Consider the following 220,629-nt stretch of genomic DNA (forward strand, 5'->3'; position numbering starts at 1 on the left):
CCGCTTCCAAGTAAATATCCGTGGTGTCTAACGATACCGCTGTTGCTTCTCCCCCCATAATGCCCGCTAAACTTTCAATAGTCTCTCCTGCGGCAATAATACCCACACTACTATCTAACTCGACAGTTTGACCATTAAGCAACTCTAAAGACTCGCCCTCTTTGGCCCAGCGTACATTCAACTCACCATGAATTTTATTCAAATCAAAAATATGGGTTGGACGACCTAACTCTAACATCACATAGTTAGAAATATCAACAAGTGCAGAAACAGAGCGTTGGCCTGCTCCTTCCAAACGCTTTTTCATCCATTCTGGCGTTTGTGCCTTAGCATTAACACCACGAATCACACGACCAGCAAAACGTCCGCATAAATCAGGTGCATGAACATTTACTTTAAGTGTATCTGTGATTTCAGGATTCACTGGCGTAAAATCGAATACTTTGAGAGGTACGCCCGTCAAGGCAGCTACCTCACGAGCAACACCATATACGGATAAACAATCAGCACGATTTGGTGTCAGTTTAATTTCAAAAATCTGATCGTCAAGATTAAGGGCTTCACGGATATTTTGGCCTACAGGCAGACTATTATCCAAAATCAATAATCCTGAACTATCCTCTGAAATACCCAACTCACGTGCTGAGCAAAGCATACCAAAAGACTCTTCACCACGGAGTTTGCCTTTACTGATTTTAAAATTACCGGGTAACACAGCACCAATCATAGCTAAAGGCACTTTAATCCCAGCCGCTGCATTTGGTGCACCACATACAATCTGAAGCAACTCACCTGTACCAGCATCTACTTGGCAAATACGCAATTTATCGGCATTAGGGTGTTGTGCAATGGTCTTAATTTCAGCAACAACAACACCAGAAAAAGCAGGAGCAACTGGCTCCACACCTTCAACTTCTAAACCTGCCATCGTCAAACGATCAGCAAGCTCCTGTGTATTCAAATTAGGGTTAGCAACTTCACGTAACCAAGACTCTAAGACTAACATTTCACTATCCAGCTAAATATAAGGTTAAACATTGAATTGCTTTAAGAAACGCAAATCGCCTTCATAGAATTGACGCAAGTCATTCACACCATAACGCAACATTGTGAGACGCTCAATGCCTGAACCAAAGGCAAAGCCCACGTATTTTTCAGGGTCTAAACCATAGTTGCGAACCACTACTGGATGTACTTGTCCCGAGCCAGAAATCTCTAACCAACGGCCTTTGTTAGGACCAGAGGTAAACATCATATCAATTTCTGCTGAAGGCTCAGTGAATGGGAAAAACGATGGACGAAACCGAACACATAAATCATCTGTTTCAAAAAAGGCACGCAAGAAATTGGTATATACACCTTTTAAGTCAGCAAAGGAGATATTCTCATCAATCCAAAGTCCCTCTACTTGATGGAACATAGGAGAGTGCGTTGCATCAGAGTCCACACGATAGGTACGACCGGGAGCAATGACCTTGATTGGGGGCTTGTGCATACGAGCGTAACGTACTTGCATAGGACTAGTATGTGTACGCAGTAACAAAGGCAATCCTTTGCTGTCTTGCATATCGACATAGAAAGTATCTTGCATTGAACGTGCAGGGTGATTTTCAGGGTTGTTCAACGCTGTGAAGTTGGTCCAATCATCTTCAATTTCTGGCCCATCTGCCACATCGAAACCGATAGAGCGGAAAATTTGTTCGATACGTTGCCAAGTCTGAATCACTGGATGAATACCACCAACATCCATACCTCTACCAGCTAAAGTCACATCAATGGTTTCTGCTGCTAGACGAGCATTTAATTCGGCTTGGGCAAACGCGTCACGACGCTCTTTTAAGAATTGTTCAATCGCCTGTTTGGCTTGGTTAATACGAGCACCTGCTGAACGTTTTTCTTCGGGACTAAGTTGTGCCAATCCTTTCATGAAGGAGGTGATAACACCATTTTTGCCCAAAAACTTTGCTTTCTCGTTTTCAAGAGATGCAAGGTCTGTTGCTTTTTCAAAAATTTCTTTTGCCTTGAAGACAATATCATCAAGAGCATTTTCAGCAGCCTGTTCTAGCAATTCTTTGGCTTTTTGAACTAATTCATCCAGAGTCTGAGACATGACAACATTACCATTTGTATAAAAAACAAACGGAGCCCAAAATGAGCCCCGCTTGTGGGTTTGAGTAGTTATCGTTTAGTAGTGATAACTCACTATCTAAAGCGATAATTAAGCACCAAGGGCTGATTTAGCTTGATTAACGATAGTAGCAAAACCTGCTTTATCGTTAACAGCCATATCGGCAAGCACTTTACGATCCAACTCAATCGCAGCTTTCTTCAAGCCAGCGATGAATGCACTGTAAGTAAGACCTTGTTCACGAACAGCTGCATTGATACGAGCAATCCATAAAGCACGGAAAGTGCGTTTCTTGTTGCGACGATCACGGTAAGCGTATTGACCAGCACGCATTACCGCTTGCTTAGCAACACGGAACACGTTACCGCGACGACCACGATAACCCTTAGCAGCATTAATAACTTTTTTGTGACGAGCACGTGCGGTTACACCGCGTTTTACGCGTGGCATAGTATTCTCCTATTAAGCAAAAGGCATCATTGCGCGAACTGAAGCCAAGTTAGACTCATGAACTGCAGCTGAACCGCGTAATTGACGTTTATTTTTAGTGGTTTTCTTAGTAAGAATGTGGCGCTTAAACGCTTGACCACGCTTAATAGAACCGCTACCGCGTACCTGAAAGCGCTTTGCAGCACTTTTCTTGGTTTTCATTTTAGGCATAATAAGTACTCTTATAATGTTAGCTTTAGGTGTTTAGGCAATCCTAACGCTTGTAAAACCCAAAGTTAAATTTTGTCTTCATTCTGTCGAACTTACCCACTACTTCACTAGAAAATAGCGATAAGCCTAGGAACTAGACAAGCTTGCTATTCTAACACTGATTTATTTTTTTGTCTATAAAGTGAAGAAAAATCAAGAGATTAAATGTTGTATTGTTGTTTTGTCATGGTAAGCATTGCTAATATTCATGGCAAATGTATTTTGTTATCAACATATTTAGAATGGTGTTGACATACAAAACCCAATGGATATATATGTTGATACATATCAAAGGAGTTAAATATATGGAAACAGCTAAACTATTTATGCATGGTCGCAGTCAAGCTGTCAGACTACCACAAAAATATCGTTTCAAAGGTAATTCTGTTGTCATCAAACCTGTTGGCAATGGTTTATTACTTTTGCCTATGACCAATATTGGACAGATGCTGCAAGAAGCCGTAAATACCTTTGAACCAGACTTTAAAATTGAGAGAGGAGAGCAGCCAGAACAACTTCGGGAGGATATTCATGTACATCCTTGATACGAATATCTGTATTTATATCATTAACCACAGACCTGCCCACGTCTTTGAACGTTTTCAACAAGTTGATTTTGGTAATCTGTGTCTCTCGAGCATTACTGCCTGTGAACTGGCTTTTGGCGTTACCAAGTCAGGTTCTACTCGCAACAAACAAGCATTACAAAACTTCTTGTTTCCTCTGACTGTTCTTCCTTTAGATGATGGTGTTATTTGGGAATATGCAGATATTCGCTCTCAACTAGAAAAGAAAGAGCAACTTATAGGTAGCTTAGATATGCTCATTGCTGCCCATGCTCGCTCCCTGGGATTTACCCTTGTGAGCAATAATGTCAAAGAATTTGAAGGAATTCCTAATCTTAAACTTGAAAACTGGGTCTGATAATCCTCACTCAAGGCTGAAATGCCCCGACAAAAATCGCAGGATCCACTCTCGCATCATTTAAGCTCACATTCCAATGTAAATGCGGTCCTGTAGCTCGACCAGTCGCCCCCACTTTACCGACAATCTCCCCTCTTTTGACCGTCTGTCCTTTTTTCACATCAATTTCAGATAGATGGCAATACATACTAATCATGCCTTGTCCATGATCAACAAAAACGGTTTTACCATTGAAAAAATAATCACCAACAATGGTAATCACCCCATCTGCTGAGGCTTTGACTGGTGTACCCGCAGGCACAGCAATATCCAATCCTGAGTGGGGATTGCGCTCCTGTCCATTAAAAAAACGTCTTAATCCGAAAGGACTTGAGTAGCGCCCACCATCGACAGGACGATCCAGCACAATATTACTAGGGGTCACGCCAGCACGGTATTGACGATAAGCAGTAATTTGTTCCTGATATTCTCGTTTAAAACGAGCCTCGTCTTCCGCTGATAGATTAACGTGTTTATTGGTTTTTAGTTTAATATGCTGCTCTTTATAACGTTTAGGTTGAACATCAAAAGACACTGTTGTCTGTGTGCCTGATGACGTCACCTGAAGTGATTGCTTACCTGTCGGTGTTTTAAGTGGAATACCTACCAAAGCAAAGACCTCATTATCCGATTTAAATACCAATACTCTTTTGCCTTGATACCGCACCTCAGGTAATGTTGCCGTCGCAACGGGGAGCTTCACTACCGCCACACCACCTGGCACAGGGTGATTTAAGCGATTCATAATGTAGTCGTTGGCAGATGCAGCGGTACCCACTGTCAATGCAAATAATATGACCGCCCTTTTCACCATCAACCCGTAATTCATACTACCTCCTTATTCGCCTAATTGCGATCTAAATTGAATAACTGCCTGCTCATCTGCATACTGTTTATACAGACTCTGTGCTACCTCATTATCCCTTGCAGTCATCCAGTAAACCCGATTACATTTTTGCTCCTTAGCATAGTTGTACACAGCATCCATTAAACGTTTTGCAACCCCCTGCCGTCTTGCTGTAGGAGAAACGAATAAATCCTCCAAATAACAACACTCACCGATATTCCACGTATTGGGGTGTATCAACAAATGAGCAAACCCTAATAACATCCCCATATCATTAAAAGCCCCTAAAGCCACCATATCCGCTCTGGTTGTCAATCTATTCCATGTATTTTGAGTTACAACATCCGAGAGATTATTCTCATAAAAGTTTAAATAGTCATACCATAGCGGTTGCCAAGCATCAAAATCTTGTTTTTCTAATGAACGGACAAACACCTCTTTACCCCCCATTAAATGTCTGATGGCCTTATTAATAAGCAACCTATGATTTTCTAGTGATTTTCTTTAGCGTGGTTGATGGTATATTTAGGAATTTCAATCACCAAATCAGTGTCAGCAACTTTTGCCTGACAGGAAAGTCTTGATGTAGGCTTGAGCCCCCACGCCTTATCTAATAAATCTTCCTCGTCATCTGTCGCATCTTCGAGTGAATTAAAACCCTCTTTCACAATTACATGACAAGTCGTACATGCACAGGACTTTTCACAAGCGTGTTCAACCTCAATCCCATTATCCAACAATACGTCTAAAATAGACTCCCCTTTGGGTGCATTGTCAATAACTTTACCTTCAGGTAGCAATTCTTCATGGGGTAATACAGTAATTTTAGGCATTTTAAAACTTCATCTCAGAATCAATCTCCTTTTATTTAAGCTCAATAAAAAGAGGTTTTAATTATTACACTAAAAACATCAAAGACAATCTTTGATTATCTAATAAAAGACAGCTCTTCATTTGCTGATTAAAGATAACAACACCAAACTGCCTTTGCCTAGACATAAATCATAAGCTCTCTAATGTTTTACCAGCCAAAGCACGACGAATACTACGATCCATGCGTCTAGCAGCAAAATCATCGGTTAACTTAGAAAAAGCAGCCACTTGAGCACGGATAGCATTTACATCATCAGAGGTTGCCATCTGCTGGGTTTTGGCAAGCATTTCTTCAATGGCAGTTAACTCTTGCTCACTCAATAAATCTTTATCTTCATCCAATGCAGATTGAACCGTTTCGACTAATTGGCGTGCATTCACTTGCTCTTCTCGCAACATTCGTTGTTGTGCATCATAGTCAGATTGTGACATACTGTCTTCTAGCATTTTCGTAATGGCTTCATCGCTCAAACCATAACTTGGTTTAACCGTAATAGATGCCTCAACGCCAGTACTCATCTCGCGAGCAGTCACACTTAATAGACCATCAGCATCCACTTGAAATGTCACCCGAATTCTCGCAGCACCTGCCACCATAGGAGGAATACCACGCAACTCAAAACGAGCCAGAGAGCGATTAGCATCAACCAACTCACGCTCACCTTGAACAACGTGGATACTCATCGCAGTTTGACCATCTTTAAAGGTGGTAAAGTCCTGTGCACGAGCGACTGGAATAGTACTATTACGGTCGATAATACGCTCAACCAACCCCCCCATTGTCTCAATACCTAGTGACAAAGGAGTAACGTCAAGCAACAGCCAATCTTCACCAGCCATACGATTACCCACCAACTTATTTGCTTGCAGTGCGGCACCCATCGCAACAACCTTGTCAGGATCTAAGTTAGTCAGTGGCGTTTTTCCAAAAAAAGCTCCCACCATCTGCTGAACAATAGGCATACGGGTAGAGCCACCCACCATAACGACACCTTTTACATCGCTAGGCTTAAGATGAGCATCTTTTAAAGCCTGTTGCGTCTTCTCCAAAGTACGCTCAACTAAACTTGTGGCAAGATTCTCGAAATGGTTTCTCGGATAGTTCAAATCAATATGCAAACCATCTGATAAATTAACCTGAAAATAAGCCTTGGGTTGTGACGTTAAACGCTCACGCACTGTCTTGGCTACAGACAAGAGCAAACGCTTATCCTGTGCACTCAGAGTGCTAGTATCGTGATGCTTCATTACATCATCGACAATCATCTTGTCAAAATCATCGCCACCTAATTGCGTATCACCGCCTGTAGCAATAACCTCAAAAACTCCTTTACTTAATCTCAAAATTGAAATATCAAAGGTACCACCACCGAGATCATATACCGCATAAACCCCTTCTGCCTCATTATCTAAACCATAAGCAATAGCAGCAGCAGTAGGCTCGTTTAGCAGACGCAAGACATTCAACCCAGCCAGGCGAGCAGCATCCCGAGTTGCTTGACGCTGAGCATCATCAAAATACGCTGGCACTGTAATCACTGCGCCAGTAATATCATCACCCAAAGAATCCTCAGCTCGTTGGCGCAACTTTGCCAAAATCTGTGCAGACACCTCAACTGGACTAACATCTCCCTGAGTTGTCTTAATACGAACACTTCCCTCATCTTTTTTCAACTGATAAGGCAAACCCAAACCTACAGATTCTTCGTAAGAACGACCCATTAAACGTTTAATGGATAATAACGTATTATAGGGATCACGGTTTTGTGCTCGTACTGCTTGTGCACCAATATGCACAGAGCCATCCTTGAGATAACGCACAGCTGATGGTAGCAACATCTTACCTTGTTCATCTGGCAACACCTCTACATTACTGTTGCGTACTGTTGCTACCAAAGAATGCGTGGTTCCTAAATCAATCCCCACAGCTAGTTTGCGCTGATGCGGTGCGGGAGCTTGACCTGGTTCTGAAATTTGTAAAAGTGCCATAAACTTATGCCATTATTGATTGTATTTCTTGTCGAATTTTAGCCACAAACATGAGTTGCCGAACTTTTTCACTTGCGGTTGCATAGTCTTTTCTATGATCCAACAATTCAGTTAGGCAACTCTCCAACGCTTGTTCTTCTTGGTCTATAGTAGCAGCCAACTCAGCCAGCCCTGCCGCATCCTCACGCACGTCATCTAATGTCTCACGCCATTGCATTTGCTTCATTAAAAATGCAGTATCCATGCGTGTATTATTTTCAGCATCCACCGCCTGCCCAGCTAACTCACATAGGTAGGACGCACGTTTGACAGGATTCTTGAGTACGTCATAGGCCTGATTAATACGTGCAGCCCACTGCATAGCGATACGCTTTTCTGCCGCACTAGCTGTAGCAAAACGGTCTGGATGTACACGTGCAGAAGCCTCACGCCATGCTTTTTCAAGCTGAGTGAGGTCTTGAGCAAAACTTGTTGGTAAATTAAATAAACTAAAATACGTATCCATGAAAAATCCACTCAATCCAATATCCACATGAAATAGACAATCCTGCCCTTTCCATGTCATTGGCAAAACAGCGAAATCTCTATTATTAAAAAGTCGCTATCTCAACAAATTAGACTGAAAATGATTCACCACAGCCACAGCTGGCTTTTTCCTTAGGGTTTTTAAATTTAAATCCCTCATTTAAGCCCTCTCGCACAAAGTCCAACTCTGTACCATCGATATAGGGAAGACTCTTGGGATCCACAAAAACCTTTACATCAAAGCTCTCAAACACTTGATCATGAGCATCTAGCTCATCGACGTATTCTAGCTTATATGCCATACCTGAACAGCCAGAAGTGCGAACACCCACACGCAATCCTAAACCTTTACCTCTTTTATCAAGATTGCGTTGCACATGTTTAGCTGCTTTTTCAGTAAGAGTAACTGCCATGATATTCACTTATGCTTTTTTACTTTTGTAATCGGCTACTGCCGCCTTGATTGCATCTTCTGCCAAAATAGAGCAATGAATTTTTACAGGAGGCAAAGCCAATTCTTCTGCAATATCTGCATTACGAATTTCTAGAGCTTGATCTAATGTCTTGCCTTTCACCCATTCTGTTACTAGAGAACTAGAAGCAATAGCTGAACCACAACCATAAGTTTTAAAACGAGCATCCTCAATAACACCAGCATCGTTCACTTTAATCTGTAATTTCATCACATCACCACAGGCTGGTGCACCTACCATACCAGTACCTACGTTTTCATCACTTTTATCAAAAGAACCTACATTGCGTGGATTTTCATAGTGATCTAACACTTTATCACTGTATGCCATAATAAATTTCCCTAAAAATTTTTTGTATACCAGAAGTCATTGTCGGGATTTGACTTCTGTCTTGCTTTATTTCTGATAGAAGACTCTATAACAACTTACCCGATAGCATTAGAGTCTCACAAAAAACCAATTAGTGTGCTGCCCACTGAACAGTGCTTAAATCAATGCCTTCTTGAGCCATTTCCCAAAGAGGAGACATTTCACGTAGCTTACCTACTCGTGCCTTAATGAGAGAAATCGCTGTCTCAATCTCCTCTGCTGTGGTAAACCGACCAATTGTGAAACGAATAGAACTATGGGCTAATTCATCATTGCGACCTAATGCACGCAGCACATAAGAAGGCTCCAAACTCGCTGATGTACATGCTGAACCACTTGATACTGCCAACTCTTTAATCGCCATAATCAAGGACTCACCTTCGACATAGTTAAAACTAATATTGAGGTTATGTGCAACACGGTGTTCCATATCCCCATTAACATAAGTCTCAGGAATCTCTGACAGCCCTTCTAATAAACGGTCTCGCAACACACGAATACGTTTATTTTCTTCAGCCATCTCCGCCTCAGCCAATGCAAACGCCTTGCCCATACCGACAATTTGATGGGTAGGTAAAGTACCCGAGCGAAAACCACGCTCATGACCACCGCCATGCATCTGCGCTTCAATACGTACACGAGGTTTACGACGCACATATAAGGCACCAATACCCTTGGGACCATAAATTTTATGTGCAGAAAGTGACATAAGATCAACTTTTAACTTAGTTAAATCAATATCTACTTTGCCTGCAGCCTGTGCAGCATCCACGTGGAATATAATACCCTTTTCACGGGTAATCTCACCGATTTTCTCAATATCCTGAACCACACCGATTTCATTATTAACCATCATCACAGAAACCAAAATCGTGTCAGGACGCAAGGCAGCTTTAAAGGCATCTAAATCAATTAAACCATTTTCTTGCACGTCTAGATAGGTTACTTCAAACCCTTGACGTTCCAACTCACGCATCGTATCCAATACCGCCTTGTGCTCAGTACGAACAGTGATTAAATGCTTACCTTTTTCCTTGTAAAAATGTGCAGCCCCTTTCAGCGCCAAGTTATCTGATTCAGTTGCCCCTGAGGTCCAAATAATTTCACGAGGGTCTGCCTTGATGAGACTAGCCACTTGCGCACGTGCCTTTTCGACAGCAGCTTCGGCTTCCCAACCGTAAGCATGACTACGTGAAGCAGGATTACCGAAATGCTCAGTAAGCCAAGGAATCATCTCCTCGGCTACGCGGGGATCAACAGGCGTAGTCGCAGAGTAATCTAAATAAATAGGACGAGTTGACATAATTATTAAAACTCCAAAAATCTTAAGCTAACACAGAGCTCAACGCGTCACTTTTGCGTTGAAGGTGAACGGGAGTAGCTTCTGTATTTTGAATTTGTCGCATACGTTGTTGATCCACAAGCTCCTGTAAACTTACGGAGTCAAGATAATCCACCATACGGCGATTTAAGTTACTCCAGAGCTCGTGTGTCATGCAATGACCACTATCTCTGCCATCTCGCCCGCTTGTACAGGGTGTCTTATTGCCACAGCCTGTAGCATCAAGCGGTTCATCAACAGCAAAGATAATGTCAGCTATTGTAATATCGCGAGCATACTTCGCTAGCGTATATCCACCACCTGGACCACGCACACTCTCGACAAGCTCATGGCGACGTAGTCGACCAAAAAGCTGCTCTAGATAGGAAAGGGAAATATTCTGACGCTGGCTAATCGCCGCAAGAGTGACAGGGCCTGCATGATGGCGTAAACCTAAATCAATCATCGCAGTCACTGCAAAACGACCTTTAGTTGTTAATCTCATAGCAATTTCCTTGTATAACCAAGTATTTTACTCAAGTATAACAAATACCCGAGTAAATTGCTAGGGAATTGTGGTTTTTAACAACACTTTTTTATTTCTAGCGGTATTATACCTCACAAAACTGTAAAAAACCCTATAAATCACTGGGTTTTTGGAAAAATTCTTTCTAAGCAAATAGATAGCTTATAAGGAAACTCTGCTGCTTTTAAAGAAACTTCTACCAAGATTCCTGATACTAAAGAAAATCTAATAAATACCTGCAAGCCCATCATGAAAAATCTTAAACAAAATAGCCTATAAATCCTTAAAAAATAACAACTTAAACTAAATTGTAACAAATCAAAAAAAAAAAAAACAAAATGTTAATAAGTTTTATACTGAAACATGATATGACAAAGGGAGAAAAATATCATGTCAAAAGTAGTACAGACATTTCAATTACATCCATTTCAGCGTCATCTTCTTACAGCCTTTATATTTATGGCTGTGGGAACAGGGTATGCAGTAGGAGCTGAGTATACCTACTATAGTGGTTATGGTGGTATAAACGAACTAGACGTCGATTACCACCACGATATATCACAAGAAGCGTGGCAAAAATTTTTGGCATTAAAGGGTAGACAAGCAAGAGATGAAGAATATTGGGCCGTTGCAGCAGAAAATATTCAGTCAGACTATCTATCTAATCCGTTGGCAATCCAAAACGCTACCGTGCGCGGAGAGAATATTCGACAATTCGTAAATGCTATCCGACAGATTAATTTTGGATCAAACCAACGCACGTCTCCTGTAGGAACCTATGACTTGGGAAATAACTCGCTGGTTATTTCTAATGAACATGTAAACAGTGGTTCAAGCCTCTTTTGGACAGCAAAACCAGGTACCCAACTCACTTATCAAGGAGATGGCAACAATGCACTTACGCTAGAATACTCTTTAAAAGCAGAATCTGATACATCTAACAAAGGTTATTACGATGCCGTTCAGATGGGTAGAAGTTCCTCTTCCTTTGTATTCAAAGACCTTGATTTAAATATTCAAAATATAGATACCTCTGGGGGAGAAGGTACGGGCAAACAAGCTCGCTTAGAAGCTTTGGCTATCCAAGCAAAGGGAGCTGGTAATACGTCTTTTACCAATAACAAAACCACAAACCTATCTGTCCTTTCCCAAGCTACTACTCTGAGAAACAATGCTAATACACAGGACTTCGTTTCTGCTCGTGGTCTTTACGTTGCCAGAGATGATATTGATACCCTTGGTGATGGCTCTGACTATCAAGATACCAGTGTGTTAGGCACCTATGCACATTTTAATAATTTGAATATCCACGTTTTTGCCAATCAAAAAGCAGTGGGTATGACTTCTCGTCTTTCAACCAACAATGCTAATGCTGGCCAGCAGCTTACTGTAGATTTTACGACCGATGGTAATTTAAATATTAATACTTACTCAGCAAAAAATATTGCAGAAGGCATGGTGGTAGAGGCTTTACACTATACCCCAGCAACAAGTTCTTTTAAAAATACCATAGGCGGTAGTGCCGTTATTGCAGTCCAAGGAGGAGGAGAAAATTATGCACAAGGTATTAAACAAACAGCCGTATATGGCGGTAAAGTAAACACTGTCTTTAAGCAATCCCTCACCATTAACGATAGAGTTAAAAATGCCCAAGGCGATTCACTTAACACGCAAAATGATGCTGACTTCACAGGGCTATTTATGGGAACGGATAATCGTGCCTATATTCGTACACCTATCTACGAGGGCTGGGTCAAGAGAGGATATGACTATTCATCCTACTTTAACCAACAACTTCAATTTGTCTATGAGGCTTTGGCACAAAATCCTAGTAGTAAGAATACCCTTTCTGTCCAAGGCCCATTATCTATCCAAGCCCAAAGTAGTGGTAGCCTGACAGGCATAGAGCTTAGAGATATTATTAAGGCGGATACCTCCTTTACTGCAAAGGATACGACCACCATCAATCTTACCTCGCAACAAGCAAGTACTGGCTTAATAGGGCGAGCAGGTGATTTAGATTTAATGGATATTTCGTTAGAAAATTATCGTTATACTCCCACAGGTAGCCCTGAGGTTGATCCACAAGCACTTTATGAACAAAACGAATCTATCAACAATACCTCAGAGTTTTATAAAACAGTAGATATGCGACTTAAGGGAGCGGCGGCTTTAGGTTTAGATGATACCAATTGGACAACACTAAAAAATTGGAAGCAGGCAGTAAAAAATGGAAAATTAGTTTATGTCAAAGATGAAAATGACCGATATATTTCTCGTGTCATTACCCAAGATCACCGCCGTCATGTGCAATATCACTTCCACGATACGCTAAATATTGACGCACAAGCTACTGAACAAAATGCCTTAGGTATTCAACTTATTACAGGCATCAATGGCTCTCAAACAGTCAAGGTAGACAAGGGAACAAACATTCACCTAGCCACACTAGAAGAATCCTACAAAGAAAACCCCACTTATGCTATTGGCGTTTACCTCTCATCCCCTACTGAGGCAGAACTTGACCCTACTCTTGTTGCCTCTTCTGCCGATGCGGGGAATGTGGGTAATCATGTACTTCTTGAAGGACCTACACATATTGATGCACAAACCCATGTTGCAAACAAAGAGCATGGCTATGTCTCCATGTTAGAAGGTAGACTAAGTCACTTGCGTGTCAATACTCAAAACACAAGCGACAGCATTGAGGCATTGGGACAAATGTCAACATCCAATGGTGCACAAAACACATGGTTCTTTAACTCTCCTAGCAGTTATCTCAAAGGGGATATTCTTGCTACCGATAGCGGTAAAAATACACTTAACTTTGCTAACAATGCCTCTTGGACAGGGAAAGCGACTCGTCAACCCAAAGCAGAGAGACTACTACGTGCAGCCAATATAAATGACACGAGTAACATAACTGCTGATAATCCTGAAATCAGCGTCCATGACACTATTCGGGTATTGAATAGACAACAAGCCGATGCTGGTCTTAATAACATCAGTCTCAATAATGCACGATGGAATATGACAGATACCAGCTATCTCAGTCATCTTGATATGAATAATAATGCTATTGCTAATATGCGTGCGGATGATAATCGCTATAGTTACCTCGTCGCAGAAAACTTAACTGGTACAGGTGGCACGATTTTACAGGATATTGATGTACGTACTATGGAAAGTGACAAAGTACTTGTTCACGGTAACTTCACTGGTGAACATTATCTTGATATTTACCAAAAAGATAACTACCGTCCTGCAGAAGATGACTATGTAGAAGGTGTTGGTCTCGTATTAGCTCGTGTTAAGTCTGGCGACGGAGTATTCAAAGCCAAAGATAGAGAAGATACTCTTTTCTACACACATTATGAGCTAGACCATAAACCTAGTGAATATAAGGATAGCGGTCTTTTTACAACGGATTGGTATCTTAAACGTGCTACCCGTATCAATCCTGAAATCAAGCCCACTCCTACTGTTATTGCAGAACCCAGTATTCGCCAAGCTATCTATCTTGGTTGGCGACAAGACCTAGATAAACTCTTGCAACGCATGGGTGAACTACGTCAGCATAATTTTGATAATGAGGGAGCGTGGTTCCGCGCTAAAGGTAATTTCTTTACCCACACAGGTACTTTTGGTTCTCAATCGCGTTTTAACTCTTATGAAATCGGTTATGACAAGAAAAAAGTTATTTTGACGGATGAGGCCAAAAAACAAGGCTATAAAGAAGATGAAATTAACAAAGATAAGTTGAAAGAAGAAAAAACTCCTAACAACTTAGTTGAAAAACGTCGTTATCGCGGCGGTTCTGTTAGTTTTAATGAAGGGCGTATTAACTACCAAAATGGACGTAGCTATGTCAATGGCATTGGACTATCGCTCTATCAAAGTGATATTTACACCAATGGTGCTTATCGTGATTTAATTTTGCGATATAACTTCTTTGATCACTATTACCGTACTACCGATAATAAGGGCAAGGTATTAAAAGGTGATGACGATATTCATGCAGTATCTTTCAGCATAGAAGGCGGTCGTAAATATCAAAACGATAATGGTTGGTATATTGAACCCCAAGCACAAGCTGTTCTTGGTTGGATGAGTGGCAGTGCCTATACCCTTTCCAATGGCACACACATCAAAACTAATCACTCTTTATCTCTGATTGGTCGAGCTGGATTTAACCTAGGTAAGGAATTTGATGAGAAACGCGGAATCTTCTATGCAAAACTTAATGTATTGCATGAATTCCTAGGTAAGAGTAATACTTACTATGCTTACCACAATGATGCCGCCAAAGTCCACCAAGACTGGACAGGAACATGGTGGCAATATGGCTTAGGTATTAGTTATCGCTTTGATGATAAAGATAATCAGGGTAAGACTATTCAAAAAGGAAACAAATATTTCTACTTTGATATAGAACGCAATGTGGGTAAAAATATCGGTAAAAACTGGCAATGGAACGCAGGTTTTCGCTATATGTTTTAAAAAAAACCTCCGTATCAAACGGAGGTTTTTAGTATATAGGTAAATACTCAATCAACGATTATTTACGATCTGCTAATGATGGAACATCACGACGAGTATGACCCACATACAATTGACGTGGACGACCGATTTTGTAGTTTGCATCAGAAAGCATTTCATTCCATTGAGCAATCCAACCCACTGTACGTGCCAATGCGAAGATTGCGGTAAACAACTGTGTAGGAATACCAATTGCACGTTGAACAATACCAGAGTAGAAGTCAACGTTAGGATAAAGTTTACGATCCACAAAGTATTGATCTTCAAGTGCAATACGTTCAAGCTCCATTGCCAATTTGAACAATGGGTCATTCTCTAGACCTAATGCAGCCAATACTTCTTTGCAAGTCGCTTGCATCAATTTAGCACGTGGGTCGTAGTTTTTGTATACACGGTGACCGAAGCCCATGAGACGTACGCCAGAATTTTTGTCTTTAACTTGTTCCATGAACTCGCCTACTTTAGCGATACCACCATTAGCTTGGATGTGCTCAAGCATATTTAAGCAAGCCTCGTTGGCACCACCATGTGATGGACCCCACAAGCAAGCAACCCCTGCCGCAATCGCTGCAAATGGGTTAGTACCAGACGAACCACATAAACGTACAGTAGAAGTAGACGCATTTTGTTCGTGGTCTGCATGTAAAGTAAGAATACGGTCAAACGCACGCTCTACCACTTCATTTACTTTGTAATCTTCGCATGGTGTAGCAAACATTTGGCGTAAGAAATTGCCAGAGTAAGACAACTCATTACGTGGATAAACGTAAGGTTCACCACGAGAGTATTTGTATGCCATAGCAACTAATGTAGGCATTTTAGCAATCAAGCGAATAGCAGACACTTCACGATGACGTGGGTTAGTAATGTCTGTAGAATCATGGTAGAACGCAGACATGGCACCAACAAGACCAGTCAAAATAGCCATTGGGTGTGCATCACGACGGAAACCACGCAAGAAGAAGTGCATTTGTTCATGCACTAAGTTATGATGATTGATAGAATATTCAAAATCTGCTTTTTGTTGTGCATTAGGTAATTCACCATTTAACAACAAGTAGCACACTTCTAGGTAATCGCATTTTACCGCTAATTGCTCAATCGGGTAACCACGGTATAACAATTCGCCTTTGTCACCATCAATGTACGTAATCGCCGACTCGCACGAGGCTGTTGACATAAAGCCCGGGTCAAAAGTAAACATGCCACTTTGACCGTAAAGTTTACGAATATCTAGCACATCAGGACCGACACTACCTTCATATACGGGTAGTTCGATTGATGCTCCACCCTCAATATTCAGGGTGGCTTTTTTATCTGATAACTTCATATTAGATTCCTTGTGTAAAGTTATACCGAAGAAACACTCAAAGTCTACGCATTACGCATAAGCTTCACCAGACGATGTATATTCGCTGTATCATAGTCCCCCGCTGGCTCCGATTTGCCTAGCAAGACTTCAAGCAACGTATTATCATCCATCTCAAAAAGATGAGTCAAGCTACTTACATCAGCATCTGTTAACTCATCCTCATATCTATCTAGAAATGCTGTAATAATCAAGTCATTCTCTAGAAGACCACGACGTGCACGCCAACGAAGGCGTGCACGCTCTAGCTCTGTTAAGTTTGCCATAAATTACACTGTACGACGAACTAACATCTCTTTAATCTTACCAATAGCCTTACTTGGATTTAGACCTTTAGGACATACATCCACACAGTTCATAATGGTATGGCAACGGAACAAGCGATATGGGTCTTCTAAGTTATCCAAACGCTCACCAGTAGCTTCATCACGACTATCAGCTAAGAAACGATAAGCTTGCAACAAACCAGCAGGCCCCACGAATTTATCAGGGTTCCACCAGAATGAAGGACAAGAAGTAGAACAGCAAGCACACAAAATACACTCATAAAGACCATCTAACTCTTCACGAGCCTCTGGACTTTGGAGACGCTCTTTTTCAGGTGCTGGCGTATTGTTAATCAAATAAGGCTTAACCGAATGATATTGATTAAAGAAGTGAGTCATATCAACGATTAAGTCACGAATAACTGGCAAACCAGGCAATGGACGTAAAACGATAGGCTCTTTCAAATCACGTAAGTTAGTGATACATGCCAAACCATTTTTACCATTGATGTTCATTGCATCTGAACCACAAACGCCCTCACGACAAGAACGACGAATAGAAAGACTATCATCGACCTCATTCTTAATGCGAACAATCGCATCAAGAAGCATCTTGTCATTAGGACCTAACTCAACTTCGAGTTTTTGCATGTATGGACGCTCGTCCTTGTCAGGATCATAGCGATAAATTTCAAATTTTACGATACGTTTACTCATAATATCCTGCTTAGAATGTGCGTGGTTTTGGAGGGATTGTGTCAACGGTTAATGGTTTCATTTGGACAGGTTTATATTCCAAGCGACCGTCATCTGAATACCATAAAGTGTGTTTCAACCAGTTCACATCATCACGCTCTGGGTAGTCGTTAAGAGCATGTGCACCACGGCTCTCTGTACGTTGAGAAGCTGATTTAATAGTAGCACGTGCAACTTCAATCATGTTTTCAATCTCTAATGCCTCTTGGCGAGCCATATTGAAGACCTTAGATTTGTCTTTGAAGTAGATGTTCTTCGCTTGTTCAGCGATTTCATCAATCTTAGTAACACCCTTATTCAACAAGTCTAGTGTACGGAATACGCCGCAGTGGTGTTGCATAGCCACACGCATTGCATTACCCACATCTTGAACTTTTTCACCAGATGCTCGGGTTTCAAGTGCATTAACACGATCAAGAGATTTGTTAACAGACTCAACGGGCAATGGTTGATGTTCGTGTTGACGCTCTAGGTGAGTACTAACGATATGATTACCAGTCGCACGACCAAATACTACCAAGTCAAGTAGTGAGTTAGTACCTAGACGGTTAGCACCATGGATAGATACGGCAGCACATTCACCAATAGCATATAAGCCGTTAACCACTTTGTTGGATTGAGTTGCAGCATCCCAAGTCAATACTTGACCATGGTAATTAGCAGGAATACCACCCATTTGATAGTGAATTGTTGGTACTACAGGGATAGGCTCTTTGATTGGGTCAACATTAGCAAAACGAATTGCAATCTCACGGATAGATGGGAGACGTTTGTTAATTACGTCAGCACCCAAATGGTCAAGTTTCAATACAACGTAGTTACCGTCGGGACCACAACCACGACCTTCTTTAATCTCTTGGTCCATAGAACGAGAAACAAAGTCACGCGGCGCCAAGTCTTTAAGGTTAGGAGCATAACGTTCCATAAAACGCTCACCGTTCTTGTTAAGAAGGATACCACCCTCACCACGAACACCCTCAGTAATCAATACACCAGCACCTGCTACACCTGTTGGGTGAAATTGCCAAAACTCCATATCTTGTAAAGGAATACCTGCACGAGCCACCATACCAAGGCCATCACCTGTATTGATAAATGCATTGGTAGAAGCCGCCCAAATACGACCAGCACCACCAGTTGCTAATACTGTCGCTTTAGCTTCGAGGATATAAATATCACCTGTTTCCATCTCAAGTGCTGTTACACCAAGAACATCACCATCATCATTACGGATAAGGTCTAATGCCATCCACTCTACAAAGAAGTGTGTACGAGATGCAACATTGCGTTGATAAAGCGTATGCAATAAAGCGTGACCAGTACGGTCAGCGGCAGCACAAGCACGTTGAACAGGTTTTTCACCAAAATGTGAAGTATGGCCACCGAAAGGACGTTGGTAAATCGTACCATCTGGGTTACGGTCAAAAGGCATACCAAAATGCTCTAACTCGTATACCGCGTTGGGAGCTTCACGACACATAAACTCAATCGCATCTTGGTCACCCAACCAGTCAGACCCTTTAACAGTGTCATACATATGCCATTGCCAATGGTCTTCTGACATATTACCAAGAGAAGCACTAATACCCCCTTGAGCTGCCACAGTGTGCGAACGAGTTGGGAATACTTTTGATAAAACGGCTACAGATAGGCCTGCTTGAGCAAGCTGTAAAGAACAGCGCATACCCGCACCACCTGCACCAACAACCACTACATCGAATTTACGGCGTGGTAATGAAGAAAGAATCGCTGTCATTTATAGTCTCCAAACAATGGCTGCAAAATAAGCAACACAGCCAGCTAACCAAAGCAAGGTCAAAGCAAATAATGCTAAACGCAAACCAAATGGTTTGATATAGTCCATCCAAATATCACGAACACCAATCCAAGCATGCCATGCTAGTGAGAAAAACGCTACAGTGACAAGCATACGACCCACTGGCACACCAAAACAGGTGAAAGTGAAGAAATGCACCCAGTTCTCATAAGTAATAGGAGTAAACAAGGCGGCTAACAAAAAAAGGACAGAATATACAGCAAGAATAATCGCTGTCACACGTTGTACGATAAAGCCAACGGTACCATAATGTGCACCAACTACACGGCGCGTTCTACCATATTGTTCTTTAGACATTAGAGCACTCCGAATAATTTAATTGCAAAAATAACAGTCAATGTCAAGCTCACTGCAAGCACAGCCTTGGCACTCTTTTGAGCACTCACCTTGTCCATACCAATATGCAAGTCCAGAATTAAGAAGCGAATACCAGCACAGAGATGATGCATAAAGCCCCACAAAAGCACTAATAGCACAAGTTTGAGGAAGACCCCACCAACACCTGCACCCAATGCAGCAAAAGTGATTGGACTAGCTACACTATACGTAAATATAGTAATCAATAAAGGAAGGCTTAAGAATAAAAGAGCGCCACTAACACGGTGAAGAATCGACACTTTACCAGCAAACGGCAAACGATACTTCGTCGTAATCAGTTGAAAATCGACGTTGCGAAATTCACGGCGAGGTTTTGATGTTGTGTCTGACATATGGACCTCTAAGTTTAAAAAATAAAAAATAAACCTTTTAATTATAGAATTTTTTCGACCTTCCTAAAAGCAAAAAGGCGAATTTCAATAGAAACAGTCTGAAATAAAATACCCTTCTACTCTTTATTTGGCAAAAAACTCATGAACTAGTTCAAACTATTTCGATAATAATAATGTTCCGTTAAATACAATCCCTTACGTATTTCCATCGCTTTTTCTCCATAGGTATAAGCGACACGTTCAATAGATAATAAAGGACTCCCCTCTTCTATCTTGAGATATTTTGCCACTTCTTTAGGAGCAGATACAGCACGCAACTTCTCATCACAGCGCAGTAACTGCACACCAAAATGGCTTTCAAAAAGACCATACAACGGCATTTTCTCTGTGGTTAACAACGCAAACGATAAGCCTTGAAAAGCAGGTTCAGGAAGATAAATTTCTTCATAAACCGCAGGTTGATGGGAAAGATACATCACACGTTTGATACAGATAACTTTTTGACCTACTGACAAGCCAAAAACCTGACGCTGCACATCGTTGGCCTCTATTTCATCACAGGACAAAATCTCACTATGCGTCCGTTTAACCCCTTCGGGATTATCTGTTGCCATACGTAAAAAACGATAACGAACCTCTGGCTCATGGTGAGTCGCAACAAATGTCCCCTTACCTTGACGTCGTATCAGTACATTTTCAGCTGATAATTCATCAATGGCCTTACGAACCGTCCCCTGACTAACCTTAAAGCGTACCGCTAACTCCTGCTCACTTGGAATCATCTCTCCTGGCTTAAACTCACCAGACTCCAAGCTCTGAAGCAACAAGTCTTTAATCTGTTTATACAAAGGGCTAAAAGAGGCCACGGCCACAGGCGATTGTCTAGATGAAGATCTCGCTACGCGTTTAGCTGTCTTATTCATAACGCTAACCAAAGAAAATAACTAGCCAAGATTATTTCACATATCCTTTCGCTTGTCTACTCATATATAAGATATAAGAGTGATTGACGAAAAAGCATTTTACCGCTAACATTAAGGGTATAAAGTTTTTATGCTTTCGTTCTCTTTATAACGAAATTATTCTTTTATTATTGGAGCATATATATGTCTAAACCAGCTTTACGCGTTGCCGTTACCGGTGCCGCAGGTCAAATCGGTTACGCTTTACTATTCCGCATCGCCTCAGGTGAGATGTTAGGTAAAGATCAACCTGTTATTCTTCAACTTCTTGAAATTCCTGATGAAAAAGCACAAAAAGCACTTCAAGGCGTAATTATGGAGTTGGATGACTGCGCATTCCCACTTCTTAAAGAGGTAACTGCACACAGCGATCCAATGACTGCGTTCAAAGATGCTGATATCGCTTTACTTGTTGGCGCACGCCCTCGTGGTCCTGGCATGGAACGTAAAGACTTATTGCATGCAAACGCTCAAATCTTCACTGCACAAGGTAAAGCATTGAATGCAGTAGCTAGCCGTAATGTTAAAGTCCTTGTTGTAGGCAACCCAGCTAACACTAACGCTTACATCGCTATGAAATCTGCTCCAGATTTACCAGCCAAGAACTTCACTGCTATGTTACGTTTGGACCACAACCGTGCATTAACTCAATTAGCCCAAAAATCAGGCACTGAAGTTAAAGATATTGAAAACTTAATCGTTTGGGGTAACCACTCCCCTACCATGTACCCAGACATCCGTTTTGCCAAAGTTAACGGCGAAAGCTTAAAAGCGAAAATCAATGACGATGTTTGGAACAAGGATACTTTCATTCCAACCGTAGGTAAACGTGGTGCAGCCATCATCGAAGCGCGTGGTTTATCTTCTGCTGCTTCTGCTGCTAATGCCGCTATTGATCACGTACGTGACTGGGTATTAGGTTCTAACGGTAAATGGGTAACTATGGGTGTACCATCTGACGGTTCTTATGGTATTCCTGAAGGCATCGTTTACGGTTTCCCTGTCACCACTGAAAACGGTGAATACAAAATCGTTCAAGGTTTAGAGATTGATACTTTCTCTCGTGAGCGTATGGACAAAACACTTGCTGAGCTTACTGAAGAGCGTGACGGCATTGCTGATTTGTTGAAATAATAGATACTAAAAGCCACGCATTATTGCGTGGCTTTTTTATCATGACGAATACCCCACTGATTTACTCATACTCTTTAGGTAAACACTGGCTAATTTAATAGAATGAAATCCATTCTCTAAATGGTTGTGGCCACAATCAAGCGTATTCCCCTATTGGCATATCAACCATTTTTTTGCATACTACATATATAAGTAACATAGGAGATAACATTATGCCTATCCAATCTGCTGGTGCTAAGTTTCGCCAAGCACTTTCCGAAGAAAAACCACTACAAATTATTGGTGCTATTAATGCCAATCATGCATTGTTAGCCAAACGTGCTGGTTTTAAAGCTATTTATTTATCAGGTGGTGGCGTCGCCGCAGGTTCGTTAGGGTTACCTGATTTAGGTATTAATACCCTTGAAGATGTACTGATTGATGTACGTCGCATTACGGATGTTTGTGATACACCCTTATTAGTCGATATTGATACAGGTTTAGGCCCCTCTGCCTTTAACATTGAGCGTACCGTCAAAGGACTGATTAAAGCAGGTGCTGCTGCTTGTCACATTGAGGACCAAGTAGGTGCCAAACGTTGCGGTCACCGCCCAGGCAAAGAAATCGTTTCTACTGAAGAGATGGTAGATCGTGTTAAAGCAGCTGCTGACGCTCGCACTGATGAGAATTTCTTTATTATCGCTCGTACCGATGCTATTCAAGCCCAAGGGGTTGATGCAGCTATTGAGCGTGCTATCAAATGTGCTGAAGCCGGTGCTGACGGTATTTTTGCTGAGGCAGCTTATGATTTACCGACTTATGAGAAGTTTGCCAAAGCCATCAACGTTCCGTTATTAGCCAATATCACCGAGTTTGGTGCGACACCATTGTTTAGTGTAGAGGAATTAGCTGGTGTGGGTGTTGGTATGGTGCTTTATCCATTATCTGCTTTCCGTGCCATGAACAAAGCCGCTGAGACCGTATATCAAGCCATTCGTCGTGATGGACATCAACGTAATGTCCTAGATTTAATGCAAACTCGTGAAGAGCTTTATGACCGTATTGGTTATCATGCATTTGAACAAAAGTTAGACGCTTTATTTGCTAAAAACAAATAACAATAAATACGTACCTATTTTTTATTATTTTCAAAAAGGAGTTTTCAATGAGCGCTGAAGAAAGTAAACCAAAAGCAAAAAAATCGGTTGCCCTTTCTGGTGTTGTTGCAGGTAATACTGCCCTATGTACTGTAGGTCGTACAGGCAACGATTTAAGCTATCGTGGTTATGATATTCTTGACCTTGCTGAGGTCAGCGAATTTGAAGAAGTTGCTCACTTACTTGTGCATGGTAAGCTACCTAACCGCAAAGAATTAGAAGCATATAAAGCCAAACTTCGCCGTCTCCGTGGTTTACCTGCTAATCTACAAACCGTATTAGAGTCACTCCCTGCTGCTAGTCATCCTATGGATGTTATGCGTACAGCAGTATCTGTACTAGGTTGCACCTTACCTGAAAAAGACGATCACAATGCCGCTGATGCGCGTGACATCGCTGACCGTTTGATGGCTTGCTTAGGCTCTGCCCTACTCTATTGGTATCATTTCAGCCATAATGGTCGTGTGATTGATGTTCAAACCGATGATGATAGCATCGGTGGACATTTCTTACACCTATTACATGGTGAAGCACCACCAGAAAGCTGGGTTCGTGCCATGCACACCTCATTAATCCTTTATGCTGAGCATGAGTTCAATGCATCTACTTTCACTAGCCGTGTGATTGCTGGTACAGGCTCTGATATGTACTCTGCCGTGACTGGTGCTATTGGTGCTTTACGTGGTCCTAAACATGGCGGTGCCAATGAAGTTGCTTTTGAAGTTCAAAAACGCTACGAGAATCCAGACGAAGCAGAAGCAGATATTCGTCGTCGCGTAGAAAACAAAGAAGTCATTATTGGTTTTGGACACCCTGTTTATACCATTTCTGATCCGCGTAATGTAGTAATCAAGAAAGTCGCTAAACGTCTTTCAGACGAACAAGGCAACACCAAGATGTTCGACATTGCTGAACGCCTAGAATCTGTGATGTGGGATATTAAGAAAATGTTCCCTAACCTTGACTGGTTCTCTGCCGTGTCATACCACATGATGGGGGTACCGACTTCTATGTTTACTCCATTATTCGTGATTGCACGTACAGCAGGTTGGTCTGCTCACATTCTTGAACAACGTGCTGATAACAAGATTATTCGCCCAACGGCTAACTACACTGGTCCAGATGATATTCCATTTGTACCACTAGACGAGCGTAAATAGTCTTATCATCATCAAATGACGACAGGCGATTTTAAAATCGCCTGTTTTTATTTCGCCTCATCCTAAAGATTCATTGAGCACTGAATAACCTATAGTTGAACGACTCTTCAATATCCATCTATCATTTTTCTCCTTCAATATTCCCATTAAATCCAACATATCTATTAAACTACTGTTGGTAATTTATCATCATGGCTAACTCATTATCTTATGTTTACTGTATTTAAACGTACCATTCTTACTTTATCTATTATTACGCTTTCCGCTTGTTCTTCATTCACCAAATTCCAACCCATTGAAACCATCTCACAAGTAGACACACAATCGGGTTATCGTCTGATGAATAATATTTCGCATGTCGACGATGACTTGCAACTGGTACTCACATTATCAGGAGGAGGAACCCGGGCCGCAGCATTTGGTTATGGCGTATTAGAGGAATTTAGCAAGGTACAACTCAAAAATAACAAGAATGTGTTAGAAAGTATCGACCTCGTATTTGGTGTATCAGGTGGCTCAGTATTGGCAAGCTATTTCAGTTTAAATGGGAAAGAGACTGTCCCCTCTTTTGAGAAAAAATTCCTGCTTCGTAACTTCCAACGCGATATGATTTTACAGGTAATCTCACTGGCTAATCTGCCTAAACTAACCGCTGATGAATATGGCCGAGGGGACTTGCTACAAGAACAATTTGAGAATTACCTCTTTGGTAAAAAAACCTTCGCTGTTCTTGATAAGCAACGTAAAGGACCTTTTGCGGTTATTTCTGCCACGGATATGAACTCAGGTAAACGGTTTGATTTTATCCAAGAAACATTTGATGCGATGTGTTTAAATCTTAATGATTTGGAAATCGCACGTGCGGTGGCCTCTTCTAGTGCAGTACCAATTGTTTTTTCTCCTCTGACATTAAATAATCATGGAGGACATTGTCACTATCAAGCGCCGGCCTATCTTACCGTCCAAGACCCTCACTTTGCTAAGCAACAAAAAACGCTACAAGCCATCGCTGAGGACAATCGACAATACGAAGACAGCAAAAAACGCCCCTTTATCCATCTTGTTGACGGAGGACTAACAGATAATCTAGGTTTACGAGGTATGCTGGAACTGGCTCCTTTTCGCAAGAAAAATACAGAATCCAGCCAATTTCTCCCTGAGAAAGTACGCCACATTGTTATCATTAATGTCAATGCACAAAATAGATTGCAATCTGATATAGACAAAAGTGCCTCTGTCCCTAGCATCAGTCAAGTTATCAACGCCGTTATTAATGTTCCTATCGATAACAATTCAGCATTGTCTATACAACAATTTCGTAATTTAGCAAAAGAATGGAATAACAACAAAATTCGTAACCAACATGGGGATATTATCACCCTACATTTTGTCAGTCTTAACTTATACGATTTACCAGACTCAGACTTCAAGACAGAAGTACTCAATATTCCTACCAGCTTTCATTTGCCCAAAAAAGATATTGATAATCTAAAAAAAGCGGCTCATCTTTTATTAAAACAATCCAAAGAGTATCAGGCATTTTTAGATCAATTTCAGCAAACGGAAGCGTTACGGTTAAAGCAGGAGTAAAGACTAAAAAAATGCTCCCATTTTAGGGAGCATAATCCATCAAAGGAGCTTTGTTGTTATAGGGAAAGGTAAAGGAAACCTTACTTTGCCAATGCAAAAATGTCAGCAATCGCTTCACGGGTATAGACCTTATCCATACGCCAAGCCACCGCATTACCCGCCGCATTATCAATCACTTCTTCAAGCACTGCCCCCTCAATCTTCAATTGAGATAAGCGAGTGGGCGTACCAATCTTATCAAACCATTGTTTGAGTGCTTGAATACCTTCTTCTGCTGTTTGTAAACCAAAGACTTCGCGTGCAAAACGTGTAAATTGTTGTGGATTCTGATCTTTATACCATGTCATCCAGGCAGGCATCACTACTGACAAACCTGCCCCATGAGGCACATCACATACCGCACTCATGGCATGCTCAATCATATGGTTAGGAAAACCGTACTTCGCAATACCCACATGGGTTAAACCATTTAATGCCATCGTCGCTGCCCACGCAAACTCCCCTCGTGCATCTAAATCTTCTGGATTGTTAAGCAAGGCTTCAGTAGTACGAATCACCGTTTTGATATTGGCTTCTACCTGCATACTAATGAGTTCAGGATGTACCTTTGCCGTAAAGTAGGCCTCAATAGAGTGAGCAATAATATCGGAGGCAGAATACACCAAATAGTCGCGACTCACTGTCGATTGCAGTTTAGGGTTAATCACCGATACTTTAGGGAAAAGACTAAAGCCACTTAAGGAGTATTTTTGTTGTGTGGCATCATTTGTCACCACACCACCGTCATTCATCTCACTACCCGTCGCTGCTAAAGTAATCACATCAAAAACATTCAATGCTTGTTGTACTTTGGCTTTACCAGTAAAAAAGTCCCATACATCACCCTCATAAACAGTACCCGCCGCAATCGCTTTAGCACTATCTAAACAGGAGCCTCCACCGATACTTAACACGCTATCAGCACCGAATTTTCTTGCTAACTCAATACCTTCCCGCACTTTGCTCAAAATAGGGTTACTTTTTACGCCACCACATTCAACAAATTCAATACCTTGCTCTTTTAATCCTTTCACCACATCATCAAATAAGCCTGATTTTTTAACCCGCTCACTACCATAAACGATTAGGGCTTTTTTAGCGCCCAACTCACTCATGTATTGCCCCATTTGTTTTTCTTTGTCGACACCAAACTCAATACGAGTCGGGTTTTGAAAACTAAATGCTTGCATTATTTTCTCCATTCAGAAAATCAATTTTTAAACAATTTAATCATTCCATTTATGCATCTGTCGAATAAGCATCCACAATTGCTTTAAATAGCGTATACGACTTGGCTTGTAATGCCTCATCAAAAATATAACTCACCGCCATCATCTCATCAAAATGAATTTGCTTACGCAACTGTGCTAATCTAAACGCCACTGTTTGTGGGCTACCAATTAGCGAACAAGAGGTCATTTGCTCTACCGCTGCTCGTTCTTGATGATAAATCGGTATTGTCTGTAAATCGACAGGACCAAAATGCACTGGCTCTTTAGACGCCGTATATTGTGTCCACAAGACCTCTTCTGATTCCACTGGAGGTTGCATATTCTGCTGTGCGTGCGTGACGACATTTAAAAAGAATTGCGTCTGGGTCGTGGCCAAATACTTGGCTTCCTCATCAGTATCTGCGACAATAACATTGGCCCCTAAAATCACATAGGGTTTTGCAAGATAAGGTGATGGTCGGAAATTTTGTCGATAAATGGCTATCGCCATCTCCATCATACGTGGGGCAAAATGCGCAGCAAACGCATAGGGCAATCCCAACTCAGCAGCGAGAAAAGCACTCTCTGTACTGGAACCCAAAATATAAAAAGGAAGATTAAGACCCGCTGCAGGATAAGCCGATACCGCATTGGTATTCTTAAAATATCCGCGTAATTCAGCAATATCAGTAGGAAAATCAAAATCATAACGTCCACGTCGCAACGCAGCCGCCGTTTTCATATCCGTCCCAGGAGCTCGCCCCAACCCTAAATCCACACGTCCAGGATAGAGCGTCTCTAATGTGCCGTATTGCTCTGCCACCACATAGGGGCTATGGTTAGGCAACATGACACCACCCGAGCCAACACGAATAGTTTTTGTATTCGCCAAAGCATGTTGAATCAATAATGCAGTCGCTGAACTGGTTAAATTTTTCATATTGTGATGTTCAGCAATCCAATAACGCTCAATACCAATGTTTTCGGCATGTTGCGCAAGTTTTACCATCGACGCAATGGCTTGTTGATAATTCTGCCCTTCTCGTACAGGGACTAAATTTAAGATAGAAACTTTCATCATATTCTCTTATGTATGCAAAAGAGCCGTACGATTTTCCAGTATTTTCCTGCATCCTACTTTTCAATGAACCGTACAGCCTTTGCAAAACATAGTACAAAACAACCATAAACCGTTTTTTATACTGTTGCCTATTGTATTCCCAAATTAACTCACAAAAAAGGAATAAAATTAGAATAGACTATTCCTATATAAGGAATAATGATATATATTTCTGAACACAACCTGTCAGATTGTTTGCAAAGACTCGTGGCCTTAGACATTCATCATTTGAAATGACTAACACGCCTTCTTCTGGTATTTCTGTCGTAAACAACGAGGTTTTACGATGTCATCAGTTAACCGCATTTTGTATTATGAACAAACTTGAAGCACTTAAATATTTCTGCGTTGCCAGTGAAACACTTAACTTTAGAGAAACTGCACAACGTTTATCTGTCTCCCCTCAAGTCGTTACGCGTATGATTGCTGAACTTGAGACCACATTAGGGGAAAGTTTGTTCAAGCGTAACACACGTAATATTCGCTTAACAGAGTTTGGCAACCAATTTCTTCCGCAAGCCCAACAACTATTAGCCGATAGTGAACGACTTTTTTCTACTCACCATAAACCCTCACAAAAAACGATGCAAGGGATGGTCAGAATGACTCTACCCCCTCTTCCCTATAACAATCAATTACTGAGTCAACTTCTCTTCGCATTAGCCCCTTATCCTGATATTACGATTGATTGGCAAGTGTCCATTGATAAGCTCAAAGCCATTGATGACAATATTGACATTGGGCTACGCGTCTGCCGTGAGCCAGAGCCGCATTGGATTGCCCAGCATATTTGTGCCTTTGATGAAAAAATTGTAGCAGCCCCCTCGCTAATTGAAAGGCTAGGTATGCCTAAAGACCTCACCGACCTCGCACAGAACTATCCCCTCAGCGGATTAGTCAACCCAAAACTAAAACGCATCTGGGATTGGCAAGTTAACAAAGACATTCATTTTTTCCCCAATCAAATTCGCTTTATGAGTAGCGATGCGATTTATGAGTTGCAATCTGCCTTAGTGGGAAGAACTTGCTCACAGCTGATTGATGTTATTTGTGCCCCTTATCTCAAAAATGGACAACTCATAGAGCTTTTTCCTGATTTAGAAAAACAACCATGGCATCTGTATCTCTATCGTCCCTATCAAAGCATCGTCACTGATAGAGTGATGTTTATCTTTGAACAACTCAAAACGATTTTGAAAGAATTGTATACTTCTTCCACAACGTAAAATTCACCTCTATGCTTCACAGATTTGCCTCAAAATAGGATATCGTTGTCAGTCCATAGACTAGGACTATTCCTAGGTGGAGGATATGCGTGATTGTGATAAATTAAGACATCACAATCTATCAACCTATCTTGTTATTACCTATGGATACACTATCCTTGTGCTACCATAGACAAATTATCCCAATATTATCAACTCCAAAGGAGTCATCATGACAACCATCTTCCATCACACCGATAAACAACGTTTCTCTACCGTATTAAATGCCAATACAGCCTATGTCGACTACGACTTACGTGGCAATGTGATGGAAATTACGCACACCATCGTCCCTGATGCTATTGGTGGGCGAGGTATTGCAGGCAAGCTAAATGAAGCTGCGCTCAAAACAGCCCGTGAACAAGGCTGGAAAGTTATTCCAACCTGCTCTTACACAGCTGCCTATATCCAACGCCACCCTGAGTTTGCGGATTTGTTGGCGGAATAAGTTTTAAGATGAAAAAAAGTGAGCTTTTGAAGCGCTAAAACAAAAGTTTTACTACGAAAAGTTTCAAGTGCTACTGCGTGATAAAAAGGGAGTCCTTGGTAGGCAAATCTTCCTACAGCAGGAGTGATGAATGAAGTGAAGAAATAAGGATTAAAGCGACATTAGGAAAAATCCTAGGTGGATAATTTCATCCCTAGATACAGACTAATCAAACAACATCCCCTATCATAGTCTTATCAGTCACAATAATGTAACTGGTGAGCGCTCTAAGCTTGAACTTAGAGATAAGGAGAAGAACGATGAAAACCACTTTACTACTCATCGTCCTTTTTATTCTACTGCTACTAAGCAATAATGCTTATTAGCGTAGATAACACCTAAAGTGAGACCAGCACTCTCACCATGGTGCGGCTAGTAGAAATGCTAGCCAACCTCCTTATGTACTATGCTAATGAATCTATTTGCAAAAGTCAATATTCCTACCGATAAATCTTCGCACCTGCTTTGATAAACTCTACCGACTTTTCTTGCATCTGTTGCTCGGCGTAATCACGAACCTCTTGGGTAATTTTCATAGAGCAGAATTTAGGGCCACACATAGAGCAGAAGTGAGCAATTTTGGCACCTTCTGCTGGCAATGTCGCATCATGATAACTCTCAGCACGCTCTGGATCCAATCCCAAACGGAATTGATCACGCCAACGGAATTCAAATCTCGCTTTAGACAAGGCATTATCCCGTAACTGGGCTCCTGGCCAACCTTTAGCTAAATCTGCTGCATGTGCCGCTAACTTATAGGTGATAATACCTGTCCGAACATCCTCTTTATTAGGCAAACCTAAATGCTCTTTAGGCGTTACATAACATAGCATAGCTGTACCATACCAGCCAATATTCGCTGCCCCAATACCCGAGGTAATATGATCATATCCAGGGGCAATATCCGTTACCAAAGGGCCTAAAGTATAAAAAGGTGCTTCCAAACAATGTTGTAATTCTTCCGTCATATTGGCACGTATGCGTTGCAATGGCACATGCCCAGGTCCCTCAATCATTACTTGAACATCATGTTGCCATGCTTTGGCTGTCAACTCTCCTAGTGTATGTAATTCACCAAATTGTGCTTCATCATTAGAATCTGCCACACACCCTGGCCGTAGACCATCCCCTAATGAAAAAGACACATCATAGGCCTTCATAATTTCACAGATCTCATCAAAATGCGTATAAAGAAAATTCTCCTTGTGATGTGCCAAACACCATTTCGCCATGATAGAACCACCACGAGAGACAATCCCCGTTAAGCGTTGAGCCGTCAGTGGTACATAGCGTAATAACACCCCTGCATGAATCGTAAAGTAATCTACCCCCTGCTCTGCCTGTTCAATCAAGGTGTCTCGGAATAACTCCCAAGTTAAATCCTCTGCAATTCCTCCTGTTTTCTCAAGAGCCTGATAAATGGGCACTGTACCAATTGGTACTGGAGCATTACGAATAATCCACTCACGCGTCTCATGAATATTCGCTCCAGTAGATAAATCCATAATGGTATCCGCCCCCCAACGTAATGCCCACACCATTTTTTCCACTTCTTCTGTCAGTGATGATGTCACCGCTGAATTGCCTAAATTCCCATTGATTTTGACACGGAAATTACGTCCAATAATCATCGGCTCAAGCTCGGTATGATTAATATTAGCAGGGATAATCGCTCGCCCTGCAGCGACCTCTTGCCGCACAAACTCGGGAGTAATTTGGTCTGGATGTGTAGGCATATTGGCACCAAAAGACTCGCCTGCATGTTGCTTTAATAACTTTTCATAGCGAGCATCTCGCATTAACTCATCCAACTTCATCCGTTCACGAATAGCCACAAACTCCATTTCAGGCGTAATAATCCCCTTGCGTGCATAGTGCATCTGCGTCACATTAGTGCCTGCCTTGGCTCGACGAGGTTGGGTAATTTGCTTAAATCGCAAATGGGCCGTGGAGATATCATTGGCTCGCTCCATCCCGTATTGACTAGATAACCCAGCAAGACGCTCAGTATCCCCTCTTTCTTCAATCCACACACTACGAATATCAGGCAAACCTTGTTTAAGGTCAATCTTCGCTTGTGGGTCTCCATAAGGACCACTGGTATCATACACAGGGATAGGTGGGTTAGGCTCAACGCCCGTTGCCGTCACTGTATCATCTTGGGAAATTTCACGACAAGGTACCCGTATATCAGTACGTGAACCACTTAGATAAAGCTTACGCGAGTTAGGATAGGCAAACTGAATGCCAAGAGATTGGCTTAATTGAGAAAGCTCGTGGGCAACATTAAGAGAAGGTTTCGCCATCATGGTCTCCTGAAAGAAAAAACACACATCAGGAAACAGAGGTGGGCATATGGGGCGATGATAAGCGATAGCAATGGGCAATAAACGATGAACACTCACCGTAGTATTCTAGTCAAATACTGTCTATTTCACTATCTACTCATTGACCAATCTGCTAGCCCTTTTACCTATTGAGTCGATGAAGGCTTTTTGAGTATCATTCATCGCACAGATAAGTATTTGGGTCAAAGAAATCACGCATTACTTAGCAGATAATCACTTCTATGAAAACGACCTCTATATAGAAGTCCTCAGCATTTTCCACTATCAACAAAAACTTCGCCTCGCAAGTATTACCTTGATCGGGTTCAAAGGGTATTTCTCAGCCTCACCAGTCGGTGTAGCACCCCTGTTTCGTTAGTAGCAACAGTTTAACGGCACCATACAGGATAAGCAATCAGTAAAAACCATGGCTGTTGGTTTTTGTTCAAGTCTTATATAAGACTTAACATAAAGATGAAATTTCCTTTATAATAGAGGAATTATTTACCTCAACCGACTTTAGGAAGAAAAACTATGTTGGAAGCATATCGTAAACACGCAGCAGAACGTGCTGCCTTGGGCATTCCAGCCCTTCCGTTATCAGCTCAACAAACGGCTGATCTTATCGAATTACTCAAGAATCCTCCTGCAGGTGAAGAAGAGTTTTTGTTAGAGTTATTCACTCACCGTGTGCCTGCTGGGGTAGATGATGCGGCTAAAGTCAAAGCATCTTATCTTGCCGCCTTAGCATTTGGTACTGAGAAGAATCCATTAATCACACCAGCTCGTGCGACCGAATTATTAGGTACAATGTTGGGTGGTTATAACATCAGCCCACTTATCGATCTTTTAGACAATGCTGAACTCGGTCAAATTGCCGCTGATGCATTGAAAAAGACTTTGTTAATGTTTGATGCTTTCCATGATGTCAAAGAGAAAGCGGACAAAGGTAATGCTTTTGCTAAAGAAGTTCTCCAAAGTTGGGCTGACGCAGAATGGTTTACTAGCCGTCCAGAGGTTCCAGAAAGCCTAAAAATCACGGTATTCAAAGTACCTGGCGAAACTAACACTGACGACTTATCTCCGGCGCCAGACGCAACCACTCGTCCAGACATCCCATTACACGCTTTAGCGATGTTGAAAAACAAACGCGATGGTGCTCCATTTGAGCCAGAAGAAGACGGCAAACGTGGCCCAGTGAAATTCATCCAATCGCTTCGTGAAAAAGGCAATCTCGTTGCTTACGTAGGTGACGTGGTCGGTACAGGTTCTTCTCGTAAATCAGCTACTAACTCTGTATTATGGTTTACAGGTGAAGACCTTCCTTTCATCCCTAACAAACGTTTCGGTGGCGTATGTTTAGGCGGTAAAATCGCTCCTATTTTCTACAACACCATGGAAGATGCTGGTGCATTACCTATCGAATTAGACGTATCTAAGATGGAAATGGGTGACGAGGTTGAGCTCCGTCCATACGAAGGTAAAGCCCTTAAAAACGGTGAAGTCATCGCTGAATTCAAAGTGAAATCAGACGTATTATTTGACGAAGTACGTGCTGGTGGTCGTATTCCTCTTATCATTGGTCGTGGCTTAACTGCTAAGGCTCGTGAAGCATTAGGTTTACCTCCTTCTACTTTATTCCGCTTACCTAAAGACCCTGCAGACACTGGCAAAGGCTTTACATTAGCACAAAAAATGGTTGGTCGTGCCTGTGGTTTGCCAGAGGGTCAAGGTGTACGTCCAGGTACTTACTGTGAGCCTCGTATGACTTCTGTAGGTAGTCAAGACACCACTGGTCCTATGACTCGTGATGAGCTTAAAGACCTTGCTTGCTTGGGCTTCTCTGCTGATTTAGTGATGCAATCTTTCTGCCATACAGCGGCTTATCCAAAACCTGTTGACGTGAAAACTCACCACGAATTACCTGCTTTCATCAGCAGCCGTGGTGGTATTTCCCTACGCCCAGGTGATGGTGTTATCCACTCTTGGTTAAACCGTATGTTATTACCTGATACTGTTGGTACAGGTGGTGACTCTCATACTCGTTTCCCTATCGGTATTTCATTCCCTGCAGGTTCTGGTCTTGTTGCCTTTGCTGCTGCTACGGGTGTTATGCCTTTGGATATGCCTGAGTCTGTATTGGTTCGCTTCAAAGGCAAAATGCAACCTGGCGTGACCTTACGTGATCTTGTTAATGCAATTCCTTTATACGCGATCAAACAAGGTCTATTGACTGTGGCTAAACAAGGCAAGAAAAACATCTTCTCTGGTCGCATTCTTGAAATCGAAGGTCTACCCGATCTTAAAGTAGAACAGGCTTTTGAATTGACCGATGCATCAGCAGAACGTTCTGCTGCTGGTTGTACTGTTCAGTTGAACAAAGAACCTATCATTGAATACATCAATAGTAATATCACTCTATTGAAAACAATGATTGCTAACGGCTACCAAGATGCTCGCTCATTAGCTCGTCGCATTAAAGCCATGGAAGCTTGGTTAGAAAATCCTCAACTCCTCAAAGCGGATGCTGATGCTGAGTACGCTGCAGTGATTGAGATTGATCTTAACGAAATCAAAGAGCCTATCGTTGCTTGCCCTAACGATCCTGATGATGTTAAGACATTATCTGATGTGGCTGGTGCGAAGATTGACGAAGTATTTATCGGTAGTTGTATGACTAACATCGGCCACTTCCGTGCCGCTTCTAAACTACTCGAAGGTAAACGTGATATTCCTGTACGCTTGTGGATTGCACCTCCTACTAAGATGGACCAAGAGCAACTCACTGCTGAAGGTCACTATGGTGTATTAGGTGTGGCTGGTGCTCGTACTGAAATGCCAGGCTGCTCATTATGTATGGGTAACCAAGCACAAGTACGCGAAGGTGCGACAGTGATGTCAACCAGTACTCGTAACTTCCCTAACCGTTTAGGTAAAAACACGAATGTGTACCTAGGTTCTGCTGAGTTAGCGTCTATTTGCTCTCGCTTAGGTCGTATTCCTACTCGCGAAGAGTACATGGAAAATATCGGTGTGATTAATGAAAATGGCGATAAGATCTATCGTTACATGAACTTTGATCAAATCGACAGCTATAAGACATTGGCTGAAAGCGTTCAAATCTAAACAGTATTGAATGCTCTAGGGGAAATATCGCAATATTCCCCGATATAAAAAAGGGTCGCTCCAGTGAGTGACCCTTTTTCATGCTATGATGACATCGGCATGACCCTATCGAAAAGAGGCCTCCAATAAGTGGCTCTTTTTCATGCTATGATGACATCAGCCTAACAATTAGGCTTTTTCTCTGTTCTACCTTTATTGCCGAGTCTCGCATAGTGTGTAGACAGCTATATCCCTTTTAATATTTTTTATTTAATACTCATTATATTGTGACAATGAACCATTCCACTGAACGTGCTGAACTATTACGCCAACGCTTTCTTACACTAGAGCCCACAGAATTAGAAATTATTGATGACTCTCACCTACACGCTGGTCATGCAGCCAACCGTGAGGGAGCTAGTCATTTTCGTGTCATCATCGCTTCTCCTCGCTTTCAAGGTCTTAGTCGTGTTGCCCAACAACGTCTTGTATATGCGAAAGTCGAGGATTTAATGCCCTACCCTATCCATGCTCTTGCCATCACAACAAAGGCCATCTAATCTTTTTAAAAATTCCTATATAGCCTATAGGGGAGTTTCTCCCATTCTCTTTGTGCAGTTAAAATCTGACCAATAGTTAGCCTATGTAGCCTAAAAAGGTCACACCAGGAAAAAGATCACACCTCTTTGGGAAATCAGGCAGGGATACCCCCCTATAAGGAAATACCTCATATTCCTCTAGTAGATTATTCATTGCACTGTCTTGGTATTTTATCTGCACAAAAGTAGAGCATTTTTTGGTATAGACTTATCATTTCAGCGTAAAGACGTTAAGATAATCCATTCTTTATACCCTTTATCTTAGGTTTGACTATGAATGCTTTTACTTTTCCTATTTCTCAGCGTGCGGCCACAATGAAAAGCTCTGTGATTTACGATATTCTCAAAATGACAGAGCGTCCAGAAGTCATTTCTTTTGCAGGTGGACTACCTACGCCAGAAGGATTCCCAGTCGAACAACTACACAAAGCCTTTGATACAATTTTTCAGACACAAGCCAAAACAGCTTTACAATATGGCTCCTCTGAGGGGTATCGCCCTTTGAGAGAATGGATTGTACGTGATTTTAAAGCCCGTGGCGTTGATATTCAGGTAGAAAATGTGCTGATTGTCTCTGGTTCTCAACAAGCACTTGATTTAATCGGCAAACTATTTTTAGACGAGGGTAGTAAAGTATTGTTTGAATCCCCTTCTTACCTCGGAGCAATTCAATCCTTAAATCAGTTTTCTCCTTGCTACGATACCATTCCTACGGACGAAAAAGGATTAATACCTGAGGCTTTAACTTCTGACTTAACCAAAGATGCTCGTTTTGCTTACGTGCTACCTAATTTCCAAAATCCAACAGGACGCACCCTGTGTTTGGCTCGCCGTATTGCATTGGTTAAGCGTGCGGCAGAACTTAATCTTCCCTTGGTTGAAGATGATCCTTATGGGGAGCTTCGTTTTGAGGGAGAGGCTTTGCCAAGCTTGTTTGCACTCTCCCAACAATATGGAGGGACGGTTATTCGCATGGGTTCTTTCTCCAAAATTCTCTCTCCTGGCTTACGCATTGGTTTTATCACCGCACCTGTCCATATCATAGACAAACTAGTACAACTTAAACAAGCGACTGATTTACAAACCTCTACCATTAACCAAATGGCAGTGTATGAAACTGTCAAAGATGGTTTTTTAGATGTTCATCTGCCCAAGGTACGGGAACTATACCATCGACAATGTCACTATATGCTTGAAGCACTTGAAGAACATTTTGCCGGAATGGAAGTGAGCTGGACACGCCCAACAGGGGGTATGTTTATTTGGATGACTTTTCATCAACCTGATATGGACACTACTCAGCTCCTTTATCGTGCTATTGAAGAACAGCATGTAGCCTATGTTCCAGGAGAACCGTTCTTTCCTTCTAAACCAGAAAAAAATCATTTACGTTTGAGTTTTGTCACAGTACCAGAGGATAAGATTCGAGCTGGAGTCGCCCAGTTGGCACGCTTATTTCGATAGTAATCATAGCGGTTTGTATGCTCAATCATAGAAGTCCTGTGAGAGCAAGTATGTCAATGTGAGTCGCTCACAGGACTGTGCTATCTGATAAATAACACAAAGAGATTTATTCCGTATCCGCGAGAGAAACAACGTTTTTTCACATTATCTCTTATCAAATGTGGGAAAAAGCGTTAATATACTTCCTATTACGCTAAGAAGTATCAGGAATAATCAATATGAATAATTTCTCTTTCCCTTTATCTAAACGAGCAACAACAGCAACCAGTTCAGCTATTCGTGAAATCTTAAAAGTCACTGAGCGCCCTGATATTATTTCGTTTGCAGGTGGACTCCCTTCTCCTGAGGGTTTTCCTGTTGAGCAGTTACATCAAGCCTATGATAAGGTACTCAGCACACAACCCAAGGTAGCTCTTCAATACGGACCAACAGAGGGCTACCGTCCCTTGCGCGAGTGGGTAGTAAGCGACTTTAAGTCTCGCGGTGTAGATATCTGTGTAGACAATGTATTGGTTGTATCAGGTTCTCAACAAGCCTTGGACCTCATCGGTAAGCTCTTTATTGACGAGGGTTCCAAGGTTCTTCTAGAGTCACCCTCTTATCTAGGTGCTATTCAGTCTTTTAGCCAATTCGGCCCCCAATATGCCACTATTCCAACGGATGATGATGGTTTAATCCCCGAAGGCCTTACAGATGAGTTGGCCAAAGACGCACGTTTTGCCTATGTTCTGCCTAACTATCAAAACCCAACAGGTCGTACATTAAGCTTAGAACGTCGTATTGCTTTGGTTAAACGTGCTGCTGAGTTGAATCTTCCTTTAGTTGAAGACGATCCTTATGGAGAGTTACGCTTTGAGGGTGAGGCGCTGCCAGGTCTTTTTGCATTAGCCCAACAACATGGGGCAACTGTTATCCGCATGGGTTCTTTTTCTAAGGTTCTTTCTCCTGGTCTACGTATCGGTTTTATCATTGCTCCTGAAGCCGTTATCCGTAAACTTGTCCAACTAAAACAGGCAACTGACCTCCATACCGCCACTGTCACTCAAATGGCTGTTTATGAAGCCGTTAAAGATGGTTTCCTCGCAGAGCATCTTCCTAAAGTACGTGAGCTTTACAAACGCCAATGTCACTATATGCTAGAAGCTCTTGAACAAAACTTTGCTGGTGTTAACGTAACATGGACTCGTCCTAAAGGCGGCATGTTTATTTGGATGACATTTGATGGTGATGTCAATACAACTGAGTTATTGGCTCGTGCAGTAGAAGAACAAAAAGTGGCCTATGTTCCTGGTCAACCTTTCTACCCTTATGCTCAAACAGCACCAACCAACCACTTACGCCTCAGTTTTGTGACTGTACCAGAAGAGAAAATCCGTATAGGTATTGCAAACTTGTCCAAGCTATTTAAATAAGCACAGTGAGGAGATAATCATTTAAAACGTGCAAAACTGTTGAGCTTATCTTCTGATGACAGAGTGCGAAACTTTAGGGATTATCTTCTGATGATGGCACAGCGGCCAGATGTTTGGTTTGGTCGCTGTTTTTATTATGGAGGTAATTTGTCTCTGTTTTATCTTTTCAATCTGTTCTTGTTAAAATCTATCATATTACGCATGAGACTGGTTTAACAGCATTGTGTTATTTATAATGCAACTTCCCTTGCTCTCTTTATGATTTATGGCTGCTACTGTTTCTTCTTCTCGCACCCCCTTTATTGATTTATTTTGTCGTGTAGTAGACAACTACGGTGATATTGGCGTGTGCTGGCGATTAGCAAGGGATTTACAGCTACGTTTGGTCTCATTAACTACATCACCCAACAACACGACCTATATTTCTAATCATCTTAAAAATTCTCCTGGTACAAGCGACAAGACTACACCTAGTAAAGAGTCAGAAAGTTTATGGACCTATTTTAATCCCCTGCTGCATTACCCTATACGCTTATGGGTGGATGATTTGCAAAGTTTTGCACGCATTGAACCACAAGTTAACCCACAGTTAATTCAGCAAATAGTGAAAGGTATTTGTATAATGCATTGGATGGCACCCTCCTCCAATACCCAAGCATTGCATAAAAATACTGCTGTTGACAAAAATCCCTTGGATAAAGACCGTCTGGATAATTCTCAACCAACAGATATGAGGAATAACTCCAACCCAGCAAACAACCAAAGTCACAAACTTTCAACGCCAGACCATTCGCTTTATCACAAAAACATTATTCCTGCTTTTGTTGTTATTGAAGCATTTGGCACGGATTTAGATGAACATTTTATTCAATTAATGCCTGGACATACACATTGTTGGCTCAACTTGGAATACCTCAGTGCAGAAACATGGGTAGAGGGAATGCATGGACTAGCCTCTCCACAACCTAATGGGGTGCCTAAATACTTCTTTTTTCCAGGGTTTACACACAAGACAGGTGGGTTAATTCAAGAAAAGGGGTTATTACCCCGATTAACCGCTTTTCAACAAGATAAGACTCAAATTCAACAATGGTTAGCTACTCATATCCATCCTGATGTAGCATTAGCCTACCAAGTAGGAGCTCGTCTGGTTAGTGTATTTTGCTATCCTAGTGCCCCTTTTGCTGGATTGAATCAATCACTAATACGGCAATATAGTGTGGACACACGCCCCACTGTATTATTGATGCCAGAGGGCGTTTTACCTCAGGCAGAGGCGCAGTTAGCCAATATTTTGGAAAATTATGTTTTAAATCCTAGTAATCAACTTTCGATTGAAGATAACCATCTCACAGATATTTGTACTGATGCTTGTGCTGCAAACAACCACCATTTGAATATGCATGCACAAACGTTAAATGTAGATAATACCCCCCCTAAAAAGCACCTATGTCACAATCCTCCAATTACTATCCAACGATTTAAATTTTTACCCCAAGAACAGTTCGATTACCTACTATCGGCTTGTGATTTCAATATTGTGCGTGGAGAGGATAGTTTTGTGCGTGCAATTTGGTCTGGAAAGCCCTTTATTTGGCATATTTATGAACAACAAGAAGAGACGCATTTGGAAAAATTACAAGCCTGGTTAGATAGCTGTCAAGCACCACAGATTATTGCTGATACGCAACTTGCTTGGAATCGTTATGCTGCATGGAATAATCCTGCTATTCGTCCAACAAATAATGTCAAGTCAGAGAACACTAAGACAACACCTGAACTATCAGAAAAAGAAGCACAAACCCGACTACATGCGTACCAAACACAACTAGAAAAACTTCTGGCACTATACTGGCAATCATTGAATAATCCTCAATCCATCAATGCACACTTTATCGATGGGGAAAATGCCAATAGTAAAGCCCCTTACAATAAAAACAGCAACAATGCTAAACTTGCAAAGACCCCGATAGACCCTTACTACGACCTAATTACATCCTTCCACCGCCACTATCAAGAGCAACAAAGTCAACACCTTTCTTTAGCAGAGAGTATTCTAAATTTTCCAGCCAAAGGTGAATCATCTACTCCTGCTAAACGTTAAAAAAGCGTCTTTTTATCCATCTCTCACTCCTTATCTCCAAGATATTCTATTCTGCAATCACATCCCTACAGGACATCACCGTAATTTTTGTCAGCCCTCACTTTGCAAAATTCGTTATGACAAGAGCTGTACTAGATTGTTAAGTCTTGTTTGTTGCATAAAAACCCACTTTGTCATTGATTTTGTGTGATTTTTAAGCAAACTGTAGATAAAAAAGGTAAAATATCGGCAGACCAGGTGGGATTGCCACGGATAAGAGGTTGCTGTAGGCGATTCACCTATATTTTTCTCTAGCCCATTGGGTTTTTGATTTCCATTTCCATAAAGCTCGTCGATGAGCTTTTTTCTTTATTTTTTATTTGAGGTTCTTAATGAAAACCGCTCAAGAATTACGCGTAGGTAACGTAGTAATGGTTGATGGTCAACCACTCGTAGTACAAAAAGCTGAATATAACAAATCTGGCCGTAACGCCGCTGTTGTGAAATTAAAATTCAAAAACTTATTAACAGCTTCTGGTTCTGAAACTGTTTACAAAGCTGATGAAAAGTTCGACGTTGTGGTATTAGACAAAAAAGAATGCACTTATTCTTATTTTGCTGATCCTATGTACGTATTCATGGACGAAGAATATAACCAATACGAAGTTGAAGCGGACAACATGGGTAACGCACTTAACTTCCTCGAAGATGGTATGACTGTAGAAGTGGTATTCTACGAAGGTCGTGCAATTTCTGTAGAGTTACCTACTATTATCGTTCGTGAAATCACTTACACTGAACCTGCTGTTAAAGGCGATACTTCTGGTAAAGTACTTAAACCAGCTAAAATTGCTACTGGCTTTGAATTAGCAGTACCTTTATTCTGCAACATTGGCGACAAGATTGAAATCGATACACGTACCAACGAATATCGTAGTCGCGTGTAATTTGCCTGGTAGCTGCCCCAGAGGCATTCAAGCTAAAAAAGACACTCTGTTGAGTGTCTTTTTTATTTGCATTCTACAGCTGCCTTCTATCATCACCGCTTAATATTGCAAGATTTAGCGGTGATGCGATACCTATAATAGGCATCCCCCTCATTCTCCCCCATACTCAATATTGCAAGATTTAGCAGCAATGCAATACCTGCAATAGGCATCAAAAATCCCTTTTAATAAGAGAGGAAAGGCCAGATAGTATTGGTATATGGGAAGAGACATAATGGGCATCAAAAATTCTCTTTGATGAGGATGCTAACAAACAGAAAACCCCTCTACTTTCTCCTCCACTCCCATGGTGGAATAGTCTCTTTCTCCCTCCACAATCCTAACCGCTGTTGCTTTGCTCGCTGTTGGGCTGTCTTATAAATCCCATCACGCAAATATTTTGTATAAGCCCAAGCATAACCTGCCTCTACCATCTGGTAATTGATATTGTTACCCTGATAATAGACTGTCCCAAGAATACGCTTGTACCTATCTTTATCATGCCACTCAATATTCACTTTTTTCTTATAGACTAATGATGATAAATACTGCTTCGCCCTCTGTCCAAAAGGTTGATGCAACTCTGGAGCATCAATTTGATCCAGACGAATTTTGTACTGTTTATGCATCTTGTCTAATACTTTAATCGTATCACCATCCACAACACCTACCACTTGCCCCTCTAGTGTCTCTGCCCAGGCAGAAGCATATGCAATAAGACTAACAAGACCCAAAACAACAATCTTTGTTTTAGCACCCAACATAGCTACTCCTATAAGTCGACAACTCAATAAAAACATAAATCATACATAATATACACATAGTATAAATATAAAATACATCCATTTTATTTATATTTATTACCCAAAATAAATATTATTTTAAATGCTACCCATCTCACATGAGCAAGTATTTTCTTTATATACTATTGCAATGGTAAAACAAACAGGCACTTTCTCTAGGAAATTTTTGTCGTTGAAAACAAGACTTTCCCGTGGAATTGTGCTACTGCAAGGATAAATCGTGCTGATGCAAGTATAAATTGTGTCAATGCAGGGATAATTTTTGACATTACAAGGATAAATTGTGCTGATGCAAGGATAAATTGTGTCAATGCAAGGATAAATTTTGACATTCTCTTGTGAGGATTTACACATGATTAGTGCTGAAGAGTTTCTTGCTCAAATAACTCCACGTTCTACTTTAGCTGCATTCCATGATGATATTGCTAAATTACGGGCAGCCAAATTGTCCTACAGCAAAATTCAGCAATTTCTCCAACTAAATGGAGTGATTACCCATGTGAATAATGTTCGTGGTTACTGTCAGCGTCATATTGAGAAAAACCATAAATCTACACCGGTAGAACCCATCCCTTCTCTTGCAGAAAAATCCGAGCAGCAGGTAGCAACTACCAATACAAAATCTACTACTCAAGAAGCTCCTCGTCACCGTAAAACCACCAAAAAATCGGCTAAAGCCAAAACATCCTCCTCCCAATCACACTCCACCTCAAAAAACGAGGTCAAACCTAGCACAAAGGACAAGGCCGTCACCCAATCACGTACTTCCAAAAAAACCAAAACACGCAAAAATACACCTAAAACGGTAGCTCCCAAAGATCTACAAACAAGTCTGTTTTAGTTTCTTAAACTACCCTAACTCTGGTTAAAAGAGAGTGTTTTAGATTGATTATCTGAGTGCTATCAAAAGAGCTAACTCAACCTATTTTCCAGGAAACAATCTAAATTTTAGGCATTTATACAACACTTTTATCAAGAAAAAGATATTAGCCCTTGCCAAATGTTTAAAACTAGCACATAATTACGTTCTTAACGCGCCCGTAGCTCAGTTGGATTAGAGTACTTGGCTACGAACCAAGGGGTCGTGGGTTCAAATCCTGCCGGGCGCGCCAAGATTTTTCATAATATATCTCCTTAGTATGTTGTTACATGCGCCCGTAGCTCAGTTGGATTAGAGTACTTGGCTACGAACCAAGGGGTCGTGGGTTCAAATCCTGCCGGGCGCGCCAATTTAAACGGACTTGAAAACATTCATTTTCAAGTCCGTTTTGCTTTTTAATCCCTCTTCTTTACTAAAGCAACTTTACTTCCGATGTATTGGAACAATCTTCCGCTCAAAAATAGCATTTTTCTGCCCCCGTATCTTTGCACAAGTAAACCAATCACACCTTTATATCTTGAAAAGCAGTCAACCCGTAAGCACTTTCACAATTACGTACCGCATTATTAATTGCCTCTGCTATCACTCTTGCTGCTAGTGTTCCCAAAATATCTACACTCACATCAGCCACCTCCCCTGATGCCATTGCAAAAATCGTATCCCCATCCAAAGAAGTATGAACAGGATTAATTGTTCTTGCATAGCCATCATGAGCCATTTGAGCAACCTTATTAGCCGCTGTTTTACTTAATTGCGCATTCGTTAGAACACACCCTATGGTGGTGTTTTCACGCCAAGAATTTCGTTGATCAAAGATTCTATCTAACATAACCTGCTCGGTATTACACAACTTTCCTTGATTGAGAATACCCGCTATTTGTTGTCCTGTATGCAAATCAAAAATATCTCCTAGTGCATTAACTGCTACCACAGCCCCTATTTTGAGATTCCCAATCTGTACAGCATAACTTCCTATCCCCGTTTTCATCGCCGTCGCCATACCTAAATACTTCCCTACACTGGCTCCAGTACCGGCACCATAATTACCATCTTGATAGTTGTTTTGCTCATAGGCATACTGGCAAGCCTGATACCCCATCGCTTTATCAGGTCTTATATCAAAGCGCCCACATGTCAAATCAAATAACGATGCTCCACAAACAATAGGAACAGAGCATACCCCAACATCGAATCCCAATCCTTTTTGCTCTAGATACTGCATCACTCCATCACAAGCCTCTAGACCATAGGCACTGCCACCACTTAATACTACAGCATGAATAGCCTCAATCATATTAATAGGATTTAAACTATCTGTCTCACGCGTTGCTGGAGCACTTCCCTGAACACTTACTCCAGCCGCAGCACCATGAGGAGCAACAATCACAGTACACCCTGTTGCTGCCTCTTTATTGGTTACATTACCAATCAAAAACCCAATATCAGTCACTTTAATCTGTTGCATCATTCACTCCTTTCCGGCTAACTCTGGCTGAGTCAAAGTTAAAAATCCCAGTCACTTTAACCTGTTGCAGCATTCATTCCTTTCAACAAACTATTGTTGTTATGCATTAATAATCCGATGCTGATTGTTATTAAACACTTCTCATTATAACGAGTAAAGCATATCGCAATTTTCTTTTAACCTTAAAGTATATGCCCTTCTTTTAAAAATATCCCATTATCAACTAACTAGTACGACTACCAATATTCATCTCCTTATACTTTCCTCTATAATGCCAATATCATAATTAAAACAGCGTTTTTATTTTAGGAGACTATTCATGACCCAACTGAGTTATGTACATGGGGCATCAGATAAACCTTTACTCGGAGAAACCTTAGGACAAAATTTCGATCAAGCATGTTTGCGCTATGCAGACCAACTAGCATTAGTTTCCCGTCATCAAAATATCCGTCTTACTTACCAACAACTCAAAAGTCAAGTCGATACTGTTGCATGCAGCTTAATCCGTCTTGGTTTTAACCCTGGAGATCGTCTAGGTCTATGGGCAACCAACTGTGCAGAATGGACAATTATTCAATATGCTTGCGCCAAAGCAGGGATTATTTTAGTGAATATGAATCCTTCCTATCGTCGTACAGAATTAGAATACTCACTAAATAAGGTAGGGTGCAGTGGTTTGGTCATCATCTCTCAATTTAAAGACAGCGATTATATTAAGATGGTCTATGATGTTGTCCCAGAGTTAAAAACCTCAGAAATTGGAAAACTGAAAGCTGAAAATGCACCAACCCTGCGTTATGTCATCAAACTAGATGAAGAACCTACTGCTGGCATGCTCAATTATAGTTATCTGCTACAGCCACCATCAGAAGAAGAGCTAAAACATCTACAGCAACTAGGAGAGCAACTGCAATTCGATGACCCGATTAATATCCAATTTACCTCAGGCACAACAGGCAATCCCAAAGGTACAATGCTCACCCATCATAACATTTTGAATAATGGTTATTTTATTGGTGAAACTATTAAACTCACTTCCGATGATGCCGTTTCTATCGCCGTTCCCCTCTTTCATTGTTTTGGTATGGTGATTGGTAATATTGCCTGCGTCACACATGGTTCGACTATGGTTTATCACGACCAGGTATTTAACCCTCTCGCCAACCTACAAGCGATTGCCGAAGAACGTTGTACCGCATCCTATGGTGTGCCAACCATGTTTATTAATATGTTAGAACACCCAGAGTTTGATAAGTTTGATTTAAGTTCGCTACGCACTGGAGTGATGGCTGGGACAATTTGCCCCGCTGAAGTCATGAAAAAAGTGATTGATAAGATGCACATGTCCGAAGTCACTATCTGCTATGGCATGACAGAAACCTCTCCTGTAAGTATGCAAAGTCATGTAGACGATCCTTTTGACAAACGTGTAAATACTGTTGGCCGCATCCATCCTCATGTAGAAGTCAAAATTATCGATTCCGAAGGACGTATTGTCCCTCGTGGTACACCAGGAGAATTATGTACTCGGGGTTATTCTGTCATGCAAGGTTACTGGGGCGATCCTGCAAAAACAGCAGAAGCTATCGATACTGCTGGTTGGATGCATACAGGAGATTTAGCCACTATGGATGAAGACGGCTATTGTGCTATCGTAGGTCGAATTAAGGATTTGGTGATTCGTGGCGGTGAGAATCTCTTCCCTCGTGAAATTGAGGACTTTCTCTATACTCACCCTGATATCCTAGAGGCACAAATCGTAGGCGTACCTGATGAGAAATATGGAGAGGAGCTATGTGCTTGGATTAAACCGCGTGAAGGAAGTGTCTTGACAGAAGAAAATATCCGTGCCTTTTGCGATGGACAGATTTCTCGTCAAAAAATTCCTCGCTATATCCGCATCGTGACAGAATTTCCTATGACTGCCTCAGGTAAAATTCAGAAATTCAAGATTCGTGAAATTATGGCAGAAGAGCTCTCACAAACCTAACAACCAAGGGTCTCTTGAGACCCTTTTTTCCTTTATTCCCAAAATTACCTCCATTTTGAGTAAAGGAAATTCATAGATCCAAGGTATACTTAATCGCAGCGGATGCACCAGCAACCAACACGTTTTTTGTTTGAGTATGCTATCATTTGTCCTGCGTTGGCAGTGGGAATGCTCTACCTCCATTCTCTTTATCATTAAACTTATTTTTATGAACCAATCTCTACTAGGTGTACATCTTCGCCTACTTGGCATGGCTTGTTTATGGGGGGCCTCTTGGCCTTGGGGACGCATGGCAGCACAAGTGATTCCCCCTATTACAGCATCAGCCATTCGTTTTTCTATTGCCAGTATTGCCTTACTTATCTGGCTTTATTATGCGGACAATTTTAAAACTGCACGCTCACTCACAAGCAAGCAATGGCTAGGATTACTTGCTACAGGATTTACTGGTATTTTTGCTTACTCCGCATGCTTTCTAACGGCTCTTCAATGGACTCCTTCTGGCAAAGCCTCTGCCGTTATTGCCCTAAATCCTGCTATTACCTTGGTCTTTGCAGCCCTTTTATTTAAAGAAAAACTTAACAAGAGCATTTTGTTAGGCATAGGCCTGGCTGTTTTTGGATCCCTTTTTGCCATTTCCCAAGGTCATCCGCTCGCTTTTTTCTCTGGGTCTGTCGGCTTAGGAGAGTATTTATTACTAGGATGTGTCTTAGCATGGGGAGGATACACTTTACTAGGACGTGTATTACTCAAAGGAATTGACGCTCTTACAGCTACCACCTTTGCAAGTGTATTAGGTGCCATTTTGCTATTAATCGCAGGAGGATTGACTGAGGGAATCCAAGCATGGGAAGCAGCACTTCATTCAACATGGAGTGTAAAATTTGCGCTTATTATGATGGCACTAGGCTCTACTACTCTTGCCTATTCTTGGTATTTTGATGGGGTCAAAGCCTTAGGTGCTGGTAATGCATCTGCCTATATTGCCCTTGTCCCTGTATTTGGTATCAGCATCTCTGCTATTTTCCTTAATGAACCTCTTCATCATTCGCTTCTTATTGGAGCACCACTAGCTATTCTTGGCATGGTGATTATGCACTGGGGACAAAGCCACTAACAATCAGCTGTACTCGTCCTTTCTGGACACTTACCACCCACTCTCCATGCACTAACTTGACAGCACGATCAGTTCCCAACTGGTGCACCCCTCTTAGCTGCCGCATCCACTCCTGCAATCTCCTTTCTGTCGGCATCTCTACCCCATGCAGTGCCAACCAATACCGCAACACATAGCTTTGTCGATATGCTGGCAATGATCTCCATGCTTTTAAGTCAAAGCTACGCCTATCCTCACTGGGTGTCAACTGTGCAAAATCCTGTGCAGATAAATCTTCAATCATCTGCTGTGCTTCTGTCATCAGATGGGCATGCCGTGCTATATTTCGTTTCCAACCACACCAATACTCATTTAATACTGGTGCAAGATGCTGGCGTATCGCTCCACGCTTATATTTCACATCTAAATTACTCTCATCTTGCACAGCCAACCACTGTGTTTGCTTAGCAAACCAATCAGCAAGTGATAGGATAGCACTACGTTCTATCGACAGCCAAGGACGATAAAAATGCACCGCATAACCCTTATTGTTGGAGGTAACTAAAACACCGTCAGTATTGTCAGCAACATCCTCCTCTTTATAGCAGATACTCTGCTCTCCTCCTGATGACATCGTAGGTAGGGCATTATCCACATAGCGAACACTCTCTTCACGCATTCCTTGCATTCCTTTAATACCACTACCACGTAATAGTCGGAGAAGTAAGGTTTCGGCTTGGTCATCCAGATGATGAGCAAGTAGAAAGTGATGCACCTGGTGCTGCTGTGCATAACCCAAAAAGGCCTGATAGCGTGCCTCACGTGCAGCACCCTCTATACCCAAGCCACTCTGCTTATCCACAGAGACAGCTATAGGCGAAAAAATAATACGAGACAGGTGAAATTGGGAGAGTAAATCAACTAATTGTTGACAATGCTGTTGCCAATCATCTGCCGCGGCCATCAGTCCATGATGAATATGAACACAGTGCAACACAATATCATATTCATGTGCAAGTTCTGCTGCACAAACCGCTAGCATGGCAGAATCAGCCCCTCCGCTTAACCCTATGGCAACAGAATTGCCTCGTAAGGCAGCAAATAAGTCAGCCAGCGGCTTTAACAAACTGCTGGCATGATGAGGGAAACGAGACAGTGATAAATGGGTCTGCCCCATTGCTTCTCCTATAAACACTCACTTCGATATTGAAATTGAAGTTGATGTTTCTCCTCGCTTTTTAAAGTAAGGAATTAGAACTCCCTTATTTTCTGCGATTAATTTTTCTCACTAACGCGACCATAACTCATGAGTCGCTCTAAACGACGGTCAATAAGCTGTGAAGCACTCAATCCCTCTACTTGACGCAATGCTTCACCCAAAGCACGTTTGAGAGTCTTGCACATCGTCACAGGGTCACGATGAGCCCCACCAACAGGCTCATTAATCACTTTATCAATGAGTCCCAATTCTAGTAATCTTGGAGCCGTAATACCCAATGCTTCGGCAGCAAGTGATGCCTTATCAGCACTACGCCATAAAATAGATGCACAACCCTCTGGAGAAATTACTGCATAGGTTGAGTATTGCAGCATCTGCACCACATCACCCACTGCGATAGCCAAAGCACCGCCAGAGCCCCCTTCTCCAATAATCGTTGAAATTATAGGTACTTTAAGCTCTGCCATTGCATAAAGATTATGACCAATTGCCTCTGACTGACCTCTCTCCTCGGCACCAATACCGGGATAAGCACCTGGAGTATCTACAAAAGTAAACACCGGCAAATTAAACTTCTCTGCCAAACGCATCAATCGCAATGCTTTACGGTAACCTTCTGGTTTTGGCATACCAAAATTACGCTTAGCTCGCTCTTTGGTGTCTCGACCCTTTTGATGACCAATTACCATGCACGCCTCGCCATTAAAGCGGGCTAAACCACCCACAATAGACTGATCATCGGCAAACATACGATCGCCATGCAACTCATGAAAATCTGTAAAGATGCCATTGACATAATCCATAGTATAAGGGCGTTGTGGATGACGCGCCACAAGTGCTACTTGCCAAGGTGTCAATTTATCGTAGATTGCCTTGGTTTGGGCTTCAGACTTTTGTTGTAGACGGCTAATTTCCTCAGAAATATCCACCGCCGATTCAGAGGAAACATTGCGCAATTGCTCAATTTTTTGTTCTAGTTCTTCAATTGGCTTTTCAAATTCTAAAAATGTGTTTTTCATGAAATTCTCACCCGTAGTATATTTACAGCGGTTAGTCTAATTCACCATTATAACCTAAAAAATGTCAATCACAGATGCCAACGACCATCACATGCCATGTCCCTATAACCAATACCTACCACTACACTACTGACAATTAACACTAAATAATATCGCAATATGACTTATTTACCTATTGTGATTCTTCGCTTAAGACTGACAATTAGCCTTTAATAAAGACTAATGATTAACCCTAATTAAGGCTAATCATTGGCCCAAATAAGGATGCAATGTGACAAACCGAGTAATTACCCAATCCCATCAATGCGACAAGCCAAATAATGACCAAACTACATCAATGGGACAGACCGAGTAATTGCCCAATCTCATGAGTGATAAAACCTAGATACGTCGCCACTGAGTCACTCCACCTGGTTTATCTTCCAGCTCGACACCTGCATCCTTGAGCTGTTGGCGGATTTCATCAGCACGAGCAAAGTTTTTAGCTTTTTTGGCTTCTAATCGCTCTGCCACCAATGCCTCAATTTGTGTCTCGCCTAACGACTGTTGCGTCTCGTGACGTGTATAACGTGTAGGGGAACGTAAATAAGCAACAGGGTCTTGCTGTAAGATTCCCAGCACCCCACCCAATGCACGTAACTGGCTAGCTAAAGCACGAGATTTTTCACGATTGGCCGCCGTATTTAAGTCAAACAATACTGATACAGCAAGAGAAGAATTAAAATCATCATCCATTGCTTGTGCAAACTCAGCAGCATAGCAACTAGCCCAATCAACCTCAACTTCATCGTAACCTACATTGTGTAACGTTTGATAAAGTCGATCGATAGCTGCCTGTGCATCTAATAAGTTATCTGGGGTAAAATTCTGGGCACTCCGATAATGATTGCGTACAATAAAGAAACGCAACATTTCAGCTTCACGTACATTAAAAGCATACTCTGCCGTAGCAACATCATCTTTTGCACCAATGGTTTGGCGAATGGTACGGAAATTACCCAATGATTTAGACATTTTCTCATCATCTACCATCAATGGGCCACAATGCATCCAAAGGTTTGCCAAAGTTCCACCATAGGCCCCCTCTGTCTGTGCAATTTCATTTTCATGATGAGGAAATTTCAAGTCAGGACCTCCTCCATGAATATCAAGTGGCAAACCAAGCAACTCCTTACTCATTGCAGAACACTCAATATGCCAACCAGGACGCCCCCAACCATAAGGAGACTCCCATTTGGAATCTGCCGGCTCTTCTACCTTGGCCGACTTCCACAACACAAAATCCAAGGGGTCACGTTTACTTTCAGACACAGCAATACGTTCCCCTGCACGCAAATCATCTAAAGAACGACCTGATAACTTACCATAGCCCGGAAATAAACGCACAGCGTAATTCACATCACCATCATCACCTTGGTAAGCCAAGCCCTTTTTCTCTAAATCCTTGATAATCTGCAACATCCCCGGAACATGTTGAGTAGCTCGTGGTTCATGGCTAGGCGGTTCTACACCCAAAGCTCTCTCGTCGGCATGCATAGCATCGGTATAGAAACTAGTGACCTCATGTAGTGTCTTACCCGTCGCCAGGGCTTTCTTAATAATCTTGTCATCAATATCGGTAATGTTACGCACATAGTTAACATCATAACCCTTAATACGCAACCAACGTCGAACCACATCAAAGCTCACTAACATACGGGCATGACCTAAATGGCAGAAATCATAAACAGTCATTCCGCACACATACATACGCACCTTTTTGTCTTCAACAGTCTTAAGTGATTCTTTTTGACGCGATAAAGAGTTATATATCAACATGACAAAATCTCAATAGGCTAAAATATAAACCTGTAAGTATAACATCCACGCAACTAACTGCATACTAGATTATGTAAAAGAAAGGGAGTTCTTGTGAATAGACCAGCATTGTTATTAGGCATAAGCCTTGCTTTTAGCACCTCTATAGCTGTGGCACAGTTTGTCCCTATTGGCGACCTACCTGATGTTCCTCAAAATACAGCTACTGATAATCAAACTCCTGCAGTGACTGCCCAACCACCACATGCCATTGATGAAAAGCCTGTAGAGGGAGGTTCTGAAACGGTTGCTAAATTTCTAGATTGGCTAACTCCCAGTGTAGATACCGATATTCCCGAAACTGCCTCACAAGCAGCTAGTCGCATTAGTGGACTTATTTCCAATGGGCATGCTGACAAAGCTCTAAGCGAAATTGCCAAACTCAAATCCAACTCTGATGATGGTAGCCTAGGGACTAATGTACAGCTGATGTTTTTAGAAGCCCGTGCTTATACAGCCAAGGGAGACTTCAATCAGGCATTAGATATCTATCGACAAATGACTTATCGCTACCCTGAGCTTGCTGAACCATGGAATAATATGGCCATACTCCAAGCTCGTGCTGGTTCACTTGATGAAGCATTGTCTTCTTTGCAAATGGCATTAAGTATTCGTCCTGATTATACTATTGCAAATCAAAATATCGCCCATATCTACTCCTTACTTGCACAGCGCTCTCTAAACAAGAGTGGCGTGTCACAGAAAAAGTAATCCACCAGATTTTGAGGCTTTACCCAGGACTTTATTGATACAATAAAATTTCTGCAACCACCTCAGTTTGGGGAATGATATGAATTTTTTTAAATCTTGCTTAGGTAGTTTAGTGTTAACAGGTTTATTGATACTTCCTGTTAGTCAGACTGCTCAAGCTCAACAAAAGGAATCTGCTATGTCAGCACATCCACGTGTTAAATTAGAAACTAATAAAGGCACCATCGTTTTAGAACTTGATATGGAAAAAGCCCCGGTCACTACTGAGAACTTTCTCTCTTATGTGAAAGATGGTTTTTATAATGGCGTAATTTTCCACCGTGTTATCAAACGCTTTATGATTCAAGGCGGGGGTTTTGAACCAGGTCTTAAACAAAAAGAAACCAAAGCTCCGATTAAAAATGAGGCTGACAACGGTTTAGCCAACAACAAATATACCATTGCGATGGCACGTACCAGTGACCCTCATTCAGCTAGTGCACAATTCTTTATCAATACCAATGACAATGACTTCCTAAACTTTACAGCGCCTACACCACAAGGTTGGGGTTATGCCGTGTTTGGTAAAGTAGTAGAAGGTACAAATATTGTGGATGCTATTGAGGGCGTACGCACTGGTAGCCGTGGTTTTCACCAAGATGTTCCTGTAGAAGACGTGATTGTTAATAAAGCGACAGTGGTTGAATAACCCTTTGTTGTATTGACTTTTACAAGACTATTAAAATACAGGGTAATTGCTGTTAAACAATAGGGTGGCTTGCAGGTCACCTTATTGTTGTCTACCAACATTTTCATCCTTATTCATGGTTAGATTGTGAGCGGACTACCTACTTACACATTGTCAGGCATGGTGTATATCGCATCTGATATTCATCTGGGTCCGCATATTCCTCTCACCAATCAGACTTTTTTCCAATTTTTAAAGCGTGCTGCCACAGAGGCTAATGCCTTGGTTCTAGTAGGAGATGTGTTTAATGTCTGGTTTGGGGATGACATTGCCATCAATAGTCATGAGCCTTGGCTACAGCAATCCCTTTCCGCCTTACGAGATTGTGCTAAACAAATTCCCGTATATCTTGTACATGGTAACCGCGATTTTCTCATTGGCAAGCAACTATGCCAGTCATTAGGGATAACGTTGCTACCTGAGCAAAGTTTACTGCATACGGATGCTGGGGTGATTCTTCTCAGCCATGGTGATGAGTTATGTACACAAGACAAAGCCTATATGCGTTTTCGTCGTGTGTTGCGTATGCAGTGGCTACAACACCTTTTTCTGACACTCCCCTTCTCCTGGCGACGTGGTATTGCACATTATCTAAGAAACCGTAGCGAGCAGTCCCACGCTATAACTGGGCAATATCCAGCTACCCCCATCACGGAAGAATCTCTCCACAGCGAGCAGTCCCACGCTATAGCTCGGCAGTATCCTCAAGTCCACAACACGTTGTCATCAAACTCTTCAAGGGTAGAGACTCCTCTTACCGAAGTTCAGCCTATAACGGTTGCCACAGAAACACCTTCTTCAACCTCTTATACCAGCTATGACATAGCTTCGGAAACGTTGGTACAAATTATCTCTGAGTATCCAGAGATTGATTTTGTAATTCACGGCCATACGCATAGACCAGCGGTACATGCCATTCCTAAGCTGGATAGTAAAACTCGTTGGCGCTATGTATTAAGCGACTGGGAGCTTGATCACGGCAAAGCACACTGGGGCTTTATTGCTGTCAATCATGGTGGCATCCATGTACACTCTACGATGCCACTACCAGCCACCCATCATCCAACCAACGATGCAACATCTCAAACGTCTCCATGTCACTCTTTGCCGTCGCATGACCAGTTGTGATACAACGTTTATCTGCCAAATCGCGTAGCACAGGGTTCAATGGTACAGGAGCTACCTCACCGTTAATAAAGAGCTGTTTACCGCGGTATAACATGCGCGTTTTACGGTCAGTCTTAAGAAGAGTGTCAGGGGGTAAGTCTTCAATATTGATTTCTTCTTCAGCAAAATCAAACTGTGCTAATTGATTCGGCTCAGTCAGCCAGCACCCTAGAAAACGGGTTGCCAATTCTTCATTAAACTTAATAGATTGTGCTGCCTTCAAGGCTTTTTGTACCATATCTTCAGGAAGTAACGCCGGCGTATCAACGGCAGGAGCACCAGGGTCACGATAGTAATTCTTGACATTAAACCCTTTAATTGCAGGCTCTGAATAAACCCCACTACCCAAACCTGAATTAATACTCACTTGGTCTGCTGCCACTTCAAAAATACCGCGTACCATATTTGCTATAGAGAGCGTCCTAAACCCAAATGAAATAGTCACACAATTATCTGTCTCAGCAATACCATCATGGGCACATTGGGGAGGAAGATAAAGCATATCACCAGGTTCTAAAACCCATTCTTGTTCAACTTGAAAATCTTGCAAAATACGACAAGGTAAGCCAGGAATAAGGGTTTGATCTTTCTGCTGACTGATACGCCAACGACGTTTACCATGACCTTGCAATAAGAAAACATCATAGGTATCAAAATGAGGTCCTACCCCTCCACCAAGGGACGCCAAACTAATCATCACATCATCGAATCGTGCATCCGGTACAAAACGGAAATGTTGTGCCATCTCAGAAACCGCATCATGATGTAAATCCACGCTTTGCACCAGTAGTGTCCAATCGTTTTGTTTCATGCTAGGCGTGCGTGCAATAGGACCTTTTTTTAGTTTCCACTCTCCCTCATAGCGAGTCACAAACCGCGATTCAACATCATCACGTGCTGCCAATTTTTTGAGTTCAGCAATACTAATAGGTAGCTGAAAATTCTTAAATGCCTGACGAATTAATAGTGGCTTGCGTTGCCAGTATTTTTTCATAAACTCGGCTGGACTAATTTGACCGAGGAGATCGATTTTTTCAGTAAGAGAAATATTCATCATTTTCTTTCATATCTATAAAAACTATACAACTAGGTATGGTACACCCCCTATCATTGCATAGCATCATTTTCTTTCATATCTATAAAAACTGCACAACGTAGCTACGTATCAAACCATTAAACAACATGAATTTGAATAACACCTATCCAGATAAATATCAACCCTGACTATTTCCAAATAAATGTTGCAGTTTATACAAGGCGTCTAACGCGTCACGAGGACTCATATTATCAGGAACAAGTTCACTAATCGCCTGTTTCATAGCAGCCAACTCTAGTGCCATATCGTTTTGCTCTTGGTCATGAATATCCGCTTGGGCAAATAAATCCAATTGTGGAGTAGCCCCCTGCTCTAGACGTTCAAGCTCACGCTTCGCTTGGCGAATAACAGCCATAGGAATACCTGCTTTTTGGGCAACTTGAATACCATAACTACGACTAGCAGGACCTTCTTGAACCTCATGTAAAAAGGCGATGCCAGTACTAGTTTCGGTTGCTGCAAGATGTACATTGCGTACGCCAGCAAGTTGTTCTGGCAAACGGGTTAATTCAAAGTAATGCGTTGCAAAGAGTGTCAACGCTTTATTGTGCGTCAAGAGTCGGCATGCAATCGCCCATGCCAAGGCAAGACCATCATAAGTAGAGGTTCCTCGACCTATTTCATCCATTAGCACCAAACTATGTGGGGTACTATTAGCAAGAATAGCTGCTGCCTCTATCATTTCCATCATAAAGGTCGAACGTCCTCCTGCTAAGTCATCTGCTGCACCGATACGAGTAAAAATACGGTCAATACTACCTATAACAGCTGATTGTGCCGGTACAAAACTTCCCATACGAGCAAGCAAAGTAATTAAAGCAACTTGACGCATATAGGTAGACTTACCTCCCATATTAGGGCCAGTAATAAGCAACATACGGTCATGTTCAGAAAGCAAACAACTGTTAGGAGTAAATCGCTCAATACTATGCTCAACCACAGGATGTCGACCTAACTCAATCTGAATAGTAGGGGTATCCACAATTTCTGGACGCACCCACTCATTTTTAAGAGCATGGTACGCAAGTCCGGAAAATACATCAATATGAGCCAAGGTCTTCGCCAACTGCTGCAAGGCAACCACCCATATTTGTAGTGTCGCTAATAACTGCTCGTATAAATATTTTTCACGGTTGAGTGCTCGTTCCTGTGCCGATAGCACCTTGTCTTCCCACTCTTTCAGTTCTGCTGTAACATAGCGCTCGACATTTTTGAGGGTTTGCCGACGACGATAATGCTCTGGCACTTTGTCTAGGTGGGTCTTGGTCACCTCAATATAAAACCCTTGTACCCGGTTATACTCTACGCGTAAATTAGGAATACCCGTTGCTTCTTTTTCTCGTGCCTCTAACTCCATTAAAAAGGCACCACTATCAGATGCTAGGGTACGCAATTCATCCAGCTCAGCATCAACCCCTTGGGCAATAACCCCCCCATCTCGCACTTGAACAGAAGGCTCTACTGCTAGTGTTTTTGCCAACAACGGATAAATCTCCGGCAAGGAACAAAGAGGAGCAACTAATTCGTCTTGCTCTGATAAAGGCAAATTTGTCAATAAATAATGCTGCAATCCTGGTAGCTGTTGAAAAGCATCCCGCAGACTTGCCAGTTCACGAGGACGTACTGATTGCAAGGCAATACGTGTACTGATACGTTCTATATCGGGAAAAACCGTGAGATACTCACGCACGGAGGTTAGAATCGCTTGAGTGCTCACATTCAGTGATGTAGGCGACAAAAATGCCTGTACACGCTGATGCCGTTGAATAACTTGTTGATTATCCCGCAAGGGATGATGTACCCAATGACGCAACAAACGGCTTCCCATTGGGGTTTTGCAATGATCTAGTAGTGAATATAGTGTGGGAGAGTTTTCTCCACTAAGTGTCTCAGTAATTTCTAGATTCTTGCGACTGACAGGATCCAGCACTACATAATCAGTAATATGGTCAACTGTCAACCGTTGAATATGACTGAGTGATTGATTCTGCGTACGAGCAACATAACGCAGTAATGCCCCCGCCGCACATACTGCATTAGGCACCTCATCAGCCCCAAAGGCAGTAAGCGAGTCCAGTTGAAAAAAGGCGCAAAGCTGTTGCTCAGACTCTTTAAAGTCAAAATGCCAATCTGCTGTTTTACTCATGGCAGCAGGGATAGGAACAGTTATATCAAAAGAATCCCCCGTGACAATTTCTGCAGGAGCAATGCGACAAACCTCAGAATCTAAATTTTCTTCATCACATTCAGCAAGTTTAAAATCTCCACTGGCAAGATTTAACCACGCTAAACCATACTTGGTATTTCTACCTTTAAAAGGCTTATATATAGCTAACAACAATCTATCGGCACGAGAAGGAAGTAAATTCTCTTCGGTCAGCGTACCAGGAGAAACAATACGAACTATTTTACGCTCAACAGGACCTTTGCCTGTCGGATCTCCAACTTGTTCACCAATCGCTACCGACTTACCCATAGCAACTAGACGAGCAAGATACTGCTCCATAGCATGCACAGGCACCCCAGCCATAGGAATAGGCTCGCCATTGGAGACTCCGCGTTTGGTGAGGGTAAGGTTGAGTAAACGTGCTGTTTCAACAGCATCGTCATAAAACATTTCATAGAAATCTCCCATGCGGTAGAAAAGCAACACATTTCCTACTTCGCTCTTAAGACGTAGGTATTGCTGCATCATGGGAGTATGCCCCGCATAAGGATTATTATTCTGTTCGTCCATAGTTGATATATGTTATTGTTGATTGAAGTATTGTAACACTCTCACCGCTTCAATATCTGTGTGCATACGCCCCGCATCATATCCACTTCTTCTTGCGTCAACTGACTACGATTAAACCAATATCGCATACGTGGCATTAACTTCTTTGGATGGGCTGGATTGAGAAAATCAATATGAATGAGTGCCTGCTCCCAATGCGTCAACAATGCCTCCACCTTATCCTGAGAAGCATAATGTTTTTGTTTAGAAGCCTGCCCCTCCAGCAGTCTGTTTTCTCCCTCAACAGCCTCTTGCTCTTTCATAAATGCATATCGCAACTCCCATGCAGCTAACTGCAAGGCCTGGGCCACATTAAGAGAACTATACTCTGGATTGGCAGGAATATGGCAAATCCGGTGACAATGACTGATTTGTGCATTATCTAAACCAATCCGCTCCGGCCCAAGAATAATCGCTATCTGAGCATAAGGAGTCGACAACAAATGCTGATGAGCTTCTTCTGCTGCTTGGCGAATATCAACAACTGGTGGCCCCATATCACGTGTACGTGCTGTCAAGGCAAAAGAGAGAGTTACAGGAGCCAAAGCCTGTTCCAAACTCTCCACCACCTGTGCATTTTCTAAAATATCCACTGCTCCACTCGCTAAAGCAAGCGCTTCTGGATGAGAGAGCATATTTTCCTTTTGCGGAGCAGCAAGAACCAGTTCTTTAAATCCCATTGTCTTAATAGCACGAGCAGCGGAACCCACATTCCCTGGATGGCTTGTACCCACCATAATAAAACGAGTACGACTAAAAAAGTCTTGCTTTGTCATTGAAAAAATACATAAAAAAACAGAATTTCACTAGTATATAAGGACTTTGTCCTTTAAAATAGCAGTTTATTGAAAATGTGATAAATCCTTTATGATTAGCAATAGTAGTTAATCAATGCAGGACTTATTCTCATTCATAGTTCTTTTACCTCTTTTTATAGATTATAGAAAATGCATCAGTTGCTAACGATAGCCATGAAGGCAGCCCGTCGTGCGGGTAGTATTATTAACCGAGCCAGTTTAGAGCTCGAAAAGGTTCAGGTGTCTCGCAAAGGTCCTTATGATTTTGTGACCGATATTGATCGCGCTGCAGAACAAGCCATTATTGAAAGTATCCAAGAAGCCTACCCTGATCATGCGATTTTATGCGAAGAATCCGGTCTGATTAAGGGTAAAAAAGCTGAACCAGAATACCAATGGATTATTGACCCTCTAGACGGTACAAAGAACTTTATTCATGGTTTACCCAATTATGCCGTGTCTATTGCCGTAGCTCAAAAAGGCAAAATCATGCATGGTCTTATTTACGACCCCAATCGCAACGAGATTTTTACTGCTTCGCGTGGTGTAGGTGCTTTTCTCAATGACCGCCGTATCCGTGTAAGTAACCGCAGTCGCCTAGAAGAATCTCTAATCACAGGTCGTGCCCCAGCAGGCTCTTCAAGTGATGCCACTCGTTTTTATCAACTAGTTGACCAAAGTAGCGGTTATCGTCGCCTAGGCTCAACCGTGCTTGAGCTGGCCTATGTTGCAAGTGGTCGTTTAGATGGTTTCTACGGAGCCAACCTACAAGCCTGGGATGTAGCAGCTGGTAGCTTACTTGTATTAGAAGCAGGCGGTTTGATTGGTGATTTCGACGGCGAACAAGGCTGGATGCGTTCTGGTAATGTTCTTGCTGCATCTCCCAAACTATTCCCCTTGCTAGTACAAGCAGCTCAATTTTAATTAAGACTGACATTAAGATAATGTTAAGGTGCTATATGGTCTAATCACTATATAGCGCTTTTTTCTTGGTATTTTCAGAAAAGGTTTATCATGCAGGATATTTTTTTCTTACTAAAAGCCACCTTTCTTGGGATTGTTGAAGGCATTACAGAGTTTTTGCCCATATCTAGTACAGCCCATCTATTAATTATTGGTGACTGGATTGGTTTTGATGCAGGTCAAGACAAAGTTTATGAGATTGTAATTCAACTTGGTTCTATCTTGGCTGTCATGTGGATTTATCGTCAACGTATTGGTCAGCTCTGTGTTGGCACTATTAAACGCCAACGTTCAGAGTTGTTGTTTGTACGTAACCTATTACTGGCATTTTTACCCGCAGCTATTATTGGATTAATGCTTATCAAATATATCAAAGCAATCTTAAACAATGTATTTATCGTGTATGCAATCACTTTGGTGCTAGGTGGTTTAATCATGCTTTGGGTAGAAAACCGTCCAGGCATGGCTAAGCACTCTACTGATGAACATGTTAAAGGACAAACGACAAGCATTGAGGATATTAGCATCAAACAAGCATTGATTGTCGGTTTTGCACAATGTTTGGCTATGATTCCAGGAACTTCTCGTTCTGGCTCTACCATTATTGCAGGAATGTTTGCTGGGATTCAACGCAAGACCGCCACAGAATTCTCTTTCTTTCTTGCCATGCCTACTATGATTGCAGCTACTGCTTTAAGTCTCTACAAATATGGTAGCCACTTATCTGATAGTAATCTACTTGCCGTAGGTATTGGATTTTTATTTGCGTTTTTGAGTGCCTTGATAGTGGTGAAAGGGTTGCTATTATTTGTATCTAAGTACTCTTATCGCCCATTTGCATGGTATCGAATTATCTTCGGTCTTGTTGTAGCTTGGTGGGTACTAAGCTAATCTCTGAGGTGCGGCAGCTAATTGCCGCACCAGTTTTACACCTACATACCGTTATACACAGGTCCTTCGCCCCCTTGTGGAGCCACCCATACAATATTCTGCGTAGGATCTTTAATATCGCACGTTTTACAGTGCAAACAGTTCTGAGCATTAATCTGTAGCTTATCTTGACCGTCATCATCTTTGATAAACTCATATACACCTGCTGGACAATAACGTTGCTCAGGCCCAGCATATTTTGCCAAATTAACCTTAAGCGGTACAGCTGCATCTTTCAAAGTCAAATGTACTGGTTCGTCTTCCTCATGATTTGTGTTAGAAATAAACACTGAGCTAAGACGGTCAAATGACACTACACCATCTGGTTTTGGATAGTCAATTTTAGGCATCTCAGTAGCAGGACGCAAGCATTCATAATCCGCTTTTGTACGATGAATAGTCCACGGCATCTTGCCACCAAATAATTTCTGCTCAATACCTGTCATGATAGTCGCGACAGTTCGACCTTTTTTGAACCATTGTTTAAAGTTACGGGCTTTATTAAGCTCCTCATATAACCATGATTTCTCAAAAGCCTCTGGATAAGCACTTAATTCATCGCGAGACCGCTCTGACTTCAAGGCGTCAAACAATGCATCTGCTGCCATCATGCCTGACTTAATAGCAGCATGACTACCCTTAATACGCGATGCATTTAAAAAACCTGCTTCACAGCCTACCATAGCCCCTCCAGGGAAGACTAATTTAGGCAAAGATAATAAACCACCAGCCGTAATTGCACGAGCTCCATAAGCAATCCGCTTGCCCCCCTCAAAATAGGGGCGAATGCTAGGGTGTGTCTTATAGCGTTGAAACTCTTCAAACGGTGATAACCATGGGTTAGCATAATCCAAACCTACCACCATCCCTACTACAACGAGATTATCCTCTAAGTGATATAAAAAAGTCCCTCCGTAAGTATCACTATCTAAGGGCCAACCTGCCGTATGAATAACTAGACCAGGTTTGGACTTTGCCGGATCAATTTCCCACATTTCCTTGATACCAATACCATAGCTTTGAGGGTCACGTCCTGTATCTAATTTAAAATGGTCAATAAGCTCACGACCGAGTTGACCACGAGCACCTTCGGCAAAGATAGTGTATTTGGCATGTAATTCCATACCTGGTTGATAGTGTGGCGAGTGGGTACCATCACGCTTCACCCCCATATCACCAGTAGCCACCCCTTTAACTGCACCATGCTCATCATAAAGGACTTCTACTGCTGCAAAACCAGGAAATATTTCCACCCCTAATGCCTCGGCCTGTTCACCCAACCAACGGGTAACATAACCTAGACGGACAATATAATTGCCCTCATTTTTAAAACAGTCCGGCAATAACCAATGTGGCGTCTTACGAACACCTGTCTCTGATAAAAACAAGAATTCGTCTTCTGTCACTGCAGTATTTAATGGAGCCCCCTTTTCTTTCCAATCAGGGATTAACTCATTTAATGCTCGCGGATCCATCACGGCACCTGATAGGATATGAGCCCCTACTTCACTACCCTTTTCTAGGATACAGACGCTCACCTCTGTCCCTGCCTGCTGGGCTAATTGTTTAAGACGAATCGCAGTAGACAAGCCAGCTGGACCTGCACCTACAATTACGACATCATATTCCATTGACTCGCGTTCAGCCATTTATACCATACTCCTACGCTTAATCATCTACGATGCTACTATGTGCACATAATGATTTATTAACAATATGACAACATTTTAAAACTTAATATATAGAAAAACTAGCTTACATTGTTCTCTCAGTGTTTTTACCAATACGTCAACTTATTTTACCTTAACGTCAACTTTTTCCCTATACTTATGGCAAATTGTATTTTTAACAACTGATAGGAAATGCTATTGGGTATGAAAGAAATACGCTTTTTCCCTATTAGATTTGTTAAGATAATCATACATTTATCTTTTCCTATAAGGAGACAACTTTAATGAATAAGCTCTATGCAAGCGCTGCTGAAGCGTTGAGAGACATTGTGGCTGATGGCCAAACAATCGGTGTGGGTGGTTTTGGGCTTTGCGGTATTCCAGAAGCGCTTATTGCGGCTTTACGCGATTCAGGTGTCAAGAATCTGACTTGCGTTAGTAACAATGCTGGCGTCGATGGTTTTGGTCTAGGACAACTCCTTGAAACTCGCCAAATCAAGAAAATGATTGCTTCTTATGTTGGTGAAAATAAAGAGTTTGAGCGTCAATACCTTTCTGGCGAACTAGAACTAGAATTTACACCACAAGGCACCTTAGCTGAGCGTTTACGAGCAGGTGGTGCTGGTATTCCTGCCTTTTTTACCCGTACAGGAGTGGGAACTGTGGTCGCTGAAGGCAAAGAAACCCGCGAGTTTGACGGCAAAACTTATGTTATGGAACAAGCTATTATTCCTGATATTTCTCTTGTCAAAGCCTATATGGCAGACAAAAGTGGCAATCTTGTTTTCCGCAAAACAGCACGTAACTTTAATCCTAATGTAGCAATGGCTGGTAAGATTACTGTCGTTGAAGTGGAAAAAATCGTTGAGTTGGGCGAGCTTGATCCTGATGCCATTCACTTACCTGGTATTTTTGTACACCGCATCGTGCTCAATGCACATCCTGAAAAACGTATTGAACAACGTACTACTCGTGAAGCTTAAGGAGAAGACAAATGGCATGGACTCGTGATGAAATGGCAGCACGTGCAGCACGTGAATTGCAAGACGGTTTTTATGTAAATTTAGGCATTGGTTTACCTACGCTTGTTGCTAACCATGTACCAGAAGGTATTGAGGTATGGCTCCAATCTGAAAATGGTCTACTTGGCATTGGACCTTTCCCAACAGAGGATGAGGTTGATGCAGATATGATTAATGCAGGTAAGCAAACAGTGACTACTCTCCCTGGTTCTTCTATCTTTTCTTCAGCAGATTCTTTTGGCATGATCCGTGCTGGTAAAATTAACTTGGCTATTTTAGGTGCTATGCAAGTCTCTGCTAAAGGCGACCTCGCCAACTGGATGATTCCCGGCAAGATGGTTAAAGGTATGGGGGGGGCAATGGACTTAGTAGCTGGCGTTGGACGGGTGATTGTGCTAATGGAACATGTCGCTCGTAAAAAGGACGGCACTGAAGATATGAAAATCTTACCTGAATGCACTTTACCACTTACTGGTCTTGGTGTCGTCGATATGATTATTACTGATTTAGGTGTCATGGAAGTTGGCAACGATGGTCTTTATGTTCTTGAACTTGCACCAGAAGTGAGCCGTGAATTTATCCAAAGCAAAACTGGTATTCCATTAGACTTCTCTAAATGTAAATAGTTTTCATAAAATACTTTTAATGACCGCTGTATCCCTTTGAGATTTCAGCGGTTTTTTATGCAATAAAACAACAAAGATTAGACTTAACGCGATATTGTTACAAAAAAAAGAATTATTTTCTTAAAAAAACCCATGATTGCCTTGAGTCATTGACCTTTTTTCGGTTAGAATCGCAAGTGACTCTTAAACAAAGAGTCATGCAGCACGTTAACCCTATTACAACTTATATATACACGGCTATGCACAATCGACTTTTATCACTCTCAGCGGGAGTGTGCGCTTCTTTTCGGCGCTTACTTCTGGGTGGGGCTTTATTAGGCCTGCCTCTTGTGTTTGCAACAGCACAAGCGCAAAACTCAACAGATCCTATTGGATCTCTGTTGCAATCCCAAGGTTATAAGCCAGAAGGTCTTAACACCACTTGGTCACCCAAGATTTCTGACCCTATCGGTGATTTGATTAATCAGGCTAAACTCGACCGTTCCAATTTAGATGCCTCTATCAGCTCGATGTCTTCCAGCCCTGGTAGTGAGCTTGCACAAGCAGCCCTTAACTACCGCGGTGTACGGTACCGTTTTGGCGGCACCACCCCCCAAGGCTTTGATTGTTCGGGACTCATTTACTACACAGCTAGTAAGCACATGGGTGTAGAATTGCCTCGCTCTAGTGCTTCTATGGCAAAGGTCGGCACTTCTGTCTCTCGCGATAAGCTTCAGCCTGGTGATTTGGTATTCTTCAATACCCGTGGATTCCGCAACTCTCATGTAGGCATCTATTTAGGCAACAATGAGTTCCTGCACGCTCCCCGTACGGGCAAACCTGTCCGTGTCGAAAAAATGGATGATTACTGGAACAAACGCTACAATGGAGCCCGTCGTTTACCGATGACCCAATTAGCTCGCAAATAACTCTTTTAACAGAGTCATTTCTAACGAGTTTACGAAACAAGCAAAACAACTAGAAAGCACACCCTATATGGGGTGTGCTTTTTGGCGTTTATTAGAGCTACGCTCTACCCTTCTCCTATAACCCAATTAAATAGCTGCTTTCATACTGTCTAACTTTCTGTACTAGTGCAAATTGGGTCTATAGAAAAACCCCTATAAATCCTACTTGGACTTATAGGGGGAGGAAAGGAGATTTTAATTAAATGAAAAGAAAAAATTATTTCTTGCGAAGAAGCTCTGCCACATCACGCGCCTCATTTAAAGAACGCATAGGCAATAACAATACACCATCTTCAAGCTTGGCACCTGCATTATTCACCTTTGAGAAAACAGAGTCATTAAGGCTAGCTAGTACAGTGCCCACTTTGTTGTTAGAGAGTGCTTGATCTAGACGTTGGTTTGCAGCTTGACTTAAGCGCACGCCTAGTGCTGGTTCGCCAGCAACGGTTTTAGCTACAAAAACATTACGTATGTCCTCACGGTGAACGATAGGACCTGTTGTGTAATAAGTCACATCACCAGACTTCACCTCAACATTTTGCTTAATGACAGCGGTGCTTGCCTTTTTCTTACCCTTTTTCTTAGAGGTGAGTTTGAGATCGCCCTTCTGAGTAGAACCCACATAAAGATTAAAGGTATTAGCGTTAGCTGCCTTGCTCTTGTGAGGGACTACTACCACAGAATCAGGAGTAGATGGAGATGAACCAGTAAGAAAGCAACCAGACAAACCTGTAGCTAACAAAGAACCAATAAGAATACGAGAAATTTTCATAGTGAATAAAATGTCAATAAATGAAAATAAAGCAGAAGCGTCATGCAACAGATACTATGCCGCCTCCCCTTAATCGTAGTTTAGACTTTCTGATTAAATGCTCAGAAAATCCACACGATAACAATGCATTAGCAATTGTGCGATACTATAATGAATTTATTCAGAATAGTCATCAAAGAATTTCAATTTTCTTAGAAAATATTGCTAGAAGTGCTTGGCATTATATAATAAATGGCTATATAAAGTAAGTCTCTTTACCTTTTAAACAACAACTTAGAAGTAATAAAAGAATTCAGCACTATCAATAGGATAGAAACAGAACCTCATCTAAATTATCATTGCTATCTTAATCCCTAGATACTCTTCTTTATCTATAAAGGAGGTAGAAAAGTACGTTACTAGCTCACTATTAACGATAGTAACCTGGACAACGATCTTGTTGGTTTAAATCTATTGCTACGGCATCTCCCACCAGCTTAACCTTTTTAGCAAGGAGCCCTCCATATTCCACTGGTCCAGAAAATGGGGCAGTATCATGCCAATAAAGACGAGTAGAAAGGTAATACTCTCCAGGAGAAACATTTGGGAAGGCAAACTGTCCATAAGAGTTAGTTTTTACCATATCCATTGCATGTTCATACAATGGATCCACCTCTCCAATAAGCACCTTACCTTTGCGACAAACTTCATTAAACCATTGTGTACTCACGCTAGAGACTGGGTTTAATACAACATCAACATTATTACCAACACGCTCTTCATTAGTGTGAGAGTCACGCAAGTACACACGCCCAACCAAATGCACCTCACCGCTTGCTTTTTGAATATCCGAGGGATTAAACGCCACACGCTCCACCTGCGGACGCTTGCGATGGTCAATAGACTTGTATTTTAAATTAGTCACTGTGCCGCAAGCAGAAAGTATCGCACTAAGCAATACTGCACTTGTAAAGTATATTTTACGCATTTTATTCAACGCTTCAAAAAATCAACCAGTCCATTTAAATCTCATTAGTAAAGCCAGTCAACAACCCTTATTGAAAAACTAGCCCACTATTTATAGGCTGATTGGTTAAATAAAAATTAGTTCTATCCACCCTAAGTGAGCTCAGAGTAAAACCATTTTATATAGTAATAAGCGGTAGATTCCTATGTCTACCGCTCATCATGACATTATTTAAATGCCTTGGCTAATTTAGCTGCTTGTCCAATATAAGAACGAGGAGTCATCTTGAGTAAGCGTTGTTTAGGCTCTTTAGGTAAATCTAATTGAGTAATAAACTCACGCAACGCCTCCTCTGTAATACCACGACCACGAGTCAACGCTTTAAGTTGCTCATACGGTTGTGGTAAACCGTAACGACGCATCACAGTCTGGATAGGCTCTGCCAATACTTCCCAGCAAGCATCAATATCTGCATCAATTGCTGCAGCATTTAGCTCTAGTTTACCAAGACCTTTAAGATGAGAATCGTAAGCCACCAAGCAATAGCCTAATGCTACCCCAAGGTTACGCAATACAGTCGAGTCAGTAAGGTCTCGTTGCCAACGAGAGACTGGAAGTTTTTCCGATAAATGACGAAGCACTGCATTCGCTAAACCAATATTACCCTCTGAGTTTTCAAAATCAATAGGGTTCACTTTATGAGGCATTGTTGATGACCCCACTTCTCCCTCTTTGAGTTTTTGTTTGAAATAACCCAAAGAAATATAACCCCATACATCGCGATTAAAATCCAACAAAATCACGTTAGCACGTGCAATCGCATCAAACAGTGCGGACATCCAATCATGAGGCTCAATCTGAATAGTATATTCGTTTTGTTTAAGACCTAGGGATTTAAGTACTTTCTTACTAAATGCGGGCCAATTAATTTCTGGATAAGCACTAAGGTGGGCATTGTAATTACCTGTCGCACCATTAAGTTTGGCTAACGGTTCTACTTGCTCAATAGCAATAATTGCATTTTTAAGACGTGCGGCCACATTGGCGAACTCCTTGCCCATAGTACTTGGACTAGCAGGTTGACCATGCGTACGAGATAATAAAGGCTGATGAGCGAATTCTTTAGCATAAGCACTAATACGTGCAAGAATTTCTTTAAGGCGAGGTACGATGATATGGTCACGTACACGTGTCAACATCAAGGCATGAGACGTATTGTTAATATCTTCAGAAGTACATGCAAAATGAATAAACTCCGCTGCTTTAGCAAGCGTTTTATCTTTGGCGATTTTTTCCTTGAGGAAATACTCTACTGCTTTCACATCATGATTAGTAGTACGTTCAATTTCCTTAATGCGTTGTGCATCTTCTTCAGAGAACTGCTGTACAATTTTGGAAAGAAGCTGTTTTGATTTCACACCAAACTTACGTAGCTCAGGTAAACCAGCCTCAGAAAGAGCTACTAACCAAGCAATTTCCACCTCTACTCGATGCGCCATAAAACCAGCTTCTGAAAGATAAGGACGCAAATCATGACAGCGAGAAGCATAGCGACCATCCAGTGGTGACACAGCATTTAATACAGTAAGTTCTTTAGCAATTTTCATAGTCTTCATCAAAAAAATATCAATTAATAATCCACCACCTAGGTCTAGCCTAGATTCCTCACACGATGACTCTGTCATGTGTGCCCTTCATTGTGCAGCCAATTTAAACACCACTACACCTTTCTTATACAGTCCCAATAAGTCACTACTATTTTATGGACAAAACAAGGTCTAAACGGTAATAATACCTCCACCTAGACAGACATCACCATCATACAATACGGCTGATTGCCCTGGTGTAACTGCCCATTGGGCTTGCTCAAAATGCAATCTCAGGTGAGTAGTATTTGCTTCAACCAATTCACAAGCAGCATCTTGCTGGCGATAACGTGTCTTGGCAGCATAAGTACCTAATGCTGGTGCATAACCAGCAATCCAACTTGCATCATCGGCCACAAGCTCAGGTTTCAATAACCATGGGTGATTATGACCACTCACCACATAAAGAATATTATTTTGAATATCCTTACGAGCTACATACCAGGCATCAGCAGTACCATCCGCAGATTGGTACCCTTTGATACCTCCAATACCTAACCCCTTACGTTGACCCAAGGTATAAAATGCCAAACCCACATGCTGACCGATTTCCTTGCCCTCATCAGTAAGAATAGGCCCTGGTTTGGTAGGTAAATAACGGTTCAGGAATTCTCTAAAAGGGCGTTCTCCAATAAAACAAATTCCCGTAGAGTCTTTTTTACGTGCATTGGGCAATTTTAGTTTTTCAGCAAGTTGGCGAACCTCTGTCTTGCAAATTTCCCCCAAAGGGAAAATAGCTTTACTTAGTTGTGCTTGATTAAGCCGATGTAAAAAATAGCTTTGATCTTTAGCGGGATCTAATCCCTTGAGTAGCTGGTACTCAGTACGCCCTGCAATTTCTATCGAACGCACACGTGCATAGTGCCCAGTAGCAATATAATCTGCGCCCAAAGTCATTGCATGGTCAAGGAAAGCCTTAAACTTAATTTCTGCGTTACAAAGCACATCAGGATTAGGGGTACGGCCTGCCGAGTATTCACGTAAAAACTCGGCAAACACACGATCTTTGTACTCTGCAGCAAAGTTCACCGCTTCAATATCAATACCGATAACATCAGCAACACTTGCAGCATCAATCCAGTCTTGACGGGATGAACAATATTCCGAATCATCGTCATCTTCCCAGTTTTTCATAAACAGACCGACCACGTCATAACCCTGCTCTTTGAGGAGCCAAGCACTGACAGAGGAATCTACGCCACCTGATAAACCGATGACAACACGAGGTTTTTTAAGAGAAGTATTCATGAGCGGTATTGTAACGCATTTTCGTAAAATAACCTCGTTTAATGCTGTGTATCTTTGCTAAAAATTACTGTGTTTTTTGACCTACAATAGCTTCAGTAATGGCTTGTGCGGCTGCTTCGTCACGCACTTGGAAATAAAAACCATCATCCTTGCGGAATCCACGCAAAGAAGCGACTTGGCCACCTATTACTGTCACAAATCCTTGCCCTTTGGGAACTGATTTAAGTGCAGTGATACCATGCTCTTTGAGATTCAGACGGACATACACATTCTTTTGTGCATCCTGAACTGGCGCGCCAACAGAAGCAACGCTTGTACGTCTAAAGATTGGATGAGGGGAAACATAAATGGTATGTGTTTCATCCAAAGGTACTGGACGATAATTAGCTACTTTTTTTGCTGAAGCTGCAAAAACCTCTACCGTAGCAGCCTGTGTTGGTTGTGTAGTAGTGCTAGTTGCAGTACTAGCAACAGGTGATGAATTAGTACTAGCTGCTGTAGTATTTTTAGATGCTGAACCTGTGGTTTGGCAAGCAGCTAAAACAACAAAAAATGGAAGAACCATTAACGTTCGTGAAAATTTCATATTTATGCTCCACTAAAGAATCTTTGCCGATTATAGCAAACCTCCTTTCTTTGCCTATCAGTTCAGTATCAAAGAATTATTTCCTTGTCTTTCTATAGAAAAATTCCTTTGTGTTGACATTGATATTTTCCCCATTAGGGTTTGCCGTTTCCACAGGATGGTTATTTACTTTCTTGTTCTTGCCTGAGAATTATTTTTAACAATGCACTAATTTATCCAACAAAACGAATAGTTAGCTACTTATCCACACTATTATCCCCATTCTTTCCCAAAACTTTTCCAGCAAAGCCATCATAAGCATTTATCCAACAATTTTGTGGATAAGTTTGTGGGAAGGTATCGCACAAGAAAGAATAACTCCTAATCCTCTTTATTTTTCAATCAATTACGATTTTGATAAATGTGGCGAATTGGTTTTGCTCATTTTTTGAGCGCTTTCTTATAAGACGCTCTTTATCACCAAGATTTTGAATAGATAGCCTTCTCATTGCCTCTAAACATCGTTGCGTCGTGTTAGATAACTTTCATGATTATGTTACTTCTTACCCATAATCTATCAGTTAGCATACAAAGCCACCCATAAAAAAACTTATCCAACAATTTTGTGGATAAGTTTGTGGGAAGGTATCGCACAAGAAAGAATAACTCCTAATCCTCTTTATTTTTCAATCAATTACGATTTTGATAAATAGGACGGCTTGGTGCTGCTCACTTTTTAAGCAGGCAGTCACTAACCAAAACGACCCGTAATATAGTCCTGTGTCTCTTTCTTGGCAGGTTTAATAAACATCTGTTTAGTCTCACCAAATTCAACCAACTCCCCTAAATACATATAGGCAGTATAGTCAGAACAACGTGCTGCTTGTTGCATATTATGCGTTACGATTGCCACGGTATAATCGTGCTTTAACTCTGAAATCAACTCTTCAATTTTGACAGTAGAGATTGGATCTAAAGCAGAACAAGGTTCATCTAGGAGTAACACTTCTGGTTTTACCGCTACACCACGAGCGATACAAAGACGCTGTTGTTGACCACCTGATAAGCCATTACCATTTTGATTTAACTTATCCTTGACCTCATTCCATAAAGCAGCTTTGGTCAAGGCCCACTCTACTCGCTCATCCATTTCAGCCTTACTCAGTTTTTCGAATAAACGCACCCCAAATGCCACATTATCATAAATACTCATGGGGAAAGGTGTTGGTTTTTGGAACACCATCCCTACTTTAGCTCGCAATAAGGAGACATCCATCTTTGTGGTAAGTAGATTTTCCCCATCCATAAGGATTTCCCCCTCTGCTCGTTGCCCAGGGTATAACTCATACATACGATTAAAGGTCCGCAACAAGGTCGATTTACCACAACCAGAAGGACCGATAAAGGCAGTGACTTTATTGCGTGGAATACGCATATTCACATTTTTAATGGCGTGGAAACCACCATAGTAAAAGTCCAAATTGTTTACTTGAATTTTGGTATCTTCTAGTGCAATTAGTTCACTCATCTTAAAACCTTCTTTTCTAATCTTTGCCAGCAGGATTAATCGTTGATAAGGTATAACAACCCTGCCTACTTCTTAAACATATTCCTTGCCAATACATTAATGCCAAGAACAAACAATGTAATTAGCGTTGCCCCTGCCCATGCCAACTCGTTCCAATCCTTAAATGGACTTGCAGCATATTGGAAAATTACTACGGGTAAGTTAGCCATTGGTGCATTCATATTCCATGACATAAACTGATTTGATAAAGCGGTAAAGAGCAGTGGTGCTGTTTCCCCAAGAATACGAGCAATCGCCAATAACACACCGGTAATAATCCCTGCACGAGCAGATCGGTAGCAAATCATTGTAATCATGCGCCATTTAGGACAACCCAAAGCAACAGCTGCCTCGCGTAAACCATTGGGAATGAGTCCTAGCATATTATCAGTTGTGCGTACCACCACAGGGATAACCAACACAGCTAAAGCCAGAGAACCCGCCCAACCTGAATAGTGCCCCTGCTGTGCAACCACAAGAGCATAGATAAACAAACCAATCACAATAGAAGGTGCAGAAAGCAATACATCATTCAGAAAGCGTGTCATAGGGGCCAACCAACCTCGTTGGCCATACTCAGCCAAATAAGTCCCCGCAAGAATCCCAATCGGTGTGCCAATAGCAGTCCCCACTGCAGACATCAGCAATGAACCCAGAATCGCATTTTGCAAACCACCTGAAGCACCAGGTCCTGGTGTAATTTCAGTGAATAATGTCCATGATAAGGCACTCGCCCCTTTAGTGATGAGTGTCAAAATAATCCAAAACAGCCAAAACAGCCCAAACACAATAGTTACGATAGACAGCGACATCATGACTTTATTAAGTCCACTGCGACGACGATACACAGGATTGCCTGTGTGAATAGCTGAATTAGCAACGGCATTATGCCCTCCATCACTTGTCGATAAAGAGGTATTATTCGCTGCAAGTCCTGTCTTATCTACCATTGTTTTATCCACCAAAACACCTCTTGTAGAGGCATGTTGTTCTATAGTATGTAGAGAGTTTGTGTTTGCTGCTGTACTCTGATTATTTAAAGAGGTATCTTTGGTCATTTCTACGCCTTTTTCCCTTCTTTCTTATTCATACGGGCTACTAATAAACGTGATAACGCGAGTACCACAGTAGTAATGAGGAATAGAATTAATCCGAGTTCCATTAACGATGATTTTTGTAAGCCATCGGCCTCATTAAATTCATTTGCAATAGCAGAAGCAATTGAGTTCGCTGGATCAAAAATGCTACTTGGCAAGCGGAAAGCGTTACCAATCACAAAGGTCACTGCCATGGTTTCCCCTAAAGCACGCCCTAACCCCAGCATAATTCCACCAACAACACCGTTCTTGGTATAAGGTAATACCACTTTCCACATAACTTCCCATGTGGTAGAGCCTAAGCCATAGGCAGATTCTTTATACATAGGTGGCACCACCTCAAATACATCGCGCATCACGGAAGCGATAAAAGGTGTAATCATAATAGAGAGAATTAATCCTGCGGTAAATAAACCAACACCAAAAGGTGCTCCTTGAAATAGCTCACCAATTCCAGGAATACTCCCCAATACATCAATTAACCAAGGTTGGATATACTTCTGAAAAATAGGTACGAAGACAAACAACCCCCACATGCCATAAATAATGGAAGGCACGGCAGCCAACATCTCCACAGCAGTGCCTAATGGACGACGCATCCACATCGGGGCTAACTCAGTCAAAAACATGGCAATACCAAAAGATACAGGCACAGCAATCAACAAAGCAATCCCTGCTGTAATCACTGTACCTATAATAGGCACTACAGCTCCATAAATATCATTACCAGGATCCCAATCATTTGTGGTCAAAAATCCCCAACCAAACTCAGCAATCGTATCGCGACTACCGTAGACCAATGAGACTAAGATCCCCAGTAGCAAAATGAACACAAAAAAAGCAAAAAAGCGAGTCGTCCCTGCAAAAATTTTATCAGGCAAACCACTACGCTTAGGAGAAGATGTTGTCGTCGTCATAATACTTGAAAGTTAGCCAACAGGCTTATTAAAGATACTTCTTGTATCTTAATCTATCGCCACCCTAGATGTTTAACAATACCACAAACATCTTAAACACCATGCGATGGATTTAGATAATGGTGCATGAAACCTTATCCATGCACCAATCCCTTTTCTAATCTTAGAGAACCCAATAGGATTCTACTGATTAGAACAATCTGGCATCAATATTACCAGATAGCTTTACCGTCTGCTGTTTTTAACTCTTTAGACCAGGTAGCACGAATCGTATCTGTCACTTCTTTTGGAAGTGGTACATAGTCTAATTTAGTTGCCATATCAGCACCGTTTTTCCATGCCCAGTCAAAGAATTCCAAAGCTGTCTTCACTTCAGCTGGCTTTGCTACTTCTTTGTTAAGAAGGATAAAAGTTGCTGCAGTCACTGGCCAGCTATCATCACCTTTTTCATTAGTCAAGACAACTCCCATACCTGGAGTACCTTTCCAGTCAGCATTTGCGGCTGCAGCAGCAAATGATTTTTGCTCTGGTTGTACAAATTTTCCTGCTGCATTTTGTAGTGATGTCCATGCAAGATTATTTTGCTTAGCGTAGGCGTATTCCACATAGCCAATAGAATTAGCTAGCTGACCCACATAAGCAGCTACACCTTCGTTACCTTTACCACCTTGACCAACAGGCCATTTTACAGACTTACCTTCACCCACTTTTTCTTTCCACTCAGAAGATACTTTAGAAAGATAGTTTGTCCAGCCAAAAGTCGTACCAGAACCATCAGAACGGTGTACCACAATGATGTCTGCACCAGGCAATACAAGGTTCTCGTTTAATGCACGAATCTTGGCATCATTCCACTTAGTAATTTTGCCTAAAAAGATGTCAGCAAGTACTTCACCAGAAAGTTTTAGTTGACCTGGTTTAACTCCCGCTAAATTCACTACAGGTACAGTACCACCAATAACTGCTGGGAACTGCAATAATGCATTTTTATCTAGTTTCTCTTGATTTAATGGATCGTCAGAAGCACCAAAATCTACTGTTTTAGCAATAATTTGCTTTTGACCGCCACCAGAACCAATAGATTGATAATTGATTTTATTGCCTGTTGCTGTTGCAAACTCAGATGCCCATTTTGCATAAATAGGATATGGGAAAGATGCCCCAGCGCCTGTTACTGTCACAGCGGCTTGTACAGAGAATGAGGCTACGCCTAAAGCAACAGCCAATGAAACACGTTTAAAAGCTAGTTTTAACATAAGAGAATCCTCTTGGTTGAAAAGTTCGTACTAAATAAAAGATTGAAATACCGACTTTGTTCATTCTCGAATCAACTGTACATAGAACAAAGTCTCCTTATTTAGGACGAAATATTACAGAGGTTTTGTGACAGTAATATTTCACCAACAGCTTTTGACATAACGGCAACATGTATTCATAACGACAATAGGTATTATTTGTAGACTTTTATTCACCCATATACATTATTTCATTTACCACAACAATACTTTATCGCTCATTCCTACCAGAAGCATTAGTTCCATATTATTCAACATAGTGGGGATACGCTTTACTCTTTATTTGTAGCCAATGTTAAAAATACAGCTAATCTAAAACCAAGGGTGATGACTTGTTTGTTATTCCTTACTATGTAAAATCACACTTGCAATCTAAAACTGTATAATAATCCAGTTATTCTTTGCACAACTGTGATTATGCCTATTGTCCCTGATAACCTCTCCGCCCCTCGTGGCATCATCAGCCCAGAGCTTACCCATTCTAAAGAAGAATCGCTCGAGAGAGCTTTGCGTCCCAAAGTACTACGCGACTATACGGGTCAGGAGAAAGTATGCACTCAACTAGAAATCTTTATCAAAGCTGCTCGTAAACGTGGGGAACCTCTTGACCATGTGTTGTTATTTGGTCCTCCAGGGCTGGGAAAAACCACGCTCGCCCATATTATCGCCAACGAGATGGGATCACAGATGCGTCAGACTTCAGGACCTGTCCTAGAAAAACCAGGTGATCTTGCCTCTATCCTTACCAATTTACAGCCCAATGATGTGCTGTTTATTGATGAAATTCACCGTCTCTCACCCGTGGTAGAAGAGATTCTCTACCCTGCTTTAGAGGATTTTCAAATTGATATTATGATTGGTGAGGGACCTGCTGCACGTAGCATTAAAATTGATTTACAACCATTTACGCTGGTAGGAGCAACCACTCGTGCAGGGATGCTGACAAACCCTCTGCGCGATCGTTTCGGCATCACTGCCCGCTTAGAGTTCTATAGCACTGAAGACCTAGCCAAGATTATTACTCGTAGTGCCAGATTACTCAACTGTACTATTACTCCTGAAGGAGCTCTTGAGATTGCTCGTCGTTCACGAGGTACCCCACGTATCGCCAACCGCCTGTTACGCCGTGTACGTGACTATGCTGATGTACGTTTTGATGGCATTATCTCCGACCGCTGTGCCAGTGAAGCACTCAGTATGCTAGAAGTTGATCCACATGGTTTGGATTTAATGGATCGTAAACTACTAGAGACTATTATTCACAAGTTTGATGGTGGTCCTGTCGGAGTAGATAACCTTGCCGCAGCTATTGGTGAAGAAAGCGATACCATTGAGGAAGTGATTGAGCCCTATCTTATCCAACATGGTTTTATTCAACGCACTCCTCGTGGTCGTATTGCCACACCTAACGCATGGGAGCATTTTGGACTCAAAGTTCCGCATAAAACACAGGAGCTTTTCTAAATATCATCGCAACCTTTCATCACTTGAAAGGCAATAATAAAGGGCAGCATGATACACCTTATTTACTGCCCTTTCAAATGATGAATCTATTATAGTGGCTAGATGGGTTGTGTTCTACGCTCTAACCACTCCAGTGCATCCCCACTTACATAAGGATGCAAGCGTGCCAATACCTCTGCATGGTAAGCATTCAACCATTGACGCTCCTCATTGGAAAGTAACGCAACAGTAATACAACGCGTATCAATAGGACAAAGTGTCAACGTTTCAAAGCGTAAGGCATCCACAAACTCTGTCTTATGAGCAGGGACGGCCGCTACCAAGTTTTCAATCCGCACTCCCCATTTACCTGGACGATAAACGCCTGGCTCATTAGAAGTAATCATCCCCTCCTTCATCGCTGTATGAGGGAATTGATAGGCACGGTGAGAAATGACTTGAGGACCCTCATGGACATTTAAGAAATACCCCACCCCATGTCCTGTGCCATGACCATAATCTAAACCATTTTGCCACAAGGGGGTACGTGCCAAGGTATCGAGTAAAGCTGATGGATAATCACGAGGAAATACTGCCAGAGAAAGCTGAATCATTCCTTTAAGTACCACGGTGTAGTCAAATTTTTGTTCAATACTCGGGGTTCCAATAGGCACTACACGAGTAATATCAGTCGTACCGTTTAAGTACTGCCCACCAGAGTCAATTAATAATAGACCATCCCCTTTGATATAAGAAAAGGACTCTGGTGTTGCACGATAATGCGGCATCGCACCGTTGGCATTAAAACCAGCAATCGTAGCAAAACTTGGACTCACATAATGTGGTTGACGTGCACGGGCTGCACAGATTTTCTCATCAATCGTCAGTTCACTAATATTCTCTCCACTTTCCTGTGCCTTTTCCAACCAGGCAAAAAACTCACAAAGTGCGGCCCCATCTTGCTCCATTGCAGTACGCACATTAGCTAGGTCGGCTGCTGTTTTCTGAGATTTTAATAAACGCGAAGGATTAACTTGTTCAATCACTTTTTCACAAGCTGATTGACTTAATGCTAAAGTCATCCTATCGGGATCAATTAACATGGTTGTATCTGCCGGCAAGGAAGTTAATACATCAGCAACTGTATCATAATCAGCAATTTCCACACCATCAGCCGCCAATGTCCCGGCTAATGCCATATCTATCTTATTTTGATGTACAAACAGCACTGCACGCTCAGCAGACAGTAATAAATGACCTAAAAAAACAGGATTGTAATCGACATCAGCACCACGTAGATTTAATATCCATGCAATATCATCTAATGAAGAAATAAAGTGCCAATCAGCTCCTACGACTCGCATGCTATCACGCACCATCACCAATTTCTCAATGCGTGTTTGGCTAATGAATGGGGCTTTATGCTCATAAATCGCAGCACATGGTAAGGCCGGACGGTCCTTCCACAAACCAGCCACTAAATCCGTCTGTGTATAGAACTGCACCTGTAAATTAGCAAGAACTTGTGTCATATGTCGATATTGTTTTAATGCCATCATGCTGCTATTAAAACCAACAACAGACTGAGATGATAAATGTGTCGCAAGCCAAGTATCCACAGTAGGCACATCAGGTTCACCTACTTTCATTAATACAATATCCGTATTTGCTAACTGTACTGTCGCTTGTTCCCAATAGCGGCTATCTACCCATAAACCAGCAAAATCTGCTGTCACTACAACAGTTCCAACAGAACCAGTAAACCCACTTAACCATACGCGTTGTTGCCAATACTCTGGTAAATATTCAGACAAATGTGGATCAGCAGAAGGCACAATCCACGCACTAATCTGATGCTCACGCATTGATTGACGCAACTGTGATAAGCGAGTGTTAGTAACAGTTCCTGACATGACACAATTTCCTTACATGTATAAAACGCTTATTATAAACCGCTTATCATGGATAAAAAAACTCTCCCTTGATAATACCTTTATAGAGAATACAAATAGCGATACAATGCGAATAAATTCTTTTTGAAGGAATGTCATGTTACGCTTTTCTCTTATTTTTACTGCCTTATCAGGCTTTCTTGCTGTTGCTCTTGGTGCATTTGGTGCCCATGCTTTGAGAGGTACTCTTACTCCAGAACTATTAGCTGTATGGCACACAGGAGTGCTTTATCAGTTTTTTCACACCTTGGCGTTATTAGGAACAGTTTGTTTATCTCAATGGTTACATCCACAGTGGCAAAGACGCAGCATGGTATTCTTTATGTTGGGGATTGTCTTGTTCTCAGGCAGTCTTTATGCCCTAGTACTAGTTGGCTTGGGTAAGCTTGGTATCATTACACCAATCGGCGGTTTGTGCTTTTTGCTAGGTTGGTTATGTTTGGGGATTGGAATAAAGAAGTAGTACTTCTTCACTAATATGACACTCAAAAACCTAATCAGATAAAAAGATAAGTCAGACTGGTCTATTCTCTCACATCACCCAGGAGGCTAAAGTAGCCTCTTGGGTGTAGAGAGTAATTAACAATGCAGGGGAACTCCTACTTATTATGCATCTCTTGGAGAGGATAAACCTTAATCCCTTGAGATTCACGCAGATACTGCATACCTTCCACTGCTGCACGAGCACCTGCAATCGTCGTATAGAAAGTCACGCGGGCAGCTAATGCATGAGTACGAATTGCACGAGAGTCATTAATCGCATTACGACGCTCTTCAACGGTATTAATCACTAAGTTGATTTCGCCATTTTTCAACATATCCACGATATGTGGGCGACCCTCAGTAACTTTATTCACGATTTGAACAGGAATACCTGCCTCAGATAAAGTTGCAGCAGTACCGCGTGTTGCGGCAATCTTAAAGCCTAGCTTCACTAAACCCTGAGCCACCGGAATCGCTTTGTGTTTATCTTGTGCTTTAACACTAATAAATACTAAACCCGATTCAGGTAGAGTCACTCCTGCCGCAATTTGTGATTTGACAAATGCTTCACCAAATGTCTCACCAATTCCCATCACTTCACCTGTTGACTTCATCTCTGGGCCAAGGATGGTATCTACACCAGGGAACTTCACAAATGGGAATACAGCCTCTTTTACGCAGTAGTAGCGAGGAGAGATTTCCTTGGTGATACCCTGCTCAGCTAAAGACTTACCTGCCATTACACGAGCAGAAATCTTGGCTAATTGCAAACCTGTTGCTTTGGAGACATAAGGCACAGTACGAGATGCACGTGGGTTAACTTCTAGTACAAACACTTTATCTTGTTGTACGGCAAACTGTACGTTCATCAAGCCTTTCACATTCAATGCCTTAGCCATCACACGAGTTTGACGTTTGATTTCTTCAACAATCGCTGGTGATAAAGAGTAAGGAGGTAAACTGCAAGCCGAGTCACCAGAGTGAACACCTGCTTGTTCTATATGCTCCATCACACCGCCAATAAAGACGGTTTCTCCATCAGAGATACAATCTACATCAATCTCTGTTGCATCATTTAAGAAGCGATCTAGCAGCACAGGAGAATCGTTGCTCACCTTAACCGCTTCACGCATATAACGCTCTAAATCGGCTTGTTCATGAACAATTTCCATAGCACGTCCACCCAATACATAAGATGGGCGTACTACGAGTGGATAGCCAATATCCTCGGCATGAGCAATCGCCTCTGCCTCCGTGCGAGCTGTACGATTAGGTGGTTGTTGTAAACCAAGTTTTTGGAGCAGTTTTTGGAAACGCTCACGGTCTTCGGCAATATCAATAGACTCTGGACTTGTACCAATGATAGGTACTCCATTAGCTTCTAGTGCACGAGCCAATTTAAGCGGTGTTTGACCACCATATTGCACAATCATGCCGATAGGTTTCTCTACATTCACGATTTCAAGCACATCTTCTAATGTGAGTGGCTCAAAATATAGACGGTCAGAGGTATCGTAGTCAGTAGAAACAGTCTCTGGGTTGCAATTCACCATGATAGTTTCATAACCGTCCTCGCGCAATGCCATGGCAGCATGCACACAACAATAGTCAAACTCAATACCTTGGCCAATTCGGTTAGGGCCGCCACCAAGAACAATGATTTTCTTTTTGTCTGTCGGTTGTGCTTCACATTCTTCTTCGTAAGTGGAGTACATATAAGCAGTGTTAGTTGCAAACTCTGCTGCACAAGTATCCACACGCTTATACACAGGACGAATACCATATTGGTGACGTGTCTTGCGTACTTCCGTCTCTGAAGTGTCTAGCAAGTATGCCAAGCGTCGATCAGAGAAACCAGCACGTTTTATTTCACGTAATGTATCAGCATCTAAATCAGCTAGCGTTTTCTGCTCTAATGCCAATTCGATGTCCACGATTTCTTTGATTTGTTGTAAGAACCAAGGGTCAATCTTCGTGAGCTGATGTACTTCCTCAAGTGTGAAACCTTTGTCAAATGCATCACCCACATACCAGATACGTTCTGGGCCAGGCTCAGCTAACTCCACCTGCAATGTTTCACGGTCAATGGTCTTCTGATTCAAACCATCCACACCGACTTCCAAACCACGTAATGCTTTTTGGAAAGACTCTTTAAAGGTACGACCAATTGCCATTACCTCACCTACCGATTTCATTTGAGTGGTCAAACGAGAATCGGCTTGTGGGAATTTTTCAAAAGCAAAACGAGGCACCTTGGTCACCACGTAGTCGATGGTTGGCTCAAAAGAGGCTGGTGTTGCACCACCGGTGATTTCATTTTTCAATTCATCAAGCGTGTAACCTACCGCAAGACGAGCAGCCACCTTGGCGATAGGGAAACCAGTCGCTTTAGAGGCTAAGGCAGATGAGCGTGACACACGAGGGTTCATCTCAATCACAATCATACGACCATTAGCCGGATTGACAGCAAACTGTACGTTAGAACCGCCTGTGTCCACACCAATCTCACGCAATACAGCGATAGAAGCGTCACGCATGATTTGGTATTCTTTATCGGTCAATGTTTGTGCTGGTGCTACGGTGATAGAGTCACCTGTGTGTACACCCATAGGGTCTAAGTTTTCAATAGAACATACGATAATGCAGTTATCCGCCTTATCACGTACGACTTCCATCTCAAACTCTTTCCACCCCAACATAGACTCTTCAATCAAGAGCTCACTGGTAGGAGAGGCTTCTAAACCACGACGGCAGATAGTCTCAAACTCTTCTGGGTTATACGCAATACCACCACCTGAACCACCTAGGGTAAAGCTAGGACGAATCACTACAGGGAACCCAGAAGTGCCAATTTCACTAGCAATGCGTTGTTGAACTTCCCACGCTTCTTCCATAGAGTGTGCTACGCCAGATTTGGCAGACTCCAGTCCAATGGAAGTCATAGCTTCTTTAAACTTCAAACGATCTTCTGCTTTTTCAATGGCTTTTTCATTGGCCCCAATAAGCTCTACCTTATGTTTAGCTAATACACCATGACGCGCTAAATCTAATGCACAGTTGAGTGCTGTTTGCCCCCCCATTGTAGGGAGTAACGCATCAGGCTGTTCAGCCTCAATAATTTTTTCCAATGCTTGCCATGTAATCGGCTCAATATAAGTCACATCTGCTGTGTCAGGGTCTGTCATAATGGTCGCAGGATTGCTATTGACCAAAATAGTTCGATACCCCTCTGCTTTGAGTGCTTTACATGCTTGAGCACCAGAATAGTCAAACTCACACGCCTGACCAATCACAATAGGTCCAGCGCCAATAATCAAAATACTTTTTATGTCGGTACGTTTAGGCATAGTTCCCTACTTCGCCATAAGGCTAATAAATTTGTCAAACAGTTCGATAATATCGTGAGGGCCAGGACTAGCTTCTGGGTGTCCTTGGAAGCAGAATGCTGGACGATCCGTCAATTCAAACCCTTGTAATGTGCCATCAAATAAAGAAATATGCGTCATACGTGCATTGCTAGGCAAAGTATCAGCATCTACCGCAAAACCATGGTTTTGACTAGTGATATATACACGACCAGTGGTTAAATCTTTAACTGGGTGGTTAGCACCATGATGACCTGTTTTCATCTTCACTGTCTTAGCGCCTAATGCTAGACCCATAATTTGATGACCTAAACAGATACCAAAAAGCGGAATTTTCTTATCAAGAATTTGTTTGGCTGTCTCAATAGCGTATTCTACAGCTTGTGGGTCTCCTGGACCATTGGCGAGGAAAACACCATCTGGGTTCAAGGCTAATACTTGTTCTGCTGGTGTTTGTGATGGTACTAAAGTCACACGACAACCTCTATCAGCCAATAAACGTAGAATATTAGATTTCACACCGAAATCATACGCTACAACATGGTATTTATCCTGTGCTGGCTTGGTGTAGCCTGTACCTAATTGCCAGGTGCCTTGAGTCCATTCTTGTTCTGCTTTCACACTAACTTGAGTAGCTAAATCCTGTCCCACCATACCAGGGTATGAACGAGCTAATTCAAGAGCTTTCTGTTCATCATCTCCCACTAGGATACATGCACCCTGTGCACCACCTTCACGAAGGATACGTGTCAATTTACGAGTATCAATTTCCGCAATCGCTACAATACCGTGGTCACGTAGGTAATCAGGCAAAGATTGAGTAGCACGGAAATTAGATAACAAAGTTGGGCAGTTACGAATCACCAAACCTGCTGCATGGATATGAGAAGACTCCACATCTTCTGGGTTAACACCAGTATTACCAATATGTGGATAAGTGAGAGTAACGATTTGTTGGGTGTAACTTGGATCAGTAAGAATCTCTTGATAACCCGTCATGGAAGTATTAAAAACGATTTCAGCAACAGTATGACCAGAAGCACCGATAGATAGACCTTTAAAAATCGTACCATCGGCAAGGGCCAAAATTGCTGTAGGAAAGTTCTGATTTCCCTTAAGTAAAGATGACAGCGCCATAAAACCCCAGATAGTTAAAATTCAGTAAGTAAACTTTCTGATTATACCCTTTTATCTGTTTTTATACTGGAAAACCCGAGGTTTTAAGGAAAATAATTACCATCTTTATGATGGCTTAACTGCTATTTTTTAAGAGTGATGGCGACGCATTGGAGAACACCAAACAAACCATTTAATCTATTATTTAAAGAAATTTAAATAAATTAATCACTTCTACGTTCAGTTAATGCCCAAGCAATAGTACCAGCATCTACATATTCTAGTTCACTACCGCTAGGTACCCCTCTAGCAATACGTGATACCTTTATGCCTTGTTCGCGTAAAACATTACCGAGATAATGTGCGGTGGTTTCTCCCTCTGCTGTAAAGTTATTCGCTAAGATAACCTCCTGCACAGGATAATCAAACACTCGTTTAAGTAGACGTTCAAACCCCAAGGTATCTCCTCCCACCCCCTCTAGAGGAGAAAGTTTGCCCATTAATACATAATAAAGTCCATGATAGCTGTGACTTGCCTCAATCATATTTAAATCGGCTGCCGTCTCTACCACGCAAAGCAAAGAATGATCACGACGAGGACTAGAACAAATGGCACAGACATCCTCTTTAGTAAAAGAGTTGCACATCTTGCAATGTTTTAAATCAGTCAATGCACTGTCAATTGCCTGACTAATGCGTTGTGCTGATTCACGATCGTATTGCAATAAGTGATAAGCCATACGCCGAGCAGTACGCTTACCCACACCAGGCAACTTAGTTAGTGCCTCAATCAACTCATGTAATGGCTCTGGTTCTGGAAGTATACTCATGACGTGATACCCGCTGTTATTTACCTAAAAATGAGCCCTAATCATTAACTCATTAAATCAGAGCTCTTTTTTGTGTCAATACAGGTACTTAGAATGGAAACTTAAATCCGCCAGGTAATGGCATCCCAGCCGTTACAGCAGACATCTTCTCTTGAGTAGTGCTATCTACTTTACGTAAAGCATCGTTGACCGCTGCAGCAATTAAATCCTCAAGAAACTCTTTCTCTTCAGCATCAGCTAATAATGAAGAATCAATAGTAATGCGTTTTACATCATGACGGCAAGTCATTGATACTTTTACAAGACCACCCCCAGCAGCCCCCTCTACCACGATTTCACCCAAAGACTCTTGGGCTTTTTTCATGTTTTCTTGCATTTGTTGTGCTTGCTTCATTAGCCCTGCAAGTTGATTTTTCATCATAATAAAAAATTCCTTTTAAAAGCAAAAAGATAATCTTATCAATATAAAACAGCTAAAGTTACTATGACATTTCTGCATTATCTCATCGAAAACATTTTGATGATTTTTATCAGAAACAGCATCACTATTTATATTTTTCTAGGTGGTTATTATATACATATTATACGTAGATAATCATTGATACTATGGTGAAAGCCACAGACAAGACCCAACCACAAGAATTGCTTATCTTGCTTTAAACCACATTTAACCCTGATAAGGTCGAATAGAGTCTGGCACCACTACTGCCTGAAAATCGCGTTGCAAAGCCTGCACTAGCGGACTAGCTTGTACTGCCTGCTCTGCTTGGTGCTGCCGTCTTTGTTGCTCTGCCTGTTCCATCACAAAAGCCGTATGATCTGTCGCACCGAACTCAACTTGTAACTTCACAATCACCTTAAAGTATTCAGTTAATAAGGTTGCTAACTTTGCTTTGGCACTTGAGTTATCAGGAATACGAATTAATAATCGCAACGTGATGGTATTATCGTGAACACCCACCCATTCTGTATGTTTTGCCAGCTCCCCTACCATTCCTGTTAGGTGAAAAGATTGCATTAACTGAATCCACTTTTCTGCATCCATCTCAGCCAATGTATAAGTCTGCTTGCCTTGTTGTGGTACCCATGAAGGATCTGTATCAACCATCTGATTGATGTCATCATCACTCATCGAAGCAGGAAGGAAAGCAATATCTTCATCTGTAGGTGGAGGAATATCATCAAAAGCCGGGACATGTAAATCGGTAGATACTGAAGTGGGTGCATTAGTCAGCACAGCAACAGTCGCATCAGCTGGTGCAGCCCCAGAAGTATCCGCTGGTGCAGGTACAGAGGCATCCGCTGGTGCAGCCATAGAGGCATCAGCTGGTGCAGCCATAGAGGCATCAATCGGTGTAGTTACAGGTGCACTAGTCAACCCTTGATTATGCCTGGTAGCTTCCCCCGAGTTAGACTTATCTGCTGGGGAAGCTACTTCTTCCCAGGCAGGCACAAAATCATCTACTGATTTCAGTGTTTTTTTTTGAGTATCTGCCACTACTGTCGTAGCTGAATTCACTGTGTTAGACACAGCCTCTACAGGCTGATTTGGCATAGCACTTGCCATCTGACCTGGTGCAACACTTGATGTTGACACATCATGCCCCGTTTGAGGGCTTGCCAAGCCCCCACTCATCATCTGTGCAGGAGAGACAAGTGACAGCATACGTAAACCAGCCATAATGAAACCAGTATACTCATCAGGAGAAAGCGCTAACTCTGCACGACTATGAATAGCAATACTATAAAACAGTTGCAATACATCAGGATGGATTGACTGTGCAAGCTGCACAACATCCTCGTGAGCAACATCTTCAGCACCAATAGTTCCTGGGATGCGTTGCTCTATCGCAATTTTAGAGAGTAATGAAGCCAAATCCTCTAGGGCACGCGAGAATGAAAATCCTCTTGTTGTTAATTCTGAAGCAACTTCCATCAATCCTTGTGCACTGCCAGCAAGCAACTGTTGTAAGAAACGCACTAAATAACGTTGGTCAATGGTACCCAACATATCACGCGTAGCATCCGCCGTGATATTCCCCCCAGAATAAGCAATCGCCTGATCTGTCAATGATAGGGCATCTCGCATAGAACCAGCAGCAGCTTGCGCCAATAAACGCAAACCTTCTTTATCAAACTGCACAGACTCCTGCGTCAAAATATTTTGTAAATGCCCTACGATTGCCTCTGGAGTCATCTGTTTAAGATTAAATTGTAGACAACGTGACAATACTGTCACTGGGATTTTCTGAGGGTCTGTTGTTGCAAGAATAAACTTCACATGAGGAGGAGGTTCTTCAAGGGTCTTAAGCATGGCGTTAAACGCATGCCCCGTGAGCATATGAACCTCGTCAATGGTGTAAATCTTAAAACGACCTACTGAAGGGGCATAAATCGCTTGCTCTAATAACTGTGTCATCTCTTCGACACGACGATTAGAGGCTGCATCAAACTCCAAATAATCAACGAATCGCCCTTGGTCAATCTCCGTACACGCTTGACATACTCCACACGGATGCGGACTAATACCTTGTTCGCAATTTAATGATTTAGCCAGAATACGTGCCAACGTCGTTTTACCAACACCACGGGTTCCAGTAAATAACCATGCATGATGAAGACGTTGGGTACTCAGTGCATTAGACAGTGCCTTAACAACGTGGTCTTGTCCCACGAGAGTCTCAAAGGTACGAGGACGCCATTTGCGTGCGAGAACGAGATAATTATCAGACATGTCAATCCACTTAAGTAGAAATAAAAAGTGAGCCTTACTTCGGCACTAGATCTGCACAGCTATGGCTGCTTCGTTCCCGACCTGACCAGATTCACTGCCGACCCATGCGAAGGGGCCCACCGCCAAGCATTGTAGCATAGAATTAGTTTAATTCAAGCCTATACCAAGCAAATCATTGCGAAGAAACCATATCCCCACATCAGTTTAGTGCAATCCACAAACAACCATCTAAGGCATAAATCGCCATTTTGGTAGGACGGCCATCAATCCCCTGTAGATAATCAGCATATTCTGTTAACTGATCGGTATAGTAGCCACGTAATCGCTCACAAAACTCCTGTTCACTTTCACCCATACGACGCTTATCCGTCTTATAATCCACAACTAACCAACCTTGCTCATCACTCATGACACAATCCACAACGCGCAGTTGATTGTCCTCATTGAATAAAGCCCATTCTTGATGTGCATTAGGGTGACTTAATAACCAACATCCTGTATCATCAGCAAGGACTGCTTGCAATAACTGTATAACTCGGTGACTCGCATTTTCCAAACTATCTGCATGAACACCTAGTTGACGTAACTGTCGTTGAATTAATATTTTTGATTGTTCAATGCGTTGTGTTGACCAGTTCTGTAACTTATCACGCCCCATTTGCTCTAGCCATGTATGCGTCACAGTCCCCACAGAAGCCTCTTCTTTATCTTGGAATATCCATGTGCCACCGGTAATATTGTATATATCACCACTCACCTGTGAGGTAGCTGGTTCTAATTGATGTATAGTATCCAAGGTATAACGTTTTAACAGACTATTATCAAACGCCCATGTATCGGGGCTATCACTTGGTGCGACAGACATACTATCGATTACTTGACCAGGCTCTGTAAGTGGATAGAGTTCTTCACTGCTAATTGCTCTATCCAGACGTGCCAGCATAGAACGTTTAGCTCCCTGCTCTTCTTGCACTACATATACAAGATGGAGTTTTTCTCTTGCGCGCGTGCATGCTACATATAATAAGCGGTCAGTCTCATTTTCTTGACGCTCATTATTGCGTTGGCGAATGAGTTTAGATAGAGGGTCATCTGCCTCACTATTCACATGGGCAATAGGTCCTAGTAAGAGATTCCCTTGTTCACTTTCTATCTCTAATAATGCAGGTGGGTTACCTTTGGGTTTGCGTTCTAAACCGTATAAAATCACCTCTTCAAACTCCAACCCTTTGGAACTATGCATAGTCATAATTTGAACAGCATTTTGCTCACTGGTAGGAGCTGCATAGAGTTCACGAATACGTTCATCAAACTGGGCCAAATCCAATCCACCATAAGGGGCCAAGGTATCTACCACATCTAATACAGTTCTAATGTTTTCTTGTGCTGCCGGTGTTGCATATAAATCATGTCCACCTAATTGATGCCAAACTTGCTCCACATGCGCACTAAAAGTTGTCTCTCCGTGCAAATATGCTTTGTCCAAAAGAGCATGTGCTACAAACATTAATCGAGCAGCCTCATCCTTGCCTATTAACGTTTGTAGTTGCTCTGGAAATTGCATATGATGTGCCAACATTGCAGGCACGGTCTGTGTATTCTTATCTTCAAATAAGCGCGTCAGGCTAACTAGTTTTAAACCACAAAAAGGTGAGCGCAATAAAGACATCCATGCCAATCTATCGGCTGCATGATGCAATGCTCGAATAAGTTGTACCAAATCTACAACTTCTTCTGTCTGCCCCAAAGGCACCATTTTTACTGCCTGTACAGGAATATTAGCAGCTGTTAATGCATCTGCAACCTTGTCCAAATGGGAACGAGACCTGACTAAAATAGCCACTGCATTTTTACTATTGGGATGCCGTTGCAAGGCTTGCTGTACCAAGCTAACTACCTGCTGTTGGGAAGCTAATAAGGCTTCTTGTTGGCTACCCTCCACATCCTTCTGGTACTTAAATGGATAATACTGCACAGCAGGCTCTGCCTTACCCTCATTGAAAGGATGTGATGGAGTATAACGTATAGCCCCTAATGATGGGTTATCCTGTGCAGGAAAAATCTTAGTAAAGGTATTATTGACCCAATTAACCACACCTGCATCCGAACGGAAATTTTCCTGCAGCAATAGCAAATCCATAACCACATTACCAATCACCACCTCTTTTTTGTGGGATGGTTTATCGGCGTTTTTAGCCGCTTTATGTGCAATATCTAAGAACAAACTCACCTCTGCATTCCGGAAACGATAAATGGACTGCATAGGATCCCCAACCAAAAACAGAGTCTTGCCTTTATCTTTTTCCCATCCTGAGGTTATCTTGGTCAATAAACTCATTTGACTAAAGCTGGTATCTTGGAACTCATCAATAAGAATATGCTGTAAATCATTATCTAGTTTGAGTAGTATATTTGTCGGTTCTAAACTATCACCAAGACATGCTAATGCACGTTGTGCAACCTCGGTAAAATCTACACTTCCCTCTTCTTGGAATACTTCCTGCAATGCACTTTCTGCCAACGCCAAGCAAGCAAAGAAATTTTTCAACACAGGGAGGTTGTCTGGATTAATTAACTCACTAGGTAATGTCTTAATGTCTCCAATCAGTCTCATCTGCTCTACTGTCAAATCCAGACTGCTAATCCATTCTACTAAACGTGTTTTATTGGATGATTTGGGGCCTAAACCAGTATTCAACACAGTAACTGATTTGCGTAACGTGCCATCATTAGTTGTCAACAAGCAGGACAACCCCTTCCAATACTTGATATCGTCCATAGTAGGGGCAAAACTTTTTCCATCCCAGTCCAAGAACATTTTGAATTCATTCAACTCTGGATCTTTATCTTTACTAAGTAAATAGTCTCGTTTGCCTATTGCCCCCTCCAATAAAATAGGCTGCAAAGTATCAAACCAATTAATAGGAAGGAGTTGCTGCACCTTTTCAAGATGCAGTTTCACGATGTTAGATAAAGTCATCACCACACGACGTAATGCTACATCGGGACTTTGTGCAAGCTCTAACCAACTTTGTCGTTTTGATAACATCTCAACCAACAAAGACTGAAATCTATCGGTATTCACATCAATATGTGCCAGCACTTCTTTTACACAATCATATTTATCGATATTATTCAATAATTTCTGAGCGGCTTTTTGCATTAGGGCTCGATCTGCCTCTGTTGTATTAAGGGCGGCCCCTGATCCTGACAAACTTGGGGCAAGACGAACTAAGGCCTGACAAAAGGCATCAATGGTCTGGATACGTAAGCGATTAGGGTTGTCTAATAAATTCCAACCCATAGCCTGATCTCTTGCTAAAACCTCTCTGGCTTTTTGCCAAGAAGCAAGTAAATAATCTTCTGCTGGGGCTGCTTCTCGGGCGCTTTCAAGTTTCTGAAGCACCCTATCATGCATTTCAGCAGCAGCTTTGCGAGTAAACGTAATCGCTAGAATCTCTTCTGGGCGCTGTACTGTTGTCAACAAAGCCAAAATCCTATCGGTCAATAATTCTGTTTTACCTGAACCTGCTGGTGCCTGTACAATGTAGGAATAACGAGGATCTACTGCTCTTGTACGCGCAATATGGTCAATAGCAACTTTGCTCATTCTTCACCCTCCTCTTCCATCACTGCATGCAAACGCAAAAAGGGACGTATTTCACAATAGTCCATATCATCCTCTTGATAATATCGATTACTTGCTTCACCTTGTGCCAATTCAGCAAACAACCTATCTATCTTGGTCTGCCATATTTGGTTTAAATTAAGCCAATCATGAGAGGGAAGAATACTTTCTGGCTTCTGTCCATCATACTGCTCGCTTTGCCACAAGCCTTCGTAAAACACATTACCACGAGCTAAACTGGCAAAAGTCACCCCTTCAACTTCATGGTGTTCAGCAACCTCTAGAACTGAGGCATACAAGGGAAGTTGCAAGTCAATTAACCGCTCGCGTCCTACCCAGCGTTCGTAGCACTCTTTAAGCGTAGGAATTTTGCCTGATTTATAGTCAATAAACAACCAAGCCCCATCATTCACCTTATCAATACGGTCTACCTTGAAATTCAAATAGATGCCATGAGCATCAAACGAATAAGTACTTTCCCGTGCAAATACATCAAATGGGCGACGAGCATCTCTATCAAAAGCAATAAATCGTTGCACTAACTCTCGTGTCCTATCTATTATCAATGATCTCAACGCTGGCGAGCGAACATTACGTAACTCTATCTCACTTGCTTGCTCCAAGGCTTGATTCAAGGTTTGCACAACTAGCACATCATCATACAGTAAATCCTGTGAGCATAATTGTGCATAAAAAAGCTCCATTACTTTATGCAAAAAATTACCTTTTACAAAAACCGTCAAATCTGTTTCTGGATAGGCTGCCAAGGCTTTCAGACCTAAACGGGCAACTGCATACGCCCATAAAGGATTACGAGACTGACGCTCAAGCAACCCATACCCTCCTTGCATCATCCCCTGTTTAGGAAGCCCTTGCTTATCTTCAATAAATTCCATTTGTGGATTCTGTTTTGCCATAAAGGGGGTAGTTTGCAAGACTTTCTGATTAACTAGATAAGGTTTAAGCAGGCTACTAGGACGTAAAATAACATCATTGTTAGTCTTAGGATAGCTCAGTTGCAGAATTGGAGCACAGCATAAAATAGCATCAAAAATTTGCTTTGCCCACTGCATTTCACTCTCTGGAGTAGAATGGGTAACTTGCACTCTGCGCTGACTCTGAATAGGGATATAAGGGTTAGGACTTGGACGTTGGGGTAACACATCATCTGTCAATCCCAAAGTCCATACTGCATCCCACTTACCACCTTCTAACTCATAAAGACCAATAATATCTAAACGTACATCGGCTTGTCGTTTAGCTTGGAAAGTCCGAGAAGCAAGATGTTGACAAAATAACTGCAATGCTTCTTCAGCATTCATACTTGGCAACATCTCATCCAGCACAGAAAAACTTTTTAAAGCCTGCTCAAATGCGTGACAAAGTTGATAATTGACGCTGCTTAATTGTTCTCCAGGAAAAGCAAATGCCAACAAAGTATCACGGTATAACTGTATCCAATCAGCACAACGACGACGGTAAGTAAACCAGGTTTCTACCGCCTGCTTAAAAGTCTCAGCCCGTTCTGGAGCAATTTTTTTTAGATGTTCACAAAACACTGTTAATGTAATTATTGTAGGACCGAATTCTCGCAGTTGACTATCCCACAAGGCTAATGCATCACGTTGCACAGAAGTGAAAGCGAATTCCGCATTAAGCAATGCTTCTCCCACTAGCTCAACTGATACCCCTTGAGGTTGACGAAAAGCAACAATCAAAGTAAACCACTTCACAATTGAACGTACCAATCCCCATTCAGTCAATGGACGCCCTACTGCCATATGCCAATGATTTTCTAAGACAGTACCTCTTAACGACCGACGAATGATACGCTGCAAGCGAGGTGCCTCTTGCTGTAAATTGGGGACAACGAGAGCGAGTCTAGCTGGCTTGCCATAAGAGGAGTTCTCTGCTTGATGCAACAACCATTCCAATGCTCCTTGCACTTCTTGATAAGCATCCTCTGCCTGACAAATACTGATTTGTCGTGCCTGAGGACGCTGAACATCTAATGTCACTACTTGGGTTCCTTGTGACATAAAGGCTTGTAGTAGCTTTTGCTGATATGGACTCCACCCGTAAAAACCTACCAGCACAATCCAACGGGGAACACGGAGGCAACCTTGCTGAACAGCGTCAAGCAAAGCATCATTCATATCCGCACTATCCCAAACTTGTTGCTGCCTTAACGTATGTTGGTACGCCTCTAACCATTGTTCAAAAACATCATATTCTGGATTACGCTCATTTTCGTAAACTTGGATATCCCACTCATTTTGTAAATGCCTTGCTTGGCTTAACATTGCAGCAGTAGCAGAGATATTAAAACTTTTTTTCTGTTCATCCGATAACACCTGCCCCAAGGTTTGTCGCCAATACCATTGTTGAGCTGTTTCATTAAGTATCAAAGACATATTGGGATAATAGAAGCTCATCTGCTGACCAAGTTGCATCAACCATGCTTTATAAGGAACAACATCTGGCAAAGACACTGTCTTGCGTTGCTTTCTATCATATTCTAGGTATTGACTCTTAATGAAAACAGACAAACGGTTATTCGCTGTCAACACTAGTGTTTGCAATGATGGCAAATTAAACAATTGCTCAAATGTGATACTTTTGAACATATAAAATCCTCACCTGTTTATATATCCAACATCATACCCGATGATGATTTTAGATTGTCTTTTTTTGTCCTTCACGGCATAACTTAACTTTCTATGCAGTTACTTACTTAATACGAGGAAATTACCCAATTTGATGCTTCCCCTCCCTCGGGCCCCCCGTTAAAACATGCTCATGCCGAGCACACAAAAAAAAGGACACAACAGCCTTGTTGTGTCCTAAAAGAAAAAGATAATAATGTCAGTCGACTAATGAAGACTAAGACTCTCCAAACAACTCAGCAGCCTGACGGCGTAATTCAAACTTTTGAATTTTACCTGTTGCTGTTTTTTGAAGTTCTCCAAAAACCACTTTCTTTGGTGCTTTAAAGTGTGCCATCTTTTCACGACAATAAGCAATAATTTCAGCTTCTGTCACTTCTGGTGCATCGTCTTTAAGCTCAACAAAAGCAACAGGAACTTCTCCCCACTTCTCATCATTGAGTGCTACTACTGCACAAGTTGCCACTCCAGGGTATTTATAGATGACATCTTCTACCTCTAAAGAGGAGATATTTTCACCGCCGGAAATGATAATATCCTTAGAACGATCCTTAATCTGAACGTAGCCATCAGGATATTTCACCGCCAAGTCACCTGTATGGTACCAACCACCAGCAAAAGACTCATCCGTTGTCTTGGGGTTTTTCAAATATCCCTTCATAACAATATTGCCGCGGAACATAATCTCACCAAAAGTCTGACCGTCTGCTTTGACAGGCTCCATAGTAGCGGGGTCAAGAACATCTACATCACCTTGGAGATGGTACCGAACACCTTGACGAGCTTTCATAGCGGCTCGCTCACTAATGTCCATATCCGCCCACTCCTCTTGCTCTGCACAAACCGCTGACGGACCATACACTTCAGTAAGACCATATACATGGGTAATTTCAAACCCCATCTTCTCCATATTAGCAAGAACCGCTTCTGGAGGTGCTGCACCGGCTACAAGCCCCTTGACACTATGTTCAATACCCACCTTAAGTGCATCAGGAGCATTTGCCAGAGCTGCATGGACTACAGGAGCTGCACAATAGTGTGTAATCTTATGTTCACGGATTAAATCAAAACAAAGTTTTGGATCAAATTTTCGCAAGCAGACATTAACCCCTGCACGAGCAGCTATTGTCCAAGCGACACACCAACCATTACAGTGGAAAAGCGGTAATGTCCATAGGTAAATAGGAAATTTGGGCATATCCCACTCAAGAATCTGAGAAATTGCATTAAGTGCAGCTCCACGGTGGTGATAAACTACTCCTTTAGGATTTCCAGTTGTACCAGAAGTATAGTTAAGTGCAATAGAGTCCCACTCATCTTCTGGCATAACCCAGTTATCTAAGTCTTTGGCCTCATCCAATAAACTTTCATATGTCAATTCAGAAAATGGCTCTACATCTTTGGGGCCAAGGTAGTCATTAACCTGAATAATCGTGAGATTAGGACAAGCCTTCTTAATTTGCGGTATATGATAGTGGAACTCACTATCCACCAATAAAATTTCTGCCTCACCATGTTGCAAACAGAAAATTAATGCTTCAGTATCAAGGCGCACATTAAGTGAACATAAAACACCGCCTGACATAGGAACGCCAAAGTGGGCTTCTACCATCGCAGGGGTATTATAGAGAAGAACTGCCACCGTAGAATTACGCTTAATACCGCGTTGACGTAAGGCTGCAGCCAAACGACGGCAACGGTCAAACGTCTCTCTCCATGTCTGACGATAGTCACCATGAATAATCGCCGTACGCTTACCATAAACGTCAGCAGAACGGCGAATAAAATCAATAGGTGTCAGAGGAGTATAATTCGCTGAGTTTTTACCCAGACCTGTATCATAGTCTGCCATGAGACCTCCATAATATAGTAAAAAAATAAGCTCTAGTTCTCACTATGATAGACCTAACATTTAGAAAAAGTCACTAGCGAAATATTAAGAATTACCCTAATATCATGGAAAACCCTAGGTTCAGTATGGTTTTTACTATTGAACACCCCTTTGGAAACAATGAATGGGCTTTATGTTACAATGCCACTGCTTTCTTTTTAATCAATATCATGAATACTGAACAGCTTAAATTACTTCGTGATAATGCCAAATTAGCCGATTTAGATCGTAGCTGGGCTTCTTTGCAACGTTTTCTCGCACTCGTCAATCCTGCAGATATTATGGCAATCTGTGATGAGTTGCTTGCTCTGCGTGCAGGTAATTCCAAGACTCCCAGTATTCGTCCTTCTAAACAGGCCTTAGAACATATTCTGCAAGCAGAAGTTGCAGTCCCCTCCTGTGATAAGATTAAAAACGGCTACGCCATTCGTTATGCAGGCTTTACCTATGATGAATCCAAAGAGGGGCCTGAAGATGGTGCACTATGGACAGCTCAAGAACGCTATATTCACCAGTTACGCGAGAGTGGAGAGTTGCCAACCTTTATTAAGCAGTTAGAACAAGAGGCATTCATCCCCACTTGGCAACTAACCGTTGAAGTCGGCAAGCGTAAAAATTATGAGGGCACATTGATCTTTCGCTATATTCGTGAAGATCACGCTGTAACGCAGCAGTTGAGTTTTTTATAAAAACATGTGCTGCAATAACTGCCGCTTACCCCAGAAACCACAAAATCACGCTTGTCGAATTTTTTGTAAAAACGTTTGCTGCAATACCTCCCATAATATCCTCCGCACACAGAAAAATTAAGAAATTATCTACCGTGGAGGCATCTCATGGGCACGAGGCTTACGACCTCGCTTAGACACAAAATAATCATATAGTGAGTTAGGCACCAAACGTAATAACTTACCCACTATCCCCATCTGCCAAGGAATCACCTTGTATGAATTTCCTCTAGCAATCACCTTGACCGCCTCACGGGCAAAATCATCGACTGGCATCAGAAATGGCATCTTATACGGATTAACCTTGGTCATAGGTGTATCAATAAAGCCTGGTGCAATAGTAACCACTTGCACACCTGTACCATATAAATCCACACGAAGGCTCTCACAGTAAGTTCGTACCGCTGATTTAGAGGAGCAATAAGCACTAGCTCCTGGTAATCCTCTAACACCTGCCACACTGCTAATACCGACCAGTGTTCCCTTACCACACTTTTTCATATTGGCGATAAAGGGTTCAAAAGTAGCTACCAAACCAAATACATTGGTTTCATAGACTCGTTTAAAAGTTTCAAAATCCTCTAGATACTCAGTAACAGTACCTACGCTAATGCCAGCGCAGGCTAATACAATATCTGTAGGCCCCAATGTCTGAAAATCATAAGCAGCGGCATGCAAAGCATCTCTGTCAGCAACATCTAGCACATAAATTTTATGTTCGCCAGGTAACTCTGCCTCTAAAGCACGTAGGGCGTCTTCACGACGCCCTACTAGTCCCAATGTGGCTCCTGCTTTCGCATAGGCGTGCGCTAAAGCTCGCCCCAAGCCGCTACTTGCACCTGTGATAAATATGCGCAAGATAGCTCCTATTTGCCAATCAGTCTTATTGTTGAGATTGTAAGTAATTTTCCAAGCCCATTTTCTCGATAAGACCAAGTTGTTGTTCTAACCAGTGAGCATGATCCTCTTCGGTATCAACTAATTGAGAAACCAAGATTTCGCGACTTACATAATCGCCCTCTTCTTCACAAAGTTTGATACCTTTTTTGAGGTTTTCACGTACAGTTAATTCTACCTCTAAATCAGCTTTAAGCATACTAGGAACATCCTTACCTACTTTTAAAGGCTCTGGACGCATATTAGGAGTACCCTCAAGCAACAATACACGACGGATTAAATCTTCAGCATGCTCTGTTTCTTCTCCCATCTCGTGGTTAAGACGCTCAAAGAGTTTTGAGTAACCCCACTCAGCATACATACGAGAATGGATAAAGTACTGGTCACGTGCAGCTAACTCACCCGCGATAAGGAAATTAAAATAATCAACAACTTTTTGACTGCCTTTCATGACATTCTCCTATTTGCAAAAATTTTCAACGTTGTTATTTTACAGTGAAGTCAACTCAAAAAGGTTGCAAAACCGCATCAATAGTACATCTCGTAAATGCGACTAGCTCCTATTCATATTTGGATTTGGATTGCTGAGCTAAAATTAAAGACTAATCTACTGACAATTTCAAAGGAGTCCAAACACATACCTCCAAAAGAAAAACAGGCACTTCAGTTTAGTGAAGCACCTGTTTCAGATAGGGGAATATTCTCATATATTATTAATCTCGCCTTTGGCGATGAGAATCTATACAAGACCTCCCACAATAGTGACAATATCACTCTTATCTATGGAGTTTTAGCGTTTCATCAGCTCAAAAAACTCCTCATTAGTCTTGGTAGAGCGAATCTTATCCAAGATAAACTCCATTGCCTCTACCTCATCCATCTCATGGATAAACTTACGAAGCACCCATGTTTTTTGGAGAGTTTCTGGCTTCATAAGCAACTCTTCACGGCGAGTACCAGACTTATTCAAATTAATAGCTGGATAGAGGCGTTTTTCCGCTAAACGACGTTCTAGATGAACTTCAGAGTTACCCGTTCCCTTGAATTCCTCATAAATCACTTCATCCATACGACTACCTGTCTCAATCAATGCCGTACCAATGATAGTGAGAGACCCTCCCTCTTCGATATTGCGTGCAGCCCCGAAAAAGCGCTTAGGACGTTGCAATGCATTGGCATCAACACCGCCTGTCAATACTTTACCTGATGAGGGAACCACGGTGTTATAGGCACGAGCTAGACGAGTAATCGAGTCTAATAAAATAATCACATCTTTTTTCAATTCAACAAGACGTTTTGCCTTTTCAATCACCATTTCAGCTACTTGTACATGACGTGTAGCTGGTTCATCAAAAGTAGAAGCTATCACTTCACCGCGTACAGTACGCTGCATCTCTGTTACTTCTTCTGGACGCTCATCAACCAATAACACCATGAGAATTGCATCAGGATAATTAGTCGTCAACGAATTCGCAATCTGCTGCATCATCACTGTCTTACCCGATTTAGGACTGGCTACAATCAATGCCCGCTGCCCTTTACCCATAGGTGCAAAAATATCCAAAATACGGCCCGTACGATTCTCATCACTGCGAATATCTCGCTCAAGGATTAAAGGTTCGTCTGGGTGCAAGGGAGTCAAGTTTTCAAACATAATACGGTGCTTCATTGCTTCGGGAGCAACACCGTTGACTTTTTCTACTTTTACAAGAGCAAAATATCGCTCTCCGTCTTTAGGCACCCGCACTTCACCCTCGATAGAATCTCCTGTCAAAAGGTTAAAACGACGAATTTGTGAGGGAGAGATATAAATGTCATCGGTACTGGCTAGATAAGAAGAGTCGGGAGAGCGTAAAAAACCAAAACCATCAGGTAGAACTTCAAGAACACCGTCCCCAAAAATTTGCTCGCCCATCTTAGCACGACGCTTCATAATTTGGAACATTAATTCTTGTTTGCGGAAACGGTTAGCGTTTTCAATTTCTAGGCCTGCTGCAATATCCAGTAAAGCAGACACGTGAAGTGTTTTTAATTCGTTTAAATGCATTATTATTAGGAAAGGAAAAATGGCGGGTTAGAACTAACCCGCGCGATGATTATTAAATATTACTTTCAATGAATTGGACAAGTTGTGTTTTGTTAACAGCACCCACTTTGGTAGCAACGGATTGCCCTTTGTTGAAAAGCATCAAAGTAGGAATGCCACGAATACCAAACTTAGTAGCAATATCAGGGTTCTGATCAACATCAACCTTGACCACTTGTACCTTATCGGCAAACTCGCTAGCGACATCATCCAAAATAGGAGCAATCATCTTACAAGGACCACACCAAGGTGCCCAGTAATCTACTAATACAGGTTTATCTGCTTGCAATACATCAGCATCAAAGCTCTCAGTAGTTGCGTGTTTAATAATATCACTCATGGTAAATGCTTAGAAAAAATAAAATTGAAGAAATTCTGTCTACAAGAGACCTCTACTCTCACTAGATGATGTGCTATTTAATGCTTAGACGAATGTGCTACAAAAATCTAGTGATACGCTTATCATTCCACAATCTGCAACTGTCAGCAAAGATATACTCACTACCGTTGTGGATTTATAGTATACAACGCCTGCTATTTTACCTTTTTTTTACTCAGAGAGGGATGGAATTTCCTTCTAATGAAGAAAATTCCATCCTTTACAATCGGTAATTCAGCATGCCTATCACTTTAGGCAACATAGAAATGATCTGTCAACTACACTATGACTACTATAAGCCTTATTTGTTGTTGAGTTGTTCTTCAAGTGCCTTAACTGCAGTTTCTAGTGTCTCTACACGTTCACGTAGGCTATCCACCAATGCACGCTGAATATCCAACTCCTCACGGGTGACCAAATCCATCTTAGCAAACCCCTGAGCCATAAATGCTTTGACATTTTTCTCAATATCTGCAGCAGGACTTTTGGCGATAAGTTCTTGGACATTGCGTTGGAACTCTTCAAACATTTCGTTAGGTTTAATCATGCTATACCTCTCAAACTAATCAGGTTACTATCATAACGCAAAATCGTCTTTTAATAATGACAAAATAGACATAGCCACAATAACACCTCATCGTTTTCATAAGATAATCACTTAAATATCGCTAATCCCTATACAATCATACCATCAGCAATAAAAACTGTTGTATAGATACTTATTCAATCCAGAAAATTACATTATTGCAGAGCACATAAAAAAACAGATTGGGTATGCAAAACACACCCAACCTGTCTGTAGCAAAGACGTAAGCTATCCTCGGATAATTATCATTAGGCTTTCTTAGTGAAGCTGAACTTATCCTCTTTTACATCAACCATAATTGTGTCGTTAGGGCCAAAGTCTCCCTCTAAGAGGCATTTCGATAATGGGTTTTCGATAAGTTGTTGGATAGCACGTTTAAGTGGACGCGCACCAAAAACAGGATCAAAACCACTCTCAGCAATCTTGGCCAATGCTGCATCACTCACCTCAAGATGCATTTCATTGGCTGCAAGACGTTGTTCTAGACGAGCCAATTGAATACGAGCAATATTAGCAATATGCTTATTATCCAAGCCGTGGAATACCACTACCTCATCAATACGGTTCAAGAACTCAGGACGGAAAGATTGTTTTAACTCTTCCCATACTACAGTCTTCACAGTTTCATAAGGCTCACCGCTTAAACCCTGAATTTGAGTTGAACCAATATTTGAGGTCATGACAATTACTGTATTGCGGAAATCTACTGTACGACCTTGACCATCAGTCAAACGGCCATCATCCAATACTTGCAATAAGATGTTAAACACATCAGGATGTGCCTTTTCAATCTCATCAAGCAAGATGACACTGTAAGGTTTACGACGTACCGCCTCAGTCAAATAACCGCCCTCTTCATAACCCACATATCCTGGAGGTGCGCCAATAAGACGAGCTACAGAGTGTTTCTCCATAAACTCACTCATATCAATACGAACCAAATGGTCTTCTGAGTCAAATAAGAAGTTTGCAAGGGCTTTAGTTAGCTCTGTCTTACCCACACCAGTCGGACCTAGGAATAAGAACGAACCATAAGGTTTGCTAGGATCTGATAATCCAGCACGGGAACGACGAATTGCATCAGATACCAAGCGCACTGCTTCATCTTGACCAACTACGCGTTTGTGAAGCTCATCCTCCATCGCAAGCAGTTTGGCACGTTCACCTTGCATCATCTTGGCCACAGGAATACCTGTCGCACGAGAGACTACTTCAGCAATTTCCTCAGTGCCTACCTCAGTACGAAGCAGCTTATTCTCACCCTCAGATTTCTCTGCCGATTTTAAGCGTTGTTCAAGCTCAGGCAATTTACCATATTGCAACTCAGATAATTTACCAAAATCTCCCTTGCGTTGATAATCTGCCATTTGTGCCCGCACACGGTCAATCTCTTCCTTAATAGATTGTGCCCCTTGTACAGACGCTTTTTCAGCTTTCCACACTTGTTCATAATCATCGTACTCACGTTGCAATTTAGCAAGCTCATCCTCAATATGTTGGAGACGGCGTTTAGAGGCATCATCGTCCTCTTTGCGTACTGCCTCACGCTCAATCTTGAGTTGGATAATACGACGGTCTAATTTATCCATCACTTCTGGTTTAGAGTCGATTTCCATACGGATACGTGCTGCCGCTTCATCGATCAGGTCAATAGCTTTATCAGGCAAGAAACGGTCGGTAATATAACGATTACTTAATTCAGCTGCAGCCACAATTGCAGGGTCAGTAATCTCAACACCATGATGAATTTCATAACGTTCCTTCAAACCACGTAAAATCGCAATAGTAGACTCTACATCAGGCTCATCAACCAATACCTTTTGGAAACGACGCTCAAGTGCTGCATCTTTCTCAATATACTTACGGTACTCATCTAAAGTTGTCGCACCAATACAATGTAACTCACCGCGAGATAAAGCTGGTTTAAGCATATTACCTGCATCCATTGCACCCTCTGCCTTACCAGCACCAACCATAGTGTGAATTTCGTCAATGAAGACAATATTTTGCCCCTCATCTTGAGCAAGTTCTTTAAGCACAGCTTTTAGACGCTCTTCAAACTCACCACGGTATTTAGCGCCAGCAAGTAAAGATGCCAAATCCAAGGCTAATACACGTTTACCACGCAAAGTCTCTGGAACTTCATCATTCACGATACGTTGTGCTAAACCCTCAACAATAGCGGTTTTACCCACTCCAGGTTCACCAATTAGCACAGGATTGTTTTTACTACGGCGCTGTAAAATCTGAATAGCACGACGAATTTCATCGTCTCGTCCAATCACTGGGTCTAACTTGCCTTGACGTGCACGCTCAGTCAAATCAGTAGTGTATTTTTTCAACGCCTCTCGATTAGATTCGCCCTCTTGTTCGGTCACACTACTACCTCCACGTACATCCTCAATGGCTTTTTCAAGTGCCGCTTTTTGTAAACCACATTCGCGTAAAAGTTGACCAACATCTGTCTTATCCTCAGCCAATGCTAATAAGAAAAGCTCACTGGCAATAAAATTATCACCTCGTTTGGCTGCTTCTTTGTCAGTACGCAACAAAATCTGGTTCAAAGTACGGCTAATCTGTACTTCATCTGCCCCTTCCACTTTGGGAAAGTTATTAATGACTGTTTTTAGTTTGTTTTGCAAATTGGCGACCTGTACTCCTGATCTTGCCAACAAGCTAGCTACACCAGAGTCAGCATCTGCCAACATTACAGCCAGTACATGGGCTGGCTCAATATACTGGTTATCATTTCGTGCCGCCAAGCTTTGAGCATCACCCAAAGATTGCTGGAACTTTGTTGTTAGTTTGTCAAATCTCATAATCTTCTATCCTTTACTGTCGAATACTATCCGTATTCTGATGTTGCATATATTGGGGACAGATGATGTTTTTCAAGAGGATTAATTAAATTTTTTAGGGATAAAGTGTTATACCCCATGGCAAAATATGGGATGCAGGTACTACAGCCTGCCAAGATTACCCATTCCTCTACTTAATATTTACCCATTATTGATAGCCTCTTACATAGTCAGTGTAATTAATATATGTTATGATGCCGACGCTGGTTGTCCCTTAGTAAGGTATTTCCATTAACATGCAATCTTACTCTATACCTATTCCTTTGAATTAGTACTACCATGAATACCCCTGTTCCTCTTGTCCTAGATACCTGCGTGCTTATGCATACTTTCACGCGTAATTTATTATTAAGATTAGGAGAAAACGGAATCTGTATCCCTTTGTGGAGTGAAGAAATTCATGCGGAATGGCTACGCAATGCTCCTCGTATCTGGAAGGTAGAAGATAGCGTTGTAGAAAACGAATGGCAAATGATGCAAACTCGATTTCCCCATTCTCTTATTGCTGTTGATATGGAAAAATACCCGCTACGTTTTAAACGTATTGACAAGAAAGACCGCCATGTTGCCCTCTGTGCTTTTGTAGGACAACAATCGCTAGGCTCCTACACCAGCACTCTATTAACGTGGAATATCAAGGATTTTCATAAGAAAGAGCTTCGTGACCAAGGTATTACACTTGCAACACCAGACCAATACCTCACTGAACTTTGGCCAACAAAATCGGAATTACTCAAAGAACTCTTCGTACTCGGGCAACAGGACTATATCACTCTTGAAATGCCTACTTATTCGATTGAAGAAATTTTAAAAAGAGATAAGTTATATCGTTTAGCAAAAATCTATAGTGCAACGCTAGTTAGTTAGTTTTCTTGGTTGCAGTTGCTGTGCGGCCAGTAGCACTAGATTTTTTGTTTGCCTCACTTTTTTTCATTGCAGAGCTTTCTGCTGGATTAACCCCTGTGAGAGCTTGTGAACTGGCACTAGGGCCGATGCGGATAGGGGCTACTGGTGCTCGCTCATTAGGGGTAAGAATACGCACCAGATATTCATTGGGTTCTACCATATTCATCTCTTCTCGGGCGTAGTCCTCTAGAGCCTGAGTACCTGACTTCAGGTCATCAATTTCCGCTTGCATGGCAGCGTTACGGGCCATCATGGCTTTATTGGTCTCTTTTTGTTGTGCTAACTGCTGATTCAACTCATCTACTCGTTTGTAACCTGAGTTACCCAAGCGTAATGGATATTGAATCGCTACACAAGCCAAAATCAGAAGTAACCAAACCCAGCGCATGATGACCTAACTGCTTAATTAAGCCAAATTGTAAAAGGCATCACGGCCAGGATACTCAGCAATATCAGCTAATTCTTCCTCAATGCGTAATAACTGATTGTATTTCGCCATACGGTCAGAACGAGACAATGAACCTGTCTTGATTTGCATAGCATTGGTTGCTACCGCAATATCAGCAATGGTAGAGTCCTCAGTCTCTCCTGAACGATGAGAAATAACCGCAGTATAGCCAGCACGTTTAGCCATTTCGATAGCAGCAAAAGTCTCTGTCAAGGTACCGATTTGGTTAATCTTAATAAGAATAGAGTTAGCAATACCTTGTTTGATGCCTTCTTTAAGAATTTTAGTATTGGTCACAAATAAATCATCACCCACTAATTGGACGCGGTCTCCCAATAAATCTGTGAGGATTTTCCAACCTTCCCAATCGTTTTCTGCCATACCATCCTCAATAGTCACGATAGGATATTTATCGCACCAAGAAGCAAGTAAATTTGCAAACTCGGTTGAGGTCAAAGAAATACCGCCCTCACCAGCTAAATGATATTTGCCATCTTTATAGAATTCAGAACTTGCGCAGTCTAAACCTAGTACAACATCTTGGCCTGCAACATAACCTGCTTTCTCAATAGCACGTAAAATTAACTGAATAGCAGCTTCGTGGTTTTCAACGTTGGGGGCAAAACCACCCTCATCCCCTACAGCTGTTGACATACCTGCATCATTAATAATTTTTTTCAAGGCATGGAACACTTCCGCCCCCATGCGCAATGCCTCACGGAAGCTAGATGCTCCCACAGGTAAAATCATGAACTCTTGCAGATCAAGGGTATTGTTAGCATGCGCACCTCCATTAATCACATTCATCATAGGAACTGGCATGCTCATAGGGCCACTACCACCAAAATAGCGATACAAAGATAACCCTGCCTCGTCTGCTGCTGCACGTGCTACCGCCATACTAACTGCTAAAATAGCATTAGCACCAAGACGCTCTTTATTATCTGTACCATCTAAGTCAATAAGTGTACGGTCAATAAAAGTTTGCTCCTGAGCATCTAAACCGATTAATGCTTCGGAAATTTCAGTGTTAATGTTTTCCACTGCTTTCAACACGCCTTTACCGAGATAGCGTGATTTATCACCATCACGTAACTCAATCGCTTCACGTGAACCAGTAGAAGCTCCTGATGGCACTGCTGCACGCCCCATGGCACCCGACTCAAGCAATACATCACACTCTACCGTAGGATTGCCACGTGAGTCTAAAATTTCACGACCAATAATATCAACGATTGCACTCATGAATAAATTCCTAAAAATCTAAGATAAAAATCAATAAGTTGGTAAACTCACCGCACTATATTCATATCAAATGACGGATACACACATCATAGGTTTTACACACCAGGAACAATAATGGCATCCACTTTAGCAGCCCCCTCGCGTGCATTACGTGCACGGCGATACTGCGGTGAATTGTAATAGTTTTGAGCTGCCTTTACACTAGGAAACTCAATAATAACAGTACGTTTAAAACCTTTGCCCTCTAAAACAACCTCTTCACCGCCGCGTACTAATAATTTTGCATCATAAGCTCGCATTGCTAGTGTAGATAAAGCCTTATACTGCTCGTATTGTGCAGGATTTGTCACATCAACGTGAATTACCATATAAGCTGACATATTGCCTCCTTAGGACTTAAAAGTCATTATGTGTTAAACGTATTTTCCAAAAAAGGTTGTGCTTTTACGATTCCATCTATCGTCTTCAATGTGCGCAACAATGCTGACATATGATGTAAAGGAACTGCATTGGGGCCATCTGACAAGGCTTGACTTGGATTAGGGTGAGTTTCCATAAACAACCCAGCCACACCCACTGCTACAGCTGCTCTCGACAAGACCGGCACAAACTCTCGCTGCCCACCAGATGAAGCACCTTGCCCACCAGGCAACTGCACAGAATGTGTTGCATCGAACACGACAGGACAACCTGTTTCTCGCATAATAGCCAATGATCTCATATCAGAAACAAGGTTATTATAGCCAAATGATGCACCACGCTCACACACCATAATGTTGGAACCGTCACCACCAGCTGCTATTGCCGCCTCACGTGCTTTATTCACAACCTGTACCATATCATGTGGTGCTAGGAATTGCCCTTTCTTGATATTGACTGGTTTTAATGTCGCTGCACAAGCCTGAATGAAATCAGTCTGACGACATAAAAAAGCAGGGGTTTGCAGTACATCCACAACACTAGCCACTTCTGCTACCTGTGCAGTCTCATGCACATCAGTCAATACAGGCACATTAAAATGCTGGCGTACATCAGCAAGAATCTGTAAGCCTTTATCCATTCCTAAACCACGGAAAGACTTACTAGAGCTACGGTTTGCTTTATCAAAAGAGCTTTTATAGATAAAGGGAATACCAAGCTCATGTGTAATTTCCAGCAACTGGCCACAAACGTCAAACACCATATCGCGAGATTCAATAACACAAGTCCCTGCGATAAGAAAGAATGGTTTGTCTAGCCCGACCTCAAAATGCGTGAGTTTCATACTATTTTTCCGCTTGATAATCTAAAGCAGCCTTCACATAGCTATCAAACAATGGGTGGCGACTACGTGGAGTAGAAGTAAACTCAGGATGGAATTGAACCCCCATAAACCAACGATGATTAGGAATCTCCATAATTTCAGGAAGGTTTTCTGTCGGGGTACGGGCACTAATCACCAAGCCAGCCTGCTCTAATCGAGGAACATAAACATTATTTACTTCATAACGATGGCGGTGACGCTCTGTCACTTGGTCTCCATATACACGATGAGCTAAGGTACCCGCTTTAATAGGTACTGTCTGAGCACCTTTACGCATAGTACCCCCAAGGTCTGAGCTCTCAGTGCGAACTTCTACCTTGCCCTCATGGTCTACCCACTCAGTAATCAAGGCCACAACGGGATGAGGTGTAGCAGGATCGAATTCCGTACTATTGGCTCCACCTAATTGTGCTACATGACGTGCAAATTCAATTGTAGCTAACTGCATACCCAAACAAATACCAAGGTAAGGTACATTGTGTTCGCGGGCATAGCGAATTGCTTTAATTTTACCTTCTGTACCGCGCTTACCAAAACCGCCTGGTACTAAAATTGCATCAAGATTTTTAAGTATGTCAGTACCCTTGGACTCAATTTCTTCAGAATCAATATACTCAATGTTGACCTTGGTCTTGTTATGGATACCTGCATGGTTTAAGGCTTCAATAAGAGACTTATAAGATTCTGTAAGGTCCACATATTTACCGACCATACCGATAGTAATCTCATGCTCTGGATGCTCTAAATCATAGATAATCTTGTCCCAAGCTGACAAGTCTGCCTCAGGAGGATTGATACCTAAAGCGTCACAAATCAGCTGGTCTAAACCTTGTTCATGCAACATCTTAGGAATCTTGTAAATAGTATCGGCATCCCATACAGAAATCACAGCATCGAGAGGAACATTAGAGAAAAGGGAAATCTTTGCTCGCTCATCATCAGGAATTGGACGGTCAGCACGACATAACAACGCATTAGGATAGATACCTATTTCACGTAGTTTTTGTACAGAATGCTGTGTCGGTTTGGTCTTCAACTCACCTGCTGAAGCAATAAATGGCACTAATGTCAGGTGAATAAAAGCGGTGTTTTGACGACCAACACGCAAACTCATCTGACGAGCTGCCTCCAAAAATGGAAGAGATTCAATGTCCCCTACCGTACCACCGATTTCTACAATAGCCACATCAGCATGACCATCGTAGGCTTTACTCGCACCTCGTACGATAAAATCCTGAATTTCATTGGTGATATGTGGAATGACTTGAACAGTTTTGCCTAGATAGTCACCACGGCGCTCCTTGCGCAGTACAGATTCATAAATCTGACCTGTGGTAAAGTTGTTTGCCTTGTGCATGCGAGCCGAGATAAAACGCTCGTAATGCCCTAAATCAAGATCAGTCTCTGCACCATCTTCGGTGACAAAAACCTCACCGTGTTGTAATGGGCTCATGGTGCCTGGATCCACATTAATATAAGGATCCAACTTTAACATTGTCACTTTAAGACCGCGAGACTCTAAAATAGCAGCTAAAGACGCGGCGGCGATTCCCTTGCCTAGAGAAGAAACAACACCACCGGTAACGAAAACATATTTTGTCATGGGATTCATGCCCAGTACGGGCTTAGTAGGAAAGTACAATTATAACAAAAAAAATTTTAAACAGTGGGACATTCTATATCAAAAATAAGTATATCTCACCACATGGAAAAACACAGGGGCAGCAAACAAGACAGAATCAATTCTATTCATCACACCACCATAACCAGATACCATACGTCCCCAATCCTTGGCACCCAAACTGCGTTTTACCGCAGACAAAGATAACCCTCCAAAAAAACCACAGATTACAATGATAAATGAGAACAAAGCGGCATATCCCACACTAAAGGGGGTAATCCACCACAACGCTGTCCCTATCGCAATCGCCATAATACTCCCTCCAATAAAACCCTCAACCGTAATTTTAGGATTTACATTGGGAGCAATAGGACGCTTACCAATCAATTTACCAATTACATATTGGAAGAAATCACTCAACTGTGCCACAATAAGCAGGTAAAGCAACAACATTAACCCTTGCCCATCATACTCAATATTTGTCAACAACAATAAAGCAGGAGCATAACTTAAGCAGTAGATGGTTAACATCATCCCCCACTGTAATTTAGCTGTCCGCTCAAAGAATTTTTCTGTATCACCAGACAGCGCTTGTATCGTAGGCAAAACAATAAATCCGTATACTGGCAAACCAATCACAAACATGCTGTACCAATCCGTACCAATCAAAATATATTGAACTGGAATAGCAACATAGAAACACAACACTAATGCCCAATAATCTGAACGCTCTGTCGGAGTCAATGTCATAAACTCGCGCAAAGCAAAAAAAGACATCATAGCAAACAACAACAAGGTAATGATTTTGCCAAAAATAAAGCAGACCACCAACACTGCAAGCATCGCCCACCAGGCATTAATGCGACGATTAAGGTTATCCACCATACTTGAAGTAGGATGCTTGTGGGATAAACGATACCCGATAAGCGTTATCACCGACAAAACCACCAACAAGCCCAGCATCCCCCACCAAAACTTATCAGGGATATTGACAAATAACTGTTGCCAAAAATCAAACATGTTCCCCTCCTTTTTTCGATGTTATTGGCTGTGAAGACTCTGATAAGGTAGCTGGCGATGACTCTTCCACTACTGGTTGTATTGGAATCGATGCTGTTACCTCTTGCTCTGCTAATTGCCCAAGCTCTGTCTGTTCTAGCGTTTTTTCTTTCTTATCAGCAGCTTTTTCCTTTTTGTACTGAAAATCTTGTGGCAAAGCCCCTTCAGGTTTAGATAAATCAATAACAGCCTGTCGAGCACGCTCTAAAAAGTGCTCTTTAGACTCGGACAAATCAATTTCTAGTGGAGCTCCAAATGTTGCCATACAGCTCACAGGCAAAGGCAATAATGCCCCCTTTGGTAAACTACGTCGTGTATTATCCAAATAGACAGGGATATACTCAATGTGAGGGTATTTACGTGAAAGATGATAAAGCCCTGATTTAAATGCAGCAGGCTCTGCCTCATAACGACGCGTCCCCTCGGGAAAGATAATCAACGAGTCTCCTTGATCCAAAGCCTCATACAAAGGAGCAAGTGGATCTTCCTCTCCCTGCCCTGAACGCTCAATCAACACAACATTTAATGCATCTCTTGCAATAATGCCACGAATTCCACCCTTGCCCCAGTAATCTTTAGCTGCCACAGGGCGAGTCACACGGCGTAAATCAGCATCCAAAGAAGACCAAATCGTCATCGTATCTAGATGACTGGAATGATTGGCAAAATACACTCTTTGTGCTGTTGATGGCTTACTATGTCGCCAATAAGGATAAGCACCAATCATTATTTTGGTCAAACTAGATAAAAAAGTTCCTAGCATGATTATTTTCCATAATTATGACAGCCCCTATTCTAACCTATAAAAACCATACTCTCACTAAAGTTTTCATACCTCAACGTCATAAAGTTAAGTAGGAAATTCAGATATCCTTTATAATAGATACAGAGAGTTAAGATTATTCACTTAATTTAGTCATAACCATAAAACAAAGGAGTTTCTATGTTTCCAGAATACCGTGACTTGATTTCTCGTCTTAAAAACGAAGATGCACACTTTGCTCGTTTATTTGAGGAACACAACGAACTAGATCACAAAATCATCCGTCTAGAGCAAAACCCAGCTTCTAGCAACTCTGATGAGATTGATGTGTTAAAAAAACAAAAATTAGCAATTAAGGATCAACTTTACATATTGCTTAAAAAGGCTTCTGAAGCCTAATGATTGCATAGAAGCTCAGGCTTTTAATTAAGCAATCCTAGCTATACAAGCCCTTGTGAGAATACAATGATTCTTTAAAGGGCTTTGATAAAACAAGGCAACCCAATTCTCATTGGGTTGCTTTTTTTGCGTCTTTTATACACAATAATGAAAATCAACTGTTTTTATTAAGTAGTAAATACCTTATTTTGATAAAGCAGGTTATGTATTTAACATTCACCGACTGGTAGTGCAATTTTAAACTATGGACTCTTTGCAAAGTATTCGTGTTTTTTGTCAAGTCGTCAGACTAGGAAGTTTTACTGCTGCAGCAGAGTTTCTAGGCATCTCTACCGCTATGGCAAGTAAACACATCAATAGTCTAGAACAACATGTACAAACCAAACTACTCAATCGCACCAGTCGCAAATTGAGCCTAACAGAACTTGGCGAGCATTACTATCAACAATGCCTCAGTGCACTTGACACCCTAGACAGTGCTTTATTAGAGATGCAACAAGGCACTATCACTCCCAAGGGAACCTTAAAGATTACTATCCCACTTATTTGTTGCACCCCTTATTTTGCCAATATTCTCAATGCCTTTAGAGAGCAATACCGCGACATCCAACTATCTATCTACTTAGAAAACAAGCACACCAATCTTGTTGCAGAAGGGTTTGACTTAGCATTGCGAGTAACACGCTCTCTTGAACCAGGTATTATTGCCAAGCCATTGACCAAAGTCAGATTTCATTTAGTGGCTAGCCCTAGCTATATTATGCGTCATGGCAAGCCCCAAGATTTTCAGGACTTAAAAAATCACTATGGAATAATGCCTAATTATACCCAGCTACATCTCCCCCTTCAGGTGATTGCAGACTCCAATAATACGCTAATGACTAGGGAAATGGCACTCGCAGGCATGGGAATTGCTTTCTTACCTCATTGGTTGACTGATGAATATATTCAGAGCGGTCGACTAGTGCAGGTACTAGATGAGGATGAGAGTGAGATGCAATCCCCCACTATTTACGCGGTCTATGCTGATCGTAAGTTCCTAAGTGCTAAAGTACGAGCATTTATTGATTTTTTGGTGGAAAAGGCCGCCTCTAAAGAGCATAAGTTTTAAATACCCTACCCTCTCTGTCCATATAGCTATTGCACAATTTCTCTCAAGTCATTACCTAAATATTGCATTTTCACTGCAACCATATATTTAGACTCCAGATAGCATGCCTAAGTTCCGAATAATATCTAGGTCTCAATAACTCACCAAAGAAGCAAAAGAGACTCACCAAAGAAACAAAAGAGAAACCAGCTATGTTGGCATAGGGATCAATCCCTCCATATCATCAGGAGAAATAAGCAACAAGTCATCTGGCAAACTCTCTGCACTAATCTGCAAAATTTCAATTAACTTACGATCAATGCGACGAATACGCCCCCCATCATTAATTAATGTCTTAAATGCTGCACGGTCAATCGCCTTTTCACGCAATTTATCCAAATATTCATTTTGGAAACTAACGTCAAAACCATGAGCATGGTGACGAAATGCATCAAACTGGTGATACCAATCAGTAGATTTAGGAGAAAAAAGCGATAAACGCACAAAGTATTGCAAGGTCACAAACAAATGTTGACGTAGTTGCATACGAGATTCAAAAACATTGGACTCTGTGGATGACAAGGCAGTAAACATATGCTTTTGGAGACCCTTGGCTTCTTTGACTGCATCAAGCAAATGTGAGCCTGCCAAATAAAGCTGAAACAGACGGTCTCGCACCTGAGAGTCTGTTACGTTCATTTGACTATTAAAATCAAGAATTTCACTATAAAGTTGCTTGATTTGCTCTTCATAAAGCCCTTTCACATCAAGTACTAATGGCAACTCAGGTGCTGGCAAAGGCTCATGATTTTGTAAATCACGCAAACGTTCGATAGGAATATAAGCTGAACGGCAAAGCACTTCTAAACACAGCGTCATCAGATGCTTGGTTTCCCAGAAAATGGCTCGTACTGCAGTATCCCCAGATAACAACATATTTTTGTCTAAATAACGGGCTTTAACCGTAGGAACCTCAGTTGGCTCTGATGCCGTAACAGATTCTTCTGCATCAGGCTTTGCCCCTTGAGGCAACATACTTTGTTGCGATTGGCTAGGCAACCATTTCCTGAGTAGATTTGCCAGTTGCTCTTGCATAGGCCAGAATACAATCACCCCTAAAACATTAAACAAGGTATGGAACAAAGATAATTGTAACAAGCTATTAAATCCTGCCCACTGCCCAACCCACTCTGTTAGTCGAGTCAGAGGAATCCATATAATTAACGATAGCACAGCTGTTACCACGTTAAAGGAAAGATGAGCTAGAGCCAATCGCTGCCCACTTCTAGCACTACCTAGAAAACCAACCAAAGCTGTTGATAAACTAGAACCCACATTAGAGCCAATTGCAATAGCAAAAGATTGCTCAATACTAATCTGCCCACCACCTAATGCTGCCAATGTCAAAATTAATGTTGCATGAGTTGATTGCAATATGACCGTTAGTAGCAAACCAATAAGCACAAAAGCAGCAACACCTAACGCACCCTCTAACTGGTAGGATCTAAAATCAATGGCATCCCCTACCGTATTAAATCCTGTTTTTAATGTATCAATTCCAAGAAAGATAAGTGAAATACCAATAAATATACGACCAATAGACTTCACACGACCTTTAAAAAAAGACGCGATAATCCCAAAAATAAACATGGGAACTGCTAATGGTGCTAGGCTAACACTCTTACCCACTAAGGCCAGCAACCAAATACCACTAGTCGCTCCTAAATTGGTCCCCAAAATAATAGCAATACCGCCCGCCAGACTAATCAACCCTGTTCCAAGAAAAGCTATTGTCAATAAAGAAACAAGAGTAGTTGATTGGAGGATAAAAGTTGCCACCATCCCAAATAGCATACTTCTCACAGGAGTCGCAGTACTTTTCGTCATTAATTGCTCAAGCATCCCACCCGCTGCATTATTTAAACCCTCTTCGATACATTGCATACCGAATAAAAAGAGTGCTAGGCCATAGCAAAGCTGTAACCAAGCCTCACTAAACCCAAAACTGATGCTAAGTGCTATCAGTATCAACAAGAGAGAAACATACTTGATGATATGTTTAGGGAAATGTAGTGCCATAAAATATCCCTTATCGGCCTCCAATCGCTACTGTTTAGTACAAAGGACTCAAACAAAAACCGCAAATGGCTACCATAAAAATATGACAATTTAATGAAATCACAAGTATAGCGTTTATTTGTGATTCGAATAGTATTTATTTAATTTTTTAAGAAAACGAAAAAGCCTCTTATGTAAAAAACATAAGAGGCTATAAATTCTGGCTGCCCAGACTGGGATCGAACCAGTGACCAACGGATTAACAGTCCGCTGCTCTACCGCTGAGCTACTAGGCAAGCATCAAGACTTAAAATTATGCCAATCTTTCAAAAAAAACGCAAGCCATAAAGAAAAAAAGGGGATATATTCGTTGTTTTTCCACATCATTTACGATTATTCTTCAACCATAGAGGCTCCAGCTTTTTCTGAATTCATCAAGAGCCATGTCAGGAACCTTGTTGGTGGCCAACTACTACTTCTTCTTTAATACCACTTCTTTTTTCTGAATGCACTCACCCACCAATCTTTGTCCTAAAAACAAAAACTTTATTAAAACGGTGTATCATCAATAAAAGAATCAGTATCTTCTATATCTTGCTGATCCTCTTCATTATTATCCATAGGACGGAGCAAATTATTCTGTAATACTTGTACTTGTTGATTGGCAGCATCAAGTTTCTCTTGACACACTTTAGTCAACAACACCCCTCTCTCATAAGCCTTAAGACTTTCTTCCAAAGTAAACATCTCATCTTCCATACTTTGAACAATTTGCTCAAGCTCTGCTAGTGCTTCTTCAAATGTTGTGGGTAAATCTTGTTTTGCTGCACTTTTAGTGTTCGCCATCATATTTCCTTTTGGTTAATTGACATCCTCTATGCCTGCTGTTATGACATTTCTATGCACTTGTAATGTCTTTATGGGTATTTTAACAAAAAGATTTCTCAATAAGGTTTAACAAAAGCCTTTTCACCCCCATCTAGGCTATAATGTGTTTTTTTAACGCACGACTTATGACCCTTGGTAAGTCGTTTTTTATTAATCTTTTTAAAGCGGGGGGCTCTCCATTATGTCAGACATTGCTAAAAAATCGCATGTCACTCCAGGCAAAACTCAATTAGCAGTTAGTGCCTACTTCGATGAAGAAATCTTTGCGCTAGAGCAAGAGCGCATCTTCAAAAATGCTTCAATCTACGTTGGTCACGAGAAAACTGTACCAGAACTCGGTGATTGGCGTGCTTTACCTCAAGACAATGCCGGACGCATCCTTGTCCGCAATGAAAATGGTGTTGAACTCATCTCAAATGTTTGTCGCCATCGTCAAGCCATTATGCTTGGCGGTCAAGCAGGTAATGTGACTGATCCTAATAATAATCACGGCAATTTACGCCATACCGGTGGCAATATTGTTTGCCCTCTTCACCGTTGGACTTATGACAATAAGGGAGAGCTTCTTGGTGCCCCTCATTTCGATGAGAATCCCTGTAAAAATCTCAAGAAATTTCCTCTCCAAAACTGTCATGGTTTGCTTTTCGAGGGGCCTCGCAATCCTGCACAGGATATGGCAACCCTATTCAAGTTACCAAACTTTGATTTCTCGGACTATGTCTTAGATCATGTAGAGGTTCACGAGTGTAATTATAACTGGAAGACTTTTATTGAAGTCTATCTTGAAGACTACCATGTAGAGCCATTCCATCCTGGTTTGGGTAAGTTTGTTACTTGCTCTGACCTATCCTGGGAGTTTGAGGATTGGTTCAGCGCACAACGTGTAGGTGTACACCAAGCCTTAGCAAACCCAGGTTCTAAAGTATACCAACGTTGGCATGATGAATTGCTTCAATTCCGTGGTGGTGAAGCGCCAGACTTCGGTGCAGTATGGGTCACTTACTACCCTACCCATATGATTGAGCTATACCCTCATGTATTGGTACTTTCCACTCTTTACCCTGTCAGTCCGCAAAAGACAGTGAATATCGTAGAATTCTACTATCCTGAAGAAATCGCCGCATTTGAACGCGATTTTGTGGAAGCCCAACGAGCTGCTTATATGGAAACAGCCATTGAAGATGATGAAATTGCTGAACGTATGGATGCAGGTCGCTTGGCGCTCTTTGAACGTGGAGATAATGAGGTCGGTCCTTATCAATCCCCAATGGAAGACGGTATGCAACACTTCCACGAATGGTATCACCGCATTATGGGAAGCAACCCTTGATGGATAACCATTAGGTATTAAAGAAGAGTAAGTATTAATTATTCTTTTATCAAAAAACTGGGGGCATCATAAACTATTGATGCCCCTTATCCTAGTGTCTTAACACAATCACAGAAATCTCCGATGGAACCCCCAATCTGACTGGAAAACCATTCCACAGACCTGCCCCGTTACTTAAGTACATCCATCCTTTATCATCAAGATTGTATAAACCAGAGACAAAACCGTTATTTACTTGTTTAACAATTTCAGTTAACCCCCATACCGATCCGCCATGCGTATGCCCTGATAATTGCAAATCAACGCCTTTGGCAATATTATCATAGGCATTTATGGGACGATGATCCATAAGAATAGTGGTCATGGATTGCATGTCCTCTGCCAACACATACATTCCCACAGCATGGTGCAAGGCCTTATCAAGATCTGGTCCCTCCAAACCAAATTGCAACGCCGCCGGGTCATTTACCCCAGCTATTTTTAAAGGGGTGCCATGATAATTCAATACCACATGAGCATTGTTTAACATTGTCACTCCTAGCCGCTGAAAGTGTTCCACCCAGGCTGGTGCATCAAAATAATACTCATGATTACCTGTGATACCATATACACCATAAAGTGCCTTAAGGTCGGCCAATGGAGCAATATCTTGAATTTTATCAGGCACATAGCCATCGACCATATCACCTGTTAATAAGATAACATCAGGCTTTAATGCATTCACTTTATCTACAATCTGACGTAGCCATGCCCCTCTCATCATAAAGCTAACATGCAAATCTGTTAACTGCACAATGGTAAAACCATTAAGTGACTCTGGTAAATCACGGATAGTAATCTCCACATGACGTGTCTCAGGAATTTTAGTCGCTTGCTGCACCCCCACTGTTGTCAAAATCGCAGTCACCAATAATATCCCTAAGCGCCAATGTTGCCCCCACATGCGGGGGCGTCGAAAAAGCCAACGTTTAACAAGGAAGATAGCATCGCTAAATAAGGTCAGTACACCTAATAGGATAAAAGCAACATAGGCACAACCTGCTACCCATGAAAACCACAAGGGCTGCGCAGAAATAAATGCTCGTCCCAATATCCGTTGTTCAATCACCAATAGCATGGATACCATCAGTACTAAAAGGAAGAAAAATATCCTCACCCCTTTAGTCACTGGCAGTGGATAAACAATCCGCCAAGCAATGTACAATCCCAAAAAAAGCTGTGCATAGAAAAATAAGCCCAGCATTAAGCTGCCCCTGTTGCTACAGGATGACTAGCATCTGCCACCCATTCACTCCAAGAACCAGCATACAATGCATAGTTGTGCAAACCAGCCTCTTCCATAGCAAGAATATTATGGCAAGCAGTGACGCCTGAACCACACTGATGCACAATAAGACTGTGTTGATTATATTGAGCAAAAATCTCGCGCAATTCCTCAGGCGATTTCATCAACCCCTCTGCATTGAGGTTTTGTGCAAACGGATGGTTAATCGCCCCAGGAATATGTCCAGCTACAGGATCCATAGGTTCTACATCGCCACGGTAACGCTCAGGAGCACGAGCATCTATTAAAGTAAATTGTGGGTCAGTAATATTCGCCAGTACCTGATCCGCTGTAAATACTCTCATAGGGCTAGCAGGCATAGTCCACGATACAGCTGGCAAGGGAGCTGCAACTCCACTTTCAATAGAACCACCTGCCGCTTTCCATGCCTTGATACCCCCATTAAGTACACGAACATTAGTAAAACCAACCCAACGTAACATCCACCACATATGGGCAGCAAACATCATGCTATCGGCATCATAAACAACTGTTTCCTTGGCAATATCAATGCCCCTTTTTGCCAATAAAGCAGCAAAATCGCCTCGATTAGGCAAAGGATGACGACCGTTTGTGCCTGTTTTGGGAGAACATAAATCGGTCTCATGATCAAAAAATACTGCCCCAGGGATATGCCCTTCTGCATATTGCTGAGCCCCGAGCTGATGATTCCCCAAATCATGCCGCACATCAATGAATTGACGTGAAACAGAAGGTGTGGCCAGTAACTCTGCCGCATTGATTAAAACTTTTGACATTATTATCTCCTAAAGATGCTAGTGTTTCTTGTGAATGATGGCCTCTAGTTTAGCAGTAATCGCATTTCTTTGGTCTATTACCACAATACTGACTCCGGCTAATACAATCATAGACATGCCTACCCATGCCAATAAATCCGGTATATTATTCCAAAACAAAATACCTAAAAATACGGAATAAATAAGGTTTGCATACTGAAGCACCGCTGCGATAATGGGTGAACCCGCCCCATAAGCCTGTGTCATACAGAGTTGACCGAACATACCAAACACACCTGTCATCACTAGAACAATCCATGTTTGTAAAGACAGTCCATCAAAATCCTCTAATCGCACAAACAGTAGACCTGTCAATGTACCTACTGCCGAAAAATAAAATACCGTCCTCCATACAGGTTCTCCCAAACGCCCTAAGGATTTCACTTGAAACATGGCAAAAGCAGCACAAAGCCCTGCCAATAAAGCAGCGACAATACCCATCCATTGATTTTCATTAATACTGGGACGCAACACCAAAATAACGCCTGCAAACCCCAGTAAAACAGCCATCAATCTGCCTATATTTTGTTTAATACAATGTGCAGCAAACACTACATATAAACCGATATAAAGTGAGGAGGTATAATTTAGACTCGCGGCTGTTGCTAACGGTAAAATACCAAAAGCATAAAAACTCAACCAGAGCGAAGTCACCCCTGAAACATTACGTTTAAAATGAGATGAAAAGTGCTGCGTTTTCAGGCTATGTTTGGTCAGGATAGCCCACATTAAAATACATACTACTGAAGGTAAGGCTCGGAAAAGCACGACCGAAGATAAAGAGGCTCCATTTTCTAGGACAAATTTAATGCTCGCCCCCATACATGCAAACATAAGAGAGGCGACTAACATCCAAAGCGACTGCATAATAAATTCACGATGTAATTGAGATACACCATTATTGTAGCCGTTATCGTCGCCACGTCAATAAAATAATCGTTACACACTGAAGTATCTTATGGAGTTCCACAAATAAATCTTTTAATATGCAACATCTGTAAAAGAAAAAAATAACCCCCATATTGTTGATGAAGAGGTTCCCTTTTACTTTTCACAGAGACTTGTTTTCCTACATTTATCTATTTGAAGGATTTTTGATGAAACGTATTTTTTTATTCATACTTACCAACCTTGCTGTGATGCTCGTTTTAAATATCACACTTACTTTGACAGGAGCTAACCGCTATCTAACAGCAAATGGCATTGATTACAGTGCCTTGATGATTTTTTCTGTCATTGTTGGCTTTACTGGTTCCATCATTTCGCTCTTTATGAGTAAACGTATGGCCATTATGAGCATGGGAGTACGCATCATCAATCCTAGTGCACCCGCTAACAATACCGAAGCCTGGCTAGTCGATACAGTTCACCAATTAGCTGACCGTGCAGGTATTGGTCGCCCTGATGTTGGTATATACGAAGGAGCCCCTAATGCTTTTGCCACTGGTGCTTTTAAAAATGAAGCTCTGGTTGCTGTCTCGACAGGTTTACTCCAAAGTATGGACGAAGAGGAAGTCACTGCTGTGCTTGGCCATGAAGTTGCTCACGTCGCCAATGGCGATATGGTCACATTAACTCTTATTCAAGGGGTAGTTAATACTTTCGTTGTGTTTTTTGCTCGTATCGCTGCAACTTTTATCGACCGAGCATTATCTCGTGGTGATGACCGTGATGGTGTTGGTATCGGTTACTATATCACTACAATGGTCTGTGAGATTGTTTTTGGTATTCTTGCTTCTATCATTGTGGCATGGTTCTCGCGCCAACGGGAGTACCGTGCTGATGCAGGCTCTGCCCAATTACTCGGCTCTACCCAACCCATGCAGAAAGCACTTGCTCGTTTGGGAAATTTAGAACCTGGCGAACTTGCTAAAGGGATGCAAGCTATGGGAATCAGTGACAAAATGAATGTAATGGCGCTATTCTCTACCCACCCACCTATTGAAAGTCGCATTCGTGCTTTACAGCAATTAGGCAACTAAACAATCTCCCTTGTTTTTTAAGATTTAACCAAACAGCCCTCAATGTTAAGACTAACTTTGGGGGCTGTTTCGTTTGGCATGATAAAGTTCAGCGTAAGACAGTTACCAAGACATGCTTACAGAAAGACAGCATTCCACCTTAATAGATTATGATTGCCGATTGTTTAGCCTAATAATTTCATTAATTGCTCATGCAAATTAAATGCTCGACGACGATTGCGAATAGGTTCATATTGTCCATCTGGCAACCCTTTCCACGCTAATTGGTTATCCTTGAACGCCATCGTAAAGGCCTCATTAATAACGCGTTTCTTCAGGCTATTATCTTTAATCGGACAAGCAATTTCCACTCGGCGAAAGAAGTTTCTATCCATCCAATCTGCTGAGGAAAGGTAAACCGTCTCTTGGCCCTCATTATAGAAATAAAACACTCGTGAGTGCTCTAAGAAACGCCCTACGATAGAGATTAATCGGATATTCTCTGACAATCCCTCTACACCGGCTTTAAGACTGCACACACCACGCACTACAAGGTCAATTTCTACCCCTGCTTGGCTAGCTTCATATAAAGCACCAATCGCCTGAGGTTCAATCAAGGAATTCATCTTTAACATGATTTTTGCTTTTTTGCCTTGTTTAGCCTGCTCAATCTCATGATGAATATGCTTAATCATGGTCTCATGAAGCGTAAAGGGGGATTGTAATAACTGTTTTAATGGACGGCGTGCTCCCAATCCTGTCAGTAAAGAGAACACCTTATCCATATCTTCAGTAATTTCTTTGTCGCTCGTCAATAAGCCAAAATCTGTGTATAGTCGTGCAGTACGTGGATGGTAATTCCCAGTACCAATATGACCATAACGTACAATTTTCTTGTGTTCTCGACGAAGTACTAATGCCATCTTGGCATGGGTCTTGTGTCCCACTACACCATACACTACATGAGCACCAACCTCCTCTAATTTTGCCGCCCAATTAATGTTGGTTTGCTCATCAAAACGAGCCATTAATTCCACCACCACAGTCACTTCTTTTCCTGAACGTGCAGCTTTTAGGAGTAAGTTCATTAATTCAGAGTCTTCCCCTGTGCGGTAAATCGTCTGTTTAATTGCAACTACATCAGGATCATAAGCAGCCGCTGTCAGAAAATCCAAGACGGGTTGGAAAGACTGGTAGGGATGATGTAATAACAAGTCCTGTTTAGCTATTGCAGCAAACATCTCCTCTGGCTTGCCAGTCATACGATTAAACGGTGCAGGAATAGGAGCTGTATAAGGAGAAAAATTTAACTCAGCACCGGCATCCACATCTGCAAGTGGCATGATGCGGGTAAGATTAACTGAACCATTCGTATAATAGGTATCAGCATCACGTAGACCAAACTCTTTTTGTAAGAAATGCACAAGTTGTGACGGCATATCCTTTGCCACTTCTAGACGTACGGCATTTCCAAAATTACGTTGAGATAACTCACCTTGTAATGCACGACGTAAGTCCTCAACCTCTTCTTCTAAATATAAATCACTGTTACGAGTTACACGCCACTGATAAATCCCCTTGATACTTAATCCAGGAAAAATTTCATGCACAAAAACCTGCATCAACGAAGATAGCAAGGTATAACCATGAGGCTCTCCACAGACTTCTGGTGGAATTTTTATAAGCCGAGGCAGTGCTCGTGGAGCCTGAACAATGGCAATGGAAGCATTACGCCCAAAAGCATCCTGTCCCTCAAGTGGCACAATAAAGTTCAAACTTTTATTTAAGATACGAGGAAATGGGTGAGCAGGGTCTAAACCAATAGGGGTCAATAGAGGATAAATTTCTTCCATGAACACTTGTTGTGCCCAAGCATGAATCTTATCATTGTAGTCTGCCTGTTTAAAAATACGTACGCCATACTTGCGCAACTGAGGCAGAATCTCATCATTAAGTAATTGATACTGGTGCTCCACCAATTCATGCACTTGTCGTTGTACTTGGTCTAATGCCTGCGCTGGAGTAAGACCATCAGCCCCTACAGACTTAGGGTCATGAACGATTTGCTTTTTCAGGCTAGCAATACGAATTTCAAAGAACTCATCCAAATTAGAACTCACAATACACACATAGCGCAAACGCTCTAACAACGGCGTTTTAGGATTAGCTGCCATAGCCAACACACGTTCATTAAATCGCATTAGCGAGATTTCACGATTAATAAAGTTCGTCAGTGGGTAGCGAGATTCTGTTGTCATTGGTCACCTATTTCTTAAAATTTTGTCTAAACTTGTTACTACAACATAGTATAGTGACTGTTTGATGACAATGCCATATTAAGCGAGTAAAGTAGAAAGAAATCCACACGGTTTCTCAACCACTTCTTTGGGATTATCTATTATCGCTATATACCAATGGACTATATTGCAGAAACTCACATGATTTTATTTAAAAATCCTCCATCCTTATGGTACTGAACAGGATTTTATTTAAAATGAAAATCCCCTCCCCTTATTACACTGATATTCACGCTAAAATAGGCTTTTGTTATCTACTACAATAATTGTTATAAGACAAAAAAGGCAACTGCTATGGAAATGAATCATCTTCTCGCTTCTATTGATCTAGGATCTAATAGTTTCCGTCTTTCAGTGGGACGCGTGGTACAACACGACGGTATTGCTCAAATTTTCTCTATTGATAGGCTCAAAGAAACCGTACGTCTTGCCGCAGGACTAGATGAAAATCGTATATTAAGTGAGGATGCTATTCAACGTGCAGTAACCGTGCTACAGCGTTTCGGTGAGCGCATCCGCGACTTTCATCCCAGTCATGTGCGTGCAGTAGCCACCAACACTTTCCGTGTGGCAAAAAACATTGACGAATTGCTACCTCGTGCAGAAGCTGCTTTAGGTTTTCCCATTGAGGTAATTTCTGGCCAAGAGGAAGCTCGTCTGGTTTTCTCTGGAGTTGTACACGAACTTCCTCCATCAAAAAAAGAACGCCTTGTTGTTGATATAGGTGGGGGTTCAACAGAATTTATTATTGGTAAAGGGCTTGAGCCTAAGCTGATGAAATCACTACATATGGGTTGTGTTAGCTACACAAAAGCCTATTTCCCAGGTGGAGCAGTGACCGAAAAAGCCTTTGAAAAAGCTGAACTGGCCGCTAGCAAGGAGCTTGAGGTCATCAGCAAACCTTATCGTAAGATGGGATGGGAGCAGGCTTACGGCTCATCGGGTACGGCTAAAGCAATTATTGCCGTATTGTTTGAATCAGGTCTTGTGCCTACTCGTGCCATCACTCTGGAGGGTATGCTTAAACTAAAACGCATTCTTATCAAGCATGGTTCAGCCAAAGCCCCAGAGCTACGTGGTCTAAAAGTGGATCGCATTGAGGTATTACCGGCTGGCTTGGCTATTATGATTGCGATATTCCGCTCCCTTAAAGTGGACAACATGCTACAAGGTGAAGGTGCGCTACGTGTAGGCGTCCTTTACGATATGCTAGGACGTCATGAAGCGTCTGATAAGCGTGATGAAACCGTAAAGATTTTTATGCGTCGCTACCATATTGATGGAAAACAAGCACAACGTGTTAAAAATCTTGCTCTAGACTTTTATGATAGTATCAATCCTGCCAATAAAGAGGATATTCGCCGTGCATTAGGCTGGGCGGCTGACTTACATGAAATTGGGCTTAGTATCTCCCAAAGTTCTTTTCATAAACACACCTCTTATGTGCTTGAAAATGCTGATATGCCTGGTTTTTCACAAGATGACCAACGTCGTCTTGCCGTACTAACCTTAGTACAACAAGGTCGTCTTAATAAGACCCATATTCAAGGTTTGAGTAGTGATAAATGGCAAGCTATTCTCTGCTTGCGTCTGGCCACCCTCTTCTTGCGTAATCGTCAAAATCCTAAAGCAGGGCGTATTGTCTCACTCAGTACAGACAATCATCGCACGATTACGGTACAAATTAGTAAAGCATGGCTTAATGAACGCCCCCTTACTCGCTATAGCTTAGAGCTAGAAGCAAAAGAATGGCAATCGGTGGGTTTTGAATTTAAGATTAAAGCAAGCTAATCACTCTTTACCAGCAATCCAAGCCATCAGATTAAACTGTATATTTTTAAACACTAAAGGCTAGGTCAATACCTAGCCTTTAACTTTCAAAAAACTCTCTTTAACAAGTGATGCCTGTATCAACATTCAGGCACATTTACTGCCAAACCAGCACGGGAAGTCTCTTTATACGTAGACATCATATCCGCCCCTGTCTGCTTCATGGTGATAATCACTTTGTCCAAAGAAACCAAATGCTGCCCATCTCCTCGTAGAGCTAAACGGGCTGCATTAATTGCTTTAACAGCCCCCATAGCATTACGCTCAATACAAGGCACCTGCACCAAACCACCGACTGGGTCACAAGTCATGCCCAAGTTATGCTCCATACCGATTTCAGCAGCATTTTCAACTTGCTGAGGAGTCCCTCCCAACACAGCAGCAAGAGCCCCTGCAGCCATAGAGCAAGCCACACCAACCTCTCCCTGACAACCAACTTCTGCCCCTGAAATAGAAGCATTCTCCTTGTAAAGAATACCAATAGCAGCTGCCGTCAATAAGAAATCAATAATACCCTGTTCATTGGCATGAGTAATAAAACGCTCATAGTAGTGCAATACTGCAGGAATAATACCTGCTGCCCCATTGGTCGGAGCGGTCACCACTCGACCACCAGAGGCATTTTCTTCATTGACTGCCATAGCATATAAGTTGACCCAATCCAGCATGGAAAGTGGGTCGCGTAGAGACTCCTCTGGGCGATCACGCAAACGCTGATATAAAGCAGGCGCTCGACGCTTCACTTTATAACCGCCTGGCAATAGCCCTTCTTGTGAGCAACCACGTTTAACACAAGCCTGCATCACATGCCAAATATGCAGAATCTTGGCACGTACCTCTTGTTCAGATTGATAAACTAACTCATTTGCCATCATCAGCTGAGCAATGCTTAAGCCGTGTTTTTTCGTTAAAACAAGCAAATCATCACCTGTCTTAAACGGGTAAGGAACTGGCTCATCAGGACTTAAATTGACTTTAAGTCCATCACAATTCATGACAAAACCACCACCAATAGAGTAATACTCTTTTTTCATCAGTTGCTTGCCATCTGCATCGAAAGCTTTAAAGCGCATACCATTAGGATGCTGAGGAAGCGTCTCGGTAAGGTTAAAGATCAAATCTTTATCTGGATTAAAAACCACTTCATACTGATCAAGCAACCGTACTTTATGTTCATCACGGACTTGCTGAATCAGTATAGGTATTAAATCAGGATCCACTTCATCTGGTAAGTGTCCAAATAATCCTACAATCACTGCGGTATCACTCGCATGACCATAACCTGTCGCACCCAAAGAACCAAAAAGCTCAATATGTAGCTTGGCTACTCTATCCAGCAAATTAGCCTCTTCTAAACGGCGAACAAAACGTACTGCTGCAATCATGGGACCTACTGTATGTGAGCTAGAGGGTCCCACCCCAACTTTGAATATATCAAAAACACTTAACGTCATTTTCTCTACCTTTGGCTATTATTGTTAGGTATCTCGTAAGCGTCCACATATTGCCACTACACTTTAGTATATGCAATAGATGCAAACCCTCATCAGTCTAAAGAGTTGTTTTTTTGTCTCAAAAAGAACAATTTATAGTATAAGTATATCCCGAATCATTACTTCATCATCTAGCATTCTTTGCTAGCTCTTATTCCTATAGGAAAAATATGTCATATTATTTTTCCGTGGAGTCTGCTTGACGTTCTTTGAGTTCATGCTCTGTCGGAAGAGACTTGTCCTGAATTTGTGGTTCATCCCAAGTACCAGTCACATGATAATACGCCGTCAGTGCTCTATTAAGTGGTGTTGTCAGTAACCACTGCGATAAGAATGCACCTACCCCAACTACAGGATTCACAATAACCCCCGCTAGCACAGCTGCACCACTCATTTCAATTTTGGGAATTGCGGCAATTTCAATATCCAACATTTCATCTTTTAAATGTGTTTTACCTGCTGCTACGATAGCGACTAAAGGACCATTAAGACGGAAGTCGTGTAAGACAAGCGCCCCTTGGTCCAAGGTAAAAGAACTACGCATATAATCAAATGGTAATCCCTTACTCAACACACTTGGTGAACGCCCTGCAAAACTACTTAAACCAGCAAAAGACTGTAGTGACACCAATGCCAATACTTTCATTGAATTAGAATTGACCTGCAATAAAGCGCCATTATTCACCTGTACTTTTCCTGTCGCTTTGAGATGTTCTAAATCCCAAGTGCTGACATCATCCAGATTAAGCTGTGCGTTAATAAATCCTTTGCCTGCTTTCAAATCTTTAGCATAACCAAAATACTGCAAGAACTTTCCTGTATTGATGGCATTAATGTTTAGGTTAATATTGCCTTGTGTTTGTGTTCGGCTGCTCTTTAATTCTCCTGTCGCATAAAGACTACCAACATCATTGGTCAAGCTTAATGAGTTGAGCTGCCATGTATTTTTGTCTTTTTGCTGACTATTGATTTCTAGCTGACCAAGGAGATGATTAGGTAAAAATAGACGTTTCACCCTCCCTTGAATACTGGGTAAATCTACTCTTGTAGGAGTATGGGAAGACAATGATGGCTCTGCTGCTTTTTGCTTCACTTCACTCTCTTTTGTAGCAGACTTCTTCAAAGAGGCCTCATCCATTGGTGCAGTGTCTTGCTTTTTAAAAGTAAATTTATCTAACGCCAATGTTACCTTATCCAACACCCCGTTTTTCAATGCAAGATTGACATCTCCCTTGGCATCAGGTGAATCTATGTTTAAACGCCATTCACTACCCTCCCGTTTGCCTTGCAATTTTGCTTGCTCAATATAAGCACCATGTAAAGAGAGACGATCTGCCTCTATATCCAGCCATCTAGTTTCGGGAAATATTTTGCTTTCACCAGAAGATTTTGAACTAAACTCATCAATAATATCTAACCAATTACCAATATCTAATGCTGTTTCTCTAGCCTCAATACGTAGATGCTCAACAGGCATTATCGCATTGACCTGACCAAGCGCTATCACCCCTCGATTAAAGCGAGCTGCACCACGATTATTACGCTCAAATAGTAAATGCAAATTCTTATAGTCCAGCATCAGCTTATCTGCATTCTTAGCACGCTTATACGATGTCTTATCTGAAACCGTTTTCTCTGACCGCACAGGATTGATAGCTGTCTGAGGTGCCAACAAATGAATTTCTAAAGGAGACTCTTGCTCTGCTTTTTTAGCCAAAGGCTCAGGTAAATTTAATGTCAGACCTTTAAGATTGCTTTGCAATGTCACATCAATATTCTTACCACCAAGAAAATCTACTTGCACAGTATATGCAGATTGTCCTTTAAGACGGGATTTCTTCTTCCCTGATAGTTCTAAATAATCATACAGACCTTTATCCGTCATAGTGCCTTGTATAGATAAACTATCTCCTCTAGCCCCAATTGCCCCATCAAGTTGAGCATCAGCTCCCAACAGTTTTCCTTTAATTTGATTCAACACCACATGTTGCTCTGTAACTACCACCGAACCATTGGCCCGTGTCAACATAGGGTAGTCTGGACTTAATTGGAACGATGTATCCTGTACGGTAAACTCTCCTCTTATAGTGGAAGCATCTGTATTTAAAAGGGGAATATGTACCGACAAGGTACCTTCCAGATTCCCTGTTATCTTACTTTTATCCAATGAATGTGACAAAATTCGCTGTAATGGGGAGGTTTGGTAAAAATCAAACAAAGCCTCACCACTCATACCCAATGAGGCTTGAATATCCACATAGGAGTCCTTTTCGATGTTATTCACACGGACATCAGCCTCATAGATTTGCACCGCACTCTCTCCCAAAGCACCCGCTAAAGTAAATTGTTTTCCCTTGATGTGGATGTTTTGACGATTAAAATCTACTTGAGCAAAAGGCACAACAATATCAGGCCAGTAAGATTCATCCTCTTTAGCATATTGGTGATAATGTAGTGCTAAATCCTTAACATCTCCTTGAATATGAAATTCGCCAGACTGTGGTCGAAGTCCAAATGGAATATGGTCAACTACCCCTTGCACCTTTACCGAGGCATTTTCCAATGTCCCAGTAAGAAATGCACTTTCAAGCCAATCCAATGAGTCAGCATTAATAGTCTTGGGCAAATAATCTGGCAACTTGTTCAAGGCCAACTGTGGGATACTACCCTGCAAATCCACAATTCCATTATCACTGTTGGGGTCCGCCTCCCATGAACCAGATAAATTCACCGCACCATAGGGTAATTGCGTGGTAAATTGTTCAAACCTCAACCGAGTATGCTGTTCAGCATTTAATTCATAAACACCTCGCATATGGATATTGGTAAAATCCATCGGATGACGGAAATAATCATCTGCCTGTACATAGATTTTTTGTGCTTTAATATCAAAATGATAAGGGTGCTGCAATCCTGTATCAGAGGCAATAGTCAAATCTGCTGCATCACCCTGCACCACAAAGGCATGATTATCACGTGCCTCTTTTTCCATGAAAACAAAATCATTGAGTGCTGTCTGTACTGAGAATCGACTCAATGTAGAAGATTTAAATTCAAAATTACCCTCTGCTTTCTTAATTATCCCTTGTTGCATCACAAGAGGAAAATAAAACCACTCTTTAAAATAATTGGGTTTCCAATCATGCCAAGTAAGCTGAACATGACCATCTCCATCACGCGTAAAATTGGCATTAAGCTGTAAGGTACTCCCTGCCTGTGCTGGAGGACTAATTTGTACAGAAGCACTCAATCGCTGATTATCATGGGTAAGAGAAACTGATACTGGATTAAATTCTAAATCAGGAAGATTCTTACGACGCTGATCTCTCCACACCACATGGGCATTTTTAATATGAATTTGGGTCGGCAGTTGTTCAAAAGCCCAAGACAACCAATTTTCCACAGTTTTTTGTAGTTGTTCTTGGTACTGTGGCATTTGAGCTATTAGCTTACCCTTATCGGCATTCAACACCTTGTTTAAAATAGAAATTTCCCCCGTCGCACTACGTTCAACAAACATTTGTAATCCATCAAGCGAAAGGGATTTTACTTTAGGATTCAGAGTGATTAATGAAGCCGGATCAAGCTCAACCGCAAGATTTTGTACTTGAATTTTGTGGTCATCATCTTCTCCCAATACAACACCACTCAAATTAAGCTGTGGGGCTAAATCCTGCCATTGTACTGCCATGTTATCCACCTGAAAGGGCAGCTGAATCTTTGTTGCCACCCACTGCTCTAGGTCAGGACGCCATTGTTCCAGTTGAGGGGTAATGACATATTTCGCTGCCAATAAAACTCCCACCAAACCCAATGCAAGTACGATGACTATCCATATCACCGTCTTTATTAATTTCCAAAAAATAACCACAGCCGCTCTTTTATAAAAATACCTACCATTAGCGTAGTATTATATAGTTTTCAATAAGATTCTATTTATATTCTCTGGTGGTTATATAAAATGTCAGATATTATTTCAACAGCAGTGACATGGTCCCGTTTTCTTAAGCGTCGATTAGACGCACGCCCAGAAATTACAGCTCAATTATATGACGATGCACAATCACCATTGACTCCTGAGAAAATTCTGGTTTGGTTAGCCGAATTGGGTGGCTCTCTCACTGCCTTCCCTCCCCCAGAGAATAGTGTCTGTCGTACCCAGCTACGTCAATTGCGGATGCGTATTCTACAAACACTCATTGTGCGTGATATTAATCAACTTGCTTCTCTTGAAGAAGTAGTCAGTTGCATGAGCTTTCTAGCAGACTTATCGGTGCAAATGGCATATCGCACGGTGATGCATGATTTAGTTGCACAGTTTGGACGTCCTATTGATCCCACAACAGGATTACCTATGGAGATGATTATTCTGGGGATGGGTAAGTTAGGGGGACAAGAACTCAATGTTTCCTCTGATATTGACTTAATCATGCTCTATGGGGATGAGGGAGATACCGTAGGTGGGCGACGCTCACTAAGTCATCATGAGTTTTATGGGCGTCTCACCCAGCGCATGATGCCCATTATTTCTGAACCCGACGCCGATGGTTTTGTCTTTCGTACCGATTTGCGGCTTCGTCCTGACGGCGATGGTAGTCCTCTAGCCTGGAGTTTAGATGCACTAGAAAATTATTTAATTACTCAAGGCCGTGAATGGGAACGCTATGCATGGTTAAAAGCACGTGTAATTCCTGTGAAATACTTTGAAGAAAGTCAACCGGATAAAGATATTCACATCCTTGAGAGCCTACGCAAACCGTTTGTCTATCGTAAATATTTTGATTTTGATGCCTTGGCTTCACTACGTAAATTACGTGAACAAATTCGCCAAGAGTGGGTACGTAAGGTCAACTCCCGTGAAGGGTTAGCCTCTGACCAGAATGTCAAACTTGGCGAGGGAGGTATTCGAGAGATTGAATTTATTGTTCAACTCATTCAGCTTATTCGTGGAGGTCGCATGCCTAGTTTGCAGCAGCGTCATTTATTAACAGCGTTGCATGCTGAGCAAGAAGCTGCTTTATTAAACAAAGACATTGCTGATAAGCTAGAACAAGCCTACCGCTTCTTACGTCGTTTAGAACATATTATTCAATACCAAGACGATGCCCAGACACATTTGCTACCCAACGACAATGAGGGATTAAATTCCATAGCAGCAGCGATGGGATTATCACGTAGTGAATTCGATGCTGTTTTGGCAAATCACCGCACTTTCGTTGCCGAGACCTTTCGTAATGTATTCCGCTTACTTGGGATGCAAGAAGATGAGCATGACAGTCAAGAAGACGATAATACCTCTCGTCTTGAAGATTTAACTTTGTCTTTAATTAACGAGGAAGAAACTCGCGTGCAAATTCATCATCGTATTGAACTAATGATGAGTAACCATCGCATCCAACAGCTTACTAGTAGCAGTCGTAAGCGTTTAGAGAGCTTAATCCCTGTAATGATTGAAGCTGCAAGTAAAACTAAAAACCCATTAGCCGCTTGTCACCATCTTGCTGACCTGATGGAGACCATTGCACAACGCAGCTCTTATTTAGCTTTGTTAATTGAATACCCTGAAATCGTGCAGCGTGTTGCACGCATTATGACCGCCAGTCCATTTGCAGCACAGTTACTGGTTAAGAATCCTATTTTATTGGACAGTTTGATTGATTGGCGTTCTTTGTTGTTGCCCATTGACCTAAAAGCCATTGCAGAACAACTCCACAAGGATTTGAGTGCTTGCCTCATTCATGAAGGTGCTGTCGACATAGAACGTCAGATGAATTTGATGCGAGACACACAAAAAATTGTTGAATTCCAATTATTGGCACAGGATTTAGAAAACCAGCTAAGTGTTGAACATCTCGCTGATTATCTGTCTGCCCTAGCCGATATGTTACTAGAAGAAAGTCTCTTTAGAACATGGTCTCAACTGCGAGAAAACAGCAAGTATGACCTACCCGAAGCACCACATTTTGCCATTATCGCCTATGGAAAATTGGGAGGCAAGGAACTTGGCTACTCTTCAGACCTCGATTTAGTATTGATATTTGACGACGAGCATGACTATGCTGCTGAAACCTATATTAAGCTCGGTCGTCGTCTCAGTACTTGGTTATCCACCATGACTTCTTCTGGACGCATGTACGAAATTGATTTGCGTCTGCGCCCTGATGGTGATGCTGGCTTATTAGCTGTCTCTATTGATGGTTTTCGCAAATATCAGCAAGAAATGGCATGGGTATGGGAACATCAAGCATTGACGCGTGGGCGTTTCTGTGCTGGTGATGCTCGTGTGGGTGAAAAATTTGAGCAGATTCGCCGCGAGATTCTATTAAAAGAACGTGATTTGACACAGCTACGTAAAGATATTGTGGATATGCGAATTAAGATGTGCGATGGTCATCCGAACCCAACGGACCTATTTGACTTGAAACACAGTGTTGGCGGCATGGTGGATATTGAATTTATTACTCAATATCTGGTTCTTGCCCATAGTAAAGACCATCCTAAGTTGTTAGAAAATCTTGGCAATATTGCCCTACTACAAATTGCCGCACAAGCCCAGTTAATTCCCGAAAAGTTAGCTGTGCAAGTGGCAGACGCTTATCGCGTATACCGTAAAACACAGCATGAAATTCGTCTACAAGGTCAAGAAAAGGCTCGTGTACCTGTAGAAACAGTAGCACAAGAGAGTGAAGTTGTCCGTGCTTTGTGGTTGTATGTGTTTCCTGATAGTGAGTATTAACCAGAAATATCTACATCAACACCTAGTCCCTATGTAGGAGTAGACGCTCAAACATTAAGGAATTCACATCACTTAACAAGAAGCAATACTGAATGCATTGAAATACATCCTATTATTGTTAAAATAATATTTTTCTTTATTTACGGTAATGCCATGGTTGAAGTATGTAATGTAGAGCGTCCTAAATTATCCTTACCTGATGGTCGCAAGAAATTACTTTTACACTCTTGTTGTGCCCCCTGTTCTGGAGAGGTGATGGAGGCCTTATTGGCGTCTGGCATTGATTATTCGATTTTTTTCTATAATCCTAACATCCATCCTGTTAAAGAATACGAAATTCGCAAGCAGGAAAATATCCGCTTTGCACAAAAGCATGGTATTGAGTTTATTGATGCGGATTATGATGTAGATAACTGGTTTACCCGTGTCAAGGGTCTAGAGATGGCACCAGAGAGAGGAGAACGTTGCACAAAATGTTTTGATATGCGTTTTGAGCGTACGGCACTCTATGCCCATGAACATGGATTTGATTGCATCACTAGTTCACTAGGAATCTCTCGCTGGAAAGATATGAACCAGATTAATGGCTGTGGGGTTAATGCCGCTAGTCGCTATCCTGATCTAGCCTATTGGACATACAACTGGCGCAAAGGGGGTGGCTCGGCTCGTATGATTGAGATTAGTAAACGCGAGGAGTTCTATCAGCAAGAATACTGCGGTTGCGTATACTCTCTACGTGACACTAACCGTCATCGCCAAAGCCAAGGTCGTGAGCGTATCGAAATCGGCGTGAAATTTTATTCCAACGAGAAACAATAGCTCCCCCCAATCACAGTACATTGTTAGAGTATGATGCCAAGAATTAAGGATTCTTGGTAGGAGTTGTAGGAGGCACAGAGGCAGGAGCAGTAATGAACCCCAACCGTTTTACTCCTGACCCTTTGGCTGCTGCCATAATCTGTGCAATGATTTCATAACGAGCATTTGCATCCGCACGAATACGAATATCTGCCTCAGGATTTAGTTTGACCGTATTGATGAAAAACTCCTTAAGGTTTTCTAGCTCCATTGCTGTGCCATCAACAAAGATGGTTCCCTTTTCATCTACAGCAACATCAACAGCTTTAGGATTTTCTGCTACGGGTTGACTGTTGACCTTAGGCACATCAATTTTAATAGAATGTGCCAATAATGGTGCAGTAATCATAAAGATTACCAATAACACCAGCATCACATCAATGAGCGGTACCATATTAATTTCTGATACTGTACCGCCACCTTTTGAACCATTAGAGTTGAAGCTACCAAAAGCCATCTTTTAATCCTTTTACGCCTTATGTTCTACACTAGGTGTTGCTACTTTATCGCTATCCACCTGCTGTCCTGTAGTTAAGAAAGCAAATAAATCATATGCAAAACCATCCAGTTGGCTCAACACTACACGATTATGACGAACAAATGCGTTAAAAGCCAATACAGCAGGAATCGCTACAGCTAGACCTAAACCTGTCATAATCAATGCTTCCCCCACTGGGCCAGCAATCTTATTAATAGAAACACCATCTGATAGACCAATACCAATAAGGGCATGGTATACACCCCATACCGTACCAAATAGCCCCACAAAAGGAGCCGTAGAACCAACAGATCCTAGGATAGTAAGACCATTTTCCACTCGTGCGGTTTCCTCGTCAATCACTTTGCGAATGGTGCGCGTGATAAATTCACCATTAGTCCCAGCTTCAGAAAGTTTGCTTGAACCATAACGTTGATAATGATCATTAGCATGAAGGGCTTCATTTGCTAGGCGAGAAAATGGATCATGCACGCCATATTGATGTAAATCTTTATATACTTGTTGGAGTGAAGATGCATTCCAAAAACGGTGCAGAAACTTACCAGTGCGTGCCCCCTGACGAATATTAGTCAAGGTTTTTACGATAATAATATACCAGGTCAAAATGGACATAAGCACTAGAATACCAAAAAGACTCTTACCTACAACATCAGATTGCTGTACGAAATGTAGGAAATTACTTTGTTGTTCTGGAGTATTACTCATTCCCTGTGCCAAAGTACCAGCCGCATCCATAGCAGTTGCAGTGTTAGACGCATCGGTAACAGCACCAGCTGCTTGAGAAACCGCTTGGGCAGCATCTGCCGCCGCTCCTGCCACAGAACCTGCTGTCTGCATGGCTGTATTTGCCACATCAGTCACTGTCCCAGCCGCCTGAGCCGCTGTATGAGTTGCATCAGCAACTTGTAGCATTATGCCACCAACAAATTGCATAGCCATATCCGTCATTTCTGATAACATACTTTCTTCCTATAAAAACTATTCTATTTAAACTCAATAGGCACATCTGCCATAGATTCTCTAGGTACACCATTTTCAGTATAAGGTCTGAATCGTGCTCTTTGTACAGCACGCAATGCCTCATTATTCAAAGCACTATAAGGGCTTGCCTTCTGGATAGAAGCGCTCTTGACGGACCCATTGGTGGAAATAACCACCCGTATAATGACAAGACCACGCTCACCACGGATTAATGAAGAACGAGGAGTCACTGGCTTAGGTCGCACTAAATAACTTACCGAAGTGACCCGCACAGGTCCCAAATTTGCACTACCACCAGCAGGTGCATTTTCCTTGCCGGTTGGAATGCCAAATGCCTTTGTTGTAGTTGCATTGGGATCCGTTTTTTGTTGTTTAACCGTCACAGTTTTTTTCACCTCTTTAGGTGGCCTTGGCTTTGGTTTAGGTTTAGGTTTAGGCTTAGGAGGAGGAGGCGGTGGCTCCTCTACAATAGGAGGTTCAGGCTCTGGCTCTACTACAGGCTCAGGCTCTGGTTTTACCTCTGGTTCAGGCTCAGGCTCCGATTTTACCTCTGACTCGGGTTCAGGTTCCGGTTTTACCTCTGGTTCAGATTCCGCTATAGAATCAGGAGCAGGTAAGCTTTCTGTCTGCTCGCCTTTTGGGGGCTCTTCTACCACATCATCAATAAGGGAAACAAACACAGCCTGCTCATCACGTATCTGTACGGCTACAGGGTCACTCTTCATGCCTAACAGCACCCCCACACCAATGACCAACCCCACTGCTCCTATTCCAGCAACAATGCGATCTGATAAAAGTGTCTTCGTACTAGCGTATGTAAATTTGTACATAAATCAAAAGCAAAAATAAAAAACGCCCCAGAGCGTTCATACCAAGCGTATTATATACAATATTTCCCTGAATAAAAACAATTATCATTAACGATTATAAATTCATCTATATCCAATGCATCATTTCACTACCATTTAGCACAAATATGGTGCAAAAATGCACAACACAAACACATATGCTCCATTAAAGTGCAATATTTCCCTTTATTTTCATAAAAAAGTTGGCACGCTTTTTGCTTGAGTAAAAACAAGTTCAATCTTTTATCGTTTTTTCTCAGGGGGAAACAATGAAACTCGTTACCGCAATTATCAAACCGTTCAAACTTGACGATGTACGCACAGCCTTAGCTGATATTGGTGTTCAAGGTCTTACTATCACAGAAGTCAAAGGCTTTGGTCGTCAAAAAGGACATACTGAACTTTATCGTGGTGCTGAATATGTCGTAGACTTTTTGCCTAAAGTAAAACTTGAAATCGCTATTCGTGATGATCAGGTTGAAAGTGCGATTGAAGCAATCTGCCAATCAGGTTCTACTGGCAAAATCGGAGATGGCAAAATTTTTGTAAGCAATTTAGAGCAAGTCATTCGTATTCGTACTGGCGAAACTGGTGAAACCGCCCTCTAAACACTTCTCTTCTAGTAAATAGTTTAAATTGAAAGGAATTTAATTATGAATGCAGCAGATTTAGTATGGGTTAGTGTCTCGACTATCCTAGTTCTACTGATGATTGTCCCTGGTGTAGCACTATTCTACGGTGGTCTAGTCCGTGCGAAAAACGTTCTTTCAGTACTTGCTCAAGTAATTGGCGTACTTTCTCTTGTCCTCGTACTCTGGTTTATCTACGGTTACTCGTTAGCATTTACAGAGAGCACAGCCTTCTTTGGTAACTTCTCGCGTGCTTTCTTCTCTGGTATGTTTAGCGTTCCTAATGATACGTATGAGCTATCTGGTACTATTCCTGAGCTAACTTTCGCTTCGTTCCAAGCCTCTTTTGCAGGGATTACTTGCGCCCTTGTTATTGGTGGTTTTGCTGAACGTATGAAATTTAAAGCGGTGCTTATCTTCATTGCAATCTGGATGACTTTTGCTTATGTCCCTGTTGCTCATATGATTTGGGGTAGTGGTGGTTTCTTAGCAGGTGAAGCATTAGACTTTGCTGGTGGTACTGTTGTTCATATTAATGCCGGTATTGCTGCCCTTGTTGCTGCCTACGTTGTTGGTCCACGTATTGGCTACGGTAAAGATGCAATGCAACCACATAATCTTCCTATGACTTACATTGGTGCTTGCTTACTCTGGATTGGTTGGTTTGGTTTTAACGCAGGTTCTTCACTTGGTGCTAACAACGCTCTTGCTCTTGCTTTCTTCAACACTATTATCGCAACAGCTGCTGGTGTGTTAGGCTGGATGTTATGTGAAGCCCTTCTTCGTGGTAAAGCCTCTCTATTGGGTGGAGCATCTGGTGCAGTTGCTGGTCTTGTAGGTGTTACTCCTGCAGCAGCTCTTGTAGGCCCTGTTGGTGCTTTAATTATCGGTTTCATCACTGGTATGGTGTGCGTATGGGGTGTTAACGGTCTTAAACGCCTACTCAAAGCAGATGACACTCTTGATGTATTCGGCATCCATGGTGTAGGTGGTATTGTAGGTGGTGTGTTAACTGGTGTATTTAACGCAAAACCTCTTGGTGGACCTGGTTTAGAATCACTTGCTGATATTCCTCACCAATTATGGTTGCAAGTAGAAGGTATGATTATTGCAGCAGTAATCAGTGGTGTGGTTTCATTTATCGCTATTAAGATCGCTGGTGTACTTTGCGGTGGTGTTCGTACCGATGCTGATAATGAACGTCAAGGTCTTGACATCACTTCTCACGGTGAGCAAGCTTACCAAAAATAATCGCTCTCTCCTCTACAGCGATTAGATAAATAATAAAGCCCCTCTCAATTTGGAGGGGCTTTTTCTATTGTAGAATGTACACTGGCATGGAATAAGAATTTACTAAGATAGCCCGGATAATTAGAATAGACTAAGGAAATTTGATATGAAACCATAGCATGCAAGACCTGTGCCTGCTTGGCATTTTTTAGTGTAAGACAGTTAGGCTTTGTCACTAGCCCACTAAAAAAGCCAAGATTCTTATGAATCTTGGCTCTTGATAATGGGTAACTTGATTAGCAAGTTAGTAAGTAATAACACCTGTCAACTACACGCGTTTTACTTTTTCAAGCATTTTAAATGTGCCTTTAGGAGCACCTACAAATAAACGCTTAAAGTATTTACCTAAGCAACGACGCTCTAGAGTATTGCGGCGAGTGCGTTTGATTTCTGCCATGTTATTCTCCGGAAAAATTCAATCAATTGAATCCGCTAGTTTACCTTATTTTTAAAGCAAAAGGGGCAATTCACCCTATTTTTCTAAGAAAGGTGTTGTTTTTAAAGCTAAAGTTCTAGTCTACACCAGATTTCATGTGCTTGACTACTGATGAAAAACTATCCCTTGCCTGCTAGCATCTTCATAGCCAAAACAAAAGCCTCTCGTAAAGAAGAGGGATCTGCAATACCCTTGCCTGCTATATCAAATGCCGTTCCATGATCAACACTTGTTCTGATAAAAGGCAACCCAACAGTCACGTTTACTCCCGTATCTACACCAAGATATTTCACAGGAATCAACCCTTGATCGTGATATTGAGCAACAACAATATCAAACTCCCCTCTCCTAGCACGCATAAAAACGGTATCGCCAGGGTATGGACCACTCACATTAACTCCTTCTTGTTGCATCATCTCAATCGCCGGACGAATAATATCTCTATCCTCATTCCCAAAACGCCCCTCCTCACCAGCATGTGGATTTAATCCTGCTACCGCAATGCGTGCTTGCTTTAACCCTAATTGGTCACAGGCTTTGGCAGCTAAACGAATGGTCATCTTTTCATTATCTAGTGTAATATGCTGAGGCACTTCAGCTAAAGCCATATGAATGGTCACCAAAATCACTCTCAACTCATCATTGAGCAACATCATGCCCACATGGTCTACACCAGCTTTCTCTGCCAGAATCTCTGTATGTCCAGGAAAATCATATCCGGCTTTTTTTAGTGACACTTTATGTAGGGGAGCGGTCACAATGGCATCAATATCGCCTTGCATAGCATGTTCAATAGCTGTGACTAAAAATCGATAACTTCCCTCTCCTGCTGCAGCACTCACCTCACCCATTACCACAGACTCATCAAGGGCAATACCACAGCTAATGACAGGAATTACCCCTACTGGCATTGCTAGGGCTTCCATGGGGGTTTGGCACGCTACAATTTTTAGTTCTTTAAAAGCAGTAGAAACATCTGACACTCTATGTTGATGACGCAGCATTTCCATTGCTCTCTGCAAACTGAACACATCACCATAAACCACTGCTGGGGTAGGCAAGCCTTGTTGAAATAACTTTACAATTAATTCTGGTCCAATCCCTGCTGCATCTCCCATTGTGATGCCGATAGGTTTACAATCATTAGCGTACATTTTTATCCTCTGGCTAGAGACGTTTTTTATCGCAATAACACTTGCCGCATCAACATGCATCACAGCATAGGTCATTGTCTGGAGTTTGCGGTAAAGAACATCATTTTTGATTTCAAAGAAGTTAGCTATCAGTGTAGCACTTCATCCTTTTTTTAGTGCAAATTATGTCTTCACAAATTCGTATTTTTGGTGCAAAACAAAATAATCTTAAAAATCTCAATGTATCTTTTAATACAGGCGAAATTACGGTACTTACCGGTGTATCGGGTTCTGGCAAAAGCTCTCTTGCTTTTGACACTCTTTACGCTGAGGGACAACGCAAGTATGTAGAGACTTTCTCCCCCTATGCACGCCAATTCCTTGACCGCATGGATAAGCCTCAGGTTGATCATATTGAAGGCATTCTTCCTGCTATTGCCATCGATCAAACAAATCCTGTTCGCAACTCTCGTAGCTCTGTTGGCACAATGACCGAGCTGAATGACCACCTTAAACTGCTATTTGCCCGTACTGCGACACTCTATTGTCGACAATGTGCTAAGCCTGTGCATAAAGATAATCATGAAACTATCTATCAACAACTCAAAGCATTAAGCCAAGCTGCCAATGATCCTCGTTTGATTATCACTTTTGCAGTTAAAGTCCCCAACAACTACACAGAAGATGAAGTTAAGCAATTTCTAGAACAACAAGGTTATACACGTATTCACGCAGAGGAAACATTATCTAACCCAGCTACAACTCATCATTCGTCTGCAAAAACTGCTACAACAAATAGTACTTCCCCCAATAAAGAAGAAATAGCCGATAGCAACACTAATGCCACAGGAACATCCAAAAAACGCACTAAGAAAACCACCACAGAAACCTATCGGACTTTATATGTCGTACAGGATCGCTTCCGTTTTAGTAAAGCCGAAAGAGAACGTGTCATAGAAGCGATTGAGGCAACTCTGAATTATGGTCAAGGGAAGCTCCGTGTCTACGCCCTCAATGCTGAAGGTGAAAATGCCTATCAGTGGAATTTTAGCCAACATTTACACTGTGCTAACTGTGATATTACCTATCATGAAGCCCTGCCTAGTACTTTTTCCTTTAACTCACCACTAGGTGCCTGTGAAGTTTGTCGCGGTTTTGGACGTACTATGGGTATTGACTATGGTTTAGTCGTCCCTGACGAAAACAAAACACTAGCTGAAGGAGCCATTAAACCTTGGCAAACACCCACCTATGCGGAATGCCAAGACGACTTAATCCGTCATGCAAAAAAAGCCCATATCCGTATTAATACCCCATGGAAAGATTTGACCGAAGAAGAAAAAGACTGGGTAATCCAAGGGGTTCCCGACTTCAAGGATACTCACCAAGGCTGGAAAAATCAGTGGTATGGAGCATCTCGTTTTTTTGATTATTTAGAAAGTAAATCTTATAAGATGCATATCCGCGTTATGCTTTCTAAATACCGTAGTTACCGCCAATGTTATGCTTGCCAAGGCTCTCGCTTAAAACCCGATGCTAACCTTTGGCGTATTGGTAAGCAAACAGCAGAGCATCTTCCTCACTATCAACGTTTTATGCCCGTTGGTACAAAATGGAGTATCACACAACTTAATCAATTACCTGGACTCTCCATCCATGATTTGATGCGTTTATCGCTTGCTGATGTGAAACAATTCTTTATTGATGAAAATTTCCAGCAAGATAGTGCTATAGAGCTTGTACTCACCGAGATTAAAACGCGTCTGAACTATCTGAACGATGTTGGGCTTTCTTACCTCAGTCTCGATAGACAGAGCCGAACCTTATCAGGAGGAGAAATTCAACGAATCAACCTGACCACAGCACTTGGTACCTCACTCACAAATACACTTTTTGTATTAGATGAACCCTCGATTGGGTTGCATCCTCATGATATGAGCCAAATTATCCAAGTCATGCAGCGACTACGCCGAGCAGGCAATACTCTTGTTGTCGTAGAGCATGATCCCCAAGTCATGGTGGCGGCTGATCGTATTCTTGACATAGGCCCTGGTCCTGGGGAACGAGGGGGCGAGATTATCTTTGATGGCCCCCCCGAAAAGCTACGGCATGCTACTACACTGACAGGAGAATATCTCGGTGGTCGTCTACATGTTGAGGCTCCGCTACCAATGCCAGTAAAACCCAATACCCCTAAACTACTACTTCAAGGAGCCAGCGAACATAATTTAAAAAATATTGATGTTGCTTTTCCTCTGAATCGCTTAGTGTGTATCACTGGAGTATCAGGATCAGGAAAATCCACTTTAATCCAAGATGTGCTTTATCCTGCTTTATTAAAATATTTCAATAAACCCACAGAAGCCCCTGGAAAATATCAACAATTACTCGGAGCAGAGCAAATCGCTGAAGTCATTATGGTAGATCAGTCCCCTATTGGCAAAACAGCACGCTCTAACCCTGCCAGCTATGTGGGAGCTTTTGATGCAATCCGTAAAATATTTGCCCAAACACCTATTGCCAAAGAACGTGGCTATACAGCAGGAACATTCAGTTTTAATAGTGGCGATGGACGTTGCCCTACTTGTGGTGGTACAGGTTTTGAACATATTGAGATGCAGTTCTTATCGGATGTTTATCTGCGCTGTCCTGATTGCGATGGTAAACGTTTCAAACCAGAAATCCTTGAGGTTGAAGTTGAACACCTTGGCCGCAAAGCGAATATCGCAGACGTACTCAATATGACCGTCAGTGAGGCATTAGATTTCTTTAAAGGCCTAAAAGATGTTAAGACTAGTTTACAACCTCTTGTTGATGTTGGACTGGAATACGTCAGTTTAGGTCAACCTGTTCCTACATTATCAGGGGGTGAAGCCCAACGACTAAAATTGGCAGGGCATCTAGTTGAGGCTGCAAAACTTGGTGCCAAAGCGAAAAAGCTCGCCTACAAAGGCAATCTGTTCCTATTCGACGAACCTACCACAGGCTTACACTTCGATGATATTTCTCGCCTAATGCGTGCTTTTCGTAAACTCCTGGAAGCTGGACATTCACTCATTATTATTGAACATAATATGGATGTTATTCGAGCAGCAGATTGGATTATCGACTTAGGACCTCAAGGTGGCTTACATGGGGGGGAAATCGTCGCGGAGGGAACTCCTGCTGATTTACGTAAAAATAAGAAGTCACTGACAGGATTGGCACTTGCGGATTATGAGAAAAATATTATCCTCAAAACCACAATGACATTACATGACCAATCTCCTGAATATCAAATCCAACACGATATGCCACGCCAAATTGAAATTCTTAATGCTCGTGAGCATAATCTTAAAAATATCTCGGTGAATATCCCTCATAATAAATTTACCGTGATTACAGGGGTATCTGGCTCAGGCAAATCAACACTCGCCTTTGATATTCTATTTAATGAGGGTCAACGCCGTTATCTTGAATCCCTTAATGCCTACGCACGGGCTGTTGTCCAACCAGCAGGCAAACCAGAAGTAGATGCCATTTATGGTATTGCCCCTACCGTCGCTATTGAGCAAAGGACGAGTCGTGGCGGACGCAAGTCCACTGTTGGCACGATGACAGAAATTCATCATTTCCTACGTTTACTCTATGTAAAACTTGGAACTCAGTATTGTCCTACTTGCCATATTCCTGTTGTTCCCTATAGTCCAGAACAGATTTTGGAACAAATTATGCACGAGCATAAAAACGAGCGTATTGCCTTATTAGCCCCTCTAGTCACTGCACGTAAAGGTTACTATACCGACCTTGCCAAGTGGGCAGAGAAAGCTGGCTATACCCATCTACGAGTCGATGGAGAGTTTATTCCTGTCTCTCCATGGCCTCGTCTTGATCGCTATAAGGAACATACCATTGAACTCCCTGTGCTAGATACATCAGTCAGCAGAGCCAATGAAAAATCTCTATTGGAGGGAATTCATCTTAGCCTACAACATGGTCAAGGGGTAATGAGTATTTTGCATGGATTAGATAAAAAGGCATCCTTAGCCGAGCAGTCTCATACCAAACAACGACATTTCTCTAGTAAACGTGTCTGCCCCAGTTGCCACACAAGTTACCCTGACCCTGATCCACGTTTATTCTCCTATAACTCTAAACATGGCTGGTGTCCTGCTTGTTTTGGTACAGGCCTACATATTGAGGGATTCGATGCGGAACAAACAGGTGAAGAGAGCCACTGGTTATCTAACGAAGAAGAGGAATACCTTGGTACATGTACCGCTTGCTCCGGCACACGTCTAAACCCTGTAGCGCGTGCTTTTGAGTGGGAGGGCAAATCCATCACTGAAATCAGTGCTATGTCTGTCCAAGAGGCATCAGAATTCTTCACTGGATTGAAACTCGATAAACGTTCAGCTGAAATTGCTCGCGATATTCTAGTTGAGATTAAAAACCGTCTCAACTTTATGCAATCTGTGGGTCTAAACTATCTCACATTAGACCGTTCTTCTCCCACTCTGTCTGGTGGTGAGGCACAACGTATCCGTCTAGCAGCACAGCTTGGTTCCAACCTACAAGGTGTTTGCTATATTTTGGATGAGCCTACTATCGGTCTGCATCCACGGGATAACCGTATTTTACTCAATGCGTTAAGTAAACTTGAGGGCAATGGTAATACCCTGGTTGTGGTAGAACATGATGAAGACACCATCCGTAAAGCAGAACATATTATTGATATTGGTCCTGGAGCGGGCGTACGTGGTGGTACCGTAGTAGCACAAGGCAGTTATAAAGACATCGTAAAAAACCCTCAATCTCTCACTGGTAAATTCCTCGCTCACCCGATTGCCCACCCAATGAAGCCACGCCGCCTCATCAATAAAAATCAGCAATGGATACAGATTAAGGGGGCGAATTTACATAATCTACAATCAGTAGATGCCCAAATTCCTCTAGGCAAACTCAGTGTGATTACTGGTGTATCAGGTTCAGGTAAATCAAGCCTTGCACGTGATGTGCTTCTCCATAATCTCAAAAGAGTCGTTGGCAGCAAAGGTACTCCAACATGGCAAGGTTGTACATCTATTGAGGGATGGGAATTTCTTGACCGTGTACTTGAAGTGGATCAGACCCCTATTGGCAAAACCCCTCGTTCTTGTCCTGCCACATATATTGGCTTCTGGGACGATGTACGCCAACAATTCGCACAAACACATGAAGCCAAAATGCACGGTTGGACTGCTTCTCGTTTTTCTTTCAATACAGGTGCTGGACGTTGCCCTGTCTGCGAGGGGCAAGGTATGCGTACAGTGGAAATGAGTTTCTTACCTGATATGAAAGTGCCTTGTGAAGCATGTCATGGGAATCGTTTTAACCCTGAAACCTTAAGCGTCAAATTGCGTGACAAGTCGGTAGGCGAAGTACTACGCATGGAAATTGATGATGCTATCCCTTATTTCGCCAACCATCCCAAAGTACTACGATCATTACAACTGCTACAAGATGTTGGTCTAGGCTATCTTACCCTTGGACAAGCCTCTCCTACCCTATCTGGAGGGGAAGCACAACGCATTAAGTTGGTATCTGAATTAGTAAAAGCTAAATTAGACGAAGGTATTATCAAAACTGGTCGAGTCTCTCGACAACCCCATACCCTTTATGTATTAGATGAACCAACTGTTGGTCTATCTATGGCAGATGTAGAAAAATTAATCCATGTTCTTCATCGTCTTGTAGATGCTGGTAATACTGTTGTAGTTATTGAGCATAATTTAGATATTATGGCAGAAGCAGACTGGATACTTGATATGGGACCAGAGGGAGGAACAGGTGGCGGACTACTGGTTGCCAGTGGGAATCCTGAAACGCTAATCCAGCAAAAAGACTCCTCACATACAGGAGCTGTACTTGCCGATTTTATGGGCAAGCACCCAAAACAATAATCGGTATAAGAGGATGAAAGCATTTCAAAGCGTTGGATTACAGGCTTTTTAAAACGAATTTTGTGCTGTACGATTTTCATACAGCACAAAATTTTAGGATAACAATAGACTACCTAGCTAGTCCCTTGGATTTTAGCCATGTATCCAATAAGCAAGTTGCTCATTCAGTTCCCCCGGCCCCCAAGCAACAATGGCATTGACAAGATGGGTTTGCCTGGCTGACCGCTACCCTATGGTTCCGCCCATGGAGTGCGTAACTAGGATAGCCCCCTTCACTTGCTCAACCAATTGTGCAAGCACCTTGGCATTCAAATCATTATCCAATGGCTCAGCTGAAAAATCAGTAGCCATGGGTTAGGATGCTCAGGTTCCTGATATGTCACATAGGCAAAATCACCATAGGCACGTTGTCCATCAGGATTCAGGAAAGCGTCTTGATGAAAAGTGCTTGGGTGAGTAATATAGGATTCCCCAACTGAAAATGAACCTTGCTCTGCAATGGAAAGGGGGGCTTGGCAGCCAAACTATTAGAGATGCTTAAGCAAAGACCTAGCCCCAAAATACATTGTGTGAGTTTCATCTTATCCTTTCAAAAAGTAATGATTCAACGCATTATAAAAAACCATGAATATGTTTTAACTAAAGACGTTATGCATGACCTTTTGAAGGAATTTCAATAATACCTATGACACCATCAGTTATCACTTTACCATGCTAAAAGCACCTCTGCCATACTCTTTATAATAAGGCCTGAGCAATAACTAACGACCCGACAAAGGTGCCAGTGAATGTCAGCAAGGCAACAATAATGATTTTTAATCCTGACTGTCTAAATAAGGTTATTTCTGTCTGAGAAATAGCTATGCCTGCATAGGCCAATGCTGGTGTAATCAGGGATAACAATCCTAACTGTTGTGTGGTTTCTAGTACATAAGTCGATATAGGCATGACAGGCAGAGCAGACAGCATTGCTGCAACAGCTACCCAAGCAACACAAGGTATCCGTAAAGGGATAACACGTTTCATTACAATACCCACAACACAAATCGCACATAAAACCAGCAAACCAGGCAATGCTTCTATTGGGTTATGCTGCGTTCCAACCCAGTTCACCAGCAACAGTATCACACTGACAGGAACAAGCGCCCATATAGTCTGCCAAGTACTTACAGTAACATCCTCATTATCAGAAAACACCATTTGATTTACAGAGATACTTTTGTCTACTTGCTCCCCCTTCTTTCTCCATTGCGACAATCTCTTATACAACCACTCTGCAAATGGGAGTGCTATAAAAAGAGACACAAACATACCTGTCGCAGTGGTTAAGAAATTACTGGAGGCAGCAAAAGCCATAATATCGTCTTTTCTCATGGGGAAAATCTCAGCCAAAGCGGCGGCACACGCCCCCATCATGCTACCTGAACCAACTCCACACGCCATAGACAAAGCTCGAATATCAAAAATCTCCCAAGATCCTACCACACCTGCCATCATGGAAAAATAAATAGCCCCCAGTAAAGTGCCTGTTACATATACTCCCATCACACCCATCCCTTCTGGAGACTTGAGCCCAAATCTATCAGCGATTAACGCCACATTGGCTTCTCGTGCAATTGAGTGTGTTGCGCCAATGGTCTCTCTGCCCATTCCAAAACAAAGTACTGCAATAGGGAGGGCAAATAACACCGTAGCAACATTCCCCACCTCTTGCAACAACAAAGCTGGTCCAGCCGCAACGATATCATGTATGCGGGGACCTACCATCACAGATGCCTTTGCAATAAACGGCATCAAACAAATAAGAATCCACTGACTAGACACTTTATGGCCATTCTCACCCACCAACTTTCCTAATCGTGTGATATTAGGATTAAAAAACAAGGCTAAGACAAAGGCATACAAAAGGGGAAGCAATACAACCGTCCCTATTAAAATAGGAACCTTAACTATCCCAATATACTCTGCACAAAGTGACAATATCAATACAATAATGTAGAGTCGCACATCCCATAGCTTAACTGTCTGCATTACTTCCTCCTATGCCTATTGTTTTGCTAGCTGCATTTCTGCTAATGACACCCAAAATTGAATACCAATGGGAATGGCATGATCATTAAAATCATAATGTGGATTATGCAAGTTAATGGTTGGCAAACCCTCTTCGTCTGTCCCCATCCATGCATAGGCCCCCTGTTTCTCATTCAACATGAAAGAAAAATCTTCTGATGCCATGATAGGCAATACATTCTCAAAGACCTTATCCTGACCAAATGTAGAGGCAATCACCTCCCGCATTTTCCTCGCGCAGATAGCATCATTCACTGTTGCAGGATAACGTTCTTGATAATCAATTGTTCCCTCCATCTGATGCAGGGCTGAGATAAGACGAACTCTTTCTATCAATTGATGCTTTAAAGTGCCCCTAACATTTTCACTCAACGCACGCACAGTGCCCTTTAATAACACAGCATCAGGAATAATGTTATAGGTATCTCCGCCAACAATTTGAGTGACACTAACAACTCCTGCTTCTAGTGGAGAAATTTCTCTGGAAACAATAGACTGTATACTCGTAATAAGCTCAGCAGCAGCAACAATGGGATCATGCCCCTTTTCTGGCATCGCTGCATGTGCCCCTTTCCCTTGTAAAGTGATATCGAAGATATCTAGTGAGGCCATCATCGCCCCATCGTTGACACAAAAATCACCAAGGGGCTTACCAGGCATGTTATGGAGCCCATAAATTTCATCTATTGCAAATCGTTCAAAAAGACCTTCTTCCACCATTTTTTTACCCCCTCCCATATTTTCTTCTGCTGGTTGGAAGATAAAATAAATGCATCCATCAAAGTCCCCATGTAGCGCCAAATGTTTAGCTGCTCCTAATAACATAGCAGTATGTCCATCATGCCCACAAGCATGCATACACCCATGTTCTTTAGAACAATGAGAGAAGGTATTCAACTCTTTCATAGGAAGTGCATCCATATCTGCTCTTAATCCTATGCTACGAGTACTGCTACCTCGTTTCAAAATACCCACAACACCTGTTTCTGCAATACCTGTATAAACCTCCATGCCTAACTGACTTAATACATCAGCGACTAATTGTGAAGTTCTATATTCGTTAAAACCTAATTCTGGATAGGCATGTAAGTGTTGACGCCATGCAATGGCTTCATCAATAATACTTTGTGAAATCTCCATTTTTTTCCTCATAATTGATGAGTCATCGTAAACACATGACTCCGCTAACAATGATAGTTCTATCATGCAGGAAATTCTTCACAAAGTAAACAATAATGATTCTTATTAATAAATTGAAGTAAAATTTGTTCTTTTTTGGTGCACCCAATTGAAATTCTGTTCAGATTGCACCTTAGCCTCCCACTACTAATTCTCGGTAGGCTAAGATGCATCTTTGAGGTAAATTACATATAGAGTATGGCCACAAAAGCAAACAGCAACATACCCACATTAGCATGCAGGAAAGCAGGAATTACACTATCTTTAACATGATTGTGCTGCCCATCTGCATTCAGTCCAGCTGTTGCGCCTAACGTAATAGTGGAAGCAGGAGAACCAGCATCTCCCAATGCTGCTGCGGCTCCCAACATACTCATTGTTGCCAGTGGAGATAAACCTAACGCAACACTTAAAGGAATGTAGATAGGTGCCAAAATAGGCACCGAAGCAAAAGAATCCCCAAATCCAATGGTAATAAAGAGCCCTACTACAAGCATCGTAAAGACGCCCAACACTTTACTATCTCCAAACATAGCTGTGGCTGATTTCACCAGTGGTTCAATATCTCCTGTAGCATTCAATACACCAGCAAAGCCTGAGGCAATGGTAATAATAATAGCAATTTCTGCCATCAAACGAACACCTTGTGTGAACACATCATCTTGCTCTTGCCAGCGGTAAATACCAGAAAAACCTAGAATTACAAAACCGATTAAAGCACCAATAAAAAGAGAATCAAAAAATACTTGGCATAGTACAGTCGCTACAATGGCAAGCAATGTGAATAATAGCTGTTGCCACTTAATTTTCACGACCTCATTAAGACTCGTCTCTGAAGTTTCAACTATTTTATAAACCCTAGGCTTACGGTAACTCACAAAAACGCCAAATAGCATACCCGCAATAATCCCCATAACAGGCCAAAACATGGCTTTAGGTGCCATATCCGCTGTACCATTAAGCCCTAGCCCGGCTCCTATGGAATTAAAGTTGCTGAGCAAAATATCATTCAAATAAATCGCACCAAAACCGAAAGGTAAGAGTAAATAACTGGCACTCATACAACATGCCAAAATACATACCACAGCCCTACGGTCGATATTCAATTTATTCATCACTCCCAATAAAGGAGGAATCAGCACAGGAATAAAGGCAATATGAACAGGCACAAGGTTCTGTGAGAGCAACGACGCTACAATGAAGATAATAAAAAGTGTCCACTTCATTTGTTTCTGAACTTGTAATCCTTTCAAGTTCAAACGTTGTGCAATTTTCTGAGACCACCACTCTAAAAGACCACTACGTGCTAAAGCAACAGCAAATGCCCCCACCATTACATAAGTTACCCCTACTTGTGCCCCACTTAACAAATTATCATTTAATGCAGCAAGTACCGCAGAAAAGTCCATTCCTGCATGTAAACCACCTAACAAAGCTGCTAATACAATCGCTACTGCTACGGGAATCCGTAACAAACAAAAGGCCACCATAAGCAAAATACACAGCACTACGGCATTAATTGGAACTGATAAAGCAACCAGTCCACCATAAATAGCAGCCATTACAATTAATGCAGGTAACACTTTACTTAAGAAAAACCTATCTTCTTTATATGTAGAAAACATCAACATCCTCTCTTTCTAAACAACTCAAATCTAGGTCTCTTGTCTCCAGCCTAATCCCTTGGTAAAAGATCATTGAATATGTGTAGGGAAAACTTCTTTAAATTTCTTTGACTGTTCAAATATAGAACTAGTTTTTTAATGGAAAATTATACCCATAGTTAATCACTATTAGACAGTAATATTGCGATGGCCAAATTAGCCACCGCCATCCCCATACTCGAGGTTACTACTACACTAGAGCCATACCCTGCACAAGACAATCCTTGGGGAGCCTGATCTGGATTAATCCATAAATCTGGTAGCCGAGCTTTTTGATCAAACCATACACACTTAACTCCCATCTTAGGAGGATTTTTTAAAGCTTTTCCTCGTTTATCAGAACCTTTAGGATAGTCATATTCTTTACGTAATATCTGACGAATACGCCCTAACAAATTATCTTGCTTCACATAGGCCAAATCAGTGTATTGCAGACTAAAAACATCTGTTTTTCCTCCCGCTCCACCACACATAAAGAAAGGAATATTCTTAGACCTAGCAGCCAGTAACATAGCCACTTTTGCTTTTACTTGATCTGTACAATCTAGTAATACATCTGCTTTATATTGATTTAGATAACTCTCAATATTGTCTGCATCCACGAAATCATCTATTAAATTCACTTTACACAGCGGGTTGATTTCATAGATGCGTTCAGCCATCGCCTCAATTTTTGCTTTTCCTATAGTTGAACTTAGCGCATGTACCTGGCGATTAATATTCGATTCTGCCACATGATCTAAATCGGCTAGAGTGAGTTCTCCCACACCAGAACGAGCCAAAGCCTCTACTGCCCATGAGCCCACCCCTCCAATACCAGCGATAAAAACATGAGATTGGGCTAACTGTTCTGTTGCTTTTTCACCATATAATCGTTGCAAACTGTTAAAGCGGCGTGTTATTGAGGTTGTTTCGTTTTTCATCATTCTAAGAATTGACTATAATGTTGCCTATCATTGTAGCAGTTTATATTTGTACTACCGTGTCTCCTCTTACTCTTGCCATTAATAAAGCTCAGGAACATCTTCGCACCTTTCGTCTTTGGTCTGATGAAGAACGTGAAGCATCTATGTTAAAAACCCTCAATGAACTTGAGGAACAGAAGAATATTTGGATTTTTGGTTATGGTTCTCTTGTGTGGCGACCTGAATTTGTTTTTGAAGAGTCTCGTCATGCAAGTCTAGACGGATACAGCAGAGCTCTATGCTTGTGGTCTTGTGTCAACCGAGGTACACCAGAACAACCTGGCTTAGTCTTTGGTCTCAAACAAGGAGGTATCTGTGAAGGGCGTGTTTTTCGCATTCCCAACGAAAATATTCTAGAGCAATTCCGCCAGCTTTGGAAACGCGAAATGCCCTCGGAGTCCTATATCCCTATGTGGCTACCTTGCCAGACACCTGAGGGCCCAGTCAAAGCACTGGTGTTTGTCATGGATAACCAATCCAAAGCCTATATTGGCGAACTCAGCGAAGAAGAAACCCTAGAAATTGTATTAAATGCTTCGGGTACCTATGGTCCATGTCATGAATATGTTACCGAAACCACTGATGCACTAACTAAATCAGGGATTCACGATGACTATCTTGTATATCTGTCTAAGCTAATTAAAGCACGCTTGGCAAAATAGATAGCCTATGATGTCCTTGCATGTTTTAAACAAGCAAATAAGGACAATCAATTTCTGTGCGAGCTCAATCGCAAGCTGACATTTAATTCCTTTAGGCTTATACTTATCCTTGTTTTTATTATTTAGGAATGATTATGTCTATTGCTGACCTACGTCAAAACTATGACAAAGATGTTCTGTTAGAAAGCAATGTGGATCCCAATCCATTTCAACAATTTGCTAAATGGTTTGAACAAGCACGTGTTGAAGGTGGCCTAGAACCTAATGCAATGACTGTATCTACCGTAGGAGCTGACGGAAAACCAAGTTCGCGTATCTGTTTACTCAAAGATTTCAATGAAAATGGGTTTGTCTTCTTTACCAACTACACCTCAGCTAAAGGTCAGGCACTCGCTACTCATCCTTATGCTAGCTTGTTATTTTTCTGGATGGTACAACAACGCCAAGTTCACATTAATGGTCGGGTAGAAAAAATCTCTGAGGCTGAATCCACAGAATACTTTAAGTCACGCCCCATTAGTTCACAAATTGGTGCCTGGGCATCTAAACAAAGCCAACCTATTACCCGTGAAGAGTTAGATCAACGTGTTCAAGACTATACGGCTCAATATGGTGATGATGTACCAAAACCTCCTCATTGGGGTGGTTACCGTGTTATTCCCGAGAGCATTGAATTCTGGCAAGGTCGCCCCTCTCGTTTACATGACCGCATTAAGTTTACTAAAGATGCATCAGGTCAATGGCACTTTACTCGTTTATCACCTTAATGGATAGAAGATGAGTGTTAGAGAAGCCAATTTTGATGCTATGGCATTTCGTCAGGCATTAGGGCGGTTTGCTACGGGGGTTGCTATCGTCACAACGATAGACCCTCATACTAAAACCCCTCTAGGCTTGACAATTAGTTCTTTTAACTCTGTCTCCATGACCCCTCCTCTAGTACTATGGAGCTTACAGAACTCATCTACCCTATTGGATACATTCCTAAAAACTGATCGCTACAATATCCATGTACTAACAGCAGAGCAGATGTTGCTGGCTATTGATTTTTCCAAGGGCAATCAAGAAGAACGATTTTCCAAGGTATCTTTTACGCTAAATGAGTTTGGTATCCCAAAACTTGATGACACCTGTTGTGCTGCCTATTTTGAGTGTTATAACAAAAGCCAATATCCTGAAGGAGACCACCATATCATGGTTGGACAAGTTGAGCGTTGTTCTCATACTGATGATATGCCACTGGTTTACCATGCTGGATCATTTAGTCTTACACCTTCTAAAGGTAAATAAGGGATTTAAAAAATGAAACAGGCAGATATCCAATGTGTCGTTGTTGGTGCTGGTGTTGTAGGTCTAGCTATTGCGCGTCAGATGTCCATGAAAGGTTATGAGGTGCTGGTGGCTGAGGAACAAGAAGCGATTGGCATGGGAATTAGTTCACGCAACTCCGAAGTCATTCACGCTGGACTTTACTATGCCCCAGGTAGTCTAAAAGCGAAATTCTGTGTACGAGGCAAGGAGCTACTCTACCAATACTGTCATGACAAAGGGATAAATCATCGACGCATAGGTAAGATTCTAGTTGCAACAGAAGAATCCCAACTTGCTAAATTAGAAAAAATTAAAAACACTGCGGAAACGAATGGCGTTACTGATTTGCGTTATCTCTCAGCAGATGAAGCCATTGCACTAGAGCCTAATTTACATTGTATCAAGGCACTTTTATCCCCCTCTACGGGCATTGTCGATAGCCATGAACTCATGCTGGCATTACAGGGTGATGCAGAAAATCACGGAACACAGTGTGTATTTCTCTCCCCTTTAGAGTCTGTCACTATTCAAGATGGGCTATTCTATTGTCGCTTTGGTGGTACTGAAAGCATAGAATTAAGTTGCAACATCCTTATCAATGCAGCAGGACTTCACGCCCCCTTATTAGCTCAAAAGTTTAATGGTTTGAATCCATCCTTTGTTCCTTCTGCTTATTACTGTAAAGGCAGTTACTTCACCTTATCGGGTAAAGCCCCTTTCTCTCACCTTATTTATCCTATGCCTAATGAATCTGGTCTGGGGGTGCATCTCACCCTAGACCTAGGGGGTCAAGCCAAATTTGGGCCAGATACTCAATGGATTGACAGCGAGGATTACTCGTTAGATATAAGTCGCAGTGAGAATTTCTACCAGGCCGTCCGTCAATATTGGAGAGATTTGCCAGATGGTGCATTACAACCTGGTTATACTGGTATCCGCCCCAAGATTGTAGGGCCTAATGAGGTTGCAGCTGACTTTAAGATTAGTACCGCTAGTGAGCATGGCATCCCAAATTTAGTTAATTTATTTGGTATTGAATCACCTGGGTTAACCTCCTCATTAGCTATTGCTGAATATGTAGGAGGCTTATTTAATCTTTCTACAGAATCCTATTCAGTAAGAAAATAACTCTAATTTTTGCTTACTCCTTCCTGTGCCTGTACAGTTTCTTAGTTCACATTATTTTGGGTAAAACATCCATCCTTGCTTACCCCTGTGTCCCATTAAGAATGAATAATTCCTTTTTCACCACAACCCATCATCCCTAGGTTTATGCTAAACCGAGTAAATCACACAGGGATGATTCCTTTTTAGCCCCACCCAAAGAGCAATTTTTCTCAAAGTAGGGGGTAGTTTGCTACTCCAGACAGAAATTTTTACCCCCTTCTCTTATTCACAAGTTCAATCTAAACCACCACTTTGTCATCTTTTTTACAAAAATAATACTTTCATATTAGGGTTATATCGTATTGTATTTAACTTTGTCACATATCAAACTATAAAATAACTTTTTAAGACATCGGCTATAAAAGCCAAATAACAAATATAGGAGACAACAACATGAGCATACCTCATATTCCCTACATTATTGACAACGAAAAAATTCAATCCAAATCTTCTACTTGGATTGATGTATTAAATCCCGCCACTCAAGAAGTAGTAGCCAAAGTACCATTTTGCGAACTATCTGAAGTAGATGCTGCCATTGCTAGTGCGAAAAAGGCCTACAAAACATGGCGTAATGTAGGGCAAGGCACTCGTATGCGTGTGATGCTTAAGTTCCAACAATTGGTTCGTGAGAATGCCAGCAAAATTGCTGAACTGATTACTCTAGAACATGGCAAAACCCTACCCGATGCCGAAGGTGAAGTCGGTCGTGGTTTAGAAGTGATTGAACACGCTTGCGCTATTGTAAGTCTACAACTCGGTGAGTATGCTGAAAATGCAGCTTCTGGTATTGATGTTTACACGCTTATCCAACCGCTAGGAGTATGTGCTGGTATCACTGCCTTCAACTTCCCTGTAATGCTCCCTTGCTTTATGTTCCCACTAGCCATTGCAGCAGGTAATACCTTTGTTCTTAAACCTTCTGAACAAGATCCAAGTGCCTCTCTCTTCCTTGTCGAACTTGCACATCAGGCAGGTCTGCCTCCTGGCGTATTAAATGTAGTTCACGGTGGTGCTGATGTAGCTAACCGTTTATGTGAGCACCCAGATATTCAAGCCGTCTCCTTTATTGGCTCTACTCGTGTCGGTACTGAAATCTACCGTCGTGCATCTAATCATGGTAAACGTTGTCAAGCTATGATGGGAGCCAAGAATCACTGTGTTATCATGCCTGATGCAGATAAAGAAGTTGCTCTTAACCAACTAGTAGGAGCAGCTTTTGGTGCTGCTGGTCAACGTTGTATGGCGACTTCAGTAGCAGTATTTGTGGGTAAGTCCCAAGAATGGATTGATGAGTTTGTCGAGAAATCGAAACTTCTTAAAGTGAATGTTGGCACTGACCGTAAAGCAGACTTGGGGCCTCTTGTGTCTCCTCAAGCACAGGCTCGTGTTCGTGGTTTAATTAAGTCGGGAGTGGAAGAAGGAGCTGATTTACTATTAGACGGTAGTGATATTGTAGTGCCAGGCTATGAAAAAGGAAACTTTATTGGTCCAACTATCTTTAAGAACGTAAAAGCAGATATGCAGATTTACCGTGAGGAGATTTTTGGTCCTGTGTTATGCATTGTGTGTGTCGATACCATCGAAGAAGCCGTTGAGTTTATTAATGCCAACCCCAATGGTAATGGTGTTGCTATCTTTACGCAAAATGGTGGAGACGCTCGATACTTTCAAAACAATATTGATGTTGGCCAAATCGGTATTAACATCCCTATTCCTGTGCCTGTTGCATGGTTTAGTTTCACGGGTTCTCGTGGCTCTAAACTTGGTGTGCTTGGTCCTAATGGTAAGCAAGCAGTATCCTTCTGGACCCAAACAAAATCTATTACTGCACGTTGGACTCATCATGAGCGTAGTGTCAACACCACTATTTCAATGAAATAATGGCTTCATTCACCTAAGCAAACAGAAAGCCTGAAATCACTTTCAGGCTTTCTTTTTTTGACTTACTAGGCAAAGCATCATTATTAGATAACCCTCCCAGTTACCCGTGCATACTGCACAACGTATCTTTATTTAGCTCGCCTCAGAAATCAGCTTTTTTCTATATGTTATCGAATCGATGAGGACTGTTGCTTACATCTGCCCCCTTGGCTCATTAAGCCTCATTCTTTTGCATCCAGCGTTGAAGCAATAAGATAAGAATAATATAAACAAGTTGTGCGGCAATTGTCTCAACAGTAGCATAAAACCCTATTAAATCTACATTGCTAATGCCATCAACAATAGAAGTCGGCAATACGCCTGTTAATTGTAAAGCATGGACACTCACACCGAGAATCTTAAAGCCAAGTACATATAAAACCCATGTGAGAATTTTAAACATCGTTGGTACAGGCAACTTAACTGAGCTCTTGAGAATTACAAATGCCAACACAATTAAAATTGCAATAGCAATCGCAACCCCTAAGCCAAAGGACTCCATACTGATGTTAGGTAAAATACCCACATAGAATAAAATGGTCTCTGCCCCTTCTCGGAATACGGATAAGAAGCTCAAACCAAATAAAGACACAAAACTACCTGTGGTGAGTGCTTTACCCATATGTTTCTTAATATAGGCCTGCCATGCTTTCACTGAAGATTTACTATGTAACCACGCTCCAATAGTAAGAATCATTAATACAGCAAGGATACCTACCCCACCCTCGATCATCTCTCGATTCGTACCAGATGATGCTGCTGGGAATAGTTGCTGTAGAGCAACCGCAGCGACTAGGCTTAATACCACCCCAACAATAACACCACCCCAAACCCATTTATAACCTTCTGGACGTTGTGCTACACGTAACGCACTGATTAAAGCCATCACTACTAATAAAGCCTCTAAACCCTCTCGTAGCAAGATAAGCATGGCATCCACTGCAGTATAGCTAGCAGTAGGATTAATTGCTGACAACTCATCAATAATTTGCTGTAGTTCAGTTTGATATTTCTCAGCACTACCTTTGGCAAGGATAACAGGAATATCACTCTCAACACGGGTATAAAGTGAACCATTACGTGTACTTACATCACCCTCAATCATTGGCCAAATTTCAATAAAAGTAGTCAGTTTTTCCTGAGCTGTAGCACTATCATTTTGTTGAAATGCAACCAAACCATCTTTTAATAACTTAATGCCATCACTTAACTTATAGTTGCCAGTCGCTGCTTCAGCTTGTTTACCAGTCAAGAAATCATCAAACTGTGAAGCAATTTTCTGAGTCAGTTGAGTGACTCGTGAATAATCCAATGGTTCTGTTTCAATGGCTACTCGCAATAGTGCCAATGAAGTCTCAATACGTCCGTAGTGGTTCATATCTACATTACGCACAGTACGTTCATTCTTAGTCCAGATACCGTTAAACAAGCGATATTGCTGCTTAAGCATTTCCACATCAGGTTGAACTTGATTATCTGTAATCACTTGCTCCCAATGTTTAAAGGCTGGCATGATGCGCTTTTTAAATAAGCTCTTTTGTTCATTAACATCTAATGGATGTTGCTCCTTATCAAATGCCAGTAATGCAGATGACAAGGCTGTAAGCTGTTCTAAATCTGTAGTCTCTAATGTCTTTTGCAGTTGGGCTTGTACAGCTTGGCCTGCTGTGGATGTACGCTGTTCTATTGCTAAAAACTGTTGTTGAATTTGCTCAACATCTTGTTTGGCTTGTTCAGCATTACCCTCTTTAACAGCTCCCATCGCATCAGATAACTGAATAAATAAGGGACTTAAATTAATCTTTTCTGCTGCAAATACCAACTGTGCTAAACCTAAACTAATACTTATCAATAGCAGCATAAAGCTAATGCGCAACATAGCGATAAAATCTTGCTTAGCACTTATTTTTGTCATCATATTGTTTCATCCTATATATGTCTTCATTATGATTACCGTTAGTTAGCAAACCACCAATAGAAGCAATCAGAATATAGCACCTTTATTTACTTCTATTGACGGTCCAGTCCTTGGTCATCCGTGTATATCCTTCAAATAACTAGGTGATGCACTCTATCTAACGGTATCATTAGTCCTTCCCTGTAGAAACTTTAACAGTCGTGGTACCGACCAAGTTACCATGGTACTGACCAAGTCATTATGCTCCTAACAAGGCCTGCCCAATAAACTCTCCCTCTTTTGCACCTGGGAAGCAAGCAAACAAACCACTACCAATATGTGTAATATATTCGTTCATTTTATCGGTATTACCCAATGAATTCTGGATAGTGATAAATTGGGCTGGATTCTTTTGATAGCAGATAAATAATAAACCACTATCAAACTGACCCGTCTTAGGATTAATGCCATCAGAATAAGAATATGCACGACGTAAAATGTGCAAGCCTGTCTTATGCGCTAATGCTGAATGAGAATCATCAGGAATCATAGGTTTACCGTGATGATTTTTCGCCGCTAAGTCTAAAGGATCAAACTCATTCTTAGATCCTATAGGAGCACCTGTAATACGATGACGACCGAAAGTACGCTCTTGCTCTTTATAACTAGTACGATCCCAAGTTTCCAAGTGCATTACAATCTTTCGCACAATCATATAACTACCGCCATGTAACCAACCTGGCTGATCTACCCAAATTTGACCATTTTTATCTTTCAAGGTATCCGCATTAGCCGTACCATCTTTAAAGCCAAAAAGATTACGAGGGGTATCCGTTGATTTATCTGCAGAAATAAAGCCCGCTTGGCTCCATTTCATTGTAATATTTGAGCGTGCCACACGCACTAATTGACGCACCGCATGGAAAGCGACTTGTGCATCATTGGCGCAAGATTGAATGCAAATATCGCCACCACTAAACTCCGGACGAATCTGATCGCGAGGGAAAAGAGGTAAATCTTTAAATTCTGCTGGTGCCTTATCTTCTAAACCGAGTTTTTTCAAGAAAGAAGGCGACACACCAAAAGTCAGAGATAAACCATAAGCCGATAAATCATCTGCTTCACCTGTATCAGTAGGCGGAACAAAATGATTACTTGAATATTCTCTAACATTCTTGCCTTTTACTAATTTGGCTGAATAATCCGTCCATGTCTTAAATACCTCACGGATTTCATTTAAGTCATGAGTTGCCAAATCCATCACTAGAAAATATACATAGGTTTGCTGAGGAGTAAGAATACCTTGTTGATGTTCACCAAAAAAAGGATACTCCACATCAGAAAGGCAGTGTTTATCTGCTGCAAAAGCAGTTTGGCTAGTAATATGCAAACCCGCTAAACCGCCACCAAGTACCAATCCTGTTTTCTTTAAAAATTGACGACGGTTAGTTTTTGTAAAATCTGTCATGACTGACTCCTGATAAATGGGAAAAGGTAAGTACAACACTCACCCAAAAAATTTAGTTCTTTTTGCATTAAACGTACTTATCTAAATAGTCTACTCATATGAGGTAAAACTATTAAAATAAATACACTGTCATAATTACCTCATTTCAAAAAATACCTTACTATCCATATGAGGTAAAACTATTAAAATAAATACACTCCCCTATAACATCCTTAAAACCACTTACCCTCCCCCAGTATCATTTTTGATGACATTTAATGATTGGAATTTTAAAATGGCAAAAACCACTGTTGCTGTAAACAACAGTGGCTAATAATATCAAATATCAAGTGAAATGAAACAAAATTAATTACCTTCGAGAATAACGCCCATTTGTGCTAAAGGTTCACCAAGTTTGTTTACAGCCTCCCCTAAAGCACGAGTATCGTCTTTAGAGAGATCTGTGTACAACTTGTAGTCTTTTTCACCTACTTTGTATTTATCCAATAACCCGTTAACAGTTGAGAATTGCTTTTCTAGCTCTTTAACCAACTTAGCATCTTTCTTCTCAAGTTGAGGTTTAAGAATTTCAAAAATTTTCTCTGCACCCTCTACGTTAGCTTTAAAGTCATAAAGGTCTGTGTGAGAGAAAATCTCTTCTTCACCTGTAATTTTACTAGTTGACACTTCGTTTAATAAGTCTACTGCCCCTTGAACCATCAACTCACCAGTTACTTCTACTGTAGGCACTTTAGCACGAAGCTCTTTAATATCGTTTAACAACTGGTCAGCAATCTTCTCTGTACCTTTAGTTGTATTTTCTGTCCATAAGATTTTCTCAATTTTATGGAAACCAGACCAGATTTGGTCTTTTTCTAAATCTGCTTCACGTGCATCAATACGTGGGTCTAAATCACCAAAGCTCTCAGCGATAGGCTCAGAACGCTCGTAGTACATACGTACTAGAGGGTATACTTTCTTAGCTTCTTCAAGTTTGCCCGCTTTTAAGTCAGCAACGAATTGAGCTGTACCTTTTTCAAGTGCATCAATTTGCTCAACCACAAATGCTTGGTAAGCCTTAGTTTCTTTAGATAAATCAACGGCTGCAAAAGCGGTGTTAGCCAATAAAGCAGCTGAAGACACACCTGCTACCAATGCGAGTTTTTTCAAACTGAACATAAAATCTCCCTCTTTAGGAATGTAAATGATAATGAATCTCATGTAGAGTTTTGCTAGATTATTCTAAATAAGAATGAATGTCAATAAATATTTGGTAACTTAGTCGGGTATAGATAAGTTCCGTTACAAGGAAAAAGTGCTAAAAACAATGATTTTCCATGAAAAATGAAGACTACTTGGTATATATAGGAGACCTTTCAACTAAAGGCACTAGATATTCTTGAGAAGCTAAAGAAGGGAAAAAAGATAGAATAAATGGCCTCTCCAGCCGGAATTGAACCAGCATTTAACCCTTAGGAGGGGTTCGTTCTATCCAATTGAACTATGGAGAGACTAAAGGCTGACATTATACGGGAAAATTAACAAGCATTGTTAGTCGAGTAGTGTATTGCCAAAAATGCGGCGTTCTTTTTTGTTAAACTAGTCTTTATACATATTAAGCCCCATGCTCATTTGCTACTTCTACTGCTTTTGCCCCTAACAAATCCACAATCACTTGTGGGTTTAGGCTCAAAATATAGCCTCTACGCCCACCATTAATGTAAATCTTGTCATAATCTAAAATAGTTTTTTCTATCCATACAGGCATATGCTTACGTGTACCAAAAGGAGAGGTTCCACCTATCTGATAACCTGAATGTTTGGGTGCCTCAGTTGCTGCCACAATTTGCATTTTCTTCACCCCCACCTGACGTGCTAAATTTTTAGCAGAAACTTCGCAATCCCCATGCATCAATACCACGTGAGGTTTACCGCTATCATCCTCAAAAATTAGGGTCTTAACAATTTGATGCTCCCCAACTCCTAATTGTTTAGAGGTCTCTGCTGTACCTCCATGTTCCACATAATCATAAGTATGTTCTTCATAAATCACTTTGTTTTTCTTAAGAAACTGTGTTGCTGGTGTTTCAGATACATGTTTTGCTTTACTCATTCTAACTGCCTTATTTCTTATAACGATGGTTAACTATTCTATGTTAGTCAACCCTAAATCTCACTTTTATCATTTGCCTAGGTTTAGTCCTTGCAATCAGCTGATTACCTATTGATGTTTTAGAACATCCTATTTGCTTCCTAGAACCACCATATATTAAATGTAGAACAATCAACTATTAAATGTAGAACAATCTACTCAAAAAAGCAGAGAACATTCCTCAGGCCCTTGGGTGATGTTTTTGATGTAATTGTTTTAATCGTTCCCTCGCCACATGAGTGTAAATCTGCGTGGTCGATATGTCGGCATGACCCAGTAACATCTGTACTACACGTAAATCAGCACCATGATTTAATAGATGCGTTGCAAAAGCATGGCGCAACACATGTGGGGATAAAGGAATTTTGATGCTTGTCATTGTGGCATATTTTTTAATCAACTGCCAAAAGGCCTGTCGTGTCATCGCCTCACCAAACCGCGATAAAAACAAATCGTCGTTGACTTTATGCCCCAACAAAACAGGACGTACACTCTGCATATACTCTCGCAAGTATTGTTCTGCGACCTCCCCAATAGGCACAATACGATCTTTGCCACCTTTACCCATAATGACACGAACCACCCCTTCATCTAAATTGAGATGTAGCGTCTTTAATGAAACCAACTCCGATACACGCAAACCTGTCGCATATAAAGTCTCTAACATCGCCCTATCTCGAATACCTGCTGGAGTGCGTAAATCAGGAGCATTTAATAACTCTTCTACCTGTGTCTCACTCACGGTTTTGGGAAAACGCATACCCTGTTTAGCAGCACTGAGCGACAAAGTAGGATCTTCTAGCCAGAATCCCATACGTAATGCCCATACAGCAAACCGCTTTAATGTTACTAGCCGACGATTGGCCGTACTCGCCTTGGTCTCTGCCCCCATATCAATAAACCATGACTGTGCAACATCAGCATCTATATCTCTTAGGTTTAAATGATGTCGTTGTAAATAATCCACAAGGTTTTTTAAATCCTGACGATAGGCACTTAAAGTATTTTTAGACAAGCCATCTTCTAACCAAAGCGTATCAAGGAAAGAAGCTATCATTTCTTCATTATTCATTGCTAGCAATTCAGTTCAAATGTGTTCTTTTAAACTTAAACTATTTATTGAACCAGTTTTTTAAGTTTAAAAATATGTTTGACACTCTACTCATTCTACTCACCTGCATCCTTATCTTACCTGGTTGATCATTAAAAAACAAATGAAATTTCACTGCAAGATTATTAGTCGACTCAGATAAAAATTATTTTTCTATATTCACCCAACCAGTCATACAATCAGTAATACGAACTCACAAGCTAATAGACAATATCATTAATCTCTATAGAAATGCTCTTGCATTAACAAGAGGAGAATGTCAATATAGACATATCGAAAAAATACATCCATAGTGCTATGACACTCGTCCTATACTCCATTAAAATAAGCAAAACCCTTATAAGCAATATTTGTTTACAATTTTTCCTTTTTAAATTTTCCTATTTTCTTAATACAAAAAACACCTTTTATGATGCAAACAACACCACTTCTCTCCCGTTTCTTTCTTGCTAATGAAGCTGCTACCGAAGCCCTTGCACAAGCCATGGCATCGCCCATATCCTCCGAATTATCAAGTAGTTACGGCCAGAAGCATGGCCTTGCTAGTAGTTATCATTTACATTTGCAAGGAGATTTAGGGGCTGGCAAAACCGCTTTTTGCCGAGCATTTTTACGTGCTTTAGGGGTTACTGGACGAATTAAGAGTCCAACCTATACCTTAGTTGAAACCTATAAAGTTTCTAGATTATACTTATATCACTTTGATTTTTATAGGTTTAACGAATCTACCGAGTGGCAAGAAGCAGGTTTCCGAGAACATTTACTCGAAAATGCAGTTGTTCTGATTGAATGGCCTGAGAAAGCGGATAAATCGCTCCCTCAGCCTGACGTATTGTTGCAGCTTCATTATCACCAAACTGGTAGAATAGCGGAACTTCACGCTTATACAGACAAGGGAATGGCATGGATAGCACAACTCAAGAATCAACAGAATTTAGTCCCCGCCGCATAACACGACGTCAAATACTTGGCTCAGGTATTGCGATGTTGTCACTGCCTGTCGTCTCTAAAGTGGCTTATGCCGCAAGTAGCCAAATTCTGGCTGTGCGTACATGGCCAGCAGATGAGTATACGCGCGTGACATTGGAGTTAAGCTCTCCTATTAAACATGAGCATTTTGTTCTTGATGGCCCAGATCGCCTAGTGGTAGATTTACAGGGGCTTAGCATGAATGCAGCACTTAACTCCCTGATTTCTAAAATCAAACCCAATGACCCCTATATCTCTCGCGTCCGTGTTGCACAAAATCGTGCTGATGTTGTACGCCTTGTAATTGACTTAAAACAAAGTATTGTCCCTCAGGTATTTACGTTAAAACCTGTTGGTAATTACCGCTACCGTTTAGTATTAGACTTGTACCCTAAAGTAGCCAAAGACCCTTTAGTCGCATTGACTAATAGTGCCAACATGGGAGATGACCCTCTCGCTGGTATTATCAATCAGATTAATAATAACCGTGCAACAGTAGAAGCACCACGTGTTCAAGGACAGGTTGCTCCTAAAGTATCTAGTCCAATTGTAGACAACACACCTCGTCCATCTCGTGGCGGTCGTCGTCCTATTCTTATCGCTATCGACCCAGGTCATGGCGGTGAAGATCCTGGAGCCACAGGTCCCCGTGGTACTCATGAAAAAGATGTGGTACTATCTATTGGCAAACAATTACGCGACATCATTAACGCTCAACCTAATATGCGTGCTTATATGACAAGAGATGCTGACTTCTTTGTCCCTTTGCAAGTACGTGTCCAAAAAGCTCGCCGTGTAAAAGCTGATATCTTTGTTTCTATCCATGCAGACGCCTTTACCAACCCTAACTCACGTGGTACTTCTGTATTTGCACTCTCTCGTAAAGGTGCTTCTAGTGCTGCTGCTCGCTGGCTAGCAACTAAAGAAAATGCTGCTGATGCAATTGGTGGTTTAGATATTAGCGTGCATGACCGCACCACTGCTAGCGTATTATTAGACATGTCAACTACTGCACAGATTAATGACTCACTAAAGATTGGTCACCGTGTTTTAGAGGCATTATCTCGCATTAATGGATTACAAAGCCGCCGTGTTGAACAGGCTGGGTTTGCAGTATTGAAAGCCCCTGACATTCCATCCATTCTTATTGAGGTGGCATTTATTTCCAACCCTCAAGAAGAAAGATTCTTACGTGATTATTCTAACCATCGCCTTGTAGCCAATGCTATCGTATCAGGTCTAAATGGCTATTTAGCAACAAATCCTCCTCTTGCTAGCAGAGGCTAAACTACACCACAGTTTATTAAATATTCTTAATGTAAAGCTCACTAGGAATAGACGCAATTTCAATGCTATTGGGGCAATGTATCTGGCTTACGAGTCATTAACAAGCATCCACTCAATTGGAGAGTATAACGAAAATGTTATACTCTTCTTTGTTTATTCTTTAGTGATAGTCCATTTCAACTATGTCTGAACGCCGCCATATTCACCTTTTACCCGATCAGCTTATTAGTCAAATTGCCGCTGGAGAGGTCATTGAACGACCATCATCGGTACTCAAAGAACTGGTTGAAAATGCCATTGATGCAGGGGCAACACAAATTGAGCTACGTCTTGATGGGGGTGGCATACGTCGCTTATGTGTAATTGATAATGGATCTGGCATCCCCAAAGATGAATTGGCTCTTGCCCTAACACGGCATGCTACAAGCAAAGTGCGTTCATTAGCAGAATTAGAATCTGTACGCTCTATGGGTTTTCGTGGTGAAGCATTAGCCTCTATTGCTTCAGTAGCAAGACTAACCCTAAGCTCACGTACAGAAGGACAGAAGCATGCTTGGTCTATTGATGGTCGTCATGGGGTTATTGAACCCTCTTCAGGCTTGCAAGGCACAACAGTCGATGTTCGTCAATTATTTGACGAAATTCCTGCTCGTCGTAAATTTCTTAAAACAGAGCAAACAGAGTTTTCTCACTGTGTAGATGCCATTGAGCGTATTGCCCTCGCCTACCCAAGCATCAGTTTTCGAGTTTTTCACAATGATAAACCCTACAAACATTGGCCCGTCAATGATGCACTAGGTCGTATTCAAGATGTACTCGGTGCAGAGTTTGTAGACGCAGGTCTTACTGTTGATAGCAGTACCGCCGTCAGCCATATACATGGACTGATAATTCAGCCAAGTGCAGCACGGGCTAAGGCAGATAAACAATATCTTTTTGTAAATGGACGTTTTGTGCGTGACCGCACTATCTCGCATGCAATTCGTAGCGCCTATGCCGATGTTCTACATGGTGATAGGCAACCTGCCTATGTATTATTCCTCTCTATTGACCCCGCTCTGGTAGATGTCAATGTGCATCCTGCAAAAAGCGAGGTACGTTTTCGTGATAGTGGGGCTCTATATCGCTTTATTCAACAAAGTGTCTCACAAGCACTGGCTAAACTAGGTGGTCAAGGTGCAGCACATCAGAAAAATAGTGAAGATAACCATACCTCTTCTTTTGCTTCACCATATACTACTCTCACCATGCCTGAAGGGATGTCTACTCCAACATCAGGCACTCTAAATCCATCCACCCACTCGGAATTATCAGGACTCACACAAGGTCATGATTTCTCTAAAGGGATGGGAACACCAGAGACTTCACCTTATAACACATTACCTAGCACGACTAGTCCTACTGGCAATCGTGCTAACCCTGCTATCGGGGCAAAACCTAATACAAACTACCGCCCTCAACAAGGCAGTTTAAATATCAACCATATGGATGCATGGAAAACAGCTTATGCTCCATTAACAAGCTCACCCTCTAATGAGACGACACCCATCGTCATAGGAAGCTCATTTGGTGGTGCTTTGGGTGACTATACCAACACCTATCAGACGAACACATTTTCAATAGATACTGATGTCAGCACGACATCAAATCAAACTCAAGATTTTCCTCTTGGTATGGCTATTGGTCAACTCCATGGAATTTATATTCTTGCCCAGAATAAAGAAGGACTTGTCCTTATTGATATGCATGCTGCCCACGAACGTGTCACCTACGAGAGACTTAAACAACTCTTTGACCAAAAAGCAGTATCAGTACAAGAACTACTGGTGCCAATTGTTTTTCATACTTCCGAAACACAAGTTGCCCTATTAGAAGAATACGCACAGACATTAACGGATTTAGGATTAGCATTAAGCCCTGCAGGCCCAAATTCTATCGCAGTACGTGCTGTTCCTAGCTTACTAGCTAAAGGCGATATTGAAACCATGGTCCGGCGTATTTTGCATGATTTAGAAAAGGTAGGGATTTCCAACCTCATCACTGAACAACGCAATGAGTTACTAGCAACCATGGCATGCCATGGTTCAGTACGTGCCAACCGTTTATTGAGCCTAACGGAGATGAACAATTTACTCCGTCAAATGGAGCAGACTGAACGAGCCAACCAGTGTAATCATGGACGTCCAACATGGTTTACCTGGTCACTGGCAGATTTAGATAAACTCTTTATGCGGGGGCAATAAAGCATGACGCCGAAAACAACTCCCATCATATGCATTGCAGGGCCTACCGCCTCAGGAAAGTCCGCTTCCGTGCTAACACTAGCTGAGCATCTCCCCATCGAAATTATCAATGTCGATTCTGCTACTATCTATCGCAGTATGAATATTGGCACGGCAAAACCCAGCAAAGAGGAACAAGCCCTTGTACCCCAGCACCTACTAGACATCAAAGACCCAAGCGAAAGCTATAGTGCTGCTGATTTTTATCAAGATACTATACGCCTCATCAGTGAAATACAATCTCGTCAACATATCCCTATCCTAGCAGGGGGTACAATGATGTACTACAAAACACTACGTGAAGGCTTACATGATTTACCAGCAGCTAATGAAATATTGCGAGCAGAATTAGAAACAGAAGCTGCCAAGATAGGTTGGCCTGCAATGCATGAAAAACTACGCACTTTAGATGCTATCACTGCTGATAGACTTGCACCCAACGATAGCCAACGCATCCAACGTGCATTAGAAGTCATCATCTTGACTGGAAAACCGCTTTCTAGCCTATTTGCAGAACAAAAAACAAGCAATAGTCCCTACCGATTTATCACAATTAGCCTAGAAACAGAAGATAGAGCTAAATTACATGCTCGCATTGCAGAACGATTTATGCAGATGATGGCAAAAGGTTTTCTGGAAGAAGTTCACTCACTTTACCAACGCGGTGACCTACATGAAAACCTCCCCTCTATTCGTTGTGTAGGTTACCGACAACTATGGAAACATATCGCAGGAGAAATAGATTTAGAGACAGCTATTGAGCAAGGCATTGCAGCCACTCGCCAGCTTGCCAAACGACAAATCACTTGGCTACGCAGCCAACCCGAGCGACTTAAAATTGATTGCTTTAGCAAAGATGTTCCTAGTCAAGTACTAGATATTGTCAAGAAGTACAAAAATCAAATGGGTTAGACAAATTAGCCTAACCCATTTTTTAAAACAAAATCTTGGTCCCCCCAACTGGACTTGAACCAGTGACCAAAGGATTATGAGTCCTCTGCTCTAACCAACTGAGCTATAGGGGGAAAGTCTGCCATTATACTATGATTTTTTATTATTTTGCAAAAAATTTATAATCACTTTTGTATTCTTAAGTACAAAATTTAAGTATCCGCCCTTGTTACCTAATGAGTCATAAACGATAACTTTCTCCGACAAGAAAAATGCATATTCACTCATTAGAGAGAATCAATGTGTTTAACTCAATAAGAAGTTTAGCAATATCCCTGAAGAGACAACAGGAGCTACTTCATTCAAAAAACGGGTAAAATCGTAGCCAGCGCTATTATTGGCCTTATCTGATATTACTCGCAGCACTGCGAAAGGAGTTCCATATTCATAACACACTTGTGCCACAGCAGCTCCCTCCATCTCTGTACACAACGCATCTGGAAAGTTATTCCGCAACTCCAAAACAGCTTCTGCACTACCGATAAATTGGTCTCCACTGAGTATTAATCCTTGGTGAATTTTCATATTAGTAAGCCCAAATAAGTCAATGTTCTCTTTGGGTAACATCCTTTGTAAACTGTATTGCCCTTCTCCTTGCAAGAACTGTGTTGTCCCTACAATAAGAGCAGCATTTAGTTCACTATCCGATACAAAATATTGTTTACCTAACAAAGGAATTTCATAGCGAGGGAAAAGGGGTTCTGCATTCATATCATGCTGACAAAACGAGGTCCCTATCACAATGTCTCCGACATTAACTTCTGCACTTACTCCACCAGCCAATCCAGTGAATATAATACGGTCAACCCCAAATTTTTGTATTAGGGTCACACATGTAGCACTAGCTGCTACTTTCCCTACTCTAGCTAGTACAAGAACACAGCTTTGCCCACCGATTTTTCCTTGATAAAAAGTCCTCATCCCTACAGTATGGGTTTGCATCTGCCCTTTCATCAACTTTAATAAATCAGCTATCTCTTGTGGTAAGGCTGCAATAATTCCTAATGTCATAACTCACCAAAATCAAATACTAACACTATACCACTTACTATCTTAATTGATGTCATAAATTCTGTCGTTTTCCATTATTTCCATAACTCCCCTAGCTTTCCTTAACACTCCTTATGCATCCTAGACTTCCATGCTCCCCATAACTCCCCTAGCTTTCCTTAACATTCCTCATACACCCTAGAACTTCCATGCCCCCATACCCTCTCTTGATAAAGAATCGGTTTAAACCTCTTCCTAGCACAATAACTACTCCGTAATACCTCATATAAAGGGTCATTAAGTAGTTTAACTGCTGTCTATTGCATGCAAAATTCAAAATGGACTGAATTGCTTGCTCAAAAAACTAGCATTTATTCAATAGAGAAACTATAATAACGGGGTAAAAGAATTCAGCATTTTCAAGTCATTATGTCGCCTAAGAACACTAATCAATATACATTCCTGTACGATACTTTTGAATGGTTCGTCCCGAATAACTTTAATATTGCTAATGCATGCTGTCATCGGTGGGCTCAAAGTCCTCATGAAGCAAGGCAAGCGGCGATTTACTTTGAGGATCAAGTCGGACAGCTCACTAGCCTTTCATATGGACAACTCTCTGAAAAGGTTAATAAACTTGCAAACGGCTTTATTCGCATGGGGATACACCCACAAGACCGTATTGCCATTGCCCTCCAGCACTCTGCAGAGACTGCTATTACCATTCTAGCGGCAATTACTGTTGGAGCTGTCGCAGTACCTCTTAAGGCTGGGTTTACTAGTCCTGAGTATGATAAGCGCCTTGTTGATATTGCGCCTCGCATTGTAATTGTAGACAAGTATACTATTGCCCCAGTAACCCATGCGATTGATCATAATCCAGCTTTACGTCAGAGTTTAAAACAACTTATTGGTATTCATACAGAAGACGAGCGAGTTATTCCTTGGCGTACCTTGCTTGCTCGCCAACCCAGTGAGTTTAGCGTTATTCCAGCAAGTCCTGATGCACCAGCGATTATGTTCTATGATGATTCCTCTGACTCTTTACGTGCTACTGTGGTTACCCATAAGGCATTGATTGGAACTCTTCCTGGCTTTGTATCTTCTCAAAATTGGTTTCCTAAAAAATCCGATATCTTCTATACAACCTATGACTGGAGTACTCAGTTAGGTTTACTCGGTGGCTTATTACCTACACTTTATTTTGGGCGTACGATGGTCGGTTGCCCTAGTGGACGCACTATCCCACGCTTGTTTACCTTGCTTGAACATTATCCTGTCAGCAACATCCTCGCCTCTGGCAAGGAGCTACAACGCATTCGTGACTATCAAGAACCGTTAGATTCTTTTGAGTTAGAAGTGCGTTGCATTACCTGCCCTGATGAAGACAATTCCCCTGAGCTAGCCACTTGGGTACAAGAACGTTTCGGCTTTGCTCTTAATAGCGTCTGCTTACCTTTTGGATTCTCTTATGTTGTTGGTGAATCAGCAGAGAAATGGGAAAGTAAGTTAGGCAGTATGGGGCGGGCTATTCCAGGGCATAAAGTAACCATCCTTGATGAGCAAGGTCAGCCTGTGCCTACTGGTAAAGTGGGTTTCTTATGTGTTAACCGTGAAAACCACCCTGAAGACTTTGATCCATCTATCGCTTTACAATTTTGGGCACAAGGACACCTACATGAGGTTGCACCTTTGGCACAAAATTGGTATAACACTGGTATTAGAGCCTCACAAGATAGCGATGGCTATTTTTGGCGAGATAATACAATCACATTCCCTACGGCATAACGAGTGATAGCCATAGGGAGCAGCGAGGAGCAATCTATGGCTATTTATCAAATCGGTAATCTCACCCCTTCCATTGACCCTAGTGCCTATATCTTTGACAACGCTGTTGTTATCGGCGATGTTACGCTCAAGGCTAATGTGAGTATCTGGGCCAATGTCTCTATTCGTGCAGATAATGATAGCATTGTCATCGATGAAAATAGTAATATTCAAGAAGGCAGTGTATTACATATTGATGTTGGTACCCCTATGTATATTGGTAAAAACGTCACTGTAGGGCATCAAGCCATGCTACATGGCTGTACCATTGGCGATGGTAGCCTTATCGGTATGCAAGCTATCATATTAAATAATGCTGTTATTGGCAAAAACTGTATTATTGGTGCTGGAGCTATTGTTCCAGAGGGGAAAGTCATTCCTGATAACTCTTTGGTCATCGGGGTAGCAAAAATTGTACGCACTTTGACTGATGAAGATTTGCATCGGGTTCACGAGGGTACGGCACATTATGTAGAACAAGGCAAGTTTTACCAACAGCAATTAAAGAGGATTGCTTAATAGTTTAGAGACTATTACCCTCTTGTTTTCTACATTTTCACCTCCATTTACAGAGGCATTGAATTATTCTTTGCCTCAATTCTCATGAAAGATTCTCTTAAAAAATATCTCTTTGAAGACCGCAGTGTACGTATCCAGACGGTCAATCTCACCCAAACCTGGCATGAGATGCTTACCCACCAGACCTATCATCCTGTCCTTCGCAACCTACTTGGAGAACTAAGTGCAGCGGCAGTGCTACTTGCCTCCAATATTAAATTTGAGGGTTCTTTGGTACTACAACTCCAAGGGGACGGTCCGATTGCTCTTATTGTGGTAGAGTGCAATCAGCATTTACAAGTCAGGGCTACAATTAAAACTCGTCAGGAATTTGTTGTCAAAGATACTGATACCTTACAGACCCTACTTAATGCCAATGGACAAGGACGCTTTGTGGTAATACTCGACCCAGCCAACCGCCCCAAAGGACAACAAGCCTACCAGGGTATCGTACCACTTGTGGGCAATTCTGTTGGAGAAGCCTTGGCTTCCTATATGCAACATTCTGAGCAGCTGGATACTCAGTTATATCTCGCTGCGGATGAACATAAAGCAACAGGACTTTTATTGCAACGTCTCCCCTATAGCGGAGGTCAAGAAGTTGATAGTGAAGTGGCTCATCAAGCCTGGGAGCGTGCCTTACATCTTGGCCGTACCATTAAGCCAAGCGAACAACTTCAAGTTGACGAGGACACCTTGATTCATCGTTTATTCTGGGAAGAAAATCTTATCGCTTATGAACCTCAATCAGTTTCCTGGTTCTGTAGTTGCTCTCGTGAGCGTGTTGCAGATATGCTTAAAATGTTAGGCTCTTCTGAGGTTGAAAGCATTCTTTCCGAACGTCCTAACATCACAGTTAATTGTGATTTCTGCGGAAAACCTTATGTTTTTGATGCTATTGATTGTGCTGGACTTTTCGTTGCTACAGGCAATGAAAAAGCAGACAAACAGTTGCACTAATTAATTCATTGCAGATGTTACTTGCTAGCCTTTGAGGGATTCCCTCTTAACCCATGAAGAAGCCATAATCACTGAAGAGCATAATTTTCCCAAAAACTATACACCAGCTTTATCCTCCTATAAAAAAGTTGGTGTATTTTTATACATTTCAAAAATACAAATAATATCAAAGAGTTAAATCTTTATTTAACAAAGCAGGTGTAACATACACCAACTTTCTCCTCCTATAATAAAGTCGGTGTATTTTTATATATTTCCAAAATCCAAATAATATCAAAGAGTTAAATCTTTACTTAACAAAATATACGTAATCTTCCTATTTTATTTTTGTCTAAATCTTGGCACACTGTTCTTCCTTAAAGAAAAAAGTGCGTTTTATATTGGATTTATTCTCCACTTATTCCATTTCTTGTTTTCATACAAGGCAGACATCTGGAACCCATAACTAATGAATAAAGATTTCATCTCTCCGCTTGCTCATAACATAGGAATGAGTAGTGTTGGTTTTATTATCAGTGCCGTACCCATATTACTCCTAGGCTTGGGAGGTATTGAAATGACCCAATGGTATCAGACACGTCATTTGGTCAATGTTGCCCTGGTAGAAGCTGCCCGTCAAGCCTCAGTTACACATGCTCATCCTTTGCAAATAGCTACAGCCTTTGAGCAGGCATTACTTCCCTTATTTACTGCTGCATCCTCTCGCACTTCTAATACATCATCCTTTGACGATTTATCAGGTCACCCCCACTCTCACTCTTCATCAATGGCCCTCTCTCGCCAGCAGAAGTATTTCCTACAGGTTTTACAACAAACCCAAGTTCCTGCATGGCGTATTGTTGTTGATAATCCCAAGCACTCTCATTTTGTGGATTTTCACAGGGATGATTTGGACATTGCACACCAAACAGGTTTATTAGCTATTGATAACAATTACCAATATGAGCAGCATCAGCGTAAAGGCACTGGATTGCTATCGCTGGAATCCATTTATGAGGCGAATACCCTATCGATGAAAATCACTTATGCCTATGAACCCATGCTCCCTGGGGTTAAAACCCTATTTCGAGCCTTGCAGCATTTTGCCCATGATGATTATGCCAAACAATTATTTGCACAGGGATTCTTACCTATTACCCAACGTCTGTCCATCTCTATGCAATCCCATCCTGTAGAGTGGCCTAGTCTAGGGGATGGTAGAGTGGTGATGCAGTGGAATTCCTCCCCAGTTAGCATGCACACAAATACGTCTTCTATGGCATCTTCCCTCTCTGCCTGCTCTCGTGGTATCTGGTGTAGGGATAACATCCAACCTAAAATAACCCTCTCCCCCTTTAAATCCTCCCCTGATTCTAGGCTATCAACTTTTGCAACAGCATCTACCCCTGATACAGCATTTACATCACCTCTGCCACCATCTGCACAACATTCATCCGCAGAGCCACTAAGTAATCATAGTGATAATTCAGCAAATATCGTGACAGAAATACATCCATCCACTAAAGATGAACAAAACCCTCTTTGTGGTATTAGTTTATGCTGTAAGGGAAGCTAACCATCAGCATATAGCCTAGCCATATCAGTTTAATGCAATAATGCTTAAATCTGTCTAATCATCAATTTAGATGATGTGCTATTTGATTAATATCAAACCCTGTCATCACCCCCAATCTGCCAAAAAGCCATATCTAACAACTTCATCTGAGGATAACAAAGATTACTGTTTTGCAATGTTAATGTCTCGTACTTTTTAAATATTTCACTATGATTCTGGTAAAACTCAGCTAATTTTTTTAAAGAATCATTATTATAATTACCTGTCGTGACGTTATACTTTCTTACCGCATCCACAAAGAATCGGTCATAAGCTGGGGTACAAGCAAGTGTCCCCAATAATACCTTGGTAATCAACACAGTAGAAATACTTTTTTCCTTATTTGCCTGTGCATCAATACTTGCCTGATGCTTCTCTTCGACAACTGACGCACGAATCTCACTATAACGCTTATCTAAGTGTTGATTCAGTTTTTTAAGTCGTTCCCTTATCTCTGCTTTATCTAAAAAATCTTTACACTTCAAACCCAACAAAACATCATAGTCTCGATTTAAAATTTCCTTAACAATAGGCACATGAACTTTATAGTCACGTTGCAATAAGAAAGAAGAGCCCCGATACATTCCCCAACTTGCCAAATAAAAGGCTAGGTGAAGGCATAAGGTATCAATTTCAGCCTTTGTATGCTCTGATTGCTTGCGTGCATCATGAAAAACACGATAACAATGCTCCCATGATAAATAACGATGATTCTCCTTAACCTTCCCATGAAATTTCCCTACTGCTTCTGAGATACATTCCAACTTAATCTTTTTCATAGTGACTAAATCTTCGTTTGATATAGGAGAGTTACAATACAAAACGGCACCTTCTAAGTGAAAGTGCCATTCTGTATTGAATCAATATTATTACTACTGACTATTTAGATTCTGCCGTCGCAGTATGGTCTTTACCAAAAACATTGGGAATGTCTTTACCATCACGACTGACAAACTTACCCTGTTGATAAGCCTGAATGTGCACCTCAGCATCAGGATTATCATTAAAAGCAAGATACATCGTCACGATACAACCCACCACAGCAAGCAATGGGCCTGACATTAGAATCCATGGCCATGGCTCTTTATACCAAGGATTAGGATTTTTATCTAAATCGCGTTTTTCCATTTTTCAATCCTATTAGTTAGGTACGTAGAAGCTATCTTCGTTGCTTGCTTCAACGCCCTTGTTTTCATCACTCATGGCTTCCGCTTCGACCTTAATCTTGTAGATTTCACCACGTTTTAAACCACTCAATGGAGCACGGATAATCATAGGAATCCACTGATTGGTAAATGGTTTTACTTCCACAGTAGCATCATCAGAATTTTCTAGCACTACTTGGAGATTTTTCATATCACCATCACGACCCTCAGCCTTGATGTGGACACGTTCAGGTTTATCCATCATATTGATGACCTGAATACGATAAACGTTTTCAATTAAATCACCTGGAATTTCTCGACCAAGAGAGCTACGGTCACGTACGATATCCACTTTAAGTGGTGTACGCATTGCAAGTGAGATAATCAAGCCAAGGATAAAGACACACAATAAACCCACATACACAAATACGCGTGGACGGTATAAGCGACGACGAGTTTGTTTGCTATCTAGCCCATGTAGCATTCCATATTCGGAAGTATAACGAATCAAACCACGAGGGTAATTCATTTTATCCATAATATCATTACAGGCATCAATACAGGCACCACAACCAATACACATGTATTGTAGACCGTTACGAATATCAATACCTGTCGGGCATACTTGTACACACATGGTACAGTCAATACAATCCCCTAACCCTTGGGTCTTAGGATCTACCTTCTTAGAACGCTTGCCACGAGGCTCGCCACGTAGCTTATCATAAGTTACTACAAAGGTATCTTGATCCACCATCACACTTTGGAAACGAGCATATGGGCACATGAATTTACAGACAGACTCACGTAACACACCCGCCATCATCCAGGTCATAAACCCATAGAAGATAAACCAGAACCACTGGGCAGTACTCAAATCCAAATGCCAAACTTGCATAGGCAAGTCACGGATTGGAGCAAAATAACCGATAAAAGTAAAACCAGTCCACGCCGCTGTCAAAATCCAAAGCAACTGTTTAGTCGCTTTAATGCGGAATTTATGAAAGCCCCAGGGAGATTCATCTAAACGCATACGTTGGGCACGGTCGCCCTCTACCCAGCGCTCAATCCACATAAAGATCTCAGTATAAACAGTCTGAGGACAGGCATAGCCACAGAACAAACGCCCTGCCAATGCGGTAAACAGGAATAACCCATAGGCAGATACAATTAAGATAATCGCCATGTAGAACACGTCTTGAGGCCACAACACTAAGCCAAAGATATAAAACTTACGTGCACTTAAATCCAATAAAAATGCCTGACGATCATTCCATTGCAGCCAAGGTAGGCCGTAATAAATAATCTGTGTAAAAAGCAGCATGACAATACGCCAGCTAGCAAAATGCCCCTTGACCGAACGGGCATAAATCTTAGAAGTTGCCTCTTTGACAAGACGAGCACTTTCTTCTTCTGAGATTTTTAATGTGACTGGTTGCCAATCCGGAATGTTATCGTCCTGTTCTGGCTTTGAGTTTTCATTACTCATGTTAAATTTCCCTTTACTACCTAGAAAACAGATATATGCTTACTCAGTCCGCTAAGATGTAGTTCCTTTTTGGAATCCTTAAGATAACTAACTATCCCAACATGCAACTAAAACCTATAATCATACTATCCCAAGACAGCATATACCTGTTTTTTATAGCACTCAAGAATACCCCTACTAATATCATATAAAGGATATTCATTTACAATTAAATTACAAAGTAAAAAAGCGATTACCTATTCTGGCTCAGCCAAAACAAGCAATCGCTTATTTGTGTCACCTCAAAAATAAGCTATTGCTTATTTTTTAACGTTAGACAAGCCCCATACATATGCTGCCAACATCTTAATTTGTTCAGGTGTTAAGATGTTTTTGTGGGCTGGCATAGTACCTTGACGACCTTCCAAAATTGTTTTTTGGATAACATCTACTGAAGAGCTGTTCAACCAAATATTGTCAGTCAAGTTAGGAGCACCAAGAAGTTGGTTACCCTTAGCATCTGCTCCATGGCAGGCTGCACAAATTTGTTTGAATTTTACTTCACCTAATGGCACCAATGTAGCATCACTACTCAAACCAGAAAGTGAACGTACATAGTTAGCAACTTGTTTTGCTTCATCAGGTTTAAGCACAGCACCTAAAGGAGCCATGATACCGTGACGACCATTAGTGATAGTTTCAAGGATCTTGTCTGGGGAACCACCATACAACCAATCACTGTCACTCAAGTTAGGGAAGTTAGGTGAACCTTTAGCATCAGAACCGTGACATTGTGCACAGTTATTTAAGAACAAACGTTCACCGATGCTACGTGCATCTTGGTTCTCTGCGAGTTGTTCGATAGACATACCATCAAACTTAGCATAAACAGGTTTCAAACTTTCTAGGTAAGCTTGTTTCTCAGCTTCAGCTTGTTTAGCAGAAGTGTAGCCTACTTTACCTGGGTTAGAACCTAAGGCTGGGTACAAGAACATGATACCAAGACCTACAGCACATAAACCAAGGTACATTACTGTCCACCATGCAGGTACAGGGTAGTTATACTCTGTAATACCATCCCATTCGTGACCTGTGTCAGTCATGTCTGGAGACTTACCCAAGAATGAACGTTGTGAGAATAATAGCCATATACAAAAGGCGACACCACCTAATGCAATAATGGTGATCCAGTAACTCCAACCGCTACTTAAGAAATCACTCATGATTTAACCTCTCTGTTTTTAACATCTAAATCTTCCTCGTCGGGTAGGGAGAACGGCAACTGAGCCGCCTCTTCATTGGCCTTGGCTCTACCCTTTGACCAAGCCCACCAGACGATACCTAAGAATACCGCCATCGAGATAATGGTCGAAAGACCATTCAAGAAAGCCATTTTGGTACTCCTACTTGCTTTGTTGCTCGGCTTCACGCAATGCGTTCACATAGCCGACACCTAGATTTTGTAAATAAGCCACAACAGCATCTTCTTCTGTCTTGCCTTTTAACATTTCAGGTGCCTTAGCGATTTCCTCTTCAGTGTACATAGGTTTGTAACCTTCGTCTTTACTGTGATGGAATTCGTTAAGTTTATTAAGTGCACGCATACGGTTTTGGATATTCTCGTTAGAGATATCCTTGTGTTGTAACCAGTAATAGCCAGGCATATTAGATTGTTTTACAACAGCACGAGGGTCACGCAAGTGAATGCGGTGCCAATCGTCAGAGTAACGACCGCCTACACGAGCAAGATCTGGACCCATACGGCGAGAACCCCATAAGAATGGATATTCGTAAACACTCTCCCCTGCTACAGAGTAAGGACCGTAACGTTGAACATCAGAAGCCAACACACGAACTTGTTGGCTGTGGCAGCCATAGCAGCCCTCTTTAATAAACACGTCACGACCTACTAACTGCAAGGCATTCAAAGGCTTAACACCTGGAGCGGCTTGCATAGTAGAGTGTTGGAAGAATAATGGAACAATTTGTACTAAACCGGCAAATGACACCACTAGGATAGAGAGGATAATCAAAATACCAACGTTTTTCTCAATTGTTGCATGTGAGAAAAATTTATTATTACTAGCCATTCTCGTTCTCCTTAAACAGCTGCCACTTTTTGTGGTTCATGCTCAGCTGGAGCAGGAACTACAGGGTTAACTACTTTTTGACCTTTGATAGTCATGATAACGTTAATGAACATTAACACGATACCAGTTAATACTAGTGAACCACCAAAGAAACGAATCATTAACAATGGCTTTTTAGATTCAAGTGCTTGAACGAAAGAGTAAGTCAATGTACCGTCAACTTCAACTGAACGCCACATCAAACCTTCCATTACACCAGCTACCCACATAGATGCAATGTATAACACCACACCAATAGTAGCAATCCAGAAGTGTAATTCTACTAAGCCTTTGCTAGCCATTTCAGTACGACCCCATAGACGTGGAATGGTGTAGTACAAGCTACCAATAGTAATCATAGATACCCAACCCAACGCACCAGAGTGTACGTGAGCAACAGTCCATTCAGTGTAGTGAGACAATGCGTTCACTGTACGAATAGACATCATAGAACCCTCGAAAGTAGACATACCATAGAAAGATAATGCTACTACTAAGAATTTAAGAATTGGGTCGTCACGAAGTCTATGCCATGCACCAGACAATGTCATGATACCATTAACCATACCACCCCAAGATGGAGCCAATAGGATTAATGAGAACGCCATACCTAAACTTTGAGTCCAGTCAGGTAAAGCTGTGTATAACAAATGGTGAGGACCTGCCCACATATAAGTAAACGCTAGCGCCCAGAAGTGAACGATAGATAAACGATATGAGAACACAGGGCGACCAGCTTGTTTAGGTACATAGTAGTACATCATACCTAGGAAGCTGGTAGTCAAGAAGAAACCTACTGCATTGTGGCCATACCACCATTGAACCATCGCATCTTGTACACCAGCATAAGCAGAGTAAGATTTGAACCACTCACCAGCAACAGGAAGTTCGATGTTATTGAAGATATGAAGAATAGCAATGGTAATGATGAAAGAACCATAGAACCAGTTAGCTACATAGATGTGTTTAACACGACGTTTAAAGATAGTGCCAAAGAACACAATCGCATAAGCTACCCATACCAAGGTGATAAGAATATCAATCGGCCATTCAAGTTCGGCATATTCTTTTGAACTTGTGAAACCAGCAGGTAAAGTAATCGCAGCAAGTACGATAACTAATTGCCAGCCCCAGAAAGTAAAGGTGGCCAAACCGCTCGCAAATAGGCGAGTATGACAGGTACGTTGAACAACGTAGTATGAAGTCGCAAACAAGGCACTACCACCAAATGCGAAAATTACCGCGTTAGTGTGTAATGGACGTAGACGACCATAGCTTAAAAAGTCTACAAAGTTTAATTGAGGCCACACTAGCTGAGCAGCAACGAACACCCCAGCTAACATACCCACAATCCCCCAGATCACAGTCATGATCGCGAATTGCCGAACCACTTTATAGTTAAAGGTTTCGGTTTCGTTAGCGTTAAAAGTACGCATAGGACCTTCCTCTTATTAAAAAAACAACTTATTTCCCTTTTTTTGCAGACTTTCAGTAAAGCCTCGTCCCAATAAGACCCACATCAGCAAGCAAAAAACTTACCTGAAAAACATGCTCAAAATAAACAAGCAACGGTTATAAACTTAATCATGTTTTTCAGAATTTACTGAGTCGTCATCCTCTAATATGGAGCGAGCGTTCTTCTGGATATCATCAAACTGTCCAGAAACAATCGCCCAATAAAGAGCAACGCCAATAAAAATCACAAAAACCACAGCCAAGGCTATGAGCAGAAAAAAACCATCCATCAGCTCACCATAGAGGCTTGAAATAGCCCTTCCTCTGTGTTTTTGAGTAATTTTTTATAAAGATGATAGGCATTCCATGCCACAAAGAGAGAGGATATCAACATAGTGATAGCCGCTAACCAAGGAGCAACAATACCTATCATGGCTAGTGGAGTCATCAAAAGATGCCACACCAAAGACCCATATAAATTCTGATGAGCACACTGAACAGTTTTTTGTGTAATAAATTGTTCTTGTTCAGGTGAAATAGATGAGCTATTAAGGAAAACCGCTTGTGCTGCAGATGTCGCAGTAGGCACAGCCATTGCCATAGCACAAGGACAGCTCATAACAAATAAAGAAACAAGCACTGGCACAGAATGATGGGCATCAATAAAGAAATACCACACCAACGCTGTCACCACTGCAAGAATAATCTGAATAGAGATAAAGAAAAAAGCCATCTTGTCTGCTTTCTTACTAAGCTCCAAACGAATTTGTTCTACTAAGGGATTAGAACGACCTCGATTGAAACGAGCTGATTGATTGGCAGCGAATTCAAGATAACGTGCGGTGAGAAGAAAAGCGATAAACATCGCAATGGACTCAAAATAAACCTCACCATTGTGAGTCCAAGTTACTATAACACTGGGAACAAAAGCTACAAGGATGCCAAGTGCCACAGGCCAGTTCATATTAATCCAAGAACCATAACTAGACTTACGGAACAACCCCTCCCACACGGGACTAGCACAGTAAAACACCGCAGGGAAAGTCAATGCAAGACTAATCCAATTCAAGACAATGATGGCTGTATCCAAAGTTTCTAAGCTATCACTATGAATATAGTCATTGCGAATATAGCCTGGAAATGCAAACATCATCACCTGCATCATCACAAGCCACGCCAAACCCAAACGAGCCAACATCTGGCGACGTTTGATGCGCTCCTCTTGGGGCAAGTCTGGTGGTACTGCAAAGATAGAAACTGGTTTCATAATGTTCCAAATATATCCATACTACAAAAATGGATTTTCATTATTATAAAGCACTCAACACAAAAACAGAACAAATTATTACGGATTAACCCTAATTTTTTGATGTTTCCCGCCCATTTTCTGATAAGAATTCTCAGAAATAAAATTTTTAACCACAAATAAATGAAAATCAGCCCATATTAAAATATATTTAGCGACAAGTAACGATCACCTCTATCACATACGACAAAAACAATCGTGGCATTTTTAACACGCTCAGCCATACGAACTGCCGCCACTAAAGCTCCCCCAGAGGAAATCCCAGCAAAAATGCCCTCTTCTTTAGCTAATTTTTTCGCCATTTCCTCTGCTTCATCCTGAGCAATTAACTCATAAGCATCCACAAGCTCAGGCTTGAAAATAGCTGGTAGATAGGCCTCTGACCATTTACGAATACCAGGAATAGAGGCTCCTGGTGCTGGTTGAGCACCAATAATTTGCACTTGAGGGTTTTGAGATTTCAGATAAGTTGCCACCCCAGTAATAGTACCTGTTGTCCCCATAGCAGAAACAAAATGCGTAACCTGACCACAGGTTTGTTGCCAAATTTCAGGGCCAGTAGTCTGGAGATGAGCAAGCGGATTGGCACTATTGGCAAACTGATTGAGTACCAAGCCCTTGCCCTCGGCTTGCATCTGCAAAGCTAAGTCACGTGCGTACTCCATACCACCAGCAGAAGCAGGAGTAAGAATCACTTCTGCCCCATACACCTGCATCGCTTGCCAACGCTCTCGCGATAGATTGTCTGGCATAATGAGAATCATCTTATACCCACGAATCGCAGCAGCCATAGCTAGGGCAATGCCTGTATTACCGCTAGTTGCCTCAATTAAGGTGTCTCCGGGGTGAATCTTACCGTCAGCTTCTGCTTGTCGAATCATCGATATAGCAGCACGGTCTTTGACTGATCCAGCAGGATTATTCCCCTCTAATTTAGCCAGAATAATATTATTGTTCTGGGTACAAACTTCGGCAGCTATTCTTTGCAACCGCACCAAAGGGGTGTGACCAATGGTATTTTCTATCGTAGGATAGGTATTCATCATCTTAATAAATCACCATAAAATGCCGCTCTGTTCTTTGTCAACCACCATCATCAAGACTCTCTACAGGTTGACATTATCAAGCACATTAATCCACACTCAATAGGTGTTATCATCATCCCTATTAGTAAGTGCCGTTATTGTAGCAAATCCCTTTTCTCCTCTTCTAAATTCCCCTACTGGCAAATGCAACAATAATTGACAAACAGACCCTGCTATTTATTTTTAATCTGTAAAATCTGCCCCTCTGCTATGCGCGGACCTGTTCGTCGAATAATATCTTCTCTCACGGGTTCTACACGTTTTATAAAATTCTCATGGATAGGAGCAGGAAACTGACTATTTTGCAAATCTAATGTCTCATTACTAAATGGACTATTGCCCACTCGTAGACCTAACATGTGTAGTTTCAGCAGCTTCTTCTTATTCATTCCTTTGACACGAGCACTTAAATCATCAAAAGAAATAAATATCCCAGCACGCTGACGCTCTGCAATAATACGTTCAGCAGTTTTTTTGCCGATTCCTTTAATAGAAATAAGCTGTTGTAAAGAAGCCGTATTAACATCAACAGTTTGTATTTGTGATACGGTATGAGTCAATCCCACACGATAGTATTGCTTCTTGACTGTCGTTTGTTGTGCCCCCTCCTGATAATACTTTTCATTAGTGGGGGGAAAGACTTTCATCAAAGTTTCTTTTGATAATGTATTCACTTGCTTGCTAGGTGTTAACACAGCAGCTGTTGGTTTCATCACAGCTTGAGATTCTTCTGGTTCTATAGCAGCTTGTGCCACTGCCATACTCATAGCTAAACTAGCCACCATCCATTGCATGATACGTAAATAAGTCATTTGTATGTCTCCTAGTTAAAATCATTACACCAAATAGCAATTCCAAATTGCCTTTGACATTATGCTAATAATCAAGATACTTTTTGACTAGAAGAGAGGAGGGATTTTATCCATACGTAAAGCTACGTACAAATAGGTTGACAAAAAGATATTTTTGCCATAGGTATTTTTCAAGAACAATAGATAAGAGACGCTATTTTAGTCATTACCCAAAGTAAAAGCACTGATAAATCAGTGCTTTTACAAGTAGTTAGAACAACATAATGGATAGCTCATAGACCTCGTTATGTTAGCATTATAGGTTTGATACATGAACCATAGCTTATCTGACTATTTTTAAGAAAAACCTAGGTAGGTAATCTATTTTGACGTTTTAATTCCTCAATATAACGCCCAATGCCAGTGTACACATCCAAGAATTCCTCGGTATATCCTGCAGCACGCAGTTGTGTTAAATCTGCCTGTGTAAAGCTTTGATAGCGACCTTTTAAATCCTCTGGAAAATCAATATAACGCAACTTACCATCCGCAACAATTTTCTCTAGGCTCTGCTCTTTACCACCCAAATGAGAAATAACTGCACGTGCCACATCATTAAAAGGTTGAGCACGACCAGTACCACAGTTAAAAATACCCGATTTTTCTGGATGATCAAGAAAGAATAAATTGACTTTAACAACATCTTCTACTGAAATAAAGTCCCGACTTTGCTCACCATTCCCCCAGCCATCATACCCTCCAAATAATTTAAGGAAGCCATCACGCTGGAACTGGCCCATATTGTGAAAAGCTACTGAAGCCATACGACCTTTGTGTTGCTCACGAGGACCATATACATTGAAGTAGCGTAAACCCACCACCTGAGCAGTCAATTCATTAAAGCGACGACGTACAACTTGGTCGAATAGAAACTTGGAATAGCCATATACATTGAGTGGACGCTCATTTTTAAGGTCTTCAGAATATTGTTCTGATGCTCCGTAAACCGCTGCACTTGATGCATACAAAAATGGAGTTCGATGTGTTTGACAATATTCAAACAACTCCAAAGTGACGCGATAGTTGTTATCCATCATATAACGACCATCTTGTTCAGTCGTATCAGAGCAAGCTCCTTGATGGATAATCGCTTGTAGCGCTGGCAAACGCCCTTCACGTACACGTGCACGAAAGTCATCTTTATCAAGGTAATCGGCAATCTGACAGTCCACCAAATTCACAAATTTAGGACCATCACTTAAATCATCGACACAAATAATATCGGTGATACCTCTGTTGTTCAATCCTTTAACAATATTGCTGCCAATAAAACCCGCTGCGCCAGTCACCACAATCATGTTTTCACCTCTTATTCCAATCTGAATTTATTCTGTTTTCTCATCAACTACCAGAATAATGTTTAAATTCCCTAATAAAGTAGCACTTTTGGTTTGATGAAGATTATCAAGTTAAAACCATCTAAAAACTTAATCCACCCATTCATTACCTACATGCTTTCATTACACATTAAGCACTTAATTCTTCGGCAGTCACTATAGATGTACCTAGTTTACCCACAACAATACCACCAGCTTTGTTCGCCCAAAGAATTGCTTCTTGCCAAGGCATACCAGTAGCACGAGTCACTGCTAAAGTAGCTAACACCGTATCTCCTGCACCTGATACATCATATACTTCATGTGCTTGTGCATCGACATGAAAACGACCATTTTCAATAAACAAAGTCATCCCTTGCTCTGAACGAGTGACTAATAAAGCCTCTAAATCTAGCTGTTGTCGTAGTTGGTTCGCTTTAGTTGTTAACCCCTCTTCATCAGACCAAGCACCAACTGCTTGCATCATTTCAGAGCGGTTAGGCGTAACCAGACTAGCACCTTTATAACGTTGATAATCAGTACCTTTAGGATCCACCAACACAGGAATTCCTTTTTCCTTAGCATAAGCAATCATTGCTTGAATATGTGTTAATACGCCCTTGTTATAGTCCGATAAGACCAATACATCATGTTGCTCCACTAGGTTTTTTATTTGATGGTCTAGTTGGACAAGTGCATCAGTACTTGGGGGATACTCAAAGTCAATGCGTAAAAGTTGCTGTTGACGGCCCAATACACGCATTTTCAAAGTGGTATCAATATTGAAATCTACTACCAAATGAGGCTGAATACCTGCTTCGGTACAAAGAGAATGAATTCTCCTACCTGCTTCATCATCACCAACAATCCCCAACAAAGAAGCCTGAGCCCCCAAAGCCGTAATATTACGTGCTACATTGGCAGCCCCTCCTAATCTATCCTCTCGACGAGCCACATGAACCACAGGAACAGGAGCCTCTGGTGAAATCCGGTCAACCTCTCCAAACCAATAGCGATCTAGCATCAAATCACCGATGACAAGAATTTTTTTAGTTTGGATAACCTCTAATGGAAAATGCTGCATACAATTCCTCAATTGAGTTTCTACTCACAAAATTACTGTTCTTCTAAGCGTTTGGGAGCATAGGTATCCCAGTAGTTACATCCTGGACACTGCCAGTAAAATGCTCGTGCCTGGAAACCACAATGCTGGCAAGCATAACGATCCAAACGCTGAGTATGCTTATGAATCATTTTATGCAATAAATCCAAATCAATTTCTGGTAACACTTGTGGTTTTTCTGGCGTCTTATTATGCTCACCAGCCTCTGCTTTAAGCTCAACCTCAAGTAATTTATCTAAACCAAGCAATGATGGTGACACAACCAAAGACTCACGTGCAAAATCCCAAGCAGAAGCAGCCCCTACCTGTGTACGCAAATACTTAAAAATCACGTTAAACAAATCTAAGGAAGGGTATTGACGGTAATGTTGACGTAGTAACTGGATACCTTGCTCACCTTCATGGCTTTGAATATAGTTCTCCAATAAAGGCTGGGCAATCAAACCAACATATTCAGGAGCTTGCTGAAAGATACTTTCCAGATGATGCCGAGTACTTAATGCATCTCCCTCTAAGGTGGCCATTTTGGCTCGTAACATAGCAATACGTGCATGTACCGCAGTCTGTTTAGGCACATCAGGAAGCTGTGTCAATGCATATTCTGCATGCTCAAGCTCTTGCTGAGCCTTGGCTAATTGAGGAGGTTTAGTCGACAAAAATGCATCAACACGCTCACAATAGTAATGTACAACCTGTGGTACTGGTTCAGATAACAAACCCTGTAAATGTTTAACTGTCTCAATAGCCCTAGTCCAGTCATGTGTTGCCTCATAAATACGAATCAGCGCCCGTGTAGACGCTAAAGCATAAGTACCCTGCAATGTCTGATGGAAAGCCTCTTCTGCACGATCAAACATGCCTGCTTTCAAATAGTCCTGAGCTAATTCAAAACGTGCTTGCTCCTGGTCTTTGGGAGGTAAATCTGCCCGATTTAACAAGCTCTGGTGCACACGAATTGCTCTCTCTATTTCACCACGACGACGAAATAAACTGCCTAAAGCAAAATGTAACTCTGTTGTCTCTGTGTCTAGTTTAGCGACTTCTACAAAAGCATCAATCGCCTTATCGTGATCCTCATTTAATAAAAAATTTAATCCTTTAAAATAGGAATTAGGCAAGGAACGCGACTCCGACATCATTTGTCGCAAATCGTATCGTGAGGCCAACCACCCTAAACCAAATACAATAGGGAATAAAATCAACCACCAGCTTTCTTCTAAATCCAACATATACTCCTATTTGGTAGCCACAAAACCATCTAATGGAGCTGCTACAGCATTGCTCTCAGGACGTACCTCTGCCTGAACTTTTTGGGCGTATTGTAAATCACTTTGTAAGTGACGCACCTCACCTTTGAGGCGACTAATCTGACGCCCTTTTGCAAAGCGTGTAGGCAAACTTAACAAATACATATAAACCGCTCCCAGAGCAAAGCTTACAAGAATGACTACAATAAGAGGGATATCTGCCAAACTCGTATCCCCATAGAAGCGTACAGTTACCGCTTCCATATTTTTAATAGCAAACAACACCACCAAAATAAAAATAATCAAGCGTAAAGCCCAAACAATATAACGCATAAATCCCCCTTTTCTGATTCAGCTTATTATATCATGCTCACATGAAAAAGACCCACTCGCCAAATTGGCGGTGGGTCCTCGTATCTACGGAGAAATAAGTAACAGATGAAAGAATTATTTGCCAACTTGATTGCCGATAACACCACCTACAGCAGCACCACCAGCAGTCCCCCAACCACTACCACCAGATAACACGGCTCCAGCGACAGCACCAATACCTGCACCAGCAATTGTACTCTTGTCTCGTGTATTCAGGTTACCACAAGCTGAAAGGCTAACCGCAATTGCCGATACCATCATGAGTTTAGTTAATGTTTTCATCGTTAACTCCTTTAAAGCGACTACACATAAGAAGTCTGTATATTCAGCATACCAAAGAAGCATAAAAACAGCTAGTATAATTGCAGTTTTTTTGTGTCAGATAATTTCATTAATAAAATAAATTCTCTATAAATATTCTGTAGAACTAGTATCCATCGGGTTATAGAGAGACTTACATTTGGTATGAATATTTTCCTAAAACCATCTCAGACTTTGCTCTTCTGAACAGTAGGCAAGCTCTCTATTCATACCAAATCCTAACACGACCTATTTCAATGCCTTATAACGAATGCGCTTAGGTTGAGCCCCCTCCTCGCCTAAACGACGTTTTTTATCAGCTTCATATTCTTGGTAGTTACCATCAAAGAAAACAACCTGAGAATCTCCTTCAAATGCCAAGATATGTGTGGCAATACGATCTAGGAACCAACGGTCATGACTAATAACCATGATACTACCCGCAAACTCTAGCAATGCATCTTCTAATGCACGCAATGTCTCTACATCAAGATCATTGGATGGCTCATCCAGAAGTAATACATTACCCCCTTTGATTAAGGTCTTTGCCATATGTAGACGACCACGCTCCCCACCAGACAACATACCAACTTGTTTATTTTGGTCTGATCCTTTAAAGTTAAAACGTCCTAAATAAGCACGTGCAGGCATTTCAAACTTACCCACAGTCAGTAAATCAGCACCATCTGAAATATAGTCAAAAACAGTTTTATCATTGTCCATACCGTCACGTGATTGGTCAACAAAAGCAATGTTTGCTGTTTTACCAATAATCACCTCTCCTGAATCAGGCTGTTCTTTACCTGTAATCATGCGGAAAAGTGTCGATTTACCAGCACCATTGGGACCTATGATACCGACAATAGCACCTGGAGGCACCTTAAAACTTAAATTGTCAATCAATACACGATTCCCAAAGGATTTAGTGACATTTTTAAATTCAATCACCTCATTACCTAAACGTTCTGCAACAGGAATAAAAATCTCCTGTGTTTCATTGCGTTTTTGGTATTCATAAGAAGAAAGTTCTTCAAAGCGTGCCAAGCGTGCTTTAGATTTAGCTTGACGGCCCTTGGGATTTTGGCGCACCCACTCTAACTCTTTTTTAATCGTACGTTGACGTGCTGACTCTTGGTTTTCTTCCAGTTTTAGACGATTTTCTTTCTGTTCTAGCCAAGAACTGTAATTTCCCTTCCAAGGGATACCATGACCACGGTCTAGCTCTAGAATCCATTCTGCCGCATTATCCAAGAAATAACGATCATGGGTCACAGCGACAACAGTACCAGGGAACTTTTGTAAGAACTGCTCCAACCAATCCACACTCTCTGCATCAAGGTGGTTGGTCGGCTCATCTAGCAGGAGCATATCAGGCTTAGAAAGCAATAAAGCACATAAAGCTACACGGCGCTTCTCTCCACCAGATAAATTACCGATAACAGCATCCCAAGGCGGTAAACGTAAAGCATCTGCTGCAATCTCCATTTGATGTTCAATATCATCCGAGCCACTAGAAGCAGCCGCTGCGATAATAGCTTCAAGCTCCGCCTGTTCTGCTGCTAATTTATCAAAATCCGCATCAGGCTCCGCATATTCTGCATAAACCTCTTCTAAACGTTGGCGTGCCGCAAAAACAGCTCCAAGACCTTGCTCTACTGCCTGACGTACCGTGTGATCTGGATTAAGTTGAGGCTCTTGAGGAAGGTATCCAATATGCAAATTAGGCATTGGAATTGCCTCTCCTTCAATTTCCTTATCCAAACCAGCCATAATTTTAAGCAAAGTGGATTTACCAGATCCATTAAGACCAAGCACACCAATCTTGGCACCAGGAAAAAATGATAAAGAAATGTCACGTAAAATTTGACGTTTTGGCGGCACAATTTTGCCGACACGATTCATTGTAAAAACGTATTGAGCCATGATGTCCTATTGAATAGAGGAATACGAGAATAATAATTTTAATGACTGATATTTTAGCAAAAATTAATGACATCATAAGGTCAAATACCGCCTATAGTCTATGTCCATTTACCCGAGCAGACACTATTATCAAGTCAAGGAGTTTTAACAAAAACAACTCTACACTTTCATTGCTCGTGCGTTATAAAAAAATATTCGCTAAAATTAACTTTCATTCTTTCTCTATTGTTCCTATATCTATGAGCCAAAAATTTTCTCAAGACGAATTAGAATTACTTGCCAAAACTGCTGATGCATTAAGTGCATATGTAGGCAAACCTGTATTAGCAGAGGTTGATACGACCGAAGAAGGCTATGAATGGGTAGCTTTTGGCACACCATTAGAAGTAGGCAAAGATATAGACGAAGACGCTGTTATCATGACAATGGGAGGACCTGCTGCTCGACTCGTTGGAGCCTCTAGTCTGTTGGAAGACTTTAACCAAGCTGTCTATGAATGCGAGTTTTTATGGGGAATTCAGATTGGAGAAGCCCCTCTACGCTTTACTCGCATCGACTACCAAGGTGATGAGGTTGATTGGTCTGAAGACTTAACGATGTTATTACCTTTTGGGTTAGACGATGATGATATGATTGCAGAGATGGAGCGCCAAGATGCTATGGAAGATTATGGCGAGTTTGATGATGACAACAATGAAGATGAGGAATATCGTGCCGATGAATCTTCTGATGCAAATCAAGGGGCTTATTTAGGTAGGAAGATTTGGCATTAAAGGAATCTTTACTCTGCTCTATTTATAAATGGATAATTTGCTACACCCAGTCCGAAAATATTCCTCCTACTTTGTTTGACGCAGAAAACCTTTAAGCCCTACCATCTCAAAAACTGGTTACTTCATATATCCTGCAAAACAGATATATTTATCCTGCGGGTTCTGTACCATCAGCGCCTGAATTTTTGGTATTAAGCGCTCATAAAAATCTATAAAAACATAGCTACGCCTTTTGGCAAAATGATACTTCTCAGTATCAGACATTGTCAGCCATATATCGTAATAATAGGAGGCTTGAACAAAGTCTGGGAGAAGAAAATCAAAAGCACGTTTAGCACAATGTAAGAAAGGCTCTAGCTTAGGACTATTAAGCTGATACTTGAGTAATTTAATTATGTTCTCTATGTCACATAACATCTTGGCTATATCACCATAACTCACATAATCCTCACCATACCAGACTGCCCCTTCTTCTCTGAACTGAAAACGCTGTTGTTGATAAGGAGTTACATAGCCCTTCAAGAAAAACAAAACGATAAAAAACAATTTTTCATGGAGTGTGATACCAATTCTTTTCTTGCGTAAAATATGATACCCATCTTTGGTATCTGGCGTAGGACCAATCCAAAAATACTCCCCAACAACAATGCCGTCCACCATATCAATTCGAAATTGACAATCTTCTATCTCAAGCCAACCATTCCATTTCCACAAACTTACCGTAGCATATGGAATCGCCTTTTTCAAAGCCAATGCTATTTCGATTTCTTCCAAACGATGTTGTTCTAACCAACTATCAAAAGTGACATCTGCCCCTCTCAAGGTATGAAGTGTACTTTCTTTAGTAAATTTTTTAATCTTCTCTCTAAGTGCAGAAGGTATGGGTAATTCATCAGGGCTTACCGCCCAACCATCTCTCCACAAACAGGCATCATAGCCAGACGATATTCTGAGCATGGTCATCCTTACTTCTCTCCCAAAAAGTTAAGTTACCACCGTCCAATTTTATAGCTATATCCAACCGCGTATCCCTTTATTGTCAAAAGGATACGCAGCACAAAATGATTAAGCCTTAAGTATATCTCCCGGTATATATACCCACCCATCCATAATAATGCGAGCACTACGACTCATGATAGCCTTTTTAACCACCCATTGACCATTTTCTTGCCCTGCTTGAGCACCTACACGCAACGTCCCTGAAGGGTGACCAAAACGTACAGCCTCTCTCTCACCACCACCTGCAGCAAGATTAACTAAAGTACCAGGAATGGCAGCTGCTGTACCAATAGCAACCGCCGCTGTGCCCATCATAGCATGGTGTAACTTACCCATAGACAAAGCACGCACAAGCAAATCAATATCCTCCGCCCTCACCTCTTTACCACTAGATGCTGTATAGGTTTTCGCAGGAGCAACAAACGCAACCTTAGGCGTATGTTGACGTGTAGCCGCTTCACTAATGTCTTTAATTAATCCCATACGTACCGCTCCATGTGCACGAATGGTTTCAAACATTGCCAAAGCTTCTGGATTACTATTAATATCTTCTTGCAACTCTGTACCAGCATACCCAATAGCATCTGCATTGACAAAAATCGTTGGAATGCCCGCATTAATCATTGTTGCTTTTAAGACTCCCACGCCTGGTACCTCAAGATCATCCACAATATTCCCTGTTGGGAACATAGATCCTCCCTCTTCGCCATCATCGGCAGGATCCATGAACTCCAGTTGAATTTCTGCCGCAGGGAAAGTCACACCATCCAACTCAAAATCACCAGTTTCTTGTACTTGTCCATTGGTAATAGGAATATGTGAAACAATCGTTTTCTGTATATTTGCTTGCCAGATTTTTACAACACAATGCCCATTTTCTGGAATTTTAGCAACATCAATCAAACCTGCCTTAATAGCAAAAGCCCCTACTGCTGATGTCAAGTTACCGCAATTACCACTCCAATCAACAAAGGGTTTATCGATAGAAACTTGACCAAATAAATAGTCAACATCATGACCTTCTTTTGTTGACTTACTAATAATCACAGCCTTACTGGTCGAAGATGAAGCATTACCCATACCATCAATTTGTTTTCCATAAGGGTCAGGACTACCTAAGACGCGCAATAAAATCGCATCACGCACCTTACCAGGTTTTTGAGCAGCTTCCGGTAAATCAGTCAAACTAAAAAAAACACCTTTGGATGTACCGCCACGATAATATGTAGCGGGAATTTTTATTTGTGGAGCAAATGCCATATCTCATCTCTCTATTAAAAATATATTAAATCTTTTGGGCTATCAAAAAACACTCTATGTTGAATGCTGCCAACCGGTTTCTTAGCAGTCCATACTAACATCAGCATGCTTTGGAATTCATGACTGCTCAAGTTTCCCGTACCTGTGCACAAGAGTACAACAAAAAGCCCATCAATCCTCATGAATGATGGGCCTTTATCAACTATTAAGCCTTGCCTTCCAAGAAATCCTGAGCAAAGCGTTGTAATACCCCACCAGCCTCATAAATACTCACTTCTTCAGCAGTATCTAAACGACAAGTCACTGGTACCTCAACGGTTTCCCCATTTTTACGATGAATCACCAAGGTCAAATCAGTGCGGGGTTTACGCTCACCTACCACATCATAAGTCTCGGTACCATCAAGTTCCAAAGTCTTACGATTAACACCAGGTTTAAATTGCAATGGTAATACCCCCATACCGATTAAGTTAGTTCGGTGAATACGCTCAAAACCCTCTGCCACAATCGCTTCAACACCTGCAAGACGCACGCCTTTAGCGGCCCAGTCACGGCTAGAGCCCTGGCCATAATCCGCACCAGCCACAATAATTAAAGGTTGCTTGCGCTCCATATAGGTCTCAATAGCTTCCCACATACGGGTAACCTTGCCTTCTGGTTCAATACGAGCCAATGATCCTTGACGCACAGAGCCATCTTCGTTGCGAACCATCTCATTAAAGAGTTTAGGATTAGCCAATGTTGCACGTTGTGCAGTGAGATGATCGCCGCGGTGAGTTGCATAAGAGTTAAAGTCTTCTGGTGGCAAACCCATTTTCGCCAAATATTCACCAGCCGCACTACTTGGTAAAATCGCATTGGATGGGGACAAGTGGTCAGTGGTAATATTGTCTGGCAAGATAGCTAATGGGCGCATACCTTTGAGAGTACGCTCACCTGCTAAAGCTCCCTCCCAATATGGAGGACGACGAATATAGGTTGACATTGGTCGCCAATCATAAAGTGGACTTTTAGCCTTTTCTGTTTCGCCTCGTGCAAACATAGGAATGTAAACTGCACGGAACTGTTCCGGTTTAACAAATTTATCTACAATCGCATCAATTTCTTCGTCAGTTGGCCAAATATCCTTTAGACGAATTTCTTTACCCTCATGCACACCGAGAACATCATTTTCAATATCAAAACGAATAGAACCAGCAATCGCGTATGCTACCACTAACGGAGGTGATGCAAGGAAGGCTTGTTTAGCATAAGGATGAATACGTCCATCAAAGTTACGGTTACCTGACAACACAGCTGTAGTATATAAATCACGGTCAATAATTTCTTGTTGTAATACAGGATCTAAAGCACCGCTCATACCGTTACAGGTGGTACAAGCAAATGCCACGATACCAAACCCTAATTTTTCCAACTCAGGTAATAAACCTGCTTCTTTTAAATAAACTTCAGCGACTTTAGAACCTGGAGCAAATGAAGTCTTTACCCAAGGTTTACGCACCAACCCTAGTCTATTGGCATTACGTGCCAATAATGCAGCAGCTACTACATTGCGTGGGTTAGAAGTGTTGGTACAGCTAGTAATCGCCGCAATAATCACTGCACCGTCTGGCATTTTGCCATCTGCGGGAATATCAAAAGGTTTGGCAAGACCCTTGGCAGCTAAATCAGTGGTAGAGAAACGGGCATGAGGGTTAGAAGGGCCAGCCATATTACGACCAACTGTCGATAAATCAAACTTCAATACACGCTCGTACACCGCATTACGCATACCATCAGCCCATAAACCTGTATGCTTAGCGTATTTTTCCACCAAATCGACTTGCTCTGGGTCACGGCCTGTAAGTTTTAAATAATCAATGGTTTGTTGGTCAATATAGAACAAAGCAGCTGTCGCACCATACTCTGGTGTCATGTTAGAAATCGTCGCACGGTCACCGATACTAAGACTAGCAGCCCCCTCACCAAAGAATTCAACATAAGCACCTACCACACGCTCTTTACGCAAGAACTCTGTCAATGCTAATACAATATCTGTAGCGGTAATACCTGGCTGACGTTTACCTGTCAACTCTACACCAACAATATCAGGAAGACGCATCATAGACGCACGTCCCAACATCACCGTCTCAGCTTCTAAGCCACCAACCCCTACAGAAATCACACCGAGAGCATCCACATGAGGCGTGTGGCTATCTGTGCCCACACAGGTATCAGGAAATGCCACACCATCACGCACTTGAATTACAGGAGACATTTTCTCCAAGTTAATTTGGTGCATAATACCGTTGCCGGCAGGAATGACATCTACATTTTCAAAGGCAGTCTTGGTCCAGTTAATAAAATGAAAGCGGTCTTCATTGCGACGATCTTCAATCTCTCGATTCTTGCGGAAAGCATCTGGGTCATAACCACCACATTCTACGGCCAAAGAGTGGTCTACAATAAGTTGCGTTTGGACTACTGGATTGACTTTAGCCGGGTCACCGCCTTTCTCTGCAATCGCATCACGCAAACCAGCCAAATCCACTAACGCAGTTTGACCTAGAATATCATGACAGACAACACGAGCAGGAAACCAAGGAAAATCTAACTCCTGCTTACGGTTAATCAGTTGTAATAACCAACTGTTGAGCGTATCTGCATCAACATCCGTAGCACGATTCACCAAATTCTCAGCGTGAATCTTAGAGGTATAAGGCAGTTTCTCCCACGCCCCATCTTGTAAGGCATTGACTGCTGCTCGTGCGTCATAATAGTGGAGATTTGTACCGGGAAGTGACTTACGAAATTGCGTATTCATACTGAGTCCGTCCAATAAAAGTAAAAATGCTATGTTGTAGTTAGGGTTATTTTAGTCTTATATAAGACCTAATACAATCAGCATTTTTACTAATACTAATTGTCTCAAAACAATCAAAAAAAAGACTTTTAGAATTAATATTATCAGTCATTAAAAACAAGTCTCTATTTCAATGTTCAATTAAATCGCTTATCCCTACACTAGATAGGCCACACTTATAGACAACACTACTACAACGAGTATGTACATAAAAAAAGCACTGTATATACAGTGCCTTTAAATGAAGGGATTATTTAAATATATCCTTTAGTCTATCGGTAAAGCTCTTATTCTGTGGAGAATGCTTACCTGAATTTTCATCAAGTGATTTTTGGAATTCCTGTAGCAGTTCTTTCTGTTTAGCTGTCAACTTAACTGGTGTCTCAATAAAGACATGGCAGTATAAATCGCCAGGATAAGCTGAATGAATACCCTTAATACCCTTACCACGTAAACGGAATACTTTACCTGTCTGAGTACCTTCTGGAATATCAATCTCGCCCGCTCCACCTAATGTAGGAACCTCTAGCTTGCCTCCGAGAGCAGCTGTTGCGAAAGGAACAGGAACTTCACAATGCAAATCATCCCCGTCTCGTTCAAAGATAGGATGTTTCTTAATGTGAACTTCTACATATAAGTCACCACGAGGACCTCCGTTCATACCAGGCTCACCATTACCTGCTGAACGAATACGCATACCATCATCAATACCTGCAGGAATTTTTACCTCTAAAGTCTTATTACGGCGAATATGTCCTTCACCATGACATTTAGGGCAAGGCTCTTTAATTTCTTTACCAGTACCATGACAGGTATGACATGTCTGTCTAACGCGGAATGGACCTTGCTGCATGAAAACCTGTCCTGAACCACCGCAAGTGTGGCAAGTAACAGGCTCAGTACCCGCCTTGGCACCTGTGCCATGACAAGCATCACACTCATCATAACTAGGGATACGAATTTCTGTTTGGTAACCCTTGGCCGCTTGCTCTAGTGTGATGTCTAAACTGTATTTAAGATCTGCTCCACGGAACACTTGTGGACCACTAGAACGACGACCACCACCAAACATATCGCCAAAGATATCACCGAAAATGTCGCCAAAATTAGCGCCACCACCCATACCTCCCATACCTTGATTAGGGTCAACACCAGCATGACCAAACTGATCATATGCCTGACGTTTGGATGGATCAGACAGGGTTTCATAGGCCTCGTTAGCTTCTTTAAATTTTTCTTCAGCTTCTTTATTGTCTGGGTTACGGTCAGGGTGATATTTCATTGCTAACTTACGATAAGCCTTTTTAATCTCATCTTCGCTAGCACCTTTGCTCACACCTAACACTTCATAATAATCACGTTTTGCCATGAATGATTACGCCTCTCAATAATCTTTTCTAAAAATATACCCGAACAGAGATGCCTGCTCGGGTATAGGACTAAACACACGGCTATGTATTAGTCTTCTTTTTTAACTTCTTTAAAGTCGGCATCTACTACGTTATCGTCAGCTGATTTAGCCTCAGCACCTCCTTGTTGTGCTGCTTGTTGTTGCATGTCAGCATACATCTTCTCACCTAATTTTTGAGAAGCTGCACCAAGTGCTTCAACTTTGGCGTCAATAGCCGCTTTATCGTCGGATTTAATCGCTTCTTCTACATCCTTAATAGCCGCTTCAATAGCTTCTTTTTCTGATGCTTCTAATTTATCACCATATTCAGTCAACGACTTACGGGTTGCATGAACAAGTGCATCTGCTTGGTTACGTGCTTGAGCAAGCTCAGCAAGGCGTTTATCCTCAGCTGCATTCGCTTCTGCATCTTTCACCATACGTTCAATTTCAGCATCAGACAAACCTGAGTTTGCCTTAATAGTGATTTGGTTTTCTTTACCAGTACCTTTATCCTTAGCAGATACATGAAGAATACCGTTAGCATCAATATCGAAAGTTACTTCGATTTGAGGTAGACCACGTGGTGCTGGTGGAATACCTTCAAGGTTAAACTCACCTAGTGCTTTGTTGTGTACCGCCATCTCACGTTCGCCTTGGTAAACTTTAATAGTCACCGCTGGTTGGTTATCCTCTGCTGTAGAGAATACTTGTGAGAATTTAGTAGGAATAGTGGTGTTTTTCTTAATCATCTTAGTCATTACACCACCTAGTGTTTCAATACCTAGAGAAAGTGGTGTCACGTCTAACAACAACACATCCTTACGGTCACCTGAAAGTACAGAACCTTGGATAGCAGCACCAAATGCTACTGCTTCATCAGGATTTACATCTTTACGAGGATCTTTACCAAAGTACTCTTTAACCTTTTCTTGAACCTTAGGCATACGAGTCATACCACCAACAAGAATAACATCATCGATGTCGGTAATCTTAATGCCAGCATCTTTCACAGCAATACGGCAAGGTTCAATAGTACGTTCGATTAAATCTTCAACAAGTGCCTCTAATTTAGCACGAGTAATCTTCAAGTTAAGGTGTTTAGGACCTGAAGCATCTGCTGTAATGTAAGGCAAGTTAATCTCTGTTTGAGTGCTAGAAGAAAGCTCAATCTTAGCTTTCTCTGCGGCTTCTTTTAGACGTTGCAATGCAAGCACGTCTTTAGAGAGATCAACACCTTGCTCTTTCTTAAATTCTTCAATGATATAGTCGATAATACGTTGGTCAAAGTCCTCACCACCTAGGAATGTATCCCCATTGGTAGAAAGCACTTCAAACTGCTTATCACCGTCCACATCTGCAATCTCGATGATAGATACGTCAAAAGTACCACCACCCAAGTCAAATACCGCAATCTTACGATCGGCTTTATCAGACTTATCCAAACCGAAAGCTAAAGCCGCTGCAGTAGGTTCATTAATAATACGTTTAACCTCAAGACCTGCAATTTTACCTGCATCTTTAGTTGCTTGACGTTGACTATCGTTGAAGTAAGCAGGCACTGTAATCACCGCTTCTGTGACTTCTTCACCAAGAAAATCTTCAGCGGTTTTCTTCATCTTGCGAAGAATATCAGCAGACACTTGTTGAGGAGCGAGTTTCTTGCCTTGAGCTTCTACCCACGCATCGCCGTTATCAGCAGCAACAATACCATAAGGCATCAAATCAAGATCTTTCTGAACTTCTTTATCAGAGAATTTACGACCAATTAAACGTTTAACCGCAAAAATAGTATTTTTAGGATTAGTTACTGCCTGACGTTTTGCAGGAGCACCTACAAGAACTTCACCATCTTGCACATAAGCAACGATGGAAGGTGTGGTACGTGCACCCTCAGAGTTCTCAATTACTTTTACTTGATCACCATCTAATACAGCAACACAGCTGTTAGTTGTACCTAAGTCAATACCAATAATTTTAGACATATTATTTACCTTTATCCCTTTGTACTGGATGTATCCCACCCAGTCTTTATTCATTCATGAACCCTATATAGGATTACTTATTTCTTTTTCAAGAGGTTTTTTTAAATTTTTTTGAGTAAACTTCAATTTTTTTGCAACAAGCCAAACCCTCAAGCTAAAAAGACTTTAAAAACATCAAATTAACCTTAAAAAACAAGGAAATAGATGATTAAAGCCTTTTCATGCACTTGCAAAGCATCATTAATTTTGCCCTGCTGAAACAATCACCAAAGCTGGGCGCAATACACGATCAGCAATGGTATAACCTTTTTGAAGAGTTTGTGAAACACAGTTTGCTGCCACCTCTGGATGAGGCACAGATGAAATTGCTTGGTGCATATTGGGATCAAATTTATCGCCTACTACTGGAGCAATTTCTTTAAGCTGGTTACGCTCAAAAGCAGAGACGAGCTGACGTAAAGTTGTCTCCATACCCTCTTTAAGGACTTCAAGTGTTTGATTTTCTGATGCTAAAGCGGCCTCCAAACTATCTTTGACAGGAATAAGACTTTCTGAAAAAGACTCTGTACCAAACTTACGGGCTTTAGCCACTTCCTCTTGAGCACGGCGACGCACATTTTCCATCTCAGCGTGAGCACGTAATAACTGATCTTTAAGTTCAAGCACTTGTTCTTGTAACTCACCAATGAGTTTTTGTTCTTCAGAACCCTCATCAGCAGCTACCTCAGCCATCACTTCATCCACTGCGACTTCTTCCGTTGAGTTTCCAGGCTGAATGTTTTCTTGTTCTGGTATATTTGACGCTTGTGTCATGATTTCCTCTATATGAAATGTATATCGCCTATTTATGTGGGGATAGATGGTTTATTTTTCAAGAGAAAAGTTTATTGCTCTTTGCAATCCTTGTTTATTTTTATTCCTCAACCGCAGAACACAAAAAGATAGTCTATGCCCTTCTCCCAAAAAAGAGATTACAGCCAAAGCCTTGTTTATGACTCATATTGCCTATTATTAAACTTAGGCAAGCCCCATCAAAACGTATTTTGTACTTTACGATAAGCTGCTGCAAAACTGACATTGGTCAACATCACGGACTCTGAAAACTCGCGGGCTTCTTCTGGAACAGTTTGTAATTGGTTCAAATCCGTTGCTTTACGCACCACTGTAGCAGAAGGTAAGTAGAACGATGCAGGAATATCATGCCCATCGATTACACAGTTATGACGCACCACCGCTTTGTCACCTACTTTGGTATTAAACAAAACAGTATTAAATCCAATAAAAACATTATTGCCAACTGTACAAGGACCATGCACAATAGAGCGATGGGCAATAGAAGTATTTTCACCAATAATGACGGCAGCCCCATCTTTAGAATGGATAACAACACCATCTTGAATATTAGAGTTAGCCCCTATTACTATAGGATCCATATTACCGTCCTCATCCACCTCATCTGCACGAATAACAGCATAAGGGCCGATAAAGACATTAGCCCCCACTTTTACTAAACCACAAAGCACCGCAGTAGGGTCAACAAAAGCCGTTTCATGAACCTCAGGGTAGTCACCACGGGGGTTTTTTCTTAACATTTTTGCTCCTTTTTCCTCTGTTAAAATTATCTCTATTGCTATAGGTTAGTCCCAAGATTCTAGCCGACTTTTCACAATTTCTGCCAATGCTTCAATCCATTCTCCATCATCATTAAGACAGGGAATATATCGAAATTGCTGACCACCTTTGGTCTTAAATGCAGAGGCACAACCTAGTCGAATTTCCTCTAATGTCTCTAAACAATCAGCCGCAAATCCTGGACACATAACATCTACACGGGTAACCCCTTGGGCTGGATAGGCTTCTAGCACCTTTAATGTCGCTGGCCCTACCCACTTTGCCCGACCAAATTGACTCTGAAAACTCACTTCGATAGGCACACCATGTTCCCGTAACACTTCTCTTAACAGTGCTGCAGTTTTCTGACAATCATCATAATAAGGGTCTCCCAAATCCACACTGCGTTGTGGCAAGCCATGAAAACTTAGTAATAAACGTTCTGGCTTACCATAATCTTGCCAGAATCGCTCTACTTTGTGCTGAAGACAGGAGATATAAGCAGGATGCTCTGCATAGCGTTTAATAAAACGGTAGTCTGGTTGATTACGCATTTTACGAGAAATCTGTGCCACACGGTCAAAAAGAGTTGCTGTTGTACTAGCTGCATATTGAGGGTACATAGGCACAATAAGCATGCGCTCACAACCTTGGTGTTGCAGACCAATAATTTTCTGCTCTAAATCTGGCTCACCATAACGCATAGCCATATCAACAATCACGTTATTTGCTGCCAACCGCTCTGCTAAACCATCTGCCTGTGCACGCGTGTAAACCAGTAAAGGAGAGCCCTCCTTTAACCAAATAGCGCGATATTTTTCCACTAATTTAGGGGCCCGAAAAGGCAATACCATACACTTGAGAATCACTTGCCACAAAGGTTTAGGAAGCTCAACTACACGAGGGTCTGATAAAAACTCATTTAAATAACGTCGAATATCTGCGACTTCATAACTAGCCGGCGTGCCTAAATTCACCAGTAACACACCTATTGGATTCGACATTTTTTCTCCCTAAACTTTGTACATAACATGGTATGTTTTAATCCAGCATACCAAAATTTTTCTTTTCAAAATATAAATATTACGGCTATCTAAAATAACACCCCGCCATTATATAGTATCTTGGGTGGTGACACCGTCATCTCAAGCTTATTGACTCAAAGCATTTGATAATAGCTTGGCAGTAATATCCACAATAGGAATCACACGTTCGTATGACATGCGACTGGGTCCAATCACTCCCAATGAACCTACAATTTTACCGTTAACTGCATAAGGAGCAGTAACTACAGATAAATCCTCTAAAGGAACTAGATGTGATTCACCGCCAATATAAATTTGCACGCCTTGTGAATGCGAAGAAACATCCAACAACTGCATCAACTCTGTTTTCTGTTCAAATAGAGAAAAAGTCTGACGTAAACGATTCATATCCGAGGTAATATCTGCCACCTCTAGTAAATGTCGTTCTCCCGAGACAAAAACATCTTCACTACGTAGCTCACCTACATAATCTACTGTCGCCTGCATAAGACGAGAAATATCCTCTTTAAGAACTTTTAACTGTGAACTCAACTCTTCACGAACAGATTGGAATGACTTGCCTGAAAAATGTTGATTAAAATAATTTGCTGCACTCACTAACTCACTGTCAGAATAGTCTTTATTCACAAGCAAAATCCTGTTCTGCACATCCCCCTCAGGGGTTACAATAATCAGCAAAACACGTCTCTCTGACAGACGGATAAACTCAATATGACGGAATACTTGAGAACGTTGCGGGGTTACCACTACTCCCGCAAAACGGGTCAACCGCGACATCAAGGATGCAGCGGTATTTATTGCTTCACTAGGAGAGCTTTGTTCAAACTCTTGTCCCAACTGTTCATAATGTTCAGTATTAAATGAGTTTACTGCCAGTAAACGATCAACAAATAGGCGATAACCTTTAGGTGTAGGCACTCGTCCTGCTGATGTGTGCGGACTTTGTACCAATCCCTGAGCCTCTAGGTCGGCCATCACATTACGAATAGTGGCAGGGGATAATTGAAACATACCTGCCAGCACCTTAGAGCCAACAGGTTGACCATCTTGAATATATCGTTCAATTAAGGCTGTTAGTAAATGACTTGCTCGCTCTTCCATCACCATCACATCTACACTAATATGACATTTTTATCTTACCCTTTAGGAAAATTCCTAAAGAATCGGTAAAATAATAATTAAGTAATATAATCACCTCTATTTTATATGGTTTGTCTATGCATTTTTCAATAGTTGCCCTTATTGGTCGTTATCAAGACTCTGGAATGGATACCCCTTTACGGGAACTCGCCAAGGTGCTTGAACAAGCAGGTATTAAAGTTATTGTTGAAAAAGAAACAGCCCGCAACACGGGTGTGCATGAGTATCACACAGGTTCGCTTGATCAGATTGGAGAATTAGCAGACCTAGCTATTGTGATGGGAGGTGATGGCACCATGCTTGCGGCTGCTCGTGGACTGTGCCAGTATGGTGTACCTCTACTAGGCATTAACCATGGCCGTTTAGGATTTATTACCGACATTCCTGTACATGACTCTATTCAAGCTGTAAAAGCAGTGCTTGATGGTCGTTTTACCACTGAGAAACGTGCCTTATTAGAAGGCTCCATTATCCGTGATAAAAAAGTCCTCGCTACTGATTTAGCACTCAATGACATTGTGTTAAACCGTTCTGGTCGTGGCGGCATGATTGAGATTTCAGTCGATTATGACGGTGTACATATGTACAATCAACGAGCAGATGGCCTCATTGTCTCCACCCCGACCGGTTCTACTGCCTACTCTTTATCAGCCAATGGACCTATTATTCACCCCATGGTAGAGGCTTTTTTACTGGTGCCTGTCGCTCCACAGACACTCTCCTACCGCCCTATTGCTGTCCCAACATCTGGCACATTAACACTGACCTTATCTGATGCTAGCCGTGCAGGCTCTGGTGCAAGTGTTCACTTTGATATGCAAACATGGTCTGACTTACAAATGGGTGACAAAATCATGATTAAAAAGGCCTCGCATCAGGTACAGTTCTTGCATCCTGTAGGGTATAGTTATTTCTCTACTTTACGCAAAAAATTACACTGGAATATCATGCCCGAATGTGGCGAATAACAAATAATAAGGGTTAAAGAACACGATGTTACTGTCACTGCATATCCGTAATTTTGTCATTGTTGCACAATCAGACATTTATTTTGAAGCAGGATTTACGGTTTTCTCTGGAGAAACAGGTGCAGGGAAATCCATTTTGATTGATGCCCTCTCTCTGACCCTGGGTCAGCGCAGTGAACCACATTTTATTCGTGAGGGTGCCGATAAAGCAGATATTAGTGCCATATTTTCTCCCAGTGCAGCAGCACAGCAATGGTTAGAAGCCCAAGACATCGAAATTGCTGATGAGTTAATTTTACGGCGTACTATCGACCGTCAAGGTAAAAGCAAAGCCTTTATCAATGGCACGCCTGCCACATTAACTCAGTTGCGAGAAATAGCAGAGTTACTGGTTGATATTCATGGTCAACATGCCCATCAACAGCTTCTTAAAACTAGTGCTCAACGTGCCATGTTAGATGCACACGGCAACCACCAGAGCTTGGTTAAATCAGTTCAAATACAATGGAAGGCTTGGCAAAAAGCACTAGATGCTTTGCAACAAGCCAATATGAACAAAGAACAACAGCAAGCCTTACAAGAACGTCTGAACTGGCAACTACAAGAGTTACAACAACTTAAGCCCGGCAAAAATGAGTGGGCAGAGATTGATAGTGAGTACACTCGCCTTGCCCATGCCTCTAGTCTACTAGAAGGAGCCTCTCAAACACTCAATGAACTAGACAACGACCAACAATCACTATGTACTATGCTCGCTCATGCTAGTGCACGTATTGCTCAGCTAATGAACAAGGACGATAGACTTAAAACTATTTACGAGTCTTTAGAATCCGCACGTATTGCTTGCGTAGAAGCAGCATCAGATTTATCGTCTTATCTAGACCGTGTAGATTTAGATCCACAACGTCTAGAACAAACAGAACAACGCATGCGGGCTATGTTTGACATGGCCAAGAAATTTCGCATTGAGCCAGAGGAACTCTACAACAAGCAGCAAGAACTGTCTCAGGAATTAGCAACTCTAAATCAATCTGTTGATGTAGAAGCCTTACAACTAGCGGTTAATCAAGCAAAAGAAGACTATATGAATTCAGCGAAATCACTTAGCCAAGCTCGTGCAAAAACCGCACAAACTCTATCCAAGGCCGTTACAGAGTCTATGCAGACCCTGGCAATGCAAGGGGGTCAGTTTGAGATTGAGCTACAAGCCTGCGAACCTTCAGCACAAGGGCTAGAAACAGTCCAATTTAATGTAGCAGGTCATGCTGGTGCAACGCCACGTGCCCTTGCTAAAGTCGCATCAGGAGGGGAGTTAGCTCGAATTTCCCTTGCCTTATCCGTAATGGCCAATAAGGCACATCAAGTACCAACGTTGATATTTGATGAAGTGGATACTGGTATTGGTGGGGCTGTAGCTGAAGTTGTTGGAAAACTTTTACGTCAACTAGGAGACAGTCATCAAGTTCTTTGCGTCACTCATTTACCTCAAGTGGCTGCTTGTGGACACCATCATTTTGAGGTATGCAAAGTACAAGAAAATGGGGAAACACTTTCCCATATTACCGTCTTGGACTATACTGCCCGTGTTGAAGAAATTGCTCGTATGCTTGGGGGTATTCAAATTACCACTACTAGTCGTGAACATGCTGATGAAATGCTAAAAAACGCTGGAAATAATGCTGCAAACTAATCATGTCTTTCTGATACCAACACAACTTTTAGTTTATCCAGTAAAAACCCCAGAACCTCTGTAGTCCTGGGGTCTAGCAACCTAGCTGTCACTCAAGCATGAAATACACTTCTGTGAACACGGCTATTTACGTGCTTTAGAAGCACAATCTGCACAAATACCATAAAGTACCAAAGCATGTGTTGCTAGCTTAAATCCTCTTGCCTCAGCAATCTCATGTTGACGCTTTTCAATAACACTATCAGTAAATTCCTCTACTTTACCGCATGCATTGCATACCAAGTGGTCATGGTGGTCACCATCATCCAACTCAAAAATTGCTTTGCCATTGTCAAATTGGCTACGGGTAAGAATACCAGCTTGTTCAAACTGGGTTAACACGCGATATACAGTTGCCAAACCAATTTCAATATTTTCATTTAATAACAAACGATAAACATCTTCTGCACTGAGATGACGCTCTTTGGTATTACGGAAAATATCAAGAATTTTTAGGCGGGGATATGTAGCCTTTAGACCCATACTTTGTAATTCGCTTTGATCACTCATAAAGCCACCCTTTTCAAAAATTTTGTGTATTAACTCAATAGTAGCGATTATTTTACTCAAAAGACCCTATAATTACCACTATCCATATATAATAACCTTTTTCTAAGATTTTATCTGGAAGACATACAGCTTATGAACAACCAATATCCTACTCTTCGCTTGCGCAAAGGCCTTATCGCATCGTCTCTGCTGGCTGTAACTTTATTAACAGCATGCACGTCAGGTAAATGGGGATTCCCCTATCGTGCTCCTGTTCAACAAGGTAACTGGATTACTGAAGAACAAGTGTCATTACTCCAACCTGGTATGACCCCTGCACAAGTACAATATGCGTTAGGTTCACCAACACTAATTGACATGTTCCACAAGGATCGTTGGTACTATTCTTATTACTTCAAACCTGGTTATGGTGACCCTGTCTTGCGTAAATTTGTAGTATGGTTTGATGACAAGGGTTTACTGAGTCATTGGGATGGAGATCCTCAACCAAGCTTCCAACCCTCAGACTATGCGACCCAACAACGTTGGCGTCCAGAGATGGGGCAATCTACTAAGCAAGAGTCCGAAGAATCTACTGAAGCAGAAAGTAGTGGTGTTATTACAACCCCATTGAAATAAGCTTTTGCCAGATTGATTATTACGTATAGACAACTGTCGAGCGTTATTTTGGTATATATGAACTTTATATAGGGGCGGGCATCGCCCCTTTTTTAACTATAGGTAAGTACAAATGCGTATTGCTATCTCTGGAGCAAGTGGCCGTATGGGTCATATGCTCATCGAAGCTGTTTTAAACCATCCGTCATTAACACTTGCTGTAGCACTTGACCATGACAAAAGTGCTGGTCTAGGACAAGATGCAGGGGCTTTCCTCGGACAAAAAACAGGGGTTATTATCACCTCTGACACAGCGGCACTCAAAGATGCTGACTGTCTGATTGATTTCACTCGCCCTGAAGGTACCCTATCTTATCTAAAAGCCTGCCAAGAACATGGGACCAAAATGGTTATCGGCACAACAGGCTTTGATGATGCTGGTAAAGCGGCTATTAAAGCAGCAGCCCAAAAAGTGGCTATCGTTTTTGCCCCTAACATGAGTGTAGGTGTTAATGCCACACTAAAACTTCTTGCCTTAGCTGCTCAGTTACTCAACACTGGTTATGATGTGGAGATTTTTGAAGCCCACCATCGTAACAAAGTAGACGCTCCTTCTGGTACAGCACTCATCATGGGTGAAGTGATTGCAAATGAGTGGGGCAAATCGCTTGAAGATATTGCTGATTGGGCTAGACATGGTCATACTGGCGTTCGTAAAGACGGCCAAATTGGTTTCTCAGTGGTACGTGGGGGCGATATTATTGGTGAGCATACGGTGATGTTTTGTGGTACAGGTGAGCGTATTGAAATTACGCATAAGTCCTCTAGTCGAACAACCTATGCACAAGGCAGTTGCAAAGCGGCTCTTTTCTTACAAGATAAAACCAATGGTCTATACAGCATGAGTGATGTCATTGCGGTGAAATAGTTCCATAACTTTTCACTTTTTAAGACATCTCCTCCCTTGTCGACCCGACAAGGGAGAAGACATCAAAAATTAAGTCATCCACCCTCTAATGCGATTCATCTAGTCGACAAAAATAGGCTCTGGTTCAATCTTGACACCATATTGTTGCCAAACATCTTGCTGAATAGTTTTTGCCAGTTTCTTAACATCATCAGCAGTAGCCCCCCCAAGGTTCACCAACACTAATGCCTGGCGTGCATGAACTCCCACAGGTCCAAGAGACTTTCCTTTCCAACCACATTGATCAATCAGCCATCCTGCCGCGAGCTTATAGCTACCATTTTCTTGTGGATAAGCTACCAATTCTTGGTAACGCTCCTTAAGTTCATGGTACTTATCCTTTGCCACAATAGGATTTTTAAAGAAACTACCTGCATTACCTAGGACTTTAGGGTCAGGGAGTTTCTGTTGACGGATAGCTACTACCGCATCAAAAATAGATTGAGCAGAGCTTTGTGAGTCCAGACCTGGATAACGACTTAAATCAGCGTATGCAATGACAGGGTGCCATTGTTTGGGAAAACAAAACACCACCCTCAAAATCAGATAATCTGCTGCTTCATGTTTAAAAACACTGTCTCTATATGCGAATCGACATTCTTGGCGAGAAAAATAGCGGCACTCTCCTGTATGTAGACTCACAGCATATACGCTATCAATATAATCCTTGACCTCTTTTCCATAGGCTCCAATATTTTGTACAGGAGCAGCTCCCACTGTCCCTGGTATTAAGGCTAAATTTTCAAGCCCATACCATCCCTGAGTCAGGCTATACTGTACAAACTCATGCCATATTTCACCAGCAGATACCTCTACCCAGGTATATTCTGGCGAGGTGTGCAATACATGAATCCCTTTAATTTGATTATGAATCACCAAACGATGCACATGTGCCCCAAGAATCACATTACTCCCCCCTCCTAGCACAAAGTAGTTTTGATGCTGTTGGACCTGTGCCAATAAATCCTCTAATTGAGATTCAGAAACAAGGGAGAAAAAATGGTCGGCCTCTGCCACTAACCCAAATGTATTTAATGTCGTTAAAAGTGTCATAACCAGTCGGACTTTTACCTATGATGAAGTTAACTGGTAAACAACAATACCAGCCCTATCTGCATCTACTAAAGAGAATGATTGGAAGATGACTAATAAACACCACTTCCTACCATACCCTCATCGATCAGAACGAATCATTAAATTATAATCCACCCACTCAAAAAACTTACCTCATAATAGGCTATGTTCCTTTATTTTCTTACACGGCGACTGTCGTAAAAAAACATCTTTTTCATCAAAAATCGAAAAATTTAACAATTCACCTAATATTCATATTGACAGTCACATCACAATACTTTAATATTAATTTCTTTCATGAAGTTGCGGGAATAGCTCAGTTGGTAGAGCGCAACCTTGCCAAGGTTGAGGTCGCGAGTTCGAGACTCGTTTCCCGCTCCATCACTATTGGTGACTGTCATGATTAGCGTAAGCTAAATATCGCGGGAATAGCTCAGTTGGTAGAGCGCAACCTTGCCAAGGTTGAGGTCGCGAGTTCGAGACTCGTTTCCCGCTCCATCACTTTTGGCTTACACACCCCTTTCTATGCGGGAATAGCTCAGTTGGTAGAGCGCAACCTTGCCAAGGTTGAGGTCGCGAGTTCGAGACTCGTTTCCCGCTCCATATTTTCCTCCCCTTTGCTTACAAATATATGCATATCTTCTTGTGCTAGCCTATAATATTACCAATATTTATATTTTTTAACATTTGATGGAGTCACCTCCCTATGGCACAAGAAAAACTCAATACCCTTGTTATGCCTGATAACAATGGTAATTTTGGTAAACATGGCGGCAAAATTGGACACCCCGACCTAGCTAATGCCCTTGCAGAAATTGAACAAGGCTTTCATAACATTATCAAAGATGCTGATTTTATTTCTGAGATGAAACGCCTACAAACAACCTTTGTTGGTCGCCCTAGTCCTATTTACCATGCTCGCTCCTTGTCCAAAAGAGGAGCTCAGATTTTCCTTAAACGCGAAGACTTAAATCATACAGGGGCTCATAAAATCAACCATTGCATTGGCGAGGTTTTACTTGCAAAAAAACTAGGCAAGAAAAAAGTCATTGCCGAAACAGGTGCTGGGCAACATGGTGTGGCATTGGCCACGGCTGCTGCATTGCTCGGTCTAGAATGTGAAATTCATATGGGGGTTGTGGATATTGCCAAAGAACATCCCAATGTTTCTCGCATGAAAATTCTAGGTGCCAAACTTGTACCAGTATCAGCAGGTGCTGGTACACTAAAAGAAGCAGTAGATAGTGCTTTTGCCTCCTATATGAGTCAGATTAAAGATAGTATGTTTGCGATTGGCTCTGTTGTGGGTCCTGCCCCTTACCCAGAAATGGTTGCTTATTTCCAATCTATCGTTGGGCATGAGGCACGTGAACAATTTGAAGCACAACACGGCGGCTTACCCGACGAAGTAATTGCTTGCGTAGGTGGCGGTTCTAATGCTATGGGATTATTTAATGCCTTTATTGATGATAAATCAGTGGAGCTTGTAGGGGTTGAACCTGCTGGCGAAGGTCTTGATAAGCCAGGTCGTCATGCTGCCACCTTATCGTTAGGTAAGTTTGGCAACATTCAAGGATTTAATTGCTATTACCTTCAAGAAGAAGATGGTACACCTTCTGCAGTACACTCTATTGCCTCTGGCTTAGACTATCCTGGTGTAGGTCCACAACATTGTTATCTTAAAGACATCGGTCGTGCACGTTATGAAGTTGCTACTGATGCAGAATGTTTAGAGGCTTTCCTGGCTCTTTCTCGTGAAGAAGGCATTATTCCCGCTCTAGAATCTTCACATGCAGTCGCTTATGCTTTACGTCGAGCAGCTCAACTAGACCCTAGCAAACGTCTATTAGTCAATCTATCTGGTCGTGGTGACAAGGATATTGACTTTGTATTGGGAAAAATTGAGGTGTAACTCATATCATTACCACATATACAGGAAAATTCCCCCTGGGGGGGTAATATAGTAGCAACTGGATAATAATATCATTACTGCAATGGGGAAGATTCTCCTAATCGTGAACTTCCCCCCCCATAGCCAATTTCCTGTTATTGGTCTTGTACTTTACCTATCCGATTTTCCCAAAGATACTCCCATACCAATTTCCCGTTGACCAGCAGCCCATATCGCCTGATAACACATCATATGCTGTCAGGTGGTTAATAAATAAGATTCAAACATCACCGCAGTAATAACTATTTACTAATAGGGTTCTTAGAAATTTTTCATCACATCATCAAAGTCATTGCGTTACAATAAGACATGTCATTTCAAGGTTAAAAGGATTATCATGTCTTATCAAAGTGGAATTACTTTAGCAAATGCTCAGTCAGGTTTTTTTATTGAAGCAGATTTTGCTACTCCAACACTCGATCCTATTAAGCACGCTTGTAGCAAGAGCCTAGATATTCTGAAAGAACTACAAGAGCAGTTTCCTACTGCACAACTGGTGCTCACTATTGCATTTGGGGACAAGGCCTGGAAAGCATTCCAGCACACAGATGAGGCCAAAGAACTTAAACCTTTCCACCCATTAGGCGGTGGCTTGGCTCCAGCAACACAACATGACCTACTCATTCACATACAATCCCTACAACAAAAAGCCTGTTTTGCTCTTGCGTTTAGATTACTAGAGACTTTTGGTTCTTGTATTACTGTCAAGACAGAAATACATGGCTATCGTTTATTTGAAGACCGTGGTATTGAAGGATTTATAGACGGGACTGAAAATCCTAAAGGGGAGGATATTATCAATGTGGGTGTCATTCCTGAAGGACAGCCTGATGCTGGTGGCAGTTATGTGCTTATCCAAAAATACTTGCATGATCTTAAAAAATGGGAAGGTATCAGTATTCAGCAGCAAGAAGACTGTGTAGGTCGTAGCAAGCAAGAGAATATTGAATTCGAGCAGAACAAACGCCTACCTGATTCTCATCTAGGACGAGTCAACCTCAAGGAAAATGGCAAAACACTTGAAATCGTACGCCGTAGTCTGCCATTTGGTACGATTTCTGGCGAACATGGCTTGTTATTTTGTGCCTACTGCAACTGTCTGCATAATATCGAAACTCAGCTACTAAGTATGTTCGGTGACACGGATGGCAAAAAGGATTTATTACTTAAGCACTTATCTACACCCGTATCCGGTGCCTATTACTTTGCCCCTAGCATTGAGCGTTTGCGTCAACTGTAGTCTTTTCCAATAAAAGCAGTTTTTCCTTGCGCCAGAGACCACCGCTATATCCGACCAAATCTCCTTTTTTGCCAATTACGCGGTGGCAAGGAATGATGATAGATATTCTGTTGTGTTTATTAGCCAATGCTACTGCTCGCATTGCACTAGGTCGATTTACGGCAGCAGCCAATGCCTGATAATAAGTGATTTCTCCATAAGGAATTTTCTTTAGCTGCTCCCATACTTGACATTGAAAAGAGGTTCCTTGGATATCCAAAGGAACCTCGAAGACTGTCCGTTGCTTATTAAAATACTCATCAATTTCTTGACGGGTTTGAGCAGTAAATGCATTAGGCGTATCAATGATTTTGGCATCAAACATTTCTTGGAGTATTAATTGTTCTTTATCAACCCCACTCATATCGCCAAAAGCTAAAAAGCAGACTCCATTATCGCTTGCAACGACAACCATCTGACCTAAATCAGAGTCAAATATCTCACGATATAAATTCATATTGTTCCACTAAAGTAAAAGAGGAATACTGCATCCAATTACGATGAGCCATACAAAAATAACAGCCCCCAATACTATCGCCTTGTATCCTGCTGTTTTGAAAGCAGAAAAATGCGTAGTCAACCCCAATGCTGCCATGGCCATAGTGAGGACAATCTGATCCAGACGGACAATTATATTTCTTACCTCATCAGGAATAGGTAACACAGAATTTACCACAATCATAACAAGAAACCAGACAGCAAACCATGGAATAGTGATTTTTTGTTTACGCCCACCCTCCTCTTGCTCTCTTAATAAGAAAAGCATAAGGATGAATAAAAATGGAGCCAGCATCATAACCCGTACCATCTTGGTGATAACCGCCATATCCATTGCAGCATCCCCGATTTGGCGTCCCACAGCCACGACCTGTGCCACCTCATGCACCGAAGCCCCCACACCAATCCCAAAATCAACTGCTTTGTCAGGGGTAAATAACACATGATAAAGCCAAGGATAAATAAAAATAGCCAAAGTACCAAATAACACGACCACAGCAATCGCTTGCGTCACTTCACTTGGCTTAGCCTTGACCACAGAGGAAGTAGCCATCACTGCAGCAGCCCCACAGATACTGCATCCTGCACCAGTCAGAATGACTGTATTTTCATCCATCTTCAGTAGACGTCGCCCGATAAAATACGTCAATAAAAAAGTAGATGCCACCACAAAAGCATCGATAATAATCACTGACCACCCTAGTTCCACAAGCTGGTTAAGTGTCAATCTAAAGCCATAGAAAATAATCCCAGTCCGTAAAAGTGTACCCTTGGAAAATAACACTCCTTTATCACATTTAGCAGCTATCTTGGGGTAAAAGGTATTCCCAAAAATCATACCAATCAATATAGCAAATGAAATAGCACTTAACCCTAGATTAGCACCCACACCAAAATGCTCTAGTAATAAGCCTAGAACAACAACAAGCCCTGTCACCAGCAAGCCAGGAAAGAGTGCTAGCATAGACAACTCCTAAAAAAAGACCATTTATAAAACTTTTAGATATTAGCTTATTATATTTAATAATAAAAGGTCATTCTAGTGTTATTTTGCTGAAGTCAAACACCAAGGAGGGGATTTTTCTAAGATTTTGGCATAAATACGACAGTTGGGATGATGGGCTCCTGGTAAATAGCCCGTACTCATCAGAAACTCATTTACAATCTCCCCCCCTACAAATTTAAAATGTTTTTTAAATAATTTCACCCATTGCTCTAATGGTTGCGGATGATGAGCGTCTAGCCAGTTTTTAAAAGAACCATATTCTTTTTGTAATTCGAGGATATGTTGAGCATTGGCTATAGCTGCATTAATCTTAAGTCGATTACGAATAATTCCTTTATCATTGCGCAAACGCTCACAATCCTGGTCCGTAAAAGCAGCTACTGAAGCAATATCAAACCCAGCATAGGCATTGTAGAAATTCTCTCGTTTTTTAAGTATCAGCGTCCAACTTAAGCCTGCCTGATTGATTTCTAATAAAAGTCTACCAAACAATGCATTGTCCTCTACAAGAGGAAAACCATATTCACAATCATGGTAGGACTTATTGGGGTTGTCAGTATCCTCGGGAAGCTGAGCTATAAAATCACAATAGTTCATATAAGAAGCTATAATCAAAAGTCAATAATCATATATTTTATGGTATAACCAAGGGTATGCATTTGAGAAATACAATGACTAGTAAAATGTCAAATAGACCATTTCAGGAAAATCCAGAGGAGACACTATGGTCAACACCGCATCCAACAAACATTTTAATGAAAGTGCCAGAAATTGGGATACTCGTCCCACTTCTATACAACTTCAACCACTGCCAACTAAACTCTTGTCAAAATTACAATTATCTATAACGGATAAAGTACTAGATTTTGGTACGGGCACAGGGCTACTTGCTACAGCTATAGCCCCACATGTACAACAAGTCACTGCATTAGACATGTCAAGCAATATGTTAGCTGTGCTCAATGAAAAAGGAATTCCTAATATTAAAACATTAGAAAAAGATATTTTTACAGGCCTCCCCGAACAATATGACTGTATTGTTAGTTCTATGGCTATGCATCATGTAGCTGATACCCAGCGTTTATTTCAGTCATTTGCCGATGCCTTGGTTGTAGGTGGACAGATTGCTTTAATAGATTTATTTAAGGAAGATGGTACTTTTCATGGTGATAATAAAGCCAAAGGGGTACAGCACTTTGGTTTTGATCCCAGTGAGTTAACACAAATTGCCCAACAGGCTGGATTTAGACACATTAACTTTTGTGAAATTCACCAACTGACAAGGGACAATGGCAGAACCTACCCTATGTTCCTAATGCAAGGAATCAAAGAGGGGTAAGCATATCTTGACTAGGCACAACGAATTCTATACAATAGCGACTACTTTCATTGGGGAGTAGTCTCTTCTTTGCTGAAGGTTTACGTCAACATACTTGACTCTCTCAGTCATGGCGTAAACGGTGCATGGATGTTCAGGACAAGTAGTTTTTCCATATACTACGCTGTAATTTAAATCGTAATTACTGCACTAGTCCACTATCATCATTCATCACTTGACAAGACCTTTGATTATGTTTGCACGCGTTGCTGGGCGGTGCAGATGTAATCATTTGTCTACCCAGCATCAGGAATTTGTATGAATGCTCTCTTAGTCTCCACAGGGGTTGTCGCCCTTGCTGAAATGGGTGATAAGACCCAACTTCTTGCTTTTCTTCTTGCCGCTCGTTTTCAGAAACCTCTTCCTATTGTACTAGGCATCACCCTAGCAACAATTGTCAATCATGCCTTAGCAGGTCTTGTTGGTGTATGGATTACCCACATTCTATCTCCTGATATGTTGCGTTGGATTCTGGGTGGTTCATTTATCGCAATGGCAATTTGGATGTTAATTCCTGATAAGCTAGAAGAAGATGAGGTCAGCTTCTCATCCCGTTTAGGTATTTTTGGTTTAACCTGTGTGACCTTTTTCCTAGCTGAAATGGGAGACAAAACCCAAATAGCCACGGTCGCAATGGCAGCACGTTTTGATACCCCTGTACTTGTAGTGATAGGAACCACTTTAGGAATGTTAATCGCCAATGTGCCTGCTGTATTTTTAGGTGAAAAATTTGCTCAACGCTTTTCTCCAAAAGTTATCCACTCAATTTCTGCTGGTATTTTTGCTGTTATGGGCTTATTGACCTTATTTAAAGCAGATGAGTTTTTCTCTTCGTTGATGCAATAATCGTTATTAATGAGCAGAATCTGCCATGCCCCCTTATCTCACCGTTATGAATCTGCTATCTCAAAATAAACATAACTTTGCAGAAGCAGATTCTTCTCGGTTTTTTAGTATTTCAGCCTGACGACCCGTTTATAGACAATGGAATTTTATTCAAACGCTGCGGCAGCACGCTGAAGCCTATCATTTAGACCTTCCCAAGTATCATCTTGGGGTAAAGATTGTACGCAAATACGCTGATACCCCCGCTCATCAAGCCGTCGCAATAAAGCGTAAATATCATGGGCATAGCGAACAGGGTTATCTGACACAATATAAGCATCACATTGTTCCGATAAATGAACGATATTATCTACCCCAACACTAGTTGTATGTACAGAAGTGGATGGATAATCTACCACCCCATGCCTTGCTGGTAGTGAGCCTGTATCGACGGTAAAAATCTCAGAGCCTCTACTTTCATTGTTTGACGGCTTAATAGTGATTTTATCTAGTTTAACCAAGGTTGCCTCAAAAGCTAGTAGCACCCACTTCTCTCCAACAGGAATATCCTGCAGTAACTCTTGTAGCTGTTCTGCTTTAAACATCTGCAAAGGTGTACGCGGAGCATAATGTGCTTTTAGAGAGCCAGACACCCGAGGAGCCGCCTTATCAGGACTGGCAGGCATATAACCCAACACCTCAGCGAGTTGTTGACGTGTAATATGCCCAGGACGAAGTACAACAGCCCCTACTCCTTCCTGCGTACGCGACAAATCTACAATAGTGGATTCAATACCAATATCAGAGTCATCACCCTCAAGGACAAGCAATTCTCCACGAGCAATTTCCTCGGGAAACTCGCTTCGTACATGAGTTGCAGCCGTAGGAGATACTTGACCAAATTTATTGGCCGATGGAGCAGCCACCCCTCCATGCCCATTAGGCTTTAATGCGGCAAATGCCCGTAATAAATCTTGAGCAACAGGATGTGATGGACAACGAATACCCACACTAGCTTGACCGCCACTCACCGTATCAGGGATATGGGAGGCCCTAGGCAGAATCAAAGTCAATGGACCGGGCCAGAAATGTCGAATCAATTTCTGTGCATCAGCAGGAATATCACTCACCCAATAATGCAAATCAGCCTCGGGAGCCACATGAACAATGACAGGATGATTCGATGGTCGGTTTTTCGTCTGATAAATCTTCGCAATCGCTGCTGAGTTCTCAGCATCCGCTCCTAGACCATAAACCGTCTCGGTAGGAAATGCCACTAAGTCACCGTCCAACAATTTCTGAGCAGCTAGCTGCAATTGTTGCTGATATTGAGATTTATCGTTCACTCTATTCCTCATTAACAATGTCAACCACAGCGTCCATCCCTGTGAGACACAATTACAGTTTTTATTCTGAATTAACAATAAAGCGGATGCTTTGGATGGTTTGAATAACCCCTTAAATCTTGGCGCCTAGATGTAAAATTTCACTTACCTGACGTGCATATTTCACCACAAGATTCGGGTCTTTATTCACAATATTCACATGCCCCATCTTACGACCTTTACGAGCCTGCTCTTTGCCATAAAGATGTAAATGTACTCCCGGCAAAGCTAGCACACTTGCCCAATCAGGCTCTTGGGCTATATCTCCATGAGCGAACCAACTATCACCTAGGATATTCAGCATAATGGTAGGCGCCAACAACTCTGTAGAACCTAATGGCATCCCTGCAAGTACACGTGCTTGTTGCTCAAATTGACTGGTTAAACAAGCATTCATTGTATAGTGACCACTATTGTGAGGACGAGGGGCAATTTCATTGGCTACAAGACGTCCATCCGTCAAGATGAAAAACTCTACGCACATCACACCAAAGTAATTTAGCCCCTTAGCAATAGTAATAGCAGCTTGCTTAGCCTGTGCTTCAATGTGCGAGTCAATCGGTTCTATACCGACAACAGAGCTAGATAAAATACCATTAATATGGGTATTGACCCCCACTGGGAATGTCACACTACTACCATCAAAACCTCGTGCCATCACTACGGAAACTTCTTGCTTAAGTGGTAATAGTGCCTCCAATACACAAGGCACCTCACCAAACGATTTAAAGGCTTCAACTGCTTCTGTAACACTTTTAACTCGAGCCTGCCCCTTACCATCATAACCAAGACGTGCCGCCTTAAGAATACCAGGAAAGAGCTTATCCCCTGCTTCATTAGCCAATGCCTCTAAATCAGCAATAGAACGAATTTCCGCATAAGGCGCCACAGGAATACCTTGAGATGCGATAAAGGCTTTTTCTGCGATACGATCCTGAACCACAGCCACTGCAGCAGCACAAGGACTCACACGTGCTTGCATAGATAAAAGTTTAAGGCTAGTAGCAGGAACATTTTCAAATTCAGTTGTCACTGCTTGTGTGTGTTTAAGCATCTGCGCAAGCCCTTGCTCATTGTCATACGCAGATACTACTTCATATTCAGCCACTCGCCCAGCAGGACTACCAGCAGTCGGCTCCAAAACCACCACTTTATACCCCATGCTTTGTGCTGCATGACAGAACATACGGCCTAGCTGACCACCACCCATGATACCAAGGGTAGAACCTGGTTGTAACACTGTAGAATCAGGTAATGACATAAGCTACTCCACCTCTGGTAAATGCATCGCACGAGCAGCTTCTGTCTGCTTAGCACGAAATACTTTCAGCTTTTCTCGTAAGGCTTCATCATGCATCGCCAATGTGGCAATCGCATGTAAAGCTGCATTGGCCGCACCTGCTTCACCAATAGCAAAAGTTGCAACAGGCACTCCCTTAGGCATTTGTACAATAGATAATAAAGAATCCTCTCCTCGTAAATAGCGAGATGGGACAGGTACCCCAAACACAGGCACCTCAGTCAATGCCGCCATCATACCTGGCAAGTGTGCTGCCCCACCAGCACCAGCGATAATCGCACGAATACCTGCCTCATATGCTTTGGCACCATAGTCAGCCATATCATGTGGCATACGGTGTGCTGAGATAACCTTTGCCTCATAAGGAACACCAAAATCTTTTAACATACGCACGGCATTTTGCATAATGTCCCAATCACTAGAGGAACCCATGATAACGCCTACTTTTGCTACTGTCATTGTCTAAGCCTTAACGTTTTACTATTAATTAGAGGTATACACCCCAACAAACACAACATCTACTTTTTAAATTACCCACGCAAACGATCTAATGCTTCACGATATTTAGCCGCTGTTTTCTCAATGACATCAGCTGGTAAGCGTGGCGCAGGTGGCGTTTTATCCCATACTTGGGTTTCCAACCAATCACGGACAAATTGCTTATCAAACGAAGCAGGGCTGGTACCCTCTTGATAAGTGTCGGCTGGCCAGAAACGAGACGAATCAGGTGTTAGCACCTCATCCATCAAATAGAGCTTGCCCTCTTCATCTAGACCAAACTCAAACTTGGTATCAGCAATAATAATACCTTTAGTTGCCGCATATTCTGCTGCTTCAGTGTAAAGACGCAATGTCACATCTCGGATTTGCTCAGCCAACTCGCGTCCTACTGCATTAACCACATGATCGAAATTCACATTTTCATCGTGGGAACCCATTTCTGCTTTAGCTGCGGGGGTAAAAATAGGCTCAGGCAATTTACTTGCTTGTTTCAAACCTGCTGGCAGTTTCACACCACATACGGAACCAGTCGCTTGATAGTCTTTCCAACCAGAACCAATGATATAACCACGAGCAACCGCCTCAACCAACACAGGTTTAAGACGTTTGACAACCATAGCACGCCCCTTAACCTGAGCAACTTCATCTGGTGCCACTACATCCTCAGGACGAATACCTGTCTCATGATTAGGAATGATATGTGCAAGTTTCTTTAACCAAAACTCAGTGAGCTCTGTCAACACCTGTCCCTTGCCAGGGATAGGGTCATCAAGAATGACATCAAATGCAGAAATACGGTCACTAGCGATAATCAGTAGTTTATCGTCGCCCACAGCATACATATCACGCACTTTACCGCGAGCAAGTAAAGGTAAGGATTTGAGACTAGACTGGTGTAAAGTATTCACGATTAAGCCTTTAAAAACGCTAAAAAAGATGCAGTCTATTTTACACCAATTAGTTACCGTTGAAATGTAATAAGCCAACTATCCTTACAGACAGTTGGCCTATTTCTCAATAGCTATCACTCATCTTTTTAACAAAAGAGATGATTCAT

General features: G+C 41.7%; 186 protein-coding genes, 8 tRNA genes, 1 other RNA gene and 2 riboswitches (1 of these 197 cut by a window edge). Of the genes, 67 read left to right on the top strand and 128 right to left on the bottom strand.

Annotation, left to right across the window (positions count from 1 at the left end):
* The 4 genes from pheT to rpmI form a co-directional block, all read right to left on the bottom strand.
* Positions 1 to 1,006, bottom strand: partial view of a phenylalanine--tRNA ligase subunit beta gene (pheT, locus tag HKX40_RS04495; RefSeq protein WP_171588367.1) — the 5' portion only. It extends 1,403 nt beyond the left edge of the window; only the first 1,006 of its 2,409 coding nucleotides appear in the window; the start codon lies at positions 1,004 to 1,006; the stop codon falls past the left edge of the window.
* Positions 1,007 to 1,030: 24 nt separating this feature from the next.
* A complete protein-coding gene (gene pheS, locus HKX40_RS04500; protein ID WP_171588368.1) occupies positions 1,031 to 2,110 on the bottom strand; it encodes a phenylalanine--tRNA ligase subunit alpha in 1,080 nt (359 codons plus the stop codon).
* A gap of 108 nt (positions 2,111 to 2,218) precedes the next feature.
* Complete coding sequence (rplT, locus tag HKX40_RS04505; protein WP_171588369.1) at positions 2,219 to 2,578, bottom strand: 50S ribosomal protein L20; 360 nt, start codon at positions 2,576 to 2,578, stop codon at positions 2,219 to 2,221.
* 12 nt (positions 2,579 to 2,590) lie between these two features.
* Positions 2,591 to 2,788 (bottom strand): 50S ribosomal protein L35, encoded by a 198-nt coding sequence (gene rpmI / locus HKX40_RS04510; RefSeq protein ID WP_171588370.1) that lies wholly within the window; start codon positions 2,786 to 2,788, stop codon positions 2,591 to 2,593.
* A gap of 344 nt (positions 2,789 to 3,132) precedes the next feature.
* Here rpmI and HKX40_RS04515 point away from each other — a divergent pair, with 344 nt between their 5' ends.
* Together HKX40_RS04515 and vapC are read left to right on the top strand one after the other, a co-directional pair.
* Positions 3,133 to 3,372, top strand: a complete 240-nt coding sequence (locus HKX40_RS04515) for an antitoxin (protein WP_171588371.1) — start codon at positions 3,133 to 3,135, stop codon at positions 3,370 to 3,372.
* Positions 3,359 to 3,751 (top strand): type II toxin-antitoxin system tRNA(fMet)-specific endonuclease VapC, encoded by a 393-nt coding sequence (vapC, locus tag HKX40_RS04520; protein WP_171588372.1) that lies wholly within the window; start codon positions 3,359 to 3,361, stop codon positions 3,749 to 3,751. The genes HKX40_RS04515 and vapC overlap by 14 nt, the downstream gene beginning before the upstream one ends.
* A 10-nt stretch (positions 3,752 to 3,761) precedes the next feature.
* Here the strand turns inward: vapC and HKX40_RS04525 are convergent, their stop codons facing one another.
* From HKX40_RS04525 to HKX40_RS04565, 9 genes are all read right to left on the bottom strand, one after another.
* A complete protein-coding gene (locus tag HKX40_RS04525) occupies positions 3,762 to 4,619 on the bottom strand; it encodes a M23 family metallopeptidase (protein ID WP_171588373.1) in 858 nt (285 codons plus the stop codon).
* Between the two features lie 9 nt (positions 4,620 to 4,628).
* A complete protein-coding gene (locus tag HKX40_RS04530) occupies positions 4,629 to 5,087 on the bottom strand; it encodes a GNAT family N-acetyltransferase (RefSeq protein WP_171588374.1) in 459 nt (152 codons plus the stop codon).
* A 41-nt stretch (positions 5,088 to 5,128) separates the two neighbouring features.
* Positions 5,129 to 5,470: an ISC system 2Fe-2S type ferredoxin gene (fdx, locus tag HKX40_RS04535; protein WP_171588375.1), complete on the bottom strand. Its 342-nt coding sequence runs from the start codon at positions 5,468 to 5,470 to the stop codon at positions 5,129 to 5,131.
* A 169-nt stretch (positions 5,471 to 5,639) separates the two neighbouring features.
* On the bottom strand, positions 5,640 to 7,499 hold the full coding sequence (hscA, locus tag HKX40_RS04540; RefSeq protein WP_171588376.1) for a Fe-S protein assembly chaperone HscA: 1,860 nt from the start codon (positions 7,497 to 7,499) through the stop codon (positions 5,640 to 5,642).
* Positions 7,500 to 7,503: 4 nt separating this feature from the next.
* Positions 7,504 to 8,004 carry a Fe-S protein assembly co-chaperone HscB gene (gene hscB / locus HKX40_RS04545; protein ID WP_171588377.1) on the bottom strand — a complete coding sequence of 167 codons (501 nt, stop codon included), beginning with the start codon at positions 8,002 to 8,004 and terminating at the stop codon, positions 7,504 to 7,506.
* Between the two features lie 109 nt (positions 8,005 to 8,113).
* Positions 8,114 to 8,437 (bottom strand): iron-sulfur cluster assembly protein IscA, encoded by a 324-nt coding sequence (gene iscA / locus HKX40_RS04550; protein ID WP_171588378.1) that lies wholly within the window; start codon positions 8,435 to 8,437, stop codon positions 8,114 to 8,116.
* Positions 8,438 to 8,446: 9 nt separating this feature from the next.
* A complete protein-coding gene (gene iscU, locus HKX40_RS04555; RefSeq protein WP_171588379.1) occupies positions 8,447 to 8,827 on the bottom strand; it encodes a Fe-S cluster assembly scaffold IscU in 381 nt (126 codons plus the stop codon).
* 130 nt (positions 8,828 to 8,957) lie between these two features.
* Positions 8,958 to 10,169 carry an IscS subfamily cysteine desulfurase gene (locus tag HKX40_RS04560; RefSeq protein ID WP_171588380.1) on the bottom strand — a complete coding sequence of 404 codons (1,212 nt, stop codon included), beginning with the start codon at positions 10,167 to 10,169 and terminating at the stop codon, positions 8,958 to 8,960.
* Positions 10,170 to 10,191: 22 nt separating this feature from the next.
* Positions 10,192 to 10,692, bottom strand: coding sequence for an Rrf2 family transcriptional regulator (locus tag HKX40_RS04565; RefSeq protein WP_171588381.1), 501 nt, complete (start codon positions 10,690 to 10,692; stop codon positions 10,192 to 10,194).
* A 411-nt stretch (positions 10,693 to 11,103) separates the two neighbouring features.
* Here HKX40_RS04565 and HKX40_RS04570 point away from each other — a divergent pair, with 411 nt between their 5' ends.
* The gene (locus HKX40_RS04570; protein WP_171588382.1) at positions 11,104 to 15,213 is read left to right on the top strand and encodes an autotransporter outer membrane beta-barrel domain-containing protein; all 4,110 of its coding nucleotides are present in this window, start codon (positions 11,104 to 11,106) and stop codon (positions 15,211 to 15,213) included.
* 58 nt (positions 15,214 to 15,271) lie between these two features.
* Here HKX40_RS04570 and gltA read toward each other — a convergent pair whose 3' ends face one another.
* The 7 genes from gltA to HKX40_RS04605 form a co-directional block, all read right to left on the bottom strand.
* Positions 15,272 to 16,582 (bottom strand): citrate synthase, encoded by a 1,311-nt coding sequence (gltA, locus tag HKX40_RS04575; protein WP_171588383.1) that lies wholly within the window; start codon positions 16,580 to 16,582, stop codon positions 15,272 to 15,274.
* 44 nt (positions 16,583 to 16,626) lie between these two features.
* On the bottom strand, positions 16,627 to 16,887 hold the full coding sequence (locus HKX40_RS04580) for an FAD assembly factor SdhE (protein ID WP_171588384.1): 261 nt from the start codon (positions 16,885 to 16,887) through the stop codon (positions 16,627 to 16,629).
* A gap of 3 nt (positions 16,888 to 16,890) precedes the next feature.
* Positions 16,891 to 17,607 (bottom strand): succinate dehydrogenase iron-sulfur subunit, encoded by a 717-nt coding sequence (locus HKX40_RS04585; protein ID WP_343042995.1) that lies wholly within the window; start codon positions 17,605 to 17,607, stop codon positions 16,891 to 16,893.
* A 7-nt stretch (positions 17,608 to 17,614) separates the two neighbouring features.
* A complete protein-coding gene (gene sdhA, locus HKX40_RS04590) occupies positions 17,615 to 19,399 on the bottom strand; it encodes a succinate dehydrogenase flavoprotein subunit (RefSeq protein WP_171588386.1) in 1,785 nt (594 codons plus the stop codon).
* Positions 19,400 to 19,777 (bottom strand): succinate dehydrogenase, hydrophobic membrane anchor protein, encoded by a 378-nt coding sequence (gene sdhD / locus HKX40_RS04595; RefSeq protein ID WP_171588387.1) that lies wholly within the window; start codon positions 19,775 to 19,777, stop codon positions 19,400 to 19,402. It lies immediately after the preceding gene.
* Complete coding sequence (gene sdhC / locus HKX40_RS04600; protein ID WP_171588388.1) at positions 19,777 to 20,190, bottom strand: succinate dehydrogenase, cytochrome b556 subunit; 414 nt, start codon at positions 20,188 to 20,190, stop codon at positions 19,777 to 19,779. Before sdhC ends, sdhD begins: the two co-directional genes overlap by 1 nt.
* Positions 20,191 to 20,336: 146 nt before the next feature.
* Positions 20,337 to 21,113 (bottom strand): GntR family transcriptional regulator, encoded by a 777-nt coding sequence (locus tag HKX40_RS04605; protein WP_171588389.1) that lies wholly within the window; start codon positions 21,111 to 21,113, stop codon positions 20,337 to 20,339.
* Between the two features lie 183 nt (positions 21,114 to 21,296).
* Between HKX40_RS04605 and HKX40_RS04610 the strand changes: the two genes are divergently transcribed.
* From HKX40_RS04610 to HKX40_RS04625, 4 genes are all read left to right on the top strand, one after another.
* Positions 21,297 to 22,286, top strand: a complete 990-nt coding sequence (locus tag HKX40_RS04610; protein WP_171588390.1) for a malate dehydrogenase — start codon at positions 21,297 to 21,299, stop codon at positions 22,284 to 22,286.
* Between the two features lie 212 nt (positions 22,287 to 22,498).
* Positions 22,499 to 23,383: a methylisocitrate lyase gene (prpB, locus tag HKX40_RS04615; protein WP_216605169.1), complete on the top strand. Its 885-nt coding sequence runs from the start codon at positions 22,499 to 22,501 to the stop codon at positions 23,381 to 23,383.
* A 47-nt stretch (positions 23,384 to 23,430) separates the two neighbouring features.
* The gene (gene prpC / locus HKX40_RS04620) at positions 23,431 to 24,582 is read left to right on the top strand and encodes a bifunctional 2-methylcitrate synthase/citrate synthase (protein WP_171588391.1); all 1,152 of its coding nucleotides are present in this window, start codon (positions 23,431 to 23,433) and stop codon (positions 24,580 to 24,582) included.
* 210 nt (positions 24,583 to 24,792) lie between these two features.
* Entirely contained in the window at positions 24,793 to 26,172 is a 1,380-nt protein-coding gene (locus HKX40_RS04625; protein WP_171588392.1) for a patatin-like phospholipase family protein, read from the top strand.
* Between the two features lie 80 nt (positions 26,173 to 26,252).
* On the opposite strand, the gene HKX40_RS04630 is transcribed toward HKX40_RS04625, so the two are convergent.
* Entirely contained in the window at positions 26,253 to 27,401 is a 1,149-nt protein-coding gene (locus HKX40_RS04630) for an iron-containing alcohol dehydrogenase (protein ID WP_171588393.1), read from the bottom strand.
* A 49-nt stretch (positions 27,402 to 27,450) separates the two neighbouring features.
* Entirely contained in the window at positions 27,451 to 28,503 is a 1,053-nt protein-coding gene (locus tag HKX40_RS04635) for an LLM class flavin-dependent oxidoreductase (protein WP_216605170.1), read from the bottom strand.
* 353 nt (positions 28,504 to 28,856) lie between these two features.
* Between HKX40_RS04635 and HKX40_RS04640 the strand changes: the two genes are divergently transcribed.
* On the top strand, positions 28,857 to 29,768 hold the full coding sequence (locus HKX40_RS04640; protein WP_171588394.1) for a LysR family transcriptional regulator: 912 nt from the start codon (positions 28,857 to 28,859) through the stop codon (positions 29,766 to 29,768).
* Between the two features lie 211 nt (positions 29,769 to 29,979).
* Positions 29,980 to 30,255, top strand: coding sequence for a GNAT family N-acetyltransferase (locus HKX40_RS04645; RefSeq protein ID WP_171588395.1), 276 nt, complete (start codon positions 29,980 to 29,982; stop codon positions 30,253 to 30,255).
* Positions 30,256 to 30,734: 479 nt separating this feature from the next.
* Here HKX40_RS04645 and thiC read toward each other — a convergent pair whose 3' ends face one another.
* Positions 30,735 to 32,600 (bottom strand): phosphomethylpyrimidine synthase ThiC, encoded by a 1,866-nt coding sequence (gene thiC / locus HKX40_RS04655; RefSeq protein WP_216605180.1) that lies wholly within the window; start codon positions 32,598 to 32,600, stop codon positions 30,735 to 30,737.
* 300 nt (positions 32,601 to 32,900) lie between these two features.
* A riboswitch (TPP riboswitch) is annotated at positions 32,901 to 33,000 on the bottom strand.
* A gap of 155 nt (positions 33,001 to 33,155) precedes the next feature.
* Here thiC and acnB point away from each other — a divergent pair.
* From acnB to efp, 6 genes are all read left to right on the top strand, one after another.
* Positions 33,156 to 35,747, top strand: coding sequence for a bifunctional aconitate hydratase 2/2-methylisocitrate dehydratase (gene acnB, locus HKX40_RS04660; protein ID WP_171588398.1), 2,592 nt, complete (start codon positions 33,156 to 33,158; stop codon positions 35,745 to 35,747).
* Positions 35,748 to 36,019: 272 nt separating this feature from the next.
* Entirely contained in the window at positions 36,020 to 36,286 is a 267-nt protein-coding gene (locus HKX40_RS04665; protein WP_171588399.1) for a BolA family protein, read from the top strand.
* Between the two features lie 312 nt (positions 36,287 to 36,598).
* Positions 36,599 to 37,789 carry an aminotransferase-like domain-containing protein gene (locus HKX40_RS04670; RefSeq protein ID WP_171588400.1) on the top strand — a complete coding sequence of 397 codons (1,191 nt, stop codon included), beginning with the start codon at positions 36,599 to 36,601 and terminating at the stop codon, positions 37,787 to 37,789.
* A gap of 218 nt (positions 37,790 to 38,007) precedes the next feature.
* A complete protein-coding gene (locus HKX40_RS04675) occupies positions 38,008 to 39,201 on the top strand; it encodes an aminotransferase-like domain-containing protein (RefSeq protein WP_171588401.1) in 1,194 nt (397 codons plus the stop codon).
* A gap of 265 nt (positions 39,202 to 39,466) precedes the next feature.
* Complete coding sequence (gene earP / locus HKX40_RS04680) at positions 39,467 to 41,305, top strand: elongation factor P maturation arginine rhamnosyltransferase EarP (protein ID WP_171588402.1); 1,839 nt, start codon at positions 39,467 to 39,469, stop codon at positions 41,303 to 41,305.
* A gap of 371 nt (positions 41,306 to 41,676) precedes the next feature.
* A complete protein-coding gene (gene efp, locus HKX40_RS04685; RefSeq protein ID WP_171588403.1) occupies positions 41,677 to 42,231 on the top strand; it encodes an elongation factor P in 555 nt (184 codons plus the stop codon).
* Between the two features lie 326 nt (positions 42,232 to 42,557).
* Here the strand turns inward: efp and HKX40_RS04690 are convergent, their stop codons facing one another.
* Positions 42,558 to 43,034: a thermonuclease family protein gene (locus HKX40_RS04690; protein WP_216605171.1), complete on the bottom strand. Its 477-nt coding sequence runs from the start codon at positions 43,032 to 43,034 to the stop codon at positions 42,558 to 42,560.
* Between the two features lie 194 nt (positions 43,035 to 43,228).
* Positions 43,229 to 43,405 (bottom strand): hypothetical protein, encoded by a 177-nt coding sequence (locus HKX40_RS04695; protein WP_171588405.1) that lies wholly within the window; start codon positions 43,403 to 43,405, stop codon positions 43,229 to 43,231.
* Between the two features lie 20 nt (positions 43,406 to 43,425).
* Here HKX40_RS04695 and HKX40_RS04700 point away from each other — a divergent pair, with 20 nt between their 5' ends.
* The 3 genes from HKX40_RS04700 (at position 43,426) to HKX40_RS04710 (ending at position 44,302) form a co-directional block, all read left to right on the top strand.
* Entirely contained in the window at positions 43,426 to 43,914 is a 489-nt protein-coding gene (locus HKX40_RS04700; RefSeq protein ID WP_171588406.1) for a hypothetical protein, read from the top strand.
* 193 nt (positions 43,915 to 44,107) lie between these two features.
* A tRNA-Arg gene (locus HKX40_RS04705) sits at positions 44,108 to 44,185 on the top strand.
* Positions 44,186 to 44,224: 39 nt separating this feature from the next.
* Positions 44,225 to 44,302: transfer RNA gene (locus tag HKX40_RS04710), tRNA-Arg, on the top strand.
* Between the two features lie 153 nt (positions 44,303 to 44,455).
* Here the strand turns inward: HKX40_RS04710 and HKX40_RS04715 are convergent.
* Positions 44,456 to 45,421 (bottom strand): P1 family peptidase, encoded by a 966-nt coding sequence (locus HKX40_RS04715; RefSeq protein ID WP_216605172.1) that lies wholly within the window; start codon positions 45,419 to 45,421, stop codon positions 44,456 to 44,458.
* A 316-nt stretch (positions 45,422 to 45,737) separates the two neighbouring features.
* On the opposite strand from HKX40_RS04715, the gene HKX40_RS04720 reads away from it, so the two are divergent.
* Complete coding sequence (locus tag HKX40_RS04720) at positions 45,738 to 47,411, top strand: AMP-binding protein (protein ID WP_171588407.1); 1,674 nt, start codon at positions 45,738 to 45,740, stop codon at positions 47,409 to 47,411.
* Between the two features lie 208 nt (positions 47,412 to 47,619).
* Positions 47,620 to 48,528, top strand: a complete 909-nt coding sequence (locus HKX40_RS04725; protein ID WP_171588408.1) for a DMT family transporter — start codon at positions 47,620 to 47,622, stop codon at positions 48,526 to 48,528.
* On the opposite strand, the gene tilS is transcribed toward HKX40_RS04725, so the two are convergent.
* From tilS to cysS, 3 genes are all read right to left on the bottom strand, one after another.
* On the bottom strand, positions 48,503 to 49,684 hold the full coding sequence (gene tilS / locus HKX40_RS04730) for a tRNA lysidine(34) synthetase TilS (protein WP_171588409.1): 1,182 nt from the start codon (positions 49,682 to 49,684) through the stop codon (positions 48,503 to 48,505). The two genes, HKX40_RS04725 and tilS, sit on opposite strands and share 26 nt — an antisense overlap.
* A gap of 98 nt (positions 49,685 to 49,782) precedes the next feature.
* Positions 49,783 to 50,745 (bottom strand): acetyl-CoA carboxylase carboxyltransferase subunit alpha, encoded by a 963-nt coding sequence (locus HKX40_RS04735; protein ID WP_171588410.1) that lies wholly within the window; start codon positions 50,743 to 50,745, stop codon positions 49,783 to 49,785.
* A 381-nt stretch (positions 50,746 to 51,126) separates the two neighbouring features.
* The gene (cysS, locus tag HKX40_RS04740; RefSeq protein WP_171588411.1) at positions 51,127 to 52,563 is read right to left on the bottom strand and encodes a cysteine--tRNA ligase; all 1,437 of its coding nucleotides are present in this window, start codon (positions 52,561 to 52,563) and stop codon (positions 51,127 to 51,129) included.
* A 93-nt stretch (positions 52,564 to 52,656) separates the two neighbouring features.
* Here cysS and HKX40_RS10845 point away from each other — a divergent pair, with 93 nt between their 5' ends.
* From HKX40_RS10845 to HKX40_RS04755, 3 genes are all read left to right on the top strand, one after another.
* A complete protein-coding gene (locus tag HKX40_RS10845) occupies positions 52,657 to 53,313 on the top strand; it encodes a tetratricopeptide repeat protein (RefSeq protein ID WP_171588412.1) in 657 nt (218 codons plus the stop codon).
* 178 nt (positions 53,314 to 53,491) lie between these two features.
* A complete protein-coding gene (locus HKX40_RS04750) occupies positions 53,492 to 54,001 on the top strand; it encodes a peptidylprolyl isomerase (protein WP_246233589.1) in 510 nt (169 codons plus the stop codon).
* Positions 54,002 to 54,127: 126 nt separating this feature from the next.
* A complete protein-coding gene (locus HKX40_RS04755) occupies positions 54,128 to 55,168 on the top strand; it encodes a UDP-2,3-diacylglucosamine diphosphatase (RefSeq protein ID WP_171588414.1) in 1,041 nt (346 codons plus the stop codon).
* Here the strand turns inward: HKX40_RS04755 and HKX40_RS04760 are convergent.
* The 3 genes from HKX40_RS04760 to HKX40_RS04770 all read right to left on the bottom strand — a co-directional run bounded on the left by HKX40_RS04760 (position 55,074) and on the right by HKX40_RS04770 (position 59,855).
* Complete coding sequence (locus HKX40_RS04760; RefSeq protein ID WP_425500452.1) at positions 55,074 to 56,255, bottom strand: JmjC domain-containing protein; 1,182 nt, start codon at positions 56,253 to 56,255, stop codon at positions 55,074 to 55,076. The genes HKX40_RS04755 and HKX40_RS04760 overlap by 95 nt on opposite strands.
* Positions 56,256 to 56,421: 166 nt before the next feature.
* Positions 56,422 to 59,040, bottom strand: a complete 2,619-nt coding sequence (gene mutS / locus HKX40_RS04765; protein WP_171588415.1) for a DNA mismatch repair protein MutS — start codon at positions 59,038 to 59,040, stop codon at positions 56,422 to 56,424.
* A gap of 41 nt (positions 59,041 to 59,081) precedes the next feature.
* Entirely contained in the window at positions 59,082 to 59,855 is a 774-nt protein-coding gene (locus tag HKX40_RS04770) for an RNA methyltransferase (RefSeq protein ID WP_171588416.1), read from the bottom strand.
* Positions 59,856 to 60,026: 171 nt separating this feature from the next.
* Between HKX40_RS04770 and HKX40_RS04775 the strand changes: the two genes are divergently transcribed.
* Entirely contained in the window at positions 60,027 to 60,800 is a 774-nt protein-coding gene (locus HKX40_RS04775; protein WP_171588417.1) for an inositol monophosphatase family protein, read from the top strand.
* A gap of 87 nt (positions 60,801 to 60,887) precedes the next feature.
* Positions 60,888 to 61,730: an undecaprenyl-diphosphate phosphatase gene (locus HKX40_RS04780; protein WP_425500453.1), complete on the top strand. Its 843-nt coding sequence runs from the start codon at positions 60,888 to 60,890 to the stop codon at positions 61,728 to 61,730.
* A 41-nt stretch (positions 61,731 to 61,771) separates the two neighbouring features.
* Here HKX40_RS04780 and HKX40_RS04785 read toward each other — a convergent pair whose 3' ends face one another.
* Complete coding sequence (locus HKX40_RS04785) at positions 61,772 to 63,418, bottom strand: electron transfer flavoprotein-ubiquinone oxidoreductase (protein WP_171588419.1); 1,647 nt, start codon at positions 63,416 to 63,418, stop codon at positions 61,772 to 61,774.
* 305 nt (positions 63,419 to 63,723) lie between these two features.
* Here HKX40_RS04785 and HKX40_RS04790 point away from each other — a divergent pair, with 305 nt between their 5' ends.
* The 3 genes from HKX40_RS04790 to HKX40_RS04800 all read left to right on the top strand — a co-directional run bounded on the left by HKX40_RS04790 (position 63,724) and on the right by HKX40_RS04800 (position 65,995).
* On the top strand, positions 63,724 to 64,422 hold the full coding sequence (locus HKX40_RS04790; RefSeq protein WP_171588420.1) for a CoA transferase subunit A: 699 nt from the start codon (positions 63,724 to 63,726) through the stop codon (positions 64,420 to 64,422).
* 11 nt (positions 64,423 to 64,433) lie between these two features.
* Positions 64,434 to 65,087 (top strand): 3-oxoacid CoA-transferase subunit B, encoded by a 654-nt coding sequence (locus HKX40_RS04795; protein ID WP_171588421.1) that lies wholly within the window; start codon positions 64,434 to 64,436, stop codon positions 65,085 to 65,087.
* A 239-nt stretch (positions 65,088 to 65,326) separates the two neighbouring features.
* Positions 65,327 to 65,995, top strand: a complete 669-nt coding sequence (locus HKX40_RS04800; protein ID WP_246233575.1) for a C40 family peptidase — start codon at positions 65,327 to 65,329, stop codon at positions 65,993 to 65,995.
* A 256-nt stretch (positions 65,996 to 66,251) separates the two neighbouring features.
* Here HKX40_RS04800 and HKX40_RS04805 read toward each other — a convergent pair whose 3' ends face one another.
* The 9 genes from HKX40_RS04805 to pstS form a co-directional block, all read right to left on the bottom strand.
* Positions 66,252 to 66,806 carry a hypothetical protein gene (locus HKX40_RS04805; protein WP_171588423.1) on the bottom strand — a complete coding sequence of 185 codons (555 nt, stop codon included), beginning with the start codon at positions 66,804 to 66,806 and terminating at the stop codon, positions 66,252 to 66,254.
* A gap of 409 nt (positions 66,807 to 67,215) precedes the next feature.
* Positions 67,216 to 67,773 (bottom strand): carboxypeptidase regulatory-like domain-containing protein, encoded by a 558-nt coding sequence (locus HKX40_RS04810; protein ID WP_171588424.1) that lies wholly within the window; start codon positions 67,771 to 67,773, stop codon positions 67,216 to 67,218.
* 206 nt (positions 67,774 to 67,979) lie between these two features.
* Entirely contained in the window at positions 67,980 to 69,359 is a 1,380-nt protein-coding gene (gene purB / locus HKX40_RS04815) for an adenylosuccinate lyase (RefSeq protein WP_171588544.1), read from the bottom strand.
* A gap of 171 nt (positions 69,360 to 69,530) precedes the next feature.
* On the bottom strand, positions 69,531 to 70,646 hold the full coding sequence (gene mnmA, locus HKX40_RS04820; RefSeq protein WP_171588425.1) for a tRNA 2-thiouridine(34) synthase MnmA: 1,116 nt from the start codon (positions 70,644 to 70,646) through the stop codon (positions 69,531 to 69,533).
* A 64-nt stretch (positions 70,647 to 70,710) separates the two neighbouring features.
* The gene (locus HKX40_RS04825; RefSeq protein ID WP_171588426.1) at positions 70,711 to 71,232 is read right to left on the bottom strand and encodes a hypothetical protein; all 522 of its coding nucleotides are present in this window, start codon (positions 71,230 to 71,232) and stop codon (positions 70,711 to 70,713) included.
* A gap of 730 nt (positions 71,233 to 71,962) precedes the next feature.
* Positions 71,963 to 72,739, bottom strand: coding sequence for a phosphate ABC transporter ATP-binding protein PstB (gene pstB, locus HKX40_RS04830; RefSeq protein ID WP_171588427.1), 777 nt, complete (start codon positions 72,737 to 72,739; stop codon positions 71,963 to 71,965).
* A 65-nt stretch (positions 72,740 to 72,804) separates the two neighbouring features.
* The gene (gene pstA / locus HKX40_RS04835) at positions 72,805 to 73,593 is read right to left on the bottom strand and encodes a phosphate ABC transporter permease PstA (protein WP_246233593.1); all 789 of its coding nucleotides are present in this window, start codon (positions 73,591 to 73,593) and stop codon (positions 72,805 to 72,807) included.
* A gap of 245 nt (positions 73,594 to 73,838) precedes the next feature.
* Positions 73,839 to 74,792, bottom strand: a complete 954-nt coding sequence (pstC, locus tag HKX40_RS04840; protein WP_171588428.1) for a phosphate ABC transporter permease subunit PstC — start codon at positions 74,790 to 74,792, stop codon at positions 73,839 to 73,841.
* Positions 74,793 to 75,004: 212 nt separating this feature from the next.
* The gene (gene pstS / locus HKX40_RS04845) at positions 75,005 to 76,048 is read right to left on the bottom strand and encodes a phosphate ABC transporter substrate-binding protein PstS (protein ID WP_171588429.1); all 1,044 of its coding nucleotides are present in this window, start codon (positions 76,046 to 76,048) and stop codon (positions 75,005 to 75,007) included.
* A 456-nt stretch (positions 76,049 to 76,504) separates the two neighbouring features.
* On the opposite strand from pstS, the gene ruvB reads away from it, so the two are divergent.
* A complete protein-coding gene (gene ruvB, locus HKX40_RS04850) occupies positions 76,505 to 77,551 on the top strand; it encodes a Holliday junction branch migration DNA helicase RuvB (RefSeq protein ID WP_171588430.1) in 1,047 nt (348 codons plus the stop codon).
* Positions 77,552 to 77,649: 98 nt separating this feature from the next.
* Here ruvB and HKX40_RS04855 read toward each other — a convergent pair whose 3' ends face one another.
* Complete coding sequence (locus HKX40_RS04855) at positions 77,650 to 79,443, bottom strand: aminopeptidase P family protein (RefSeq protein ID WP_171588431.1); 1,794 nt, start codon at positions 79,441 to 79,443, stop codon at positions 77,650 to 77,652.
* Between the two features lie 136 nt (positions 79,444 to 79,579).
* Here HKX40_RS04855 and HKX40_RS04860 point away from each other — a divergent pair, with 136 nt between their 5' ends.
* The gene (locus HKX40_RS04860) at positions 79,580 to 79,945 is read left to right on the top strand and encodes a DUF423 domain-containing protein (RefSeq protein ID WP_171588432.1); all 366 of its coding nucleotides are present in this window, start codon (positions 79,580 to 79,582) and stop codon (positions 79,943 to 79,945) included.
* 136 nt (positions 79,946 to 80,081) lie between these two features.
* On the opposite strand, the gene carB is transcribed toward HKX40_RS04860, so the two are convergent.
* From carB to HKX40_RS04905, 9 genes are all read right to left on the bottom strand, one after another.
* Positions 80,082 to 83,312 (bottom strand): carbamoyl-phosphate synthase large subunit, encoded by a 3,231-nt coding sequence (carB, locus tag HKX40_RS04865; protein ID WP_171588433.1) that lies wholly within the window; start codon positions 83,310 to 83,312, stop codon positions 80,082 to 80,084.
* 6 nt (positions 83,313 to 83,318) lie between these two features.
* The gene (gene carA, locus HKX40_RS04870) at positions 83,319 to 84,467 is read right to left on the bottom strand and encodes a glutamine-hydrolyzing carbamoyl-phosphate synthase small subunit (RefSeq protein WP_171588434.1); all 1,149 of its coding nucleotides are present in this window, start codon (positions 84,465 to 84,467) and stop codon (positions 83,319 to 83,321) included.
* Positions 84,468 to 84,670: 203 nt separating this feature from the next.
* Entirely contained in the window at positions 84,671 to 85,276 is a 606-nt protein-coding gene (recR, locus tag HKX40_RS04875) for a recombination mediator RecR (RefSeq protein ID WP_171588435.1), read from the bottom strand.
* An 88-nt stretch (positions 85,277 to 85,364) separates the two neighbouring features.
* Positions 85,365 to 85,697, bottom strand: a complete 333-nt coding sequence (locus HKX40_RS04880; RefSeq protein WP_171588436.1) for a YbaB/EbfC family nucleoid-associated protein — start codon at positions 85,695 to 85,697, stop codon at positions 85,365 to 85,367.
* Between the two features lie 246 nt (positions 85,698 to 85,943).
* Positions 85,944 to 88,010 (bottom strand): DNA polymerase III subunit gamma/tau, encoded by a 2,067-nt coding sequence (gene dnaX / locus HKX40_RS04885; RefSeq protein WP_171588437.1) that lies wholly within the window; start codon positions 88,008 to 88,010, stop codon positions 85,944 to 85,946.
* A 23-nt stretch (positions 88,011 to 88,033) separates the two neighbouring features.
* An RNA gene (gene ffs, locus HKX40_RS04890) (signal recognition particle sRNA small type) lies at positions 88,034 to 88,131 on the bottom strand.
* A gap of 78 nt (positions 88,132 to 88,209) precedes the next feature.
* Positions 88,210 to 91,620 carry a UvrD-helicase domain-containing protein gene (locus tag HKX40_RS04895; RefSeq protein ID WP_171588438.1) on the bottom strand — a complete coding sequence of 1,137 codons (3,411 nt, stop codon included), beginning with the start codon at positions 91,618 to 91,620 and terminating at the stop codon, positions 88,210 to 88,212.
* Positions 91,617 to 94,265: a PD-(D/E)XK nuclease family protein gene (locus HKX40_RS04900; protein WP_171588439.1), complete on the bottom strand. Its 2,649-nt coding sequence runs from the start codon at positions 94,263 to 94,265 to the stop codon at positions 91,617 to 91,619. Before HKX40_RS04900 ends, HKX40_RS04895 begins: the two co-directional genes overlap by 4 nt.
* A gap of 256 nt (positions 94,266 to 94,521) precedes the next feature.
* Positions 94,522 to 96,156 (bottom strand): acyl-CoA synthetase, encoded by a 1,635-nt coding sequence (locus HKX40_RS04905; RefSeq protein ID WP_171588440.1) that lies wholly within the window; start codon positions 96,154 to 96,156, stop codon positions 94,522 to 94,524.
* 125 nt (positions 96,157 to 96,281) lie between these two features.
* On the opposite strand from HKX40_RS04905, the gene HKX40_RS04910 reads away from it, so the two are divergent.
* A complete protein-coding gene (locus HKX40_RS04910) occupies positions 96,282 to 96,884 on the top strand; it encodes a hypothetical protein (RefSeq protein WP_246233577.1) in 603 nt (200 codons plus the stop codon).
* Between the two features lie 129 nt (positions 96,885 to 97,013).
* Here HKX40_RS04910 and HKX40_RS04915 read toward each other — a convergent pair whose 3' ends face one another.
* The 6 genes from HKX40_RS04915 to clpB form a co-directional block, all read right to left on the bottom strand.
* Positions 97,014 to 97,784, bottom strand: a complete 771-nt coding sequence (locus tag HKX40_RS04915) for an SDR family oxidoreductase (protein WP_171588547.1) — start codon at positions 97,782 to 97,784, stop codon at positions 97,014 to 97,016.
* Positions 97,785 to 97,806: 22 nt separating this feature from the next.
* On the bottom strand, positions 97,807 to 98,271 hold the full coding sequence (gene bfr, locus HKX40_RS04920) for a bacterioferritin (protein WP_171588441.1): 465 nt from the start codon (positions 98,269 to 98,271) through the stop codon (positions 97,807 to 97,809).
* Between the two features lie 339 nt (positions 98,272 to 98,610).
* Complete coding sequence (rho, locus tag HKX40_RS04925; RefSeq protein WP_171588442.1) at positions 98,611 to 99,867, bottom strand: transcription termination factor Rho; 1,257 nt, start codon at positions 99,865 to 99,867, stop codon at positions 98,611 to 98,613.
* A 52-nt stretch (positions 99,868 to 99,919) separates the two neighbouring features.
* Positions 99,920 to 100,246, bottom strand: a complete 327-nt coding sequence (trxA, locus tag HKX40_RS04930) for a thioredoxin TrxA (RefSeq protein ID WP_171588443.1) — start codon at positions 100,244 to 100,246, stop codon at positions 99,920 to 99,922.
* Between the two features lie 340 nt (positions 100,247 to 100,586).
* Positions 100,587 to 100,829 (bottom strand): accessory factor UbiK family protein, encoded by a 243-nt coding sequence (locus tag HKX40_RS04935; RefSeq protein ID WP_343042996.1) that lies wholly within the window; start codon positions 100,827 to 100,829, stop codon positions 100,587 to 100,589.
* Between the two features lie 290 nt (positions 100,830 to 101,119).
* Positions 101,120 to 103,690, bottom strand: coding sequence for an ATP-dependent chaperone ClpB (clpB, locus tag HKX40_RS04940; RefSeq protein ID WP_171588445.1), 2,571 nt, complete (start codon positions 103,688 to 103,690; stop codon positions 101,120 to 101,122).
* Positions 103,691 to 104,008: 318 nt separating this feature from the next.
* Here clpB and HKX40_RS04945 point away from each other — a divergent pair, with 318 nt between their 5' ends.
* Positions 104,009 to 104,596, top strand: coding sequence for a PIN domain-containing protein (locus tag HKX40_RS04945; protein WP_171588446.1), 588 nt, complete (start codon positions 104,009 to 104,011; stop codon positions 104,594 to 104,596).
* Here the strand turns inward: HKX40_RS04945 and ftsB are convergent.
* From ftsB to HKX40_RS04980, 7 genes are all read right to left on the bottom strand, one after another.
* On the bottom strand, positions 104,589 to 105,023 hold the full coding sequence (gene ftsB / locus HKX40_RS04950; protein ID WP_171588447.1) for a cell division protein FtsB: 435 nt from the start codon (positions 105,021 to 105,023) through the stop codon (positions 104,589 to 104,591). The genes HKX40_RS04945 and ftsB overlap by 8 nt on opposite strands.
* An 18-nt stretch (positions 105,024 to 105,041) precedes the next feature.
* The gene (eno, locus tag HKX40_RS04955) at positions 105,042 to 106,328 is read right to left on the bottom strand and encodes a phosphopyruvate hydratase (protein WP_171588448.1); all 1,287 of its coding nucleotides are present in this window, start codon (positions 106,326 to 106,328) and stop codon (positions 105,042 to 105,044) included.
* A 95-nt stretch (positions 106,329 to 106,423) separates the two neighbouring features.
* Complete coding sequence (locus HKX40_RS04960) at positions 106,424 to 106,708, bottom strand: DUF1330 domain-containing protein (RefSeq protein WP_171588449.1); 285 nt, start codon at positions 106,706 to 106,708, stop codon at positions 106,424 to 106,426.
* A 26-nt stretch (positions 106,709 to 106,734) separates the two neighbouring features.
* Entirely contained in the window at positions 106,735 to 107,592 is an 858-nt protein-coding gene (kdsA, locus tag HKX40_RS04965; protein ID WP_171588450.1) for a 3-deoxy-8-phosphooctulonate synthase, read from the bottom strand.
* Position 107,593: 1 nt separating this feature from the next.
* Positions 107,594 to 109,234: a CTP synthase gene (gene pyrG / locus HKX40_RS04970; protein WP_171588451.1), complete on the bottom strand. Its 1,641-nt coding sequence runs from the start codon at positions 109,232 to 109,234 to the stop codon at positions 107,594 to 107,596.
* A 78-nt stretch (positions 109,235 to 109,312) separates the two neighbouring features.
* Entirely contained in the window at positions 109,313 to 110,272 is a 960-nt protein-coding gene (locus HKX40_RS04975; protein ID WP_171588452.1) for a phosphatidate cytidylyltransferase, read from the bottom strand.
* Positions 110,265 to 111,074 (bottom strand): lysophospholipid acyltransferase family protein, encoded by an 810-nt coding sequence (locus tag HKX40_RS04980; protein ID WP_171588453.1) that lies wholly within the window; start codon positions 111,072 to 111,074, stop codon positions 110,265 to 110,267. The genes HKX40_RS04975 and HKX40_RS04980 overlap by 8 nt, the downstream gene beginning before the upstream one ends.
* Before the next feature lie 180 nt (positions 111,075 to 111,254).
* Between HKX40_RS04980 and HKX40_RS04985 the strand changes: the two genes are divergently transcribed.
* Together HKX40_RS04985 and HKX40_RS04990 are read left to right on the top strand one after the other, a co-directional pair.
* A complete protein-coding gene (locus HKX40_RS04985) occupies positions 111,255 to 111,473 on the top strand; it encodes an HP1242/YdcH family protein (RefSeq protein ID WP_171588455.1) in 219 nt (72 codons plus the stop codon).
* A 244-nt stretch (positions 111,474 to 111,717) separates the two neighbouring features.
* Entirely contained in the window at positions 111,718 to 112,584 is an 867-nt protein-coding gene (locus HKX40_RS04990; protein ID WP_171588456.1) for a LysR family transcriptional regulator, read from the top strand.
* Positions 112,585 to 112,773: 189 nt separating this feature from the next.
* Here the strand turns inward: HKX40_RS04990 and HKX40_RS04995 are convergent, their stop codons facing one another.
* The 3 genes from HKX40_RS04995 to HKX40_RS05005 all read right to left on the bottom strand — a co-directional run bounded on the left by HKX40_RS04995 (position 112,774) and on the right by HKX40_RS05005 (position 115,470).
* Complete coding sequence (locus HKX40_RS04995; RefSeq protein ID WP_171588457.1) at positions 112,774 to 114,642, bottom strand: Na/Pi cotransporter family protein; 1,869 nt, start codon at positions 114,640 to 114,642, stop codon at positions 112,774 to 112,776.
* A gap of 200 nt (positions 114,643 to 114,842) precedes the next feature.
* Positions 114,843 to 114,917 (bottom strand) — tRNA-Asn (locus HKX40_RS05000).
* A gap of 253 nt (positions 114,918 to 115,170) precedes the next feature.
* On the bottom strand, positions 115,171 to 115,470 hold the full coding sequence (locus HKX40_RS05005) for an exodeoxyribonuclease VII small subunit (RefSeq protein ID WP_425500446.1): 300 nt from the start codon (positions 115,468 to 115,470) through the stop codon (positions 115,171 to 115,173).
* A gap of 220 nt (positions 115,471 to 115,690) precedes the next feature.
* Between HKX40_RS05005 and HKX40_RS05010 the strand changes: the two genes are divergently transcribed.
* Positions 115,691 to 116,839: an aromatic ring-hydroxylating oxygenase subunit alpha gene (locus HKX40_RS05010; RefSeq protein ID WP_171588458.1), complete on the top strand. Its 1,149-nt coding sequence runs from the start codon at positions 115,691 to 115,693 to the stop codon at positions 116,837 to 116,839.
* A 91-nt stretch (positions 116,840 to 116,930) separates the two neighbouring features.
* Here HKX40_RS05010 and HKX40_RS05015 read toward each other — a convergent pair whose 3' ends face one another.
* The 3 genes from HKX40_RS05015 to HKX40_RS05025 are packed head-to-tail and all read right to left on the bottom strand — an operon-like array spanning position 116,931 to position 119,827.
* The gene (locus tag HKX40_RS05015; protein ID WP_171588459.1) at positions 116,931 to 118,082 is read right to left on the bottom strand and encodes a metallophosphoesterase; all 1,152 of its coding nucleotides are present in this window, start codon (positions 118,080 to 118,082) and stop codon (positions 116,931 to 116,933) included.
* The gene (locus tag HKX40_RS05020) at positions 118,082 to 118,921 is read right to left on the bottom strand and encodes a sulfurtransferase (protein ID WP_171588460.1); all 840 of its coding nucleotides are present in this window, start codon (positions 118,919 to 118,921) and stop codon (positions 118,082 to 118,084) included. The genes HKX40_RS05015 and HKX40_RS05020 overlap by 1 nt, the downstream gene beginning before the upstream one ends.
* A gap of 18 nt (positions 118,922 to 118,939) precedes the next feature.
* On the bottom strand, positions 118,940 to 119,827 hold the full coding sequence (locus tag HKX40_RS05025; RefSeq protein WP_246233579.1) for a DMT family transporter: 888 nt from the start codon (positions 119,825 to 119,827) through the stop codon (positions 118,940 to 118,942).
* Positions 119,828 to 120,057: 230 nt separating this feature from the next.
* Between HKX40_RS05025 and htpX the strand changes: the two genes are divergently transcribed.
* Positions 120,058 to 120,942, top strand: a complete 885-nt coding sequence (htpX, locus tag HKX40_RS05030) for a protease HtpX (protein WP_171588461.1) — start codon at positions 120,058 to 120,060, stop codon at positions 120,940 to 120,942.
* Between the two features lie 164 nt (positions 120,943 to 121,106).
* On the opposite strand, the gene ppk1 is transcribed toward htpX, so the two are convergent.
* Positions 121,107 to 123,179, bottom strand: coding sequence for a polyphosphate kinase 1 (gene ppk1 / locus HKX40_RS05035; RefSeq protein ID WP_171588462.1), 2,073 nt, complete (start codon positions 123,177 to 123,179; stop codon positions 121,107 to 121,109).
* Positions 123,180 to 123,518: 339 nt separating this feature from the next.
* On the opposite strand from ppk1, the gene ppx reads away from it, so the two are divergent.
* Positions 123,519 to 125,009 carry an exopolyphosphatase gene (gene ppx / locus HKX40_RS05040; RefSeq protein ID WP_171588550.1) on the top strand — a complete coding sequence of 497 codons (1,491 nt, stop codon included), beginning with the start codon at positions 123,519 to 123,521 and terminating at the stop codon, positions 125,007 to 125,009.
* A gap of 119 nt (positions 125,010 to 125,128) precedes the next feature.
* Here the strand turns inward: ppx and HKX40_RS05045 are convergent, their stop codons facing one another.
* Both HKX40_RS05045 and HKX40_RS05050 read right to left on the bottom strand, forming a co-directional pair.
* Entirely contained in the window at positions 125,129 to 126,502 is a 1,374-nt protein-coding gene (locus HKX40_RS05045) for an L-serine ammonia-lyase (RefSeq protein ID WP_171588463.1), read from the bottom strand.
* A gap of 217 nt (positions 126,503 to 126,719) precedes the next feature.
* On the bottom strand, positions 126,720 to 130,412 hold the full coding sequence (locus HKX40_RS05050) for a YhdP family protein (protein ID WP_171588465.1): 3,693 nt from the start codon (positions 130,410 to 130,412) through the stop codon (positions 126,720 to 126,722).
* A 90-nt stretch (positions 130,413 to 130,502) separates the two neighbouring features.
* On the opposite strand from HKX40_RS05050, the gene glnE reads away from it, so the two are divergent.
* Entirely contained in the window at positions 130,503 to 133,277 is a 2,775-nt protein-coding gene (gene glnE / locus HKX40_RS05055) for a bifunctional [glutamate--ammonia ligase]-adenylyl-L-tyrosine phosphorylase/[glutamate--ammonia-ligase] adenylyltransferase (protein ID WP_171588466.1), read from the top strand.
* Positions 133,278 to 133,430: 153 nt separating this feature from the next.
* On the top strand, positions 133,431 to 134,096 hold the full coding sequence (locus tag HKX40_RS05060; RefSeq protein WP_171588468.1) for an epoxyqueuosine reductase QueH: 666 nt from the start codon (positions 133,431 to 133,433) through the stop codon (positions 134,094 to 134,096).
* A gap of 43 nt (positions 134,097 to 134,139) precedes the next feature.
* Here HKX40_RS05060 and HKX40_RS05065 read toward each other — a convergent pair whose 3' ends face one another.
* From HKX40_RS05065 to HKX40_RS05075, 3 genes are all read right to left on the bottom strand, one after another.
* Complete coding sequence (locus tag HKX40_RS05065) at positions 134,140 to 134,592, bottom strand: ExbD/TolR family protein (RefSeq protein ID WP_171588470.1); 453 nt, start codon at positions 134,590 to 134,592, stop codon at positions 134,140 to 134,142.
* A 12-nt stretch (positions 134,593 to 134,604) separates the two neighbouring features.
* Positions 134,605 to 135,546 carry a MotA/TolQ/ExbB proton channel family protein gene (locus tag HKX40_RS05070; RefSeq protein ID WP_171588551.1) on the bottom strand — a complete coding sequence of 314 codons (942 nt, stop codon included), beginning with the start codon at positions 135,544 to 135,546 and terminating at the stop codon, positions 134,605 to 134,607.
* A 71-nt stretch (positions 135,547 to 135,617) separates the two neighbouring features.
* Positions 135,618 to 136,445: an energy transducer TonB gene (locus HKX40_RS05075; RefSeq protein WP_171588471.1), complete on the bottom strand. Its 828-nt coding sequence runs from the start codon at positions 136,443 to 136,445 to the stop codon at positions 135,618 to 135,620.
* A 287-nt stretch (positions 136,446 to 136,732) separates the two neighbouring features.
* Between HKX40_RS05075 and glnK the strand changes: the two genes are divergently transcribed.
* Positions 136,733 to 137,071, top strand: coding sequence for a P-II family nitrogen regulator (gene glnK, locus HKX40_RS05080; protein ID WP_171588472.1), 339 nt, complete (start codon positions 136,733 to 136,735; stop codon positions 137,069 to 137,071).
* A gap of 45 nt (positions 137,072 to 137,116) precedes the next feature.
* On the top strand, positions 137,117 to 138,343 hold the full coding sequence (locus HKX40_RS05085; RefSeq protein ID WP_171588473.1) for an ammonium transporter: 1,227 nt from the start codon (positions 137,117 to 137,119) through the stop codon (positions 138,341 to 138,343).
* A 307-nt stretch (positions 138,344 to 138,650) separates the two neighbouring features.
* Here HKX40_RS05085 and HKX40_RS10790 read toward each other — a convergent pair whose 3' ends face one another.
* Both HKX40_RS10790 and pdxA read right to left on the bottom strand, forming a co-directional pair.
* Positions 138,651 to 138,779 (bottom strand): hypothetical protein, encoded by a 129-nt coding sequence (locus HKX40_RS10790; RefSeq protein WP_281360195.1) that lies wholly within the window; start codon positions 138,777 to 138,779, stop codon positions 138,651 to 138,653.
* Positions 138,780 to 138,937: 158 nt separating this feature from the next.
* Positions 138,938 to 139,972: a 4-hydroxythreonine-4-phosphate dehydrogenase PdxA gene (gene pdxA, locus HKX40_RS05090; protein ID WP_246233581.1), complete on the bottom strand. Its 1,035-nt coding sequence runs from the start codon at positions 139,970 to 139,972 to the stop codon at positions 138,938 to 138,940.
* Between the two features lie 164 nt (positions 139,973 to 140,136).
* Between pdxA and uvrA the strand changes: the two genes are divergently transcribed.
* Complete coding sequence (gene uvrA, locus HKX40_RS05095; RefSeq protein WP_171588474.1) at positions 140,137 to 145,872, top strand: excinuclease ABC subunit UvrA; 5,736 nt, start codon at positions 140,137 to 140,139, stop codon at positions 145,870 to 145,872.
* Between the two features lie 225 nt (positions 145,873 to 146,097).
* Here the strand turns inward: uvrA and HKX40_RS10795 are convergent, their stop codons facing one another.
* The 6 genes from HKX40_RS10795 to HKX40_RS05120 form a co-directional block, all read right to left on the bottom strand.
* Positions 146,098 to 146,223, bottom strand: coding sequence for a hypothetical protein (locus tag HKX40_RS10795; RefSeq protein ID WP_281360196.1), 126 nt, complete (start codon positions 146,221 to 146,223; stop codon positions 146,098 to 146,100).
* A gap of 70 nt (positions 146,224 to 146,293) precedes the next feature.
* Positions 146,294 to 146,452, bottom strand: coding sequence for a hypothetical protein (locus HKX40_RS05100; RefSeq protein ID WP_171588475.1), 159 nt, complete (start codon positions 146,450 to 146,452; stop codon positions 146,294 to 146,296).
* Positions 146,453 to 146,610: 158 nt separating this feature from the next.
* Entirely contained in the window at positions 146,611 to 147,903 is a 1,293-nt protein-coding gene (locus HKX40_RS05105) for a DUF3100 domain-containing protein (RefSeq protein ID WP_171588476.1), read from the bottom strand.
* A gap of 15 nt (positions 147,904 to 147,918) precedes the next feature.
* A complete protein-coding gene (locus HKX40_RS05110) occupies positions 147,919 to 149,082 on the bottom strand; it encodes a M20 aminoacylase family protein (RefSeq protein WP_171588477.1) in 1,164 nt (387 codons plus the stop codon).
* A gap of 224 nt (positions 149,083 to 149,306) precedes the next feature.
* Positions 149,307 to 150,746 carry a Na+/H+ antiporter NhaC family protein gene (locus tag HKX40_RS05115; protein ID WP_216605174.1) on the bottom strand — a complete coding sequence of 480 codons (1,440 nt, stop codon included), beginning with the start codon at positions 150,744 to 150,746 and terminating at the stop codon, positions 149,307 to 149,309.
* Positions 150,747 to 150,904: 158 nt separating this feature from the next.
* Positions 150,905 to 151,711 (bottom strand): tRNA threonylcarbamoyladenosine dehydratase, encoded by an 807-nt coding sequence (locus HKX40_RS05120; protein ID WP_246233583.1) that lies wholly within the window; start codon positions 151,709 to 151,711, stop codon positions 150,905 to 150,907.
* Between the two features lie 143 nt (positions 151,712 to 151,854).
* Here HKX40_RS05120 and HKX40_RS05125 point away from each other — a divergent pair, with 143 nt between their 5' ends.
* The 5 genes from HKX40_RS05125 (at position 151,855) to HKX40_RS05145 (ending at position 156,774) form a co-directional block, all read left to right on the top strand.
* On the top strand, positions 151,855 to 152,412 hold the full coding sequence (locus HKX40_RS05125) for a gamma-glutamylcyclotransferase (RefSeq protein ID WP_246233597.1): 558 nt from the start codon (positions 151,855 to 151,857) through the stop codon (positions 152,410 to 152,412).
* A 134-nt stretch (positions 152,413 to 152,546) separates the two neighbouring features.
* A complete protein-coding gene (gene pdxH / locus HKX40_RS05130) occupies positions 152,547 to 153,179 on the top strand; it encodes a pyridoxamine 5'-phosphate oxidase (protein WP_171588479.1) in 633 nt (210 codons plus the stop codon).
* Positions 153,180 to 153,189: 10 nt separating this feature from the next.
* Complete coding sequence (locus HKX40_RS05135) at positions 153,190 to 153,702, top strand: flavin reductase family protein (protein WP_171588480.1); 513 nt, start codon at positions 153,190 to 153,192, stop codon at positions 153,700 to 153,702.
* Between the two features lie 12 nt (positions 153,703 to 153,714).
* Positions 153,715 to 154,851: an NAD(P)/FAD-dependent oxidoreductase gene (locus HKX40_RS05140; RefSeq protein WP_171588481.1), complete on the top strand. Its 1,137-nt coding sequence runs from the start codon at positions 153,715 to 153,717 to the stop codon at positions 154,849 to 154,851.
* Positions 154,852 to 155,283: 432 nt separating this feature from the next.
* Entirely contained in the window at positions 155,284 to 156,774 is a 1,491-nt protein-coding gene (locus HKX40_RS05145) for a CoA-acylating methylmalonate-semialdehyde dehydrogenase (RefSeq protein WP_171588482.1), read from the top strand.
* A 214-nt stretch (positions 156,775 to 156,988) separates the two neighbouring features.
* On the opposite strand, the gene HKX40_RS05150 is transcribed toward HKX40_RS05145, so the two are convergent.
* The 6 genes from HKX40_RS05150 to xerD form a co-directional block, all read right to left on the bottom strand.
* Complete coding sequence (locus HKX40_RS05150; protein ID WP_216605175.1) at positions 156,989 to 158,731, bottom strand: FTR1 family iron permease; 1,743 nt, start codon at positions 158,729 to 158,731, stop codon at positions 156,989 to 156,991.
* Positions 158,732 to 158,969: 238 nt separating this feature from the next.
* Positions 158,970 to 160,178: an iron uptake transporter deferrochelatase/peroxidase subunit gene (gene efeB / locus HKX40_RS05155; protein ID WP_171588483.1), complete on the bottom strand. Its 1,209-nt coding sequence runs from the start codon at positions 160,176 to 160,178 to the stop codon at positions 158,970 to 158,972.
* Positions 160,179 to 160,523: 345 nt separating this feature from the next.
* Positions 160,524 to 161,336: an iron uptake system protein EfeO gene (gene efeO, locus HKX40_RS05160; protein ID WP_171588484.1), complete on the bottom strand. Its 813-nt coding sequence runs from the start codon at positions 161,334 to 161,336 to the stop codon at positions 160,524 to 160,526.
* A 256-nt stretch (positions 161,337 to 161,592) separates the two neighbouring features.
* Positions 161,593 to 161,668, bottom strand: a tRNA-Arg gene (locus tag HKX40_RS05165).
* Between the two features lie 104 nt (positions 161,669 to 161,772).
* Positions 161,773 to 162,270, bottom strand: coding sequence for an aminoacyl-tRNA deacylase (locus HKX40_RS05170; RefSeq protein ID WP_171588485.1), 498 nt, complete (start codon positions 162,268 to 162,270; stop codon positions 161,773 to 161,775).
* 220 nt (positions 162,271 to 162,490) lie between these two features.
* Positions 162,491 to 163,381 (bottom strand): site-specific tyrosine recombinase XerD, encoded by an 891-nt coding sequence (xerD, locus tag HKX40_RS05175; RefSeq protein ID WP_171588486.1) that lies wholly within the window; start codon positions 163,379 to 163,381, stop codon positions 162,491 to 162,493.
* A 451-nt stretch (positions 163,382 to 163,832) separates the two neighbouring features.
* Here xerD and tsaE point away from each other — a divergent pair, with 451 nt between their 5' ends.
* The 4 genes from tsaE (at position 163,833) to miaA (ending at position 168,870) form a co-directional block, all read left to right on the top strand.
* Positions 163,833 to 164,372 carry a tRNA (adenosine(37)-N6)-threonylcarbamoyltransferase complex ATPase subunit type 1 TsaE gene (gene tsaE, locus HKX40_RS05180; protein WP_171588556.1) on the top strand — a complete coding sequence of 180 codons (540 nt, stop codon included), beginning with the start codon at positions 163,833 to 163,835 and terminating at the stop codon, positions 164,370 to 164,372.
* Entirely contained in the window at positions 164,324 to 165,676 is a 1,353-nt protein-coding gene (locus HKX40_RS05185) for an N-acetylmuramoyl-L-alanine amidase (RefSeq protein ID WP_171588487.1), read from the top strand. Before tsaE ends, HKX40_RS05185 begins: the two co-directional genes overlap by 49 nt.
* A 182-nt stretch (positions 165,677 to 165,858) precedes the next feature.
* Positions 165,859 to 167,919, top strand: coding sequence for a DNA mismatch repair endonuclease MutL (gene mutL / locus HKX40_RS05190; RefSeq protein ID WP_171588488.1), 2,061 nt, complete (start codon positions 165,859 to 165,861; stop codon positions 167,917 to 167,919).
* A gap of 3 nt (positions 167,920 to 167,922) precedes the next feature.
* Complete coding sequence (gene miaA / locus HKX40_RS05195; RefSeq protein WP_171588489.1) at positions 167,923 to 168,870, top strand: tRNA (adenosine(37)-N6)-dimethylallyltransferase MiaA; 948 nt, start codon at positions 167,923 to 167,925, stop codon at positions 168,868 to 168,870.
* A gap of 36 nt (positions 168,871 to 168,906) precedes the next feature.
* Here the strand turns inward: miaA and HKX40_RS05200 are convergent.
* Positions 168,907 to 168,983, bottom strand: a tRNA-Ile gene (locus tag HKX40_RS05200).
* A gap of 172 nt (positions 168,984 to 169,155) precedes the next feature.
* Positions 169,156 to 169,920 (bottom strand): 5'-methylthioadenosine/adenosylhomocysteine nucleosidase, encoded by a 765-nt coding sequence (locus tag HKX40_RS05205; RefSeq protein ID WP_171588490.1) that lies wholly within the window; start codon positions 169,918 to 169,920, stop codon positions 169,156 to 169,158.
* A gap of 408 nt (positions 169,921 to 170,328) precedes the next feature.
* Between HKX40_RS05205 and HKX40_RS05210 the strand changes: the two genes are divergently transcribed.
* From HKX40_RS05210 to HKX40_RS05225, 4 genes are all read left to right on the top strand, one after another.
* Positions 170,329 to 171,687: an AMP-binding protein gene (locus HKX40_RS05210; protein WP_171588491.1), complete on the top strand. Its 1,359-nt coding sequence runs from the start codon at positions 170,329 to 170,331 to the stop codon at positions 171,685 to 171,687.
* A 36-nt stretch (positions 171,688 to 171,723) separates the two neighbouring features.
* Complete coding sequence (locus tag HKX40_RS05215) at positions 171,724 to 172,245, top strand: gamma carbonic anhydrase family protein (RefSeq protein ID WP_171588492.1); 522 nt, start codon at positions 171,724 to 171,726, stop codon at positions 172,243 to 172,245.
* An 84-nt stretch (positions 172,246 to 172,329) separates the two neighbouring features.
* Entirely contained in the window at positions 172,330 to 173,244 is a 915-nt protein-coding gene (gene hslO / locus HKX40_RS05220) for an Hsp33 family molecular chaperone HslO (protein WP_171588493.1), read from the top strand.
* A 490-nt stretch (positions 173,245 to 173,734) separates the two neighbouring features.
* Entirely contained in the window at positions 173,735 to 174,799 is a 1,065-nt protein-coding gene (locus HKX40_RS05225; RefSeq protein WP_171588494.1) for a TadE/TadG family type IV pilus assembly protein, read from the top strand.
* Positions 174,800 to 174,891: 92 nt separating this feature from the next.
* Here HKX40_RS05225 and HKX40_RS05230 read toward each other — a convergent pair whose 3' ends face one another.
* The 17 genes from HKX40_RS05230 to ettA form a co-directional block, all read right to left on the bottom strand.
* Positions 174,892 to 175,617 (bottom strand): hypothetical protein, encoded by a 726-nt coding sequence (locus HKX40_RS05230; protein WP_216605176.1) that lies wholly within the window; start codon positions 175,615 to 175,617, stop codon positions 174,892 to 174,894.
* A 100-nt stretch (positions 175,618 to 175,717) separates the two neighbouring features.
* Positions 175,718 to 175,966 carry a FixH family protein gene (locus HKX40_RS05235; protein WP_171588495.1) on the bottom strand — a complete coding sequence of 83 codons (249 nt, stop codon included), beginning with the start codon at positions 175,964 to 175,966 and terminating at the stop codon, positions 175,718 to 175,720.
* Between the two features lie 12 nt (positions 175,967 to 175,978).
* Complete coding sequence (gene ccoG, locus HKX40_RS05240; protein ID WP_171588496.1) at positions 175,979 to 177,472, bottom strand: cytochrome c oxidase accessory protein CcoG; 1,494 nt, start codon at positions 177,470 to 177,472, stop codon at positions 175,979 to 175,981.
* A 299-nt stretch (positions 177,473 to 177,771) separates the two neighbouring features.
* Positions 177,772 to 178,674, bottom strand: a complete 903-nt coding sequence (gene ccoP, locus HKX40_RS05245) for a cytochrome-c oxidase, cbb3-type subunit III (protein ID WP_171588497.1) — start codon at positions 178,672 to 178,674, stop codon at positions 177,772 to 177,774.
* Positions 178,671 to 178,844 carry a cbb3-type cytochrome oxidase subunit 3 gene (locus HKX40_RS05250; RefSeq protein ID WP_171588498.1) on the bottom strand — a complete coding sequence of 58 codons (174 nt, stop codon included), beginning with the start codon at positions 178,842 to 178,844 and terminating at the stop codon, positions 178,671 to 178,673. The genes ccoP and HKX40_RS05250 overlap by 4 nt, the downstream gene beginning before the upstream one ends.
* A 10-nt stretch (positions 178,845 to 178,854) precedes the next feature.
* A complete protein-coding gene (gene ccoO, locus HKX40_RS05255; protein ID WP_171588499.1) occupies positions 178,855 to 179,541 on the bottom strand; it encodes a cytochrome-c oxidase, cbb3-type subunit II in 687 nt (228 codons plus the stop codon).
* A gap of 11 nt (positions 179,542 to 179,552) precedes the next feature.
* Positions 179,553 to 181,016: a cytochrome-c oxidase, cbb3-type subunit I gene (ccoN, locus tag HKX40_RS05260; RefSeq protein WP_171588500.1), complete on the bottom strand. Its 1,464-nt coding sequence runs from the start codon at positions 181,014 to 181,016 to the stop codon at positions 179,553 to 179,555.
* A gap of 144 nt (positions 181,017 to 181,160) precedes the next feature.
* Entirely contained in the window at positions 181,161 to 181,325 is a 165-nt protein-coding gene (ccoS, locus tag HKX40_RS05265) for a cbb3-type cytochrome oxidase assembly protein CcoS (RefSeq protein WP_171588501.1), read from the bottom strand.
* The gene (locus HKX40_RS05270) at positions 181,325 to 182,302 is read right to left on the bottom strand and encodes a P-type ATPase actuator domain-containing protein (RefSeq protein WP_171588502.1); all 978 of its coding nucleotides are present in this window, start codon (positions 182,300 to 182,302) and stop codon (positions 181,325 to 181,327) included. The genes ccoS and HKX40_RS05270 overlap by 1 nt, the downstream gene beginning before the upstream one ends.
* Before the next feature lie 179 nt (positions 182,303 to 182,481).
* A complete protein-coding gene (gene cysM / locus HKX40_RS05275) occupies positions 182,482 to 183,387 on the bottom strand; it encodes a cysteine synthase CysM (RefSeq protein WP_425500448.1) in 906 nt (301 codons plus the stop codon).
* 212 nt (positions 183,388 to 183,599) lie between these two features.
* Complete coding sequence (locus HKX40_RS05280; protein ID WP_246233584.1) at positions 183,600 to 184,238, bottom strand: ComEA family DNA-binding protein; 639 nt, start codon at positions 184,236 to 184,238, stop codon at positions 183,600 to 183,602.
* Positions 184,239 to 184,585: 347 nt separating this feature from the next.
* Positions 184,586 to 185,575, bottom strand: coding sequence for an ADP-glyceromanno-heptose 6-epimerase (rfaD, locus tag HKX40_RS05285; RefSeq protein ID WP_171588503.1), 990 nt, complete (start codon positions 185,573 to 185,575; stop codon positions 184,586 to 184,588).
* A 169-nt stretch (positions 185,576 to 185,744) separates the two neighbouring features.
* Positions 185,745 to 186,677, bottom strand: a complete 933-nt coding sequence (gene rfaE1, locus HKX40_RS05290; RefSeq protein ID WP_171588504.1) for a D-glycero-beta-D-manno-heptose-7-phosphate kinase — start codon at positions 186,675 to 186,677, stop codon at positions 185,745 to 185,747.
* 32 nt (positions 186,678 to 186,709) lie between these two features.
* Entirely contained in the window at positions 186,710 to 187,945 is a 1,236-nt protein-coding gene (lapB, locus tag HKX40_RS05295) for a lipopolysaccharide assembly protein LapB (protein ID WP_425500449.1), read from the bottom strand.
* A 6-nt stretch (positions 187,946 to 187,951) separates the two neighbouring features.
* Positions 187,952 to 188,296, bottom strand: a complete 345-nt coding sequence (locus tag HKX40_RS05300; protein WP_171588505.1) for a LapA family protein — start codon at positions 188,294 to 188,296, stop codon at positions 187,952 to 187,954.
* A gap of 114 nt (positions 188,297 to 188,410) precedes the next feature.
* Complete coding sequence (locus HKX40_RS05305; RefSeq protein WP_171588506.1) at positions 188,411 to 188,617, bottom strand: glycine zipper 2TM domain-containing protein; 207 nt, start codon at positions 188,615 to 188,617, stop codon at positions 188,411 to 188,413.
* Between the two features lie 267 nt (positions 188,618 to 188,884).
* On the bottom strand, positions 188,885 to 190,558 hold the full coding sequence (gene ettA, locus HKX40_RS05310) for an energy-dependent translational throttle protein EttA (protein WP_171588507.1): 1,674 nt from the start codon (positions 190,556 to 190,558) through the stop codon (positions 188,885 to 188,887).
* A gap of 239 nt (positions 190,559 to 190,797) precedes the next feature.
* Between ettA and HKX40_RS05315 the strand changes: the two genes are divergently transcribed.
* On the top strand, positions 190,798 to 191,331 hold the full coding sequence (locus tag HKX40_RS05315) for a hypothetical protein (protein ID WP_171588508.1): 534 nt from the start codon (positions 190,798 to 190,800) through the stop codon (positions 191,329 to 191,331).
* Positions 191,332 to 191,448: 117 nt separating this feature from the next.
* On the opposite strand, the gene HKX40_RS05320 is transcribed toward HKX40_RS05315, so the two are convergent.
* From HKX40_RS05320 to hrcA, 9 genes are all read right to left on the bottom strand, one after another.
* Complete coding sequence (locus HKX40_RS05320; RefSeq protein ID WP_171588509.1) at positions 191,449 to 192,288, bottom strand: hypothetical protein; 840 nt, start codon at positions 192,286 to 192,288, stop codon at positions 191,449 to 191,451.
* 108 nt (positions 192,289 to 192,396) lie between these two features.
* Positions 192,397 to 193,590: a 2-methylaconitate cis-trans isomerase PrpF gene (prpF, locus tag HKX40_RS05325; protein ID WP_171588510.1), complete on the bottom strand. Its 1,194-nt coding sequence runs from the start codon at positions 193,588 to 193,590 to the stop codon at positions 192,397 to 192,399.
* Positions 193,591 to 193,795: 205 nt separating this feature from the next.
* Positions 193,796 to 196,393, bottom strand: coding sequence for a Fe/S-dependent 2-methylisocitrate dehydratase AcnD (gene acnD / locus HKX40_RS05330; protein ID WP_171588511.1), 2,598 nt, complete (start codon positions 196,391 to 196,393; stop codon positions 193,796 to 193,798).
* A gap of 289 nt (positions 196,394 to 196,682) precedes the next feature.
* Positions 196,683 to 197,801 (bottom strand): molecular chaperone DnaJ, encoded by a 1,119-nt coding sequence (gene dnaJ / locus HKX40_RS05335; RefSeq protein ID WP_171588512.1) that lies wholly within the window; start codon positions 197,799 to 197,801, stop codon positions 196,683 to 196,685.
* 89 nt (positions 197,802 to 197,890) lie between these two features.
* Positions 197,891 to 199,807: a molecular chaperone DnaK gene (gene dnaK / locus HKX40_RS05340; RefSeq protein WP_171588513.1), complete on the bottom strand. Its 1,917-nt coding sequence runs from the start codon at positions 199,805 to 199,807 to the stop codon at positions 197,891 to 197,893.
* 240 nt (positions 199,808 to 200,047) lie between these two features.
* A complete protein-coding gene (gene grpE, locus HKX40_RS05345; protein ID WP_171588514.1) occupies positions 200,048 to 200,620 on the bottom strand; it encodes a nucleotide exchange factor GrpE in 573 nt (190 codons plus the stop codon).
* A gap of 218 nt (positions 200,621 to 200,838) precedes the next feature.
* The gene (locus HKX40_RS05350) at positions 200,839 to 201,399 is read right to left on the bottom strand and encodes an LbetaH domain-containing protein (RefSeq protein WP_171588515.1); all 561 of its coding nucleotides are present in this window, start codon (positions 201,397 to 201,399) and stop codon (positions 200,839 to 200,841) included.
* A gap of 45 nt (positions 201,400 to 201,444) precedes the next feature.
* Positions 201,445 to 202,422, bottom strand: a complete 978-nt coding sequence (gene hemH / locus HKX40_RS05355) for a ferrochelatase (protein WP_171588516.1) — start codon at positions 202,420 to 202,422, stop codon at positions 201,445 to 201,447.
* A 147-nt stretch (positions 202,423 to 202,569) separates the two neighbouring features.
* Positions 202,570 to 203,565, bottom strand: coding sequence for a heat-inducible transcriptional repressor HrcA (gene hrcA, locus HKX40_RS05360; RefSeq protein WP_171588561.1), 996 nt, complete (start codon positions 203,563 to 203,565; stop codon positions 202,570 to 202,572).
* A gap of 116 nt (positions 203,566 to 203,681) precedes the next feature.
* Here hrcA and HKX40_RS05365 point away from each other — a divergent pair, with 116 nt between their 5' ends.
* Both HKX40_RS05365 and recN read left to right on the top strand, forming a co-directional pair.
* Complete coding sequence (locus HKX40_RS05365; RefSeq protein WP_171588517.1) at positions 203,682 to 204,572, top strand: NAD kinase; 891 nt, start codon at positions 203,682 to 203,684, stop codon at positions 204,570 to 204,572.
* 25 nt (positions 204,573 to 204,597) lie between these two features.
* A complete protein-coding gene (recN, locus tag HKX40_RS05370; protein ID WP_171588518.1) occupies positions 204,598 to 206,262 on the top strand; it encodes a DNA repair protein RecN in 1,665 nt (554 codons plus the stop codon).
* A gap of 123 nt (positions 206,263 to 206,385) precedes the next feature.
* Here the strand turns inward: recN and fur are convergent, their stop codons facing one another.
* Positions 206,386 to 206,811, bottom strand: coding sequence for a ferric iron uptake transcriptional regulator (fur, locus tag HKX40_RS05375; protein ID WP_171588519.1), 426 nt, complete (start codon positions 206,809 to 206,811; stop codon positions 206,386 to 206,388).
* A gap of 132 nt (positions 206,812 to 206,943) precedes the next feature.
* On the opposite strand from fur, the gene HKX40_RS05380 reads away from it, so the two are divergent.
* On the top strand, positions 206,944 to 207,429 hold the full coding sequence (locus HKX40_RS05380; protein ID WP_171588520.1) for an outer membrane protein assembly factor BamE: 486 nt from the start codon (positions 206,944 to 206,946) through the stop codon (positions 207,427 to 207,429).
* Between the two features lie 112 nt (positions 207,430 to 207,541).
* Positions 207,542 to 208,336 (top strand): 4-hydroxy-tetrahydrodipicolinate reductase, encoded by a 795-nt coding sequence (dapB, locus tag HKX40_RS05385; protein ID WP_171588521.1) that lies wholly within the window; start codon positions 207,542 to 207,544, stop codon positions 208,334 to 208,336.
* Between the two features lie 99 nt (positions 208,337 to 208,435).
* On the opposite strand, the gene murB is transcribed toward dapB, so the two are convergent.
* Positions 208,436 to 209,428: a UDP-N-acetylmuramate dehydrogenase gene (gene murB / locus HKX40_RS05390; protein WP_171588522.1), complete on the bottom strand. Its 993-nt coding sequence runs from the start codon at positions 209,426 to 209,428 to the stop codon at positions 208,436 to 208,438.
* Between the two features lie 326 nt (positions 209,429 to 209,754).
* On the opposite strand from murB, the gene HKX40_RS05395 reads away from it, so the two are divergent.
* The 5 genes from HKX40_RS05395 (at position 209,755) to HKX40_RS05415 (ending at position 212,640) form a co-directional block, all read left to right on the top strand.
* A tRNA-Gly gene (locus tag HKX40_RS05395) sits at positions 209,755 to 209,830 on the top strand.
* Between the two features lie 41 nt (positions 209,831 to 209,871).
* Positions 209,872 to 209,947 (top strand) — tRNA-Gly (locus HKX40_RS05400).
* 29 nt (positions 209,948 to 209,976) lie between these two features.
* Positions 209,977 to 210,052: transfer RNA gene (locus HKX40_RS05405), tRNA-Gly, on the top strand.
* A gap of 103 nt (positions 210,053 to 210,155) precedes the next feature.
* Positions 210,156 to 211,361, top strand: a complete 1,206-nt coding sequence (gene trpB, locus HKX40_RS05410; RefSeq protein WP_171588523.1) for a tryptophan synthase subunit beta — start codon at positions 210,156 to 210,158, stop codon at positions 211,359 to 211,361.
* A gap of 376 nt (positions 211,362 to 211,737) precedes the next feature.
* Positions 211,738 to 212,640, top strand: coding sequence for a Dyp-type peroxidase (locus HKX40_RS05415; protein ID WP_171588524.1), 903 nt, complete (start codon positions 211,738 to 211,740; stop codon positions 212,638 to 212,640).
* On the opposite strand, the gene HKX40_RS05420 is transcribed toward HKX40_RS05415, so the two are convergent.
* From HKX40_RS05420 to HKX40_RS05430, 3 genes are all read right to left on the bottom strand, one after another.
* The gene (locus HKX40_RS05420; RefSeq protein ID WP_171588525.1) at positions 212,612 to 213,136 is read right to left on the bottom strand and encodes a methylated-DNA--[protein]-cysteine S-methyltransferase; all 525 of its coding nucleotides are present in this window, start codon (positions 213,134 to 213,136) and stop codon (positions 212,612 to 212,614) included. The two genes, HKX40_RS05415 and HKX40_RS05420, sit on opposite strands and share 29 nt — an antisense overlap.
* A 9-nt stretch (positions 213,137 to 213,145) precedes the next feature.
* On the bottom strand, positions 213,146 to 214,141 hold the full coding sequence (locus HKX40_RS05425; RefSeq protein WP_171588526.1) for a YeiH family protein: 996 nt from the start codon (positions 214,139 to 214,141) through the stop codon (positions 213,146 to 213,148).
* 81 nt (positions 214,142 to 214,222) lie between these two features.
* Positions 214,223 to 214,780, bottom strand: coding sequence for a DNA-3-methyladenine glycosylase I (locus tag HKX40_RS05430; protein ID WP_171588527.1), 558 nt, complete (start codon positions 214,778 to 214,780; stop codon positions 214,223 to 214,225).
* 127 nt (positions 214,781 to 214,907) lie between these two features.
* Between HKX40_RS05430 and HKX40_RS05435 the strand changes: the two genes are divergently transcribed.
* On the top strand, positions 214,908 to 215,522 hold the full coding sequence (locus tag HKX40_RS05435; protein ID WP_171588528.1) for a class I SAM-dependent DNA methyltransferase: 615 nt from the start codon (positions 214,908 to 214,910) through the stop codon (positions 215,520 to 215,522).
* A gap of 40 nt (positions 215,523 to 215,562) precedes the next feature.
* Positions 215,563 to 215,713, top strand: a riboswitch (yybP-ykoY riboswitch).
* Between the two features lie 106 nt (positions 215,714 to 215,819).
* A complete protein-coding gene (locus HKX40_RS05440) occupies positions 215,820 to 216,407 on the top strand; it encodes a TMEM165/GDT1 family protein (RefSeq protein ID WP_171588529.1) in 588 nt (195 codons plus the stop codon).
* A 146-nt stretch (positions 216,408 to 216,553) separates the two neighbouring features.
* On the opposite strand, the gene HKX40_RS05445 is transcribed toward HKX40_RS05440, so the two are convergent.
* The 4 genes from HKX40_RS05445 to HKX40_RS05460 all read right to left on the bottom strand — a co-directional run bounded on the left by HKX40_RS05445 (position 216,554) and on the right by HKX40_RS05460 (position 220,483).
* Entirely contained in the window at positions 216,554 to 217,744 is a 1,191-nt protein-coding gene (locus tag HKX40_RS05445) for an L-threonylcarbamoyladenylate synthase (protein ID WP_216605177.1), read from the bottom strand.
* A gap of 100 nt (positions 217,745 to 217,844) precedes the next feature.
* Positions 217,845 to 219,032 (bottom strand): 5-(carboxyamino)imidazole ribonucleotide synthase, encoded by a 1,188-nt coding sequence (locus tag HKX40_RS05450; protein ID WP_171588531.1) that lies wholly within the window; start codon positions 219,030 to 219,032, stop codon positions 217,845 to 217,847.
* A 3-nt stretch (positions 219,033 to 219,035) separates the two neighbouring features.
* Positions 219,036 to 219,530 carry a 5-(carboxyamino)imidazole ribonucleotide mutase gene (purE, locus tag HKX40_RS05455; protein ID WP_171588532.1) on the bottom strand — a complete coding sequence of 165 codons (495 nt, stop codon included), beginning with the start codon at positions 219,528 to 219,530 and terminating at the stop codon, positions 219,036 to 219,038.
* Positions 219,531 to 219,601: 71 nt separating this feature from the next.
* Complete coding sequence (locus HKX40_RS05460; protein ID WP_171588562.1) at positions 219,602 to 220,483, bottom strand: phosphoribosylaminoimidazolesuccinocarboxamide synthase; 882 nt, start codon at positions 220,481 to 220,483, stop codon at positions 219,602 to 219,604.
* Positions 220,484 to 220,629 lie beyond the last annotated feature (146 nt).

This window comes from Pelistega europaea, assembly GCF_013133775.1.
Classification (GTDB): domain Bacteria; phylum Pseudomonadota; class Gammaproteobacteria; order Burkholderiales; family Burkholderiaceae_B; genus Taylorella; species Taylorella europaea.

Excerpts from the sequence above, each read along its gene's own strand:
- fdx (WP_171588375.1), bottom strand. The coding sequence starts at position 5,470 with ATGCCTAAAATTACTGTATTACCCCATGAAGAATTGCTACCTGAAGGT.
- efeB (WP_171588483.1), bottom strand. The coding sequence starts at position 160,178 with ATGACAGATTTTACAAAAACTAACCGTCGTCAATTTTTAAAGAAAACA.
- efeO (WP_171588484.1), bottom strand. The coding sequence starts at position 161,336 with ATGTTCAGTTTGAAAAAACTCGCATTGGTAGCAGGTGTGTCTTCAGCT.
- miaA (WP_171588489.1), top strand. The coding sequence starts at position 167,923 with ATGACGCCGAAAACAACTCCCATCATATGCATTGCAGGGCCTACCGCC.
- ccoN (WP_171588500.1), bottom strand. The coding sequence starts at position 181,016 with ATGCGTACTTTTAACGCTAACGAAACCGAAACCTTTAACTATAAAGTG.
- sdhC (WP_171588388.1), bottom strand. The coding sequence starts at position 20,190 with ATGTCAGACACAACATCAAAACCTCGCCGTGAATTTCGCAACGTCGAT.
- ccoP (WP_171588497.1), bottom strand. The coding sequence starts at position 178,674 with ATGAGTGATTTCTTAAGTAGCGGTTGGAGTTACTGGATCACCATTATT.
- HKX40_RS04630 (WP_171588393.1), bottom strand. The coding sequence starts at position 27,401 with ATGCAAGCATTTAGTTTTCAAAACCCGACTCGTATTGAGTTTGGTGTC.
- HKX40_RS04990 (WP_171588456.1), top strand. The coding sequence starts at position 111,718 with ATGGACTCTTTGCAAAGTATTCGTGTTTTTTGTCAAGTCGTCAGACTA.
- HKX40_RS05150 (WP_216605175.1), bottom strand. The coding sequence starts at position 158,731 with ATGATGACAAAAATAAGTGCTAAGCAAGATTTTATCGCTATGTTGCGC.
- HKX40_RS05440 (WP_171588529.1), top strand. The coding sequence starts at position 215,820 with ATGAATGCTCTCTTAGTCTCCACAGGGGTTGTCGCCCTTGCTGAAATG.
- HKX40_RS04995 (WP_171588457.1), bottom strand. The coding sequence starts at position 114,642 with ATGGCACTACATTTCCCTAAACATATCATCAAGTATGTTTCTCTCTTG.
- HKX40_RS04910 (WP_246233577.1), top strand. The coding sequence starts at position 96,282 with ATGGTTTTTACTATTGAACACCCCTTTGGAAACAATGAATGGGCTTTA.
- HKX40_RS05170 (WP_171588485.1), bottom strand. The coding sequence starts at position 162,270 with ATGAGTAAAGCAAAACATGTATCTGAAACACCAGCAACACAGTTTCTT.
- HKX40_RS05235 (WP_171588495.1), bottom strand. The coding sequence starts at position 175,966 with ATGGAAAAACGCGATTTAGATAAAAATCCTAATCCTTGGTATAAAGAG.
- grpE (WP_171588514.1), bottom strand. The coding sequence starts at position 200,620 with ATGACACAAGCGTCAAATATACCAGAACAAGAAAACATTCAGCCTGGA.
- HKX40_RS04610 (WP_171588390.1), top strand. The coding sequence starts at position 21,297 with ATGTCTAAACCAGCTTTACGCGTTGCCGTTACCGGTGCCGCAGGTCAA.
- HKX40_RS05210 (WP_171588491.1), top strand. The coding sequence starts at position 170,329 with ATGTCGCCTAAGAACACTAATCAATATACATTCCTGTACGATACTTTT.
- HKX40_RS04720 (WP_171588407.1), top strand. The coding sequence starts at position 45,738 with ATGACCCAACTGAGTTATGTACATGGGGCATCAGATAAACCTTTACTC.
- HKX40_RS04880 (WP_171588436.1), bottom strand. The coding sequence starts at position 85,697 with ATGATGAAAAATCAACTTGCAGGGCTAATGAAGCAAGCACAACAAATG.
- HKX40_RS05140 (WP_171588481.1), top strand. The coding sequence starts at position 153,715 with ATGAAACAGGCAGATATCCAATGTGTCGTTGTTGGTGCTGGTGTTGTA.
- pstS (WP_171588429.1), bottom strand. The coding sequence starts at position 76,048 with ATGTTAAAACTAGCTTTTAAACGTGTTTCATTGGCTGTTGCTTTAGGC.
- HKX40_RS04635 (WP_216605170.1), bottom strand. The coding sequence starts at position 28,503 with ATGATGAAAGTTTCTATCTTAAATTTAGTCCCTGTACGAGAAGGGCAG.
- fur (WP_171588519.1), bottom strand. The coding sequence starts at position 206,811 with ATGAGTGATCAAAGCGAATTACAAAGTATGGGTCTAAAGGCTACATAT.
- HKX40_RS04735 (WP_171588410.1), bottom strand. The coding sequence starts at position 50,745 with ATGAAAAACACATTTTTAGAATTTGAAAAGCCAATTGAAGAACTAGAA.
- HKX40_RS04605 (WP_171588389.1), bottom strand. The coding sequence starts at position 21,113 with ATGAATAAGACAGCTAAACGCGTAGCGAGATCTTCATCTAGACAATCG.
- HKX40_RS05115 (WP_216605174.1), bottom strand. The coding sequence starts at position 150,746 with ATGTTTTCTACATATAAAGAAGATAGGTTTTTCTTAAGTAAAGTGTTA.
- HKX40_RS04515 (WP_171588371.1), top strand. The coding sequence starts at position 3,133 with ATGGAAACAGCTAAACTATTTATGCATGGTCGCAGTCAAGCTGTCAGA.
- ccoO (WP_171588499.1), bottom strand. The coding sequence starts at position 179,541 with ATGGCTAGTAATAATAAATTTTTCTCACATGCAACAATTGAGAAAAAC.
- HKX40_RS04980 (WP_171588453.1), bottom strand. The coding sequence starts at position 111,074 with ATGCTAGGAACTTTTTTATCTAGTTTGACCAAAATAATGATTGGTGCT.
- HKX40_RS04785 (WP_171588419.1), bottom strand. The coding sequence starts at position 63,418 with ATGGCTGAACGCGAGTCAATGGAATATGATGTCGTAATTGTAGGTGCA.
- pstB (WP_171588427.1), bottom strand. The coding sequence starts at position 72,739 with ATGAGTGAACTAATTGCACTAGAAGATACCAAAATTCAAGTAAACAAT.
- recR (WP_171588435.1), bottom strand. The coding sequence starts at position 85,276 with ATGAGTATACTTCCAGAACCAGAGCCATTACATGAGTTGATTGAGGCA.
- rfaD (WP_171588503.1), bottom strand. The coding sequence starts at position 185,575 with ATGATTGTGGTGACTGGCGCAGCGGGTTTTATTGGCAGCAATATTGTT.
- HKX40_RS04825 (WP_171588426.1), bottom strand. The coding sequence starts at position 71,232 with ATGAAATTTTCACGAACGTTAATGGTTCTTCCATTTTTTGTTGTTTTA.
- purE (WP_171588532.1), bottom strand. The coding sequence starts at position 219,530 with ATGACAGTAGCAAAAGTAGGCGTTATCATGGGTTCCTCTAGTGATTGG.
- HKX40_RS04770 (WP_171588416.1), bottom strand. The coding sequence starts at position 59,855 with ATGACAAAGCAAGACTTTTTTAGTCGTACTCGTTTTATTATGGTGGGT.
- purB (WP_171588544.1), bottom strand. The coding sequence starts at position 69,359 with ATGAAAATTGCTAAAGAACTTACTGTATTAAATGCTGTGTCACCACTG.
- HKX40_RS05435 (WP_171588528.1), top strand. The coding sequence starts at position 214,908 with ATGGTCAACACCGCATCCAACAAACATTTTAATGAAAGTGCCAGAAAT.
- HKX40_RS05025 (WP_246233579.1), bottom strand. The coding sequence starts at position 119,827 with ATGCAGTCGCTTTGGATGTTAGTCGCCTCTCTTATGTTTGCATGTATG.
- mutL (WP_171588488.1), top strand. The coding sequence starts at position 165,859 with ATGTCTGAACGCCGCCATATTCACCTTTTACCCGATCAGCTTATTAGT.
- hscB (WP_171588377.1), bottom strand. The coding sequence starts at position 8,004 with ATGGATACGTATTTTAGTTTATTTAATTTACCAACAAGTTTTGCTCAA.
- rho (WP_171588442.1), bottom strand. The coding sequence starts at position 99,867 with ATGCATTTAAACGAATTAAAAACACTTCACGTGTCTGCTTTACTGGAT.
- HKX40_RS04790 (WP_171588420.1), top strand. The coding sequence starts at position 63,724 with ATGAATAAGCTCTATGCAAGCGCTGCTGAAGCGTTGAGAGACATTGTG.
- ppx (WP_171588550.1), top strand. The coding sequence starts at position 123,519 with ATGAATCATCTTCTCGCTTCTATTGATCTAGGATCTAATAGTTTCCGT.
- cysS (WP_171588411.1), bottom strand. The coding sequence starts at position 52,563 with ATGTTGATATATAACTCTTTATCGCGTCAAAAAGAATCACTTAAGACT.
- carA (WP_171588434.1), bottom strand. The coding sequence starts at position 84,467 with ATGGCGCTGTCATCTTTACTTAAGGGAAATCAGAACTTTCCTACAGCA.
- prpF (WP_171588510.1), bottom strand. The coding sequence starts at position 193,590 with ATGGCATTTGCTCCACAAATAAAAATTCCCGCTACATATTATCGTGGC.
- clpB (WP_171588445.1), bottom strand. The coding sequence starts at position 103,690 with ATGAGATTTGACAAACTAACAACAAAGTTCCAGCAATCTTTGGGTGAT.
- HKX40_RS05070 (WP_171588551.1), bottom strand. The coding sequence starts at position 135,546 with ATGCTACAAGTTGCTGATGCAACTCATACAGCGGCTCAGGCGGCTGGG.
- HKX40_RS05250 (WP_171588498.1), bottom strand. The coding sequence starts at position 178,844 with ATGGCTTTCTTGAATGGTCTTTCGACCATTATCTCGATGGCGGTATTC.
- HKX40_RS05060 (WP_171588468.1), top strand. The coding sequence starts at position 133,431 with ATGGTTGAAGTATGTAATGTAGAGCGTCCTAAATTATCCTTACCTGAT.
- HKX40_RS05125 (WP_246233597.1), top strand. The coding sequence starts at position 151,855 with ATGTTAAAAACCCTCAATGAACTTGAGGAACAGAAGAATATTTGGATT.
- hscA (WP_171588376.1), bottom strand. The coding sequence starts at position 7,499 with ATGGCACTTTTACAAATTTCAGAACCAGGTCAAGCTCCCGCACCGCAT.
- HKX40_RS10795 (WP_281360196.1), bottom strand. The coding sequence starts at position 146,223 with ATGGCTACTGATTTTTCAGCTGAGCCATTGGATAATGATTTGAATGCC.
- htpX (WP_171588461.1), top strand. The coding sequence starts at position 120,058 with ATGAAACGTATTTTTTTATTCATACTTACCAACCTTGCTGTGATGCTC.
- HKX40_RS04905 (WP_171588440.1), bottom strand. The coding sequence starts at position 96,156 with ATGGCAGACTATGATACAGGTCTGGGTAAAAACTCAGCGAATTATACT.
- HKX40_RS05075 (WP_171588471.1), bottom strand. The coding sequence starts at position 136,445 with ATGTACAAATTTACATACGCTAGTACGAAGACACTTTTATCAGATCGC.
- tsaE (WP_171588556.1), top strand. The coding sequence starts at position 163,833 with ATGCAAACAACACCACTTCTCTCCCGTTTCTTTCTTGCTAATGAAGCT.
- HKX40_RS04700 (WP_171588406.1), top strand. The coding sequence starts at position 43,426 with ATGATTAGTGCTGAAGAGTTTCTTGCTCAAATAACTCCACGTTCTACT.
- ruvB (WP_171588430.1), top strand. The coding sequence starts at position 76,505 with ATGCCTATTGTCCCTGATAACCTCTCCGCCCCTCGTGGCATCATCAGC.
- HKX40_RS05215 (WP_171588492.1), top strand. The coding sequence starts at position 171,724 with ATGGCTATTTATCAAATCGGTAATCTCACCCCTTCCATTGACCCTAGT.
- prpC (WP_171588391.1), top strand. The coding sequence starts at position 23,431 with ATGAGCGCTGAAGAAAGTAAACCAAAAGCAAAAAAATCGGTTGCCCTT.
- HKX40_RS04800 (WP_246233575.1), top strand. The coding sequence starts at position 65,327 with ATGCACAATCGACTTTTATCACTCTCAGCGGGAGTGTGCGCTTCTTTT.
- glnK (WP_171588472.1), top strand. The coding sequence starts at position 136,733 with ATGAAACTCGTTACCGCAATTATCAAACCGTTCAAACTTGACGATGTA.
- HKX40_RS04715 (WP_216605172.1), bottom strand. The coding sequence starts at position 45,421 with ATGATGCAACAGATTAAAGTGACTGATATTGGGTTTTTGATTGGTAAT.
- HKX40_RS05225 (WP_171588494.1), top strand. The coding sequence starts at position 173,735 with ATGAGTAGTGTTGGTTTTATTATCAGTGCCGTACCCATATTACTCCTA.
- HKX40_RS05280 (WP_246233584.1), bottom strand. The coding sequence starts at position 184,238 with ATGACTTATTTACGTATCATGCAATGGATGGTGGCTAGTTTAGCTATG.
- ettA (WP_171588507.1), bottom strand. The coding sequence starts at position 190,558 with ATGGCTCAATACGTTTTTACAATGAATCGTGTCGGCAAAATTGTGCCG.
- dnaJ (WP_171588512.1), bottom strand. The coding sequence starts at position 197,801 with ATGGCAAAACGTGATTATTATGAAGTGTTAGGTGTGAGCAAAGGTGCT.
- HKX40_RS05445 (WP_216605177.1), bottom strand. The coding sequence starts at position 217,744 with ATGAGGAATAGAGTGAACGATAAATCTCAATATCAGCAACAATTGCAG.
- HKX40_RS04860 (WP_171588432.1), top strand. The coding sequence starts at position 79,580 with ATGTTACGCTTTTCTCTTATTTTTACTGCCTTATCAGGCTTTCTTGCT.
- HKX40_RS04985 (WP_171588455.1), top strand. The coding sequence starts at position 111,255 with ATGTTTCCAGAATACCGTGACTTGATTTCTCGTCTTAAAAACGAAGAT.
- rfaE1 (WP_171588504.1), bottom strand. The coding sequence starts at position 186,677 with ATGCAGCATTTTCCATTAGAGGTTATCCAAACTAAAAAAATTCTTGTC.
- pstA (WP_246233593.1), bottom strand. The coding sequence starts at position 73,593 with ATGATGTCGCTGTCTATCGTAACTATTGTGTTTGGGCTGTTTTGGCTG.
- pdxH (WP_171588479.1), top strand. The coding sequence starts at position 152,547 with ATGTCTATTGCTGACCTACGTCAAAACTATGACAAAGATGTTCTGTTA.
- HKX40_RS04695 (WP_171588405.1), bottom strand. The coding sequence starts at position 43,405 with ATGTCAAAATTTATCCTTGCATTGACACAATTTATCCTTGCATCAGCA.
- HKX40_RS05205 (WP_171588490.1), bottom strand. The coding sequence starts at position 169,920 with ATGACATTAGGAATTATTGCAGCCTTACCACAAGAGATAGCTGATTTA.
- HKX40_RS05450 (WP_171588531.1), bottom strand. The coding sequence starts at position 219,032 with ATGTCATTACCTGATTCTACAGTGTTACAACCAGGTTCTACCCTTGGT.
- sdhA (WP_171588386.1), bottom strand. The coding sequence starts at position 19,399 with ATGACAGCGATTCTTTCTTCATTACCACGCCGTAAATTCGATGTAGTG.
- HKX40_RS05230 (WP_216605176.1), bottom strand. The coding sequence starts at position 175,617 with ATGAAAAAGATTAAGTTGGAATGTATCTCAGAAGCAGTAGGGAAATTT.
- hslO (WP_171588493.1), top strand. The coding sequence starts at position 172,330 with ATGAAAGATTCTCTTAAAAAATATCTCTTTGAAGACCGCAGTGTACGT.
- HKX40_RS05270 (WP_171588502.1), bottom strand. The coding sequence starts at position 182,302 with ATGAAACCAGTTTCTATCTTTGCAGTACCACCAGACTTGCCCCAAGAG.
- mutS (WP_171588415.1), bottom strand. The coding sequence starts at position 59,040 with ATGGACGAACAGAATAATAATCCTTATGCGGGGCATACTCCCATGATG.
- HKX40_RS05300 (WP_171588505.1), bottom strand. The coding sequence starts at position 188,296 with ATGCGTTATATTGTTTGGGCTTTACGCTTGATTATTTTTATTTTGGTG.
- glnE (WP_171588466.1), top strand. The coding sequence starts at position 130,503 with ATGTCAGATATTATTTCAACAGCAGTGACATGGTCCCGTTTTCTTAAG.
- ppk1 (WP_171588462.1), bottom strand. The coding sequence starts at position 123,179 with ATGACAACAGAATCTCGCTACCCACTGACGAACTTTATTAATCGTGAA.
- trxA (WP_171588443.1), bottom strand. The coding sequence starts at position 100,246 with ATGAGTGATATTATTAAACACGCAACTACTGAGAGCTTTGATGCTGAT.
- HKX40_RS04670 (WP_171588400.1), top strand. The coding sequence starts at position 36,599 with ATGAATGCTTTTACTTTTCCTATTTCTCAGCGTGCGGCCACAATGAAA.
- HKX40_RS04805 (WP_171588423.1), bottom strand. The coding sequence starts at position 66,806 with ATGAAAATTTCTCGTATTCTTATTGGTTCTTTGTTAGCTACAGGTTTG.
- HKX40_RS04750 (WP_246233589.1), top strand. The coding sequence starts at position 53,492 with ATGTCAGCACATCCACGTGTTAAATTAGAAACTAATAAAGGCACCATC.
- HKX40_RS05420 (WP_171588525.1), bottom strand. The coding sequence starts at position 213,136 with ATGAATTTATATCGTGAGATATTTGACTCTGATTTAGGTCAGATGGTT.
- HKX40_RS04725 (WP_171588408.1), top strand. The coding sequence starts at position 47,620 with ATGAACCAATCTCTACTAGGTGTACATCTTCGCCTACTTGGCATGGCT.
- HKX40_RS10790 (WP_281360195.1), bottom strand. The coding sequence starts at position 138,779 with ATGGCAGAAATCAAACGCACTCGCCGCAATACTCTAGAGCGTCGTTGC.
- prpB (WP_216605169.1), top strand. The coding sequence starts at position 22,499 with ATGCCTATCCAATCTGCTGGTGCTAAGTTTCGCCAAGCACTTTCCGAA.
- thiC (WP_216605180.1), bottom strand. The coding sequence starts at position 32,600 with ATGGCGAAACCTTCTCTTAATGTTGCCCACGAGCTTTCTCAATTAAGC.
- HKX40_RS05380 (WP_171588520.1), top strand. The coding sequence starts at position 206,944 with ATGAACAACCAATATCCTACTCTTCGCTTGCGCAAAGGCCTTATCGCA.
- HKX40_RS04665 (WP_171588399.1), top strand. The coding sequence starts at position 36,020 with ATGAACCATTCCACTGAACGTGCTGAACTATTACGCCAACGCTTTCTT.
- HKX40_RS05120 (WP_246233583.1), bottom strand. The coding sequence starts at position 151,711 with ATGATGAAAAACGAAACAACCTCAATAACACGCCGCTTTAACAGTTTG.
- HKX40_RS05430 (WP_171588527.1), bottom strand. The coding sequence starts at position 214,780 with ATGAACTATTGTGATTTTATAGCTCAGCTTCCCGAGGATACTGACAAC.
- ccoG (WP_171588496.1), bottom strand. The coding sequence starts at position 177,472 with ATGAGTAATGAAAACTCAAAGCCAGAACAGGACGATAACATTCCGGAT.
- HKX40_RS04775 (WP_171588417.1), top strand. The coding sequence starts at position 60,027 with ATGCATCAGTTGCTAACGATAGCCATGAAGGCAGCCCGTCGTGCGGGT.
- HKX40_RS04900 (WP_171588439.1), bottom strand. The coding sequence starts at position 94,265 with ATGTTCAAAAGTATCACATTTGAGCAATTGTTTAATTTGCCATCATTG.
- tilS (WP_171588409.1), bottom strand. The coding sequence starts at position 49,684 with ATGGGGCAGACCCATTTATCACTGTCTCGTTTCCCTCATCATGCCAGC.
- HKX40_RS04560 (WP_171588380.1), bottom strand. The coding sequence starts at position 10,169 with ATGTCAACTCGTCCTATTTATTTAGATTACTCTGCGACTACGCCTGTT.
- HKX40_RS04795 (WP_171588421.1), top strand. The coding sequence starts at position 64,434 with ATGGCATGGACTCGTGATGAAATGGCAGCACGTGCAGCACGTGAATTG.
- hemH (WP_171588516.1), bottom strand. The coding sequence starts at position 202,422 with ATGTCGAATCCAATAGGTGTGTTACTGGTGAATTTAGGCACGCCGGCT.
- HKX40_RS05315 (WP_171588508.1), top strand. The coding sequence starts at position 190,798 with ATGAGCCAAAAATTTTCTCAAGACGAATTAGAATTACTTGCCAAAACT.
- pdxA (WP_246233581.1), bottom strand. The coding sequence starts at position 139,972 with ATGTACGCTAATGATTGTAAACCTATCGGCATCACAATGGGAGATGCA.
- dnaK (WP_171588513.1), bottom strand. The coding sequence starts at position 199,807 with ATGTCTAAAATTATTGGTATTGACTTAGGTACAACTAACAGCTGTGTT.
- iscA (WP_171588378.1), bottom strand. The coding sequence starts at position 8,437 with ATGGCAGTTACTCTTACTGAAAAAGCAGCTAAACATGTGCAACGCAAT.
- HKX40_RS04625 (WP_171588392.1), top strand. The coding sequence starts at position 24,793 with ATGTTTACTGTATTTAAACGTACCATTCTTACTTTATCTATTATTACG.
- pheS (WP_171588368.1), bottom strand. The coding sequence starts at position 2,110 with ATGTCTCAGACTCTGGATGAATTAGTTCAAAAAGCCAAAGAATTGCTA.
- vapC (WP_171588372.1), top strand. The coding sequence starts at position 3,359 with ATGTACATCCTTGATACGAATATCTGTATTTATATCATTAACCACAGA.
- HKX40_RS04855 (WP_171588431.1), bottom strand. The coding sequence starts at position 79,443 with ATGTCAGGAACTGTTACTAACACTCGCTTATCACAGTTGCGTCAATCA.
- HKX40_RS05020 (WP_171588460.1), bottom strand. The coding sequence starts at position 118,921 with ATGTCAAAAGTTTTAATCAATGCGGCAGAGTTACTGGCCACACCTTCT.
- pyrG (WP_171588451.1), bottom strand. The coding sequence starts at position 109,234 with ATGACAAAATATGTTTTCGTTACCGGTGGTGTTGTTTCTTCTCTAGGC.
- HKX40_RS05135 (WP_171588480.1), top strand. The coding sequence starts at position 153,190 with ATGAGTGTTAGAGAAGCCAATTTTGATGCTATGGCATTTCGTCAGGCA.
- rpmI (WP_171588370.1), bottom strand. The coding sequence starts at position 2,788 with ATGCCTAAAATGAAAACCAAGAAAAGTGCTGCAAAGCGCTTTCAGGTA.
- HKX40_RS05085 (WP_171588473.1), top strand. The coding sequence starts at position 137,117 with ATGAATGCAGCAGATTTAGTATGGGTTAGTGTCTCGACTATCCTAGTT.
- HKX40_RS04570 (WP_171588382.1), top strand. The coding sequence starts at position 11,104 with ATGTCAAAAGTAGTACAGACATTTCAATTACATCCATTTCAGCGTCAT.
- HKX40_RS05425 (WP_171588526.1), bottom strand. The coding sequence starts at position 214,141 with ATGCTAGCACTCTTTCCTGGCTTGCTGGTGACAGGGCTTGTTGTTGTT.
- HKX40_RS04810 (WP_171588424.1), bottom strand. The coding sequence starts at position 67,773 with ATGCGTAAAATATACTTTACAAGTGCAGTATTGCTTAGTGCGATACTT.
- HKX40_RS04895 (WP_171588438.1), bottom strand. The coding sequence starts at position 91,620 with ATGAGCAAAGTTGCTATTGACCATATTGCGCGTACAAGAGCAGTAGAT.
- HKX40_RS05010 (WP_171588458.1), top strand. The coding sequence starts at position 115,691 with ATGTCAGACATTGCTAAAAAATCGCATGTCACTCCAGGCAAAACTCAA.
- uvrA (WP_171588474.1), top strand. The coding sequence starts at position 140,137 with ATGTCTTCACAAATTCGTATTTTTGGTGCAAAACAAAATAATCTTAAA.
- HKX40_RS04975 (WP_171588452.1), bottom strand. The coding sequence starts at position 110,272 with ATGTTTGATTTTTGGCAACAGTTATTTGTCAATATCCCTGATAAGTTT.
- earP (WP_171588402.1), top strand. The coding sequence starts at position 39,467 with ATGGCTGCTACTGTTTCTTCTTCTCGCACCCCCTTTATTGATTTATTT.
- HKX40_RS05005 (WP_425500446.1), bottom strand. The coding sequence starts at position 115,470 with ATGATGGCGAACACTAAAAGTGCAGCAAAACAAGATTTACCCACAACA.
- HKX40_RS04675 (WP_171588401.1), top strand. The coding sequence starts at position 38,008 with ATGAATAATTTCTCTTTCCCTTTATCTAAACGAGCAACAACAGCAACC.
- HKX40_RS04690 (WP_216605171.1), bottom strand. The coding sequence starts at position 43,034 with ATGTTGGGTGCTAAAACAAAGATTGTTGTTTTGGGTCTTGTTAGTCTT.
- HKX40_RS05365 (WP_171588517.1), top strand. The coding sequence starts at position 203,682 with ATGCATTTTTCAATAGTTGCCCTTATTGGTCGTTATCAAGACTCTGGA.
- HKX40_RS04530 (WP_171588374.1), bottom strand. The coding sequence starts at position 5,087 with ATGGGGGGTAAAGAGGTGTTTGTCCGTTCATTAGAAAAACAAGATTTT.
- HKX40_RS04960 (WP_171588449.1), bottom strand. The coding sequence starts at position 106,708 with ATGTCAGCTTATATGGTAATTCACGTTGATGTGACAAATCCTGCACAA.
- HKX40_RS04565 (WP_171588381.1), bottom strand. The coding sequence starts at position 10,692 with ATGAGATTAACAACTAAAGGTCGTTTTGCAGTGACTGCGATGATTGAT.
- HKX40_RS05415 (WP_171588524.1), top strand. The coding sequence starts at position 211,738 with ATGTCTTATCAAAGTGGAATTACTTTAGCAAATGCTCAGTCAGGTTTT.
- HKX40_RS04945 (WP_171588446.1), top strand. The coding sequence starts at position 104,009 with ATGAATACCCCTGTTCCTCTTGTCCTAGATACCTGCGTGCTTATGCAT.
- HKX40_RS05145 (WP_171588482.1), top strand. The coding sequence starts at position 155,284 with ATGAGCATACCTCATATTCCCTACATTATTGACAACGAAAAAATTCAA.
- HKX40_RS05105 (WP_171588476.1), bottom strand. The coding sequence starts at position 147,903 with ATGCAGACAGTTAAGCTATGGGATGTGCGACTCTACATTATTGTATTG.
- bfr (WP_171588441.1), bottom strand. The coding sequence starts at position 98,271 with ATGAAAGGCAGTCAAAAAGTTGTTGATTATTTTAATTTCCTTATCGCG.
- HKX40_RS05045 (WP_171588463.1), bottom strand. The coding sequence starts at position 126,502 with ATGACGTTAAGTGTTTTTGATATATTCAAAGTTGGGGTGGGACCCTCT.
- sdhD (WP_171588387.1), bottom strand. The coding sequence starts at position 19,777 with ATGTCTAAAGAACAATATGGTAGAACGCGCCGTGTAGTTGGTGCACAT.
- acnD (WP_171588511.1), bottom strand. The coding sequence starts at position 196,393 with ATGAATACGCAATTTCGTAAGTCACTTCCCGGTACAAATCTCCACTAT.
- HKX40_RS04645 (WP_171588395.1), top strand. The coding sequence starts at position 29,980 with ATGACAACCATCTTCCATCACACCGATAAACAACGTTTCTCTACCGTA.
- HKX40_RS05110 (WP_171588477.1), bottom strand. The coding sequence starts at position 149,082 with ATGGAGATTTCACAAAGTATTATTGATGAAGCCATTGCATGGCGTCAA.
- mnmA (WP_171588425.1), bottom strand. The coding sequence starts at position 70,646 with ATGAATACTTCTCTTAAAAAACCTCGTGTTGTCATCGGTTTATCAGGT.
- HKX40_RS05065 (WP_171588470.1), bottom strand. The coding sequence starts at position 134,592 with ATGGCTTTTGGTAGCTTCAACTCTAATGGTTCAAAAGGTGGCGGTACA.
- HKX40_RS05305 (WP_171588506.1), bottom strand. The coding sequence starts at position 188,617 with ATGAAAACATTAACTAAACTCATGATGGTATCGGCAATTGCGGTTAGC.
- ccoS (WP_171588501.1), bottom strand. The coding sequence starts at position 181,325 with ATGGATGGTTTTTTTCTGCTCATAGCCTTGGCTGTGGTTTTTGTGATT.
- cysM (WP_425500448.1), bottom strand. The coding sequence starts at position 183,387 with ATGATGAATACCTATCCTACGATAGAAAATACCATTGGTCACACCCCT.
- HKX40_RS04525 (WP_171588373.1), bottom strand. The coding sequence starts at position 4,619 with ATGAATTACGGGTTGATGGTGAAAAGGGCGGTCATATTATTTGCATTG.
- HKX40_RS04640 (WP_171588394.1), top strand. The coding sequence starts at position 28,857 with ATGAACAAACTTGAAGCACTTAAATATTTCTGCGTTGCCAGTGAAACA.
- HKX40_RS05100 (WP_171588475.1), bottom strand. The coding sequence starts at position 146,452 with ATGAAACTCACACAATGTATTTTGGGGCTAGGTCTTTGCTTAAGCATC.
- dapB (WP_171588521.1), top strand. The coding sequence starts at position 207,542 with ATGCGTATTGCTATCTCTGGAGCAAGTGGCCGTATGGGTCATATGCTC.
- xerD (WP_171588486.1), bottom strand. The coding sequence starts at position 163,381 with ATGAATAATGAAGAAATGATAGCTTCTTTCCTTGATACGCTTTGGTTA.
- efp (WP_171588403.1), top strand. The coding sequence starts at position 41,677 with ATGAAAACCGCTCAAGAATTACGCGTAGGTAACGTAGTAATGGTTGAT.
- trpB (WP_171588523.1), top strand. The coding sequence starts at position 210,156 with ATGGCACAAGAAAAACTCAATACCCTTGTTATGCCTGATAACAATGGT.
- murB (WP_171588522.1), bottom strand. The coding sequence starts at position 209,428 with ATGACACTTTTAACGACATTAAATACATTTGGGTTAGTGGCAGAGGCC.
- iscU (WP_171588379.1), bottom strand. The coding sequence starts at position 8,827 with ATGGCATACAGTGATAAAGTGTTAGATCACTATGAAAATCCACGCAAT.
- hrcA (WP_171588561.1), bottom strand. The coding sequence starts at position 203,565 with ATGGAAGAGCGAGCAAGTCATTTACTAACAGCCTTAATTGAACGATAT.
- lapB (WP_425500449.1), bottom strand. The coding sequence starts at position 187,945 with ATGTTGGATTTAGAAGAAAGCTGGTGGTTGATTTTATTCCCTATTGTA.
- rplT (WP_171588369.1), bottom strand. The coding sequence starts at position 2,578 with ATGCCACGCGTAAAACGCGGTGTAACCGCACGTGCTCGTCACAAAAAA.
- recN (WP_171588518.1), top strand. The coding sequence starts at position 204,598 with ATGTTACTGTCACTGCATATCCGTAATTTTGTCATTGTTGCACAATCA.
- acnB (WP_171588398.1), top strand. The coding sequence starts at position 33,156 with ATGTTGGAAGCATATCGTAAACACGCAGCAGAACGTGCTGCCTTGGGC.
- carB (WP_171588433.1), bottom strand. The coding sequence starts at position 83,312 with ATGCCTAAACGTACCGACATAAAAAGTATTTTGATTATTGGCGCTGGA.
- ftsB (WP_171588447.1), bottom strand. The coding sequence starts at position 105,023 with ATGCGCTGGGTTTGGTTACTTCTGATTTTGGCTTGTGTAGCGATTCAA.
- eno (WP_171588448.1), bottom strand. The coding sequence starts at position 106,328 with ATGAGTGCAATCGTTGATATTATTGGTCGTGAAATTTTAGACTCACGT.
- gltA (WP_171588383.1), bottom strand. The coding sequence starts at position 16,582 with ATGAAGTTATCAGATAAAAAAGCCACCCTGAATATTGAGGGTGGAGCA.
- HKX40_RS05015 (WP_171588459.1), bottom strand. The coding sequence starts at position 118,082 with ATGCTGGGCTTATTTTTCTATGCACAGCTTTTTTTGGGATTGTACATT.
- HKX40_RS05320 (WP_171588509.1), bottom strand. The coding sequence starts at position 192,288 with ATGCTCAGAATATCGTCTGGCTATGATGCCTGTTTGTGGAGAGATGGT.
- HKX40_RS05350 (WP_171588515.1), bottom strand. The coding sequence starts at position 201,399 with ATGTTAAGAAAAAACCCCCGTGGTGACTACCCTGAGGTTCATGAAACG.
- pstC (WP_171588428.1), bottom strand. The coding sequence starts at position 74,792 with ATGACGACGACAACATCTTCTCCTAAGCGTAGTGGTTTGCCTGATAAA.
- HKX40_RS04580 (WP_171588384.1), bottom strand. The coding sequence starts at position 16,887 with ATGGCAAACTTAACAGAGCTAGAGCGTGCACGCCTTCGTTGGCGTGCA.
- HKX40_RS05185 (WP_171588487.1), top strand. The coding sequence starts at position 164,324 with ATGGATAGCACAACTCAAGAATCAACAGAATTTAGTCCCCGCCGCATA.
- kdsA (WP_171588450.1), bottom strand. The coding sequence starts at position 107,592 with ATGAAACTCACGCATTTTGAGGTCGGGCTAGACAAACCATTCTTTCTT.
- dnaX (WP_171588437.1), bottom strand. The coding sequence starts at position 88,010 with ATGTCTGATAATTATCTCGTTCTCGCACGCAAATGGCGTCCTCGTACC.